The organism is Halomonas sp. AOP12-B1-6 (assembly GCF_052379225.1).
GTDB lineage: Bacteria > Pseudomonadota > Gammaproteobacteria > Pseudomonadales > Halomonadaceae > Vreelandella > Vreelandella casei.
In genome coordinates this window covers 403,113-632,194 of sequence record NZ_JBQSYK010000001.1, presented here as the reverse complement: position 1 = coordinate 632,194, position 229,082 = coordinate 403,113, and the positions used below count along the sequence as shown (strand labels likewise).

The 229,082-nt window shown below is 53.8% G+C and carries 211 protein-coding genes, 2 tRNA genes, 3 pseudogenes and 1 riboswitch (2 of these 217 cut by a window edge); of the genes and pseudogenes, 115 read left to right on the top strand and 101 right to left on the bottom strand.

Going from position 1 to position 229,082, the window contains the following annotated elements; all coding sequences use genetic code 11:
• On the top strand, positions 1-1,125 hold the 3' portion of the coding sequence (locus tag ACT3TR_RS02890; RefSeq protein WP_444624563.1) for an aldehyde dehydrogenase (NADP(+)). Its footprint begins 450 nt before the window's first position; only the last 1,125 of its 1,575 coding nucleotides appear in the window; its start codon lies off the left edge, out of view; it ends in the stop codon at positions 1,123-1,125.
• 100 nt (positions 1,126-1,225) lie between these two features.
• On the top strand, positions 1,226-2,239 hold the full coding sequence (locus ACT3TR_RS02885) for an Ldh family oxidoreductase (RefSeq protein WP_444624564.1): 1,014 nt from the start codon (positions 1,226-1,228) through the stop codon (positions 2,237-2,239).
• A 69-nt stretch (positions 2,240-2,308) separates the two neighbouring features.
• Here ACT3TR_RS02885 and ACT3TR_RS02880 read toward each other — a convergent pair whose 3' ends face one another.
• Positions 2,309-3,697, bottom strand: a complete 1,389-nt coding sequence (locus tag ACT3TR_RS02880; RefSeq protein ID WP_444624565.1) for an aminotransferase-like domain-containing protein — start codon at positions 3,695-3,697, stop codon at positions 2,309-2,311.
• 187 nt (positions 3,698-3,884) lie between these two features.
• Here ACT3TR_RS02880 and ACT3TR_RS02875 point away from each other — a divergent pair, with 187 nt between their 5' ends.
• The gene (locus ACT3TR_RS02875; protein WP_444624566.1) at positions 3,885-5,039 is read left to right on the top strand and encodes an MFS transporter; all 1,155 of its coding nucleotides are present in this window, start codon (positions 3,885-3,887) and stop codon (positions 5,037-5,039) included.
• An 18-nt stretch (positions 5,040-5,057) separates the two neighbouring features.
• Here ACT3TR_RS02875 and ACT3TR_RS02870 read toward each other — a convergent pair whose 3' ends face one another.
• Positions 5,058-5,990: a cation diffusion facilitator family transporter gene (locus ACT3TR_RS02870; RefSeq protein WP_096282416.1), complete on the bottom strand. Its 933-nt coding sequence runs from the start codon at positions 5,988-5,990 to the stop codon at positions 5,058-5,060.
• Positions 5,991-6,206: 216 nt separating this feature from the next.
• On the opposite strand from ACT3TR_RS02870, the gene ACT3TR_RS02865 reads away from it, so the two are divergent.
• On the top strand, positions 6,207-7,043 hold the full coding sequence (locus ACT3TR_RS02865) for an alpha/beta fold hydrolase (protein ID WP_444624567.1): 837 nt from the start codon (positions 6,207-6,209) through the stop codon (positions 7,041-7,043).
• Positions 7,044-7,123: 80 nt separating this feature from the next.
• Here the strand turns inward: ACT3TR_RS02865 and ACT3TR_RS02860 are convergent, their stop codons facing one another.
• On the bottom strand, positions 7,124-7,693 hold the full coding sequence (locus ACT3TR_RS02860) for a carboxymuconolactone decarboxylase family protein (RefSeq protein ID WP_444624568.1): 570 nt from the start codon (positions 7,691-7,693) through the stop codon (positions 7,124-7,126).
• Between the two features lie 33 nt (positions 7,694-7,726).
• Positions 7,727-9,052: an aspartate aminotransferase family protein gene (locus ACT3TR_RS02855; RefSeq protein ID WP_444624569.1), complete on the bottom strand. Its 1,326-nt coding sequence runs from the start codon at positions 9,050-9,052 to the stop codon at positions 7,727-7,729.
• A 250-nt stretch (positions 9,053-9,302) separates the two neighbouring features.
• On the opposite strand from ACT3TR_RS02855, the gene ACT3TR_RS02850 reads away from it, so the two are divergent.
• Entirely contained in the window at positions 9,303-10,202 is a 900-nt protein-coding gene (locus ACT3TR_RS02850) for a MurR/RpiR family transcriptional regulator (RefSeq protein ID WP_444624570.1), read from the top strand.
• Here the strand turns inward: ACT3TR_RS02850 and nirD are convergent.
• The 3 genes from nirD to ACT3TR_RS02835 are packed head-to-tail and all read right to left on the bottom strand — an operon-like array spanning position 10,171 to position 14,520.
• Positions 10,171-10,590 carry a nitrite reductase small subunit NirD gene (gene nirD, locus ACT3TR_RS02845; RefSeq protein WP_444624571.1) on the bottom strand — a complete coding sequence of 140 codons (420 nt, stop codon included), beginning with the start codon at positions 10,588-10,590 and terminating at the stop codon, positions 10,171-10,173. The genes ACT3TR_RS02850 and nirD overlap by 32 nt on opposite strands.
• Positions 10,591-10,636: 46 nt before the next feature.
• On the bottom strand, positions 10,637-13,150 hold the full coding sequence (gene nirB / locus ACT3TR_RS02840; protein ID WP_444624772.1) for a nitrite reductase large subunit NirB: 2,514 nt from the start codon (positions 13,148-13,150) through the stop codon (positions 10,637-10,639).
• A gap of 53 nt (positions 13,151-13,203) precedes the next feature.
• A complete protein-coding gene (locus tag ACT3TR_RS02835; RefSeq protein WP_441685251.1) occupies positions 13,204-14,520 on the bottom strand; it encodes an NAD(P)/FAD-dependent oxidoreductase in 1,317 nt (438 codons plus the stop codon).
• 683 nt (positions 14,521-15,203) lie between these two features.
• Between ACT3TR_RS02835 and ACT3TR_RS02830 the strand changes: the two genes are divergently transcribed.
• Both ACT3TR_RS02830 and cobA read left to right on the top strand, forming a co-directional pair.
• Entirely contained in the window at positions 15,204-17,921 is a 2,718-nt protein-coding gene (locus ACT3TR_RS02830) for a nitrate reductase (protein ID WP_444624572.1), read from the top strand.
• The gene (gene cobA / locus ACT3TR_RS02825) at positions 17,881-18,783 is read left to right on the top strand and encodes a uroporphyrinogen-III C-methyltransferase (protein WP_096281769.1); all 903 of its coding nucleotides are present in this window, start codon (positions 17,881-17,883) and stop codon (positions 18,781-18,783) included. The genes ACT3TR_RS02830 and cobA overlap by 41 nt, the downstream gene beginning before the upstream one ends.
• A gap of 106 nt (positions 18,784-18,889) precedes the next feature.
• Here cobA and ACT3TR_RS02820 read toward each other — a convergent pair whose 3' ends face one another.
• On the bottom strand, positions 18,890-20,149 hold the full coding sequence (locus ACT3TR_RS02820) for an MFS transporter (RefSeq protein WP_441685255.1): 1,260 nt from the start codon (positions 20,147-20,149) through the stop codon (positions 18,890-18,892).
• Between the two features lie 93 nt (positions 20,150-20,242).
• Here ACT3TR_RS02820 and dkgB point away from each other — a divergent pair, with 93 nt between their 5' ends.
• Positions 20,243-21,061 (top strand): 2,5-didehydrogluconate reductase DkgB, encoded by an 819-nt coding sequence (gene dkgB / locus ACT3TR_RS02815; protein ID WP_444624573.1) that lies wholly within the window; start codon positions 20,243-20,245, stop codon positions 21,059-21,061.
• Positions 21,062-21,145: 84 nt separating this feature from the next.
• The gene (gene arfA / locus ACT3TR_RS02810; protein WP_096281765.1) at positions 21,146-21,295 is read left to right on the top strand and encodes an alternative ribosome rescue factor ArfA; all 150 of its coding nucleotides are present in this window, start codon (positions 21,146-21,148) and stop codon (positions 21,293-21,295) included.
• Positions 21,296-21,436: 141 nt separating this feature from the next.
• Here arfA and ACT3TR_RS02805 read toward each other — a convergent pair whose 3' ends face one another.
• The 7 genes from ACT3TR_RS02805 to ACT3TR_RS02775 all read right to left on the bottom strand — a co-directional run bounded on the left by ACT3TR_RS02805 (position 21,437) and on the right by ACT3TR_RS02775 (position 29,289).
• Positions 21,437-23,314, bottom strand: a complete 1,878-nt coding sequence (locus ACT3TR_RS02805; protein WP_444624574.1) for an ABC transporter ATP-binding protein — start codon at positions 23,312-23,314, stop codon at positions 21,437-21,439.
• 129 nt (positions 23,315-23,443) lie between these two features.
• A complete protein-coding gene (locus ACT3TR_RS02800) occupies positions 23,444-25,051 on the bottom strand; it encodes a gamma-glutamyltransferase family protein (protein WP_441685260.1) in 1,608 nt (535 codons plus the stop codon).
• Position 25,052: 1 nt separating this feature from the next.
• Positions 25,053-26,549 (bottom strand): tripartite tricarboxylate transporter permease, encoded by a 1,497-nt coding sequence (locus tag ACT3TR_RS02795; protein ID WP_444624575.1) that lies wholly within the window; start codon positions 26,547-26,549, stop codon positions 25,053-25,055.
• Positions 26,550-26,562: 13 nt separating this feature from the next.
• A complete protein-coding gene (locus tag ACT3TR_RS02790) occupies positions 26,563-27,033 on the bottom strand; it encodes a tripartite tricarboxylate transporter TctB family protein (RefSeq protein WP_441685264.1) in 471 nt (156 codons plus the stop codon).
• A 57-nt stretch (positions 27,034-27,090) separates the two neighbouring features.
• On the bottom strand, positions 27,091-28,071 hold the full coding sequence (locus tag ACT3TR_RS02785; protein WP_444624576.1) for a Bug family tripartite tricarboxylate transporter substrate binding protein: 981 nt from the start codon (positions 28,069-28,071) through the stop codon (positions 27,091-27,093).
• 121 nt (positions 28,072-28,192) lie between these two features.
• Positions 28,193-28,723, bottom strand: a complete 531-nt coding sequence (locus ACT3TR_RS02780; RefSeq protein ID WP_441685268.1) for a chromate transporter — start codon at positions 28,721-28,723, stop codon at positions 28,193-28,195.
• Complete coding sequence (locus ACT3TR_RS02775) at positions 28,720-29,289, bottom strand: chromate transporter (protein ID WP_441685269.1); 570 nt, start codon at positions 29,287-29,289, stop codon at positions 28,720-28,722. The genes ACT3TR_RS02780 and ACT3TR_RS02775 overlap by 4 nt, the downstream gene beginning before the upstream one ends.
• 191 nt (positions 29,290-29,480) lie before the next feature.
• On the opposite strand from ACT3TR_RS02775, the gene ACT3TR_RS02770 reads away from it, so the two are divergent.
• Positions 29,481-30,149: a GntR family transcriptional regulator gene (locus ACT3TR_RS02770; RefSeq protein WP_096281749.1), complete on the top strand. Its 669-nt coding sequence runs from the start codon at positions 29,481-29,483 to the stop codon at positions 30,147-30,149.
• Between the two features lie 89 nt (positions 30,150-30,238).
• Positions 30,239-30,793, top strand: coding sequence for a DUF1415 domain-containing protein (locus ACT3TR_RS02765; protein WP_096281747.1), 555 nt, complete (start codon positions 30,239-30,241; stop codon positions 30,791-30,793).
• Here the strand turns inward: ACT3TR_RS02765 and ACT3TR_RS02760 are convergent.
• From ACT3TR_RS02760 to ACT3TR_RS02725, 8 genes are all read right to left on the bottom strand, one after another.
• On the bottom strand, positions 30,790-32,442 hold the full coding sequence (locus ACT3TR_RS02760) for a diguanylate cyclase domain-containing protein (protein WP_444624577.1): 1,653 nt from the start codon (positions 32,440-32,442) through the stop codon (positions 30,790-30,792). The genes ACT3TR_RS02765 and ACT3TR_RS02760 overlap by 4 nt on opposite strands.
• Before the next feature lie 186 nt (positions 32,443-32,628).
• On the bottom strand, positions 32,629-33,132 hold the full coding sequence (locus ACT3TR_RS02755) for a GNAT family N-acetyltransferase (protein WP_096281743.1): 504 nt from the start codon (positions 33,130-33,132) through the stop codon (positions 32,629-32,631).
• A gap of 80 nt (positions 33,133-33,212) precedes the next feature.
• Complete coding sequence (locus ACT3TR_RS02750; protein ID WP_096281741.1) at positions 33,213-34,205, bottom strand: LLM class flavin-dependent oxidoreductase; 993 nt, start codon at positions 34,203-34,205, stop codon at positions 33,213-33,215.
• Between the two features lie 160 nt (positions 34,206-34,365).
• The gene (locus tag ACT3TR_RS02745) at positions 34,366-35,052 is read right to left on the bottom strand and encodes an SDR family oxidoreductase (RefSeq protein WP_444624578.1); all 687 of its coding nucleotides are present in this window, start codon (positions 35,050-35,052) and stop codon (positions 34,366-34,368) included.
• Positions 35,053-35,162: 110 nt separating this feature from the next.
• Complete coding sequence (locus tag ACT3TR_RS02740; RefSeq protein WP_444624579.1) at positions 35,163-36,446, bottom strand: nitrate- and nitrite sensing domain-containing protein; 1,284 nt, start codon at positions 36,444-36,446, stop codon at positions 35,163-35,165.
• A gap of 79 nt (positions 36,447-36,525) precedes the next feature.
• Complete coding sequence (locus ACT3TR_RS02735) at positions 36,526-37,878, bottom strand: MFS transporter (protein WP_096281735.1); 1,353 nt, start codon at positions 37,876-37,878, stop codon at positions 36,526-36,528.
• Between the two features lie 355 nt (positions 37,879-38,233).
• Positions 38,234-39,253, bottom strand: a complete 1,020-nt coding sequence (locus ACT3TR_RS02730) for a patatin-like phospholipase family protein (RefSeq protein WP_444624580.1) — start codon at positions 39,251-39,253, stop codon at positions 38,234-38,236.
• 123 nt (positions 39,254-39,376) lie between these two features.
• Complete coding sequence (locus tag ACT3TR_RS02725) at positions 39,377-40,099, bottom strand: murein L,D-transpeptidase catalytic domain family protein (protein WP_096281733.1); 723 nt, start codon at positions 40,097-40,099, stop codon at positions 39,377-39,379.
• A gap of 105 nt (positions 40,100-40,204) precedes the next feature.
• Here ACT3TR_RS02725 and ACT3TR_RS02720 point away from each other — a divergent pair, with 105 nt between their 5' ends.
• A complete protein-coding gene (locus ACT3TR_RS02720) occupies positions 40,205-41,851 on the top strand; it encodes a L,D-transpeptidase family protein (RefSeq protein ID WP_444624581.1) in 1,647 nt (548 codons plus the stop codon).
• 143 nt (positions 41,852-41,994) lie between these two features.
• Here ACT3TR_RS02720 and ACT3TR_RS02715 read toward each other — a convergent pair whose 3' ends face one another.
• The gene (locus ACT3TR_RS02715) at positions 41,995-43,698 is read right to left on the bottom strand and encodes a peptidoglycan DD-metalloendopeptidase family protein (protein WP_441685285.1); all 1,704 of its coding nucleotides are present in this window, start codon (positions 43,696-43,698) and stop codon (positions 41,995-41,997) included.
• Positions 43,699-44,211: 513 nt separating this feature from the next.
• Between ACT3TR_RS02715 and ACT3TR_RS02710 the strand changes: the two genes are divergently transcribed.
• Both ACT3TR_RS02710 and ACT3TR_RS02705 read left to right on the top strand, forming a co-directional pair.
• Positions 44,212-45,135 (top strand): LysR family transcriptional regulator, encoded by a 924-nt coding sequence (locus ACT3TR_RS02710; protein ID WP_096281727.1) that lies wholly within the window; start codon positions 44,212-44,214, stop codon positions 45,133-45,135.
• Positions 45,136-45,227: 92 nt separating this feature from the next.
• On the top strand, positions 45,228-46,220 hold the full coding sequence (locus ACT3TR_RS02705; protein WP_444624582.1) for a glutathione S-transferase family protein: 993 nt from the start codon (positions 45,228-45,230) through the stop codon (positions 46,218-46,220).
• A 167-nt stretch (positions 46,221-46,387) separates the two neighbouring features.
• On the opposite strand, the gene ACT3TR_RS02700 is transcribed toward ACT3TR_RS02705, so the two are convergent.
• Both ACT3TR_RS02700 and ACT3TR_RS02695 read right to left on the bottom strand, forming a co-directional pair.
• Positions 46,388-46,870 carry a PRC-barrel domain-containing protein gene (locus ACT3TR_RS02700; RefSeq protein WP_096281723.1) on the bottom strand — a complete coding sequence of 161 codons (483 nt, stop codon included), beginning with the start codon at positions 46,868-46,870 and terminating at the stop codon, positions 46,388-46,390.
• A gap of 168 nt (positions 46,871-47,038) precedes the next feature.
• Entirely contained in the window at positions 47,039-47,236 is a 198-nt protein-coding gene (locus tag ACT3TR_RS02695) for a CsbD family protein (RefSeq protein ID WP_096281721.1), read from the bottom strand.
• Between the two features lie 124 nt (positions 47,237-47,360).
• Between ACT3TR_RS02695 and ACT3TR_RS02690 the strand changes: the two genes are divergently transcribed.
• The 3 genes from ACT3TR_RS02690 (at position 47,361) to nfi (ending at position 50,386) form a co-directional block, all read left to right on the top strand.
• Positions 47,361-47,669, top strand: coding sequence for a hypothetical protein (locus ACT3TR_RS02690; protein ID WP_444624583.1), 309 nt, complete (start codon positions 47,361-47,363; stop codon positions 47,667-47,669).
• Positions 47,670-47,747: 78 nt separating this feature from the next.
• Positions 47,748-49,469, top strand: coding sequence for a DEAD/DEAH box helicase (locus tag ACT3TR_RS02685; protein WP_096281719.1), 1,722 nt, complete (start codon positions 47,748-47,750; stop codon positions 49,467-49,469).
• A gap of 227 nt (positions 49,470-49,696) precedes the next feature.
• Positions 49,697-50,386, top strand: coding sequence for a deoxyribonuclease V (nfi, locus tag ACT3TR_RS02680; protein ID WP_444624584.1), 690 nt, complete (start codon positions 49,697-49,699; stop codon positions 50,384-50,386).
• Between the two features lie 14 nt (positions 50,387-50,400).
• Here the strand turns inward: nfi and ACT3TR_RS02675 are convergent, their stop codons facing one another.
• A complete protein-coding gene (locus tag ACT3TR_RS02675) occupies positions 50,401-51,117 on the bottom strand; it encodes a glutamine amidotransferase (protein ID WP_444624585.1) in 717 nt (238 codons plus the stop codon).
• Positions 51,118-51,281: 164 nt separating this feature from the next.
• Here ACT3TR_RS02675 and tpx point away from each other — a divergent pair, with 164 nt between their 5' ends.
• The gene (gene tpx, locus ACT3TR_RS02670) at positions 51,282-51,782 is read left to right on the top strand and encodes a thiol peroxidase (protein WP_096281713.1); all 501 of its coding nucleotides are present in this window, start codon (positions 51,282-51,284) and stop codon (positions 51,780-51,782) included.
• A gap of 5 nt (positions 51,783-51,787) precedes the next feature.
• Here tpx and ACT3TR_RS02665 read toward each other — a convergent pair whose 3' ends face one another.
• A complete protein-coding gene (locus ACT3TR_RS02665; RefSeq protein WP_096281710.1) occupies positions 51,788-52,480 on the bottom strand; it encodes a gamma-glutamyl-gamma-aminobutyrate hydrolase family protein in 693 nt (230 codons plus the stop codon).
• A gap of 44 nt (positions 52,481-52,524) precedes the next feature.
• A complete protein-coding gene (locus ACT3TR_RS02660) occupies positions 52,525-53,556 on the bottom strand; it encodes an amidoligase family protein (RefSeq protein WP_444624586.1) in 1,032 nt (343 codons plus the stop codon).
• A 196-nt stretch (positions 53,557-53,752) separates the two neighbouring features.
• Here ACT3TR_RS02660 and ACT3TR_RS02655 point away from each other — a divergent pair, with 196 nt between their 5' ends.
• The 3 genes from ACT3TR_RS02655 (at position 53,753) to ACT3TR_RS02645 (ending at position 58,547) form a co-directional block, all read left to right on the top strand.
• Complete coding sequence (locus ACT3TR_RS02655; RefSeq protein ID WP_444624773.1) at positions 53,753-56,134, top strand: mechanosensitive ion channel domain-containing protein; 2,382 nt, start codon at positions 53,753-53,755, stop codon at positions 56,132-56,134.
• Positions 56,135-56,266: 132 nt separating this feature from the next.
• Positions 56,267-57,727: a hypothetical protein gene (locus ACT3TR_RS02650; protein WP_442352079.1), complete on the top strand. Its 1,461-nt coding sequence runs from the start codon at positions 56,267-56,269 to the stop codon at positions 57,725-57,727.
• Between the two features lie 130 nt (positions 57,728-57,857).
• Positions 57,858-58,547: a CBS domain-containing protein gene (locus ACT3TR_RS02645; protein WP_444624587.1), complete on the top strand. Its 690-nt coding sequence runs from the start codon at positions 57,858-57,860 to the stop codon at positions 58,545-58,547.
• Between the two features lie 67 nt (positions 58,548-58,614).
• Here the strand turns inward: ACT3TR_RS02645 and ACT3TR_RS02640 are convergent, their stop codons facing one another.
• The 8 genes from ACT3TR_RS02640 to ACT3TR_RS02605 form a co-directional block, all read right to left on the bottom strand.
• Positions 58,615-59,739, bottom strand: coding sequence for an aminotransferase class V-fold PLP-dependent enzyme (locus ACT3TR_RS02640; protein ID WP_444624588.1), 1,125 nt, complete (start codon positions 59,737-59,739; stop codon positions 58,615-58,617).
• Positions 59,740-59,886: 147 nt separating this feature from the next.
• The gene (gene cdd / locus ACT3TR_RS02635; protein WP_444624589.1) at positions 59,887-60,324 is read right to left on the bottom strand and encodes a cytidine deaminase; all 438 of its coding nucleotides are present in this window, start codon (positions 60,322-60,324) and stop codon (positions 59,887-59,889) included.
• A 12-nt stretch (positions 60,325-60,336) separates the two neighbouring features.
• On the bottom strand, positions 60,337-61,062 hold the full coding sequence (gene deoD, locus ACT3TR_RS02630) for a purine-nucleoside phosphorylase (protein ID WP_444624590.1): 726 nt from the start codon (positions 61,060-61,062) through the stop codon (positions 60,337-60,339).
• 28 nt (positions 61,063-61,090) lie between these two features.
• Positions 61,091-62,335, bottom strand: a complete 1,245-nt coding sequence (locus tag ACT3TR_RS02625; protein WP_444624591.1) for a phosphopentomutase — start codon at positions 62,333-62,335, stop codon at positions 61,091-61,093.
• On the bottom strand, positions 62,332-63,687 hold the full coding sequence (deoA, locus tag ACT3TR_RS02620) for a thymidine phosphorylase (RefSeq protein WP_444624592.1): 1,356 nt from the start codon (positions 63,685-63,687) through the stop codon (positions 62,332-62,334). The genes ACT3TR_RS02625 and deoA overlap by 4 nt, the downstream gene beginning before the upstream one ends.
• The gene (deoC, locus tag ACT3TR_RS02615; protein WP_444624593.1) at positions 63,687-64,481 is read right to left on the bottom strand and encodes a deoxyribose-phosphate aldolase; all 795 of its coding nucleotides are present in this window, start codon (positions 64,479-64,481) and stop codon (positions 63,687-63,689) included. Before deoC ends, deoA begins: the two co-directional genes overlap by 1 nt.
• 86 nt (positions 64,482-64,567) lie before the next feature.
• The gene (locus ACT3TR_RS02610; RefSeq protein WP_444624594.1) at positions 64,568-65,851 is read right to left on the bottom strand and encodes a NupC/NupG family nucleoside CNT transporter; all 1,284 of its coding nucleotides are present in this window, start codon (positions 65,849-65,851) and stop codon (positions 64,568-64,570) included.
• Between the two features lie 66 nt (positions 65,852-65,917).
• The gene (locus tag ACT3TR_RS02605; RefSeq protein ID WP_096281685.1) at positions 65,918-66,778 is read right to left on the bottom strand and encodes an outer membrane protein OmpK; all 861 of its coding nucleotides are present in this window, start codon (positions 66,776-66,778) and stop codon (positions 65,918-65,920) included.
• 321 nt (positions 66,779-67,099) lie between these two features.
• On the opposite strand from ACT3TR_RS02605, the gene ACT3TR_RS02600 reads away from it, so the two are divergent.
• The 11 genes from ACT3TR_RS02600 (at position 67,100) to ACT3TR_RS02550 (ending at position 77,466) form a co-directional block, all read left to right on the top strand.
• The gene (locus tag ACT3TR_RS02600; RefSeq protein WP_096282412.1) at positions 67,100-67,867 is read left to right on the top strand and encodes a DeoR/GlpR family DNA-binding transcription regulator; all 768 of its coding nucleotides are present in this window, start codon (positions 67,100-67,102) and stop codon (positions 67,865-67,867) included.
• Positions 67,868-68,255: 388 nt separating this feature from the next.
• Entirely contained in the window at positions 68,256-69,197 is a 942-nt protein-coding gene (gene cyoA, locus ACT3TR_RS02595) for a ubiquinol oxidase subunit II (protein WP_444624595.1), read from the top strand.
• Positions 69,198-69,200: 3 nt separating this feature from the next.
• On the top strand, positions 69,201-71,177 hold the full coding sequence (gene cyoB / locus ACT3TR_RS02590) for a cytochrome o ubiquinol oxidase subunit I (RefSeq protein ID WP_444624596.1): 1,977 nt from the start codon (positions 69,201-69,203) through the stop codon (positions 71,175-71,177).
• Positions 71,177-71,788: a cytochrome o ubiquinol oxidase subunit III gene (cyoC, locus tag ACT3TR_RS02585; RefSeq protein ID WP_444624597.1), complete on the top strand. Its 612-nt coding sequence runs from the start codon at positions 71,177-71,179 to the stop codon at positions 71,786-71,788. Before cyoB ends, cyoC begins: the two co-directional genes overlap by 1 nt.
• A gap of 1 nt (position 71,789) precedes the next feature.
• Positions 71,790-72,113: a cytochrome o ubiquinol oxidase subunit IV gene (cyoD, locus tag ACT3TR_RS02580; RefSeq protein ID WP_444624598.1), complete on the top strand. Its 324-nt coding sequence runs from the start codon at positions 71,790-71,792 to the stop codon at positions 72,111-72,113.
• Positions 72,071-72,994, top strand: a complete 924-nt coding sequence (gene cyoE / locus ACT3TR_RS02575) for a heme o synthase (RefSeq protein ID WP_441686729.1) — start codon at positions 72,071-72,073, stop codon at positions 72,992-72,994. The genes cyoD and cyoE overlap by 43 nt, the downstream gene beginning before the upstream one ends.
• A gap of 298 nt (positions 72,995-73,292) precedes the next feature.
• Complete coding sequence (locus ACT3TR_RS02570; protein WP_096282411.1) at positions 73,293-74,213, top strand: EamA family transporter; 921 nt, start codon at positions 73,293-73,295, stop codon at positions 74,211-74,213.
• Positions 74,214-74,290: 77 nt separating this feature from the next.
• Positions 74,291-74,800 carry a porin family protein gene (locus tag ACT3TR_RS02565; RefSeq protein WP_096281673.1) on the top strand — a complete coding sequence of 170 codons (510 nt, stop codon included), beginning with the start codon at positions 74,291-74,293 and terminating at the stop codon, positions 74,798-74,800.
• Between the two features lie 213 nt (positions 74,801-75,013).
• On the top strand, positions 75,014-76,075 hold the full coding sequence (locus ACT3TR_RS02560) for an HlyD family secretion protein (protein WP_096281671.1): 1,062 nt from the start codon (positions 75,014-75,016) through the stop codon (positions 76,073-76,075).
• 40 nt (positions 76,076-76,115) lie between these two features.
• Entirely contained in the window at positions 76,116-77,153 is a 1,038-nt protein-coding gene (locus ACT3TR_RS02555; RefSeq protein ID WP_444624599.1) for a DUF2955 domain-containing protein, read from the top strand.
• Positions 77,154-77,280: 127 nt separating this feature from the next.
• Complete coding sequence (locus tag ACT3TR_RS02550; protein ID WP_096281669.1) at positions 77,281-77,466, top strand: CsbD family protein; 186 nt, start codon at positions 77,281-77,283, stop codon at positions 77,464-77,466.
• Positions 77,467-77,558: 92 nt separating this feature from the next.
• Here the strand turns inward: ACT3TR_RS02550 and aztD are convergent, their stop codons facing one another.
• The 5 genes from aztD to ACT3TR_RS02525 form a co-directional block, all read right to left on the bottom strand.
• Positions 77,559-78,773: a zinc metallochaperone AztD gene (gene aztD, locus ACT3TR_RS02545; RefSeq protein ID WP_444624600.1), complete on the bottom strand. Its 1,215-nt coding sequence runs from the start codon at positions 78,771-78,773 to the stop codon at positions 77,559-77,561.
• 64 nt (positions 78,774-78,837) lie between these two features.
• On the bottom strand, positions 78,838-79,776 hold the full coding sequence (locus ACT3TR_RS02540; protein ID WP_444624601.1) for a metal ABC transporter solute-binding protein, Zn/Mn family: 939 nt from the start codon (positions 79,774-79,776) through the stop codon (positions 78,838-78,840).
• A 170-nt stretch (positions 79,777-79,946) separates the two neighbouring features.
• Complete coding sequence (gene thiC / locus ACT3TR_RS02535; RefSeq protein ID WP_444624602.1) at positions 79,947-81,866, bottom strand: phosphomethylpyrimidine synthase ThiC; 1,920 nt, start codon at positions 81,864-81,866, stop codon at positions 79,947-79,949.
• 30 nt (positions 81,867-81,896) lie between these two features.
• Positions 81,897-82,580, bottom strand: coding sequence for a thiaminase II (tenA, locus tag ACT3TR_RS02530; protein WP_444624774.1), 684 nt, complete (start codon positions 82,578-82,580; stop codon positions 81,897-81,899).
• Positions 82,581-82,669: 89 nt separating this feature from the next.
• Positions 82,670-82,825: riboswitch (TPP riboswitch) on the bottom strand.
• 70 nt (positions 82,826-82,895) lie between these two features.
• Positions 82,896-83,057, bottom strand: a complete 162-nt coding sequence (locus tag ACT3TR_RS02525; RefSeq protein WP_444647226.1) for a phage integrase N-terminal SAM-like domain-containing protein — start codon at positions 83,055-83,057, stop codon at positions 82,896-82,898.
• 261 nt (positions 83,058-83,318) lie between these two features.
• Here ACT3TR_RS02525 and ACT3TR_RS02520 point away from each other — a divergent pair, with 261 nt between their 5' ends.
• The 11 genes from ACT3TR_RS02520 (at position 83,319) to ACT3TR_RS02470 (ending at position 89,799) form a co-directional block, all read left to right on the top strand.
• The gene (locus ACT3TR_RS02520) at positions 83,319-84,434 is read left to right on the top strand and encodes a hypothetical protein (RefSeq protein ID WP_444624604.1); all 1,116 of its coding nucleotides are present in this window, start codon (positions 83,319-83,321) and stop codon (positions 84,432-84,434) included.
• Positions 84,435-84,498: 64 nt separating this feature from the next.
• Positions 84,499-85,077 (top strand): hypothetical protein, encoded by a 579-nt coding sequence (locus tag ACT3TR_RS02515; RefSeq protein ID WP_444624605.1) that lies wholly within the window; start codon positions 84,499-84,501, stop codon positions 85,075-85,077.
• 103 nt (positions 85,078-85,180) lie between these two features.
• Positions 85,181-85,636 (top strand): GNAT family N-acetyltransferase, encoded by a 456-nt coding sequence (locus ACT3TR_RS02510; RefSeq protein ID WP_444624606.1) that lies wholly within the window; start codon positions 85,181-85,183, stop codon positions 85,634-85,636.
• Between the two features lie 114 nt (positions 85,637-85,750).
• Positions 85,751-86,089: a DUF7716 domain-containing protein gene (locus ACT3TR_RS02505; protein WP_444624607.1), complete on the top strand. Its 339-nt coding sequence runs from the start codon at positions 85,751-85,753 to the stop codon at positions 86,087-86,089.
• Positions 86,090-86,206: 117 nt separating this feature from the next.
• Positions 86,207-86,689, top strand: coding sequence for a shikimate kinase (locus tag ACT3TR_RS02500; protein WP_444624608.1), 483 nt, complete (start codon positions 86,207-86,209; stop codon positions 86,687-86,689).
• 73 nt (positions 86,690-86,762) lie between these two features.
• Positions 86,763-87,164: a GFA family protein gene (locus ACT3TR_RS02495; RefSeq protein WP_444624609.1), complete on the top strand. Its 402-nt coding sequence runs from the start codon at positions 86,763-86,765 to the stop codon at positions 87,162-87,164.
• A 156-nt stretch (positions 87,165-87,320) separates the two neighbouring features.
• A complete protein-coding gene (locus ACT3TR_RS02490; RefSeq protein WP_444624610.1) occupies positions 87,321-87,920 on the top strand; it encodes a pentapeptide repeat-containing protein in 600 nt (199 codons plus the stop codon).
• Between the two features lie 206 nt (positions 87,921-88,126).
• Positions 88,127-88,579: a GNAT family N-acetyltransferase gene (locus ACT3TR_RS02485; RefSeq protein WP_444624611.1), complete on the top strand. Its 453-nt coding sequence runs from the start codon at positions 88,127-88,129 to the stop codon at positions 88,577-88,579.
• A 55-nt stretch (positions 88,580-88,634) separates the two neighbouring features.
• Positions 88,635-89,150 (top strand): hypothetical protein, encoded by a 516-nt coding sequence (locus ACT3TR_RS02480; RefSeq protein ID WP_444624612.1) that lies wholly within the window; start codon positions 88,635-88,637, stop codon positions 89,148-89,150.
• Positions 89,151-89,242: 92 nt separating this feature from the next.
• Positions 89,243-89,413, top strand: coding sequence for a hypothetical protein (locus ACT3TR_RS02475; RefSeq protein WP_192536229.1), 171 nt, complete (start codon positions 89,243-89,245; stop codon positions 89,411-89,413).
• Positions 89,414-89,484: 71 nt separating this feature from the next.
• Positions 89,485-89,799, top strand: a complete 315-nt coding sequence (locus ACT3TR_RS02470; RefSeq protein ID WP_301734114.1) for an antibiotic biosynthesis monooxygenase family protein — start codon at positions 89,485-89,487, stop codon at positions 89,797-89,799.
• Positions 89,800-89,847: 48 nt separating this feature from the next.
• Here the strand turns inward: ACT3TR_RS02470 and modF are convergent, their stop codons facing one another.
• Positions 89,848-91,332 carry a molybdate ABC transporter ATP-binding protein ModF gene (gene modF, locus ACT3TR_RS02465; protein WP_444624613.1) on the bottom strand — a complete coding sequence of 495 codons (1,485 nt, stop codon included), beginning with the start codon at positions 91,330-91,332 and terminating at the stop codon, positions 89,848-89,850.
• Between the two features lie 141 nt (positions 91,333-91,473).
• Positions 91,474-92,946 carry a ketol-acid reductoisomerase gene (ilvC, locus tag ACT3TR_RS02460; RefSeq protein ID WP_444624614.1) on the bottom strand — a complete coding sequence of 491 codons (1,473 nt, stop codon included), beginning with the start codon at positions 92,944-92,946 and terminating at the stop codon, positions 91,474-91,476.
• Between the two features lie 224 nt (positions 92,947-93,170).
• Between ilvC and ilvY the strand changes: the two genes are divergently transcribed.
• A complete protein-coding gene (gene ilvY, locus ACT3TR_RS02455; protein ID WP_096281641.1) occupies positions 93,171-94,049 on the top strand; it encodes an HTH-type transcriptional activator IlvY in 879 nt (292 codons plus the stop codon).
• 110 nt (positions 94,050-94,159) lie between these two features.
• Here the strand turns inward: ilvY and ACT3TR_RS02450 are convergent, their stop codons facing one another.
• From ACT3TR_RS02450 to ACT3TR_RS02440, 3 genes are all read right to left on the bottom strand, one after another.
• Positions 94,160-94,291 (bottom strand): putative transporter small subunit, encoded by a 132-nt coding sequence (locus ACT3TR_RS02450; RefSeq protein ID WP_217990293.1) that lies wholly within the window; start codon positions 94,289-94,291, stop codon positions 94,160-94,162.
• A 73-nt stretch (positions 94,292-94,364) separates the two neighbouring features.
• Positions 94,365-96,017 (bottom strand): sodium:solute symporter family protein, encoded by a 1,653-nt coding sequence (locus ACT3TR_RS02445; RefSeq protein WP_096281639.1) that lies wholly within the window; start codon positions 96,015-96,017, stop codon positions 94,365-94,367.
• A gap of 429 nt (positions 96,018-96,446) precedes the next feature.
• On the bottom strand, positions 96,447-97,007 hold the full coding sequence (locus ACT3TR_RS02440) for a manganese efflux pump MntP (protein ID WP_096281637.1): 561 nt from the start codon (positions 97,005-97,007) through the stop codon (positions 96,447-96,449).
• Positions 97,008-97,596: 589 nt separating this feature from the next.
• Here ACT3TR_RS02440 and ACT3TR_RS02435 point away from each other — a divergent pair.
• From ACT3TR_RS02435 to ACT3TR_RS02395, 9 genes and pseudogenes are all read left to right on the top strand, one after another.
• Positions 97,597-98,061 (top strand): Lrp/AsnC family transcriptional regulator, encoded by a 465-nt coding sequence (locus ACT3TR_RS02435; protein WP_217990292.1) that lies wholly within the window; start codon positions 97,597-97,599, stop codon positions 98,059-98,061.
• Positions 98,062-98,104: 43 nt separating this feature from the next.
• Positions 98,105-99,712 (top strand): aminotransferase class V-fold PLP-dependent enzyme, encoded by a 1,608-nt coding sequence (locus ACT3TR_RS02430; protein WP_444624615.1) that lies wholly within the window; start codon positions 98,105-98,107, stop codon positions 99,710-99,712.
• Positions 99,709-101,175: an NAD(P)-binding domain-containing protein gene (locus tag ACT3TR_RS02425; RefSeq protein WP_444624616.1), complete on the top strand. Its 1,467-nt coding sequence runs from the start codon at positions 99,709-99,711 to the stop codon at positions 101,173-101,175. Before ACT3TR_RS02430 ends, ACT3TR_RS02425 begins: the two co-directional genes overlap by 4 nt.
• 52 nt (positions 101,176-101,227) lie before the next feature.
• Positions 101,228-101,722: a CMD domain-containing protein gene (locus ACT3TR_RS02420; RefSeq protein WP_444624617.1), complete on the top strand. Its 495-nt coding sequence runs from the start codon at positions 101,228-101,230 to the stop codon at positions 101,720-101,722.
• Positions 101,719-102,297 (top strand): peroxidase-related enzyme, encoded by a 579-nt coding sequence (locus ACT3TR_RS02415; protein WP_096281630.1) that lies wholly within the window; start codon positions 101,719-101,721, stop codon positions 102,295-102,297. The genes ACT3TR_RS02420 and ACT3TR_RS02415 overlap by 4 nt, the downstream gene beginning before the upstream one ends.
• A gap of 47 nt (positions 102,298-102,344) precedes the next feature.
• On the top strand, positions 102,345-103,328 hold the full coding sequence (locus tag ACT3TR_RS02410; protein WP_096281628.1) for a TRAP transporter substrate-binding protein: 984 nt from the start codon (positions 102,345-102,347) through the stop codon (positions 103,326-103,328).
• Between the two features lie 79 nt (positions 103,329-103,407).
• A complete protein-coding gene (locus ACT3TR_RS02405; RefSeq protein ID WP_096281626.1) occupies positions 103,408-103,914 on the top strand; it encodes a TRAP transporter small permease in 507 nt (168 codons plus the stop codon).
• Positions 103,911-105,200 (top strand): TRAP transporter large permease, encoded by a 1,290-nt coding sequence (locus ACT3TR_RS02400; RefSeq protein WP_444624618.1) that lies wholly within the window; start codon positions 103,911-103,913, stop codon positions 105,198-105,200. Before ACT3TR_RS02405 ends, ACT3TR_RS02400 begins: the two co-directional genes overlap by 4 nt.
• Positions 105,201-105,446: 246 nt before the next feature.
• Positions 105,447-106,131, top strand: a pseudogene (locus ACT3TR_RS02395) (IS5 family transposase).
• 14 nt (positions 106,132-106,145) lie between these two features.
• On the opposite strand, the gene ACT3TR_RS02390 reads toward ACT3TR_RS02395, so the two are convergent.
• From ACT3TR_RS02390 to ACT3TR_RS02375, 4 genes are all read right to left on the bottom strand, one after another.
• A complete protein-coding gene (locus ACT3TR_RS02390) occupies positions 106,146-107,198 on the bottom strand; it encodes an AbrB family transcriptional regulator (RefSeq protein WP_444647229.1) in 1,053 nt (350 codons plus the stop codon).
• A 4-nt stretch (positions 107,199-107,202) separates the two neighbouring features.
• A complete protein-coding gene (locus tag ACT3TR_RS02385; protein ID WP_096281622.1) occupies positions 107,203-108,717 on the bottom strand; it encodes a tripartite tricarboxylate transporter permease in 1,515 nt (504 codons plus the stop codon).
• Between the two features lies 1 nt (position 108,718).
• Positions 108,719-109,171: a hypothetical protein gene (locus tag ACT3TR_RS02380; protein WP_096281619.1), complete on the bottom strand. Its 453-nt coding sequence runs from the start codon at positions 109,169-109,171 to the stop codon at positions 108,719-108,721.
• Positions 109,172-109,275: 104 nt separating this feature from the next.
• Positions 109,276-110,274, bottom strand: a complete 999-nt coding sequence (locus tag ACT3TR_RS02375) for a Bug family tripartite tricarboxylate transporter substrate binding protein (RefSeq protein ID WP_096282403.1) — start codon at positions 110,272-110,274, stop codon at positions 109,276-109,278.
• Positions 110,275-110,453: 179 nt separating this feature from the next.
• Between ACT3TR_RS02375 and ACT3TR_RS02370 the strand changes: the two genes are divergently transcribed.
• On the top strand, positions 110,454-111,137 hold the full coding sequence (locus ACT3TR_RS02370; protein ID WP_444624619.1) for a GntR family transcriptional regulator: 684 nt from the start codon (positions 110,454-110,456) through the stop codon (positions 111,135-111,137).
• Positions 111,138-111,213: 76 nt separating this feature from the next.
• A complete protein-coding gene (locus ACT3TR_RS02365; protein WP_096281615.1) occupies positions 111,214-112,182 on the top strand; it encodes a D-2-hydroxyacid dehydrogenase family protein in 969 nt (322 codons plus the stop codon).
• A gap of 31 nt (positions 112,183-112,213) precedes the next feature.
• Here ACT3TR_RS02365 and ACT3TR_RS02360 read toward each other — a convergent pair.
• The 11 genes and pseudogenes from ACT3TR_RS02360 to ACT3TR_RS02310 all read right to left on the bottom strand — a co-directional run.
• A pseudogene (locus tag ACT3TR_RS02360) lies at positions 112,214-112,501 on the bottom strand (IS3 family transposase); the annotation flags it as partial.
• Positions 112,502-112,687: 186 nt separating this feature from the next.
• Complete coding sequence (modC, locus tag ACT3TR_RS02355; RefSeq protein WP_444624620.1) at positions 112,688-113,824, bottom strand: molybdenum ABC transporter ATP-binding protein; 1,137 nt, start codon at positions 113,822-113,824, stop codon at positions 112,688-112,690.
• Positions 113,814-114,512 (bottom strand): molybdate ABC transporter permease subunit, encoded by a 699-nt coding sequence (gene modB, locus ACT3TR_RS02350; protein ID WP_176483442.1) that lies wholly within the window; start codon positions 114,510-114,512, stop codon positions 113,814-113,816. The genes modC and modB overlap by 11 nt, the downstream gene beginning before the upstream one ends.
• On the bottom strand, positions 114,512-115,297 hold the full coding sequence (gene modA, locus ACT3TR_RS02345; protein ID WP_444624621.1) for a molybdate ABC transporter substrate-binding protein: 786 nt from the start codon (positions 115,295-115,297) through the stop codon (positions 114,512-114,514). Before modA ends, modB begins: the two co-directional genes overlap by 1 nt.
• An 82-nt stretch (positions 115,298-115,379) precedes the next feature.
• The gene (locus ACT3TR_RS02340) at positions 115,380-115,757 is read right to left on the bottom strand and encodes a winged helix-turn-helix domain-containing protein (protein ID WP_444624622.1); all 378 of its coding nucleotides are present in this window, start codon (positions 115,755-115,757) and stop codon (positions 115,380-115,382) included.
• A 266-nt stretch (positions 115,758-116,023) separates the two neighbouring features.
• Positions 116,024-117,943 carry a TonB-dependent siderophore receptor gene (locus ACT3TR_RS02335; protein ID WP_444647225.1) on the bottom strand — a complete coding sequence of 640 codons (1,920 nt, stop codon included), beginning with the start codon at positions 117,941-117,943 and terminating at the stop codon, positions 116,024-116,026.
• A gap of 595 nt (positions 117,944-118,538) precedes the next feature.
• Complete coding sequence (locus tag ACT3TR_RS02330; RefSeq protein ID WP_444624624.1) at positions 118,539-119,618, bottom strand: sulfate/molybdate ABC transporter ATP-binding protein; 1,080 nt, start codon at positions 119,616-119,618, stop codon at positions 118,539-118,541.
• Between the two features lie 38 nt (positions 119,619-119,656).
• Positions 119,657-120,544, bottom strand: a complete 888-nt coding sequence (cysW, locus tag ACT3TR_RS02325) for a sulfate ABC transporter permease subunit CysW (protein WP_441686884.1) — start codon at positions 120,542-120,544, stop codon at positions 119,657-119,659.
• A 12-nt stretch (positions 120,545-120,556) separates the two neighbouring features.
• A complete protein-coding gene (gene cysT, locus ACT3TR_RS02320) occupies positions 120,557-121,387 on the bottom strand; it encodes a sulfate ABC transporter permease subunit CysT (RefSeq protein ID WP_096281592.1) in 831 nt (276 codons plus the stop codon).
• 61 nt (positions 121,388-121,448) lie between these two features.
• Positions 121,449-122,525, bottom strand: a complete 1,077-nt coding sequence (locus ACT3TR_RS02315) for a sulfate ABC transporter substrate-binding protein (protein ID WP_444624625.1) — start codon at positions 122,523-122,525, stop codon at positions 121,449-121,451.
• A gap of 132 nt (positions 122,526-122,657) precedes the next feature.
• Complete coding sequence (locus tag ACT3TR_RS02310; protein WP_441686889.1) at positions 122,658-123,590, bottom strand: CysB family HTH-type transcriptional regulator; 933 nt, start codon at positions 123,588-123,590, stop codon at positions 122,658-122,660.
• Positions 123,591-123,776: 186 nt separating this feature from the next.
• Here ACT3TR_RS02310 and ACT3TR_RS02305 point away from each other — a divergent pair, with 186 nt between their 5' ends.
• A complete protein-coding gene (locus ACT3TR_RS02305) occupies positions 123,777-124,187 on the top strand; it encodes a DUF1090 domain-containing protein (protein WP_444624626.1) in 411 nt (136 codons plus the stop codon).
• A 6-nt stretch (positions 124,188-124,193) separates the two neighbouring features.
• On the opposite strand, the gene ACT3TR_RS02300 is transcribed toward ACT3TR_RS02305, so the two are convergent.
• On the bottom strand, positions 124,194-124,919 hold the full coding sequence (locus tag ACT3TR_RS02300) for a CDP-alcohol phosphatidyltransferase family protein (protein WP_444624627.1): 726 nt from the start codon (positions 124,917-124,919) through the stop codon (positions 124,194-124,196).
• A gap of 368 nt (positions 124,920-125,287) precedes the next feature.
• Here ACT3TR_RS02300 and ACT3TR_RS02295 point away from each other — a divergent pair, with 368 nt between their 5' ends.
• From ACT3TR_RS02295 to ACT3TR_RS02280, 4 genes and pseudogenes are all read left to right on the top strand, one after another.
• Positions 125,288-126,268 (top strand): zinc-dependent alcohol dehydrogenase, encoded by a 981-nt coding sequence (locus ACT3TR_RS02295; protein WP_444624628.1) that lies wholly within the window; start codon positions 125,288-125,290, stop codon positions 126,266-126,268.
• 78 nt (positions 126,269-126,346) lie between these two features.
• Positions 126,347-126,745 carry a 6-pyruvoyl trahydropterin synthase family protein gene (locus tag ACT3TR_RS02290; protein WP_096281580.1) on the top strand — a complete coding sequence of 133 codons (399 nt, stop codon included), beginning with the start codon at positions 126,347-126,349 and terminating at the stop codon, positions 126,743-126,745.
• Positions 126,742-128,679 (top strand): glycosyltransferase, encoded by a 1,938-nt coding sequence (locus tag ACT3TR_RS02285; RefSeq protein ID WP_444624629.1) that lies wholly within the window; start codon positions 126,742-126,744, stop codon positions 128,677-128,679. Before ACT3TR_RS02290 ends, ACT3TR_RS02285 begins: the two co-directional genes overlap by 4 nt.
• Positions 128,680-128,683: 4 nt before the next feature.
• Positions 128,684-129,547, top strand: a pseudogene (locus ACT3TR_RS02280) (lysylphosphatidylglycerol synthase transmembrane domain-containing protein); the annotation flags it as partial.
• 105 nt (positions 129,548-129,652) lie between these two features.
• On the opposite strand, the gene ACT3TR_RS02275 reads toward ACT3TR_RS02280, so the two are convergent.
• The gene (locus ACT3TR_RS02275; protein WP_444647228.1) at positions 129,653-130,396 is read right to left on the bottom strand and encodes a RibD family protein; all 744 of its coding nucleotides are present in this window, start codon (positions 130,394-130,396) and stop codon (positions 129,653-129,655) included.
• A gap of 263 nt (positions 130,397-130,659) precedes the next feature.
• On the opposite strand from ACT3TR_RS02275, the gene ACT3TR_RS02270 reads away from it, so the two are divergent.
• A complete protein-coding gene (locus ACT3TR_RS02270; protein ID WP_096281575.1) occupies positions 130,660-131,763 on the top strand; it encodes a GTP cyclohydrolase II in 1,104 nt (367 codons plus the stop codon).
• A 12-nt stretch (positions 131,764-131,775) separates the two neighbouring features.
• Here ACT3TR_RS02270 and ACT3TR_RS02265 read toward each other — a convergent pair whose 3' ends face one another.
• Both ACT3TR_RS02265 and ACT3TR_RS02260 read right to left on the bottom strand, forming a co-directional pair.
• A complete protein-coding gene (locus tag ACT3TR_RS02265; protein ID WP_444624630.1) occupies positions 131,776-132,567 on the bottom strand; it encodes a creatininase family protein in 792 nt (263 codons plus the stop codon).
• Positions 132,568-132,627: 60 nt separating this feature from the next.
• Positions 132,628-134,148, bottom strand: coding sequence for a glucan biosynthesis protein (locus ACT3TR_RS02260; protein ID WP_444624631.1), 1,521 nt, complete (start codon positions 134,146-134,148; stop codon positions 132,628-132,630).
• A gap of 259 nt (positions 134,149-134,407) precedes the next feature.
• On the opposite strand from ACT3TR_RS02260, the gene ACT3TR_RS02255 reads away from it, so the two are divergent.
• Together ACT3TR_RS02255 and ACT3TR_RS02250 are read left to right on the top strand one after the other, a co-directional pair.
• Entirely contained in the window at positions 134,408-135,988 is a 1,581-nt protein-coding gene (locus ACT3TR_RS02255) for an alkaline phosphatase (RefSeq protein ID WP_444624632.1), read from the top strand.
• 41 nt (positions 135,989-136,029) lie between these two features.
• Positions 136,030-137,439: a mannose-1-phosphate guanylyltransferase/mannose-6-phosphate isomerase gene (locus ACT3TR_RS02250; protein WP_444624633.1), complete on the top strand. Its 1,410-nt coding sequence runs from the start codon at positions 136,030-136,032 to the stop codon at positions 137,437-137,439.
• A gap of 23 nt (positions 137,440-137,462) precedes the next feature.
• Here ACT3TR_RS02250 and ACT3TR_RS02245 read toward each other — a convergent pair whose 3' ends face one another.
• The 3 genes from ACT3TR_RS02245 to ACT3TR_RS02235 form a co-directional block, all read right to left on the bottom strand.
• Positions 137,463-138,398 (bottom strand): lysophospholipid acyltransferase family protein, encoded by a 936-nt coding sequence (locus ACT3TR_RS02245; protein WP_096281564.1) that lies wholly within the window; start codon positions 138,396-138,398, stop codon positions 137,463-137,465.
• Positions 138,399-138,400: 2 nt separating this feature from the next.
• Complete coding sequence (locus ACT3TR_RS02240; RefSeq protein WP_444624634.1) at positions 138,401-138,787, bottom strand: DUF4870 family protein; 387 nt, start codon at positions 138,785-138,787, stop codon at positions 138,401-138,403.
• Between the two features lie 139 nt (positions 138,788-138,926).
• Positions 138,927-139,310 carry a VOC family protein gene (locus tag ACT3TR_RS02235; protein WP_096281560.1) on the bottom strand — a complete coding sequence of 128 codons (384 nt, stop codon included), beginning with the start codon at positions 139,308-139,310 and terminating at the stop codon, positions 138,927-138,929.
• 562 nt (positions 139,311-139,872) lie between these two features.
• On the opposite strand from ACT3TR_RS02235, the gene ACT3TR_RS02230 reads away from it, so the two are divergent.
• The 5 genes from ACT3TR_RS02230 to ACT3TR_RS02210 all read left to right on the top strand — a co-directional run bounded on the left by ACT3TR_RS02230 (position 139,873) and on the right by ACT3TR_RS02210 (position 146,702).
• Entirely contained in the window at positions 139,873-141,246 is a 1,374-nt protein-coding gene (locus tag ACT3TR_RS02230; RefSeq protein WP_096281558.1) for an MFS transporter, read from the top strand.
• Positions 141,247-141,383: 137 nt separating this feature from the next.
• On the top strand, positions 141,384-143,171 hold the full coding sequence (locus tag ACT3TR_RS02225) for an acyl-CoA dehydrogenase (protein ID WP_444624635.1): 1,788 nt from the start codon (positions 141,384-141,386) through the stop codon (positions 143,169-143,171).
• 112 nt (positions 143,172-143,283) lie between these two features.
• A complete protein-coding gene (locus ACT3TR_RS02220) occupies positions 143,284-144,912 on the top strand; it encodes an acyl-CoA synthetase (protein ID WP_444624636.1) in 1,629 nt (542 codons plus the stop codon).
• Between the two features lie 22 nt (positions 144,913-144,934).
• Positions 144,935-145,783: a 3-hydroxybutyryl-CoA dehydrogenase gene (locus ACT3TR_RS02215; protein ID WP_444624637.1), complete on the top strand. Its 849-nt coding sequence runs from the start codon at positions 144,935-144,937 to the stop codon at positions 145,781-145,783.
• 145 nt (positions 145,784-145,928) lie between these two features.
• Positions 145,929-146,702 (top strand): enoyl-CoA hydratase/isomerase family protein, encoded by a 774-nt coding sequence (locus ACT3TR_RS02210; RefSeq protein WP_096281550.1) that lies wholly within the window; start codon positions 145,929-145,931, stop codon positions 146,700-146,702.
• Positions 146,703-146,813: 111 nt separating this feature from the next.
• Here ACT3TR_RS02210 and ACT3TR_RS02205 read toward each other — a convergent pair whose 3' ends face one another.
• From ACT3TR_RS02205 to ACT3TR_RS02195, 3 genes are read right to left on the bottom strand one after another with little or no spacing between them, the layout of a single operon-like run.
• Complete coding sequence (locus tag ACT3TR_RS02205; RefSeq protein ID WP_444624638.1) at positions 146,814-147,821, bottom strand: L-idonate 5-dehydrogenase; 1,008 nt, start codon at positions 147,819-147,821, stop codon at positions 146,814-146,816.
• A 32-nt stretch (positions 147,822-147,853) separates the two neighbouring features.
• Complete coding sequence (locus ACT3TR_RS02200) at positions 147,854-148,624, bottom strand: SDR family oxidoreductase (RefSeq protein WP_444624639.1); 771 nt, start codon at positions 148,622-148,624, stop codon at positions 147,854-147,856.
• Positions 148,625-148,633: 9 nt separating this feature from the next.
• Complete coding sequence (locus ACT3TR_RS02195; RefSeq protein ID WP_096281541.1) at positions 148,634-150,013, bottom strand: GntP family permease; 1,380 nt, start codon at positions 150,011-150,013, stop codon at positions 148,634-148,636.
• Between the two features lie 282 nt (positions 150,014-150,295).
• On the opposite strand from ACT3TR_RS02195, the gene ACT3TR_RS02190 reads away from it, so the two are divergent.
• The 5 genes from ACT3TR_RS02190 (at position 150,296) to ACT3TR_RS02170 (ending at position 153,608) form a co-directional block, all read left to right on the top strand.
• Positions 150,296-150,997, top strand: a complete 702-nt coding sequence (locus ACT3TR_RS02190; RefSeq protein ID WP_096281539.1) for a glutathione S-transferase family protein — start codon at positions 150,296-150,298, stop codon at positions 150,995-150,997.
• Between the two features lie 67 nt (positions 150,998-151,064).
• Positions 151,065-151,604: a YaeQ family protein gene (locus ACT3TR_RS02185; RefSeq protein WP_096281537.1), complete on the top strand. Its 540-nt coding sequence runs from the start codon at positions 151,065-151,067 to the stop codon at positions 151,602-151,604.
• A 242-nt stretch (positions 151,605-151,846) separates the two neighbouring features.
• Positions 151,847-152,836 (top strand): lipid A deacylase LpxR family protein, encoded by a 990-nt coding sequence (locus tag ACT3TR_RS02180; protein WP_444624640.1) that lies wholly within the window; start codon positions 151,847-151,849, stop codon positions 152,834-152,836.
• Positions 152,837-152,889: 53 nt separating this feature from the next.
• Complete coding sequence (locus tag ACT3TR_RS02175; RefSeq protein WP_096281533.1) at positions 152,890-153,210, top strand: hypothetical protein; 321 nt, start codon at positions 152,890-152,892, stop codon at positions 153,208-153,210.
• 80 nt (positions 153,211-153,290) lie between these two features.
• Positions 153,291-153,608 (top strand): DUF6693 family protein, encoded by a 318-nt coding sequence (locus tag ACT3TR_RS02170; protein WP_441684592.1) that lies wholly within the window; start codon positions 153,291-153,293, stop codon positions 153,606-153,608.
• Between the two features lie 102 nt (positions 153,609-153,710).
• On the opposite strand, the gene yghU is transcribed toward ACT3TR_RS02170, so the two are convergent.
• The 3 genes from yghU to ACT3TR_RS02155 form a co-directional block, all read right to left on the bottom strand.
• Positions 153,711-154,583, bottom strand: coding sequence for a glutathione-dependent disulfide-bond oxidoreductase (yghU, locus tag ACT3TR_RS02165; RefSeq protein ID WP_444624641.1), 873 nt, complete (start codon positions 154,581-154,583; stop codon positions 153,711-153,713).
• 165 nt (positions 154,584-154,748) lie between these two features.
• Positions 154,749-155,183 (bottom strand): organic hydroperoxide resistance protein, encoded by a 435-nt coding sequence (locus ACT3TR_RS02160; protein ID WP_096281527.1) that lies wholly within the window; start codon positions 155,181-155,183, stop codon positions 154,749-154,751.
• Positions 155,184-155,298: 115 nt separating this feature from the next.
• The gene (locus ACT3TR_RS02155; protein ID WP_444624642.1) at positions 155,299-155,748 is read right to left on the bottom strand and encodes a MarR family winged helix-turn-helix transcriptional regulator; all 450 of its coding nucleotides are present in this window, start codon (positions 155,746-155,748) and stop codon (positions 155,299-155,301) included.
• 258 nt (positions 155,749-156,006) lie between these two features.
• On the opposite strand from ACT3TR_RS02155, the gene ACT3TR_RS02150 reads away from it, so the two are divergent.
• From ACT3TR_RS02150 to ACT3TR_RS02140, 3 genes are all read left to right on the top strand, one after another.
• The gene (locus ACT3TR_RS02150; protein WP_096281523.1) at positions 156,007-156,537 is read left to right on the top strand and encodes a gluconokinase; all 531 of its coding nucleotides are present in this window, start codon (positions 156,007-156,009) and stop codon (positions 156,535-156,537) included.
• A 77-nt stretch (positions 156,538-156,614) separates the two neighbouring features.
• Complete coding sequence (gntR, locus tag ACT3TR_RS02145; RefSeq protein ID WP_096281521.1) at positions 156,615-157,610, top strand: gluconate operon transcriptional repressor GntR; 996 nt, start codon at positions 156,615-156,617, stop codon at positions 157,608-157,610.
• A gap of 59 nt (positions 157,611-157,669) precedes the next feature.
• Positions 157,670-158,518, top strand: a complete 849-nt coding sequence (locus tag ACT3TR_RS02140) for an MOSC domain-containing protein (RefSeq protein WP_444624643.1) — start codon at positions 157,670-157,672, stop codon at positions 158,516-158,518.
• On the opposite strand, the gene ACT3TR_RS02135 is transcribed toward ACT3TR_RS02140, so the two are convergent.
• A complete protein-coding gene (locus ACT3TR_RS02135; RefSeq protein ID WP_096281517.1) occupies positions 158,472-159,377 on the bottom strand; it encodes a DMT family transporter in 906 nt (301 codons plus the stop codon). The two genes, ACT3TR_RS02140 and ACT3TR_RS02135, sit on opposite strands and share 47 nt — an antisense overlap.
• A 204-nt stretch (positions 159,378-159,581) precedes the next feature.
• Here ACT3TR_RS02135 and ACT3TR_RS02130 point away from each other — a divergent pair, with 204 nt between their 5' ends.
• Entirely contained in the window at positions 159,582-160,004 is a 423-nt protein-coding gene (locus tag ACT3TR_RS02130) for an OsmC family protein (protein ID WP_096281515.1), read from the top strand.
• A 213-nt stretch (positions 160,005-160,217) separates the two neighbouring features.
• Here ACT3TR_RS02130 and ACT3TR_RS02125 read toward each other — a convergent pair whose 3' ends face one another.
• Complete coding sequence (locus ACT3TR_RS02125) at positions 160,218-160,628, bottom strand: PRC-barrel domain-containing protein (protein WP_441684585.1); 411 nt, start codon at positions 160,626-160,628, stop codon at positions 160,218-160,220.
• A gap of 430 nt (positions 160,629-161,058) precedes the next feature.
• Between ACT3TR_RS02125 and ACT3TR_RS02120 the strand changes: the two genes are divergently transcribed.
• Entirely contained in the window at positions 161,059-162,027 is a 969-nt protein-coding gene (locus ACT3TR_RS02120) for a L,D-transpeptidase family protein (protein ID WP_096281510.1), read from the top strand.
• Positions 162,028-162,043: 16 nt separating this feature from the next.
• On the opposite strand, the gene ACT3TR_RS02115 is transcribed toward ACT3TR_RS02120, so the two are convergent.
• The gene (locus ACT3TR_RS02115; protein ID WP_441684583.1) at positions 162,044-162,712 is read right to left on the bottom strand and encodes a 2OG-Fe(II) oxygenase; all 669 of its coding nucleotides are present in this window, start codon (positions 162,710-162,712) and stop codon (positions 162,044-162,046) included.
• On the bottom strand, positions 162,709-163,380 hold the full coding sequence (locus ACT3TR_RS02110) for a CoA pyrophosphatase (RefSeq protein ID WP_176483408.1): 672 nt from the start codon (positions 163,378-163,380) through the stop codon (positions 162,709-162,711). Before ACT3TR_RS02110 ends, ACT3TR_RS02115 begins: the two co-directional genes overlap by 4 nt.
• 94 nt (positions 163,381-163,474) lie before the next feature.
• On the opposite strand from ACT3TR_RS02110, the gene ACT3TR_RS02105 reads away from it, so the two are divergent.
• Positions 163,475-164,032, top strand: a complete 558-nt coding sequence (locus tag ACT3TR_RS02105) for an NUDIX hydrolase (RefSeq protein WP_096281504.1) — start codon at positions 163,475-163,477, stop codon at positions 164,030-164,032.
• Positions 164,033-164,059: 27 nt separating this feature from the next.
• On the opposite strand, the gene ACT3TR_RS02100 is transcribed toward ACT3TR_RS02105, so the two are convergent.
• Positions 164,060-164,371 (bottom strand): NGG1p interacting factor NIF3, encoded by a 312-nt coding sequence (locus ACT3TR_RS02100; RefSeq protein ID WP_096281502.1) that lies wholly within the window; start codon positions 164,369-164,371, stop codon positions 164,060-164,062.
• Positions 164,372-164,515: 144 nt separating this feature from the next.
• Here ACT3TR_RS02100 and ACT3TR_RS02095 point away from each other — a divergent pair, with 144 nt between their 5' ends.
• The 13 genes from ACT3TR_RS02095 (at position 164,516) to ACT3TR_RS02035 (ending at position 181,839) form a co-directional block, all read left to right on the top strand.
• Positions 164,516-165,466 carry a sugar-binding transcriptional regulator gene (locus ACT3TR_RS02095; RefSeq protein WP_096281499.1) on the top strand — a complete coding sequence of 317 codons (951 nt, stop codon included), beginning with the start codon at positions 164,516-164,518 and terminating at the stop codon, positions 165,464-165,466.
• A 151-nt stretch (positions 165,467-165,617) separates the two neighbouring features.
• The gene (locus ACT3TR_RS02090; protein WP_096281497.1) at positions 165,618-166,940 is read left to right on the top strand and encodes an ABC transporter substrate-binding protein; all 1,323 of its coding nucleotides are present in this window, start codon (positions 165,618-165,620) and stop codon (positions 166,938-166,940) included.
• Between the two features lie 92 nt (positions 166,941-167,032).
• Positions 167,033-167,923, top strand: coding sequence for a carbohydrate ABC transporter permease (locus tag ACT3TR_RS02085; protein WP_096281494.1), 891 nt, complete (start codon positions 167,033-167,035; stop codon positions 167,921-167,923).
• 29 nt (positions 167,924-167,952) lie between these two features.
• Positions 167,953-168,819, top strand: a complete 867-nt coding sequence (locus tag ACT3TR_RS02080; RefSeq protein ID WP_444624644.1) for a carbohydrate ABC transporter permease — start codon at positions 167,953-167,955, stop codon at positions 168,817-168,819.
• A 12-nt stretch (positions 168,820-168,831) separates the two neighbouring features.
• Positions 168,832-169,980 (top strand): ABC transporter ATP-binding protein, encoded by a 1,149-nt coding sequence (locus tag ACT3TR_RS02075; RefSeq protein WP_444624645.1) that lies wholly within the window; start codon positions 168,832-168,834, stop codon positions 169,978-169,980.
• Entirely contained in the window at positions 169,977-170,648 is a 672-nt protein-coding gene (locus tag ACT3TR_RS02070) for an HAD family hydrolase (RefSeq protein ID WP_444624646.1), read from the top strand. The genes ACT3TR_RS02075 and ACT3TR_RS02070 overlap by 4 nt, the downstream gene beginning before the upstream one ends.
• Positions 170,649-170,669: 21 nt before the next feature.
• Positions 170,670-172,157, top strand: coding sequence for a mannitol dehydrogenase family protein (locus tag ACT3TR_RS02065; protein ID WP_441684575.1), 1,488 nt, complete (start codon positions 170,670-170,672; stop codon positions 172,155-172,157).
• Positions 172,157-173,644, top strand: a complete 1,488-nt coding sequence (gene xylB, locus ACT3TR_RS02060; protein ID WP_441684573.1) for a xylulokinase — start codon at positions 172,157-172,159, stop codon at positions 173,642-173,644. Before ACT3TR_RS02065 ends, xylB begins: the two co-directional genes overlap by 1 nt.
• 20 nt (positions 173,645-173,664) lie before the next feature.
• On the top strand, positions 173,665-174,618 hold the full coding sequence (tal, locus tag ACT3TR_RS02055) for a transaldolase (protein ID WP_444624647.1): 954 nt from the start codon (positions 173,665-173,667) through the stop codon (positions 174,616-174,618).
• 349 nt (positions 174,619-174,967) lie between these two features.
• Complete coding sequence (locus ACT3TR_RS02050; protein ID WP_444624648.1) at positions 174,968-176,455, top strand: TolC family outer membrane protein; 1,488 nt, start codon at positions 174,968-174,970, stop codon at positions 176,453-176,455.
• Positions 176,456-176,532: 77 nt separating this feature from the next.
• On the top strand, positions 176,533-177,801 hold the full coding sequence (locus ACT3TR_RS02045) for an efflux RND transporter periplasmic adaptor subunit (RefSeq protein WP_444624649.1): 1,269 nt from the start codon (positions 176,533-176,535) through the stop codon (positions 177,799-177,801).
• Complete coding sequence (locus ACT3TR_RS02040) at positions 177,801-180,989, top strand: efflux RND transporter permease subunit (RefSeq protein WP_096281477.1); 3,189 nt, start codon at positions 177,801-177,803, stop codon at positions 180,987-180,989. Before ACT3TR_RS02045 ends, ACT3TR_RS02040 begins: the two co-directional genes overlap by 1 nt.
• 163 nt (positions 180,990-181,152) lie before the next feature.
• On the top strand, positions 181,153-181,839 hold the full coding sequence (locus ACT3TR_RS02035) for a hypothetical protein (RefSeq protein ID WP_444624650.1): 687 nt from the start codon (positions 181,153-181,155) through the stop codon (positions 181,837-181,839).
• 46 nt (positions 181,840-181,885) lie between these two features.
• Here ACT3TR_RS02035 and ACT3TR_RS02030 read toward each other — a convergent pair whose 3' ends face one another.
• Both ACT3TR_RS02030 and ACT3TR_RS02025 read right to left on the bottom strand, forming a co-directional pair.
• Positions 181,886-182,035, bottom strand: coding sequence for a hypothetical protein (locus ACT3TR_RS02030; RefSeq protein ID WP_444624651.1), 150 nt, complete (start codon positions 182,033-182,035; stop codon positions 181,886-181,888).
• A 65-nt stretch (positions 182,036-182,100) separates the two neighbouring features.
• Positions 182,101-182,712, bottom strand: coding sequence for a TetR family transcriptional regulator (locus ACT3TR_RS02025; protein WP_441684565.1), 612 nt, complete (start codon positions 182,710-182,712; stop codon positions 182,101-182,103).
• 212 nt (positions 182,713-182,924) lie between these two features.
• Between ACT3TR_RS02025 and ACT3TR_RS02020 the strand changes: the two genes are divergently transcribed.
• Together ACT3TR_RS02020 and ACT3TR_RS02015 are read left to right on the top strand one after the other, a co-directional pair.
• Complete coding sequence (locus ACT3TR_RS02020) at positions 182,925-183,959, top strand: succinylglutamate desuccinylase/aspartoacylase family protein (RefSeq protein ID WP_444624652.1); 1,035 nt, start codon at positions 182,925-182,927, stop codon at positions 183,957-183,959.
• A 201-nt stretch (positions 183,960-184,160) separates the two neighbouring features.
• A complete protein-coding gene (locus tag ACT3TR_RS02015) occupies positions 184,161-185,621 on the top strand; it encodes a catalase (protein WP_096281469.1) in 1,461 nt (486 codons plus the stop codon).
• Positions 185,622-185,659: 38 nt separating this feature from the next.
• Here the strand turns inward: ACT3TR_RS02015 and dusA are convergent, their stop codons facing one another.
• Complete coding sequence (dusA, locus tag ACT3TR_RS02010) at positions 185,660-186,697, bottom strand: tRNA dihydrouridine(20/20a) synthase DusA (protein ID WP_441684562.1); 1,038 nt, start codon at positions 186,695-186,697, stop codon at positions 185,660-185,662.
• 327 nt (positions 186,698-187,024) lie between these two features.
• Positions 187,025-187,462 (bottom strand): DUF2501 domain-containing protein, encoded by a 438-nt coding sequence (locus ACT3TR_RS02005; RefSeq protein ID WP_096281465.1) that lies wholly within the window; start codon positions 187,460-187,462, stop codon positions 187,025-187,027.
• 106 nt (positions 187,463-187,568) lie between these two features.
• Between ACT3TR_RS02005 and ACT3TR_RS02000 the strand changes: the two genes are divergently transcribed.
• Positions 187,569-187,697 carry a hypothetical protein gene (locus tag ACT3TR_RS02000; protein WP_255249108.1) on the top strand — a complete coding sequence of 43 codons (129 nt, stop codon included), beginning with the start codon at positions 187,569-187,571 and terminating at the stop codon, positions 187,695-187,697.
• Between the two features lie 107 nt (positions 187,698-187,804).
• On the opposite strand, the gene ACT3TR_RS01995 is transcribed toward ACT3TR_RS02000, so the two are convergent.
• Complete coding sequence (locus ACT3TR_RS01995) at positions 187,805-188,611, bottom strand: sulfite exporter TauE/SafE family protein (protein WP_096281463.1); 807 nt, start codon at positions 188,609-188,611, stop codon at positions 187,805-187,807.
• Between the two features lie 147 nt (positions 188,612-188,758).
• Here ACT3TR_RS01995 and ACT3TR_RS01990 point away from each other — a divergent pair, with 147 nt between their 5' ends.
• Positions 188,759-189,343, top strand: coding sequence for a hypothetical protein (locus ACT3TR_RS01990; RefSeq protein WP_096281460.1), 585 nt, complete (start codon positions 188,759-188,761; stop codon positions 189,341-189,343).
• A gap of 5 nt (positions 189,344-189,348) precedes the next feature.
• On the opposite strand, the gene ACT3TR_RS01985 is transcribed toward ACT3TR_RS01990, so the two are convergent.
• Positions 189,349-189,873, bottom strand: coding sequence for a helix-turn-helix domain-containing protein (locus ACT3TR_RS01985; RefSeq protein WP_444624653.1), 525 nt, complete (start codon positions 189,871-189,873; stop codon positions 189,349-189,351).
• Between the two features lie 283 nt (positions 189,874-190,156).
• On the opposite strand from ACT3TR_RS01985, the gene gltX reads away from it, so the two are divergent.
• From gltX to ACT3TR_RS01970, 3 genes are all read left to right on the top strand, one after another.
• Positions 190,157-191,638, top strand: a complete 1,482-nt coding sequence (gene gltX, locus ACT3TR_RS01980; RefSeq protein WP_444624654.1) for a glutamate--tRNA ligase — start codon at positions 190,157-190,159, stop codon at positions 191,636-191,638.
• Between the two features lie 129 nt (positions 191,639-191,767).
• A tRNA-Ala gene (locus tag ACT3TR_RS01975) sits at positions 191,768-191,843 on the top strand.
• A gap of 27 nt (positions 191,844-191,870) precedes the next feature.
• A tRNA-Glu gene (locus tag ACT3TR_RS01970) sits at positions 191,871-191,946 on the top strand.
• Between the two features lie 677 nt (positions 191,947-192,623).
• Here the strand turns inward: ACT3TR_RS01970 and gltA are convergent.
• Positions 192,624-193,910, bottom strand: a complete 1,287-nt coding sequence (gltA, locus tag ACT3TR_RS01965; protein ID WP_096281452.1) for a citrate synthase — start codon at positions 193,908-193,910, stop codon at positions 192,624-192,626.
• A 501-nt stretch (positions 193,911-194,411) separates the two neighbouring features.
• Here gltA and sdhC point away from each other — a divergent pair.
• From sdhC to sucD, 9 genes are all read left to right on the top strand, one after another.
• Positions 194,412-194,789 carry a succinate dehydrogenase, cytochrome b556 subunit gene (gene sdhC, locus ACT3TR_RS01960; protein ID WP_217990287.1) on the top strand — a complete coding sequence of 126 codons (378 nt, stop codon included), beginning with the start codon at positions 194,412-194,414 and terminating at the stop codon, positions 194,787-194,789.
• On the top strand, positions 194,783-195,130 hold the full coding sequence (gene sdhD, locus ACT3TR_RS01955) for a succinate dehydrogenase, hydrophobic membrane anchor protein (protein WP_096281448.1): 348 nt from the start codon (positions 194,783-194,785) through the stop codon (positions 195,128-195,130). The genes sdhC and sdhD overlap by 7 nt, the downstream gene beginning before the upstream one ends.
• Before the next feature lie 3 nt (positions 195,131-195,133).
• The gene (sdhA, locus tag ACT3TR_RS01950) at positions 195,134-196,906 is read left to right on the top strand and encodes a succinate dehydrogenase flavoprotein subunit (protein ID WP_444624655.1); all 1,773 of its coding nucleotides are present in this window, start codon (positions 195,134-195,136) and stop codon (positions 196,904-196,906) included.
• Between the two features lie 27 nt (positions 196,907-196,933).
• A complete protein-coding gene (locus ACT3TR_RS01945) occupies positions 196,934-197,644 on the top strand; it encodes a succinate dehydrogenase iron-sulfur subunit (RefSeq protein ID WP_096281444.1) in 711 nt (236 codons plus the stop codon).
• Between the two features lie 395 nt (positions 197,645-198,039).
• Positions 198,040-200,874, top strand: coding sequence for a 2-oxoglutarate dehydrogenase E1 component (locus tag ACT3TR_RS01940; protein WP_444624776.1), 2,835 nt, complete (start codon positions 198,040-198,042; stop codon positions 200,872-200,874).
• A 38-nt stretch (positions 200,875-200,912) separates the two neighbouring features.
• Positions 200,913-202,508 carry a 2-oxoglutarate dehydrogenase complex dihydrolipoyllysine-residue succinyltransferase gene (gene odhB / locus ACT3TR_RS01935; protein WP_444624656.1) on the top strand — a complete coding sequence of 532 codons (1,596 nt, stop codon included), beginning with the start codon at positions 200,913-200,915 and terminating at the stop codon, positions 202,506-202,508.
• A gap of 126 nt (positions 202,509-202,634) precedes the next feature.
• On the top strand, positions 202,635-204,074 hold the full coding sequence (gene lpdA / locus ACT3TR_RS01930) for a dihydrolipoyl dehydrogenase (protein WP_096281440.1): 1,440 nt from the start codon (positions 202,635-202,637) through the stop codon (positions 204,072-204,074).
• 177 nt (positions 204,075-204,251) lie between these two features.
• A complete protein-coding gene (sucC, locus tag ACT3TR_RS01925) occupies positions 204,252-205,418 on the top strand; it encodes an ADP-forming succinate--CoA ligase subunit beta (RefSeq protein WP_008958560.1) in 1,167 nt (388 codons plus the stop codon).
• Positions 205,418-206,290: a succinate--CoA ligase subunit alpha gene (gene sucD, locus ACT3TR_RS01920; protein WP_193063408.1), complete on the top strand. Its 873-nt coding sequence runs from the start codon at positions 205,418-205,420 to the stop codon at positions 206,288-206,290. The genes sucC and sucD overlap by 1 nt, the downstream gene beginning before the upstream one ends.
• A 115-nt stretch (positions 206,291-206,405) precedes the next feature.
• Here sucD and ACT3TR_RS01915 read toward each other — a convergent pair whose 3' ends face one another.
• The gene (locus tag ACT3TR_RS01915; protein WP_096281435.1) at positions 206,406-208,346 is read right to left on the bottom strand and encodes an exoribonuclease II; all 1,941 of its coding nucleotides are present in this window, start codon (positions 208,344-208,346) and stop codon (positions 206,406-206,408) included.
• A gap of 161 nt (positions 208,347-208,507) precedes the next feature.
• Between ACT3TR_RS01915 and ACT3TR_RS01910 the strand changes: the two genes are divergently transcribed.
• Entirely contained in the window at positions 208,508-209,305 is a 798-nt protein-coding gene (locus ACT3TR_RS01910) for an HAD family hydrolase (RefSeq protein ID WP_441685581.1), read from the top strand.
• A 54-nt stretch (positions 209,306-209,359) separates the two neighbouring features.
• On the opposite strand, the gene ACT3TR_RS01905 is transcribed toward ACT3TR_RS01910, so the two are convergent.
• The 4 genes from ACT3TR_RS01905 to ACT3TR_RS01890 all read right to left on the bottom strand — a co-directional run bounded on the left by ACT3TR_RS01905 (position 209,360) and on the right by ACT3TR_RS01890 (position 214,640).
• Positions 209,360-211,000: a BCCT family transporter gene (locus ACT3TR_RS01905; RefSeq protein ID WP_444624657.1), complete on the bottom strand. Its 1,641-nt coding sequence runs from the start codon at positions 210,998-211,000 to the stop codon at positions 209,360-209,362.
• 106 nt (positions 211,001-211,106) lie between these two features.
• Positions 211,107-212,144 (bottom strand): YcjF family protein, encoded by a 1,038-nt coding sequence (locus tag ACT3TR_RS01900; RefSeq protein ID WP_444624658.1) that lies wholly within the window; start codon positions 212,142-212,144, stop codon positions 211,107-211,109.
• A complete protein-coding gene (locus ACT3TR_RS01895; protein WP_444624659.1) occupies positions 212,141-213,529 on the bottom strand; it encodes a YcjX family protein in 1,389 nt (462 codons plus the stop codon). The genes ACT3TR_RS01900 and ACT3TR_RS01895 overlap by 4 nt, the downstream gene beginning before the upstream one ends.
• Before the next feature lie 241 nt (positions 213,530-213,770).
• Complete coding sequence (locus tag ACT3TR_RS01890) at positions 213,771-214,640, bottom strand: D-hexose-6-phosphate mutarotase (RefSeq protein WP_444624660.1); 870 nt, start codon at positions 214,638-214,640, stop codon at positions 213,771-213,773.
• Positions 214,641-214,778: 138 nt separating this feature from the next.
• On the opposite strand from ACT3TR_RS01890, the gene ACT3TR_RS01885 reads away from it, so the two are divergent.
• The 4 genes from ACT3TR_RS01885 to ACT3TR_RS01870 all read left to right on the top strand — a co-directional run bounded on the left by ACT3TR_RS01885 (position 214,779) and on the right by ACT3TR_RS01870 (position 219,605).
• Positions 214,779-215,021: a GlsB/YeaQ/YmgE family stress response membrane protein gene (locus tag ACT3TR_RS01885; protein WP_096281423.1), complete on the top strand. Its 243-nt coding sequence runs from the start codon at positions 214,779-214,781 to the stop codon at positions 215,019-215,021.
• Between the two features lie 175 nt (positions 215,022-215,196).
• A complete protein-coding gene (locus ACT3TR_RS01880; RefSeq protein WP_441685591.1) occupies positions 215,197-217,662 on the top strand; it encodes a DUF1266 domain-containing protein in 2,466 nt (821 codons plus the stop codon).
• A 200-nt stretch (positions 217,663-217,862) separates the two neighbouring features.
• Positions 217,863-218,384 (top strand): C40 family peptidase, encoded by a 522-nt coding sequence (locus tag ACT3TR_RS01875; protein ID WP_096281419.1) that lies wholly within the window; start codon positions 217,863-217,865, stop codon positions 218,382-218,384.
• Positions 218,385-218,414: 30 nt separating this feature from the next.
• Positions 218,415-219,605 carry an MFS transporter gene (locus ACT3TR_RS01870; RefSeq protein WP_427046957.1) on the top strand — a complete coding sequence of 397 codons (1,191 nt, stop codon included), beginning with the start codon at positions 218,415-218,417 and terminating at the stop codon, positions 219,603-219,605.
• Here the strand turns inward: ACT3TR_RS01870 and ACT3TR_RS01865 are convergent.
• The 5 genes from ACT3TR_RS01865 to ACT3TR_RS01845 are packed head-to-tail and all read right to left on the bottom strand — an operon-like array spanning position 219,598 to position 224,493.
• Positions 219,598-220,215, bottom strand: a complete 618-nt coding sequence (locus ACT3TR_RS01865; RefSeq protein WP_096281414.1) for an ABC transporter ATP-binding protein — start codon at positions 220,213-220,215, stop codon at positions 219,598-219,600. The two genes, ACT3TR_RS01870 and ACT3TR_RS01865, sit on opposite strands and share 8 nt — an antisense overlap.
• Entirely contained in the window at positions 220,208-221,077 is an 870-nt protein-coding gene (locus ACT3TR_RS01860) for an ATP-binding cassette domain-containing protein (protein WP_096281412.1), read from the bottom strand. Before ACT3TR_RS01860 ends, ACT3TR_RS01865 begins: the two co-directional genes overlap by 8 nt.
• A 34-nt stretch (positions 221,078-221,111) precedes the next feature.
• Positions 221,112-221,912 carry an ABC transporter permease gene (locus tag ACT3TR_RS01855; protein WP_096281410.1) on the bottom strand — a complete coding sequence of 267 codons (801 nt, stop codon included), beginning with the start codon at positions 221,910-221,912 and terminating at the stop codon, positions 221,112-221,114.
• The gene (locus ACT3TR_RS01850; protein WP_096281408.1) at positions 221,909-222,925 is read right to left on the bottom strand and encodes an ABC transporter permease; all 1,017 of its coding nucleotides are present in this window, start codon (positions 222,923-222,925) and stop codon (positions 221,909-221,911) included. The genes ACT3TR_RS01855 and ACT3TR_RS01850 overlap by 4 nt, the downstream gene beginning before the upstream one ends.
• Positions 222,904-224,493, bottom strand: a complete 1,590-nt coding sequence (locus tag ACT3TR_RS01845; protein ID WP_444624661.1) for an ABC transporter substrate-binding protein — start codon at positions 224,491-224,493, stop codon at positions 222,904-222,906. Before ACT3TR_RS01845 ends, ACT3TR_RS01850 begins: the two co-directional genes overlap by 22 nt.
• Positions 224,494-224,591: 98 nt before the next feature.
• Here ACT3TR_RS01845 and nikR point away from each other — a divergent pair, with 98 nt between their 5' ends.
• Positions 224,592-225,002, top strand: coding sequence for a nickel-responsive transcriptional regulator NikR (nikR, locus tag ACT3TR_RS01840; RefSeq protein ID WP_096281404.1), 411 nt, complete (start codon positions 224,592-224,594; stop codon positions 225,000-225,002).
• A 77-nt stretch (positions 225,003-225,079) separates the two neighbouring features.
• Here the strand turns inward: nikR and ACT3TR_RS01835 are convergent, their stop codons facing one another.
• Positions 225,080-225,562, bottom strand: coding sequence for an FKBP-type peptidyl-prolyl cis-trans isomerase (locus tag ACT3TR_RS01835; RefSeq protein WP_096281402.1), 483 nt, complete (start codon positions 225,560-225,562; stop codon positions 225,080-225,082).
• A 175-nt stretch (positions 225,563-225,737) separates the two neighbouring features.
• Here ACT3TR_RS01835 and ACT3TR_RS01830 point away from each other — a divergent pair, with 175 nt between their 5' ends.
• On the top strand, positions 225,738-226,019 hold the full coding sequence (locus ACT3TR_RS01830) for a hypothetical protein (RefSeq protein ID WP_096281400.1): 282 nt from the start codon (positions 225,738-225,740) through the stop codon (positions 226,017-226,019).
• A gap of 128 nt (positions 226,020-226,147) precedes the next feature.
• Here the strand turns inward: ACT3TR_RS01830 and ACT3TR_RS01825 are convergent, their stop codons facing one another.
• The 3 genes from ACT3TR_RS01825 to ACT3TR_RS01815 form a co-directional block, all read right to left on the bottom strand.
• Positions 226,148-226,618: an outer membrane lipoprotein gene (locus tag ACT3TR_RS01825; protein ID WP_096281398.1), complete on the bottom strand. Its 471-nt coding sequence runs from the start codon at positions 226,616-226,618 to the stop codon at positions 226,148-226,150.
• Between the two features lie 344 nt (positions 226,619-226,962).
• The gene (locus tag ACT3TR_RS01820; protein ID WP_096281396.1) at positions 226,963-228,561 is read right to left on the bottom strand and encodes an isocitrate lyase; all 1,599 of its coding nucleotides are present in this window, start codon (positions 228,559-228,561) and stop codon (positions 226,963-226,965) included.
• A gap of 262 nt (positions 228,562-228,823) precedes the next feature.
• On the bottom strand, positions 228,824-229,082 hold the 3' portion of the coding sequence (locus tag ACT3TR_RS01815; protein ID WP_096281394.1) for a GNAT family N-acetyltransferase. 167 nt of this gene lie beyond the right edge of the window; the window shows 259 of its 426 coding nt (coding positions 168-426); the start codon falls outside the window, past its right edge; it ends in the stop codon at positions 228,824-228,826.

Below are 229,082 nucleotides of genomic sequence, written 5' to 3'. Positions count from 1 at the left end.
CCAGTGGCTGTGTTTGGGGCCAGCAACTTCCCGCTTGCATTTTCGGTTGCCGGTGGCGACACGGCATCTGCACTAGCGGCGGGCTGCCCAGTGGTCGTAAAAGGTCACTCTGCGCATCCAGGTACCTCTGAGCTGGTTGGGCGGGCGATTCAAAAAGCCGTAAAAACCTGTGGCTTGCCCGAAGGTGTCTTTTCACTGCTGTTCGGCTCCGGTCGAGAAATCGGTCAGGCGCTGGTCGATGATCCTCGTATTCAGGCGGTGGGTTTCACCGGTTCGCGCAGCGGCGGTACGGCGCTGATGAAAACAGCTCAGGCGCGGCCACAGCCGATTCCGGTTTATGCCGAGATGAGCAGCATTAACCCTGTGTTCTTATTGCCCGCGGCGCTGAAAGCGCGTGGCAAGGCGTTAGGTGAGGCATTTATTGGTTCGCTCAATATGGGCGCCGGCCAGTTCTGCACTAGCCCAGGCCTCGTCATCGCGGTGAAAGGCCCTGAGCTGGACACTTTCATTGAAGCTGCGAAAGGCGCCGTTGAAGTTAGCGGTGCACAGACCATGCTCACTCCAGGCATTCACAGTGCTTATCAAGAGGGTGTTGCTAGCTTGAGCAGTGCGGATAAAGTGCGTGAAGTTGCTCGCGGTAAAGCGGGTGGCGATTACCAATGCCAGACAGGCCTGTTTGCCGCTTCAGCGAGTGACTTCCTTGCTTCAGAAGCGCTACAGGCTGAAGTGTTTGGTGCCAGCTCTTTAGTGATCGAATGCGCTGATGAAGCCGAAGTTAAACGTGTGGCTGAGCAGCTTGAAGGTCAGCTAACCGTAACGCTGCATATGGATGACGCAGACCTGGATGCCGCCAAAGCGCTGCTGCCCACGCTTGAGCGCAAGGCTGGCCGTATTCTGGCCAATGGCTGGCCCACTGGCGTTGAAGTTTGCCATGCCATGGTACACGGCGGGCCGTTCCCGGCAACGTCTGATTCCCGCACGACGTCAGTAGGCACGGCGGCTATCCACCGTTTCCTACGCCCCGTTTGCTACCAGTCATTGCCAGTAGGGCTGCTACCCGAGGCGCTGAAAGATGGTAATCCTCTGAGTACTACACGCTTAGTCGACGGTAAGCGCGAGCTGTAAAAATGCTCGAACGATAGGTAAATAAAAAGCAGGTGCTCGGTACCTGCTTTTTTTAGTGCTTAATAAAAAAACCAATAAAGATAAATAGTTAGGTGATGCTATGAGTAGTGATATTACTATTTCACTAAAGGAAGCCGAAGCACTGAGTAACAAGGTGCTCACTCATAACGGTTTTAGTCAGCCCCATGCCGATGCGATTACCAAAAGCGTCTTGGCGGCACAGCGCGATGAGTGCCACTCGCATGGTTTATATCGATTGATTGGATGTGTCCAGACCGCCCTTAACGACGGTGTTGATACCAGCGCAGAGCCAAGTATTACGGATCAGGCTGCGAGTGTCGTTAAGGTCAATGCGAATAAAGGCTGCTCATTGCTATCGTTTGAGATTGGCAAGCCGATGCTGATAGAAAAAGCTAAAGCGAATGGGATTGCAGCTCTCGCGATTAACAATAGCTTTCATTTCTCAGCCCTGTGGTCTGAGGTTGAGGCACTTTCCGCAGAAGGGCTTGTGGCGTTGGCAATGACGCCGAGCCATGCCTTTGTTGCACCTGCGGGCGGTACTTTGCCTCTTTTAGGTACCAACCCCATCGCGTTTTCCTGGCCGCGCCCTGGTGGAACGCCATATACGTTTGATTTTGCCACCAGTGTGGTCGCTCGCGGCGAGATAGAGCTTCATCGGCGCGCTGGTAAGTCGATTCCCCACGGGTGGGCGATCGATGATGAAGGCAACTCCACTACCGATCCGGTGGCCGCACTAGCGGGTGCCATGCTGCCCTTTGGAAGCTATAAGGGCTCTGCACTTTCTACCATGGTGGAGCTGTTAGCCGGCCCGTTGATTGGCGATCTACTTGGCCATGAAACCCAGGCGGCGAATGCCGAGAAAACCGGTAAGCCCTTTCATGGCGAGCTGATTATTGCGATGTCGCCTGAGGCTTTTCTCGGCAGCCAGGCCGAAAGTCATCTCAAGCATGCCGAAGTTCTTTTCGACAGTATTCTTGGCCAAGGCGCACGCTTGCCTTCCCAGCGGCGCTTTGAAGCTCGGGAAAGAAGTCATGCTAATGGCGTCACGTTCCCCAAAGCGCTGTATGACGAACTCAATGCGTTAGCGAGTTAATCGCTTCGTTAGCAGGTGAGGTAATCGCGCTAATAATCTATTTTAGATGACTCGCTTAGCAGGGCGCTGTTAGCTCGCCGCTTCAATAAACGCTCTCGCTCTTGGGTCTTGCATGTAGGCAACGTTAAGTCGTAACCATGGTGTCGACTGGTGATCAGCAAAGAATAAATGCCCCGGCGATAGCGTGATTTCCCACTGATTAGCCAGTTCAATCAGCATCTCGGGCGAGGTGTCAGAGGGTGGCCTCGCCCAAATAAACATTCCTCCCGCGGGCTCGGTATAAATTTCCCAACCAGCTTTTTTAAGCATCGTGAGTGCTATCGCCATTTGATTGGATAGCTTGGTTCTTAACCGTTCGGTGAGCTTCCGGTAGCTACCGTTTTGCAGCATGGTAATGACGACCTGCTCAGCAAAGCGTGATGCGGAAATGCTGGTCAACATCTTGATATCTACTAAGCGCTGTATCAGCGTCGGCGGGGAAGCGATAAAGCCTACCCGTAACGAAGAAGAAAGACTTTTCGAAAAGCTGCCAAGGTAGAAAACCTGGTTTAAACCGTCTAACGCTGCTAAGCGCGAGGTGGGTGTATGCTGGAAATCCGCGTAGATATCGTCTTCGATAATTTGAAAATCGTGCTGTTCCGCCAACTGTAATACCCGATGCGCAATGGCGGGGGTTAGGGTGCTGCCGGTAGGGTTATGAAACACGCTGTTGATGTAGAAAAGCTTAGGGCGATGCTCGGCTAATAATTGCTCTAAACGCTCGATATCGGGCCCGTCGGCAAGGCGAGGCACACCTATGACGCGGATGCGCTGAAAGTGCAGCAGCCCGAACAGATTATAATAGCCTGGCGACTCTACAAACATCACGTCACCGGGCTCCAAAAGCATCCTTATTATCAGGTCGAGCGAGTGGCTACCTCCGCCGGTCATCACGATCTGCTGTGCGTCCACACCCACGGCCAGCACACGCAAACGCTCTTGAATCAACTCGCGCAGCGCTAGGGGCCCTTGAGGCGTACTGTATTCGAAAATTCCTGCGCGACTGTTGCGTGCTACGTGGCGAATAGCGTGGGTTAGGTCGTCTCCTTCTCGCCAATGGCTGGGCAGCCAACCACAGCCTAACTTGAGCGTGTGCTCATTGGCATTGAAAAGCCCCCACAAGCCGTTTGTGACCTCTTCCAATGCGTCATTAATGGATGGTTGTGAGACTAACGATGCAGCGCTATCCGCGACATAAAATCCTGAACCACGTCGGGAGCACACCAATCCAGCGGCAACCAAACGTTCATAGGCTTCGATTACCGCATTACGGCTAATGTCATGCGTGGCCGCTAAACGGCGAATAGAAGGTAAACGACGGCCACCTCCCGACCCCTGCGTTTCAATCCAATCTCGAATGCTCGCTTCGACCTGCTGCGCAATGGGCGTACCGCCATGCCGATTGATGGATAGTTCCATGAGTGGTCCTGTGGCTTTAAACGGTTCTTAGAAACGGTTCTTAAAAACAATTCTTAGAAACGGTTATTTAAACTGTTCTTTAAAAGAGTGGAACAGTGCTTGGATAATGGTGCTTAAGTGTACCTTACCCAGCGTTGGTGAAAATGCGAGCTTAGCGGTTCACAAAATGATCCGTTAGGAACCGCTCATGAAACGATGTAACGCCATCCGCTTGGCGTTTGCGCTGTGTATGATAACTGCCGGTGTTAATTTACAGGCTCCCCTTTATGATGCGCTAGCGGTTCGCGATGGCTTTGGCGTTGGGGCTACGACCATCGCATTTGCTTGTTACGTGGCGGGCATTGTGCCGGTATTGCTCGGTTTAAACGGTTTGGCAGGCCGAGTGGGGCGCAAGCCATTAATCGTAATTGCCTTGCTGCTAAGCCTGCTCGCAACTGCTATTACTCTGATGGCGCCTAGTTTATTAGGGTTGGGCATTGCTCGCTTTTTACTGGGTGTCGGCATGGGGCTAACGTCAGCGGTAGCGCCCGCTTACATGCAAATGCTTTTTGAAGATCAAAAGAGCGATACCACTAACAGTGCCACGAACGATGCCACGAGCTACGTAACGGCCAGTACGGCGCTTGGGTTTGGTCTAGGGGCTGCCGTTACCAGCCTGTTTATCTTCCACGCGCCCAGCGTATCGCCTCCAAGCCTATGGCTTTACCTGGCGGCGGCCTCGCTGGCGTTGCTGATGATTATCACACTCGATGATTACGCGCCAAATGCGGTTAACAACGCCATGTTGCGCCTTCCAAGCTATCCGCCGGGAACATTGGCGTATGGGCTAGCGATTTTACTAGCCTGGGCAACGGTGGGGTTGGTGATCGCGATACTGCCATCGACATTGCAGAAACACGGCTTATCGGCGTGGAGTGGGTTTGCCATCTTTGGCATTTGCAGCTGCGGCGTGCTTTTCCAACCTTGGGCGAGAAAACTGGCGCCCCGTACCGCAACCGTATTGGGCCTGGTTATTCTACCGCTGGCCTATAGCTTGATTGCTTGGGGTGCGATTCAAGGTTATCTCTTCGTAGTGCTGATCGGCACGGTTGCCGCTAGCAGCGCATGCTATGGATTTATTTATCTCGGGGGATTAAGCGGCGTATTAGAAATTGCCGGTATGTTGTCTACTCAAGCGAGCGCGGGCTATTTTCTGATGGCTTACATGGGTTTCAGTATTCCCGTGATAAGTACGGGAATACTGATTGATGCGGTGGGCCATACGCTCGCGTTAACGCTGTTTGGGCTCGCATTGGTTGGCGGAGTCGTCGTCACCATTGGTTTGTTGCGAAGGGCGCAGTAGTTAGTGCGTCATCGGTACTTAAACGTCCGTTTTGACCAATAGCCCACAAGAGGGTGCTGCCCAACGGGTATCGGCAGTAAACACGACATCGCATACCACCGGCGCGTAATAACGGCGTACTTCGTTATCAATACGGCCGCGCAGTTCGTCTTGGCTTGCGATTGAAACATCGGCTGTTTCAGGCAGCACTACGTGCACCATGACATACAGCATGCGGCCGGGGCGAACCATGCGCACGCGCACCTCTACGGTATCAATGTCAACGAGGCCACGCGCTACGGCTTGGCGTACAGGCTCTGCGATAGCTTCTTCAGGCGTTTTGTTGAGTAATTCTCTTAATGCTTGGGAAGCCATACGTACCGGCACACCTAAGCACAGAATAACGACGGCAATCACCAACACTGAATCCACATAGGGCAGCACGGTGTACCAGCCCATCTGCTCAAAAAGCACCACGAGGCAAAACGCCATCAAGATCGCGGCAGAGATTAAGCTATTCACCATCCAGTTGAGCTTATCGGCGCTAACGAGCGGGCTATTAACATGACGCTGGCTGCGATGCATCACCCAGGCGGTTAGCGAGCAGGCGGCGGTGGCAAAGAGCGCATACAGGACGGCGATTCCCGCCGATATTTCACGGCCACCGGTAAGTAGCGCAGCGACAGCATCCACCAAGGCAAAAATGGATACGCCTAAAATCAGCAGCCCTTTGCATAGATTTACCAGCGACTCAAAATAGTTATACCCGAACGGATAGGATTCACTATCGGGACGACTCGCCAGCTTGCTTACCTTAATCGTCACCAGTGCTATGCTGAAATAGATAAGGTTGAACAACCCATCCAGCAAGATCGCCTGAGAGTTAGATGCCAGCGTGGCGGTAATGCCAGCACAGCCGATCAGCAGTGCCATAAAGGCAGAGAACGCTAACGTACTTGATTCTGTCTTCACGAACTTTTTTGCTCCAATACACACAGAGATAATAGAGCCGGTAAGCATAGCAACTTTGCTAGTTACATACCGAATGCTTGTTTAGCGCAGAGGTGGCTCATGCTCAAATGCGGCCTCACATTAACGATCAAGCCGGATCGTAAGTCCTAACATAAGTTCTAACATCTGATGATGTGTTTGTTTGATTCACTTGACGCCCAATAGGAGAGTTAAACGATGCCAATGCTGAGCGTAGGAACGGAGAAAGGCACGCCGGTAGAACTGTATTACGAAGTTCGCGGAGCGGGTAAGCCCGTTGTGCTCATCCATGGATGGCCGTTAAGCGGGCGTTCCTGGGAAAAGCAGGTGCCTGCGCTGGTGGAGGCGGGCTATAAGGTGATCACCTATGATCGTCGTGGCTTCGGCAGGTCTACTCAGCCCGACGGTGGTTACGACTACAACACACTCGCGTCAGATCTAAAGAAGCTTATCGAAATCCTTGATCTGAATGATACCACCTTGGTGGGCTTTTCAATGGGCGGCGGCGAAGTGGCGCGCTATCTTTCCTGCTACGGCACAGGGCGTGTCAGTAAGGCTGTGTTTGCGTCGGCGGTGCCACCTTATTTGTATAAGTCAGACGACAACCCGGACGGTGGACTGGACGATGCCACGATCAATCAATTTTTAGACGGGGTAACCGGTGATCGTCTCGCGTTTTTAGACGGGTTTACCAAAGACTTTTTTACCGCGGGTGAGCGTAGCGATTTAGTCAGTGAGCCTAACCGCCTTTATCACCGCGATATTGCTGCCTTTGCCTCACCGCAAGCTACTTACGACTGCATCAAAGCGTTCAGCTACACCGATTTCCGCAAAGATTTGCCGAGTATTGATATCCCCACGCTAGTGCTGCACGGCGATTCAGACGGCATCGTGCCATTTGAAGTCAGCGGTAAGCGGGCGCAAGAGATGCTGCCCAATGCGACGCTAGATGTTATCAAAGGCGGGCCCCACGGCGTCAATGCTACCCATCCGGAAGAGTTTAATCAGGCGCTGATTACGTTTCTGAATAGCTAAACAAGTGCTTTATAGGCGCTTTCATCGCCACGATCGCCGCCTACTATAGGCGGCTATTCTGCCTTTATGATCTTCTCAGATTATAGAGAGGCGGCAGTTGGGTTTATCGAAAATAACGCGGGCCTATTCTCTGCTTCCTTGTGAATATTGGTATCAAGGGGCGTGTCGTAGGTCTTGAGCAGATAGCCCAGCACCGAATAGAAACCCACCATCGCAATTAGATCGATCACTGCCTTACGCCCAATGGCTGCTGCTAGTGCGGACTCCTGCTCCGGCGCTAGCATGCGTGCGTCAAATAGCGCATCCACGGCTTGGACGATAAGGCCGTCAACGCCTTCTGGAATCCCTCGAATGGCCGTGATCCGCGCCTCCGAGAAACCCAGCGCGAGCGCTCGGCTGACGTGATGCGCCCATTCATAGGCCGCCTCCATACGCAGGCCCGCGCGCAAAATCACCACTTCGGTCAGCTCGGGCCCTAGTGCATTGTCTTTCACTACATGCTGGCGCAGCGGTGCCCACGCCTTAAGCAGGGCCGGGTGGTGAGCCATGGTGCGATAAACATTCAGTGCACCGGCAAAACCTTCGCGTTGATCGGCAATGTCGCTCGGCCAGTCAGCGTCAGCAATCGGTGGGCAGGGGGATGGCGTCATGAGAGGCTCCGTTCAAGTAGTGCGTTATCGCCGCTATTCTGCGATCGCGGCGTTGATAGCATCGGCAATGCGCTCAATGATTAGATCGATATCGCTGGGCTCAATAATATAAGGCGGCGCCAGCAAAATATGGTCACCGTACGTGCCATCCAGTGTACCGCCCATCGGATAGCTGATCAGGCCCCGTGCCATGGCCTGGCGCTTGATTTTAGCGTGAATCTTTTTAGCCGGATCGAAAGGTGTTTTATGCTCTCGGTCGGCGACTATTTCGATACCGCGAAACAAGCCTCTGCCGCGTATATCGCCAACATGGGGGCAGGCCGCGAGAGCCGCTTCAAGGCCGCTCTGCAACCTCGCACCCATAGCATTAACGTTAGCAAGCGTCTCTGGCCGGGCAATGATCTCAACCACTTTATTGGCAGCGGCGGCCGCAACGGGGTGGCCAATGTACGTATGCCCATGTTGAAACTGGCCTGAACCGTTGGCAAAACTTGCGTATATTTTATCTGACAGTATTACCGCGCCGATGGGCTGATAGCCTCCACCCAGGCCTTTGGCGATGGTGACGATATCCGGTATGACGCCGTCCTGTTCGCAGGCAAACACGGTGCCGGTGCGCCCCATGCCGCACATGACTTCATCAAGAATCAGCAGGACGCCGTACTTATCGCAAATGGCGCGAACGCGCTGAAAGTAATCCGCAACCGAGCCTACCGCACCCAGCGTAGCACCCACCACGGGCTCGGCAACAAAGGCCATGACCTCCTCGGGGCCAAGCGCCAGAATCTTGGCTTCGAGCTCGTCTGCAAGCCGAGCGGCGTAAGCTTCCGGTGGCTCATCAATGCCCTTGTCGCGATAAGCATAGCAGGGCGAGACGTGATGAGTTTCTGGCAAAATGGGCTGAAACTGTTGGCGGCGCATCGCGTTGCCGCCCGTGGCTAAAGCACCAATGGTATTGCCGTGATAGCTCTGGCGTCTGGCGATGATGTGTCGCCGCTGGGGCGCGCCAATCTCCACAAAGTATTGCCGCGCCATCTTCAAAGCGGCTTCAACGGCCTCTGAACCCCCTGAGACCAGATAGACATAATTCAGCCCCTCGGGCGCTAAATCGACTAGTTTCTCCGCAAGCGCTTCAGCAGCATCCGTGGTGAAAAAGGCCGTGTGCGCATAGCAAAGATTATCAATCTGCGAGCGCATGGCGGCCAACACTTCTGGGTGAGCATGGCCGACACTGGTAACGGCAGCACCTCCCGACCCATCAAGATAGCGGCGTCCACTGGTATCAGTGATGTAGACGCCCTGCGCCGACGCAGCATGAGGCAACGTTCCGCCGATGCCGCGATGAAGAATACGTGTCATAGAGTCTGCTCCTTATTACCCTGCCCTGAGTGCTCGGCGGTGTGGGCTTTAGATGATAAGTAGATTGGCACAACTCTATATATTTTAGCAACAAATGGATCATTGTATTTATAATAAAACATTTAGATCATTGTTTTTTTAGATCAGTAGCGTTTAAATCATGGGCTGCTTAGCGGCGAGGACCCTATGTCTCAGCGGCTTGGCTACGAATGATGAATCACTGACATGAGCCGGATAAGAGGCAACACGAATGGCGCAAAGCGACCCTCTGAGAGAGCAGATTATTGCTCAGTACGATGCCATGTCAGGGCAGCTCCAGCAGGCCGCTCGCTACGTGCTTGAGTATCCGGACGAAGTGGCGCTGGTGTCCATGCGCGAGCTGGCGCGTCATGCGGCGGTGCAACCCGCGACGATGACACGGCTTGCAAAGTTCTTAGGCATGCAAGGATACGATGAACTTCGGGCACACTATGCCGCGGCGCTGCGCCGGGGGAGTGACAGCTTTGCTGCGCAGGTTCGCCTGCGCGACAGCGAAGATACCGAGCAGCCCAAAAGCGATATTGCCTCTCATATGCTGCAGGGGCTGAGCGCCCAGATTGCTAGGCTCAGCGAACCTGATTCGCTGCAGCGGCTTGCAGCCGTTGCCGAGCGGCTGGGGTCGGCGAGGAAGGTATACGTGTTAGGTTTGCGCTCGTGCCATTCCGTTGCATGGCATTTCCATTACGTTATGTCACTGTTAAGCGATCGTTCGATCCATCTGGATGGGCCTGCGGGAACCGGTGGAGACGCGCTCATCCGCGCGACGGCGGATGACGTGGTGCTCGTCGTCTCCATCAAACCCTATGCGACTGAGACGCTAGCGCTTGCGCAGCTGGCTAAAGGCAAGGGGCTGGACATTCTTTCGATCACCGACAGCGAAGTTTCACCGCTGGTTGGAATGTCCAAGCACACCATTTTTTGCGCCACGGAAAGCTACAGCTTTTTCCATACGCTCACCCCTGCCTTAGCCGTCTCCGAAGTACTGTGCACCTTATTGGCTGAGCATGATCGAGCTAAATCATTAGACGCCTTGCAGCGTGCCGATGATCATTTTGCGCACCTTAAAACGTATGCCACGGCTACCCCTCAATCCAAACCGCGCCGCCCTTAAAGGCGATTGGCCAGGTGCGTAGCGCGACGCTCTCGTCCTCCAGGCACTGGCCGTCTTCTAAGCGAAAATGCTGCTTGTAGATAGGCGAGGCGACGACGGCCGCGCCTTTTATATCGCCGACGATACCGCGGGCGATCACATTGGCCTTGGAGAACGGATCAAAGTGGTCGAGAGCGTAAAGCTCAGTGGGGCGGCCAGGTAGCGTGGCGGCGTTTGGGTCGACCGGCAAATAGAAAATGGCGACTTGGGCCGGGCCGCTTGCGGTTTCAAACCAAGCGGCAACGCCAGAGAAGGCCACTAGATCGGCCTTGGTACAGATTTTTTGCCACGTCTTTGTGTGGTTGAAGCCTGCCGTATCCATCTCGTCTTTCAATGCAGCTACGGTCATGGGGTGCCTCGTTTTATTCAGTGTCAGGGACAGTGCACAGGATCGCTTACGCCGGGCGTAGCTGGCCGCGCTCGGAGGTCATAATGATCGATGGGTCTGGGCGGTCGTCGTTGACGAAGCTGCGGAAGCGCTTGAGCTTCTCTGGGTCGCTGATGGCGTCGGCCCATTCGCACTGGTAGGTATCCACCACGCTTTGCATCTGGCGCTCCAGTTCGTCGTTGATGCCTAGGCTATCGTCCAAAATCACCTCTTTAAGATACGCCAAGCCGCCGTCTAAATTTTCGCGCCACACGGAAGTGCGCTGTAGCCGGTCGGCGGTGCGTACGTAAAACATCAAGAATCGGTCGATAGTGCGGTAGAGCTGTTCATCGTCAAGATCGGTGGCAAACAGTTCGGCATGGCGCGGGCGCATGCCGCCGTTGCCACAGACGTAGAGATTCCAGCCGTTCTCGGTGGCTATGATGCCGATATCTTTGCTCTGTGCTTCAGCGCATTCGCGGGTGCAGCCGGAAACGCCAAACTTGATCTTGTGAGGAGAGCGCAGACCTTTGTAGCGATTCTCTAACCAGATCGCCATGTCGACGCTGTCCTGCACGCCGTAGCGACACCAGGTGCTGCCCACGCAGGATTTGACCGTGCGCAGCGATTTCCCGTAGGCGTGGCCGGTCTCAAAACCTGCGGCAATCAGTTCGCTCCAGATATCCGGCAGGTCTTCCAAGCGTGCACCGAACAAATCGATTCGCTGACCGCCGGTGACTTTTGAGTAGAGGCTGTATTTTTTAGCGACCTCACCCAGGGTAATCAGTTTGTCAGGCGTGATTTCGCCGCCGGCTACGCGGGGCACGACCGAGTAGGTGCCGTTCTTTTGCATGTTGGCCATGAACGTATCATTGGTATCCTGCAAAGGAATATGCGCGGCATCCGTGATGGGCTCGTTAAAGCAGGAGGCCAGAATTGAACCCACGGCGGGTTTGCAAATATCGCAGCCTAGGCGGTGAGTATCGGGGTTGCCGTGCTTTTCAATTAAATCAGTAAAGGTTTTGATGCCTTCGACGCGGACAATATCGTAGAGCCCTTGGCGGGTATGGGCGAAGTGTTCGCAAATCGATTTGTCGACATCGACGCCGCGAGCTTCCAGCTCATAGTCGACCACGCTTTTGAGTAGCGCGGTACAGCCACCACAGCCGGTGCTGGCTTTCGTGGCGATTTTTACGCCAGCAAGGTCTTCCGCACCGCCGTCAATAGTGGCGCAAATGTCGGCTTTGCTGACGTTATGGCAGGAGCAAATCATTGCCGTTTCCGGCAGTGCGCCGGGGCCAAGGGCAGGGGCCGCACCGCTCTGGGGAAGAATCAGCGATGCGGGCTCAGCAGGCAGTTCAATGCCGTTAGCGTAATACTGCAACAGCGTGTCATACACGCCGTTGTTGCCGACCAGCATAGCGCCGAGCAGTTTTTTACCGTCGCTGGAAACGACTAGCTTGCGGTATTCCTGCTTGATCGGGTCCAAGTAGCGGAACATTCGAGCGCCGGGGTTCTGGTTGCCGTGGGCGTCCCCAATCGAACCGACATCCACGCCCAGGAGTTTGAGCTTGGTACTCATGTCGGCGCCAGCAAAGAGCGTGTCGCCGCCCATCAGTGTGGAAAATGCAGCTTTGGCCATTTGATAGCCGGGCGCAACAAGACCGAAAATACTCTGGTTCCATAGTGCCACCTCGCCAATCGCGAGAATGGCCGGGTCGCTGGTGAGGCACTGATTATCCACCACGATACCGCCACGTTCGCCAATCTCCAGGCCGCAGTCTCCCGCCAGTTGATCGCGAGGCCGAATGCCGGCTGAAAAAACAATCAGGTCGGTTTCAAGGATCTTTTCGTCCTGGAAAACCATGCGATGGCGGCTTGCTTTACCGTCTTCAATACGCTGCGTCGCGCGTTCGGTGAGCACCTGAACGCCCAGCGCTTCAATTTTTTCGCGCAGCAGCCCGCCGCCTTCGTTATCCACCTGCATCGGCATTAGGCGCGGCGCGAACTCGATAACTGCGGTGTCTAAGTTCAAACCACGCAGGGCATTGGCTGCTTCTAACCCCAGTAAACCACCCCCGACGACTACGCCGGTAGTGGCCGTTTCAGCAACTGCGCGAATGGCATCAAGATCGTCCAGCGTGCGATATACCAGGCAGCCCTCACGATGATTGCCGGGAATCGGTGGCACAAACGGATAGGAGCCGGTGGCCAGCACGAGGCGGTCGTAGGGGTAGCGGCCCTGGTCGGTAATAACTTCATTAGCCGCGCGATTAATCTCGATCACCGCTTCACCGCTGCGCAGCTCCACGTTGCTAAGGGCGTAGTAATCCGCTTCGCAAAGCGCCAGAGCATCTGCATCGCGGCCGCTAAAATACTCAGAAAGATGTACTCGGTCATAGGCCCGGTGGCGCTCTTCGCCAAACACGGTGACCTGATAGCGTTCTAGTGCACCGTTCTCGACTAACTGCTCGACCAGGTGGTGGCCGACCATGCCGTTACCAATAATAATAAGCTGCTGTTGGGTAGACGTTGTTTGCATGGATAAGTTTTTAGCAGACCCGCTTTTAGCAGACCAGTTTTTAGCAGACATGACTAAGCTGCCTCCGGCGTTGTGTGAGGTGAGTTTGCATAAGAGACAGACGAATTTTCAGCAGCCGCGCTACGCAGCACTTCAATATCCGCGGCGCCAAACAGTAGCGCCTGGCGGCAGTCATTAAGATTGCTACCTGCGAGTGCTTGCTCGAAGTACCAAGGGCCCAGCGCGGTATCGCCGTAAAGCACCGCGCCTTCAATCTTCCCGTTGCGTAGCAGCACCCGGCGATAGTCGCCGCGTTCGATGTCGCGGTAGCTCAGCACCTCGTGCTCAGCGCTGGGCTGTGTGGGGCCAAATGCATAAAGCGTAATGCCGCTGATCTTGAGTTTGGTGGCGCTGGGGGCATCCCTGTATCCAGGCGTCGCAATGCCGCATAGCGTGGCGGCGAGCACTTCTACCTGCCGCCAAATCGGCTCCACTAAGCCGTAAGTAGCACCGTTAAACTGGCAGCACTCGCCCAGCGCTGAAATGGCCGGATCACTGGTCGTGAGGTATTCATTGACTAAAACGGCATGCTCCGTCGCTAGGCCCGCGTGATGGCCAAGCGCGGCATTGGGTGTAATACCAGCGGCGATAATCACGCTGGTCGCTTCCAGCTTGCGGCCATCAGCAAGATGGACGCTGGTGACTTGGCCCTGGGCATTGCCCTCTAGCCTTACTAGCTGGGCGCCGGTAACGATATTCAAACCGCGCTGGGTCAGGGTGTTTTGCAGCAGGTGTGAGGCGGTCGTATCCAGCTGCCGGTTCATTAGCCGCTCGCTACGCTGGAGCACGCTAACGTGGATATTATTGCCGCGTTTACGTAGCCCTTCGGCGGCTTCTAATCCCAGCAGACCGCCTCCGATAACCACGCTATTGCCTCCTTGAAGGGCAATGGTCTCAAGCGCGGCGGCGTCCTGTAAGTCGCGAAAGCCATGCACGCCGCCAAGCTCAATGCCTGGAATGTCGGGCATTGCCGGGTGGGAACCGGTGGCTAATACCACGTGATCGTAAGTGAGCGTGCGGCCGCTATCGGTGGTGAGCGTTTGATGGGCGCGATCAAGCGTGTCGACTTTTTCGCCAAGTATTAGCGTGATGCCTTGATCTGCGTACCACGCAGCGTCGCGCAGCATCAGTACGTCGGGTTGCATTTCACCAGCGAGCAGCGGCGAGAGTAAAATACGGTTATACGCAGGGGTCGGCTCTGCACCGATGACCGTGATGCGCTGTGGGCGAGTAGGCTGTTTCACCAACGCCTCAATCAGACGATGACTCGCCATGCCGTTTCCGATAATCACCAGATGGCGAATGGATGAGCACTGGGGTGTGGTTTCCATGGGCGGCTCCTCTGTGTCTTTGCGGCTGCTTGAGCACCAAACAAAAAACGCCCCTGCTACACCTTCTAAGCAGAAGAGGTAGCAGGGGCGCCGTTGCCCGATAGCATTTTTAAAATCTTGATATCTAATTAAAAAGCAATTATCTAGCCAACTGTTTTTAAATTATTTTTTTTGTAATTATGTCAGTTGCTTAGAGGGATTTTTAAGGTGGCTAACTTAGCTGCTCGAATGTAAGCCTGCACGGCAATGGTGCGTTAAGTGCTTGGTATGCACTCCCAGGCATCATTTAGCGTGTACTGAGCGGATTTGAGATGCTCGGTTATGATTTTTTTAATTTATAAGCTTCTGTTTTTAAATATTTAATTTAGAAAATAGCGATGAGCGGACTGTCATTTGCAGTTGTCTAATCAATAAGCGAGATAATAAATGAGTTAATAAGCAGTAAGCGCATTGATAGGCGACGGCAGCGAATAACTCCAAAGCCGTTAGAAAAATAAGTAGCCGTTAAAAATGTGTCACTGTCAGGAAATAGGCAGGTGTTAGTGAATTAGTCTGCACCGACGAAGATACGCTGTGGCAACGACGTCCAGCCCTCTTCTCCCAATGCGTTTATATAGCGCATTAGAGAAAAGGACTGGGCGTTTTTTTATGCGTGGCGTTAATCAGCAACCCGAGGAGTAGCTATGACTCAGGTGAAAACGACATGCCCCTATTGTGGCGTCGGCTGTGGCGTAACGGCAACCGTGAAAGCGGGTACGCTGTGCGCCGTAGAGGGCGATCTTGAGCACCCAGCCAACTACGGACGGCTGTGTGTTAAAGGGTCGGCGTTGCATGAAACGCTGGGTCATCATGGGCGCCTAAACCATCCCCGAGTGGATGGTGTCAACGTTACCTGGGACGTCGCGCTGAGCACCGTCGCGCAGCGCTTAAACTCGCTGCGCTCAGCGCATGGCAATCACAGCGTGGCAGCGTACCTTTCCGGGCAGCTGTTAACCGAAGATTACTACGTGGCTAATAAGCTATTTAAAGGCTTTTTAGGCACCCCTCATTTAGATACCAACTCACGACTTTGTATGGCGTCAGCGGTGGCAGGTTACAAGCGCGCCTTCGGTGCGGATGCGGTTCCCTGTAACTACGAGGATTTGGAAGAGGCCGAGCTAGTAGTGCTGGTGGGGTCCAACCTTGCTTGGAATCACCCGGTGCTTTACCAGCGCATTAAAGTCGCTAAAGAGCGCAACCCGCTGATGCGTCTGGTGGTGATTGACCCGCGAGTGACCGACAGCTGTGAAATCGCCGACCTCTACCTAGGTATTAAACCGGGTAGCGATGCGTATTTGTTTAACGGCTTACTGGCATGGATGGCGCAGCATCGCAGGCTCGATACTGTTTATATTGAGCGCCACACCGAGGGCTTTGACGATGCTTTGGTGGCTGCCCAGCAGTCAGCAGGGCCGGTGGCTGATGTCGCGGTCGCCTGCGATGTGGATCCCGAGCGGCTAGAAACCTTCTTTTACTGGTTTGCCAGCCAGCTGCACGTGGTCACGCTTTATTCTCAAGGCGTTAATCAATCGTCCAGCGGCACCGATAAATGCAACGCGATTATTAACTGCCACCTAGCGGGCGGAAAAATTGGTTTGCCGGGAGCCGGGCCCTTTTCAATTACCGGCCAGCCAAATGCGATGGGCGGGCGCGAAGTCGGCGGGCTTGCCAATCAGCTAGCCGCCCACATGGATTATCACACGCCCGGTGGAATTGATCTGGTCAGCCGCTTTTGGGCAACCGAGAACCTTACGCCAACGTTACCCGCAAGCCCCGGCTATAAAGCCGTTGAGCTATTTGAGGCCATTGAACGCGGCGAGATTAAAGCGCTTTGGATCATGGCCACCAATCCCGTCATTAGCCTTCCCGACGCGGCGCGGGTGCGCGCCGCGCTGGAAAAATGCCCGCTGGTGATTGTATCCGAGTGCGCGGCCCACACCGACCTGCTGCCCTATGCCGATATCGTGCTACCTGCATCAGGCTGGTCGGAAAAAGATGGCACCGTGACCAACTCCGAGCGACGTATTTCACGTCAGCGGGGCATGTTGGCACCCCCGGGTGAGGCACGCCACGACTGGTGGATTATCTGTGAAGTCGCCAAACAGCTGGGGTTTGTTGAGGCGTTTAACTATGCGCATCCCTGGGAAATTTTTGATGAGCACGCAAGGCTGTCAGGGTTTGAGAACGACGCCATACACGCCACTCCTAAGCGGCTATTTGATATCTCGGGCCTGGTCGGGCTGGGTCGCGCAGGCTACGACGCCTTAGCGCCGATTCAATGGCCGGTCACCAAGGCCGCACCAAATGGCACTGCTCGGCTGTTTGAAAAGGGTGAATTTGCCACTGCGAATGGCCGCGCCAAGCTGCTGGCGATTGTTCCGCAGTGGCCCGAGCAAGCGCTTAGCGCCGCTTACCCGCTGCGTTTAAATACCGGCCGGATTCGCGACCAGTGGCACACCATGACGCGTACTGCTCGCGCGCCGCGCTTAATGAATCACCGCGCGGAGCCCTTCATCGATGTGCACCCCGATGATGCCCACGTCGCCGGTGTTACCGACCAAGGCTTGGCAGTATTAACCGCTGCGAAGGGGGAGTTTCATGCCCGTGTGCGGATTTCCAATGCCCAGCGGCGTGGCGAGGTGTTTGTGCCCATTCACTGGACCGATTGTTTCACTCAGCAGGCTAGAAGCAGTGCGCTGATCGATAGCATTACGGACCCGCTCTCCGGTCAGCCGGAGTCCAAACACGGTGCCGTAGCGCTGGCCCCGCTAAGGGTGGAGTGGCAGGCCACGCTGCTTATTGCTGATACAGCTGTTGAATCAACGCCGTGGTGCACTAGCGCCTACTGGACACGCATCCCTATGCACGGCTTACAGCGCTGGCAACTTGCCGATATCCAGCCGGTCGGCGACTGGTTAGCACAGCTTGGCGCGTGGTTGCCAGGGCCTGTGTCGGTACTCAGCCAAGATGCCGCCAGCGGGCGACTGCGGGCGGCGAGTGTTGAAAATGGCCAGCTTCGCTGGTGGCTAATGGTCGGCCTGCCCAGCGAGCTGCCGGGGCTGGCGTGGCTTGAATCCCGCTTTAACGAGACGACGCTGAGCGATACCCACCGGCGGCGCTTATTAGCGGGCTGTGACGATGGTGCCGTCGATACCGGCCCGGTGGTGTGCAGCTGTCATCAAGTAGGCCAAACCACGATTACTAACGCCATTCGCGCGGGCGATATCAGTATCGAAGCACTGGGTGCCAGGCTCGCCTGCGGCACTCAGTGCGGCAGCTGTATTCCCGAATTGAAGTCACTTATTGAAGAGGAGCGGCCCCATGCGCGCGCTAAGCAGACCCCTAATACTGAACTGGCTTAACGCCTTTATGCGCATGTTGGCCCGTGGGTGCTCGTCATCAGCTCGCCCTGCTGAGGAGTTACATGTGCCGCTGCGGGGAGGTTTGGGTCAGTGCCGTGGCGGGCAGGTTTACTTAGTCGGCGCGGGAAGCGGCGATGCGGAGCTATTAACGCTCAAGGCTGTTCGGCTGCTCATGCAGGCGGATGCCGTTGTCTATGACCGCTTGGTCGGCGATGACGTGCTGGCACTGATTCCTCACCACACCGAGCGCTACTACGTGGGCAAAGCACGTGGCCATCACAGCGTTCCTCAGGATGAAATCGGCGCGCTGATGGTCGCACTTGCTCAACAAGGAAAGTCGGTAGTGCGCCTGAAAGGCGGTGACCCAGCGGTGTTTGGGCGCATGGGTGAAGAGCTGGATGCTCTGGCAGCCGCCCAGGTGCCTGCCACTATTGTGCCGGGAATTACCGCCGCCTCAGCCGCTGCTGCCTGCATGGGTATTCCGTTGACCGATCGCGGCCACGCGCAGCAGCTGCGCTTTGTGACCGCCCAGCTATGTCGCGAAGAGGGCACGCCGGATTGGGCGTCGCTGGCACGTAAAGATGAAACCCTGGTGTTTTATATGGGCCTCTCCAAAGTAGCCGCTATTTGCCAAGGCTTACGCCAGGCAGGTCTGCCCGATGAATGGCCGATCATGCTAGTGGCCAACGCCAGCCAGCCGAGCCAGCAGTCGCTCGTGGGCAGCTTAGCCAGCATGCCAGACATGCTGGCTAAGAATCCTCTGCCGTCACCGTGCTTGATTGTGGTGGGTAGCGTGGTACAGCGGGTTGCCACCTCGCCGGCTGGCAAGTCTATCGACGTTTGTGCTGCATCACTTCTCTGACCCTTAAGACCACTCTTCCCATCATGCTCACTGTGCACAATTATCGCTTTTAGAGCGCGCCCCGCTATCGCTATCACGCTGCTGGCGCGTTAATATGTGCTTTGTATCAACGAGCGTCGTCAAAGCGGTCGACCTGGCGCAGGGTGGGGAAAATCTTCACCCATGCGCCAACGACCGCTAATGTGCCTACGCTGCCAATGATGGCTGCCGGTACGGCGCCAAACCATGCCGCCATACTGCCTGCGCGAAACTCACCTAGCTCATTACTGGAGCCAATAAACAGCATATTAACTGCGTTGACGCGCCCGCGCATTTCATCGGGAGTCGCGAGCTGAATCAGGGTGGTACGTACATAAACGCTAATCATATCGGCAGCGCCAGCCACTAACATGGCCGCCATCGAAAGCCAAAAAAACGTCGAGAAAGCGAACACCAGATTGGCAATGCCGAAAACAGTGACCGCCACAAACATAACCAGCCCTGCGCGACGCTTGATGCCGCGTATGCCTAAGTACAGCCCCATAAGCAGTGCGCCGACAGCAATCGCGCTTCGCAGTGCGCCTAATCCTTCGGGCCCCACGTGCAGCACCTCTTGTGCATAGATAGGCAGCAGTGCCACCACTCCGCCTAGTAGCACGGCAAACAGATCCAGCGAAATCGCTCCTAAAATAATCGGCTGATAGCGTATGTAGCGAATGCCTGCGGTAAAACGCTTGATGGCGGTACTCTCCAGCGTTTTAGCCGCTTCAACATAGCGAATGGGCACCGGCAGCAGTAGAAATAATGCGGCTATAAAGCATCCTAAGCAGACGCTATACGCCAGGCTGCCACCCCCTAGCCCGTACAGAATGCCGCCTAATAGCGGGCCAAGAATTACCGCCACTTTCATGATAGAGCTGTTTAACGCGATCGCAGAGGCAAGCTGCGCGCGGGGAACGATATTGGGCAGCAGGCTTTGTAAGGCCGGGCCGGTAAAAGCCCGCGCGGCACCGAACAATGCTAATACCGCGTAAAAGCCGCTAACGCTTTGACTTCCATTTAGCGAAAGCGTCAGCAGCAGCGCGCTACACAGGCCCTGAACGACCCAGCTAAGTTGCAAGATACGTTTGCGCGAAAAGCGGTCGACAAAATCGCCGGCAGGCAGTAGCAATAGCACCATGGGTAGAAACTGAGCCAGGCCCACATAGGCCAGGGCCATCGGGTCTCGGGTTATGTCATACACCTGCCAGGCCACCACAATGGCCTGAATCTGCATGGCAAATACCGCTGCTAATCGCGATAGCAAAAAGCTTAAAAAGCCGGGCTGGCGATGCAGCGGTACTAATGGTTCCGAAGAGCTGGGCAGTGAATGGGTAGCAGAGGTCATAGCATCATCATGGTAGGCGAAGATTTGGGTGCATGGGTTGAAGTGCGCGGGTGACTGCCCCCATGTTAGTTAACACGCTATCAATAGAAAAGGATGTTAATGATGCAAAATGTAATTCCTAATCCCGGATTCGGTACTTTTCGCCTGGAGGGCGAAACGCTCAAGCAGAGCATTCATGCAGCGCTTGAGGCCGGGTATCGGCACATCGACACGGCGCAGTTTTATGGCAATGAAGCGGAAGTTGGCGAGGCTATTCATGACAGTGACGTGCATCGCAGCGATATTTTCCTCACCACCAAGGTGTGGTTTGACAATTTGGAGCCCTCAAGGCTGAAGGGCAGCGTAGACGAAAGTCTCCAGAAACTGGGCACAGGGTACGTTGACCTGCTGTTGATCCACTGGCCATCACCAGAGGGTGACGTGCCTATGGCCGATTATTTGACGGCTCTGAAGGAAGTCAAAGCGGAGGGTAAAGCCCGCCATATTGGTATTTCTAACTTTACCTGCAATCAGGTGGACGAGGCGGTTAGCATCCTGGGTAAAGATGAAATTCTGACCAATCAGATCGAGGTTCACCCCTTCCTGCAGAACCGTAAGCTAGCAGAGCACTGCGAGCACCTGGGCATTCAGGTGACTGCATTTATGCCGCTGGCGGTAGGTAAGGTGATGGACGATCCGATCCTCAAGCAAATTGCCGACGCGCATAAAGTAACTCCTGCGCAAGTTGCCCTGGCCTGGGTCAATCAGCGTAAGATGATTACAATTCCTTCTTCCACTAAGGCGCGTAATATTCAAAGCAATATTGCTGCTTTTGATTTAGTGTTAAGCGACAGTGAGATGGACGATATTGCTATGTTGGATCGCCAAGAGCGTATTGCTAATCCCGGCTTTGCACCGGCATGGGATGAGTAAGCGGGTGCTTGAACACTAAAAGATAGCCGATGTCTGATGGGATGCCTGTTTTGAGCAGGCATCTTTTAACGTAAGGATAAAACGATGAAACAGCGCAAGGTCCAAGACAACGCATTAAAAGCGCAGCTGCGAACGCCCATGTTTAAAATGCAGCAGCAGGCACCGAAAAAAGGCAAAGGAAGCTACTCGCGTAAAGATCAAAAGGGTCTGAGGGGATATCGCCAAGCCGCTTAAGCGAAGTGTTTAAGCTCAGCGTTTTGGCAATATCTCCTCTGGCATCTCCAAAAGCTCTTCTGGCACCTCCAAACCTTACCTCATCGCCAGTCTGGCGCATTGTATTAAGCAGCGGTTTGATGTGTTGTTACCGTGATCTATCTAGCGATAGCCTTCTGCCTGTAGTTGAAACAGCATTGCATAGCGACCCTGTGCTTTTAATAACTCTTCATGTGTGCCGCGCTCAATAATATGGCCTTGATCGATGACTAAAATGAGATCAGCGCTGCGAACGGTTGAGAAGCGGTGTGAGATCAGAATCGTCATTTTCTGCTGACTATGCTCGCGAAAGCGGGCGAATATGTCGGCCTCTGCGGCGGCGTCCATGGCCGCCGTGGGCTCATCTAGCACTAAAATATCGGCGTTTTTGCGCATGTAAGCACGCGATAACGCAATTTTTTGCCACTGCCCGCCAGAGAGCTCCCGCCCATTCTTAAACCAACGACCAAGCTGAGTGTGGTAGCCGCTGGCCATGCGGCCAATAAAGTCATCGGCCATGCCATGGCGCGCGGCCTGCTGCCAGCGCTGTTCGTCGTCAAACGCGCGAGTATCGCCGACGCCAAGATTTTCACCCACCCTGAGCTGATAGCGTACGAAGTCCTGAAAAATGACGCCGGTACGTTCACGTAGCGCCTGGGTACTCCACTCCTGCAGGTCGCTACCATCGAGCAGAATACGCCCTTGCGTGGGGCGATAAAGCCGCGTTAGCAGTTTGATAAGCGTGGTTTTCCCCGACCCGTTTTCACCTACTAAGGCTAGGCTTTGGCCAGGGGCAAGATGCAATGAAATATCGTGTAAAACATCGGCGCCGCCAGGATAAGAGAAACTGACTTGTTCAAAGCGCAGGCCATCTCCGGGGGCAACACCCTGGGTTAGCGTGCCGTTTTCGGGCTCAACCGGCTGCTCCAAATATTCATAAAGATTGGAGAGGTAGAGGTTGTCTTCGTACATGCCGCTGATGGCGGTGAGGCTCGCCGAGAGGGCTGTTTGCCCCTGTTTGAAGACCATTAAATACATGGTCATTTGGCCCAGCGTCAGCGCGCCGATAATTGTTTCAACCACGACCCAGCCGTAGGCAAGGTAAAACGTCAGAGTGCCCAGCAAACCTAACAAAAATCCCCAGCTTTCCCGGCGTAGCGTTAAGCGGCGATCTTCGGCGAATAGCTGGGTGAAAATAGCGCGGTAGCGTTTAAGAAATAATCCTTCAAGGCCAAACAATTTGACCTCTTTAATGCTGTCTTCCCGGGTAAGCAGCGTCTCTAAATAGATCTGCATACGGTTTTGCGGCGAACGCCAGCGAAACAGCCGGAAAGCATCGCCCGAAAACTTAGCTTCCGAGATAAACACCGGCAGTGCGCCCACCACTAAAATCAGTAGCGCCCAGGGGGAAAAATGCACTAACAGGACACTGAAGCTACCAAGCGAGATTGCATTTTGCAGCAGTCCAAAGGTTTTGTTGACCAGCGCCAAGGGGCGCGTAGACGCCTCACGCCGCGCACGCGTCAGCTGGTCGTATAGCTCGGAGTCTTCAAACTGGCTGAGTGACAGCGTACTCGCTTTCGCCAGAATCATGACGTTCACTTTTTGCCCCAGCATGGCACGCAAAAGTGACTGCTGAGCCGAAAGGCCGCGCTGGGCCAGCGCGATTAAACCAATAATGAGCGCCTCTATCCCCACTAGCTTGAGTACCGGCGCAATGGATGCCAGCAGGTTGGGATTTGACGCTGCCTGATGGGCGTCCATAGCACTAACGACGCCATCCACGATCAATTGGCCAATCCATGCCGCTACCGCTGGCAAGATGCCCGCGACCAGCGTGCATAGCGCTAATCCCAACATCATCCAGCGCGAGGTTTGCCACACCAAGCCAAGCGCGCGACGGCTATAGCGAAAGACGCCCAAAAAGCCGCTTAGCGGTGAAGTGGCCGCTGAAGAAGAGGGCACAGATGAAGAAGATGAAGGCTGACGTGATGACGGCATAGCTGAAGAGGCAAAACACTGAGTAAAAAAAGTAGTGCCATGATGCGGGGGTTAAGCGTGGATAGCTAGTTCAACCGCCGGTTGCCTGAAACGGCAACGCGACGGAGAGCATGTGAGCAGGAAAGCGATCTACCAGGGTAATACGGCCCCATCGGTGCGCGGCTCGGTGCCACCTTGCAGTACACCGGTTTCAGGATCGCGCAGGATAATTTGACCACGGCCAAAGCTGATTGAATCGGCCACCTTAACGATGTCGTGCCCACGGCGGGCCAGCGCTAAGGCTAAATGGTTGGGGAAATCAGCCTCGACTTCGATGGTTTTGCCTTTGGTCCATTTCCAGCGCGGCATATCGAGCGCTGCCTGAGGATTGAGTTGATCTTCAAGCATGGCCGTCACCACCTGTACATGACCCTGCGGCTGCATATAGCCGCCCATAACGCCAAATGGTCCAACGGCTTGATTATCTTTGGTGATAAAGCCCGGAATGATGGTGTGATAGGTGCGTTTGCCAGGCGCTAAGGCATTAGGGTGCGTAGGATCGAGTGAGAACGACCAGCCGCGGTTCTGCAGGCTAATGCCGGTGCCCGGTACCACCATGCCCGAACCAAAGCCTTTGAAGTTGCTTTGAATCAGCGACACCATATTGCCATCGCTGTCCGCTGTTGCCAGATAGACTGTGCCGCCCTTAATTGGGTTACCGTGTACAGGGTCAACGGCTTGCTCGCCAATTAGCGCTGCCCGCGCTTTCAAATAGTCATCGTTCAACATCTGGTCGATGGTGGGGCGCATGGCATCCAGATCAGTAACATGCGCGAAGCCATCGACGTAGGCTAGTTTGGTAGCCTCAATACGGCGGTGCAGCGTTTCAATCTGATCACAGCCCTCTTCACCCAGCTGTTCAAGCATGCCCAGCGCTTGCAGCACCACTATGCCGCTGCCGTTGGGGGGGATTTCCCAAATATCATGGCCTTTGTAGCGCACACTGATGGGGTCGACCCATTCTGGCTGGTAAGCCGCTAGATCTTCTTTACGCAAGAGCCCACCGTGTTGGCGCGAAAATGCGTCGATGGCCTCCGCTAGTTCACCCTCATAAAACGCTTTGGCATGAGTGTCAGCAATTGCCTTTAGACTTTTTGCATGGCCTTCAGAGCGCCACAGTTCACCGGCGTTTGGTGCTCGTCCTTCGGGCGCAAAAGTATCCAACCAGGGTTTGAAAGAAGCCTCGCTGTATGCCGAATAATTGGTAAAGGCAGCCTTCCACATTTGATGAATGACGGGTGATACAGGGAAGCCTTCATCGGCGAGTGCAATGGCTGGCGCTAACAGCTCGGCAAAAGGTAGTTTACCGAAGCGCTCGGAAAGCGCTGCCCAGGCAGCGGGAGCACCCGGTACCGTTACCGGCAGCATGCCGTGGGTGGGAACTGTATCGTGACCGAGTGCTTTCAATGCTTCAATGGTCGCCGCTTGTGGCGCCGGGCCGCTGGCATTTAGGCCATGTAGCTTGCCGTCGACCCACACAATGGCAAAGGCATCGCTGCCGATACCGTTGGAGGTGGGTTCGACGACGGTCAACGCCGCCGCTGCTGCAATAGCGGCATCAATAGCATTGCCGCCTTGCTGTAAAATACTGATGCCCACCTGAGCGGCTAATGGCTGAGAAGTGGCAACCATGCCACGTTTTCCGAACGTAGACATACGACGTGAAGCGCTGGGATAGTAGAGTGCATCTTGTTGCATATTAGAGTCCTTTTAAGCGGCGAATCTTACGCTCTTGATAAAGCGAAAATAGAATAGAAGCGACGGCTAATGCTAAGAAAAACGCAGAGAGAGGCCGAGTTAAAAAAGTTAACCAACTTTCATTAAGTTCAAGGGCACGGAATAGCTGGCGCTCAAGGTTGTCACCAAGCACTACGCCCAGTATCAGCGGGGTGAGCGGTACTTCAGCTTTCCAAAGTAGGTAGCCAATGATGCCAAAGATAAATAACACCCAAATATCGAACAGGTTGTTATTGAGTGCGTAGGCGCCAATCGCACACAGCATTAGTACTACAGGAACGAGGATTTGCTGAGGAATCAACGATATTTTGGCGAACCAACGCACTAGCAGCAGGTTGCAAAGCACCATCACCACCGCACCGATCAGCAGGCTGGCGTAAATGGCTCCCACGAGTACCGGGTTCTGCTCAAACATCATCGGCCCCGGCGTAATACCATGCAGAATGAGTACCCCCATCATGATGGCCATAGGCAAATCGCCAGGTATGCCTAGTGCAAGCGTGGGCACAAAGGCGCCGCCCGCTACTGCACTATTAGAAGCTTCTGAGGCGACGATGCCGCTAGGGGTCCCCGTGCCAAACTCTTCCGGATGTCGGGAGAATTTTTTAGCCTGATCGTAACTTAGAAAGTTAGCAACGGTGCCGCCAGTGCCTGGCAGTGCACCGACTAAGCTGCCAATTAAAGACGAGCGCATGATATTGAGCTTTTGCCCCGCCATATCTTTAATAATTTGGCCGTAAGGGATCGTGACATTGGTATCGATTTTTTTGCTACCGCTGCCATCGTCTTTAAGTTTTTCGATATTGCCAAGAAGCTGCGAGAACGCAAAAATACCAATCATTACCGGTAAAATCTCAAACCCTGAGCTCAAAGCAGGTAGCCCGAAATCAAAGCGTAGGTTGCTATTTCGGTCATAACCAACGGTGGTAATTAACAGCCCCAGCGCAGCGGCCATTAAACCTTTAAGCAGCGCGCCACTTGAAAGTCCTGCCACCAGCGTTAGTGCGAAAACAATCAGCGCAGTGATCTCCCAAGGGCGAAAATTCATGCTGAAGCTAGCAATTAATGGCCCGAAAAAGACCAGTACCGCTACGCTGATAATGGTGCCTAGAAACGATGAGGCAACGCCAATGCCCAGTGCACGACCAGGCTCGCCTCGCTGGGCCATCGGGTAGCCATCGTAGACAGTGGTAATGGAGGAGGGCGTGCCGGGGATGCCGAGCATAACGCCCGACACTATCCCGCCTGAATAGCCCCCCACAAAGACACCGACCATGAGTGAGATGCCGCTTACCGGGTCCATGGCAAAAGTGAAAGGGAAGACCACTAGGATGGCCATAGTGACGGTGAATCCAGGGATACTGCCGCCTACAATTCCGAACAAGACGCCGATGGTGATCAAGCCTAAAACCGATGGCGTACCCACTTCAGCAAGCGCTTGGAGAAAAAAGTTAGTCATTATTCACTCCAGGTTAAGGTAGCCAGACATTCAGGCCATAGCGGAATATCACAAATATCACGATGGCTAGGGAGCAGCTAAGGGTGAGATTAATAAGCCACTTACGACGTGTATTAATACCCATCAGGAGTGCGAGAGAGGTGATTAAGAAGCCAATGGTGGCTGCGATATACCCCACTAGTGGAAGTAGTGCTGCATAAAGCCCAAACAGTAGAAATAGAGCGACGATAGTACGCCGGCTCTGAAACCACTCTTTGATGAGCTGTTTTGCACTCGCGCGTTCAGGCACTTTTATCAATAGCGAACGTACCAAGATCATGAGTGATAACAGTCCAATCACTACCAACAAGATGCGTGGGAAAAGCGCTGATCCATAAGGTTGCCAGCTGGTAGGGGGGCGAATATCACCCGATTCTATCCACATGACAGCCACAATTAGCAGCAGTGCCAGCGCCAAGGCGCGGTCTTTAGTTAGCGTCAGCATTAGCGATGCCTCAGGCAGCCCTGGCCCGTGCAACTACGTGGGCCAGAGGGTGCGTTATCAGTTCTGGAAATCGATGTTTTCTGCAGCAGCACTTAATGTAGCTTCATTTTCATCCAGGAACGTTTGATAATCATCGCCCGCAAGGAACCTCACTACAGAGCCGAACTCATTTTCGATACGGCTACGTACTTCTTCATTTTCAAGAGCATTGCCGTAAGCATCAGAGAGGGTGTCGATAATTTCTTGCGGTGTGCCTTTAGGCGCGAAAATGCCACGGCTTGTAGAGTGATCCATGTTGATGCCCTGCTCACGCAGCGTCGGCACATCGGGCATGCTATCAAGGCGCTCGGAATGGGCGATGCCTAATGCGCGAAAGGTGCCATCTTCAAAGAATGCTCCGCCTGAGGGTAGGTTAAACATCGCGAAATCAATTTCTTCGGCTAACAGAGCCGATACCTGCTGGCCTGTGTCTGGATAGCCCACTAAGCGCACGTCCGCCATATCGATGCCGGCTTCCTGAAAAAACTGTGACCAGAAGAAGTGGTCGGTTGAGCTAGGGATCATGCTAAAGCGTACTTGGCCAGGGTGCTCACTGACGTAGTCAGCGATTTCATCGGCACTTTGTACCGGATGATTGGAATAGGTGGTGGGAATGTTGATGGTTTGAGTGAGTAATGCGATGGGCTCAAAGGCATCAAACGAGTAGTCGACAGTTCCTGCTAGCTTTGAAAGTGCAATGGTGTCGTGGCTACCAAGCAGGGTGTAGCCATCGGGATTGGCATCTTTAACATTGCGTGATCCCAAGGTTGCACCCGCGCCGGCCATATTGACAGGAACAATGGATTCACCCAGCGTCTTTTCGGCTTCCTGGGAAATTAAGCGAAACAGAATGTCGGTTGCTCCGCCAGGGCCGTAAGGAATGATTAAGCGTACATCCTGTTCAGGATAGTCAGCTTGTGCGGTGGTAGCGATTGCCAAGCTCGATGCAAGCCCTATGGCCGCAAGGGTCGTACTTAGAGTCAATTTTGAACGCGTCATTCTTGTCACCTTTATAGATTGAGTTTGGTGTTCTGGGAAGTCGCCCTAACTGCAGCGACGTGGTGAGCGCGTGGTTCCGTTATCGGGTTCTTGTTATAAAAATGCGGTGTTTTAGGCAGTGTTAGCCCAGCAGGAGTGCCCCATAAATCAAGGCGCCAATGACGACAAAGGCTGGGTGCGTTTTAAAGCGAATCAGGGCAATGGCAGCAACGATTCCGATAATCAGTGTGTGAATGACGCCGCTGGTGTTAATACCTTCAAGCAGAAAACCCAAGGTCAACCATGCCATCATCATAGCGATGACTGGGCGAACCCATTGGCTCATACGCTTCACGCGTGGCGATTCGCGGTGCCGATACAGCAACCCCAATGCGCCAAGCATTAACAGTAAGGAAGGAATGACGGTGGCCGCGATCGAAACGAAAGCGCCTCCAACGCCAGCGACTTCATAACCAACGTAGCCCGCCATTTTGGTCGCGATAGGGCTGGGTAAAGCGTTGCCTAAGGCAAGCGTTTCAGCAAAGGCTTGAGACGTCATCCAGCCGTAGCGGCCGACGACCTCGGCTTCAATTAAAGGAATAATCGCCGGGCCGCCGCCGTAGCCGATAATATTGGGAATAAAAAAAGCTAAGAAGAGATCCCAGTAAATCACGCGGTCTCCTCCGTTTTTTTCTTGCTGGAGGGTCGAAGCAGGGCAGCCAGTAAGATGGCACCAATGACCCAGCCAGGATGAATGCCGAGCCAATAGATGAGTCCAGCAGAAATAATCACCATGGCTATGCTGACTAGCCAGCCAAGCGACGCCTTGGATTTATCAAAAAAGTCCCAGGTTAGCTGCGCCATCATTACCATCACCACTGGAACCACTGCTTGGCCCATGCCTCGAATCCAAGCAACATCGCGATATCGGCTAAAAATGCCTAACATGACTATCATTGCCACTATCATGGGAAAAATGACGGCAATAACTGAGGCAATACAGCCCATTGTGCCGCCTACTCGGTAGCCAATGTAGCCGGGCATTTTGGTGGCGATGGGGCCTGGCAAGGTATTGCCGATCGCTAATACGTCGGCGAATTCTTCATCGGTGAGCCATTGGTAACGGGTGACAACCTCGGCACGTACAAGCGGTATCATGGAAGGGCCACCGCCAAAGCCGAAGATGCCTACGCGGAAAAATGCCCAAAACAATTGCCAGGAGACGGATTGCACTTTCATGCCCCGTATTTTCATAGACAGTGGCCCTGCAGGGCTGACAATGAGATAGCAAGCATATCCGGCCTTATTTATCGTTCGTAGGTTAAAAAATCGATTATTTTATATAAAATAGACTATAGGTAGTGCTCGGTGTGGCGTCAATACTGAAGCGAAGAATGATCACGAGCGCGAAATAATAAAGGGACGGCATTATGAGTGATTCTTTACCTAAATTAGCTGCAACAGCATCAAGCCGCGTATTTGATCACTTGCGTAAAGACTTAGTGGGGGGGCGTTTTATTGCGGGCGAAAAGCTTGCCATTAATGCGCTCAAAGAGCGCTATGACGTAGGCTTGAGCCCGTTACGAGAAGCACTCAATAAGTTGGCGGCCTATGGTCTGTTGATACAGGAAAATCAGCGTGGTTTTCGGGTTCCAAAGCTGTCGCGTGAGGAATTGGAAGATATTGTCCAGATGCGTCTGGAAATGGAGGGCATGGCGTTGGAGCGGGCAATCAGCCATGGCGATTCGCTGTGGGAGGCCGATTTGCTGGCCGCCGCGCACCGCCTGAAACGCGCGGATATCAGTTTGGATAAAGGCGAGCCGTGGGAGCACTTGCATACGCAATTTCATCGTACGCTGGTGGCGCCCTGTGGTTCCGTTTGGCTATTGCGCTTTATTGAGCAGTTGCACGACCAGTTTGATCGCTATCGTCGCTTGGGTCCGAAAATGCCAACGATTCGTCAAGAGCTTGACGAGCAGCATCACCAGCTCGTTGAGCTAGCGTTACAGCGCGATGTCAGGGCGGCGCGAGAACTAATGAACGACCATATTCATAAATCCTATGAAGTCGCTTTAAAGCGCTACCAAGAGCACGCCTGATAGGGCCACGTAGTGGCAACTGACGGCAACTGATAAACTGCCGCGATCTGTCCATCGGCCATTGTCGGGCTAATGCTAAAGAGGGTGCTATGCACGCGGATAATCAAATAGTGGCGCAAACGCTAAGCTGGGTGCGCACCTTCATTGTGGCGCAGGATATTTGCCCATTTGCGCAGCGGGAGTTAGAGCGTGAATCCATTCGCGTCGAGGTCGTACGTTCCAAGAAAATGGAAGTGGCGCTTGAAGAGCTGATGGTTGAAGTGCAGTGGTTAGACGAGCACCCGGAGACGGAAACAACCTTGCTGGTATTTCCAACGTTGTTTAAAAGCTTTGACCATTATCTCGACTTTGTTGAGCTGGCTGAGCATATTTTGGTCGATCAGGGCTATGAAGGCATCTATCAACTCGCAACCTTTCATCCTGATTACTGCTTTGATGGCGCTGAGCCTGAGGATGCTTCTAATTATACCAACCGCTCCCCCTACGCGATGGTCCACTTGTTGCGTGAAGAGAGCGTCGAGAAGGCGATTGAGTTTTACGGCGATACCGATGCTATCCCCGAGCGCAATATTGCCAAATTGACGGCTATGGGCAGCGATGCCGCTGAGCAGCAGCTGCAGCGCTGCTTTGGAGTGGATGTTTAAGGGGTGTGAATTACCAACTGATGTTTGCCTTGGCTTTTGGCTGTGTAAAGCGCGACATCGGCAAGTTTCATAACCGTGTTTATATGGTGACCGTGCTGAGGCCACCAAGCCGCGCCTAAACTGCAGCCGACGGTGGCCTGCTCGTTTTCAGGTAATAAGATGGGGTCGGCAATGGCGTTTAGTAAACGCTTACTTACCTCATGGGTGAGTATTTCAAGATTCTCAGGTTTCGTTTTAAGCACCATGACAAACTCATCGCCACCCAAGCGGGCCACGACATCACCACTGCGCAGTGCGTTCTTCAGCCGCTGTGTGATCTCAATCAGCAGTAAATCGCCGGCATGATGGCCCAGCTCGTCATTAACCTGCTTGAAGCCATCTAGATCGATGAAAATAACCGCCATACTTTGCAGATTTCTTTCTGCTTCGGGAATCGCTAGCTGCAGATACTGATTGAGGAACGCGCGGTTAGGCAGGCCGGTGAGCGGGTCAGTATTCGCTAAATCTTCCAGACGGTTGATGGTGTAGTTCTGGACCAATAGACGATCGACCATATTACGCATTGAAGTAGATAGGCGTTTAAGCTCTGGAGAGCCGCTTTCAAGCGGGATAGTGTCGCCATTCTCGCCCTCTTTTATACGATCAGCAGCCCTTGCTAAGCGGGTGAGGGGAGCAACCATGCGTGATGCAATGATCCAACCAATCAACGCGAACACCAAGGCTAGCAATACCCCTGTGCCCATAATGGCCGCTTGAAGCTGCTTTACGGGAGCAAAGGCAGTAGCAATGGGTTGGCGGCTAACCGCTACCCAGCCTAGACCTGGGAAGTCTTCAAAGCCGCTGCTGCGTGTATAGCCTGTCACAAACCGCTCACCGCTAGGCCATGTTTCGATTGCCCACTGAGGCGTTGGGTTGTCGCGACTGGGTAAATGTTTCAGCGTATTGAGTGGCTGGCCAATCATCTCTGCAGGCCCTAGTAGCACTGTGTTATCAGCCGACAGCAGCAGCATTTCAGTGTCTTGCTGGTGTACCGACGGTGATAGCATGGAGTTTTCAACGTACCGCGCCCACTCCCAGCTTAAATGCACGGCAAGCACACCGCGTAGCTCGCCGTTTTGGTCGGTCACCGGTGTGGCGATGTCAACAAACTTAAGGGCTTCGCCACTCGGGTTAGGCAGTAACTTGGCAAGCAGCAATGCTTCATGAACATCCCCCACCCAAAGTGCTTGCCGACCCTCGATAAATACCGGGCGCGCCGCGATAGATTCTCCTTCTAGAGTGCCATCCGTTGCAACCTGGATGATGCCTTCTGGATTGGTAAAACCAATCCAGGAAACGACATTATGATTGCTCTGCAATAGCTCTAACTGCTCGCGCAGTACGCTCAAATCATTGTCATTAGTGAGCGCCTGAATCCCTAGTAGTAGCTTGACCTCTTTAACACGCGCATCCATGCTGCGGTCAAGCTTGTCTACCATTTGGTAGGCGGATTCTGACGCCGCGTAGCCAATGTTTGATTCCAACTGGTGGGCTGTTTCCCGAGCGGCCACCCACCCAAGCAGCAGCGTGGTCGCGAAGATTAAGGTAGCAATCAGGGCAATAAAACGTGAGCGCAGAGAGAGGCGTGAAATAAAAGCCGGTTTAAACATTCTGAAATGCTTTCCCGTGAAAAGTGTAAGGTTCAGGTGGTCGGTGCAATCAATCGTTGATTGACGGCTAGGCCGACTTAACTTATGCACTGAACCTTACCGGAAAACCGCTTAATGTGCGCGGCCTTTGCTTAGATCTCATCATTACTTTTGACTGGGTAAAGAATCGCCAAGAAGCGGCAGACCTTAGTGGCCTGGCAGCACTTTATACATCACGTGGGTATCGACAAAACCAAGCTGCGCATGGCGAAAGGCATTGGGAACCGTGCCGACAATGCTAAATCCGAGTTTTTGCCATAACGCGACGGCAACCTCATTAGTCGCCACCACCGCGTTGTATTGCATCGCTAGAAAACCTAGCTGATGTGCCTGCTGCTGGGAATGCTCGCACATGGCCCGTGCAACGCCTTTGCCCCGCGCGGCGGGGGCCACCATGTAACCACAGTTACATACGTGATCACCGGGGCCTGCAGCATTGGCTTTTAGGTAGTACGCGCCTAATAGTTGGCCGCTGGCATCCTTGGCGACCACGCTGGCTTTAGGTGCTTTAAGCCATAGCTGGCGCGCCGCCTCGATACTGATGCTGGGCTCAATCGCGTAAGTTTCTTGTGCCGCGACAATCGCTTGAAACGTTGGCCAAAAGACGGCGAAATCATCTTCTGTCATCGGCGTGAAGGTGAGTGTTGTCATAAGCTTTCTAGCGGTGCCCTCTGGTTTAAAGCCTATTGGTTATCGAATGTCTAGCGAATACCTAAGCAACGGCTAAGCGATCAGCGAGCGACCTCGGCGACAATTTCATAGCTGCGCAAGCGATCTGAATGATTAAAAAAGTCACTATTAATCATTAACTCATCAGCGCCGGTGCGTGCTTGAAACTCTTCCAGCTCGGCTTTCACTGTCTCAGGCCCACCAATAATCGCCGCGCCTAAAAACTGGCTAACTTGAGCCTGCTCAGCCGGTGACCAATCTAGTTGTTCAACCGGTGGCAGCGACTGAGTAGGCTTGCCTCGAATTAGATTAAGAAACTTCTGCTGTGCGGTGGTGGCTAGGTAGTGGGCCATCGCATCACTTTCAGCCGCCATCACGGGTAAGCCAACCATCGCATGGGGCTTGGCAAGATGTTCGGAAGGGCGGAAGTTGTCGCGATATAGCCGCAAAGCCTCAAATAAATAGCCCGGTGCAAACTGGGCGGCAAACGCAAAAGGTAAGCCAAGCTTGGCTGCCAGCTGCGCACTGTAACCGCTAGATCCTAGCAGCCATATCGGCACATGTGTTCCCTGGCCGGGAACGGCTTTAACGCGCTGATGAGGTTCGGCGTCAGCTAAGTAGCTACTTAACTCATTGAGTAACTGAGGAAAGTCATCGACGCCGGCATGGGCATTGCGGCGCATGGCCTGCATGGTGGCGCCATCAGAGCCAGGGGCACGCCCTAAACCTAGGTCAATACGGCCAGGATACAGCGTTTCCAGCGTGCCAAACTGCTCGGCAATCACCAGCGGTGGATGATTCGGCAGCATGATGCCGCCGCTGCCTACGCGGATCGTCGAGGTTTGCCCGGCGACGTGGCCGATTAACACAGCGGTGGCGGCACTGGCGATGCCAGCAATGTTGTGATGCTCGGCTAGCCAGTAACGGGTATAGCCCAGCCGCTCGGCTAATTGTGCTAGCGCCGCGCTGTCGCGAAAAGTCTCAGCGGCGCTACCGCCTTGGCGTATCGGGGCTAAGTCCAGCACGGAGAGGGCGGTATTGGCGAGTTGGCTCATGGTTCACCTGCATATGACGTCGTGGGCGCGTGGAGTGCAAAATTACTTAGCGCGCTTGGTAATATCACGTTATGCGGTCAGTGCCGACCAATTACAAGGCATGATCCATTGCTGAGCCCCGATAAGCATCCTATTTGCAACGTTGCTGCATGAATAGCGCTTACTCGACGGGTGGCGTCGGCCGAATGAGTATTTCATTAACGTCCACATGAGCAGGCTGTGACAGCGCATAGATGACGGCGTTGGCGACATCGCGATCTTCAAGGGCATGCTCCGGCGGCTCGTCAAAAAACGGCGTGTCGACCATCCCTGGCTCAATCAGCGTGACGCGCATGCCGGTGCCACGAAGTTCTTCGCGCAGATTATAGCCAATGCCTGTTATAGCCCATTTAGTCGCACTGTACATCGAACCGGGAATGGTGGTGCGACCGGCTGAGGAGCCTGTTAAAACTACCTGTCCTTTACTACGTTTTAGGGCCGGTAAGCAGGCCTGAATGGTGAGGCCTGCGCCATAGACATTGGTCAGGATCATCTCTCGCCAAGCGGTATGGTCAGCGCCACTAAAGCCACCAGGCGAGCCGCCGCGGCCAGCGTTGACAAAAACGGCATCTAACCGACCGAAGGTTTCGATAGCCTGCTCGACCATCGCCTGCTGTTGCTCCATGTTGGTGACATCAAGTGAATAGGGCAGCACATTTTCTGGCCCTAGCTCTTGGGCGAGTGCGCTGAGCTTGTCACTAGAGCGAGCCGCTAATACCAGTTTGTAACCTTCCCTGGCGGCGGCACGAGCAGTCGCTGCTCCGATGCCGCTTGATGCGCCGGTAATCAATAGCACGCCGTGATGCATAGGATTGCACTCCTTGCTGGATTAAACAGGTGGCCTTTAGCATGGCCAAGGAGAGGTCATCCTGCAAACATAAGCTTATTCCACGTGATGCGATGCCAGCTTATGTCGGCCTAACGGGAGCGGTGCTCTTCTTTGCGTTTGAGCATGGCCGAGAGATCCAAAATGGCTTGGGCCATGTCCGCCATACTTTTGCTTTGATCCATCGAGGTTTTACGTAAAAACCGATAGGCCTCCTCTTCGCTCATGTCTTGATGTGCCATGATCAGGCCTTTAGCGCGTTCAATCAGTTTACGCTCACGCAGGGCTTTACGGGTATTTTCCAACTCGTCGCTAAGCCCTTGCAGGCGGCTCGCCTGGGCTTGGGTCAGTTCAATCAGCGAGCGTCCTAGCGGTGACGTTAGCGCGTCGGCCGTCAAATTGCCGAGTGGCTGGGCGTCATTTAGCGCTAGTAGTTGTTCGCAGGGGGCGGGCGTGTAGCGAAAGGGCATGATGTTAGCCTTCGCTAACGCAGCGTTGGCTTGAGCGATTTTGCGATGACAAAGGGTGCTTAGCTGAGCGATAAGCGCTTCTTCGACCGTTTTCATTGAATCAATACGCAGCGTCGTGAGCTCGTACCAGGTTTCGCTCAGCGTATTGGCGTTGTCGCTAGGTGGGTGCTGCGCGCTGGGTGAGGGGCGGCAGGCGATGTCGCGTAGATGGCAGATGCCCGATAGCGTACGTGGCGAGCATTCGGTATGCCAAGCCTGCTGAGCTTCGGGCGTGGCAAATTCCAAAAAGGTATCAAAACAACGCGTTTGATCAGCCACTAGCTGATTTAATAAGGCGCGGTGTGCTTCATCAAAGTGGCCATGGGTAAAACCAAACGCACCGCAGGCGCGCTCTTGGCCAGCCAGCTCTTTGCCTTGCATTAAGTGGAAAATAGCCACCAGGCTGCGGGTAATGTCGGGATCAATGGAGGTGTCCGCGCCTTCAAAGACAATCGCTAGCAGCCCACTGGTCAACTGATTAAACGCTTGGGTCGCGGCATCGGGAGAGATCAAAAACGTATCAATGGCTTGGCGCAGCGTGCCAAGTTCATCAAGGGCATGCCAAACGGCGGCGATACGGCGCAATAGGCGAGCAGCAGCCTGTGGACGAGCCTCTTGACTAAGCGCTTCCAACCGCTGACGCATTAGCGTTTCAGCCTGCTCGCTGTGCTGGCGGTAGCTATCGCGACGTGCTTTGAAGCGCTGTCCTTGAGAGGCAAGATAGACCGTGGAGGCGCCACGCTCACGCTGTAGCATATGAATAAAGCGGCTAATGTCACCGACAATATCAGCGGTAGTGGCAAGGTGGGAGAGGCTATCGATATCGCAACGGATGGCGGTTAGTAGCAGCTGCTGCGCTGAAGACATAGAGTTTTCCCTGGTAGCGTACCGCTTAAAGTCATGACTCCCTCATCGCTGTGAAGCGCAGGGGTGTATTTAAAAGCGCTTAACGCAATGATAGCGCGCCTGCGCCTACTTCATCGCCCACCGCATCGCGGTAGGCTTTAGCCTCTTCGGCTTCGGTGGCGTCGCTAAAGCGTACCAGCAATACACAGGATGCCAGCGCCAACACCGTAAGCCCTAAATAGAACAGGCCCTGCTGATAGCTCAAGCTCTCGCTTCGAAACAGGAACGCTGCACCCACTGCGCCTACGTTACCGCCCGCGCCGACAATGCCCGCTACCGCACCCAGCGCTTTTTTATTGATAAAGGGCACCACGCCGTAGGTGGCACCTTCGGCCATTTGTACAAACAGGCTAAACACCAACATGATGCCAATGGCGAGGCTCAATACATGCATTTGTGAGAACGCCACCAGCGCAATGCCTTCGAAAATGAGGGCGATAAACAGCCAGCGTACGCGTCCTTTTAAACCGTTTTGCTTGGCGAAAAGATCCGAGAAGACGCCGCCTAGCGTGCGGGCAAAAATATTCATCAGCCCGAATAAGCCAGCGATCAGGCCCGCAGTGGCTAAAGTGAGATCAAATTTATCAAAGAAGTAGATCGCCGCAATATTGTTAATCGTCAGTTCGACGCCGAAGCAGAGACCATAGACAACGAATAGCGCCCATACACGTATATCCTTAGCCGCGGCTAGAAAGCTTTGCTTGGCGCCGTTTTCACCGGTGGCTTCCGGTAGCTCGCCTCGTGCGCGCAGCTCACTGAAGTTGCCGTTGGGAGCATCCTGGGTGAACAGCCAGTAACCGATGCCGGTAAACAGCATGACCACGCCGGGCACCATCATCGCCAATCGCCAGCCGAAGGCTTCGTTAGCACCTAGCATCAGCAGGCCTGAGAAGATGAGAGGCATCAAAATCTGTGTGGTGCCACCTCCCAAGTTGCCCCAGCCCGCGCTGGTGGCATTAGCGGTTCCCACTACGTTAGGCGCGAACATCATCGTGGTGTGGTATTGCGTGATCACAAACGAAGCGCCGATGGCACCAATGGCTAAGCGTGCCAGCAGAAATGTCTCAAAACTATTGGCGAAGCCAATGCCCATCACGGGGATGGCGCCTAACAGCAGCAGGCCGGTATAGGTTTTACGTGGACCGATTCGATCACAAAGGATGCCAATTGCTAGCCGAACAATCACCGTAATGGCGACCGAGGCAATAATCGTATTACCAATTTGTGTTTGGGTGAGTGACAGATCTTCACGCACAATCGCCATTAGGGGGGCGATGCCGAACCAGCCGAAAAAGCAGATATGGAACGCGAACCATGAGAAGTGAAAAGCGCGCATTTGCGGTGTGGAAAAATTAAACAGTCGAATGCGGTTGGCTTTATTGCGAATGTCCATGATGGCCTCACAGGGCATAAAACGAGTTTTTTGTTACACAACGCTGATCAAAACCGCGCCGCGCAAACAATTGACGAGAACATGCCTTCATCATTGAAGGTCAGTTTCGACGCACTCGTACCCTGTTGGGCCTGGTCCACGCCTACCACCACTGGTAGGAGTTATGCAGGTAGTTTGCCAGTTGCCTATTTATTTTTAAAAATCATAATCTTATTTTTTTAGAAAGGTGTTTGAAGCGGATCAATCCCATCACTATGCTGCATGATTGGGCACGCGATATCAGCTCTGCGGCATCTTGGTGCTTAGCAGTAGGGGCAAGTTGAAAATATATGAGCGAGCCTATTCGTGGCGTTGCTTATTCATTCAGATAAACCGTATCTATATCCAGCGTGGAGTGGTCGCCAATAGCGTCGAAATTCTCGCTCAACCAGCGTTCGGCGGCGGCCTGGCCGTGTTCAAAGAGGTGGCATAAAAAAGCCCACTCAGAATTGGATTTACTGGAAACGGAGAGCTCTTCAAGCGCTTGTTCACCGCTGATGCGATGAAACAGTGCCTGCTGATAGCAGTTTGTAATACCTTGCTCTTCAAGGGCATGCTTAAGCAGCGCGATCATTCGGATCTCTTTTATCAGCGCTGAGTTAAACGTGATTTCGTTAAGGCGATTCATAATCGCCGAGGCGGAGGTGGGTATCTCATCGCGGCTAATGGGATTAATTTGTATGAGAAGGATATCCCGCGCACCGCACTCTTCCATTAACGGAAACAGGGCGGGATTGCCCATATAGCCGCCGTCCCAGTAGGCCTCACCATCGATTTCTACGGCTTGGAACATAAAGGGCAGGCAGGCCGAGGCCATTACCGCATCAACGCTCATTTCTTCGCGGCGAAACACGCGCTGTTTTCCCGTGCGCACGTTGGTCGCCGTGATAAATAGCTTGAGCTGCTGGCATTGTCGAACCCGCTCAAAATCAATATGGCTGGCCACTATGTCGCGCAGCGGATTAACGTTCAGCGGATTAAGCTGGTAGGGCGACAATACGCGACTTAATAAGTCCATGGCGACAAAGCCGGGCGATTGGTCAAGGCTCCAGTTGCCGGTCAGCATATCCATGGGGGAGCGGCGAATGGGGCTGGCCATACCTGCGCGGCTGACCGCTTGCCAGAAGTCGTGCAGCGCTTGTCGGGCGGTTTGTTTATCGCCTCGGGTCAGCGCATCGGCCATGACTACGCCGTTCATTGCCCCGGCGCTGGTGCCGCTGATGCCCTCTATTTCAATGCGATCATCCGCCAGCAGGCGATCAATCACTCCCCAGGTATAAGCGCCGTGGGCGCCACCACCTTGTAAGGCGAGGTCTAGCTTTTTGACGTTGGTCATATGCTGTTTCCCATTGCGACGGATGAAGAAATAGAACTGATAAAAAATAGAGTTGCTGTGGGGGCAGCATGGCATAGGCCGTGCGTGAAAACGAAATGCTATTGGTGCGCACATGCCGCGAGCTTAGCGGCGAGCAATCTGATCGTTGGCCGCTGTGCAGCCTAGAAAGGCAGAGGTGGCCAGCCACTCGGCATCGGGATAATAGGCGAAAACATACTGATCCTCTTTAAGGCTGTCGATGAGCGGATACGTCACATCTTCACGAACGGCCGGGCAGCCATGACTGCGTCCTAACCGGCCCGTTTGAGTGATAAAGGCATCGCTCACGTAGTCCGCGCCGTGAATGACAATGGCGCGTTCATACGCTAGATCATTGACGTTGGGCTCAAGGCCTTCTAAACGCAGTGAATAGCCGTTGCTGCCGTAGTAACTGTTCATCGTACGAAATAGCCCCAGGCTCGACTGGTGGCTGTCAGGCGTATTGGAGAAAGTTTCCGCCTGCATGTCGCCGGAGCCCTGACCATGTGAAACCAGCTCTTCAAAGAGCAGTTGATGCTGGCGCAAATCAAATACCCACAGACGTGGCTCGGTAGACGGCAGCGAGTAGTCGATCACCGCCAGACGCTCGGCATTCGGTGCCGCGCAGTTAAGTGCTTGGGCAGCCAAGCGCAGCGCCTGATGCGTTGCCTGAGGAGCCAGCTGCAGCAACTGATGCTGTAACGGTGGCACGCCGGGAGGCGGCGTTGAGGCAACCTGAGCAAAGAAGCCGGCGGCGTATAGCGGTAATGTAAATAATGCTAAAAAAGGAAAACATAGCAGCATGATAAGTTTTAAACGAAGCGCCATATAAATCGATCCTGCAAACAATATCAGTCATGATGACCACAGCCGACTAAGATAAAAAGACGGGGCGGCTAGTGTGGAACGCGATAGTAACGCAAGGAGAGAGCGATGAACGAGATGCAGCCACTAAAACGATGGGCGCTGGGAACCGCCCTGTGCCTAACGCTTACCCACAATGCTTTAGGTATTAACAGTGCATATGCAGACTCAGCGCCATTGCAGCAAGCGTTAGCGCAGCAACTAATCACTGCCGAAGAGCAGCATCTACCCATTGCCGAGTTTTATCAACTGCGTGACGGTCAGCCGGTTTGGCAGGCTGTCTTAACGGTTGAGTCGTTGGTGGCTGCGTTGAATGGCTTGGAAAGTGACGGCTTGGCGCCAATGGATTATCACGCCGACACGTTGCTCAATGAATTTCATCGTAGCCAGACCTTAGGAGTGTCGGCGCAGGCGGCATTTGATATCAAGGCAACCCAGTCGCTGCTGCTGGCGCTGGATCATGTAGAGCGTGGCAAGGTCGACCCGCGGGATGTTGAGCCCCATTGGGACGCGCCGCGCGCCGCGCGCGGATACTCACTGCTGCGCGTTGTGCATGCCATTGAGGATAATAAGCTGGAAGACGCTATCGCGCTGGCCCGTCCCTCATCGGCTGAATATCAGCAGTTGCGCGATGCCTTAAAGCAACATTACCAGTTGGCTGATCTGAGCAGCACGCCTTACTTGGCCGCGCGGGAGGAGTCACTCCGCCCAGGCGACGAAACAGATGATGTCGTTGTACTTCGCCAGCGCTTAGCTCTCTGGGGCGATACCGATTTATTGGCAGCCGACAGCGGTGCTTATCCACTGATTGGAGTGCAGGGCACGGCAACCAATCGGCGCCTTTTTGATGCGTCACTGGAAACGGCCGTGAGACGCTTTCAGCGGCGTCACTTATTGCAAGCTGATGGGGTGGTCGGTGAGCAAACGCGCTTGGCGTTAAATACATCGGTTGCCACGCGTATTGATCAGCTGCGTGTCAACTTAGAGCGCGCGCGCTGGATACGTCCAATGCAGTTTGCCGAGCCGCGTGTGTGGGTCGATATTGCGGGCTACCGAATGCACTACGTGCGTCCTAATGGTCAGCAGTGGGATGCGCGCGTGGTGGTAGGGTCGCCACGCCGTGAAACGCCCATTATCCACTCGGCGATCAGTCATCTAACCATTAATCCTTCTTGGACAATACCGCCCACTATTATGCGTGAGGACGTATTGCCTCGCGTGCGGGCGGATATCGGTTATTTGGCGCGTCAAAATATTCAGGTGATTAGCCCAGCGGGCGTGCCGCTGATTGCTGAGGAGATTGACTGGCAGCGCCCAGGCGGCGTTATGTTGCGCCAGGTGGCCGGTGTGGGTAACCCGCTAGGGCGCGTGGTCGTGCGCTTTCCTAATAACGACATGATCTATTTACACGACACGCCTGCCCGCGGCCTGTTTCGGCGCGACCAGCGTGCGTTAAGCTCCGGCTGCATTCGCGTCGAGGGGGTGGCCGAGCTTGCGCAGATGTTGCTGCAAGATACCGGCAGCCGTTATCAAATGAGCAGCCTGCTAAGTGGGGGCAGTGATCGCAATGTGAGCCTGGCTCAGCGGATACCCGTGGCGCTGCATTATTTAACCGCCTGGCCGAATGAGCAGGGAGAGGTAGAGTTTAGGCCTGATATCTATCGACGCGATGCGACACTGCTGACGGCGTTACAGCGTGCGCTACCCTCAAGCTAACTATGGCCTCAGCAATATCTGGGTATCCAGTACAATACAAAACACCGCCTCAATTGGGCGGTGTTTTGTATTATCAGCGTTAGTAAGTTAGTGGCTAGCAAGGCCCTTGCTGTTCATCTAGGCCTTGTTAGTCAATATAAACATTAATCATCGTTTTGCTGGTAGTTCGCAACGCTAACCGGGCCGGTTTCGCCGCTTTCCAACGTGGCCAGCATTGGCTCTGCCTGGCTCTGGAAGGCGACCAGTGTATCGCCGCTTAAGCTGCTGTTCTCGGGAAGACTAACGGTCAGGGCGTCTACCGGTGCATTATTAACGATGACTTCATAATGCAGGTGCGGGCCGGTGCTGCGGCCTGTATTGCCGGAAAGCGCGATACGCTCACCCATGGTCACGCGGTCGCCCTGGTTAACCAGCTGGCTAGAAAGGTGTAGGTAGCGCGTGCGGTATCCGTTGTCGTGTCGAACTACAATATATCGCCCGGCAGCAGGGTGGTTGCTAACGCGCTCAACGCGACCGTTCGCGGGGGCGAGAACCGCCGTGCCAATGGGCATAGCAAAATCGGTGCCGTTATGTGGGCTGACTCGCCCCGTGATGGGATGCTTTCTGTTGGGGTTGAAGTTAGAGCTTAAGCGGTAGCTGCCATCAAAGGGATGGCGCGCGAACGCAGGATCCAGACTTCCACCTTCGGGCGTATAGAAGTTGTTGTCGTTCAGATTGCGTACCACGGTCAAATCCATGCGTTCGCCGTCATACTTAACGGCTAATACGCGAGATTCAAGGGTTTCGCCATCAATCATGTCTGACTCAACCAGTACTTGGAAACGGTCACCACGACGGCTGTCACGTCGGAAATCGAGTTTTTTCTCAAGTATCTTGGTTAATTCAGTCACTGAGCCGCTATTTAAGCCGGTGGCCTGGGCCGAACGTGCAAAACTGCCGCTGACGCTACCCGCATAAAGGCGTTGAACAGGTTCACCCTGACGCTCAATAGCGGTAATCGCGTACTGGTCGGCATCACGCTCTAACATGACACCTTCGCGGGTGTTTTTCATCATGCGTAGCGACAGTAAACGGCCGTCTTCATCCAACTGGTAATCAAAGCTATGCCCGGCGCGCCAGTTGGTTAACAAGCGCTGATCGGGTAAGTCTTCAAGCAGGGTGAGCACTTCACTATAGCCAAGGCCTAGCTGATCTTGCGCCAGCACGGCGAATGTTTCGCCGGATTCAACAATATGCGTTTTCCATACGGGCACAAACGGCTCTTCTGCCGCTAGTTCTAAATTCAGAAACGAAACGTCATCGAATAGCTCAATGCCATAGTCTTCATACGAGGTGGCATCGGCAATTTCCATTGAAGATGCGCTATCTACGTCCAACATGCCGCTCGTTAACGTGCCAACGACCACTGCCATGTGCAGGGCACCGCTATCAAGCGAAGATACACCCAGCGCTACTGTGTTGGGTGTAATGGTGCTAACGGCGGCTAGATTACTGACCAGCGTCGGCTGACTAGCTATATCAGCTTCGGCCTTGGAAATGACGTCAAGATCAACGACCTCAGTAACCGCTAGATCGCTGAGAGGGATGTTTCCGCGGGTGGCGTCGAGGGCGCGTGAGGCACGATCGATCGCTTCAGCCACCGGGGTGCGTTCTTGGCTTAATGAAGGAACGCCCGGTGCCGAATCGCTAGGCAGCGGCACTAGCACGCTTTCTAACGGTGTATATGACTGGTTTAGATCATGATAAGTAGTGACTAACTTCTGTGTGCCTAGCACTGTGACCATAGTAGCCACGGGTAACAGTAATAATTTGTGCGTGCGAGGCAGCGAATGGAGGATTCGCAACATGGGTAAATGGACCGCCGAGTTCGTGATTAAAAGATGACAAAAAAATATATATACCCGGAACCATACCCCATGCAGAGGGGGGTGCATAGACTGTATGCCTATACATAAAACGTACTTAAATATAAAAATGCAAACAATGTGCACGAAAAGTCTATTAGTGAACGCTGTTTGCAAATAAATGTAACTGAGAAAAGCTAATTAAATAGCGTCATTCGATCATATACGAAAACATTTTTTTTAAAAGTATTAATACAACAAATGTATAGCATTCATCCTTTAGTCTAGTGCCGATAGGTCAGTAAAAGGATGACAGCGTTAGCGCCAGCCAGCACTACAAGTCGGGTTTATGCGGGCAAGCATGAGTGTTTAAAAGATGGCCGGGTGCCAAACGTTGGCCATGATTAGCCAGCCTTTCATATAGGTTGCAGAACTGCGGAGCGTTTCCTGGCATTCTAGTCATATTTTTCGAATATTAAACGCAGTGTTTCGCTATTTTGCGTCGAGGAAATCGAAATGTCCCGGGTAACGCTTTCACAATGGCAAATGTTGGCTGCCGTGGTTGATCATGGTGGGTTCGCGCGTGCGGCAGAAGCCGTGCACAAGAGCCCTTCCACGTTGAATCATGCCGTCCATAAGTTAGAAGAGCAGTTAGGGGTTCAAGTGTTAGAGCCCATTGGTCGCCAAGTGCGCTTAACCGAAGCCGGTGAGCTGCTTCTTCGGCGCGCACGTCAATTGATTGAAAGCGCGGCCTCGCTTGAGGATGTTGCCATTCGCCTCGCTGCTGGTTTAGAGGCGGAGATCGTCGTCGCTATCGACCAGGTGTTTCCCGCCGATGCCCAAGCCAAAGCGCTAGAGCGCTTTTCTGAAACCTACCCTCAAGTGCGTGTTCAGTTGCACGAAAGCGTGCTCAATGGTGGCGTAGAAATGCTCTACGATGGCCGGGCTGATCTTGTGGTCTCGGGCATTGATGCCCAGGGTTTTTTGGGTGAACCACTGGTAACCGTGCGCTTTATCGCAGTGGCACATCCCCAGCATGCGCTTCATCAGCTAGGCCGTTTGCTTGACTTGCGCGATCTAGCTCAGTATCGCCAACTTGTAGTGCGCGACTCAGCGCTGCGCCAATCGACGAACGCTGGCTGGTTGAAAGCCGAGCAGCGCTGGACGGTCACCCACCTAAATACGTCGCTGGATATGCTCCGGCGTGGTTTGGGTTTTGCGTGGATGCCTGAAACGCGTATCGCTGACGAGTTGCGAAGCGGTCAGTTGAAGCCGCTGCCGCTGCCCGCAGGTGGAGTGCGCGAGGTGCCGGTTCAGCTCATTTTCCGTGACCGAGATCGTGCCGGGCCTGCTGCCCATGCGATGGCCACTGCGTTAAAGCAAGCGGTGATCAGTGAGTGCGCCGTGCAGGATTCGACTCAGTCGAATGAAAAGCCCTAAAACATCCGCTTGAGCATCCCTGATGCGGGCGTATGCTGAATAGATGCAAGGTAATGTGTCCATTACCTGAAGACACTTTCAGGAGGCGCCCCATGGGACTATTAGTCAATGGCGAGTGGCACGATCAGTGGTACGACACCAAAAAGAATAACGGGGAATTCGTGCGCGAATCAGCCCAGCTGCGCGACTGGGTGGGCGACCAGCCGGAAACGGATGGTAGCTGCTATCCAGCAGCTAAAGATCGCTATCATTTATATGTGTCCCTGGCGTGTCCCTGGGCGCACCGCGCTTTAATTATGCGTACGCTAAAAGGGTTGAAGCCACTTATTGGCACGTCGCATGTTAGCCCGCTGATGCTTAAGGATGGCTGGACTTATCGTCAGGATGAGGGGGCCAGCGGCGACCCAATCAATGGCGTCGACTTTCACCGCCAGCTCTATACGATGACCGACCCGCACTACACTGGCCGAGTCACCGTTCCTGTGCTGTGGGATAAGCAGCGCAGCGCTATCATCAATAATGAGTCTGCGGATTTGCTGCGCATGTTTAATCATGCCTTTGATGAGCTAACGGGCAACGATTTAGATTTTTATCCACTGGACCTGCGTAGCGTTATAGATGAAGTTAACGCCGATGTGTACGACCACATCAATAATGGGGTTTATAAATCAGGCTTTGCCACCGAGCAGAACGTTTATGAAAAGCACGTGAAAGCGTTATTTGAAGCGCTGGAACGGATGGAGGCACGCTTAAGCACGCAGCGTTATTTGGCGGGGGAGTGGTTAACAGAGGCTGACATTCGCCTTTTTACCACCCTGGTGCGTTTTGATGCAGTCTATTACGGCCACTTCAAGTGCAATGTTAAGCGCATCGCAGATTATCCCAACCTTGCCAACTATGTGCGGGAAATCTATCAATGGCCGGGCGTGGCCGAGACGGTCAATATGGATCATATCAAGCGCCACTACTATTACAGCCACGATACGATTAATCCAACCCGTATTGTCCCCGCTGGCCCGCTGCTCGATTTTCAGCAGCCCCATGATCGAGAGCGTTTGCCAGGGCAGGGCGTCAGGCACAAATAGCTTGGTAATGTGACGACGGGCGCAGTAATAGAAAAGGGCCGCCCCAATGAAATGGGGCGGCCCTTTTAACGAGCTAGTGTTAACGAGCTGCTATCACTACGGTTTTTACTGGAGGCTCAAGGCGTATTTTGCTTGCTCAAATCCAATGAAAAACCGTGCTGGTGTGATTACTCGTCAGGATTGACTGCTTCACGAGTGCTTTGCCAAGCGCTTTGTGCACCTTCCTGGGTAGTTTCCCAAGCATCGCGGGCGCTAGCTTTGGTCTGCTCCCACCAGTCATGGTTGTAGGCAGGAAATGCTTCTACTTCTTCCTGGCTGGCGCTGATCATGACGCGGTGTTCCGTATCACCATCGTTTTCCATATCGGTTTCAAGAGTGAAGTAGTCGGTATCGACGACGATTTCACGACCACCTAGCCCGAGTACGGAACCGCTTTCAATGACCAGTGCGGTGATGCGCATTTCCTCGTCAAACAGAATGTCTTCAACGTCGCCGATTTCTTCACCGGAACCGCCGGCAAAATAAACCTCTGCATCAAGAATATTATCGGCAGAATACATGCCCTGCGGCTCACTTGAAGCGTGGGCGCTCATAGCAACGCTTCCCAGTAGGGCTGTACCGATAACGGTTGTCAGAATAGTTTTACGCATAGCATCTCTCCATGTGGCTACGATAAGTAATAAGCTGCTGTGCTTATTAGTGCTCTATAATGGTGTGACAAAAATTTGACTGTCTTAACGCACTGCTCTTAAAGCATCATTTTTAAAACCACGTTCTTAAAACACAGTTCTTAAGTGCTGGCAGGTTTGTTCAGGTGACTATTGCTTCTCAGCCCACTCATCGGCTCTACGTTCTGCGTCTTCTCTCGCTAGGCCATATTTTTGCTGAAGCTTGCCGACCAGCTGATCTTTCTTGCCACCAATCTGATCAAGCTCATCGTCGGTAAGGTCGCCCCAGCTTGAACGAGCCTTGCCCTTCATTTCTGTCCATTTGCCTTCAATCTGATCCCAGTTCATCGCCTCACTCCTTGATAGTCTTGAACTTGACTGAACACTTAATATGTTAGACGAAATGTACACAAGTGCAAGTGGTTGATTCAATGTGGTGCAAGTTAAAAGTGCTGGTCAGGAGCAAAATGCGGTGTTAGGATGCGCGCTCCTCGCATGTGTTGACCCCTCCATCACGACGATAAGCGTTTACCTGCTTAGCTACTTAGCAGTATCGCTTGCGGGAACATTTAGCCAATTGCTTGATGTTCATTGCTGTGTAGATGGCGCGCCTCCAGTATTTCACCACACGGGTGAAATCGGCGCAGAAGGTCGCCACAACGGTTGGCCCGCAAACGCGGTGTTTGCTAACCGGATGCTAGGTGCGACCGGCGTCTCCGACTCCATTGATGGCTACGACCGCTACGGCGGTGCCTGTTTTCGACAACGACCATTTTGTTAAGGTCGTTGCGCGATGACAGAGTCAGAGACGCTTATGATGTTTTTTGCCGGTACTTACCGGCCTACCAAGGTGTGATTAATGACCTCGACTTCTGTCGCCTCGCCGAGCTTCGGTGATCTGGCTCTATTGCCTGCCGTTCTGTCTGCTGTTGAATCACAGGGCTATTTAGTACCCTCACCGATTCAGGCACAAACCATTCCTGCGCTGCTTGAAGGCCGCGACATGCTGGGCCAAGCTCAGACAGGTACGGGTAAAACGGCTGCGTTTGCTTTACCCCTATTATCGCGCCTGGAACTCCAGCGTCGCGAGCCACAGGTGCTGGTCATGGCACCGACCCGCGAGTTGGCTCAGCAAGTAGCTGCCTCGTTTAGTAAGTACGGCCAAAACCTGAAAGGCCTCGAAGTGGCTACCCTGTGTGGCGGCCAAGAGTATCGTGAGCAGCTAGGCGCTCTTAAGCGTGGCGCACAAGTCGTTGTGGGTACACCGGGTCGTATTATCGATCACCTGGATCGCGGCAGCCTGAAACTGGATGGCCTATCCGCGCTAGTGCTGGACGAAGCCGACGAAATGCTGCGCATGGGCTTTATCGACGACGTAAAACGCGTGGTTGCCGATACCCCTAAAGATGCACAGCGCGTGTTCTTCTCGGCTACGCTGCCGGCAGAAATAGAGCGCATCGTTAACCGCTACCTGGTTAACCCCGTGAAAGTGGCGATTGAATCTGGCACCACGACTGGCGAAAACATCGAGCAGCGCATTGTGCGCGTTGATGGCGGCGCCAAGCTAGAAGCCCTGTCACGTATTCTTGAAGTCGAGCCGGTCGATGGGGCCATCGTCTTTGTTCGTACTCGTGCAGCCTGTACTACCCTGGTTGAGCAACTGACTGCACGCGGTGTTAACGCTGCTGGGCTTTCGGGCGACCTTGATCAAAGCCTGCGTGAGCGTACTATTACTCGCTTGAAGCGTGGCAAAGTTGATGTGTTGATTGCTACCGACGTTGCGGCTCGTGGCCTAGACGTATCGCGTATCACTCACGTCATCAACTACGACCTGCCCCAAGATGCGGAAGCCTATACGCACCGTATCGGCCGTACCGGTCGCGCTGGTCGTAGCGGTATCGCGATTACCTTTGCTGGCTTCCGTGAAGGCCGCAAAGTCGGTTGGATGGAGCAGGCAACCGGTCAGAAAATGGCTGAAATGCCGCTGCCTGATGAGTCGGCTATCCGCGCTCATCGTGATGACGTCTTCCATCATCGCGTTATCGCCTCTTTAACCAAAGGCGCCGCAGAACAGCGTGCTTTGATTGAGCGTCTTATTGAAGAAGGCCATGATCCGATCGAGCTGACCTGTGCGTTTGCCGCTATGGCGCGTGCTGATGAAGCGCCAATTGGTCGTCTTCAGGCGCCGCGCAAAGAGCGTCCGACGCGTGACGGCGCACCTGCCGGTAAGCCGGGTGCTCGCCGTGAGCGTACTAGCAACAGCGCCCCGACCGAAGGCATGACGCGCTACCGCGTCTCCGTTGGTCATAAAGATGGCGTTAAGCCGGGCCAGCTAGTTGGCGCTTTGGCTAACGAAGGTGGCATTGAAGGCGCGCGTATCGGCCGTATCGATATTCGCAACGCGTTCTCTGTGGTTGAGCTGCCAAGCGGCCTGCCTGCAACGATTCTTACTAAGATGGCACGTGCTCGTGTAGCCGGTCGTCCGCTAGAAATCAGCGAAGACAGCGCACCGGCTGAGCGCGCACCGCGCCGCCGTCGTGATGAAGGCGATGCGCCGGTTCGTCGTCGCGAACGCGCCTAAGTCTTTATTAGCGTGAGTCTTTATTAGCGTGAGTCTTAATTAACGTAAGGCTTAATCAACGGCTGCTAAGCGGCAATTGAGACGCTCATAACGCCCCCGCACCTTTCCTGGTGCGGGGGCGTTTTTTTTGCTGCTTTAGCTATTTCTCACTACGATATCTCACACCACGATCTCTCTCACTACGCTGTCCTGCATCACGCTATTCTTTACCACGTTAGGAGGACGCCATGCTGGCACCGCTTCATGATTGGAACCTTATGCCAAGGGAGGCGAGGGCGCTGCAGTCACAGCTGGCTGAGCGGCTAGAAACGTCAGATCGGCTAGCGCCGGTTTCGCACATTGCCGGAGTTGACATCGGTTTTGAAGACGGCGGCGAAACGACGCGCGCGGCGGTGGTCGTGCTGAAATGGGACCCGGCCACTGCGCCAGATTTAAGCGTGGTTGAGCAAGTGGTTTATCGCGAGCCCACGCGCATGCCGTATATTCCTGGCTTGCTGTCGTTTCGTGAGGTTCCAGCGGCGCTAGGGGCCTTTGCAATGCTCAGCGTGCAGCCTGAGTTAGTGATGGTGGATGGCCAGGGAATTGCTCATCCCCGCCGCTTAGGCGTGGCGGCGCATTTAGGGCTGTGGCTTGATTTGCCCACGATTGGTATTGCCAAGTCACGCCTGTGTGGAAAGCATGCGGAGGTGGGCGAGCAGCGCGGCGACTGGGTGCCGCTTTACGCGGGAGCCGAGACGATCGGTGCCGTCGTGCGCTCCCGCGCCAAGGTCAAGCCCGTCTATGTGTCGCCAGGGCACCGGGTGACGCTGGAAACCTCGCTTGCCTGGGTAATGCGCTGCTTAGGCCGCACTAAGCTACCGGAGCCAACGCGCCTGGCGGATCGTTTAGCTTCCCGGCGCGATGAGCGTCAGTCGTGAGTCGTGCTGCGGAGTTATACGAAGGTTAAAAACCGCTGGAGAAGGCTTGAAGATGCCTGGCAGTCAACCACGTTCGCTAGTAGTACTTCGGGTTCTTCGCCCTGGTCGCGCAGCGCCTCGCGCTGGCGTTCAAGATAGGCGCGCATCACGGGGGCGGTGAATTCAGGGTGAAACTGCACGCTCCACTGGCGCGGCCCGTAGCGCAGCGCCTGGTGAGCATCGTGGTGGTTATGGGCTAGCACGGTAGATCCAGGTGGCGCCTGTATAACCGACTGCGCGTGAGTAAGGTGCGCCGCAAAGCGTTCCGGAAGGTGGCGAAACAAGGGGTCGATTTGACCTGCCTGGGTGAGCCGCACGGTGCGCGTGCCGGACTCTCGGCCAGCCGGATGATAGTCACTCACGCCACCAAACGCGGCAGCCATCAGCTGATGGCCATAGCAAACGCCGAGCATGGGCGTATCGTTGGCGAGCGCTTCTTCAAGCCATGGCTTGAGTGCTTCACTCCAGGGCTCGGCGTCACTCACCATGCTGTGCGAGCCGGTAATAACGATGGCGGCCAGCGTACCCACCGAGGGCGCGGGTGTGTTGGTCCGTGCGTCCCAAACCCGCAGCGTCAAATGCTCTGGCAGGGCGGTGCTGAGCTGTTTTTCAAACAGCGTTTCAAAGTCACCGTGTTGGTCGATCACTTCTGGAAAAGCGTCGCCAGTTTTAACAATTAGTACACAGGCCATGCCAAAACCTCAGTAAGATAAACCGGCAGCGTTGAACAAATACGCTAACGGCAAGTCTGCAAAGGCGTGACGATAGCGCTTATCATCAATGCTTTCTAGTGGGTTTGTCAGTGAGGCCCGAGACATTCTCACCCTATTTAGCTGAATAACCCAAGGAGTAAGCAATGCAACAGATTACCCGCGCAGGCGAACCTATGGATGTCGCTGGCACGCTGCCCGCTGAAGGCCAAGTGGCACCTGTGATGACGCTTACCAATACTGACATGCAGGATGTCACGCTCGAGACTTACGCCGGCAAGCGTAAAGTGCTCAACATTATTCCCAGCGTAGACACCCCCACCTGCGCAATGTCCACACGCCGCTTTAATGAGCTGGCCTCTAATCTTGCTGACACCGTGGTGTTGGTTGTGTCTGCCGACTTACCTTTTGCGGCGAAGCGCTTTTGCGGTGCTGAAGGATTAGATAACGTCGAAACACTGTCTACTTTCCGCCACGGCGAATTTCTTGAGGCCTGGGGCGTTGCACTGCGCAATAGTCCGATGGAAGGGCTGTGCGCCCGAGCGGTAGTTGTGCTGGATGCCGATAACCGGGTGCTACACAGCGAGCTGGTGAGTGAGTTGAAAAACGAGCCTGACTACAGCGCTGCGCTAGCGGTTCTCAAGTAGTAACGCTACTCGCACTGTTTTCCGCACCGGCTAGAATGGCGCTTTGATGCCGCCACCAGTGCGCGAATTAAGCGCTGCTGGGGGCGGTTGAAAATCAGCCATTCGGGGTGCCATTGCACGCCAATCAAAAAGTCATGCTCACGAGACTCGATGCCTTGCACTAGGCCATCGCGGTCGCGAGCGACGATATCAATGCCCCGTCCAGCTTGGTAAACGGCTTGATGATGCAGGCTATTGACGCGGCACCACGTTACTCCCAGCAAGCGGTGTAGCTTGCTTGCGCCGACAATGTCGACGGTTTTGCGGGGTAGCACGGTACGGCGCCGCTTTAAGCCTTCATGGGTGGTGTAGATGTCAGGATCAAGCGTGCCGCCAAGATGCACGTTGATTAATTGCGCCCCCCTGCAGATGCCTAGTACCGGCGTTTGTAACGGAATAAAACGTTCCAGTAGCATAAGCTCTAGCTCATCGCGCGCGGGGTCAAGGCGCACATCCAGCTGTACCTCTGCGCCGTAGAGGTAGGCCTGTATGTCGTCGCCGCCGCCAATGATCAAGCCATCCAGGCTCTTCGGTAAAGCGCGCGCGGGCGATAGGCGCAGCGGCTTACCGCCATGGCGCCAGACGGCAAACCAATCAAACCACCAGGCTAGCTGGCTTTTTTGATCAGACGTTGTGATTCCGATAAGCGGTCGAGACATGCCGATAGTTACTCGCTATTTTTTAAATTAAAGAAGGTAGCGCTCTAACGCTTACGGTGAAGCCAGTGGCCCAGTTTTTTTGATCCTCGGGCCAGCTTTGCTTTTACACGCGTTAGCAGCGGCCGGTTTTGATCGGCGATATATTCGGCGCACCGTGCCAGCAGTACCTCGGCATTGGCGGCGAGTTTTTCTACCTCGACCCAGCGGTTCCATTCAACGACCGAGCCCCAGCCGGGCTGTGAAAGCTGTGCATTAGGCAGCCGGTAATGAAAGGTAGGGCGCGATTTAGTGAGCTTGGCATGCAGCAATGCATGCGGATGCGCTGGGCGTAAATAGGCGAATAGTGGCAGCATATCCAATTCGCGATTACGCGTAGGGTTGTAGTGCAGATAGTCATTGATCAGCGTGTCAAGATCGGGTGAATAGTGGCTATCGAGCACTTTCAGCACGTATTCTTTAGGGAAAGGGTTGGCGTGAGGCAGTATTTCCCGGGTAATGTCGATTTTGATGTCGTCGCGCAACCAGCTGGCAAGTAGCATATAGGCCCGCAGCATGGCGAGCAGGTAGCCGACGTCAAAATGCGCCACTTCCGGATTAAGATGCAGCCCGAACCCATACATTAGGCTTGCATCGGTGCCTTTCGCACCGTGCTTGCGCAGAGTTTCAAATAGCGTGTCTAGCGCTTCGAGTTCATTCCAGGGCACGGGTGGCACAACGATCTCTGTCGGTACTAGGCCCGTGACCATGTCGCCAATCAGCTCACGGGTTTTCTGGTGAAACTCAATGCGGCGTTGCTGCCGGTGGCGCGTCCACTCGTTGTCGAGAGCGCTAGGGTCTTCAAACAAGGATTGGTCAGGGTGAGCGTACTGAGTGTCTAGCTCGATACCAAATTGGCCCCAGCGAGTAGCCTCTACTAGTAGCCGGTGAGGGCTTACCACGTTAAGCTCCCCGCCAAATAGATCGCGTACGATCAGCGCTGTGTCGCTGGGCGGTAGGCCAGCAAATTCAATTTCGACGCCAACATGCCGGTTTTTTCCATGGCTGTTTAAGCGGTTGGGCGGAGCTTGTAGCGTCATCTCAGCATCCTTGAGGTGAACGTTTAGGTGCTCAGCCTATCATAGACACGCGTCGAGGCTGCGCGTACTCAATGCGGATGAAGAAGGTCAGCAGGACGCTATTCAGACTAATTTTCAGGAGTAAAGCGTGCGACAGCACCGGTTAACCCACACGATAATAAGCATCGTCTTCTTTGTGCTGATCAGCGTGACTGCCATGCAGGCTCAGGCGCAGATGGTGTCCCTGCCAAGTTTGGGCGGCGGCGCTGATGAGGAAAAAGCCGACGTTAGCGGGAGCGAGTTTCAGAGCTCGTTAAACGATGTTATCGGCATGCTCGAAAACGAGGAGCAGCGGACCCAACTGTTGGCGTCGCTGCGCGAGCTGCAGATCACCACGGATGCTGCCAATGAGGAAGACAGTATTTTGCGCCAAGGCCTGCTTGGCGCGCTTGCAGATACGCTAAGCGATCTTGGTGATCAAGCTCAAGCCGGCAATTCTCCCCTTGATGAGTGGTCGCGCCAACTGTCGCGGGGCGCTGACGATTTACGCGCGCTTAACGATGATGCTGATCAGGGTGAGATCATTCGAGCCGTGGCTGAGGGCGCGGTGCTGGCGCTTATCTGGACAGGGCTTCTGGTGGTGATGATAGCTTTTGGGCGGATGCTGGCAACCCGCCGCCATTGGCCGTTGGATCTACCTCGTGACCCGAAAGGCAGGCTACTGGCGATACATTTTTTCCGGCGCATGCTGCCCTGGGCGCTAGCCTTTGCCATCACGCTAGGGATTGGCCAGGTGCTGCCTGATAGTCCAGGGCGAACGATGGTATTAGTCGTGGCGTATATTTGCCTGTGCGGTCGAGCGCTGTCGGTGGTGTTTGAAACGGTGGTGGCATTTTTCAGCCGCGGTCATCGTTTTACCGCTGTTCAGCTGCTCCAGCAGCAGGCCCTGCGTGGCCTGTTTGTGATTGGGGCATTGATTGCGCTCGGTGACGCGGTTAACTCTACACGCTTGGTAGAGCTGCTTGGCAGTGAGCTGTCGAGTCTGGTATCGGTGCTTGCCAATATGCTGGCGGCGCTACTATCCGTGCGGTTTATTGTTAAATTTAAACGTCCCGTGCGCCATCTGATTTGCAATCGCCCGTTTAAACAGCGCCGCGATGCCAGTACGGCCGTTGAAATGATTCGCTCGCTGGGCGGCCTATGGCATATTCCCGCGCTGCTGCTGGTGAGCGGTTCCCTGTTGGCTATTTTTATTACCGTTGGCGATGTGGGTACCGCGCTAGCACGTTCGATTATTTCAGCCAGCCTGCTGGTGCTCACATTAGTCATTACGGGGCTACTGCGACGCCAGTCGGAACGGATGGGGAAACGCCGTCATCGCCATCGCTACAGCCAGTACCGTAAGCGCCTAGAGCGGTTTGGTTTTGTGTTGGCGCATATCTGTTCGTGGATGGTGTTTGCCGAACTTTCCATGCAGGTGTGGGGTGGGTCATTGTTTGGTCTTGGCCAGCAAGCCGTTGCCAGCGCCCGAATTGGTCAAGCGCTGGTCAGCCTGGGTGCCACCGTACTGCTTGCGTGGCTGGTATGGATTCTGGCTGACACGGCAATTCAGCGCGCGCTTACCTCCTCTGCGCGTTCGCGCGGGCGGCGCGTTAATCAGGCGCGGGCGCAAACCATCACACCGATGATTCGCAACGTCATTTTTGTCATCATTTTAATTATTGCGGTAATTTCTGGATTGGCCAACTTAGGCGTCAATGTGACGCCGCTACTGGCCGGTGCGGGTGTGATCGGTTTGGCCATTGGTTTTGGTGCCCAAACCCTCGTTCAGGATTTGATTACCGGTATTTTTATCTTGATCGAAGATTCGCTAGCGGTAGATGACTTCGTTAAGATCAATAATCATATGGGAACGGTCGAAGGGCTAACGCTGCGCACCGTGCGTTTACGCGATCTAGACGGTGTCGTGCATATCATCACCTTTAGCCGTATCGAATCGATTCACAATATGTCGCGCCAGTTCGGTATCGCATTAATGCGTATCCGAATTCCCTACGATATGAAGATCGACGATGCGATTACGCTGATGCAGGAGACCGCCCAAGAGCTGCGTAAAGATCCGATGATGCGCCATTACATCTGGTCGCCGCTTGAGATGCAGGGGGTGCAGGGCTTCGAAGATGGCTGTCCTATTCTGCGTATGCGTTTTCGTACGGCGCCAGAAATGCAGTGGGATGTTTCCCGGGCATTTAACCTGCTGCTAAAACAGCGCATGGAATCTCAGGCGATTGACCTGGGCATCCCGCGTCTTAGCGTCAGTATGGAAGCGCGCTCTGAAGACCGTCGTCAGGATGAAACCGGTACTGACTTTGCCATCGAAGCTAGCGGCGAAGAGGACACAGATAGCTCGCGTAAAAAGCCCGCGCCGCCCCAGCCCGCACCGCTGCCTACCACGGCAGAAACGCAAAAAGATGAACGGGAGCGGGCAAACGATAAGACGTCTGAGCGAGCGGCGTCACATCGTCACAAACCCCAGGCTCAAGGCGAGCCCCATAGCAATACCTATACCAGCGCCAGTGGCGAACACGGCGATGAGTAACCACGGCGATAGCGGGTATCTGTTATGCAAAGGTGCAGTGGCGCCCGTTCGCCAAATGCAGAGGATCCTGGAGATGTGGCTTTAGCTTCTCAATATTATCGTAGTGAGCATTGACGTCGGGGGGGAGCGCAAGTGATCAACGTTGAGCGTAAAAATAGCTTTCAGCTGCGCCTTACTCGGCGGCTTAAGGAAGAGACATCGCATAACCTCGATGTTTATCTTTTCATACCTGGCGAGCTGGGATTAAGTACCCAGCTCATCTCCGAGGAAGCGTTTTACCACTCGGCAATTAATGTGTCGCGCACCTACTATAGTGACGAATATCTGCTGCCGCTGGTGCATAGCCGTCTCGCCAGCCGAAACCGTTTGGGCAGTGACTCTTACCGGCTGAGTTTGAGTTTATATGCTTATCAGTACGTGGTGGCGATGGAGCGCACCACTCAGATGATGTTGGTCAGTGCCAATAAGCTGCGCCATGCCCGCCAAGAGGAGCGAGAAGAGAACAGTGAGGTGCACGAAAGCGCCAACGCTTTACGCGACCAGCTGAATGAAATGATCGATTTAAGCGATGGCATACTTAAGCGGCTGCGGCGCAATCAGCCCAGCGATGAAAGCTTATATAAGTACTTTGCTAATATTGATAATTATCTCTCTTGGTTTACTGAGCAGCAGCTGTTGGCGTTGGTAGCGCACATGCCTCGTGGCGGTGAGTTTACCGAAAGCCGTCGGCGCTTTATTAGCGTATGCCATCGTGAGGATGAGTATCGTCGCGAGCAGGAGTATAACGCTGAGCGAGTGATGGCTGATCCCACTCGAATGTCGAATAAAATGCGCCTGCTGCGCCGCCTAATCGAGCACCCCATCACGCTTAAACAGCAGGCGTTAGAGCTGGGTGGCGGTGAGCAAAAAGCGGTTAAGGCGCTGGCGACGGCCGTGGTGATGGCATGCGTAACGTTGGGTGTATTACGCGTGCGTGAGGTGGTAGGCGATATTACGGCGCTGTTTGTGCTGGCCATGGCGCTTCTTTACGCCATGCGGGAAGTGTTCAAAGACGATTTGCGCAACACCCTCTGGCGGCTGCTGCGCAAAGGACGGCCTAAGTGGCGCCGTCAGTATCTCGATCCTACTCGTAATGCCTTGGTAGGCCGCCAGTTAGAGTGGTTTGATTACAAACGCTTCGCCTCGTTAAGCGACGACATTCAGCAGATGCGCCGCCGCACGGTCGCCCAGCGTGAAGAAATGGTGCTGCACTATCGTTCAAGTTCGCGTATGTCGCCCACTCGTTTTTTAAGCGGCTACGAACATACCCGTGAAACGCTGAATCTCGATATATCAATGCTTACTCGATTAATGAATAAAGGAAAGCACCACATATACCGCCTGAAAGATGGCCAAGCGGTTCGTGAAAGCGTTGAGCGTCGCCATTTATTTAACCTCGTCGTTCGAGAAACCGGCAGCGAAGACTCGCCCTACCTTGCCCGCTGGAAGGTTGTGGTCAGTCGCTCAGGGATTGTTGATGTTGAAAAAGTCGAAGAGAATACTGTCATTAAGAACGAGGTCATCAAGAACGAGGTCATGAAGGGCAGCAACTAACAGCGTTAACCACAGCGAATGCATGGCTAAATCGCGAGGAGCGAACTAGGCTCAAATAATGGGTAGGTTAACCTGCGTTTGCGGCGCAGCCTTTAAGGTTCATCTTAGAGCTGTCGCAAGGAGAAAAGCCATGCAAGCTATTGATATTATGACGCCAAAAGTCATCAGTGTGAGCCCCGATGCCGAGGTGCGCGAAATTGCCCAGCTATTGATCAATCACCGTATTAGTGCCGTTCCAGTTGTTGATAGTGAGCAACGGGTGATCGGGATTGTCAGCGAAGGCGATTTAATGCGCCAATTGAAAAATGATGATGACGGCAATCAGTCCTGGTGGTTATCACTGGTTAGCGGGGGCAAAGATCCCGGCGACTACGTTAAGCAGCACGGCCGTAAAGCGCATGAAGTGATGACTCCGAATCCGATCATGGTGGAAGAGAACACACCCCTTCACGATATTGCTCGATTGCTAGAAAAAAATCACATTAAACGCGTGCCCGTCGTGCGCGACGATAAGCTGATAGGCATTGTCAGTCGTGCCAACTTGCTACAAGGGGTTGCTAATGCGGCAGTGGCACCGACCCAGTCACCGACCGATGATCGACACATTCGAGACGCTATTTTAAAAGAAGTTGAGCATAACGCTGGTGTGCAGACGGGAAACATTAGCGTGATTGTCAACGGCGGTGCGGTAGAGCTTTGGGGGCTAGTTGAGTCGCTAGAGCAGAAGCAAGCAGCAGCTGTTGCAGCAGAAAACATTGCAGGGGTTACTCGGGTCGATAATCACCTGGGCATGATGCCGCGCGGCTTTGGCTATTCGTAGCACATTTCGCCAAGATATCACTGGCCGTAGAACATGCCCGCCGTCTTTAATGGCGGGCATTGTCGTATTAGGCCACTGATTTAATTGCTTGCTCTAAGCTATCGACGCTACGCTGGGTGTGATGGAGTTTATCAAGCCCAAACAGGCCAATGCGGAAGGTCTGAAAATTGTCGCCTTCATCACACATCAGCGGCACGCCGCCGGCTACTTGAATGCCCGCCTGGGCCAGTTTGCCCACTAAGCCGCTATCGTTGTTATAGCAGACCACGACGCCCGGTGCCTCAAAGCCTTCAGCGGCAACGCTAACAAAGCCGTGGCGTTTCAGCATGGCGCGGACGTCATGCCCAATGGCTTGCTGCTCCTCTTTTACCTTGGCAAAGCCATAATCGCGGGTCTCCTGCATGATGTCACGCAGCTGTCGCAGGGCATCGGTCGGCATGGTGGCGTGATAAGCGTGGCCGCCGTTTTCATAGGCCTGCATGATGCTGTGCCACTTCGCTAAATCGCACGCAAAACTGTTGCTCTGCGTCTCACTTAATCGCTGCGTGGCGCGCTCTGAGAGCATCACCATCGCGCAGCAGGGTGAGCCGCTCCAGCCTTTCTGAGGAGCACTCACCACCACGTCAATGCCGAGCGTCTGCATATCTACCCACAGCGTGCCAGCGGCGATGGCGTCTAACACAAACAAGCCGCCCACTTCGTGAGTGGCCTCAGCCAGTGCTTGGATATAGTCGTCCGGCAGCAGCAAGCCAGCCGAGGTTTCCACCTGCGGGGCGAATACGACAGCAGGTTTTTCGCTAAGAATCTGCGCTACGGCTTCATCAATGGGCACCGGCTGAAAAGGTGCAGTCGCGTCATCGGCATTGAGGCGCCGCGCTTTAAGCGCCGTGTGTAGATCGGTTAAGCGACCCATCTCAATAATTTGCGTCCAGCGATAGCTAAACCAGCCGTTGCGGATGACCAGGGTTTTCTGATCGAGCGCAAACTGACGCGCTACCGCTTCCATGCCAAAGGTCCCGCTACCGGGCACAATGGCCACTGAGTGAGCGCTGTAGACTTCTTTCAGCGTGGCAGAAATGTCGCGCATCACGCCTTGAAACTGCTGCGACATATGATTTAGCGAGCGGTCTGTGTAGACCACTGAGTACTCAAGCAAGCCGTCGGGATCGACGTTGGGCAGTAAACCAGCCATGGCGTTCTCCAAGGGGAATGTGCTCTAAGCGGCACACTTCATCATTGATAAGTCATCATCGATAAGTCGTCATCACTAAGAGTACGAGCAATAAACGCACAAAACCAGCCCGCGAAGGAGCTGGTCTTTAATGCCGTGCAGGTGGGATTAACGCGGTGGTAACTGCTCGGGGCCGAAGGCGTCGGGCAGCAGGGTTTCCATGGTGTAGGTTTTCATCAGCTCGCCGCGAGCGGAAAGTACCTTGATTTGCGTTGCTGGCGTTGCGAACTCGCGAATACGCTGGCGGCAATCGCCGCAAGGCGTGCAAAGATGATCCCCTGGCCCCATCACGTACACGGTCGCGAGCTGGCGCTGCCCTGCGGTGACCATCGCTGAAATAGCCGATGCTTCTGCACACAGGCCTTTGTAGTGCGCTACTTCCACGTTGGCACCCGCAAACTGCTGGCCATCCGGCGTCACCATCACTGAAGCTACCGGGTGGTTCGAGTAGGGTGCATAGGCATTGGTTTGCGCACTTAGCAGCTGTTGAACGATTTCTTCTGAAACGATCTCTGCTGTAATTAACTCATCAGAACGTTGACTCATGAGCACTTTCTCCTAAGCGCGCGCTGCGTCGTCGCGCAGCACTGTGTCTAGCGCAATCAGCATCATATCGTCGAAGGTCGATTGGCGGTCGGCGCTGGAGAGCGATTCACCCTTCAAAATATGATCCGATACGGTGCAGATTGTCATGGCACGGGCACCGAACTCGGCGGCGACGCCGTAGAGGCCAGCGGCTTCCATCTCAACGCCGACAATGCCGTAACGCTTCAGCATTTCGGCCATCTCGGTCTGAGGATTGTAGAACAGGTCAGCTGAGAACATATTGCCGACTTTTACCGGAACGTTCTGAGCCTTTGCTGCGGCCACCGCGTGCAGCGTCAGATCAAAGTCCGCAATCGCTGCAAAATCGTGGTCGTTAAAGCGCATGCGATTGACCTTGGAGTCGGTGCTGGCGCCCATGCCAATGACCACATCACGCACGTTGACATCGTCGCGAACCGCGCCGCAGGAACCCACGCGAATCAGCGATTTCACGCCGTAGTCGGTGATCAGCTCTTTGGCATAGATGGAGACCGACGGAATGCCCATGCCGTGGCCCATCACAGAAATTTTGCGGCCTTTATAGGTGCCGGTGTAGCCGAACATGTTGCGAACATCGTTAACTTGCCGAACGTCTTCTAGATAGGTGTCGGCGATGTATTTGGCGCGCAGCGGGTCGCCGGGCATTAATACAGTATCAGCGAAGTCACCGGGGGCGGCGTTAATGTGCGGGGTTGCCATAAAAGTCTCCTTTAAGCGGCGCTAGGCGTTAGCTAGCGTTAGGAAGAAAGCTTTCGCCATCGGCCATGGCCGGTAGCAGGAAAAAGTCGGCCAGGGTTTGGCCAATGTCTGCAAAGGTGTCGCGCGCACCTAGCGGGCCGGGCGTGAAGCCTGGGCCATACACTAGAACCGGAATGTATTCGCGAGTGTGCTCGGTGCCGTGCCAGCTTGGGTCGCAGCCGTGATCGGCAGTTAGAATCAGCAGGTCATCGTCACTCAGTGCCGCCAGCAGTGTGGGCAGCTTGGCATCAAAGTCTTCAAGCGCCGCGGCGTAGCCGGGCACGTCGCGGCGATGGCCGTAAACCGAGTCAAAATCGACAAAGTTGGCCATGATCATGGCGCGCTCACCGACGTCACGCTGACTCGTGCGCTTGATCTCGCTGAGCGTGGCATCCATCAGCGCATCGTGGCCGCTGGCTTTTACCTTGTGGGTAATGCCGCAATGAGCGTAAATGTCGGCGATTTTACCAATAGACACCACTTCGCCGCCGGCATCGGCGAGTTTTTGCAGCACCGTGGGGGCCGGCGGCTGAACGCTGTAGTCGCGGCGATTGCCGGTGCGGGCAAAGGTCTTGCTGTCCTCACCCACAAACGGTCGGGCGATGACGCGGCCGATGTTGTAGGGCTCAAGCAGTTCGCGCACGGTCTCGCTCAGCGTATACAGCCGTTCCAGGCCAAAATACTCTTCGTGAGCAGCAATCTGGAACACCGAATCTGCCGAGGTGTAAACGATCGGCTTGTCCGTGGCGATGTGCTCTTCACCCAGGCGGGCGATGATCTCGGTGCCCGACGCATGGCAGTTGCCAATCACGCCAGTGAGATTCGCTTCTTGGACGATGGCATCGAGCAGTTCCAGTGGGAAGCTGTCGGTTTTATCGAGGAAGTAACCCCAGTCAAAGCGCACCGGCACGCCAGCAATTTCCCAGTGCCCGGAGGGCGTGTCTTTACCGCTGGAAATTTCTTTAGCGTGGGCGTAAGCACCTTCCAGGCTTTCCGGTAGCATCACGCCTTCGGCCACGCTGCCGGTGGCATCGCGGTGGGCATGAAATAAGCCAAGCTTGGCCATGTTGGGTAGCTTGAGTGGCCCTGAACGATGGGCGTTATCGGCCTCATTACGGGCGCAGGCGGCGGCTATGTGGCCGAGAGTGTCAGCCCCTACATCGCCAAAGGTGGCGGCATCCGGGGCGGCGCCAATTCCAAAAGAATCAAGGACGATTACAATCGCGCGGCTCATGAGGCTTCTCCACGAAACGTGTCTTGCAGCAGGGTATCGGCGCTGGCCGTACTCTCGCCAATCGTAAACGCTGCACGCAGTTGCTCTGCGGCACGCTCTGCGGCGGCGTTATCGCGGGCGTGAACCATGGCGATGGGGCGCTGACTATCCACGCTATCGCCAGTTTCTACGATCTCTGTGAAGCCTACGCTGTGGTCAACGCTTGCGTCGTTACGCAGGCGACCACCACCCAGTTCCACCACGCTCATGCCAACGGCGCGGGTATCAATACGCTGTACGATGCCTGCTTGCTCGGCGTATACCGGTTTAATCACCTCGGCCTTGGCCAGGTAGTGATCAGAGCGTTCCATAAAGTCGCTGGGGCCGCCAAGCTCACGCACCATGCGGGCAAATACTTCGGCGGCAGCGCCGGAGGTTAGCGCTTTTTCAAGCTGTTTAAGCGCATCTTCACGGGAACCTGCGAGTTTGCCAGCAATCAGCATTTCCACCGCCAACTCACGTGTTACCTGCATCACGCGGCTATCCGCGCGGTCGCCGCGCAGCAGCGCCAGTGTTTCAACAATCTCGACAGCGTTACCGGCACAGGGCGCCAGCGGCTGGCTCATGTCGGTAAGCAGGGCCGTGGTGGGGGTGCCCGCCTGCGTTGCTACGTTCGCGATACTTTTGGCAAGCTCGCGGGATTTTTCCGGCGTGGGCATAAAAGCGCCACTGCCGACTTTGACATCCATGACCAGCGCATCCAGCCCTGACGCCAGCTTTTTGCCGAGAATAGAGGCGGTAATCAGCGGAATAGATTCCACGGTAGCGGTCACATCACGCACGCCGTAAATACGTTTGTCCGCGGGGGCCAAGTCGCCCGTTTGGCCGATAATAGCCACGCCGGTGGATTTCACTACCTCGCGAAAGCGTTCTGGCGCAGGGTAAGGGTCGTAGCCGGGGATTGATTCAAGCTTATCCAGCGTGCCGCCGGTATGACCCAGGCCACGCCCAGAAATCATCGGCACAAAGGCACCGCAAGCAGCGACCCACGGGCCGAGTACTAGCGAGACTAAATCGCCTACGCCGCCGGTGGAGTGCTTATCAACAATCGGGCCGGGCAGGTTTAGGTCGCTCCACTGCATCACATGGCCGGAGTCGCGGGTGGCGGTAGTCAGTGCGACCACTTCTTCACGGCTCATACCGTTGAGAAACACGGCCATGGTGAAGGCGCCAATTTGGGCATCGCTAATGCGGTCATCGGCAATGCCCTGCACGAAACCTTTAATCTCTTCAGCAGGCAGCGGCTGGCCGTCACGCTTAAGGCGAATCAGCTCTTGAGGAAGTAGGGCATGTTTGGTTGCGTTGGCTGACATTAATAACCTCCGTCAATGGGGGCGGCGTTGGTGTTGCCGGTCAATGTGTCTAATAAGTTGCCTAACAGGCTAGAGGCGCCGAAGCGAAAGTGCGCAGGCGTCACCCAGGTGGCCCCCATGATATCGCTGGCGAGAGCCAAATATTCGGCCGCATCTTCAGCGGTTTTAACGCCACCCGCCGCTTTGAATCCAACGTCTTTACCGCTGGCTTTAATCGCGTTGAGCATAATTTCAGCGGCTTCTAACGTGGCGTTGACGGCCACTTTGCCGGTCGACGTTTTAATAAAGTCGGCGCCACCTTCAATGGCGATTTCACTGGCGCGTTTGATCAACGCAGGCTCTTTGAGTTCGCCAGACTCAATAATCACTTTGAGTAGCGCCTGGCCAGCACAGGCGGCTTTGCACATCTCAACCAGTTCAAGTCCTGTTTCTTCGTCGCCTGCCATTAGCGCGCGGTAGGGAAATACTACATCCACTTCATGCGCACCTGAGGCAACGGCATCGCGGGTTTCACGGGCAGCACCCATGATGTCGTCACCGCCATGGGGAAAGTTGGTAACAGTGGCAATCTTGACCTGATCATTGAGCGTGTGGGCAGTGAGCGCGCGCTGCGCAGTGACAATAAACTGCGGATAAACGCATACCGCGGCCGGGTGTCCGAAAGGCGTTTTCACCTGCTGGCACAGCGATTCGATCGTGCTGTCGGTGTCATTGTCATTCAGGCTTGTCAAATCCATCATCGTCAGCGCTTGGCGGGCGGCTTGAGCGATTTGTGGGGAGGCAGTCGCGGTCATAGAATTCTCGCAAATTGGTAAAAGAAAAAACGGACACTGCGATCTAAAACAACAGCGTCCGTTACAGGGTGTCGTGCTTGCTGCTGTTAGCTTGCGGCACTACTCAGCGCAATAAAGAAGCCGGCAATAGTGGCCGACATTAAGTTGGAAAGCGTACCGGCCAAAACGGCTTTGACACCAAAGCGAGCAATTTCTTTGCGACGGGTGGGTGCAATGCTGCCCAGGCCGCCAAGCAGAATCGCAATGGAGGATAGGTTGGCAAAGCCACATAGCGCAAAGGAGAGAATCGCCATGGTGTGCGGCGTCATTAGTTGGCCCGTGGCAGCAACGACCTGTTCCCCATCAATGTACGGCGCTAAGTTGATGTAGGCGACAAACTCATTGACCACCAGCTTTTGACCGATGAACGAACCTGCCAGCGTCGCTTCTTCCCAAGGGACACCGAGCAAAAAAGCCAGCGGGGCGAACAGCCAGCCTAAGATCATTTCTAGGCTAAGTGATTCAAAGCCAACCCAGCCGCCAATGCCACCAAGGATGCCGTTAATTAAGGCAATTAGCGCGATAAAGGCTAACAGCATAGCACCCACGTTAGCGGCCAGCATAAGGCCAGAGGTGGCGCCGGAGGCGGCGGCGTCTAACACGTTGGCAGGCTTGTCTTCCTGAGCCTCAATTTCTTCTTCCACTTTGGAGACGCTGTCGCTATCCGTTACGTCTTGCGTTTCCGGCATGATCAGCTTGGCAAACAGCAGCCCGCCCGGGGCGGCCATGAACGATGCTGCTACCAAGTACTCCATAGGAATGCCCAGCGCGGCGTAACCCGCTAGTACTGAGCCAGCAACCGAGGCTAGGCCGCCACACATCACTGCAAACAGCTGTGAAGGCGTCATGCGGGCGATAAACGGGCGTACCACAAGCGGCGCTTCCGTTTGGCCAACAAAAATATTCGCGGTGGCGGAAAGGGATTCGGTGCGTGAGGTGCCAAGCGCTTTTTGTAGCGCGCCACCCAAGATGCGGATGACCCACTGCATAATGCCGATGTAGTACAGCACGGCAATCAGTGACGAGAAGAAGATAATCACCGGCAGCACTTTAATGGCAAACACAAAGCCGACGTTATCAACGTCGGCTAAGCCACCAAACAGAAAGCCAATACCGTCGTTGGCATAGACCAATATTTGGCTAACGCCGCTCGATATAGCTTGTAGCACCGCCTGGCCGAAGGGCACATACAGTACAAAGGCACCAATGCTGGCTTGAATAGCGAACGCGCCCAACACGGTGCGCAGGCGGATAGATTTACGGTCGTAAGAAAAGATCAGAGCAATGGCCACCAGAGTGACCATGCCTACCAAGCTCATAAGGAGTGTCATAGGGGGATCCTTCGAGTACGCGAGGGTTAGACGCGCGGGTTACAAAAGCTTACTGGTTGTAAATGCTTATAGTAAGTTGAGCTTGACGGAGTAAATCATCGCATTTTGATAATCGTTGGGAGTGCCCAACTTATTCTCTGAGTAGCGATACTGAATGCCGGTGGTGATCAAATCACTCGGGTGCCACCACAGGCTTAAGGCGCCGTTGGTGCCTACGCTGCCTGCGGAAGCGCCCACATAGTTCTGCTCCAGATACTCGTCATCACGGCCAAACGTTTGCTCGTGCCAGTTGGTCACGCTGAAGTTCTGATTGAGTGCAGTGAAATCATAACCCGCCACCCAGCCTGCCATGTAGCCGTTCATGCCGGTGTAACCATCGCTTTGCACGCGAGCAGCGCCAATAAACGGTTTAAACCATAGGCCGTTATCAAACGTAGTGAGGTAGCCTAAGCCCAGCACCTGGTCCTGCTCACGGCTTTCAAAACCATAGTCGCGAAAGTCGTAAAGGTGGGCGTAAATTGACAGCGGGCTGTCGCCTAAATAAATGTGCGACGTGAGCTTGCCCGCAGTGCGAAAGTTGTCTTTACCACCGCTGGACTCATCAAACTGGTCGTTGGTAGGGTTCTCGAAATCAAAAAAACCGTAAAATTCGCCCCAGCTAAAGCCAGCGCCGCCTTCGATTTCGAGAAACATAAAGTCGCTTTTTGCCGCGTTAGAGGCCGTGCGGGCTTCGGTGCCGTTCGACCAGTCCAAGTAGTTAACGGAGACGTTAGCAAAGGACCAGAGCGGATTAAGAGAGTTAGGCTGAGCGGGGGCTGCCAGTAGCGGCGTGGCAAAGGTGGCTCCTAATATTCCAGCTACGCCAGCGCCCAGCGGAATCAGAGGCAAGGTGCGAGAGGGTGTACAAGAGCGTGTACGAGTAGTCATGAAAGCCTCAACAAAAGTTAGTGCGGAGCCATAGAGGGTGGCTATCCGAGGTTAGAATCGTGCGGGCTGGCGTTAATGTTAAAATTATAACATTTAGTGTTATTTTTATAACGCGGATTTGCAAGCGTTCTACTACCTGCTTTTGGTATTTCTTTTGCTTAGGGCGTCGGAGCATAAAAAGTCGTCGTGTCCGTGAAAATAAGTCAGTGGCAATGACGCCGACGTTCGCTCAACATAGAATCAAAAGCCGTCAGTGAAGAATGAGTGCGATAAGGATGTCGCAGTCATCATAAGAAGAGGGGTCGTAAGAGGATGCCCACTATTAATGGCCGTAGCGCGTTGCGCATTAGCAGGCTTCAGGAAGCGCTTGCCTGTGGCGGCACCCTGCATTTGCGCGATGCCGCAGAGCTGTGCAGTGTCTCGGAAATGACTATTCGCCGCGATCTCACTACCCAGCCCTCTGCTATTAGTTTGCTGGGTGGGCGCCTCTTTATGGCGAACTACGCTAGCGCAATCCCTAAATATGATTTAACCGAGCAGCAGGATAGCCATTACCAAGCCAAATATCGGCTTTGCCAGCACGCGCTTACGTTTATCGAGGAGGGCGACACGCTGTTCATTGACTGCGGCTCGACGCTTATCCCGCTATTAAGTCAGTTAAGCCATTTTCAAGAACTGACGGTGGTGACCTATGCGCTCAATGTGGCCAATGCGGTCGCTGCATTACCCAACGTGCGCTTAGTGCTATTGGGTGGGCTATTCTATGCAGTTTCCCAGTCGTTTGGCAGCGATACGATGGCCGCGGCTATTGAGCGTTTGGGTATTAACAAAGCGCTCATTTCGGCAGCGGGAGTGGACCTTGCGCGCGGAGTGAGCTGCTTCCACTTTCATGAGGTGGCGCCCAAACAGGCGGCCATTTCGACGGCGATGCAGCGCTTATTAGTGGTGGATGCCAGCAAGTTTGGCGTGATTCGGCCGGCCTACTTCGCCTCGCTGGAAGATTTTGATGTAATCGTTACCGATGAGAAGGGCGCGCCGCAGTTACTAACCAATCCCGGCGGTGATGTGCCCACTGTTAGCATCGCATAAGCGCTTTGGCAATAGCATCAAACAGCAACTACTTGGGGTGCGTCAAAGCGCCACTTCTTGCATGACCCAGACCAGTAGAGAATGCTACAATCTTGATCGTTTGACGAAAGAGACCCGCCGCCATTCCCATTCGACGGCGCATATTTTTCCCGGAGCAATGCTACCGATGCCGCCTGCTACGCGCCTTAGTTGCAAACGTAGCGGTTAAAGCAGCAGTTAACGTACTAATTAGCGCTGATTGACATAGCGCTGATTGACATCGTACGGCCTTTTTAAATCGCAGCGGTAGGGCGTTTTTTGAGGATAATGCTTTGGGAAAAGTATGGGGTGATAGTTAGCCTACTTTGTAGTTGGCTAGTGTTTATTGAACCTCTGATGAGATCACACCATGCAACGACACTCACTGTGGCGTAGGCGAGGCACTTTGGTGCTACTTGCGCTGTGCCTTTTTCTAGCAGGCTGCAGCTCGGCGCTGTTAGACTCAAAAGGCCAAGTTGGCGCTGAGCAGCGTACGCTGATCCTCACATCGTTTGGTCTGATGTTGATTGTGGTCATTCCAGTTATTGCAATGACGATGCTGTTTGGTTGGCGTTACCGGCGCAGTAATAGCGTCGCGAAATATACGCCTGACTGGGCGCACTCCAATTTGATTGAGGCGGTGATTTGGATCGTGCCCTGCGCGATTATCGTTGTGCTTGCCCTATTAACCTGGAAAACGTCCCACAGTCTTGATCCTCATAAGCCGCTGGAAAGCGACGTTGAGCCGATGGAGATTCAGGCCATAGCGCTGGATTGGAAATGGCTATTCGTCTATCCAGAACAAGGCATCGCCAGCGTTAATGAATTGGCTTTCCCGGTCGATACGCCCGTGCGTTTTCGGGTGAGCTCTGGGACAGTGATGAACGCGTTTTTCATTCCCCGCCTAGGCAGCCAGATCTACGCCATGGCCGGTATGGATAACGATGTTCACTTGATCGCCAATGAAGTCGGTGTTTATCCAGGTCGTTCGACTAACTACAGCGGTGCTGGATTTTCGGGCATGACGTTTGACGCACACGTGACGTCTAACGAAGATTTCGATGCCTGGGTTGCTGAAGTCGCGCAATCACCCAATACGCTGAGTTATCCAGAAGGCTACGAAGCGTTAGCGGAGCAGTCTGAGTTTAATCCCGTCGAGTACTTCTCAAGCGTTACCCCAGAGTTTTACGAGCGTCTGGTGTCGAGCTTTCATTCAGGTACCGACCCAAACCCATCACATGATGAAAATCGTGCGCCAGCCATCGATAGCCACGAAGCTCGTCAATCTTTGAGCAACGAGGCGGGAGAGTAAACCGTGTTCGGTAAACTAACCTTAGAAGCAATTCCGTATCACGAACCCATTTTGTTGATATCGGGAATTATCGCTATTTTAGGTGGGGCGGCCCTGTTGGGCGCGTTAACCTATTTCCGTAAGTGGGGCTGGCTATGGAACGAATGGTTCACCTCCATCGACCATAAAAAACTCGGCATCATGTACTTTATTGTGGCATTGATCATGCTGCTGCGTGGCTTTGCCGACGCGATCATGATGCGTACACAGCTAGCCATCGCGGCGGGTGGCTCTGAGGGCATTCTGCCGCCTCACCACTACGACCAGATCTTTACCGCGCATGGCGTCATCATGATCTTCTTCGTCGCAATGCCGATGGTGATTGGTCTGATGAACCTGGTGGTGCCACTGCAAATTGGTGCGCGCGACGTAGCGTTCCCATTCCTGAATAACCTGAGTTTCTGGCTGTTTGCTGTGTCGGCACTGCTGGTTAATATCTCGCTGTTCGTGGGGGAATTTGCCACGACGGGCTGGCTCGCTTACGCGCCGTTATCGGGGATAGAGTTTAGCCCCGGGGTCGGGGTGGATTATTGGATATGGGCGTTGCAGATATCCGGGGTGGGTACGACGCTCACCGGTATCAACTTCTTCGTCACTATTATTAAAATGCGCACTAAAGGCATGACCATGTTCCGCCTACCGATCTTTACGTGGACGTCGCTGTGCGCCAACGTATTGATCATTGCTTCTTTCCCGATCCTGACGGCTACCGTTGCGATGCTGACACTGGATCGCTACCTGGGCATGCACTTCTTTACCAATGATTTTGGCGGCAACATGATGATGTACGTCAACCTCATTTGGGCATGGGGCCACCCAGAAGTTTACATCTTGATTCTGCCAGCCTTCGGTGTGTTCTCTGAAGTTATCGCCACATTCGCCCGTAAACGGCTGTTTGGCTACATGACGATGGTGTGGGCGACAATCGCCATTACCTTGCTGTCCTTTATTGTGTGGCTGCACCACTTCTTCACCATGGGGGCGGGTGCGAACGTCAATGCCTTCTTCGGCATAATGACGATGATTATTGCCATCCCCACCGGTGTGAAAGTGTTCAACTGGCTGTTCACTATGTTCCGTGGAAGCCTGGAGCTGACGTCGCCAGTACTTTGGACGCTGGGCTTTATCATCACCTTCACTATCGGCGGTATGACAGGCGTTATGCTGTCAGTACCTGCGGCCAACTTCGTGCTGCATAACAGCCTGTTCGTTATTGCCCACTTCCACAACGTTATCGTCGGTGGTGTGGTGTTCGGTATGATGGCGGGTCTGACCTACTGGTTCCCGAAAGCGTACGGCTTCATGCTGGACGAGAAGTGGGGCAAACGTGCGTTCTGGTGCTGGTTTGTCGGCTTCTATGTTGCCTTTATGCCGCTTTACGTACTGAGCTTCTTCGGTGCTGTACGCCGCATGAACTCCTACCCGAATGCCGAATGGCAGCCGTGGATGATTCTTGCATGGGTAGGTGCGGTTATCATTGCACTAGGCATTCTATGCACCATTATCCAGTTCGTTGTCAGTATTCGTGACCGCAAGAAGAATGCGGATGTTACTGGTGACCCGTGGCATGGTCGTACGCTTGAGTGGTCTACTTCCTCACCTGCGCCGTTCTATAACTTTGCACGCTTACCGGTTGTGGGCGATATCGATAGCTTCTGGTCGCAAAAGCAGCGTAGCAACGAGCAGCTAGAAGAAGCGCCTTATACCGATATCCATATGCCCAAAAATACCGGAGCAGGTGTGATCATCAGTTTATTTGCGATGATCTTCGGTTTCGCGATGATATGGCATATCTGGTGGCTGGCAGGGTTTGGCGTCATTGGTATGCTGATCAGCTTCTTGGTACGGGTATTTAACGACGATATCGATTACTACGTGCCAGCAGCTGAGGTCGAGCGTATCGAGCGTGCCCATCAACAACGTGTGGAGGCCCAGGCGTAATGGCTACTGAAACACAACATCTCGATGCCCATGCTGAAGAGCATGAGCACCACGATGCCGCTGGTACCAAAGTGTTTGGTTTCTGGGTCTACCTAATGAGCGATCTAGTGATCTTTGGGTCACTGTTCGCAGCCTACGCCGTGCTCATGAGGGGCACGGCGGGTGGACCGACCGGCGCAGACATTTTTGAACTGCCGCTTATTTTGGTCAGCACCTTCGCGCTACTGATCAGTAGTTTTACCTTCGGCATGGGCGTGTTGGCGATGAATGCCAACCGCATTGGCCAGGTGAAAATATGGTTGGGTATCACGTTCTTGTTGGGCCTTAGCTTTATCTGCATGGAGCTCTATGAGTTCAATCATTTGATCCATGAAGGCTATGGGCCGGATCGTAGTGCCTTTCTATCGTCCTTCTTCACGTTGGTAGGCACGCACGGTCTGCACGTAACATTTGGTTTGATCTGGATTGCAGTGATGTTGGTACAGCTGTCGACCAAAGGACTGACTGATAAAACGCGCCCGCGTATCCTATGCTTGAGCTTGTTCTGGCACTTCCTGGATATCGTTTGGATCTGTGTATTCTCCTTCGTCTACTTGATGGGAGTGCTGTGATATGAGCTCTTCTAGCCAACCGTCTGATCACGGCTCCGTAAAGTCCTATGTTACGGGCCTCGTGCTGTCGTTAGTGCTGACTATTATCCCTTTTGGCGCCATTATGCTGGGCTCTTTCAGCATGCCAATCAACGTCGGTATTATCGTTGTAACGGCCATTCTGCAAGTATTGGTACAGCTTGTTATGTTCATGCACTTGAACTTCAAGTCTGAGGATGGCTGGAACATGCTTTCCTTCGTTTTCACAATATCGATACTTGTCCTAGTGATAGGAGGCTCGTTGTGGATCATGCAGCATCTGCATCTCAACATGATGATCGGCTGATCACAACGCCTAGCCGTTGTAGCGATCTGCTTGAGCTGACTAAGCCGGGCATTATTGGCGGCAACTTGATTGCTACCCTGGGCGGCTACTTTCTTGCCGTGCAGGGGCAGTTTGAGTGGCTTAGCCTTATCTCGGTCATGGTGGGGATTGCATTAATTATCGCTTCAGGCTGTGCGTGTAATAACGTTATTGACCGCGATATTGATGCATTGATGGCGCGCACGCGCCATCGCCCGCTGGTGAGAGGAAGCATTTCAATTACCCAGGCATTGGGCGTTTCGGCGCTGCTAGGCGTGTTGGGTGTGGTATGTCTGGCGCTGGGTACCAACGGATTAACCGTTGCCTTAGCGGTGATTGGCTGGGGTGTGTATGTAGGGCTTTATAGTCTCTATATGAAGCGTCGCTCAGAGTACGGCACCTTAGTCGGTAGCCTTTCCGGGGCCATGCCACCGGTCGTGGGTTACTGTGCGGTGACGGGGCAGTTCGACAGCGGTGCAATGATGCTGCTGGTGATCTTCTGCCTTTGGCAGATGCCGCACTCCTATGCGATTGCGATTTTTCGCTACGCTGATTACCGTCGTGCGTCTATTCCGGTATTGCCGGTAGTGCGCGGTATCAAAATGGCGAAACACCATATCCTCGGCTACATCGTGGCCTTTATTCCTGCTTCGCTGGCATTAGGTTTAGCCAGCCAGGCAGGCGCTGGATATTTGTGTGTGGCACTCACCATGGGCGGGTACTGGCTTTACTTGGCGTTGCGTGGCTATCGTTTAGACGACGACGTGCGTTGGGCCAAACGTGTCTTTGGTGTTTCTATTCTGACCATTACGGCAATGAGCATTGTAATGGTACTAGAAGCGATGGTGCCCATGCTGGTGTAGCTAAGTTCAGCGCTAAGCCACTTGCCGTCAACTAGCGCCCCGAGTAGATATCTGCTCGGGGCGTTTTATTGATATCTGCTGCTCAATCTCGCTTCTGTGCCCTCCAAATGGTTAATTTGGGGATTAAGTCGCGCACTAATATAGACTTTAGTTTAATATGCTGCGGTGCGGAAAATAGCCGCTAGATTTCGTTAGCCTTGGCTATAAAAGCTAGGCATGCTGAACCTAGATGCTCGTTTCTCGCTATTTTTCTTCTTACATCGCCACTATCATTGCCACTATGAGCCGTTTTGTTCTTATGCCTGCGTCCCCTTTACCCAATCTGTTGCCGCGTCGTTTAGCCATTCTGCTGATGGTGACAGTGGCGACAATGTTTGCCGCTAATCATGTCTCTGCACGGCTGGCATTTGATAATGGTGCTGGGCTATTGCTCGCGGTATTAACGCGTTCGGGTGTGGCGTGCCTCATCCTGCTGGCGCTGGTGATTGTGCAGAAAAAGCGCCTGTGGCTGCCCGCGGGTAGTTGGCCGTGGCAGTTAACCGTAGGGCTGCTAATTGCGATTCAGAGCGTTAGCCTATACTCAGCGGTAGCAAGGCTGCCCGTGGTAATTGCACTGTTGCTGGTCAATACATTTCCCATTCAACTGGCGCTGCTGAGCTGGGCATTTGGCGGCCCGCGACCAACGCTGCGTAGCTGCCTCATTATGGGCACTATCTTAATTGGGCTGCTGGTGGTGCTGGATATTCCTGCTTGGTTAGCTAATACCGATGACATGGGGCCAGGCTGGGTCGCAGGGATTTGTTTTGGCCTCGTGGCCGCATTTGTGTTTGCCTGTGCGCTGTGGGTTACCGAGCACCGTTTAGCCGGCGTAGGTAGTACGCTGCGCAGCCTGCTGACCATGCAGACGGTTTTTACCGCGATGGTCATTGGCGGTATCGCGGGTGTCGTTCCGGGAGGCATGAGCCTGCCTGAAAATAGCGCGGGTTGGTTAGGGCTTGCGCTACTTGCTCTGCTGTACGGGTCGGCATTTTCAGTTCTATTTATTTTTGTACCTCGGCTTGATATGGCGCGTAATGCGCCGGTAATGAACATCGAACCAGTAGCGTCGCTGGTGCTCGGTTATTTTGTTTTAGATCAAATGCTTAGCCCTGGGCAGCTAGTCGGTGGTGCGGTCGTTGTCGGGGGGATTGTGGTGCTTAGCTTATCCAAGGGACGGTAAATATTTGCGTTATTGATAGGAATGGACCACAATGCAGTGGAGTAAGGAAACACTGTTTTTTAACTGAGGTACAACCTATGAAGATGTCCGTATTATCACTAGCATCCGCGGCACTCCTGGTTGGCGCAGGTACGTTCGCAGCATCTGCTCAAGCACAGCAATCCTTCAACTATCCACAAGGATACGTAGGCGGTGATGCGATGTTCTGGAGTCTTGATCCAGACAATGGCTCTTCGCGTGATTCCGTGGGCCTACGCCTTCGCGGCGGCGCGCAGTTTAACGATTACTTCGCACTAGAAGGGCACTTAGGTACGGGCGGCTCCGACGGTGGCGCTGAGCTGGATTATTTAGCGGGTGCCTATGCCAAAGGTATTTTCCCCGTCTCCCCTGACGTTCGCATTTACGGCTTAGCGGGCGTGACAGACGTAGACTTTAACAGTGATCGTGAAAGTGGCTTCTCGTATGGCGGCGGCGCAGAATTTGACGTCGCACCGAATTTAGCCGTCGGCGCTGACTATATGCGCTACCTCGATAAGTCTGCCTACACGTTCGATGCAGCCAGCGTAGGTCTGCGCTATCGTTTTTAATCGTTAGTGATCTGCGTTAATCGTCAAGCCCATGGCCTTTATGCCATGGGTTTTTTGGTTTTTACAGCCCACCATTATCAAAGCATATGTGCTCACTGGGTTAGTTATATTGTTAGCTAGCTAATTAGTTGTTAGACTAAAGTATCTTATACAATGCGCGCCCCTCGGCGGCGCTGGCCAGGGCTACCCTGGCGGCTAACAAGTGAGCCCTGCATGACCCCCGATCAAACGTTTGCCCGCTGGGTGAAGGTCGCTATTGTCGCCTTCATAGTGTTATTTATTTATTTTTTAGTGGCCGACAGCTTTATGCCAATGACGCCGGAAGCGCGGGTAATGCGGCCGGTTACTCGCATTGCGCCTGAGCTTAGTGGCCCGGTAGACGCACTCTTGGTGCGCGATCATCAGCGTGTTGCAAAGGGCGATGTGCTGTTTCAGATAGAGGCAGCGCCCTTTGCGTTAGCGGTCGATCAGGCGCGTCTTAATCGTGAGCAGGCCGAGCGGGAGAATGCCCGCTTAGAGGCAGACTTAGCCTCCGCACAGGCAGATTTGGCCTCGGCAGAAGCAACGGCCAGTGAAAGCCAGAGTGAGCGTCGGCGTGCTGAAACGCTGCTGTCTCGCCAAAGCGTATCGCGTCAGCAGTACGATCAGCAGGTGGCCGCTGAACGAACGGCGCAAGCTAGCGTCGCCGCCGCCAGGGCGAAAATCGTCAGTCTTGAAGTGCAGCTAGGCGATTCAGGTAATGCGAATCTGCGCGTTCGTCAGGCAGAAAACGCGCTATCACAGGCTCAGCTGGACCTTGCTCATACGCAGGTGCGCGCCGCCCAGTCAGGCAATGTGACTAACCTGCAGCTAGGCGTTGGTGACTATGTTCAAGCCGGCCAGCCGGCCGTCGCAGTGGTGGCTGAAGAAGTAGATATCATTGCCGATTTTCGTGAAAAAAGTTTGCGTCATGTTGTGCTGGGCGACCCGGCGAAAGTCATTTTCGATGCATGGCCGGGCCAAGTATTTGACGCGAGGGTCATTGCCGTGGATGCCGGTGTACGTGAAGGGCAGCTAGCGGCCGATGGTCAGTTAGCCGATATTCCCACATCCGACCGCTGGATTCGCGATGCCCAGCGTATGCGTGTGCACATTGCTCTCCAGCAGCCGGTTATAAACGCGCTACCGAGCGGCGCGCGCGCTACCGTGCAGCTCCAGCCGAGCGACTTTGTACTGGCAAAACCCTTTGGCTGGCTGCAGGCGCACCTGATTAGTTTGCTGCACTATGTATATTAAGCCGCTTAGCCGGTGGTGGGCTAAGCGCGATGGTTCTAATGTGCAGCGTGCCTCTCGCCCTGGGCTAACCCAAAATGGTCTGCGCCAGTGCTTGCGGGTGGCGGGCGGCGGTACGCTGGGGTTTGTGGTCAGTCAGCTAATGGGCTGGAACTACGGGGTATTTTTTACCGTTTTCCCGATGTTCTTGCTGGGCATGGTGCCTATTCTCAATGGCAGTATTATTCGCCAGTTTTTAACCAATGTTTCCCTCAACGTGCTGGAAGTTAGCCTAGTGGTTGGGCTGCTCAAACATATGCCGGTGGTAATGACGCTGGTGGTGCTGGGCATATTTTTATTTAGATTTAACTTGATGGCGAAGGGGCCGCTGTTTTTATTCGGCGCCAATGGTGTGCTCACACTCAGTATCCTGCTCCATTTTGCCAGCTACCCCGGCACCGACTTAAGCGATTTATTGGCCTGTAATTTAGCCGCGAGCGGCCTAGCGGTATTTATTGCCATGCTGATGCATACTCTGTTTCCTGACGTCGAGGCTCGCAAACCTCCGCCGAAAGGCGTTAAGTCACCGGCGCAAATTCGCCATGAAACGTTGATTGGGGGAATAACCGCGACGCTTTCTTTTGTTGTGTTTCAAGCCTTTGACTTAAAAGACTCGCTTTCGGCGCAGATGGCGACCATTTTGATTTTGTTTGCCTTGGGATACTCTGGCGCACGCCTTTCTGCCGCGAAGCGGGCGGTAGGCACGTTGCTGGGGTGCAATTTAGCGCTTCTAATGCAGCTGCTGCTGTATACCCAAAGCCATCATTTCCTGCTGGTGGTGATTATTTATTGGCTGGGATTAATGCTTTTTGGGCGTGAACATATTCACGAAGGGGGTGGCTCAGGGATTGGTTTTGGTGGGCTAACGACCTTGGGCATCCTCTTTGGGCAGTCACTTGGGCCTAATCAAGACCTTGTTTATAGTGCACTTTATCGGTTTTCTTCCATGAGCGTGGCGCTGGTGTCAACGCTGCTTGTGATGTCATGTTTGCACTATTTATTGAATTACTGGGAGCCCACGCGCTTGCCCGAAGTAAAATGATCATAAATAAATTAGCGCAACTTTTTTAATAAAGACTACTCTGATGATATGTCGATGTGTGATTCGCAGTGCAATTCACACTTTCACATACGGCGTTTTCCCTACTAACGGATTAGAGGTGCTCGTCATGTCAACAGGTAAAGAAGATAAAGCGAAAGGTACTGCCAACAAGGCTGCTGGTAAAGTGAAAGAAGCAGCGGGTAAAGTAACCGGCAGCGAAAAAACTGAAGCCAAAGGCAAAGTTCAGCAAGCGAAGGGTGAGCTGCAAAAAGGCAAAGGTGAAGCCAAGGAAGCGCTGAAGAAAAAGCACTAATTCTTATGCTGATAGTCATTATTGTCTAATAGTAATGACTGATGATAACAGGGGGCCTTCGGCCCCCTGTTTGCGTTCACGGGAGCATCACATCAATCGTGATGTGAAACACCGCTTCCGCCTACCGCCACAATATTGAACGGTTTCCCTTCTAGCGGCATCTCATCCACTTGTTCAAAGCTATTAGCATCGACGAAATGCAGTGTTTCCGCTGCAGGGTCGGTCACCACAATGTTGTCTCCAGCGACGGCAATGCGTGGCCGCGGGTCGTTCCAATGGCCGTCCATGGAGTAGGGGTCTGTTAAGCGCAGCGATTGCGTCAGCTCTCCACTGAGCACATCTACCTTATGCAGCTGGCCATCTTCGGTAAATACATAGGCGAACCGCGGACGAATAGGGTCAGTGGCAAAGTGGACGCGGCGAGTAGGCAGCTGCACTAGCTGAAAGCCTTCTTCCCCTTGAGAGGGGTCGATAATCACAAGACGGTCAGCGCCAAAGTTGCCAATAAAGTATTGCAGCCCTTTACCGCCGAGTAGTGTTGAAGCACTGCCTTCTGGCAGCGAAGCAGGGTAGGCCAGGTGCTCAATCTCAGGCGTGCCGTCTTGAGTTGAAATAATCAGCAGGCCGGTTTGGCACGCCAAGGCATAAAGGCTGCCCGAGCCCGCCGAACCATGCAGCCCTGGGCAAGCGACGTCTTCTCCAACATGGTTACCTTCAAAGTCTACTACCCGGGCACCAATGGGGCGTTGGGAGGCATCGTCAGGGTTAGCAATCGATACCACGGCGTGATGTTGATAGGGCACTGCAACGCCGTGATGGGCTGCCTCAATGTTAGCTGTACGAATCTCTGGCTGACCCTCAAGCACGCCGTTTTCGGTAAAGAAGCGCGCCTCATCTTCGCCGTCAAACCACTGGGCGATATAGCCCTGCTGTTCAACAAAATGGGCCGGACGCTCACCCGTAAGCTCCATATTCAGGCGCTCAGGCGCATCGACATCAATATCGGCATGGTCGCCGTGGTCATGAAACGCGATCCCGGTATTGATCGCCGAGACGCGGCCTTCCGAGCCCTGAACGGCAAATACCGTTTGGCCGCTGCTGGTACGATGCAGCGCCGCCGGCCCGCTGAGCTCATAAGTGTCGATTAGCGCTTTGTCAGTGGCATCAATAACACTAACCGTTGGGGACGCTTGGTCAGCGACGAAAAGCCGCCACTCGGTGACACCCTCATCGTGGGCATAAGCGCTGGTGCTGCCAATAGCGACCGCTAACGCCGCGATTGAGCGGGCCAAAATACGTTTCTTCATAAACATCTCCTGAAAACAGAACGTTCGTAGTGCCTTGCTGGGTATAAGTCACAGTAAGAAAGAATTAAGGCGGCGTAAGCGCCGACATTAGCGTGGCAACGTTGTAGCGCATCATGGCTTCATACGTTGACGCGGGCCCCGCTGCGTTGGAAAGCGCATCCGAGTAAAGGGTGCCGCCCATGGGTAGGCCCGCTTCAGTGGCAATCTGCTCGACCAAGCGTGGGTTGGAAATGTTCTCGGCAAACACCGCCGAGACCTGCTGTGATTGAAGTTCATCGATTAGGCCCGCAACATTCGCAGCGCTGGCTTCAGATTCCGTTGACATGCCTTGAGGGGCGAAAAAGGTGAGGCCGTAGGCGTTTTCGAAGTAGCGAAAGGCATGATGAGCGACTACCGCTGTACGGCGCGACTCGGGAAGGGTGCTTAGCTGCTCGCGGATATCGTCATCGAGTGCTGTTAGTGTGGCCGAGTATCGCTGTTGATTGGCTTCATACGCACGGCAGCCAGCCGGATCTGCCGTGCAGAATGCCTGAGCGATATTGCTGACATACACCTGCGCGTTGCTAACCGATTGCCAGGCGTGAGGGTCTTCCGGTGCCGCGTGGAACACAGCCTTATCGCCAATAAAATGGTAGTGGCCACCCTGGGGGTCTTGAAGAATCTCAGCGTTATCCGTCAGCGTGACTATCTCGGCATCGCTGCCGCTGGCCTCAATTAGGCGTGCCAAGAACCCCTCGAACATCAGGCCATTGATCAGCACGATATCTGCCTGTGCCACGGCCTTTACGTCGGCCGGCGTTGGCTCGTACATATGCGCATCAGAATCTGGCCCGACAATACTCGTAAGGGCGATCCGGTCACCGCCTATTTGGTGAGCAAAATCGTTAATAATGGAAAACGAAGCCACCACCTTTAGTGCGGGCTCGCTGGCCCCAGCAGTGCCTGCGCTGAATGCAACCATGCTTACCAGCAGTGGTGTAACTACGGCTCTTAACAATCCCATGACGCTTATCTCGTAAAACGGCTTTATTTAGCATATGTTATATCATAACATTAAAGCGGTTGGGAAGATTGATGTGTTTATAACGTCAGTTTGTATTTCAGCAGTGAGTGGGCAATAAAAAGCCCTCGCTTGCATCGCGAGGGCTAACAAACACTCAGCGCAGGGTGTGCTTACACCTCTTGATACAGCGCGCTGCCTTTCTGTCGAAACTTCTCCGCCTGCTCTTCCATGCCTTTCATGATGGCTTCCTGGTCGCCGTTAAGGCCATGCTCTTCAGCATACTCACGCACTTCATGGCTGATTTTCATAGAGCAAAACTTCGGCCCGCACATAGAACAGAAGTGCGCCACCTTAGCGGAATCTTTGGGCAGGGTTTCGTCGTGGTATTCGCGGGCGGTGTCCGGGTCGAGCCCCAGGTTGAACTGGTCTTCCCAGCGGAACTCGAAGCGCGCCTTGGAAAGCGCGTTATCACGCCGCTGCGCCGCCGGGTGACCCTTGGCTAAATCCGCTGCGTGGGCGGCAATTTTGTAGGTAATGATGCCCGTTTTTACATCGTCTTTATTAGGCAGGCCCAGGTGCTCCTTGGGCGTGACGTAGCAAAGCATCGCGCAGCCAAACCAGCCAATCATCGCCGCCCCAATGCCCGAGGTAATATGATCGTAGCCAGGGGCGATGTCCGTCACTAGCGGGCCAAGCGTATAGAAGGGCGCTTCGTCGCAGTACTCTAGCTGTTTATCCATATTCTCTTTCACAAGATGCATGGGCACGTGGCCGGGACCTTCAATCATTACCTGCACATCATGCTTCCAAGCGATATGGGTCAGCTCGCCTAGGGTTTTAAGCTCCGCCATTTGCGCTTCGTCGTTGGCATCGGCGATTGAGCCGGGGCGCAGGCCGTCACCGAGCGAGAACGCCACATCGTACTGCTTGCAAATCTCGCAGATTTCTTCGAAGTGGGTGTACAAAAAGCTTTCCTGGTGATGGAACAGGCACCACTTGGCCATAATAGAGCCACCGCGGCTGACAATGCCGGTGACTCTTTTGGCGGTCAGCGGCACATAGCGCAGCAGCACGCCCGCGTGAATGGTGAAGTAGTCCACACCCTGTTCAGCCTGCTCAATCAGCGTATCGCGGAAGACTTCCCAGGTAAGGTCTTCGGCCACGCCTTTAACCTTTTCCAGCGCCTGATAGATCGGCACCGTGCCAATCGGCACCGGTGAGTTGCGGATAATCCACTCGCGGGTTTCGTGGATGTTCTGACCGGTAGAAAGATCCATAATGGTGTCCGCGCCCCAGCGGATGCCCCAGGTCATCTTATCCACCTCTTCTTCGATAGAAGACGTCACCGCGGAGTTGCCCAGGTTGCCGTTAATCTTGACCAGAAAGTTACGGCCAATAATCATCGGTTCAGATTCTGGGTGGTTGATATTATTAGGAATAATAGCCCGCCCACGGGCGACCTCATCGCGTACAAACTCAGGCGTAATCTGATCCGGCAGGCTGGCGCCAAAGCTCTGACCTCGGTGCTGGTGGCCCAGAATACGCTCCACTTCTGTGGTTCCCAGCGCTTGGCGTCGCTGATTTTCTCGCAGGGCAATGAACTCCATTTCCGGGGTGACAATGCCCTGGCGCGCATAGTAAAGCTGGGTAACGTTCTTACCCGCTTTCGCCCGGCGCGGCGTGCGGGTTAAATCAAAGCGCAGCTGTGCAAGCGTAGGGTCGTTAGCGCGGCGCTTACCGTAATCAGAGGTATGGCCTGACAGGAACTCGGTGTCGTTACGCTCTTCAATCCAGGCGCGGCGAAGGGCAGGCAAGCCTTTGCGCAAATCGTTACTGGCGGTAGGGTCGGTGTAAGGGCCGGAGGTGTCGTACACCAGCAGCGGCGGGTTCTCTTCATCAATGCCGCTGGTTTTAGTCGGCGAGAGAGAAATTTCCCGAAACGGCACGCGGATATCCACACGCGAGCCTTCAATGTACACCTTGCGCGAGCCGGGCAGCGGCGCAATGGCGGCGGCATCGACCTGGGCGGTTTCGGCTAAAAAGTGGCTGGTTTTACTGGTGACGGTCTTAGCCGTTAAGGTATTAGTCATTGCGGTCTCTTCGATTGTTGTTGGGAAGGATTAGTGAGGCAGCTCTTCGTCTATTAGCGACAGGCCCATCTGCCAGAAGTCGATTTCCAGTCGAGTAGCATCGCGGAAGATTTTGCTCAGCTCTTTAAAGCGGGCGGGCGACACATCGGCAAGGCGGGCGTTGAGCCATTCAAGCTCCGACTGCATAGCTGCCTGGAACTCCTCGCCTTCGTACATGGCAATCCACGCATCAAACGGGTTTTGCAAGCCGCGCAGGGTGGAAGGCTGGGCTTTCAGCCAGTTGGCGATTTCGCCATAGCCCACTAAGCAGGGGGCCAGCGCTACGTGCAGATCAAGCAGGTCGCCGCGATTGCCGGTATCCAATACATAGCGAGTGTAGGCCAGCGTCGCCCTGGCTTCGGGAAGCTCCGCCAGTTCTTGCTCAGAAATGCCCCACTCCTGACAAAAGCCCACGTGCAGGCCCAGCTCAACATCCACAATGGCTTTTAAGCCCTCGTGGGCTTGGCGAAGGTCGGCAAGGGTGGGGCTTTTATAAGCGGCCAGCGCATAGGCGCGGGCGAAGTGAATCAGAAACAGGTAATCCTGCTTTAAGTAGTGGCGAAACGACGCCTCAGGCAGCGTGGCATTACCCAGCTGGCGCACAAAATCGTGCTCAATATAGGCGCGCCAGTCTTGCTGGCAGGCGGTGGTAAGATCAGTAAAGCGGTAGCCCATGATGCCTCCGGTAATGGTGATCCGGAGGGTAGGCGAAAAAGATCGAGGAAATGGCGCGGAAAGGTGGCGTGCGATCGTAAGAGAGCTAGCCATGGCCATCGCTTGATCCCTACGCCGGTACCCGCGCGCCCCTATATGAGCAACGCATTAGCCGGATCAGGTTCAGCGGGACCAGCGCTCGGCAGCAAAAACATGCTCACCCTGCGCCATCTCAGCCGGATTCACCGGCACCCCGTCAAGCTGTTTGTTAGCGGAGTGTATGAGGTAGGTGGGAGTGATGCAAGAGTGAATCTGAAACAGTGGCAACGCGTCTTTCTATCGCGAGATATTCCAAAATTGCCGAACTTCACTACCCGCCATCGTGGCAGGGTGGCGTATTCCATGAAAACGAATGAAGAAGCGAATCCAATAGCAATACGTCTTCTCAGTACGAAGGCTATAGCGTTTTACCCGCAAGGTAGCCCGGACCCTATCCATTAGCTTCATGGGGTATCCCTTTTTATTAATTTTAACGTGTATTTGTATACAGTATTATTGAGAATGGCAAATCGTGCCAGCACGCGAATTTTGGATAGGTAGCCAAAATTTTCTTTGCTCGCAATAGAATCAATGAGGTAGATTTGATCAGAGCGGCTAGATAACCTCAATGAACGCGCCAGCGCGTTCATTGAGGTTATGCAGCCGGGTATATAATCACTGTTATGCATCCAAAGAAACTTTAAACTCAGGAGTCTGGTAATGACTGATGATTCAAATACAGAAACGGCAGGGAAGGCAGAAGAAGTGGATTCTTCTGAAAAACCGGCAGCCAAAGCGAAAGCTAAGCCAAAAGCAAAACCGAAAAGAGATTTTCCACAACACAGTATTGAAGAGACTAAAGGCGTCGTTGACGTAATCAAGGAACTTAACGCCGGGAATCCTTGGGCTCCTGGAGAAATAGCAAAAGCTCTTGGGATGGGTAAGGGCAATAATTTCTTTTATCTTACGGCGTCATCAAGAGACTACGGGCTAACAGTCGGAACTAGGGATACTGCGAAAATTGAGATTGGTGAGATTGGCCAACGCTTTGCTTACCCAAAATCACCAGAAGAAGAATTAGAAGCTGTAAAAGATGCATTTTTCAACGTGCCACTGTTTAAAAAAGTTTTCGACTATTATCAGGGGCAAAATCTACCGGAGATTCAATATTTAAAGAACACTTTAAAGACTGAGTTTGGTGTAGATGAATCGTTGCAAAATGAATTTTATGAACTCTACCAAAAAAACCTGAAATACCTTAATGCTGTTCAAGCAAAAACTGGTGTGGTTGAAGAAAGTAATGGCTCTATAAATTCATTAAAAAATAACGATAACTCGATAATTTTAGGCGAATCAAAAAACTCTGGCGATCTCGTTGTATTTGTTGCAATGCCTTTTTCTGAGAAAACATCACAATTTCCAAAGGGCTATTTTGATGAGGTGTTAAAGCACTTAATTACACCCGCAGCAGTGCAGGCTAACTTTAATGCAAAAACTGCAAAAAAAGCTGGTAGCGAAGTAATACAGTCAACCATAGTCAATGATTTAGATTCTGCAGACTTAGTGATTGTGGATTTGACGGAGCATAATCCGAACGTGTTATTTGAACTTGGTATGCGTATAGCCTTTAATAAGCCAGTTTGCCTTATAAGAGCCAAAGGCACTGCCCCTATCTTTGATATAGACCACATGCTGCGAGTGTATGATTATAACCCTTGTTTATGGCCTTCAAGTCTTGAACAGGATATTCCATCTCTAACTGAACATATATCCGAAACATGGAAAAATAAGAACAAAGAGCGTTCTTACCTTAGCTTGTTGCGAGAGAACAAATAATGCATAACAAAGCATTGCAGCGGACAAGCCGCTGAATGCGGCGTTAGAGAGCTTAGAGACTATTATGGAGTACGCTAAAGACTACTCAGGTTGGGGAAATGAAGTTCTCTATCGGATGTGCTCCGAAAGACCATTCCATGATAGTGTCGATACAGTTGTCGGCAAGCTTTGGATAATTGGCCGCTCTTACTCGGCTAGTATTGAACGAAAGGCAGGGGAAGATTTTAATATTGTAGATGCAGCGCAAATATTAATTGACTCAGATATCGATGCCGCAATTGATGACCTTAGAAAAATCAATCGACCAACAATTGATAATATATCCATTGTCTTGAATGCACACAAAATACTTACTGATCTTTTTGCCAGCGCTACAGGTATTGAAAAGCGTTCCCTCGCATCAAAATACCTTCATTTTCACGCGCCTAGATCAGTTTTTATTTACGACTCCATAGCAAACAAGCAGCTCAGGAGCCGGCTGCCAAGGAAGCGATTTGAAGTCCCTGGTGAGTATGACCGAGCATATTCGGCATTTTGTTATCGCTGCTTGCATTATCGTGACTTTGAATTTGAGCCAAAGTTAGGTGCACTATCGACCCCAAGGAAATTGGATATGGAGCTTCTAGGTTATGAATCTCTCTAACAAGCGGCAGCACCGTGACCGCTTCTCCGCCGCTTCGCGGCTACAAATCGGCACGTGTGCCGGGCGTTAGATCTACAACCAAGAAATAAACATGGAGACCCTAATGAAAGTTTCATACAGGATAGCAACGCCTGACGATACGGCCGAATGCATCGCCTTGAGAGGAAAGACGAGAGAAAATGCTTTCTCTATCGAACAATTGGAAGAACTCGGTATTACTTTAGATAGCTGGAAAGCAGGAATTAGCGATGGCTCCTTACCTGGTTACGTTGGTGTTAGTGAAGGGAAGATTATTGGCTATTGCTTCGGTGATAGCGAAGCTGGAGAAATTGTTGTCTTGGCACTATTACCAGAGTATGAAAGCAAAGGTGTTGGCAAAGTACTATTAGATAAAATGATTGAGTCTTTCCGCTCTTTAGGATTTGAAAGACTTTTCCTCGGATGCTCATCCGACACGAAAGCTCGTTCATATGGCTTTTATCGACACCTAGGCTGGCGTTCCACTGGTCTATTTGATGATGCGGGCGATGAGATACTTGAATACTTCCCTAATAAATAGTGAGGGTTATAATTGGCACCGTCTAACAAGTGGTTCAAGCCGTTCGCTTCGCTCACTGGGATGGGCTAAAGCCCGCCCCTTAACCAAACGTTTTATACGTAATTGAGGGAGAATATGGAGCTAAAGTCGAAGCCGTTGGATTTGTGGGCCAATAACCTGAAAACTATGCCCCGCGACATTTGGCTCTGGATATCGCAGGAGACCAACAATCTTCGGCCCGATACACGCTGTTTTGCTGTAGATGACGGGATCGATCTCAGTCCAGACGAGCAAGCCCAGCGGGAAGTCGATCTCGAGAAAAGTGGTCTTGTGTGCTTTTTCCATAAAGATCAACTCGAGGATATCGAGCAAAACCTAATGGCTCAGAAGAAGGAATATGACCAGCGCGACCTTTATGCGGCCATAAATTACTACTGGAAGCACGATGCATTCATCAACCTGGGCAACGTATAACAAGGGGCATCAATTCGCGGCCTGCGGCCGCCGGACGCCCTTTACATTGCGGCTGCGCCTCCATTAAAAGGGCGCCGTTGTGCGCTGGCGTTATGCCTAAATCAAGAACGGAGGCCCATGAGAAAAATAATCATTTTTGGAAACTCTGGTTCCGGGAAATCTACGTTAGCCCGAAAATTTAAAAACCAAGGACTAACCCATCTCGATTTAGATGCTTTAGCGTGGCTGCCTTCGAACCCGCCAGAACGACGACCGATAGGTCAGGTGTATGAGCAGATTCAGTCTTTCATTGGTGACAATAGAGAGTGGGTCGTAGAAGGCTGTTACGCTGACTTGCTTGAGCTGGCAAAGCCGTTTGCAAGCGAAGCAATATTTATGAATTTGCCCGTTCATCTTTGCCAGGAAAATGCGAGAAATAGACCGTGGGAGCCTCATAAATACGCATCAAAAAAAGCACAAGATGACAATCTTCCCATGCTCCTTGATTGGATTGCGGGATATAGGGAAAGAGATGACTCTCTTTCATACAATGCGCATAACGCTCTTTTCCAAGGCTTTCAAGGCAGTAAAATAGAGCTAACCTACAATGAAAAGACATAGCGAGGGGCTCAAAAAAGACGTTGAAAAGTGCACGTTTTAAAGCGGCGTTAAATATAAAAAGGGAGATCATCCAGTGGGGTTGAAAGGAAGCTGTTTGTGCAGCGAGATTAGTTACGAAATAGATTCCTTGGATATGCCGATCGTGCATTGTCATTGTCAGACGTGTCGCAAGGCACACGCGGCACCATTTGCCTCAACGGCGGGTGTAAAACGTGAACATTTCCGCTGGCTCAAAGGTCTTGAATCTCTTTCAACCTATGAATCATCACCTGGGAAGCTCCGTCACTTCTGCAGGCACTGTGGCTCTCACTTAGTGGCGGAAAGGGGCGCGCAGCCACATGTTATTGTTCGAGTGGCCACGTTGGATGATGACCCTGAATTGAAGCCTGAAGCGCATATTTGGGTTTCACACGATGTGCCATGGCTTGAATACGACAATGTATGTAAGTACTTAGAATGGCAGAACAATGTGTAACAAGTTGAGGTCTATGGCCGCCGGACGCAGCTGACGTGTCGCCACTATGCTCAGCGTCATGGTTCATGAAATAGCCAGGAGCGGCAACCGGCCGATTTCTCGCTGCCGCCCCAAACCGGTGACTAAGCCCAAGTATTAAGCTATTCAGAGGATACGATGACAGCATTAAAAAATAGCGAGCATTATTTCGACGTTTCTTTTGAGAAGCTTTCGTTACCTGATAAACACTATATCGGCATCGAATTCGAAGGTTGCCGGTTCTCCGATTGTGATTTCTCAGCATCTAAATTTCAGAACTGTAAGTTCACTAGCTGTACATTTGATCGTTGTAATCTCAGCTTGGTTGATTTTTCAAATACAAAGCTATTTGAGCTTGATTTTCAAGATAGCAAGCTGGTTGGAGTTGATTGGACAAAAGCCACGTGGTCAGCTTTCCACTTAGATTTTGAGCTGAGTTTTAAGCGCTGTATTTTAAATGACTCGTCTTTCTTTGGTCTTACCTTAAGTGAGTTGGTTTTTGATGATTGTAAGTTACATGATGTCGACTTTCGTGAAGGTAGTTTTGTTAGTTCGAAAATGACAGATAGTGATTTCAGTCGTAGTGTGTTTATGAGAACAAACTTGCAAGAAGTCGATTTTAGCGAGTCAACGACGTATGCCATTAATATACTAGAAAATAATGTCAAAAAGGCTAAGTTTTCACGATATGAAGCGTTAATCTTGTTAGAAGCCTTAGGTGTTGAGTTGGTTGATTAATAGCCTAAAGCTGCTTCAGTAGGAGCAGTAGGAGCAGTAGGAGCAGTAGGAGCAGTAGGAGCAGTAGGAGCAGTAGGAGCAGTAGGAGCAGTCTGAATTGCCCCAGCTTTCTTAAACTTGGCGTTATGCCCTAAGGCCATACTATGGATGAATTCAAGATCAGTGTATTAACGCCAGAAAATTGGGTTTTATACAAAACAGTCAGGTTGAAGTCTTTAAGGGATTCGCCGGGCTCGTTTGGGTCCACTTATGAGCAGGAGGCCGTATTATCAGATGCGCAGTGGCAGTTACGCCTAGACCTTCAATCACGAGCCCTAAATGCGCTTCCACTCATCGTACAGATTGGCGGCCTGCCCGTCGGTCTTGCTTGGGGCGTGATACATAAGCCTGATGTGGCAACGGCGCATATCTATCAAATGTGGGTTTCGCCAGCGCTAAGAGGAAAGGGCATCGCAACATCTCTTCTGCGGGCAATTAAAGCGTGGGCAATTGACCAAGGGTGTCATCTATTAGCGCTTGCCGTGACGATAGGCAACGAAGACGCCGTTAACTTATATAAATCGTCTGGTTTTATCGCAACAGGGCAGCTTGAAGCGCTGAGAGTCGGTTCGGCGCTTTGCGTACAGCCAATGGTGATGAAGCTGGGTAGCGCGGTATAGCCTAACGCTGGGGACTATAAACAACATGATGAGAGCGCTGCTATCGATATGCCTAATGCTGGCCACTCCCGCCGTTTTAGCGCAGGAAACTGACCTTTCCCCCAAAACAAAGCCAGTGCCGGCCATTGCGCAGGCTGATTGGGAAGCGTATCGGGATGACTATCAGCAAAGCCCTTTGTGCGATCAGGAAGAGGCCACGCTGTGGAGCTGTGAAGCGGATAAGCGTATATTTTCGCTCTGCTCGTCGCCTGTGGTAAACCGGACGTCTGGCTATATGCAGTACCGCGCGTCACGCAACGGCCAAGTTGAGTTTGTTTATCCATCTGAAAAAAGGCCGCCGCTGGGATTTTTCAGCTACTACGCCGCGAGTAACGGTGACGCCTCCATCGAGTTTTCAAATGACGGCTACGAGTACAGGCTGCTTGACCCGCTCAGAAAATATTCTTCCATATCGGTAACGGGGCCTCCTCCAGTGGGGCGAAGCAGCGAGATTGAATGCGACGGTAACCAAACGCTTCAGCTCAACTACACTATGCGCCTCATGTATGATTCAGGCCTTTGGGAACGCTAAATGTTTAGTGTTTAATAGCGCGAATCACGCCACACACCAGCTGAGCGACGTTAGTCGCCCAGGTTTCAATCGTTATATATCGGGTACATGTCATGTCGAAGAAAGTAGTGATGTTTGAATACGAAAAAGAAACCAAAAATAGCGTGCGCTACAAGGAAGTGCCTGATGAAGGAACGGCGCCTATCGTGGGTACGCTGTACGTTCAGAAATGGTTTGCTGGCGACAGTAAAACTATTGAGATAACGATAGATAAAAAAGACTAATAGAGCATCCAACGATGGCTGTGGAGCAGGTTAAGAAAGCGGTGGACGTCACAACATTTCCAGAGGACGCAATGTCAATTGCCAACACCCCCAGCCCACCTTATTACGCGGTCATTTTCAGCTCTGTGCGCACCGAGCAAGATAATGGCTACGGGGCAATGGCTGACAGAATGCTCGCGCTTGCCTCCCAGCAGGAGGGGTTTCTGGGCATTGAGTCTGCGCGTGAGGCGGTGGGTATCACCGTCTCGTACTGGGCAAGCGAGGAAGCCATCAAGCGCTGGAAGCAGAACGCTGAGCATCTTGAAGCCCAGCGCTTGGGCCACAAAGCGTGGTACTCAGCGTTTAAAGTTCGGGTGGCTAAAGTGGAGCGGGATTATGGCATTTAAGCGCTCAATCATGAGCGCTGTTGCTGGTGCGCACCGCTTACTTCTGCTCTAGTGATTCTTTTCCAAGCCTAAGTAATGCTCTATGCCTGTTATCTGGTCTTCCGCGTGGTGGTTGACGTAAAGCACCGTGGTTTCGAAGCCTTGGCAGATTTTTTCGATCAGAGCCAGAACGAGTTGGCGGTTCATTTCGTCCAGGCCAAGGCAGGGTTCGTCTAGAATCAGCAGGGGCGGATGTTTGACCATCGCGCGGGCGATGAGCAGCAGGCGCTGGTCGCCGTAAGAAAGCTTGTTAAACGGCTGGTCGGCGCGCTCTGTCATGCCCAGCAGCTCCAGCCACTGGTCGGCAATTTTTTTCTGGCTGTCGGTGGGCTTGGTGTACATGCCAATGCTGTCGTAGAAGCCAGAAATAATCACGTTTTTGCAGCTGGTGCTAACGCGGTATTCCCATTGCAGGTTAGTGGATACATAGCCGATAAATTGTTTAATCTGCCAGATGCTTTCGCCGTTACCGCGCTGGAATCCAAACACAAAAATATCGTTGGTATAGCACTGCGGATGATCGCCGGTGATCAACGACAGCACGCAGGTTTTGCCGCTACCGTTAGGCCCACTCAGCTGCCAATGCTGGCCCCGTTCTATGGTCCAGTCGAGCTTATCAACAATCACGGTGTCGCCGTATTGAATCGTTGCCTGCGTTAGTTTTACCAATGGCTGGCTTGGATCGAGAGCGGGTAGCTTATGGGTAGGGTCGGCCTCTGGCACGCTTAGGTCGGTGGTTTTTAAATGCAGCAACTGATAAAGCTCATTAAAGGCGGCCTCGTCCTGACGGTCTACCGTGAGCGCTAGGCGCCCCTGGTCACCAGTCTTTTTACCTTTTCTATTGTCCGCGTTTTTTTTGTCTAGATAGGCCACGTGCGTGATGAAATCCGGCATTTCATCAAAACGATTCAGCACCATGACCATAGGAACGGTGTCGATAATAGAGGTGAGATGTGCTTGCAGCATGGCCAGCGTGGCCACATCTAGGCCATCGAACGGCTCGTCTAAAATAAGTAAATCAGGCTTGTTGGCCAGTGCGCGAATCAGCATGACTTTACGCGTTTCGCCGGTGGAAAGTTTGCGAAACGCGCGATCGAGTAGCGTTGTCAGCCCGAACTTTTCTACCAGTTCGCTGGCGATTTGATGATCTTGGCAATGGTCGAAAATCATTTCACTGACGGGCGTGCCGAGTGAAATGACGTCCATAATATCGGCGTCGTCTTTTTTGAGCTCTTGAGCGATAAGTTCCGCCTGGGCTTCAAAAGAGACGATGCCCACGTTGCTGGGAAGCCCTTGAATACTTCCTCCCGTAATGTCGCCAATGCCCGCTAGCGCAGCCGCCAGGGCAGACTTTCCCGCGCCATTGGTGCCCGTAATCACCCAGTGTTGATCTGGCGTAATGGTCCAATCAATCTCGCTTAGCGTGAAGCGATCATCAAAGCTAACCGTCGCTTTTGTTAAGCGGATAGTGCCTGGGCGGATTAATGGAGCCATTACTGTCTTCCTTACACTGTTCGATAGAGGTTGTTTAAGCACAGAAGAGTCAAAAAAGCCGAGCATATCGTGATGATAGCTCGGCTTTTTTTGGTGGCGCTCGATTTTGAAAACCTAGACGCCTATCGGTTCATTAGCCGATTAAACGATTTTTTTCATGTCAGCCATGTAGCCACGCAGAACCGAGCCAACGGCTTCGACGGGATGTGAACGAAGGGCAGCGTTAACTTCGATCAAGCGAGCGTTATCCACACCGTTGTCGTCTAAAGAAAGTCCTTTACCGATCACGTCGGATTTAATGCCTTTCATAAAGTCTGCCAACAGCGGTACGCAGGCGTGGTTGTAGAGGTAGCAGCCGTATTCTGCGGTATCAGAGATCGTCGCGTTCATTTCGTAGAGTTTCTTACGCGCGATGGTGTTGGCGATGAGCGGCGTTTCGTGCAGCGACTCGTAGTAAGCCGATTCAGCAACGATGCCTGCCGCTGTCATGGTTTCGAACGCAAGCTCAACGCCAGCTTTAACCATGGCGACCATCAAAATGCCGTTGTCGAAGAACTCTTGTTCAGAGATTTCTACCTCGCCAGCAGGGGTTTTCTCGAAGTTCGTTTCAGCGGTATCGGCACGCCACTGCAGTAGATTTTTGTCATCATTGCCCCAGTCTTCCATCATTGTATGAGAGAAGTGGCCACTGATGATGTCGTCTTGATGCTTGTTATACAGCGGGCGCATGATGTCTTTTAACTCTTCAGAAAGATCAAACGCTTTGATCTTCGCTGGGTTAGAAAGACGGTCTAGCATGTTCGTCACGCCGCCGTACTTCAGCGCTTCGGTGACGGTTTCCCAGCCGAATTGGATCAAGCGAGACGCATAGCCTGCATCGATACCTTCTTCGATCATTTTGTCGAAGCACAGCAGGGAGCCCGTTTGCAGCATGCCGCAAAGGATCGTTTGCTCACCCATCAGGTCGGATTTAACTTCCGCGATGAAGGACGACATCAACACGCCCGCCTTGTGGCCGCCAGTACCTACCGCGTAGGCTTTTGCCAGCGCCAGGCCTTCACCTTTAGGGTCGTTGGCTTCGTGAACAGCGATCAGGGTAGGAACACCGAAACCACGCACGTATTCAGCGCGAACTTCGGAGCCTGGGCACTTCGGTGCCACCATGATGACGGTTAAGTCTTCGCGCACTTTCATGCCTTCTTCTACGATGTTGAAACCGTGGGAGTAAGACAAGCAGGCGTCTTTCTTCATCAGTGGCATCACTGCTGTCACAACCGATGTGTGCTGCTTATCGGGTGTCAGGTTCAAAACAACGTCTGCGGTGGGGATTAACTCTTCATAAGTGCCCACCACAAAACCGTTTTCAGAGGCGTTTTTCCAAGACTGACGCTTTTGCTCAATGGCTTCAGGGCGCAGTGCGTAAGAAACGTCTAGGCCGCTGTCGCGCAGGTTCAAACCTTGGTTAAGGCCCTGTGCACCACAGCCGATCACTACCATTTTTTTGCCTTTTAGTGCTTCGACGCCATCAGCAAACTCAGCGCTGTGCATGAAGCGGCATTGCGCTAGCTGAGCCAATTGCTCGCGTAGCGGTAAGGTATTGAAATAGTTAGCCATCGTTAACATCCTAATGTTTGGTGAGCATAATATTGATATAAAAAATCGCTGTAAGACACGCCGATACTTTGAATTCGGTATTAAAAATGCATGACATGGCCGCTCAAGATGGAGCTCAGCGCCATGTGAATAAGGCTAATCTATACAAAAGTGACTATTTCTTAAATTGATATATTTGCAATAACACGTCCCGTTTTATGCAATGACGAGATAGAATGACACCTATGAATTTTAAAACCTTAAAACAATTCCTCGCCTTGGCAGAAACACTGCATTTCGGGCGCGCCAGCGATGAGTGCCATATCAGCATTTCTGCGCTGTCGCGTAACATTCGTCATTTAGAAGACGAGCTGGGGGTGTCGCTGTTTAATCGCGACAATCGAACCGTGGCGTTGACCCAGGAAGGCCAAAAATTTCTTAAATACGCGCGCGATACCAGCAGCCAGTGGAACTTGATCCGCCATGAGTTAACCGATAATTCTGATCAGTTAAGCGGTGAAATCAGCTTGTATGGTTCCGTCACCGCTAGCTACAGCTTTCTTTATGAGCTGCTGCGCCGCTTTCGTATTGCCTATCCTGCGATTGAAATAAAGCTGCGTACGGGGGATCCAGAGCACGCGATTGCGCATGTTTTAGATGGTAAAGAGGATCTCAGTATTGCGGCTCAGCCTGCAAACTTAGCGCGAGGCCTGGCATTTAAACCTATTGCGACGTCGCCATTGCTGTTTATTGCGCCGCTTGAGCAGCAGGTGCCAAATGTGCCCATGAATTCGCCAACGGCAACGGAGGAGTGGGCAAGCATCCCGATGATTTTATCTGAAAGCGGTGTCTCACGAGCGCGTGTGGACGAATGGTTTCGCCAACGAGATATCGCCCCGCGCATTTATGCACAGGTCACCGGTAATGAGGCGATTGTGAGTATGGTGAGCTTGGGCTTCGGGATTGGCGTGGTGCCAAAGATTGTGCTTGATAACAGCCCATTGATGGACCGTATCCGGGTGCTCGACGTGACGCCTGAGCTGGAACCCTACGATATTGGCTTGTTTACGTTAAAGAAAAACTTAAAGAACCCGCTGGTTGATGCATTTTGGAGCTTGATGTAGACCTAGTCATGGACCTGAAATAGAGACAGACCTATAAGACGCGGCAGTCCCTTGCCGTGCCTTGTCCCCTTACTGCTTAAAACGGTGCTAACCGTTTTTTAATCGTTATTTCACACCAGTTCGCGTTTATCGCGTCGCGCTACGCGAATGTCGTTAACGGTGGCAATGCCGATGATCGCGAAAATGGCGAGGGAGATTAACGGCCAGATGAGTACATATAGCGCCAATACTAAGGTTTGCATATTCACTCCTATTGTCTAGCGGGTGCGCTATTGCACACCCGTTAATGAAAGTGGTTCTTGCGATGCGAAGGCCTTAAGCCTGAACAGCAGGCTTGACCGGATCGTAGTTAATGACGTCCTGGTTAATCTGCGCGAAGTCGAACTTGCTGGAGCTCAGCAGGCTGACGCCGATACACACAAGGGTGCTGACGCCATAAGCCATTAACGAGGCTAGTAATACCGTGTAGTCGCGCAGGAAGCCGAAACAGAAGTAGGCGAGCACGATGGTGCAGAGGGCACCGAAGACCACACCGACCCGACGACCGCAGAAGCCAAAGGCCATCAGACCCAGCACCACACCACCGCCCACGGCGGCCAGTAACTCAAACAGCCCAGCGGTGACGCCGACCATTGGCACTAGTTCAAAGCGGGCGACGCAGAACATCACCAGGCCCGCGATGACCGCGGAGGTGAAGGCCTTATTAGTCACTCGGTCCCAGAAACAGCTGGCGATAACGGGAAATACAATGGCACCCCAGAGCGCGCCGACAAACACCAGCATGATCAGAATGTCCATCGAGAAGCTGGCCAGAATCACGCCGATCAACGTGGCAATGATCATCGTCAGCCTGCCAATAAACAGCATCTTGGTGGGATCAGGTTTGTTTTTGGCGATATTCTTGCCGTACACATCGGCCATCACAATGGCGGACATGGCGGAAAGGTCAGAGTCGGCGGTGGAAGAGAGCGAACCGATAACGAGAATAAAGAACAGCCCAATAAATACCGGTGACAGATACATCGACACCATTTGCGGTATCAGGTTGTTCATATCGCCATCGATGGGCTCCATGCCGGTCATCAGTGCCATCAAACCAATCATGCCCAGGCCGATAACGATCGCGCCGTAGCCAATCGTCGCGGTGATAAAGGTCGGTTTGATATGGTCTTCACGCACCGCGAATAGCCGCTGGGAAATAGTCTGGTTGCCAATAGCGTAGGCCAACACGGCGACGAAGAAGGGCGCACCCTGATTGAGAATCGCGTCCATCGAGAACAGATTTGCCTGCTCTGGCGTCAGTAGGCTCATTCCATCGGATAGCGTTTGCGGGCCACCGAGTGCGAACATGACTGCTGGAATGATCAGGATGGCGACGGCCATCATCGCCATTAGCTGGGCAAAGTCGGTGAGCACCGATGCGCGAAACCCGGACCATAGCGTGTAAGAAAGTACGCCGACACCGGCAATCACAACGCCTGCTTGGAACGACAGCGGCGAGAGTACTGAGACCAGCGCACCCGACGCCGTGAAATTGACCATCAGACTAATGATACTGCCCAGAATATTAGAAGAGGCGAGGATTAGCTGGCTGGAAGAACCATGCCGTGCATGAATCAGCTCGCCTAAGGTGTGCGCATTGGGAGCCAGCTTGCGAAAGCGACGCCCAAACGGGTAGATGAACAGAATCATCAGCGCACCCCATAGCCCGTAATGCAAGGGGCCTGAAATGCCGTAGGTATAGCCCGAGGTAGCGGCACCATAGAAGGATGCTGCCCATATCCAAGTGGCGGTCATACTGGCGGCGCCTAGGCCAAAACCGATTTGATGGTTGGACACCATGAAGGCGTCGGTATTTTCCTTTTTCTTTTTGATTAGCAAGGTCAGCAGATAAGTGCCGCCATAAAAGGCCGCCAATAAGGCGAGCACGGTCAGTGTAGAGAACTGATAGAAACTTTCTTCGTTCATTGAATACCCATAGGCTTTGCAGCCTTAGCATCCTTTATAGCAACCCACACTCCATTCACGGAGCGGTCGCCACAGGAAGTAAGCAAAAAACAGAACATCTTTCTAGTTATGTCTGTAGCGAGATGAGACTGCGGTTAGCCGTCTGGTAAAGCAATATCCGACGTTGGAGACGCCGTCGTAAGGGGGCCAGATCAATACCATCATTAAGCCGCCATAAGGCGCAGGAGGTATCGAACAGGTGGCATACCCTACTCCTTAAAGCCTGAACAGTACAGGTTGGCGCCCTGGTGGGGCCGGTGTTTAAGGGGCGGGAGTGATGGGGGAGTGGTCGCGCAGATGCCTATCTAAAGGCTGGTTAGGTCGGCTATCGTTGGCGATAGCTGACCTTTATGTGGCGTGCAATGCAGGGTCTAGGCGTGCTGAAAAAATCTAAAAAATAGCGGTGTGCTGTGCCAGTACCGCCAGCCCAATCCCAATCAATACAATACCGCCGATTAACTCTGCCCAATGGCCAACAAACTTACCAAGCCGGTGGCCCAGCAGCGTGCCCATTGACGCCATGATTGTTGTGGCCAGACCAATGGCAAAGCTAGTAGCGATAATGTTGGCATCGATAAAGGCAAGGCTTGCGCCGACCGCCATCGCATCAATGCTGGTCGCGGTGGCGGTGATGACTAATAGCCAGAGTGTTTGCTTGCGATGCTCTACTTTGCCGTCCTTTTTGAGCCCGGCGTAAATCATATGCAGGCCAATCACCGAAAGCAGGGTGAATGCCACCCAGTGATCCCAGGCTTGCACATACTGCTGCGATGCCTTTCCCGCCGCCCAGCCGAGCACCGGCGTGATGGCTTCAATGATGCCAAAGACTAAGCCAATACCGATCGCATGGCGAAAAGTGGGCTTCTTAAGTTCTGTGCCTTTGCTGATGGAGGCAGCGAAAGCATCCGCTGACATTGATACGGCCAGGAACAGCAGGGTGATCGGTGTCATAACTTAAAAACTCTTTCTGAGTAGGCGCTTTAGCAATAGAAACTCAAGCAATAGAAACGCTAGCTGAAACAAATGACTGCGTATATCTACTGACGAGTATGGCGATAGAGCCATACCTGAGTGCAAAAGTCGGGTATTCAATAGCGATGAATCCTAGCATGCTTTAATGATTAAAAAAGTGTAATGATTAAAAATAAAGTTTGTAATGGCGAACTAACATAGCCTTTGCTAACAATGTATGTGGTAGCTGATTATGTTGTATTTTTAAAGCTAAAGGGCGGGGTTGCCTATTCAATAGATTTTTTTGGTTAGCTTATAATATTTTATGATTTTTAGTTTGGCTGATTTTTAGTGTTTTATTAACGCTGGTTTTTAACGCTTATATTCAATTGGTGAGAAGCATTGATAATATGCTGTCTACAAAGTTTTCCTGATTTTATAAAGAGTGTGATTGCCCCACCAGACTTTATATAATTCCATTATTTGCTTTTTTATCGACGGGATCGCAGAGGAATTTATTTTCCTTGACGGAGCAATATTTTGAATATATAAAAAATTATTCTAATAATTTTATCTGAAGGGAAATAAATTGCTTATTGATCGCTTTGATTTAAAAATTCTTGAACAGCTTCAGCATGATGATAGTCTTTCTATTGCCCAGCTAGCAGAAGGGATTGGGTTGTCGGTAACCCCGTGCTGGCGAAGAATACAGCGGTTAGAGAAAGACGGGTTTATAGAAAAAAGAATTGCCGTTCTCAATCCTGAGAAGCTAAATCTTCGCCTTGTTGTGTTTGTCATGATTAAAACAGACAAACATAACCAAGCCTGGCTAGATACATTTCAGGAAGCTGTTCAGTCTTTTCCTGAAATTATGGAAGTTAATCGTTTGGCCGGTGAGTATGATTATTTGCTTAAGGTCATTACACGCGATAATCAGTCTTTCGACGCCTTTTATAAAAGGCTAATTTCGACAGTAGAGTTAAGCAATGTCACATCATGTTTTTCAATGGAACAAGTCAAAAAAACCACCGAGCTGCCTCTCGGGCAATTCTAGTGAGTGGGTAGCGTTTCTTCGCGATGACGTGATAGGCGAAGGCATGTCTATTCCTACCGCGTTTGGCATGCGCCCGCTGCTTTATGCTGATTACACGGCTTCAGGGCGTGCGTTAGGCTTTGTTGAAAACGCCGTTTACCAGCAACTGCTGCCGTTTTATGCCAATACGCACACCGAGACTTCTTTTACCGGCAAAGTCACCACCCGCTATCGCGAGTCAGCGCGCCAAGCGGTGGCCCAGGCTGTTGGGGCTAATGACGACTATGCGGTGTTGTTTGCTGGTGCTGGGGCAACGGCAGCGATTGATCGCTGTTGTAAGATTTTAGAGCTAAAGCAGGGGGGCGATACGTTGGATGACGTTAGGCCGGTAATTTTTATCGGGCCTTACGAGCATCATTCCAACGATCTTATCTGGCGAGAATGCGATGCCGACTTGGTACGTATTTCGCTAGGCCAAGATGGCCTTATCCGCCTGGACGAACTAGAAGCGCAGCTAAAGCGCTACGTTGACCGGCCGCTAAAAATTGCCGCGTTTTCGGCAGCCTCTAACGTAACCGGCATCAAAACGGACGTTTCGGCTATCGCCACGCTGGTGCATCGTTACGATGGGCTGGCGCTTTTTGACTATGCCGCCAGCGGCCCTTACGTCGATATTAATGTGGCGGGCACCGGCAAAAATGATCACTTAGACGCGGTTTTTGTCTCGCCGCATAAGTTCGTAGGTGGGCCGGGTAGTTCCGGCGTCTTGGTGATTAGAAAGGCGCTGTGCCGTAATGCCATTCCCTCGGTTGCAGGCGGCGGCACGGTGTCTTATGTCACCGCGACGGAACACCGCTATGTGAGCGATATTCAACGCCGGGAGGAGGGCGGCACCCCGGATATATTAGGCAACATCCGAGCGGGCCTTGCCTTTCGCGTTAAATCGCTGGTTGGTGTGGATTACATTGAAGCGCAGGAAAAAGCCATGATAGCGATGGCCATGGCGCGCTGGTCAACGCTTGATAACTTAACGCTTTTGGGGCCGGTGGATGCGCCGCGGCTGTCTATTTTCTCTTTTAACGTTCGCGCCGGGCAGCGTGACATTCACCACAATCTCATTGTTGCCATGCTCAATGACCTGTTTGGCATTCAGGCAAGAGGCGGCTGTTCGTGTGCAGGCCCTTATGGTCATGAGCTGCTTTCAATTGATGCGGACACGGCGTTAGAGCACGAACGCTTAGTCCAAAAAGGTCGAAGCTTATATCGTCCAGGCTGGGTAAGACTCGGATTTCATTTCTTTTTTAGCAATGAGTCGGCTAACTATGTAATATCTGCCGTCGAGTTTATTACACGTTACGCGGCGGTATTAATGAAGCTCTACACCGTCGATGAAAAATCCGGTGTTTGGAGCGTTCGCCAACACTTGGTGGAAAATCAGCCCAGCATGCCAGCGATATGTCTGGACGCGCTTTTCACCCAGGCGAGCCCTGCATCAGACGCCACGTTCGAAGAAGGCGAGGATTACTTCGCTAAGGCACGGGATATTGTTGCGTTGGCAGAACAGGCCGACCTGCCCGCAAGCACTGCTAGCTCAGATGTACCTATCCGTTGGTTTTGGTGGCCTCATGAAGCAGACAAGGCTAGGCAGTCCCAGATTGAGATGACGCAATGACAGTAACTTCTTCCCCCTCACAGGTTGGCGCTGGTCTTGAAGCGCTTAATGAACGCGTCCGCTATGACTTGGCGTGTTTAAACCTGCCCCGTGAAAACTGGGTGCCTAGCCGAGCCGCTCACGATGGCCGACATATTTATGATGTCGTCATCATAGGCGGCGGGCAGTGCGGTATGGTCGCAGCATTTGCACTGTTAGCTGCGGGTATTCGCAATATTCGTGTCTTCGATCGAAATGCCGCGGGTCTTGAAGGGCCATGGATGAACTATGCGCGGATGGAAACGCTACGTTCGCCTAAAACGCTACCTGGCCCTAGCTATGGATTCGCGTCGCTGACATTTCGCGCCTGGCATGAAGCTCAGTTCGGTAACGAGGCATGGGAAGCACTGGATAAAATCCCCCGCCCCATGTGGATGGACTATTTATGCTGGTATCGTCAGGTGCTGGCACTGCCGATCGATAATAACGTTAACGTTGAGCATGTTAAGCCAGAAGGCGATTTATTAAGCCTTGAACTTTCGGGTGCCGGTGCCCGCAGCGGGTCGGTGCTGACCCGTAAACTCATCATGGCGACCGGGCGTGAAGGCACCGGCGCACCCAAAATTCCGGGTTTTGTGGCCACCTTGCCTGAGCGGGTGTGGGCGCATACCGCAGATGATATCGACTTTACTGCGTTAAAAGGCAAGCGGGTTATTGTCGTAGGCGTGGGCGCGTCGGCCATTGATAATGCCGCCGAAGCGCTGGAGAACGGCGCGCAATCGGTGCGCTTTCTGATTCGCCGTCCGCAAATGCCCACCGTCAATAAAATGATGGGTATCGGTTCGTTTGGCTTCACTCAAGGCTATGCCGGCTTGAGCGACGACTGGCGCTGGCGCTTTATGCACTACTCCTTTATTACCCAGACCCCGCCACCGCGTGGCTCTACCTTGCGCGTTAGCCGCCATGACAACGCCTATTTTCATTTTGACTGCGGTGTCCGCTCAACGCGAATAGACGGCGATGACGTTGTGCTCGAAACACAGCAGGGCGAGGTTCGCGGCGACTTTCTGATTATGGGAACCGGGTTTGAAGTCGACCCTTTGGCACGCACTGAATTAGCGGGTTACGCCGACCGTATTCTGCTATGGCGCGACTGCTATCAGCCACCGCGTGAGCTGGAGGATGACGAGCTGGGTAAATTCCCGTATGTCGGGTGCGACTTCGCTTTTCAAGAACGTGAGCCTGGTTCAGCGCCATGGTTACGCCACATACACTGCTTCAACTACGGTGCGTCCGTCAGTCTTGGCAAAGTAAGTGGCGATATCCCGGGCATTAGCGAGGGAGCCAGCTGGCTGGTTAACGCCATCGCTGCGTGTTTTTACCAGCAAGACGTTGAGCGCCACTGGCAGCAGTTTCAGGACTATGACACCCCGGAACTCCTGGGCGACGAGTGGCAGGCATCGCCGCTGCCGTCACCGTTATAAAGCGGTTCCCTTTGATAAGAAGCGCTTGGCTGATCCGTTTAAGGACATAAAAATGACAAATGTAATAGAAGCAGCGGCCAATGTGCCGAGTACCGGCCCCCTCGCTGACGCGTTAGCGATGCGTAGCAAGCTGATGGACTTGACGCAGGCCTCTTATAAAGCCGCCCTGTTGCCCAGCGACCCAGGTGGGCTGGCGCTTGAAACCAGGGCAGTGTTTGCCTGCCGGATGGCGAAAATGTGCCAGCAAGAGGGGCTAACGCGCCACTATGTCGAGCTGCTGTCCAGCTACGGCAGCGAAGCCGACCCGCTGAGCTTGGCAACGACGGACAGCCACCCACCGGCAAGTGAGCCGCGTCTAGCTGCCATGGTGAGCTATGTAGATTTAGTCACTCGCTCACCCAAAGATGCCAGCGAAAGCGATATTGAACGGCTGCGTAAAGCGGATATCAATGAATCGGACATTGTGCGCTTAGCCGGGCTGGTCGCCTTTGTTAATTATCAGCTGCGAGTTGCCGCTGTGTTAAGTGTCATGGGAGAAGCGCAATGAGCCGCGTTATTCATAAGTTTACGACGCGTGTCCCTACGTGGCGCCCCCATGTCACGCCGATTGATTATGAGCAGGCGACGCCCGCCCAGCGCGAAGCGCTGAAGGAAACGCCCTCTAATACCAAGATATCCGATTACGTGCTGGTGTTGGCACACGACCCGGAGTCGCTGCGCATTCGCACCTCGCTGTTCAACGGCATTATGTACGACAAGGGTGGCCTTGCCCGCGAAGAGCGTGAACTGGGCGCGGTGGCTGCGTCTGTGGTCAATCGCTGCATATATTGTGCTGCTGTTCATGCCCAGCGTTACAATAATATTGTCGGCGATGATCGGGTCATGGGGGATATCTTCCTGCGTGGCAAAGAGGCCGATCTTGACCCGCGCACGCGCGCTATTTTGAAATTCGGTATGCGTCTTTCCGAATGTCCTCCCAACGTCACCCAAGAAGATATTGGAAGTCTGAAAGAGGTGGGTTTAAACGATCAAGAAATCTTGGATTTAACGCTTTCAACGACGCTGTTTGGATGGGCCAACCGCCTAATGCACACGCTCGGCGAGCCGGTATCGGGCAAGTAGCCATACGGCCTTTTTGCTAACCATATATCGACAAAGGAATCTCCACGATGACCCGCACTCTCTCAAGCATTGCCCTATTAAGCGCGGCGGCCCTGTTGACCGCAACGCCAGCATTGGCAGAAACGCTGCGCCTTGGTACCGTCGTCACCGCGCCCCATCCCTGGGTTGATGCGGCGGAAGCCTTTAAAACAGAAGTCGAAGAAGCTACCGATGGCCGTGTGAAAGTACAAATTTTTCAAGGTGGGCAGCTGGGCAACGACCAAACCATGGTCGACGAAATACGCATTGGCACGACCGACATGATTATTGGCGGGGTCATGAATGTTTCGCCCTATATTCCTGATTTCGAGATCTTCAGCCTCAACTATTTGTTTGATGATATGGACGACTTTCGCGCAGCCACATCGTCTGATTCTCCTGTCTATGCGTATTTCGACAATGCCATGAGCGAGTCTGGCGTTGGTTTGAAACTGCTTAGCTTAACCGGCGGCGGTACGCGCAACTTAAGCAGCAATGTGGGGCCGATTGTTGAGCCTTCCGACCTTGAAGGCGTCAAAATGCGCGTTACCGGCTCACGCCTTGACGCAGAAATGTGGCAAGCGGCGGGGGCGTTGACTACCTCGCTCCCCTGGACAGAAATCTACACGGGTATGCAAACCGGCGTCGTCGGTGCCTTTGAAAGCACTATCAGCGGCTACTTCTCAAGCCGACTCTACGAAGTCGCCCCGTATCATGCCAAAACCGAGCATCAGATCATGATGAGCCACATCTCTATCAGCGAGAACCGCTTTAATCGTTTCTCAGAAGAAGATCAGGCCATTATTCTCGACGCGGCGCAGCACGCGGGTGAGTACGGAACGGAAAAAGGCGTTGAGTATGATGCCGAAGTCATTCAGCAGTTTGCAGACCTGGGTGTAACGGTAACGGAGGTCGACAAGCAGGCCTTTATTGATCAAATCGTTCCTCTTCATGACCAGTTTGCTCAAGAGCGCGATTTGACCGAACTGCTTGAAACGATTCGTAATCTTTAAGCCGTCACCGATAAGTCACTTGGTTAGCTGACCGCTCCCCGTTAACGGGGAGCGTTACCGCGAAGGAAAGGGCGCACGCATGCGACGAATAAACAATGTAATAGAGAAGGCGCTGACGTTTGTGGCGAGCAGTTTGTTTGCGGGCTTTATTCTTACGGTTCTCTATCAGGTTGTGGCGCGCAACTACTTGAAAATTTCGGTTTCCTGGACCGATGAAGTAGCCATGGCGTTTTTCGTATGGTCAGTGTTTCTGGGTGCCGCTATTGCGGTGCGCAGGCGCAGTCACTATGTGGTTGATGTCTTTCCATCGCGTTTTGTGATCACCCAGCGGGCGCTGCGTCTGTTTGGCAACGTCGCCTGCTTGCCGGTGATCTATGTGTTAATTGTCCACGGCAATGTGCTGGTTGATATGGGCTGGAGCCGGCGTTCGGTCGCGCTAGGAACGCCCATGGCCTATATGTTTGCCGCGATTCCAGTAGCGGGATTAGCGATGTTGCTATTTTCCTTTGAAATCATAATGGATGATATTGCGATGCTCAAAAAAGCTAACAGCGTGGATAGCGCGCGTGAGGCAACCAAAATATGAACCCTTTGTTGGTCTTGATTGGCAGCTTCTTGCTTCTTATTGCGCTTAGCGTACCCATTGCGTTTGCCATTGGCTTAGCATCTATTATTACGATCACCCAGCTAGGGCTACCGTTGACCTCGGTCGTCAACCAGATGTTTGCCAGCATCAATTCATTTCCGCTGCTGGCCGTGCCGTTCTTTCTATTGTTAGGCCGGCTGATGAACGACGGCGGCATTACCGATCGCCTGTTGAACTTTGCTGACAGTACGGTCGGGCACGTTCGCGGGGGGCTTGGGCACATCAACGTCATGGTGTCGATGATGTTTGCCAGCCTGTCGGGCTCCGCCGCTGCTGATACGGCCAGCGTCGGCGCCGTACTTATTCCCGCGATGAAGAAGTCCGGATACCCCGCGCCTTTTGCTGTTGCCTTAACGGCGGCGTCTTCAGTACTGGGCGGTATTATTCCACCCTCGATCTTGATGGTGATTTACGGTGCTTTCGGCAATGTGTCTGTCGGGGCGTTGTTCATGGGCGGCGTATTGCCTGGTGTGCTGGTAGGTTTGATGCAGATGGGCTACGTCTATTACGTTGCCAAGCGTCACGGTATCAAGGCAACGGGCAAGTTTTCGTTCTCAAAAGTGGGCCGCACCGCCCTGACGGCGGCACCTCCCATGATGTTACCGCTGGTCGTGCTAGGCGGTATTACCGCCGGTGTGTTTACCGCGACCGAAGCGGCCTCGGTAGCCGTTCTGGTCGGTGGGCTTCTAGCCTTTGTGTTTTATCGTGCGATTCATATTAAGCAATTGCCGGGTATTTTAGCCGATTCCGTGGTGAGCTTTTCGCTGCCGATGTTCGCCGTTGCGTCAGCGGGGATCATGGGGTGGCTGATCTCGTACCTGGGGATTGCTCAGGAGGTTGCCGACTTTATCCTGTCTGTTACCCAGGCCCGAGTCGGTATCATGCTGCTGGTGATGTTTTTCATGCTCGTCATCGGCACAGTGCTTAGCCCGGTGACGGCGGTGATCATCTTCCTGCCTATCATTCAAGGGCTTTGCGTGTCGGCAGATATCAACCAGATCCATATGGGCCTGGTGGTGATTTTGTCGCTGACGCTGGGACTGATCACGCCGCCATATGGTATTTGTCTGCTGATAGCCACACAGATAGGCGAGGTGTCGATGGGGCGCGCTTTCGTGGCTGTCATGCCGCTCATCATGCTTATTATGCTAGTGATTATTGCCATGATAATGCTGCCGAGCGTGTTTCTATACCTGCCGCAAATGATGTTCCCCAAAACGTTCTAACGATGCCTTTCTATCGCTCACGCAGCACTTAACGTTGGCCCGACAATAGGATTGTCGGGCCAACTTTTTTAGGGAGCTTTTTGTACTGAACTGGTTTTTATTGTTAGGGCCTGTTGACGTTTGGACGAAAAGGATTTGGCAGGATAAGAGCAAGCTCGCAGAATAGAGGTTCTCACACCCAAAAACTGCGAGCCTGCGATGCCTCGATGAATGCTCACGGATGAAAACTGACCGAAGCTAAAACCTATCCTGCTTCAACAAGGTATCTATGACAAGGCCAACCTACTACTTACTGTGGAAGGTATTCTGCACCGGATGCGCACGGGGTGCCAGTGGCGGGACTTACCCGAAGCATTTGGGCCTTGGAGTACTCCCTACAAGCGCTTCAACGCCTGGTCAGCAGCTGAAAAACTGATGATGCTTTCCGGCACTCTGGTGAATGATCCTGATATCGAGTGGCTACCCTTGTGTCAAAGCACACCAGGACATTACCGGGCCGCCACAGAGGAGACAGAAACCATTGGTAAAAACCGTTCAGGCAACGCCAGCAACATTCATTTGGCCTTCGACGCTTACGGACTTCCCGATACATTCAGGATAATGAGCGGTGAGGTGCATAACAGAAGTCCAGGAATTAATTAACGACTTGCCGTCAGATGATGCACTGGCCGCTGACAAAGGCTAAGACAATGAGTGTACCCGTGAGCAGACTGAAGCAAAGACTATGAAGGCCGTAATTCTACACAAGCGTAATTCGAAATAGAGAAATGCTAGTTTGGGCCGAGGGTTATATCGCTATCGGCATATCGTGGAGAATGCCTTTGCGCGATTGAAGCCGTATCGCGCCATAGCGATGCGTTACGATAAGCTCAAGCGAAACTATGAAAGCAGGGTAGTCTTGGTCTGCGGATTTTTGTGGCTACCCATGTGAAAGGTCAACAGGCCCTAGCCTTGCTGAATTTGTTTTCCTAGCCAACTGGCGATCAGAGGAAGCATCGCTAGGATCAAGAAAACACGAAGTACATGATGGGCTGCCACCATGGCAGGATCTATGGATAACGCAAGCGCTACGACGCCAAGTTCCGGTGCCCCTCCAGGCAAATAGGATAAGAATAAAGGTGTGTCGTTTAAGCCTATAATGGGTGCAAGCAACAGGGCTGCAACGAAGGAGCCGAGGGTGAGGAGTACGCCAATCATTGCGGCTAGCCAGCCATCTTTTAAAATTTGTGGAAGGGAGTAATGCGTGAATCGCGCTCCTACTCCTGCGCCAATAATAATCTGTGCTGCGCTGGAAAGTATGGGGGGAACATGGACCGTCAAAATATCAGTAGCGTGCAGTAATCCTGAGCTGAGCAATGGAATCAATAGCATCGCTGAGGGGAAGTTCAATCGCCAGGCTAGCCAGCCGCTGGCTATCGCCACCAGTGCCAGGATTCCATGTTTAAAAGGATCTATTGCTTCCGCGTGAGTAAAGCTTGCAAGGCTGGCGTCAGCGAGGTTAATGCCGGAAATAGCCTGGATGATAATGGGCGCAGCAATTAGCAATACCACTAATCGCGCGGTATGACAGAGGGCAACGCGGCTGACTTCGGCTCGATAATTTTCTGCCAAAACAGACACGATTGAGAGCCCGCCTGGTATGGCGGCGAATAAGGCAGTAACTCGATCCATTCTCCCTAAGCGATAAAATATTTGATAAGCGATAAAACAAAATGCCAGCGATAAAAAACTCATGACAATCAGGCTTATGGTCCAGTCTCCGGCCTGGCGTACGACTTCTGGCGTAAAACTGGTGCCTAGCATGGTGCCGATAGCAACCATGGCGTAACTGCGCCATGGGCCAGGAAAACGAGGCTGAAAAGATGTCGTCTGAGTACATAGAAGTGAGGCCGTTAGACTGCCAAGTACCCATGGTAACGGTAGGGAGAGTGCAAAAAAAGCGAATCCGCCTAAGGCGCCGATGCAAAAAGTAATGCCTCCTCGAAGTTGAGGAGGCATTTGTTTAATTAGATTCATGGCTAGCACGGCGAGAACGAAGTGCTTTCAATGCTGGGGCACCCATCAAAACAAGCAGCATTATGATGAAAAGAGCAAGAGCAATGGGTCGCTCCAGCATGTATTCAAAAGGTCGGCCACCGGACACCTGTAAGGTGCGCACAACTTCTCCTTCCATCATGCGGCCAAGCAGTAAACCGATGACCGCGGCTGCGACGGGATAGTTGTTTTGTCGCATGAGCCAGCCGAGCCCTGCAAAGGCGGCAACCGTTAGCGGTCCAGCGATAGTGCCGGTTATGCCATAGCCACCCCAGGCACACATTGCTAATACGCTTGGCACTAGATAAGCCAGTGGAACGCGCACCACCATGCCCAGTAAGCGAAGGCTAAGTAATCCCATAAACGCTAGAAGTACTACTTGACCCAAATTGCCGAGAATAATCGAATACACGATATCGGTCTGGTCTCTTATAAACGATGGCCCACCAATAATATTGTGGAAAGAGAACGCGGCCAGAAGTACAGCAGTCGCAGCCCCACCAGGAATGCCAAGAGCTAGTAGTGCTGTCATTGAGCCGCCCTCCGAGCTGGAGTTTGCTGATTCGGCCGCCACAACACCCTCAGGTGCTCCCTTGCCGAATACTTCAGGTGTCTTCGACGTTCGCTTGGCCTCGCCATAAGAGACAAGGTTGGCTACCGACGAGCCCACGCCCGGAATGGCGCCGATCAGTGCGCCAATGAGGCTGCCGCGTAGTAAGATGCCGGGATGGCGAAACGTCTGCTTGACGCCTTTGAGAATAAGAGAAAACGAAATATTACGCTGGGCCTCATTTTGTACTAGAAATGAGCCTCCTCTCAGGCGTAATAACTCAGAAGCGGCGAATATGCCGATCATGGCGGGCACAACCGGGATGCCATCAAGAAGATAGGGGTTGCCTATTGTAGTGCGCATAATGCCCGTCGTGGACATGCCAATTTGGCTGAGCATGAGACCCAGAAAGCCGGCCAGCAGACCCTTGGCCATACTGCTGTCATTGAGTGTCGCGATAAGGGTTAGTCCCCACAGTACCACCACGACCATTTCCAGCGGACCTACTTTAAGTACAAAAGCAGCCAATGGGTTGATTAATAACATCAGAAGGCTGTAACCCACGAAAGCGCCCACCACGGAAGCACAAAGGCCAAGGCCGAGTGCTTCATTGTGTTGACCCTTTCGCGCCATCGGGTATCCGTCAAATGCCGTTGCAATTGATGAAGATGACCCGGGGATATTCATAAGAATAGCGGTTACCCCGCCACCGTAGGCACCGCCAGTAAATATGGCGGTTAAAAACAGCATGGCTTGAAGAAAATCCATGCCAAAGGTCACTGGCAGGAAAACGGCCATGGCCATTGAAATTTGTAGCCCGGGAATCGCACCGAAAACTAGGCCGATAAATAAGCCAGGGATAACCCAAAGCCAAGGGCTTAGATCAGTAAAAAGAAGAGTAAACGCCTGAGATAATGCGAGTTGATCAATCATGTTAAAGCACTAGTGTGGTCATTGGATAAGGGAATAGAGAGCCAAAACCCTTGACAAGAAAAACAGTAAACACGAGTGCATATAGAGGCGGTTGCCATTTGCCTTTGCTCCCACACATAAGAACGCCGACCCAGACAAAAACGAAAGTAGCAACGTCAAAGCCGACGTTGGTTAACGCAAAGCAAAAGGCGGCAAATCCTGTAAGAAGCAGTATGTCGCTCCATATAGATGATTTATCAATACTGCTGGGCGAAGGCTCTGACACTGGCTTCAATAAGGCTTTAGTGGCAATCCCAATGGACAAAAGCCCAATGATTATTGCGCTGGGAGCCACTATCACTAGATTGTTCAGCGTTGTGGAAGCCTGAGTGGCGCTCCAGGTAATAAAGCCCGCTATAGCCAGTATGAGGCCTAACAAAAAGGCATGCGTTGCAGAAATCTTTCCTGTTACCATTTTATAGTGTCTCCACATTGAAATAATAATGGGACCAAACGTAAGTTGATCCCGTGATGATTATGTGCAAAGCACCAGTGCTTATGCGCCAGCAGTGACGTTATTCATTCTGCTTCTGGTGAGTATTGCTTCAAAATTTCAAAGTTGGATTCGATGATCTCTGTCGTGCGCTCAGGCCCCAGCCACTCTGCACCAATATCTTGGGCTTCTAGCCGACTAACGAATGTCTCATCTTGCAGCGCATTGTGATAGGCATCGACCATTTGTTGAAATGCTTCTGGGTTACTCTCTTTAAAGGCAGCATGCGCGGCGAGGCCTCGCATTGATCCTGCCAGTACCGGGACTGGCTCGTATCCGCTCTCTTCAAGCGCTGCATTCAGCGTTGGAGCATCCCAGTCTTCTGATGCGGTATCAGCCGCTAAGGCAAGAGGGCGTATGTACTCCTGGATTGATAGCGTGCCGTCTGCAGCCAATACGGTCATGTCTACCTGCCCACCGGCGACCGCCGTACGCGCAGCACCGCCAGACTGGTAGGTGACAATATTGACGGCTGTTTTATCGAGTCCAAAGGCTTCAAGAGCCAGTTCAAGGTTGATAGCGCCGGTCGAGCCAGGTACGACAGAAACGCTTAGCCTTCCTGGATTGTCCTTGGCTGCCGCCATGAAGTCCGCCAGCGTTTCATAAGGCGTGTCCGCATTGACGGCGAAAAGATCGTAATCATTCCACTGTCCGTTGATAAATGCGAAGTCTGACAAATCATAAGTGGCATCAAAGCCAAGAATCGCATTCGAGATGTAGGGATGTATTGAGGACGCAAGGAAATAGCTCCCATCAGCAGGCATATTGTGGAAGTAGGTATGGCCGACATGCCCCCCCCCTCCATTTTGATTTACGACTGAAATTGGCGTGCCTAGATCTTCCTGAAGCCGCTGAGCCAACGCGCGAGCGGTGCGGTCAGCGGATCCGCCAGGGCCAAGCGCAACAACGAAAGTGATTTTTTGTGTTGGCCAGCTTTCCTGGGCTGTGGCGGTGAGGGGGGTAATCGCAGCCGTCAGGGAGAAACCCAGCATAGCTGTAGCAATGACTTTTTTCTTATTAATCATGGTGGCCACTCCGCTTTTCTTTAGATAATTGTATGACAATCATTTGTGAGTAAATATAGAAGTACATATAGTAGTTTCTGTAGATCCTCGGATATGTAGGCAAAAGGTCTAATTTTTAAGATATTTTTTGAAAATTATTGAAAGTTATATAAAGCTGTATGCATTCGAGGAGAATTGCTTTGTCTACAATAAAAGAAGAAGCGAATGGTTTGGCTGCTGAACGAGTAGCTAGTGGTTTATACGGTGAAATACTTAAAGGTCTGTTGCAGGCTGGTGCTCGTCTTGGCGAGGTTGCGTTGGCTGAGCGCTTTTCTGTCAGCCGAGGGCCTGTGCGTATGGCGCTCAAAAGCCTTAGCGAGTGTGGGCTTGTAACCATCGTGCCGAACAGTGGAGCGCATGTGCGTGAAATGCGGTACGAAGACGCTCGGGCGATCTACCAGGTTAGAACTGCTCTTGAAACTGAGGCCGCTATGTTAGCAGCCGGTCGTGCCAATGCATCCACTGGCGATGAGTACCTGGCGTTACTGCAGTTACATGCCAGCCAAGTGACATCTCATCCTGAGGGGGCCTATCTCCAGGAGTCCGAGGAGTATGACTTTCATTTAGTTACCGCACGCATGTCCGGTAACCTACTCATTGAGCGTTATTTAACACACGAGCTTCGTCCGCAGCTAACCCTGCTAAGGAACAAGCATCGGTATGTTACGGGGCGCGGAAAAATCGCACTTTATGAACATGAGCGCATAGCCTCAGCTATCTCGGAAGGTGATGTAGAGGTGGCGGGCTTATTGATGCGGCGGCATATACAGAGCAGTTGGGAAACACTTGAAGAACAGCTACTCAAGAGAGACGCCCTTAATTAAACAGTAATTGAGTGATAATCGCGGAGTCCAGACAAGGTTTTGTTTGGCTTTAGCCTGCACTAGGGAGTGAGTGTGTATGAAAACTGTAATTCTTGATGATTGGGAAGGCTGTATGAAGGAGCATTCTGCCGTATCTCGCCTGCGTGAATTCTCTGAGGTGGAGATCTATGGTGACATGCCTACCTTTGATGCCCTGGTGAGTCGACTTCAAGGAGCCGATGCGATCATCCCGCTGAGAGAGCGCACCTTGATTGGCCGGGACCTTATCGCGGCTTTGCCCGACCTAAAGTTAATCGCTCAAACCGGTACGGGCCTTGCGCATATGGATAAAGACGCAGTGGCACAGGCGGGGATTTCGGTTGCAACGACGCCGGGTGGGTCTACGGCGGCGGTAACCGAAATGACTTTTGCCTTTTTGCTTAACCTCACCAAGCGAGTTGTTGAGGTGGATCGTCGGATGTCCGCTGGGGAGTGGCCAACGATCGTGACCAGCAATTTGAGCGGTAAAACCATTGGTCTGATTGGTCTGGGCAAGATTGGATGTTCCGTGGCGAAAATGGCACAGGCCTTTGGCATGCGGGTAGTTGCATGGGGCCCCAGGTTGACTCAGGAGCGAGCAGCCCAAATGGGAGTAGAGTACGTTTCATTGGAAGGCCTACTCACCCAAGCGGACGCCGTTAGTATCCATGTAAGGCTGATACCTGAAACGGAGGGGTTATTGACGACGGAGCATTTTAAACTAATGAAGCCAGGTGCGATTCTGATCAATACCTCACGCGGAGCCATCATTGACGAAGCGGCGCTCATTGATGCTTTGCAGAGTAAGAAGATTGGTGGGGCGGGGCTAGATGTTTTCTGCGAAGAGCCGCTACCGCAGTATAATGCTTTTTCGGCACTGGATAATGTCATAACAACGCCACATATGGCATGGAAAACTGAAGAAACCTTTTCGCGTTTTCTCAATGGATCGGTTGATAATATCCAGGCATTTTTTGTAAAAAAAGAGCCCCGAAATATCATTAACATTTCCGATGGAAAAACATGAGGCGATCCTGCCCAGTAATAGTGGACACGGGTTAAGCGATCATTCGGGCTTCAGAAATCTCGGGACTGATTATTCCAATAGCACTGTGCCGCCGTTGCTTGTTGTAGTCCAGTTCAATGTACTCAAATACCTGCCTTCGCATCGCATGGCGTGTATCAAACCGTTCACCATGAATCGCTTCTACTTTAAGACTATGAAAAAGGCTCTCGGCGCAAGCATTGTCGTAGTAGTTGCCTTTAGCACTCAAGCTGCATGTCGGCTCGTACTTGATCAGCAGCGACTGATAAAGGGTTGAACAGTACTGACTTGCTCGATACGTGACCAGTCAATGAGATTATTGATGCTATCCAGCTCTTTCAAAGCATCATGATCAATCTGCGTTGTTTGATATCCTCCTAAGCCATCCTGAGATCCCGTTGTGATAGCGCTGGTTCGCTATTATCTGATTTATTACAGGGAGAGGTGACTCGTGCAAAGGTCTCGTAGACTATTAATATAAGAAATATCAATAGTGAGCAACCGATACGCTGCGAATGAGTGCCGTGATCTGTTTGCCGATATGTAGCCCCATTTCATCCCAGGACTTTCGCGTTAGCCTTGCCCTTAGGCGGATATCGCCAACGTTCAAAAGTAGCTCTACGGAGTGCGGGCTTGTCGATAGTGAGGTCATGTCTTCAATAGTGGCGCTGAGCTGGTTGCGGTAGCTGGTTGACTGTAATGGCTTCAGCGCTAAGGCAATATCGCGTGCGAGAATACGCACCCGTAATGGGCTGCCGATAGGAGCCGACGTGCCCGGTATGACTAATCGATGGGTGTCATTAAGGGCGAGGTGAGTCAGATTGTACGTCGCGTCGTGCTCATCTACGCAGCCTTCAAGAATCGATGCAGCGTCAAACCCACCGAGTTCGTGAGTCAAATCAAAGCGCTGTAGCAAGTGATTCAATCGGTCGCTGGCCACGACACGGCCCGCCTTCATCAGCACCAGATGATCGGCGATAGCTGAAATCTCCTCCGCATCATGGCTGACGTAAATTACCGGAATGTCTACCTGCTTGGTCAGTTGAGCAATAAAGCGTAGTAGCTCGTCTTTGCGTGCGCCATCTAGCCCTGTCAGTGGCTCATCCATCAGCAGCAGTTGAGGGTCGCTGAGCAGTGCGCGGCCAATGGCAACCCGCCTGGCTTCCCCGCCCGATAGCGTGCCGGGCATACGTTCGAGCAACGCTTTAATACCCAGGAGCTCGACGATTTCATCAAAGCGGGCTGATGCATGCGCTGGCATGCCATAGGTGAGATTGCCGCGTACTCGGTAGTGAGGAAACAGCCGGGCTTCCTGAAACACGACACCGATTCTACGTTTATGGGCGGCAACGCTAATGCGGCGCCGGGTATCCAGCAGCACTTGGTCACCCAGCTGAATAACCCCGCTATCGGGATATTCAAGACCTGCAATAAGGCGCAGCAAGCTGGTTTTGCCGCTTCCTGACGTGCCAAAAATGCCGGTCACGCCGTGGGCGGGGAGTACCAGCTCGGTTTGAAGATGAAAACTACCGAGCCGTTGGTCGATAGACAATGACAGCGAAGAGGAGTCCACAGGCAATGCGGGATGACGAAGGTTACTAGGATTACTAGGATTAGTAGGCATCGCGTTCCTGCAGTCGTTGTTTAGTACGTCGAGCTAGCCACTCAGAGGCGATCAATGAGAACAGGGCGATGATGATAGCGATAACACAGAGCCGCGCTGCCGCTGATTCCTGGCCGGGCGTCTGAATTAGCGTATACAGCGCCAGCGGCAAGGTACGTGTTTCGCTTGGGATATTAGAGGCAAACGTGATGGTGGCACCAAACTCGGAAAGCGCGCGGGCAAAGGCCAAGACGGTGCCCGTCAGCAGGCCTGGAATGGCCAATGGTAGCGTAATGGTGGTAAACACTCGCCAGCGATTGGCGCCTAGCGTTCGCGCTGCGGCTTCAAGCTTGGGGTCCACCGCTTCCAATGATAGGCGTAGTGCTCGTACCAATAATGGAAATGCCATCACGCCGCTGGCAACGGCGGCGCCTTGCCATGTGAAGGGTAGTGATACGCCGAGAGTGGCATATAACCACTGGCCGACCACCCCTTGTCGACCGAGCGATACTAAGAGTAAATAGCCCACTACCACGGGTGGCAGCACCAGCGGTAGATGAATAAAACCATCGACGATGGATTTGCCTCTGAAGTCGTGTCGGGCTAACCACCAGGCAACCGCAATGCCCGGTGGTAAAATCCAGGCCACTGCCGCTAAGCCAATGAGGAGACTAAGGCGGATAGCCTCCCATTCGGCTGGCGACAGTATCACGGGCTGCTAATGTCGGTGTCGAAGCCATAGTCAGCAAAAATAGTCAGCGCTTCTTCGCTCGCTAACCACTCGCGCAGCGCCACGGCCGCGTCGTTTTGCTCTGCCCCTATTAGTGCAATGGGGTAGGTGATGGGTTCATGGCTGGAGGTGGGAAATAGCCCGAGTACCCGCACGCGGTCACTGGCAAAGGCATCAGTTTGATACACAACGCCAAGCGGCGTTTCCTGTCGTTCTACCAGTGTTAACGCCGCGCGGACGTCGTTGCCACGTGCAAGCTTTGGCTCCAGCTCTTCCCACTCACCGAGAAATTCCAGCGCTTGCTGGGTGTAGATACCGGCCGGCACGTGATCCGGGTCGCCGACGGAAAGACGATCACGCTCTTCTAGCAGCGTTGCAATGCGTGCCTCGTCGCCTGGGACGAACTGTTCTGGCAGGTCAGGGCTCGCTGATACCAGCGCCAAACGGTTCTGGAGTAAGTCGCTGCGCTGTTGGATGTTGACGCCTTGCTCTTCGAGCCAGTCCATCCACTGTACGTTGGCGGACAGGAAGAGATCCGTGGGGCTGCCATTGGCGATTTGCCGAGCAAGCGTCGAGGACGATGCATAAATGGGCGTCACGTTAACATCATGCTGAGCTTCATAGACGGCAATGGCGTCATTGAGCGCATCGGTAAGCGAGGCGGCGGCGGCGACTTGAATATTGTCAGTGGCAAAGGCTGAGGTTGGAAGTGCTAGTGTCAGCGCAGTGGCTAATAAACGGCGATTCATTGCATGTGTAAGCATTGTATTAATTCCGTTATTTCCATATGGATATAGCGGAGATTACACAAAACGGCTCACTAGCTCAATACGATAATAAGCACGTTCAGGGATTGGGATGGCTGGCCGGGGCCAATAGCGAAAGCAGCGCCTGAGCGTCAGTCGAGTCCTCCAGCGAGAGCTGGCGTTCCAACGCGCGGTAGTGAGTCAGCACCTGCTTGCCAAGCTCCGTGAGATGAGCACCGCCGCGCTCGTTACCGCCAGAGCTGGTCGATACAAGAGGGGATGGAAAGTGGTTGTTCATAGTATCGATGAGCTGCCAGGCTTTTTTGTAGCTCATCTTGAGTGCGCGGCCAGCGGCTGAAATTGATCCCGTTTGTTCTATCATCTCAAGCACATCGGCTTTTCCTGGGCCAATGATCACATCATGCTGTAGGGCTAAACGTAATTGAAAGGTGGGTTTAGGATGGTGGGTTCGAGTCATTTAGCGCCCCTGCACGAGATATTTAGCCACCAGTTTAGCAGTGACTGACGGCTTAATGCCTATTCTCCAGCCTTATGTAGGTGTACTGGCATTTATGTTTTGTGCCGTTGGTTGGTAAGCGGCAAGTTAGGCGTACGGTGAACTCTATTCTGGGGATGTGAGACTCTGTCTTTGATAGCTGTGCTTGATAAGGTCTTGCACAGCTTTCGGCTGCAGGAGTATTTGTAATGATACGTTTGCAGCCGAGTTTTAACAGGGTGAGTGTGCTAGAAGCTGGTTCTTAAATTGACGGCTACATTCAGAGGATCACCATAAGTGTTGTAGCTGTTTAAGCCACCGATACGTGCGTAGTAACGACGGTCTGTCAGGTTGTTAATCGCCAACGTCAAACTGGTATCCGAGGTAACGTCGTACCCCAGCTGTGCATTTAAAATCGCGTAACCGCTGCCTTCTCGGATACCTTCCTCGCCGGTACCATCAATGGCCGAGTTAGCGACCATGCCCGTGCTTATGCGCCAGGGCGAGCCACCCGGTCGGTAAGTGCCGTATAGCTTTAACGAATGTTTTGGCTCGAATAAGGAGAACTGTTCCCCGCTTCTGTTCTGATCGACTTCATATTGACTGGTTAGGTACGTGTAGCCAGCTGTTAGATTGACGTTAGCCATTGGGCTACCGCTGATTTCAACCTCAGCTCCTTCCACAACGACTTCACCTGCAGCCAGAAATGAGCCCGGGTTATCGAGATCCCGGTAAGCGCGATTCACGTCCTGAGTGCGAAAAATAGCAGCGCTATATTGCAGTTGGGTTTCGTTGAACTGGCCTTTAATGCCCAGTTCAATCTGCTTGCCTACTCGTGGCTCTAACGCCTCTCCATTAGCGTTGGCTTGAGACTGGGGCATGAAAATATCGGCGTAACTGGTGTAGGCGACAAGCTGCGGATTGATTTGATAAATCAATCCGCCTGAGGGGGTGAAGGTGTTCCGTTCGCGACCGCTTGTTGCCCATTCTGTGGGTGTTGACGGCAGAACGTATCTGCCAGCGTCGGTAAAATTACTAAGTCGTCCACCCATCACGACAGTGAAACGCTCTATGGGTGAAAGCCGTAACTGAGAGTAAATGCCCTGTTGCTCGGTTTCATACTCCCAGCCCATATTGTAGGGTTGGACACTGTTTTCGGGCACTAGGTCTGGCTGCCCAAGCGGAATATCCTCAACGGTTGAGTTGGCTCCATAAAGTGTTTCGCCACTATAGCGTTCGTAGTTGAAACCGAGCGTTGCTTCGTGGTCTCTACCGAGTAGCGTGAAGGGCCCAGTGGCGAAGATATCCAGTGATTCTCGTCGTGATTCGTCATCCCAACCACGACGAGTATAACGGCCGATGTTGCCCGTATCGGGATCAACACCGGTGCTTGGGTAGGCATCATTTAGATACCAGTCACTTCTGGAATGGCCCACTAGTGCCTTAAGTGTCCAGCCGTTGCTTAGGTCGTGTGCGCCCTCAAGCCCAAAGGTGGTCAAACGAGTATCGAAGCTTGTCCAAGACGGGGTAGGGTTAGTGGATCTGGAAACGTCGAGAAGTCGACCATCGGTATAAGCGGGCAGCCCAGAGAACGGATTCGTTTTACTATCTTGGGTGGCCGCATACAACGAGACGGTCGTCGAGGGGGCCAAGTCATAATCCAGCGTGCCATAGAAAAAATACGTTTGAGCATCGGCATTGTCGTAGAAAAACTCACGGTCTTGAGCTGAAACCACGATCCTTCCACGTAGATCACCCGCCGCATCAAGTGGTGCTCCAATGTCTAATTCGGTTCGTTTATTATCCCAAGAGCCATACATTAGAGCCGCGTTACCCTGTGGTTCAAAGGGGGCGCGTTTTCGAACGAAATTAACGGTGCCTCCGGGCTGGCCCGAGCCTTGAAATAAGCCCGCCGGCCCACGTAGAACCTCCACGCGATCAAACATCGCCAGGTCGTATTGTTGTGTCGCGTTCAATCCGCCAAAAGCAGGCACTCCGTCGTAGCTTGATTCAAGAAAGTAGCCCCGTGACCTGATCTGAGACGTCGCTCCGTCCCAAGGGGTCACCGTTACGCCAGTGACCTGTTCAAGGGCCTCCTCAACGGTATTCAAATTTTGATCTTCGATCCTTTGCCGTGTGATGACGCTGACTGAGTTGGGTATTTGCATCACTGGGACGGCACTCTTGTCGCCGATTGTTAATGCTGGTGCTATATAGCTGCCGCTTCCTTCTGTCGTGGCTTCTCTGTACGCATTTACCGTGATGGGAGACAACGGGTGGGCAACATGACTGGCGTCATGCGGTTCGGCTTTGGCTGTTCCCGCCCAGCAAACAATGCTAAGCGCGGTGCCTATGAATGACATCATGGGCAGGCTTAACGGTTGTGCTTGAGTTCGCAAAAACTTATTTGGCGACTCGATAAGCACGAAGGCTATTTTTTTCATTACGTTGTGGCCTTTTAGGTTCAGTTACTAGGCAGGTATTTGCAGGTAGCTTGATTCTTCAATTTATTATTATGATATAACATATCTATTAAGGCGGGTTAGAATTTTATAAAAATGGGCTACGAATAAATGAATGCCTGTGCGTATCTGCGTCGATCCGCGGCAGGTGATTGTGCAGTGAATTTCTACTCAAGGCCCATCGATCCAATCCCTAATGTCACGAGGCCCAAGCCAAGGGGATAGTTTGGATTTATTTGGTGTTATGAGGGCTGGTCGCTGGTGGTGCTCGCACCAGCGACGGAATCTACCCTCTAAGCGCTTAACCGTTTGCAATGCGTTCATCTGGTAAAAATATGCGGCTATAAATCGGGCGAATCCAAGCATCTCCATTTTGGGCTAGTCCTAACGCGCGAAAGCGGTGCTTGGTGAGCTCAGCGTGGATCAGCGCTTCGCTGTTATTGGTACGCAGTTCAAGCCGAACGGTGGGACCGACAACCGAGACCAGCTCGATTTTGGCATGCAAAGCATCAGCATGCTCACGCCCAGCAAACACTTCGATTTCATGGGGTCGCACGTAGGCCTGGCCTAGCTCATTCTTATAGCCTGCAAATTCCGGTGCCGGCAGCTGCACATCGCCAATGCGTGCAACGCCGTCATGAACCCGTGCGTGAAACAGGTTCACGTTACCTAAAAACTGGTAAACGAAAGGATTGGCAGGATGGTCATAGACCTCCTCTGGCGAGCCATCTTGCTCTACGCGGCCTTTATTCATGACGACGACGCGATCAGAGACTTCCAACGCCTCTTCCTGGTCGTGAGTGACGAAAACGCTGGTAACGTGGATATCGTCGTGGAGCCTGCGTAGCCAGCGGCGAAGCTCTGCGCGTACCTTGGCATCCAGCGCGCCGAAAGGCTCATCCAGCAGCAGCACTTTAGGTTCGACCGCCAGCGCGCGAGCCAACGCTATGCGCTGGCGCTGGCCACCAGAAAGCTGGTGCGGATAACGATGTGCGGTCCAGTCCAGCTGCACTAGCTCTAGTAGCCGCATGACCTTTTGCTTAATCTCGGTTTTACTGGGGCGGGTTTTGCGTGGCCGAACGGTGAGTCCGTAAGCCACGTTTTGAAACACGGTCATATGTTTGAACAGCGCATAGTGCTGAAATACAAAGCCAACGCCGCGTTCACTGACGTGCAGGTCAGTGGTATCTTCGCCGTGAAAGCGGATGCGTCCGGTATCGGGTTGCTCAAGGCCGGCAATGATCCGCAGCAGAGTGGTTTTGCCCGAACCAGAAGGGCCGAGTAGGGCAGTCAGTTCGCCATTACGGAAAGTGAGGCTGACATTATCTACCGCCACAAAGTCGCGAAAGTGTTTGTTAACGTGATCAATTTCGATGCTCATGAAGGCTCTCTCTTATCTCTGTGAAGAGCTAAAGGGGGTCATGCGGCGGCAATGCGCTGACGGCGCTCTTCGTTCCACTCAACGGCGCTTTTAATCGCGATGGTGACCAGCGCTAGGCCTGTCAATAGCGAAGAGACGGCAAAGGCGGCGGTGAACATGTATTCGTTGTAAAGCACTTCGATATGCAGCGGCATGGTGTTGGTTTCACCACGAATGCGGCCAGACACAACGGCCACCGCGCCAAACTCGCCCATTGCGCGGGCATTACACAGAATGACGCCGTAAATCAGCCCCCATTTGATATTGGGCAGCGTGACGTACCAGAACGTTTTCCAGCCGTTGGCGCCCAGCGTTAAAGAAGCCTCTTCTTCCTCTTTACCCTGCTGCTGCATAAGCGGGATAAGCTCGCGTGCAACAAACGGCAGAGTGCCAAAAGCGATCACGATGACGATGCCAGGAATGGCGAAAATAATCCGCATATCGTGAGCCGAGAGCCAAGGCCCAAGCCAACCCTGTGAGCCGAACAAAATGACGAAGATTAGGCCCACCACCACGGGAGATATCGCAAAGGGCATGTCGATGAGCGAAATTAAAATCGACTTGCCGCGAAACTCAAACTTGGCGATAGACCAAGCGGCCGCCACGCCGAACAGCGTATTGAGCGGTACAACAATGGCCACGATGAGAAACGTTAAGCGAATCGCTGATAGCGCATCAGGGTCGCTTACCGCGTCGTACCAGACGCCAATACCTTGTTCAAAGGCACCGTAAAGCACGACCGTTAACGGCAGCACTAAAAAAAGACCCAGGAAGATTAAGGCGATGGTGATGAGGATGATTCGCAGCCAAGCGGGCTCTTCGGTCGCGCGTCGCCAGCGTTTAGCGATAGTGTCATGGGTCTCAATGACCGTTGATGACGTTGTCACGGCGTACTCCTGTTATCCATGGCGCCGACTGGCCCACCACTGCAGGCCGTTAATGACCAGCAGCATTAAAAATGCAGCGACAAGCATGACTGTGCCGATAGCGGCTGCGCCGTGGTAGTCGTATTGTTCAGCCTTGGCGACGATCAATAGCGGGGTAATTTCGGTACGAAATGGCAGATTGCCAGAGATAAAGACCACCGAGCCGTACTCGCCCAACGCCCGTGCGAAGGCCAGTGCGTAGCCGGTGAGCAGGGCGGGGAATAGCGCGGGGAAAATAACCCGACGTATGGTGGTGAGGCGGTCAGCACCCAGGCTTGCGGAGGCTTCTTCCAGCTCGGCTTCTAAGTCTTCCAACACCGGTTGTACGGTACGCACCACAAACGGTAAACCGATATAAGTAAGGGCAATCACCACGCCCAGCTGTGTGTAGGCGATGCGAATGCCAAACACATCCAAGTATTGCCCCACCCAGCCGGTGCTCGCGTAGAGCGTTACTAGGGCGATACCGGCTACCGCCGTTGGCAGGGCAAACGGTAGATCAACCAGCGCATCGACCAAACGCTTACCAGGAAACCGGTAACGCACCAATACCCAGGCAACCAATGCCCCAAACACCAAGTTGATTGTTGCGGCAATTAAGGAACCGCCAAAAGACAGTTTGTAGGAAGCGACGACCTGACGCTGAGTGACCGCACTCCAAAATGTGTCCCAGCTCATGGTGGTGGTATAGAGCAAAAAGGCGCCCACCGGGATCAGAAACACCAACCCCATATACAGCAGGGTGAACCCCATGGTGAGACCAAACCCTGGGATGACGCGACGCTTGGCAGGGGTGATCGACATAGTGGCTTCTCGTTAAAATACCGGGAGGCGATAGCCCCCTGGCAGGTTGGTTACACGCGATTTACTGGGTGTTGATCGCTTCGAGAATGTCGTCAAATACACCGCCATCATTGAAGAAGCGCTGCTGGGCTTCTTGCCAGCCGCCGAAGACCTCATCGATGGTAAAAAGATCGAGTGCTGGAAACTCATCACTATACTCAGCCAAGATTTCCTGATTGCTTGGCCGGTAGTAGTGTTTAGCTGCTAAGTGCTGGGCTTCATCGGTATAGAGATGTTCTAAATAAGCTTCTGCTACTTCGCGGGTGCCCTTACGATCAACGTTGGCATCCAGCACGGTCACGGGTGGCTCAGCAAGAATGCTCTGAGACGGCACAATGATTTCGTACTCACCCTGTCCTAGCTGCTCCACTGACAAGAACGCTTCGTTTTCCCAAGCGATAAACACATCGCCAATGCGGCGCTGGACAAAGGTGTTGGTCGCGCCGCGGGCACCTGAGTCGAGCACCGGCACGTTTTCATATACCTGGCGCACGAAATCATAGGTCTGCTGTTCATCACCATCGAACTGCTCTAAGCCGTAGCCCCACAGCGCCAGGAAGTTCCAGCGTGCTCCGCCTGATGTTTTCGGGTTGGGCGTAATGACGTCAATGCCTTCTTGGGCTAAGTCATCCCAATCCTGAATGTTTTTAGGGTTACCTTCTCTCACCAGTAGAACGATGGTGGACGTGTAAGGAGAGCTGTTATTAGGAAGGCGCGACTGCCAGTCTTGCGGAATTAAGTCAGCACGTTCATGAATTGCGTCAATATCGTAAGCGAGTGCCAGTGTCGCCACATCTGCATCAATACCGTCGATGATGGCGCGGCCTTGCGAGCCTGAGCCACCATGAGACTGGCGAACGGTCACAGATTGGCCGTGCTCAGCTTGCCAAAATTCGTCAAACAGTTCGTTGTATTCGCGATAGAACTCACGGGTGGGGTCGTAAGAGACGTTGAGAAGCTCAACGCTTTCACTTTGAGCCTGGGCGGTGGTGCTAAAGGTAACCGCCAGCACGGCGCCGGCCAGCAGAACGGCGCCTGTGAGTTTGGAGAGTTGCCAAATACTGGAAGAAGAGCTAGTTGATGAAGAGATAGTTCGCATAGTTAGGCTGCTCCAGAGTCGGATCTTGAACGATCGTTTATTGATGTGATGGGAGCAGCCTAACGGGGTTCTATATGCTAATTAACGAATAAAAAATGGATTGCTTATGTTTTTTTGTGATTAAGAGAAGGATTAATCCTGACGGCCCGCTAGCACCTTCTGGACGGTCTCTTCGTCTAAGTTTTCACGGCAAAGCTTCAAAAACTGATAGGCATAGCCGCGTAAAAAGTGGCCGCGCCTCAGCGCAAGATAGGTGGTGTTGCGTGGAAATAAGCTGCTGGCATCCAGCAGTTTTAAGCCCTGGTCGCGCTGCTCGTGATAAGCCATCGATGCGATCAAACCAACGCCCATGCCTAGCTCAACGTAAGTTTTGATGACATCCGCATCAAGCGCGGTTAGCACAATGTCAGGGTAGACATCGGCTGTCGAAAACGCGGTATCGATTCGCTTTCGACCCGTATACCCTTCGTGGTACGTCACAATAGGATGCTCGGTAATGCGTTCAAGCGTCAGTGGTAATCCATCATTAAGCGGGTGTTCTTGAGGCACTACTACGCCGTGATACCAATGGTAGAAGGGGAAGCAGGCAAATAGCTGCCCTTCCTCGTTAAGCGCTTCCGTGGCAATGCCGATATCGACCTTGCCCGCTTTTAATAACGAGACAATTTCCTCCGGGCTGCACTGATGCAGCTCCAAGTGCACGTTGGGAAAGATTTTTTTAAAACGGGCGATAATCGGTGGCAGGGCGTAGCGGGCCTGGGTATGCGTCGTCGCAATGGCCAGGCTGCCTTGATCCTCATGGGTAAGCTGATGCGCCGAGCGTTTGAGGTTTTCGACATCCAACAAAATACGCTCAATACAATCAATTAGCGTACTGCCCGCCACGGTCAGCCCTAGAATACGCTTGCCGCGCCGTTCGAATAGCTCAACGCCCAGCTCTTGTTCTAAATCACGGATATGCTTGCTGGCCCCAGACTGTGACGTGAACAGCGCGTTGGAGGCTTCTGTTAGATTAAAGTGTTGACGCACGGTCTCGCGTACGATGCGTAACTGCTGAATGTTCATAGCGAGCGGTGTCCAATGCTTTGAAGAGATTTTGCTTTGAAGAGATTCTATATTCTTATAAAGAATATAGAATATTTCTTTTATGCAATAAATTGTATTTTGTGATAACTATATCGCATTTGCGCGGTAAGGCAGTGCTGTAAAATGACTAGCCAGGAAAATTCGTAAAACAGGCAGGAGAGAGCTATGCAAAAGCAATCATTAACCATGCTCGGGTTCATCATGATGGCAGGCGTTGTCACCATGCCGTTGGCACATGCCACGGACATGTTGTGTGAGGACAAGGCAGCTGACGTTCAAGAACAGCTCGAATACGCCCGTGAGCATGGTAATCAACATCGTATTGACGGTTTGCAGCGTGCGTTAGACGCTATAGAAGCCCAATGCACCAACGAAGGCGTGCTAGACGATGCTGCAAAGGACGTGCGGGAAAGCCAGGAGGAGGTTCAAGAGCGTCAGGCTGATCTTGAAGAGGCTCTCAGTGAAGGCGATGCCGGCGATATTGAAACAAGACGTGCCAAGCTAGAAGACGCAACCCGCGAGCTAGAGGCCGATACTAACGCGTTAAATGCGCTTCAGAATCGGCTGGCCGATTAGCTCTGCTTAGGGTTTAGATCTTGCGTAGAGCCAACGTACATCGACCCCGAATGAATAAGCTAACGAAACTAACGCGCTGAGCGTTAGTAAATTAGCCATTAGCGGCGAGTTGAGCGGCGTCAGTGCTAGGAGTAGCGCCGCCACTTGCCATACGCATACTGCTTTGCGGCGAAAGCTGGCAAACAGAGGGGCGGTTAGCCACTTGAATCGCCAGCCCGCCATCACAAACAGATAGCGCATGCCGCCAATGAGCAATACCCAGGCGCCCAGCGATTCAAACTCCCACAGCCCGACGCATAGCAGCATAATCAGCAGGGCGTCTAGCTCCATGTCAAAGCGCGCGCCAAAGGTTGAGTGGCTGTACGTGTATCGCGCGATCCAACCGTCCACGCCGTCAAGCAGCAACGCTATTACCGCAATCAACAGCCACTGCCAAATAGCGTTTTTAAAAGCGCCTGCGAGCAAGCCAGCAGCCACTATGGCCACCAGCACCGCGCGTATCAGCGTGACGCGATTTGCCCATCCGAGCGCCCCGTGGGGCCAGAAAATTAGAATCAGTATAGAAATAAACGCGTAGAAACCACCGGCCACCCACCAGTTGCTGGAGCCCAGCATAAGTAACGGCAAAGCATTGCCAAGGATGATTAATGTCAGACTGCCTAAAAGCAGCTCAAAAGCGGTATAAAGCGACTTGTGCGGAGTGCAGGAAGACGCGTTTGAGAAAAGCGGCATGTTGGCTCACGAAGCGGCGTCGCTGTCCGCAGTTAAAGTAAGTGATGCAACTATTTTTATATGTACCATTCTTGTAGAAGAAGGTAGGGTTGTACATAGAGCAACTTAACGTTGAAGGCAGTGATAGTATCAAGTGTTTAAAAATTGTTAATCGAATATTTTCTTTCCAAGCGCTACGCTGAATTAGGTGAGCCATTGAACACTATTCTGAAGGTGGCCACTGGCTATGCGACAACGCTAACGGGCTTATGGTGCAAGACGTTGTTAGTTCGCAGACTAGCTAGTTCGCAGCCTAGCGATAAAACGTAGCATTCAATGGAATGAGCATGGGCTCGGGTTGGTTGAGCTCGCAACGAAAAGGAATGGCTATGCTGGCGCCTGACTACGCCACTGCCTTTTGGGTGACCAACCCCCAGCAAGGCGAGATGCGGCGTGAAATACTCAAGCCCCCTGGGCAAGATGAAGTGCTTGTACGCACCTTGTACAGTGGGATTAGCCGGGGTACCGAATCGTTGGTATTCAATGGCCGTGTACCGGCGAGCGAGTTTGCGCGCATGCAGGCTCCTTTTCAAAAAGGGACGTTTCCTGGCCCGGTAAAATACGGCTACTGCAGCGTTGGGCGTGTCGAGCATGGCCCCGATGAACTGCTGAATAAATCCGTTTTTTGTCTGTTTCCCCATCAAGATCACTATGTGGTGCCCGCCTCGGCGGTCGTTGCCATTCCTGCAAATGTGCCTGCTCAACGCGCGGTGCTGACTGCCAATATGGAAACGGCGATTAACGGCGTGTGGGACGCAGAGCCCATGCTGGGCGAGCAGGTGTGCGTCATCGGCGCGGGCGTAGTAGGCGCTTTAGTGGCGTATTTGTGCATCCAAATTCCCGGGGTGAATGTACACCTAATCGATATTAACCCTGAGCGCGAGACCGTTGCCGCCCACCTAGGGGTGGCGTTTAGTACTCCCGACCAGGCCCCTCACAATCAAGACTGCGTTATTCACGCCAGCGGGCACCCTGACGGGCTGCGTCAGGGGCTTGACCTACTGGGTAACGCGGGCCGACTCATTGAGATGAGCTGGTTCGGCGAAGATGACGTGACATTGCCTTTGGGCGGCGCCTTTCATTCCCAGCGCTTGACGCTTCGCGCTAGCCAAGTCGGCCAACTGCCTACGAAACTGCTTTCCCGCTGGGACTATCGCCGCCGCTTAGCGTTAGCGCTAAATTTGCTGGACGACGATCGGCTGGACATTTTAGTGAGTGGTGAAAGCGACTTTCACGATTTCCCCGCGCTTGCACCGCATCTATTGGGGTCAGGAAGCACCGCGCTGTGCCACCGATTACGCTATTCGTAACTTTTTTTATAGCTGTTTTTTATAACTATTTTTTCATAGCTACATTTCAGAACTAATTATTGATGACAAGGAGTCTCTATGTACCGTTTATGCGTCCGTGACCATTTTATGATTGCGCATAGCTTTAAAGGCGAGATTTTTGGCCCTGCCCAGCGTACGCATGGGGCGACCTATGTCGTGGATGTGGTTTTTCAACGCCCTGAGCTAGATGAAGATGGCCTCGTGATCGATATTGGCCTGGCGAGTGAAACGGTAAAAGAGGTGCTTGCGGGCTACAACTTTCGCAATTTGGACGAAGAAACCGAGTTCTCAGGCAAAAACACCACCACTGAATTTATGGCCAAGGCGATTTTTGACAAGCTCGCCGGCGCGATTGGCGAGGGGGAAATGGGCCAGACGGCCCGTGGTATTACGCATATGGAAATCAAACTCCACGAGTCTCATGTGGCCTGGGCAAGTTTCGAAGGCGCGCTATGAATCGACATTTCACGTTAATCGTTGCTGGCGACCCTGCTCAACGCACCGGTGGCTATCTTTACGATGCGCACATCGTCGCAGCGTTGCGTGAACAGGGTTGGGAAATCGACGTGCTCGGTCTTTCTGGTGCGTTTCCTGATCCCGATAGCGAAGCAACACAGCAGCTCACCCAAGCGCTTGAGTCGTTGCCACAAGGGGCGTCGGTGGTGATTGATGGGCTGGCCATGGGGGCATTGCCAGAGGTGATCGCTCTACACGGGCAGCGCTTGGATATTACCTCTCTGCTGCATCATCCGTTAGGTGATGAGCTGGGTCTGAGCGAAGCGGATCAGCAGCGCTTTCATCGCAGTGAACTTGCGGCCCTTGCAGGCGTGGCACGCATTATCGTCACTAGTCATTTTACCGCTCGGCGTGTGCTGGAACTGGCAACGAACTACGCCATGCCGCTCAATGCCGATGTTTCGGTCGTTGAGCCGGGAGTCGCTCAAGCGCCGGTAAGTCGCGCCGACGAGCCAGGCGAGCCGCTGAGGCTGCTGTGTGTGGCGACGGTAACGCCCCGCAAAGGGCAGGACATTTTAGTTCAGGCGTTGGCAGACGTAGCGGGGGATAACTGGCAGTGCGACTGCTATGGCGGTGCGCGTGACGCAGGGTTTGCCCAGCGCGTTCAGCAGCTTATCGAGCAACATCAGCTTACCGGTCGAGTAATCTTGCACGGTGAGTGCGATGATGAAACGCTTGAAGCAGCATACCAGCGTGCCCACGCCCTCGTGTTGCCGTCTTGGTATGAAGGGTACGGCATGGTGATTACTGAGGCGCTGGCCCACGGCCTGCCGGTGATTACCACTACCGGTGGTGCGCTGCGCGATACGCTGCCGCCGGGGGCGGGTTTGAGCGTTCCGCCGGGTGATAGCGAGGCGCTGCAAGATGCCCTTAATCGATTTTGCGGTGACCCCGATTTACGTCATCAGCTTCGTCAAGGCGCTGCGCAAGCACGCCATAGCCTTAATGACTGGCAGGCGGCAGGCGCTGACTTTGCTGCTGCGTTAACCACGCCGAGGGCTCCGCTTGGCTTTAGTGCCGGCAGCCAGTTTGCAGCAGACTGGTTGACGCTGCGCGAAGAGGCTGACATTGCCTCGCGCAGCCAACCGCTGGCCATGCAGGCGTCTGAGTGGCTCAGTGCGCGTGCAGCATCACCCCGCATAGCGGATCTTGGCTGCGGCCGAGGCAGCAATATGCGCTTTCTTGCCCCGCATCTGGGCAGCTACCAGCGCTGGAAATTAATCGATCATGACGCTGGGCTGTTAGAGCAGGCCCAGCAGCGAGTGGTGGAGTTTAGCGATTGTCAGGGGTTGCCCGTAACGGTTGAAACACACTGCGTATCGCTTGAGCCGCTGAGCGATGTGCCGATCAACGACTCACACCTAGTGACCGCGTCAGCGCTGCTTGATTTGGTTTCACAGCAGTGGATTGATGAACTGGTCACTCGCTGTGCTCATCAGCATCAGGCCCTATTGATTGCCTTAAGCGTGACCGGCGAGTGGTACTTTACGGATGTCCTCGACGCCCCGGTAGTAGACGATGAAGATCACTGGATGCTGGCGATGTTTATGGCTCACCAGCAGCGCGATAAAGGACTAGGTGCCGCGCTGGGTGGCCAGGCCCATGACGCGTTAGTCGCCGCCTTAGAAAAGGCGCAGTACCGCATTGAGCAAGCTGAAACGCCTTGGCATCTAAGCGCTGGCAATCGCGAGCAGCTGCCGTTGATGTCGGCGCTGTTGGAAGGCTGGGCGCTGGCCGTAACAGAACAAGTGCCTGAATCATCGGCACGTATTGCCGCCTGGTTGCAGCATCGTCAGCAGGCGGTTGCTGGCGGTGAATTAGGTATCTGGGTGGGGCATCGTGATCTGTTCGCCATGCCCCAGGAAGAGGCGTAAGCCAATGGCCCAGTCGCCGAGAGTCCGCACGCAGCTGCACGCGATGTTAGGCAGCCCATGGCTTCACCGTGGCGTTGTCAGCGTCGCCCTGCTGGGAGCAGTCGCACTGTGGGTTGACCCTAGGGCGATCGTTGATGAGGTGCAGCGTTTCTCTGTCGGCTGGGTAGTCCTGGCGTTTGTTATCAGTACGCTACAGATCATGCTCAGCGCTTGGCGTTGGCAGTTCACCGCGGGGCTAATTAACGTGCCGCTGAGATTCGGCTATGCGCTGCGCGAGTATTATCTCGCACTGTTAGTCAATCAGCTGTTGCCAGGAGGAGTGCTAGGCGATGCAGGCCGCGCTCATCGTCATGCCCGCCAAGCACAGTCCCGGGGCAAGGCCTGGCGGGCGGTGATTATTGAACGTGCGTCGGGCCAGCTAGCGTTAGTGCTATTAACGCTAACGGCGCTGCTGTTTTCGCCGCTTTGGCATGCCGCCTTGGGTATGCCCGTGATCACGGTGGTTGGCCTCAGCATAGTGATAGGGCCAGCCTTAGCGATCGTCGGCGGGCTGTTGCTGCGCCATCGCTTTAGCGCCTGGTCTGGGCGGCTGCCAGACTGGAGCCAAGCCTTAGCACGCGATATTAAGCGTGGCTTATTGCAACGCGGCGTGTGGCCTCGGCAACTGCTCTCGTCACTGATGATTGTCTTGAGCTATGGCTTAGTGATGGTCTGCGCAGCCTGGGCGATTGGCGTTGAGCTACCCGTGTTGCAGCTGCTCGCGCTCACGCCGGTATTACTCTTAGCGATGGTGATCCCTTTCTCGGTCGCGGGCTGGGGGCTACGTGAAGGTGCCGCGGCCGGTGTTTGGGCGCTGGTGGGCTTGCCAGCAGCCCAGGGCGTGGCGGTATCGCTGGCTTACGGTGTGTTAGTGCTGCTGGCCAGTTTGCCGGGTATCTGGGTTGCGCTGAGCCGTCGTGAAAAGGCGTCGCCCTCAGGGGGCAGCCTTCCGAAGCAGCATATCGAACAAGGTGTCCTCACCGCAGCGGAAGGTTCGCGTGGGCGGACGCAGCGCTTTATCAAGCGTGTCGATGGGTGTCATTTTCAGCCCCGGCCTGCCGGAGCCAATCAGCAGCGGGGCGATGAGCAGATGCAAACGGTCAACGGCGTGCGCTTCGATGAACTGAGAAACGGTAATGCCGCCACCTTCCACCAGCACGCGATGCAAGCCTCTCTCGGCCAGCAGTGCAATGACATCTTGAGGGTTGAACTGGCTGCTAGCGTTCAGCGGCAGCACGCAGCGCTCAACGTGGGAATGAGACGTCGTCGCCGATACCTCCGGCCCCACAATATGCAGCGTCGGTGCGGTATCTGTTTGCATCAGGGCCAGGCTGCTGGGTACCCGCCCGCGAGGGTCCAGCACGACGCGGGCCGGGTGCTCGCCGCTAACGTGGCGCACGGTCAACTGCGGGTTGTCGGCACAGGCAGTGCCCGCACCGATCACCACGGCGTCGACCATGGCGCGCAGCCGATGCAGATGCACCAAGCTTTCGTGGCCGTTGATATAGTGCGAATGACCGCTTTCCGTTGCGATGCGGCCATCAAGGCTTTGGCCCAACTGAGCGACAACCCATTGAGATTGGCTGGCCAGCGGCGCCAGGCAGTCCAGCAGCTCGCGGGCGTCAGCGCTAACGGCCAGAGACGTTGCCCATTCGCCGCTAGGCGTGAGCTTAATCATCACCGAGCAGGCGCGACAGTAGCGCAGCGCCAGCAGCCACTCCCAGGCATCAGCCGCCTCAATACGGCTATCTTGATGGATGGTTGGCGAGGTAGCGTCCGTGTTGACGTTGGGGTCGGGCATGACGTCTCCGTAATGAAAAGTCCGCTTAATCATGCGGGCGCTGCTTGGTTAAGAGCAAGCACTTCGAGTCAGCACTTCGCAGCAAGCAGCGCCCAGCGCAAGCTATAACAACTCCCACGCCAGGAAGCCAGGAGGCCAACATGTATCAGATTGAACGCGCTATTTTCGATATTCGTCGTGGTTTTCCCGTGGTGATTAATGCCGGCAAACAGCGTTTATTAGTGCAGGCGCTGGAAGGCAGCGAGTCGATAGATGCCCTTGCGCAGCTGGCCGGTAGCCCCCCTTCACTAGTGCTTACCCGCCACCGCTTAGCGGCTATCGGTGTGGCGGTCACCGCTGAGGCGGCAAGCTTACCGCTAGCAGCGAACATTGGCGCTGGTGAACTGCATCGTTTAGCCACCTCAGAAGATCAGCCGTCAGCGGGCAGCGAGCGATTAAAGGGCTTAAAGCCAGCGGCGCTAGCGGAAGTAGGTGCGGTGACGCTCATGCGTCGCGCCCTGCTCATACCCGCAGCACTCTGCGCGTTTGTGAGTGAAAAAGCCGCCGCGGATATTGAGCAGCAGCTTGCCGAAGGGCGGCTGTTAGCCGTTAATGCCAAGGATGCTCAGCAGTGCTTGTCCGGTGTGCCGGGCATGCTTAAGCGGGTGAGCGAAGCGCATATTCCGTTGGAAGAAGCGGCCGACAGCCGCTTCGTGCTCTTTCGTGAGCCCGACGGCCTACGCGAGCATGTGGCCGTGGTCATTGGCAAGCCGGAAGAGTGGGAAGCAGCGGTGCCGCTGCGTATGCATTCGGCCTGCTTAACGGGAGATCTCTTCGCTAGCCTGCGCTGTGACTGCGGTGAACAGCTGCGCAATGCCGTAAAGGATATTCAGGCCATGGGGGGCGGTGTGCTGCTCTATTTGGCTCAAGAAGGGCGTGGCATTGGTTTAGCTAACAAGCTGCGTGCCTATACGTTGCAAGACGGTGGGCTGGATACGGTCGATGCTGATCAAGTGCTGGGTTTCGGCGATGATGAGCGCCAGTATAGCGTCGCGGTGGACATGCTCAGCGCCCTTAAAATCGACCAGGTGCAACTGCTGACCAATAATCCGCTGAAAATGGACGCCCTGCGCCAAGGCGGCATCGAAGTGGTATCGCGCCAAGCGCTCTACGGCAGCGTTACCGATCACAATCAGCGCTACCTAAACGCTAAGGCAACCCGTGGCGGGCATCTCTTGGACGATGTGTTAAGCAGCCAGCGCTAATCGCAACCGCCGCTAGTCAGAGCGTTCGTTTTGCTCTGCTAGCGGCGGCAATTGGGCGGTTTCTGTTACTACCATGGCAAGTTGGCTTGCGTAGTGGCTTACTAACCGCTCGCCTAATTCAGCGCTAGCGTGAGTGGCATCACCTGCTACGCCTTGAGCGCTTAAATCTTCTGCTAGCCATGCAAACGCCGCGGCGCCCTCTGCACTGACTAATGCGTTGCCCTGTGGTGCCGCGGTGGGGGCGGCTTGGTAGTCATCAAGCTGCACAAGCGATGGTGCTAAGTGCCGCATCATCGCGGTCTCCAGCAGTCCGCCGTGTAATCCATAGCGTAGTTCTTCAGCATCCATGCCGTCTTCAAGAGGAGGTAGCCGCGTATAGGTCGCTTTTACCACACGCATGGCATATCGCCGCCGCAGCGTTAGCCCGGCGATGTCCATCACCGCTTTGTTACCGCCATGGCTGTTTAGCAGTACCAGGCGGCGAATGCCCGTCTGGGCTAGGCTATCGCCATAGGCTTCCAGAGTGGCAATAGCAAGCGGCGCGGGCAAGCTCAGCGTGCCGGGAAAGTTTGCATGCTCATCGCTGGCGCCCACGGAAATTGGCGGTAGGCAAATGACATTAAGCGATTCATCCAACTGCTCCAGCATGGCCGCCTGAAGGCCTAGGCCAATAGTGAGATCAGTGGCTAAAGGCAGGTGAGTGCCATGCTGCTCTATGGCACCGAGCACCAGTACCGCCACCGGGTCGCGCTGGGCGATATCGGCGAGTTGTGAAGAGGTAAGCGCTTGCCAGTGGTAAATCATAGCGTGAACGACCTATAGCGGATGATGAGCCAGATAAGGGATAGCGTTGTGTTGCTTGGGTCAGACATCCGGATACCACACGTAATTCCAGGTTTCGCTAACCGGTTCGCCATTTAAGGTCAGTCTGAGGCTAACATCGCTAGGCTGATCGCTGGCGGGGAGTCTGAAGCTAGCGCGCCAGCCCTTATTAGGTAGGGCGGTGACTTGAGGCAACAGCACCTCACCGTCTTGGATACTGATATCTAGCTCAACCGGTTGGTCGGCCGTTAGCTCATCTAGCGCGCCCCCCTGAAAGTCGATAATAAACTGGCGCTGCCCTGACGAGGCTGAATCTTCCTGCTCGATAATGCCGACACGGCCATGACGGGTGCGAATGACTTGCCCAAGCATTGCGTCTTCTGGCTGAGCATTGAGGGTGTAGGTGCGGTAGTGCAGGCGGCGAGACTCACCGGCCTTCAGCGCGTCATCGGCGACCCAGAAGGCAACAATGTTGTCGTGAGTTTCATCGGCAGTGGGGATCTCAATCAGCTCAACGTGACCAGGGCCCCAGTCGTCTAAAGGCTCCACCCACTGGCTGGGACGGCGATGATACTGGGCCTCCGTATCTAAGTAGCGGTTAAAGTCGCGCTCGCGCTGCATGAGGCCAAACCCCTGTGGCGATGCGTCAATAAACACCGAGGTGTGAAGATCATCAGGGTTATTCAGCGGGCGCCAAATCCACTCATCGCTACCGGTATGCATCAGTAGCCCATCCGAGTCGTGTACCTGCGGGCGAAAATCGTCCGGGCGCTCGCGGCTCGCTTCGCCATAAGTAAACATGCTGGTGAGTGGGGCAACGCCTAGCTTGGCAATATCGTCTCGCGCAAATAGCTCGGCTTCTACTTCCACCTGCGTATCGTCACCGGGCCGGATAATAAAGCGATAGGCGCCGCTGACAGAAGGGCTATCCAACAGTGCCAATAGCTCAAGGTGATCGGCATCAGCGGCGGGCTTATAAAACCAAAATTCGCGGAATGCTGGAAACTCTTCGCCGTCGGGGGACGCCGTATCGATTGCCAGCCCCCGCGTCGAAAGCCCATACACTTGGTCGCGTCCTACGATGCGAAAATAGCTCGCGCCAAGGAAAACCGCTACTTCGTCTGCGTATTCTTCGTTATTGAGTGGATAATGCAGGCGGAACCCCGCATGGCCGCTACCCGATAAATCCTGTTCCTTCAGCGCTTCAGCATTTCCTTCGTAGTTGTAATCCTCGGGCGCAAACGGCAGAGAGGTTACGCTGTCGTTTTCAATGCCCTCGTTCTCAATAACATTGAGCACAATGGGGGTTTGGAAAAGGAAGCCGCTGTGAAATAGCTGTAAGTTAAACGGGCTTTCTTCTTTCCAGTAAGCATGCTCTGGATCAAAGCGAATTTGCCGATAGGTATCGTAACTAATATCACGCAGCGCATCAGGCAGCGTTTCTTCAGGGGCTTGATACGTATTCTCAGCAAGCTGTTGCGCACGTTCAATCACCGCGTTGAAGTGCTGGTCATCGTCGGCAAACGCAGTCGATGCGATCGTGCAGCCGAGTAACACTGTCAATTTGCCAGCCCGCACCCTCCTAGCTCTGTCTTTGCGAGCCCTGTCTTTGCCAACCCGGTCTTTACCAACTTTGTTTTTATCAACCTTGCCTCTATTAACGCTGCTAACACACATGGGCGAAATCCTTTCGACATACATTATTATGGTGTTTTTCAGCAGCCCTATGCCTTGCGCCTGTCTATTGCCTTTCAATAAGGTAGGACACTGATAGCTCTTATCTTAGGTATCTTAAGCTAAAGCAGACACACACGAGAATGCGATGACTCGATTATTATCAACGGTACTGCTGCTCAATCTACTGCTCATCGCGCCGCTGTGGTGGCGTTTTAGTGATATCAGCTCACATCTGATTGCCTGGGAAGCGTTGGTCATCGCGCCCTTAATGCTGCTGCTTCCTCGTGGCAGGGCTCGCCTCATCGTGGCAGTGGGGCTGTTGAGCTGGGTGGTATTGGCAACCGCTACTAACCTGGGAACTGCCGCGACGCATATGGCCTTTGCCCGGCCACTCAACCTCTACCTCGATTTGCCTTTAATGAGTGCGGTTTATAACTTGCTGGAAGGAAATCTCGGGCAATTTTTGGCCGTGTGCGCAATGCTGGCCGGCGCCGCCTTGTTGCTTGCTATTACCGCGGGCTTGGCATGGCTGCTACTGCCACCAGCGTCTTACGTTACTAAGCGCATGCCCCGAGCGGTTGCATTAGCGCTGCTGGTGATGGCGACCAGCGGTGCCGCGCTTGAGCTTAACGGTATGCGATTAGTGGATAGCGCCCGCCTGCCGTTGGTCAACATCACGCGTTTTCAATGGCAGCAAGTAACCGCTACCCATGCTGCTCGCCGTGAATTTATCGCTCAGTTGGAAGATGCGCCTATGCAGGCCCACGCCTTGCCTGGGCTTGAGGGACATAATGTACTGCTGACTTTCATTGAGTCTTACGGCATCTCGGCGCTGAATGACCCGCGCTATGCTGACGTGCTGCTGCCCACCCTTGCCGAGATGCAGCAGCGCTTAGAAAAGCGAGATATTCACGTCGTGTCGGGTATGTTAGAAGCCCCGATTCGCGGAGGGCAGTCGTGGCTGGCGCACGCGACCACGCTCAGCGGCCGGTGGATCGACAACCAGTTGTGGTATCGGCTGATGTTAGACAGCGGCCATTCCACGTTGATTGATGATTTTCGTGCCACCGGGCAGCGCACGCTAGCCGTCATGCCCGCTATTACCATGGCGTGGCCGGAAGGCGAGATTTACGGTTTCGATGAAATAGCCGCCGCCAACGACATCGACTACGCCGGCCCTGCCCTTAACTGGGTGACTATGCCCGACCAGTTCACTCTCGATTACACTCAAAAATACCTGCTAGGCGACTCGCCGGTGTTTGCCCAGCAGGCGTTGATTTCTAGCCATGCGCCCTGGACACCGATACTGCCGGTCATTGAAGACTGGTCGTTAATCGAGGATGGCCGCATTTTTGCACCGTGGGAAAACGCCGGCGCCCCGCCAGAAGTGCTGTGGCAAGACATCGAACGTATTCGCGATCACTATGCTTGGTCGGTGGACTACGCTGTAAAAGTCACCGGGCGCTGGGCGGAGCGGGTGGTGGACGACAAAACGCTGATGATCGTTCTTGGTGATCATCAGGCTGCGCCGTTAATTACCGGTGATAATGCTAGCGCGGCGGTGCCGGTGCATATCATCAGTGCAGACCCCGCGCTTCTGGCGCCGTTTATCGCTCGCGGATTTGTACCCGGCACGCTGCCTGCGCTCGAACAGGCTGAAAATGCGCCTAGAATGAGCGAGCTGCGTCACTGGTTACAGGCCGATTTCGGTGAGCCTATTCGCTAAAACGCGTGCTCTGATGCAAGGATGACCACAAGGATGGAACCATGATTCAGCCGGTAATTTTAAGCGGTGGTAGCGGCACTCGGCTTTGGCCGCTATCAAGAGAGCAAATGCCTAAACAATTTTTGCGCTTAACGTCGCCGCAGAGTTTGTTGCAGCAAACGCTGAGGCGCTTAGTCGGGCTGACCGATAAAGCCCCGATGCTGATGGGGCATCAGAGCCACCGGTTCTTAATGGCCGAACAGCTGCGCGAAATGAGTCAAGCGGCCACGCTGGTGCTTGAGCCCGAAGGGCGTAATACCGCACCCGCGATTGCCTGTGCGGCATTGCTGGCGCGGCAAGCCGGCGATGATCCGCTACTCCTGGTGCTGCCGGCGGATCATGAGATAGGCGATGTTGGCGCATTTCAGCACAGCGTTGCGCTTGCCACGCCGCTCGCCGAAGCAGGCTACCTGGTGACGTTTGGCGTCGTGCCGACCCAGCCTGAAACTGGCTATGGCTACATTGCCTGCGGTGCGCCTTTAGACGGGGGGCATCATCTTGCCGCATTTATCGAAAAGCCTGACGCCGAGCGCGCCGCTAAGCTGGTAGCAAGCGGCGACTACCTGTGGAACAGCGGCATGTTTTTGCTGCGTGCTTCAAGCTATTTAGAGCAGTTAGAGCGCCTGCAGCCGACGATGCTTGCGGCCTGCGTGGAGGCGGTTAGCTCGGCCCATTGCGACTTAGATTTTCTGCGCCTGGGCGAAGAGGCATTTTGCCGCTGCCCGGCGGACTCTATCGACTATGCGGTCATGGAACACTGCGAGCGCGCCGCGGTGGTGCCGCTGAGGGCGCAGTGGAGCGACATCGGTAGTTTTGATGCGCTGTGGGCAACGGTAGTGCCCGATGAAGCTGGTAACGCTGCCAAAGGCGATACCTGGCTAACCGATACCCAGGACTCGCTGGTAATTGCCGAACATCGCTTGGTGGCAACGCTGGGTGTGCAAAATCTGATTGTCGTGGAAACATCTGACAGCGTATTAATCGCTCACCGTGAGCAGGCACAGCAGGTCAAACAGCTGGTGGCGGCACTCTCTCTGGCGGGGCGTCGCGAGCCTGAATGCGCGCCTCAGGTTCAGCGTCCTTGGGGAAGCTTTCAAGCGATGGATAGCGGCGAGCGTTATCAGGTGAAGCACATTACCGTGAAACCCGGTGGGCGGCTGTCGTTGCAGCGCCACCATCACCGCGCTGAACACTGGGTAGTGGTGAGCGGCACGGCACGGGTGACGATTGAAGAGCGGAGTTTCTTAGTCTGTGAAAATCAGTCGACCTATATTCCCATCGGGGCGCTTCACCGGCTGGAAAACACTGGCAAGATTCCTCTTGAATTGATCGAAGTGCAGTCGGGAAGCTACCTGGGCGAGGACGATATAGAGCGCTTAGACGATGTGTATGCCCGTGACAATAACGAGTAATCTGCCGTAAGAATGAGGCGTTATCAATACGGTCGGAAGTCGCGAAAGTTGGGCAATTGCTGCTGTTCTTGCACCACTTTACGGTAGCGTTTGTACTCCCACTGATACTGCGCGGGGTCCAGGGCAATGGCGCTTTCTACGCAAGCGTTGACCCCCGTGGCAGACTCCACGTCATCGGCGCTATAAACGCGCTCGTCGGCATCTAGAAAGTGGATCTCAAAGCCCTTGCCAGGAACGCGCAGCGCCACGCCGGTGACGACTCTTGCTTGGGTACGCGCCACTAGTTTCGGCAGCAGCGTGGCGGTGTAGGCATCGCGACCAAAAAAAGGCGCGAACACACCGCTGCCCCAGTCGGGTTCTTGGTCGGGCAATATGCCAATAGCTTCGCTACGTTTAAGCGCTTTGAGCAGTGCCGCGACGCCGCGAGGATTCGTCGGCACCAGGCTTGCTCCCATACGCTCTCGGCCATGGCGAATGATGGGATCTAAGGCGGTGATTTTGGGTGGTTCGTACATGGCGGTAAAGGGGAAGTGGCCCGACAGCCAGAAGTTGAGCACTTCCCAGTTGCCAAAGTGCGGGGCTAGCACGATCACTCCACGGCCTTGCGCCCGGGCACTATCGAGCTTGTCGCGCCCATAGACCGCCAAAATCCCCGCTTCTACGTTATCCGGCTCCGCCATCCAGGCATGCCCAAGCTCTAACATGGTCGCCGTTGAGTGGCGCAGGCTATGCCGGGCAAGCGTCTTGCGTTCGGCAGCTGAAAAATGGGGGTAAACAACGCCCAAGTTGCGCTCTGTGATAAAGCGTTCACGCTTGCTAAAGCGGTAAACCTGAGGCCCTAGCGCTGAGGAAACCCGCCACAGGCGCGAGAGCGACCAGCCTGACAAATGACGCCAAAGCCCGCTAATCGCACTGGCTTTTGAGAAACGCCCATCGGATTCAGACCTGTGCTGAGTCATTATTAGAGCAGCCAAGTATCTACGTTGGTGGGTGCACGCTTCTCTTGCAGCCCTTTAAAGCCCTTAACGCAGCGGATGATCAGCCATACGCCGAGCGCCAACAGTAATGGAAAGCCGATCAGTATGAAGGTCAAGAGCGAAAACACGATGCCGTACACCAGCCCTATCCAGAAGGTGCGAATCTGGTAGCGATAGTGCTCTTCTAGCCAGGCAGGGCCTTTGCCTTTATACACATAGGCGATGACCACCCCGATAACTGACGTAAAACCGAGAAAAAAACTGGCCAGATAAAGCGCATAAATAACCATCGCCAGCGTGGTGTCGGGCTGATGGCGCTGTTCTTCGCTGATTATTTCGCCTTCAAGCGGCACATTGGCGTTATCACGCATAGCGTTTCCTTTCGATCAATCTGTATAAGGGCATAGAGCTTGCTGCTCATTAGCTGCGAATTATCCAGCTCAGCGGGTGCTGTTCAAGGGCCGTATGATACCTTGCGATCCCCGGTTTAGCATTAACGCGGGCCAAAGCTTAGCGCGAAGAAGCTCGGCAAATCTCCAGCAGGTTGCCGTCCGGGTCGCGCAGATAAATTGACTCAATCGGCCCGTTGGCGCCCTGGCGAGCCACAGGCCCAAGCTCCACGTCAATCGCCAAGGCATCCAGGTGCTGCTTAAATTCGTCCAGCGGCAGCTGGCAGCGCAGGCATAAATCCAGGCTGCCGGGAGTAGGCGTTGCGGAGACGGGGGCGATATCGGTGTCTGTTTGATGCAGACGTAGCGCGGTATCCCCAAGCATTAGATCGACCCGCTGGGCATCGCGATAGCGTACGTCTAAGCCTAGCACGCGGGAGTAAAAATCCACCGCGCGCCCCATGTCCGTGACGGTAACAACAAGATGATCCAGACCTGTTAGCATGCCTCTTTCCTTAAACCATAGCGATAAGCCAGAGAATACGATGATGCGCCGCTGCCCGCTATGCGCGGAAACTTACACTGCGCTTTACCACAGGGACCGGCGCCGTGACTATTACCAGTGTGCCACGTGCGCGCTGGTATGTGTTCCCCCCGGAGCAGCATTTGAGCGCCGCCGCTGCCAAAGCCGAATACGATAAACATCAAAACTCGCCGCATGATACGGGATGCCGGCGCTTTTTAGGGCGTTTATTTACCCCACTGGCACTATATTAGCGCCCCCCACGCACGTTAGCTTTTTTAGTGAAGCGACCTTTCGCTGGTGGGCACAAGAGAATAATTTGGTAGTGGAATTTCCTGGCCCCGACACGGTTATTGTTTAGAAACCGCCAGCGCGAGTGAGCGAAGCATTCGAAAAGCATTGACTTTGCACCATTGAGGGCAATAATTGCGCGCCGATATCCCAGCCTGACTAGGTGTGCCAGGTGAGATGACGGTGGTTTTGAGCACATTTGGCAACATGTTTCATGCGTGTTTTTCACTCCTGTAGGCAAGGTGAGGTTTTCATGTCGCGGCAACTATTAGCCATGGCGCTGGCGCCCCTGTTAGGGCTATTCATTCTCGGGATTGGCAACGGTTTTCTTGCCACCTTAATTACCGTGCGTCTGGACGCCGCCGGTGAGTCGGCCACGGTGATCGGTATTGTGTCGTCGGCTTACTTTATCGGCTTAGCGCTGGGTGCGCTGGTGAATGATCGGCTGTTGCTGCGCATTGGCCACATTCGTGCCTACGGTAGTTTCGCCTCACTCGTCGCAGTTACGGTGCTGCTGCAGGGCTTGTTTTTCGACCCATGGGCCTGGTTTGGCCTACGCCTGATTGGCGGCTGGGCGACGGTGGGCGTTTATCTGGTCATTGAAAGCTGGCTGCTGACCGCCGGGGATCAAAAGGTCCGCGGCCGCCTGCTGGCGCTGTATATGATTTCGCTATATGGTGCCGGGGTCTTGGGCCAGCTACTGCTAGGCGTGACTAACGCCATGGGCGTCACCGCGCCCTTTATGGTGATTGGTTTGCTGGCCTCGCTATCCGTCCTGCCAATGGCAATGATTCCCCGTGTCTCGCCGATCATGGAACATGCCGAACCGCTGCCTCCCCATCGTTTGATTATGCTGACACCCACCGGGGTGATGGGTAGTTTGGGCTCGGGCATGGTAGTGGCGGCGGCCTATACGCTGCTACCGCTCTATTTGCAGCGTAACGGTATGAGCGTTAGCCAGGTAGGGCAGATGATGGCCGTGGTGATTATGGGCGCCATGCTGCTGCAGTATCCGATTGGCCGCTGGTCGGACCGCCACGACCGTCAGATGGTGTTGATTGGGATTAGCGGTTTCTGTGTATTGATCTCGGCGGCGATCCTCTGGCTGCCGCTCTCAACACCGCTGTTAGCAGGGCTGCTGTTCTTGCTCGGCGGCGGGGTGTTTGCCCTTTACCCTGTCGCCGTTAGCCATGCCGCTGACCGTGCACCCGCGGGCGCCTTAGTGCGTATGAGCCAGGGGTTGCTGTTGATCAATTCGATTGGCGCCACGCTAAGCCCGCTAATGATTTCACCGGTCATGACGGCGATAGGCGACGCAGGTCTATTCTGGGCTTTTGGTTCGCTCAGCCTGTTCCTCGTCATGTTCTTTTCCTGGCGTCGCCATGTTCGCCCAGCGCCGGTGCCCGTGGCTCCATTTACGCCAACAACGCCAATGACCGCAGCGGGTGCCGAGCTAGTGGTGACCGAAGAATTAATGCAGGGCGCGCTAGAGCACGAGCACCTGGAAGATTTGTCCGACGCGGTATGGGATGTTGACGCCGTTGAGCCCGTGGTAGGGCCGCCTGCCGAAGATGAAAGTCATATCACCTATTATGATGACGTGGAGCAGATGGGCGTGCGCAAGTAGCGCAATATAGAGGCATTATTGGCGGCGGCTGATACCTTGGGCTAATGGTGTCTGGGCGAGAGTATTACTACTATCGTAGCGCTACTTTCAAACAATTGTTTAAGAACGCCCAGATTCACTCTCCGCCGAGGTTCGCCATGAATGTTTACGCCGCGCCCGTACGCGACTTGCGCTTTGTGCTCGAAGAGCTGCTCGCGCATCGCTCGCTAAGCCTGCCAGGCTTTGAAGAGGCCACGCCCGATTTAGTCGAGGCAGTGCTCGAAGAGGCGGCAAAGCTTGCGGGTGATGTCTGGGGGCCGCTAAATGCTAGCGGTGATCGACAGGGCGCCAAGCGTCATGTCGATGGCAGCGTGACGTCACCGGATGGCTTTGCAGCGGCTTATCAGGCGTATGTAGAGGGTGGCTGGAACGGTATTGGCGTGTCCGAAGCGCTAGGTGGGCAGAACTTGCCTGAAGTGGTGGCTAGCGCGGTGCAGGAAATGCTCCACGGTGCCAATATGGCGCTAGGTCTTTGCCCCATGCTAACCGCTGGCGCTATCGAGGCGCTCGCGCACCATGGCAGCGATGCCCTCAAATCCACTTACTTGCCCAAATTAGTGGAAGGTAGTTGGACGGGCACGATGAACCTTACCGAATCCCAAGCGGGGTCAGACCTTTCCCAAGTGCGCACTCGCGCCGTGCCCGAAAACGATCACTACCGCATTAGCGGCCAGAAAATCTATATCACCTGGGGCGAGCACGACGCCGCTGACAATATCATTCATCTAGTCCTGGCCCGAAAGCCCGATGCGCCGCAAGGCAATAAAGGCATTTCACTGTTTTTAGTGCCCAAGTTTTTGGTCAATGACGACGGCTCGCTTGGAGAGCGCAACGACGTCACCTGTGCATCCATTGAGCATAAGCTGGGCATTCACGGTTCCCCCACCTGCACGCTAAGCTTTGGTGAAAATGGCGGTGCGATTGGCTACTTGGTCGGCCAGGAAGGGCGTGGTCTGAATCATATGTTTACCATGATGAACGAGGCTCGCCACAAAGTAGGTGTCCAGGGCATTGGCGTGGCTGAGCGTGCCTGCCAGCATGCCTTCGCCTACGCGCTTGAGCGTCGTCAGGGGCGAGCGCCGGCATCGCGTGGCGGTGCTGAATGCAGTATTAGCGATCATTTCGACGTGCGCCGTATGCTGCTTTCAATGCGCTCGCGTACCGATGCATTGCGGGCACTGGCGCTGTATTGCGCCGCCGAGCTGGATACAGCCCGTCATGCAGACAGCCGCGATACGCGCAGCGCTGCACAGGCCCGCGCCGATATTCTTATTCCGGTGATTAAAAGTTTTTCCACTGACCAGGCGGTCGATATCGCGTCCATGGGCATTCAGGTGCACGGAGGGATGGGCTACGTGGAAGAGACCGGCGCAGCTCAGCTGCTGCGCGATGCGCGGATTGCTCCGATTTACGAAGGTACTAATGGCATTCAGGCGCTTGATTTGGCAGGGCGTAAGCTTCAACGCGATGGTGGCGAGGCGCTAACTGCGCTGCTAGATGACGTTGCCACTACCGTCGAACAGCTCAACGCGAACCCTGCGCTTGCTGCGTTAGGCAGTGGCTTAGCCGCCGGCTTAGGCGATCTAAAAACCGCCCAAGCGATAGTGCTCAAGCAGGGCGCCGACCCTGAAAAAGGGGCGGACGCGGTGCAGGCCTACGCCACGCCGTTTCTCAGCTTAGCGGGGCACGTGCTGTGCGCCTGGCAAATGGGGCAAGCGGCGCTCAGTGCTCAAGTTGCGCTTGATAACGGCAGCGACGACCCTTTCTACGCTGCCAAGCTGCGCAGCGCAGAGTTTGCTATCACTCAATGGCTGCCGGTTGGCCGTGCCCAGCGCGCGGTCATTGAGGCGGGCATGCAATGCCTTAGCGACTTTGAGATTCATTGACGTGAATCACATAGCTACGCGCCGCCGCCTTAAAGGCGGCGGCGCTGTTTGTAGGCTATCAAAACATGCATTTAAAACGATCGCTTTTAATAACAATAGGTAGGAGTCGACTATGAGCGCTATCTTCGAGCAAGGCTTACCCAAAACCGTTGCCAATCACGTGCCGCTTTCGCCGCTGACCTTTATCGAGCGCTCCGCGTCGATTTACCCCGATTATCCCGCCATCGTGCATGGCAGCACTCGCCGCACCTGGGGCGAAACCTGGACGCGCTGCCGCCAGCTTGCCTCTGCGCTCAAACAGCGTGGTATTCAGCCGGGTCAAACGGTGGCGGCCATGCTGCCTAATATTCCGGCTATGTTTGAAGCGCATTTTGGCGTGCCACTAGCGGGCTGTGTGCTCAATACCTTAAATATCCGCCTGGATGCTGAGGCGATCAGCTACATGCTTGCGCATGGCGAAGCCAAGGCGATTCTGGTGGACCCCGAGTTTGCTGACGTTATCCAGCAGGCCGTTGCCAAGCTCGAACATAAGCCGCTGATCATCGATGTGGCCGACGTGGCGTTTCTGGGTGAAATAGACGGTATTGGGGAGATTGAGTACGAAGCGCTACTCAATGAAGGTGACGCCGATTTCGCTTATCAGCTACCTGACGATGAATGGAATGCGATCTCACTCAACTACACCTCTGGCACAACGGGAAAACCCAAGGGCGTGGTTTATCACCACCGTGGCGCTTACCTGAACGCGGTGAGCAATATTATGGAGTGGGCGATGCCCCACCACCCGATCTATCTGTGGACGCTGCCCATGTTCCACTGCAATGGCTGGTGTTTTCCATGGACGATTGCCGCCAATGCAGGCGTCAACGTGTGCCTGCGCCGTGTCGAGCCTAAAAAGGTTATGCAACTGATTGCTGATGAAAAGGTTAGCCACTTCAGCGGCGCACCGATTATTCTCAATGGCTTAGTTAATTTGCCCGCTGAAGATAAGCGCCAGTTCGATCATTCGGTGAAAGTTACCACCGCCGGTGCTGCGCCGCCTGCCGCGGTGATTGCTGGCGTTGAAACTCTAGGCATCGAGGTTACCCACGTTTACGGCTTAACCGAGGTGTACGGGCCGGTGACCGTTTGTGCCTGGCGTGAGGCGTGGGATGAGTTGCCGCTTGAGGCGCGGGCGAAAATAAAAGCTCGCCAGGGTGTGCGCTATCACATGCTCGAAGCACTATGCGTGGCCGACCCGCTCACGATGGAACCTGTCTCCAAAGACGGTCAAACCATGGGTGAGATACTGATGCGCGGTAATAACGTGATGAAGGGCTACTTAAAAAACCCTGAGGCAACCGAGCAGGTGCTGGCGGGTGGTTGGTATCACACCGGCGATTTGGCTGTGTGGCACCCGGATGGCTATATCGAGATCAAAGACCGCTCTAAAGACATCATTATTTCCGGTGGTGAAAACATCTCGACCATCGAAGTAGAAGACGCTATTTACGGCCATCCTGCCGTTGAAGAGGCGGCGGTGGTGGCTAAGCCCGACGAGAAGTGGGGCGAAACGCCCTGTGCATTTGTGAAGCTGAAAGTCGGCTACGGGGAAGTCACTGAGGCCGATATTATCGCCCACTGTCGCGAACGTTTGGCGGGCTACAAAGTGCCTAAGACGGTGATTTTCAGCGAACTGCCGAAAACCTCAACGGGTAAGATACAAAAATTCGTATTGCGTGAAGAAGCTAAAAATCATTGATAGTGGATTAAGGAGAAAGTGAATGAGTGACCAACTAATTGGCGTCGTCGGCGCGGGTACGATGGGGCAGGGGATTGCCCAGGTAGTGGCCGCCAGCGGGTTTACGGTACGTCTTTTTGATGTGGCCGAAGAGCAGCTGGGTCGCACCGAGGCGAACGTCGACAAAGGCTTAGCCAAGCTGGTTGCTAAAGAAAAGATCACGGAGGCAGATAAAAAGGCCGCTTTGGCGCGCCTCTCGACCACGACCTCGTTACAGGCGCTTAGCGACTGTGCGGTGATTATTGAGGCAGCGCCTGAGCAGCCAGCACTCAAAGAGACGCTTTTTCGCGATCTAAGCCAATTGAACAGCACGGCTATTTTGGCCTCCAATACCTCATCGCTGTCGCTCACCCGCTTGGCGGCGGTGTGCGAACATCCCGAACGCGTGGTAGGCATGCACTTCTTTAACCCCGTGCCGGTGCTCAAATTGGTAGAAGTGATTCGCGCCGAGCAGACCTCTGACGCTACCGTTGAGCGTATCGAGCAGCTTGCCAAGGCATTAGGCAAAACCGCCGTGCCGGTGGGCGATGCGCCGGGCTTTGCAGTGAACCGCTTACTAGTGCCGATGATCAACGAGGCGGCGTTTATTGTTCAAGAGGGTACCGCCACCCCAGAAGCAGTTGATGACGCCATGAAGCTAGGTGCCGCACATCCCATGGGGCCGCTAGCGCTGGCAGACCTGATTGGCCTAGATGTCTGTTTAGCGATTATGAACGTGCTTCAAGAAGGCTTTGGCGACCCCAAATATCGCCCGTGCCCGCTGCTTAAACGCATGGTAGCCGCTGGCTATCTCGGTCGAAAAACCGGCCGCGGCTTTTACCACTACGATTAATTGAGAGCTGGATGGTCTCAATGCTAAGCCGGGAAAGGCTGCATAAATAAGTCATTGCCACTCAACCAAGCGTTCGCTAGGGTTGAGTGGTATTTTTCTGGCTACGATATAACAGCGTATGCCCATAACAATTAAGGAGCCCGCCATGAGTGAGTCAGTGATTGAGAAAGTTGATAACGATGGAATGGTGCGATTAACCATTAATCGTCCTAAGGCGCTCAATGCGCTAAACAGCGAAGTGCTCGCCGCATTAGAAGCCCATTTAGTGGCGCTGGAAGCTCACCCGGGTTTACGCGCGGTGCTGATTACGGGGGCGGGCGAGAAATCCTTCGTGGCGGGAGCCGATATTACCGAGATGCGTGAAAAAACGCCTGAAGAGGCGCGAGCATTTGCCAGCCAAGCGCTGCGCACGATTAAACGCTTAGAGACATTGCCAGTGCCGGTGGTCGCGCTGGTAAACGGGTTTTGCCTTGGCGGCGGCTGCGAATTGGCACTGGCCTGCGACTGGGCCGTAGCCAGCGATAACGCCGTGTTTGGGCAGCCAGAAGTGCTGCTGGGTGTGATCCCCGGCTTTGGTGGCACCCAGCGCTTGCCGCGTCGCGTTGGCCCCGCCATGGCGATTGACCTTGTCACCACGGGTCGTAAGATTGATGCTCAAGAAGCACTGCGTATCGGGCTCGTTAACCGAGTAATGCCGCAGGCTGAGCTGGAGAGCTACGTCGAAGAACTCACCAAGCAGCTTAAAGGCAATGGCCCGCAGTCCGTGCGCGGCGCTAAACAAGCGGTTCACGATGGATTAGACCAAGACCTTGATAGCGCGCTGGCGCTGGAAACGAGCCTGTTTGCCCTCTGTTTCGCCGGTGAAGAACAGAAAGAAGGTATGAGCGCCTTTGTAGAAAAGCGCAAAGCTAACTTTTAACATCTCGCTTTAAGGTCTGCTTATAAGCATTTGGTTAATAAATTTTGACTGGGAGTGGGGGTGACGCCGGCGTCACCCCCGTTTTATTTCTACGATTTATGCCTGCGTTTGTTACTTCCAAAGCTCGATCAACACCTTGCCGGATACTTGCGCATCTTTAGCAATTGAAAACGCGTGCTGGGCATCTTCGGCAGGCAGCACGTGAGTGATGACGCTATCGAAGCGGGCATCGGCAGCGAGCAGCCTGATGGCTTCATCAATTTCATCGTTGAAACGGAAGCAGCCTCTCAGCTGAGCCTCTTTTGAAATCAATGACGCTAGCGCAATCGGCTGTGGCGTTGCAGGCATCATGCCTATTTGAACGATAACGCCTGCACGACGTACGGCGAGAATAGCGCTGTTGATCGATGCGGGAACGCCGGTGCACTCAAGCACCACATCAAAAGCTTCTTGAGGCAGCTCATCCGTGCCTACCTGAATAGTGCTATGCACCCCCAGTTTGCGGGCGCGGGATAGCGGGCCATCCAGAACGTCGGTAATGCAAACTTCGGCCCCTTTGGCAAGCGCTGCCGCTGCGGCGAGCAAGCCAATGGGCCCCGCACCGCATACCAATACGCGCTTTTGATCGACCCCGCCGGCTACCTGGATGCCATGCAAGCCCACGGATAAGGGTTCTGCTAGGGCGGCGCGCGCCAGAGGCAAGGTACCAGGCAGTGCCCTTAGCATACTGATATCGGCATCTAAAAACTGGCTCATGCCACCCTGCGTATGCGGCCAGGTAGAGGCAGAGCCTAGATAAGCACCATTGGGCCACAGGTGCGGCTTGTCTTCGATGCCGGGCTGGCTGTTGCCAAACGTTGCAGGGTGCAGCGTGACCGGTGTTCCCTGCGGCCATTGCCCGCTAGGGTCTTCCTCGACGATTCCCGACATCTCGTGGCCGGGAATCATTGGTTCACGAATCACAAAAGCGCCATTGGCTCCCTCATGATAGTAGTGAAGATCTGAGCCGCAGATGCCGCCGAAAGACATACGCAAACGTACTTTTCCAGAGGCTAATGCGGGCAGTGTAATGCTTTCTTCCCGTAGATCTTGCTTACCGTGAATGACTAATGCTTGCATGGCGCTGCTTCCTAAAGGGAAGGTCTGGGCAGTTATACGACCGAGGTCATCCCGCCATCGACGAAAATATTTTGCCCCGAAACGAAACTTGAGGCGCCCGAGCAGAGATAGATAAGCGTGCCCACCAGCTCGTCGAAATGCCCCCAGCGCTGGGCTGGCGTACGCTTTTCGACCCATTGGTTAAAGGCTGGGTCTTGCCACAAAGCGGTATTCATTTCGGTCTTGAAATAGCCGGGAGAAATACAGTTGACCTGGATATTGAAGCGGGCCAAATCCGCGGCCATGCCCTGTGTCAGTAGCGCAACGCCGCCTTTTGTGGCGGAGTAAGGCGCGATGGTTTCTCTGGCAAGTTTAGACTGCACGGAGCCGATGTTAATGATTTTGCCGGAGCCGCGTTCGCTCATAGCAGGCGTTAAGGCGCGGGAAACATAAAATAAACTCGACAGATTGGTCGCGATAAGAGCATCCCAATCAGCAGTGTCAAACTCATTGAACGGTGCGCGGCGCTGAAGCCCGGCATTATTGATCAGAATATCCGGCGTTCCGTAGTTATCAACCAGTGTTTCAAGCGCCTGCTTGGTAGCGTTAGCATCGGTGACATCGAAGCTGATCGCTTCAACGGTGGCCCCTGTGTCTTGCGCCACTTTATCTGCTTCTGCCTTCACTTTGTCTAGATCACGCCCGTGTAGGATGACCCGCGCGCCCTGGTGTGCCAATCCTCTTGCGAGAGCATTGCCAAGCCCTCTAGAAGAGCCGGTGACCAGCGCTAAGCGGTCGCTAATATCGAAAAGTGCCTGCTTCATAGTGGTCACCTAAAACATCATGAAAATGATATACGCGAAGATAAAGCCGACCACTGACTCAAGGGCCTGCTGGACGGTCCACGTTTTCAGCGTTGTTTTGACATCCATACCGAGCAGCCGACCCACTAGCCAGAAGCCTGAATCATTCACGTGGCCTGCAAACACGGAGCCTGCGGCCGTGGCTAACGTAATCGCCACTACTTGCATTGAGGTGAAATCACCGCCAATCACGGCGGGCGCCATTAGCCCCGCCGCCGTTACCAGTGCGACCGTTGCCGACCCTTGGGCGAGACGCATAATCACTGCAATTACATAGGCCGCCAGGATGATAGGCAGGCCAATATCACTTAACGAGCTGGATAGCGCATCGCCAATGCCCGATGCGCGCAGCACGCCACCGAACATGCCGCCAGCGCCGGTAATCAGCACCACCGAGCAAATCGGCCCGAGCGAGGAATCGAGCACTTTTTCTAACGCATTGCCTTCCATTCCTTGGCGACGGCCCAGCACTAACATGGCTACTAACGTTGAAATGAGCAGTGCGATAGGCGTATTGCCGAGCGCTGAAAGCAGCTGAAACCACAGTTGGTCGCTGTCAACCGCGCCGATGGAGCGCAGCGAGTTAAGGCCGGTGTTCATAAAGATCAGTACAAGTGGCAGCATCAGCATGCTGATCACCACACCAACGGAAGGCGGATTGGTCACTTCGTCGTCGCTAATGTCGCCAAACAGTCCCTTACTCAGCGGGAACGGATGGCGTTTCGCGACAACTTTTCCCCACATGTAGCCTGAGATCCACCAGAGTGGGAAGGCAATTATCACGCCGGTTAGCAGAAGGAGACCTAGGTTGGCATTGTACAGTTCCGACGCGCTCACCGGGCCTGGATGAGGGGGCAAGAAAACATGCATAACCGAGAATGCCGCGGCCGCAGGCATGGCGTAGAGCAGTATCGGGCCGCCTAAACGGCGCGATACTGCAAAGATAATCGGCAGCATGACGATTAAGCCAGCGTCAAAGAAAATGGGAAAACCCATTAGCAGCGAGGCGATACCCAGTGCAAACGGCGCGCGCTTTTCGCCAAAGACCTCAATCATTTTGTCAGAAAGCGCCTTCGCGCCCCCCGAATGCTCGACAAGCTTGCCAAGCATCGCACCCAGGCCGACAAGCAGCGCAACGGCCCCTAGCGTGCCACCGAAACTATTCACCAGCGTGGGCACAATGGCGTCAATAGGTATTTGGGTAGCTAGTGCGGTGAGCAGGCTCACCAGCATCAACGCCAAGAAGGCGTGCATTTTAAACCTGATGATTAACACCAAAAGGGATAAGACAGCCACTGCGGCAATGCTTAGCAGTGGTCCTGCGGACATCGTCTGAGTCCATCCATTCATGCGAGCGCTCCGAAAAAGTAAGGCTAATGACTGTCGATGTTATCGGTAACATTTTACAGCTTGAATGCTGGCTGGATACACGACCTTGGTTTAAATGGACGGGCAACGGCGTTGAGATAATCACTAGTCCGGCGACAGCAATTCTGCTAAACAGATAGACATAGGATGTGCGCCGATACGGCTGTTTTTACTAGATTTGTGTTTGCTAGGTTTATTTTTACTAGGTTTGTGCGTGTTTATGGCATCAATTGTCGTTCGGTCTCTATATAAGCTGAGGTGTGCATGTTTGATCTTTATATCGCCAATAAGAATTACTCGTCCTGGTCGCTGCGCCCATGGGTATTGATGAAGGTTCTAGACATTCCGTTTAATGAACATCTCATGCCGTTTGAAGGTGGCTTGGGTGAAAGTCGTGACACCTTCCTGCGTTTTTCACCCTCAGGCTTAGTGCCTTGCTTAGTCGATATGACGGCCAGTGGCGAGCTGGCGATATGGGATTCGCTCGCTATTATTGAGTACTTAGCCGAGCACCATAAAGCGGTGTGGCCATCGGATAAGCTCGCACGTGCCTGGGCGCGCTCTGCTGCCGCTGAAATGCACAGCGGTTTTGGTGCCCTGCGTGACGATTGTTCAATGAATTGCGGCGTGCGCGTTGAGCTAAAGGGATTGTCGGACAACCTTAAAGCCGATGTTGCTCGCTTGGATACGCTTTGGCAGCAGGGGCTTGAGCGCTTTGGCGGGCCTTATTTGGCGGGCGCAAACTTCACCGCGGTGGATGCTTTTTATGCCCCGGTGGCGTTTCGCGTTCAGACGTTTAATCTGCCGGTTAGTGAAGACGCTAAGGCTTATGTCGAGCATTTACTTGCGCTGCCTGCCATGCGGGCGTGGTATCAGTCTGCGCTTGAAGAGCAGTGGCGTGAGCCTATGCACGAGACTGAAACGCTGAAGAATGGCGCGCTAATAGCGGATTACCGACAGCCTTAACTCGCCCAGTTCACTCGATGCGTCATGCATCAGGTACACTGGCGCAAATTTTCGTTTGGAAACATCCATGGCCCTTAGTGCAACGCCCTATAAAGTTGATATTAATCTGACCGATCTGGATCGCAGCGTGTACGAGACGCTGCGCTTTACCGTGGCGCGTCACCCCTCGGAAACTGAAGAGCGCATGACCGCGCGCCTGCTTGCCTATGTCCTGTGGTACAGCGAGACGCTAGCTTTTGGCCGCGGGCTTTCCGATGTGGACGAACCCGCGCTATGGGAGAAAAGCCTGGATGGTCGTTTGCTGCACTGGATTGAAGTCGGGCTGCCCGATGCCGAGCGTCTTACCTGGTGCTCGCGCCGGGCAGAGCGGGTTTCGCTGCTTGCATACGGCCGGGTCGACTTATGGGAAAGCAAAGTACTGCCTAGCGTATCCTCGTTGAAAAATGTGCATGTGGCGAGGCTTCCGCAAGAGGCGCTAGCGGTGATTGCTAAAGACCTGCCAAGGGCTATCAACTGGGCCATTATGATCAGCGAAGAATCGCTGTTTATTACCGATGAGAACGGCCAGCATGAAATTACCCCTCAATGGCTGCTGCGCGAGCGTTAATCTTTATCGTTGGGTTTATTCGACTAAGCTATAAATATGAGAAGGGGTAGCCATTGCTCATCCCTGCTGTTTCAGCTGTTTAGGCTTTTCCACGCGAGGAAAAGAAAACTATAGCTTGCTATCTTTTTGCACAATTACATACAATCAACAATGTTTGTTGGCGATCTCAAAAAAACTGCCTCAAAAGCTGTTTTAAAAACTGTCTTAAAAACTGTCTCAAGGCCTCTCTCAAGGAACGAGCAATGCGCGGATACCCCTCTTTACGATGGCAGCTGCTCCCGCTAGTAGCAGCCATTAGCCTGCTGCCAACACTGGCACACGCAGACAACAGTGTGTTCACGATTAAGCACGAAAATGACGGTATCGCCAGCGGTGACGATGGCCACTTCACGAGTGGCTTTGAGCTTAATTGGATGTTTGAGCCTGAGGCACAAAGCTGGACCCAGCGTCTAGCCACCGCGTTACCCGATAGCATTATCGGTAGTGCAGACATGGCTGCTTATCGTTTGGTGCATCAGATTTATACGCCCAACGATATTATGCAGTCGGGACTGATCGAAGATGATCGGCCGTATGCTGGGCTTGTTTATGGTGGCGTATCGCTTTACGAAGATGTGCCCATGGGTAGCTGGGTTCAGTCGACTGACCTGCATCTAGATATTGGGTTGGCAGGGCCGTCGTCACTTGCCGATAGTATTCAGCGTGAAGTACACCGTATCACCGGCAGCGACCGTCCTAACGGCTGGGATAATCAAATTGGCGATGAGCCAATCGTCAATGCTGCTGTGCGTCGCCAGTGGTGGAACAGCACGCCGTTTATCGGTAAAGAGTTTGCCCATGGGCCGAGTGTCAGTGCCGCACTAGGTAACCTGTATACCTACGCTGGCGCGGGCTACAGCGTGCGTTGGGGCGATGAGGCTGCTGGCATTCCTACACTGACGCCTAGCCCCGGTAGCCGCTACTATATGACGGGAAGGCAAGGCTTGCAGTGGTATCTGTTTGCGAGCGTAGACGGCTACTACATGGCGCAAAACCTAACGCTTGATGGCAATACTTTCAAAGACAGCCACTCGGTTGATCGTAAAGAGTGGGTGGGCGATGTCTCGGCAGGGCTGGCGCTTGCCTGGGAAGATTGGCAGGTCACCTACGCGGTTGTGCAGCGCTCGCGTGAATTCGACGGCCAGGAAGAGCAGGATAAGTTTGGTTCTATTGCGCTATCGAAGCGTTTCTAAGCGGCTTAACGCGTGAAATATTGTTAAGCGTCTTTCAATAGGGGAGGATATGCATGGCCAATAAATATCCTCACACGCCTGATGGGCGCTACTTTATCGCTAAGAATCGACTATGGCGCTGTACGGATCCACGTTTAAGTGAAGACGAAAAGCGCGAACACATTAAAGCCTTGATGAAAGCTCGACGTGCGGTGAGAACCACCCAGCAACAGGACGATGAAGCGGGATTAGGCCGTGCCCGCGAGGCGGTGCAAGCCGCTAAAGAAGCATTGGGTGAGCGGGGCTCAGTATGGTGGGAGGATGATGCGCCCGATGAAACGGGATTCGCCCCGCATAATAGTTCTTATGCCAAGTGGTGGGAGAATCTGGCGTAGGCTGCAGCTTTGCTGATTTAACTGCATGTTTGCATTTTGTGATGATATTCTGCGCCGCTCTTATTCTTTAAGGATGCAGCGTGAACATTAAAGCGGATCTCTCCATTATCGACATCATTGGCCATCTGGTTCTTTGGCTAATACTGAGTGTGATTACCTTCGGTATAGCGTTATTTTTCTTTCCATACTCGTTTGCAAGATTTGTTATTAACCGCACTTCCGTTATCGACACAGCGACAGGCGTGGAGCGGAAAATGGTGTGTAATATCAGCCTCTTCAGCAATATTGGCCACATTATCCTGTGGGTGATCATTTCACTATTAACGTTTGGGCTTGGGTATATTTTTTACTTTTATCGAGTATGGAACTATGCACTTAATAATTCGCGCACTCAATAACTCACGCATTCAAGAGCGCTTAGCGTAAAACAGCCAAGCGATATGTGTCAGGCACGGGCACCTTTAGTGATGTTAAAGGCGCCCGTGCTGTATGCCGTCAGCTTACTTATCGCCAGTCAACTTGTCTTGCGTTTTAAGCGTGAAATCGCTGGCGTCATGGCGCTCATGCAGCTGCTCGCTAGGCTCACCCCAGGTGCGGTTCACCATGCGCCCACGCTTGACGGCGGGGCGTTCATCAATTTCCTCGGTCCAGCGCAATAGATTCTTGTAAGTGTGTGCTTCCAAGAACTCAGCCGCTTCGTAAACACGGTTTTTGACCAGTGCGCCGTACCAAGGGTGAATCGCCATATCGGCAATGGTGTACTCATCCCTGGCCATAAAGCGGTTTTCTGCTAAATGGCGATCAAGTACATCAAGCTGGCGCTTCACTTCCATCGTGTAGCGATCAATCGGGTACTGATATTTTTCTGGCGCGTAGGCGTAAAAATGCCCGAAGCCGCCGCCTAACATTGGTGCACTGCCCATTTGCCAGAACAGCCAAGAGAGGCATTCTGTGCGCTTCATTGGGTTAGTCGGCAAGAAGGCATTAAATTTCTCTGCCAGATAGAGCAGGATGGCGCCGGATTCAAACACCCGCTGTGGCGGCTGCGTGCTGTGATCCATCAGTGCCGGGATTTTGGAGTTGGGGTTTACCTCAACAAAACCGCTGCTAAACTGATCGCCTTCGCCAATTTGAATCAGATGGGCGTCGTACTCTGCGTCTTTAATTCCCTGCTCCAGCAGCTCTTCGAGCATCACGGTAACTTTTACACCGTTAGGTGTAGCTAGGGAGTAGAGCTGAAGGGAATGCTTGCCCACGGGCAGCGCTTTATCGTGGGTAGGGCCTGCTATGGGGCGGTTGATATTGGCAAATTTACCGCCGTTGCCAGGTTCCCATTTCCAAACGTTGGGAGGCGTATAGGTGTTATCGCTCATCGTTTCCTCGCTATTAACCGATATCGGTAACTGCTGGGCACAGAGGTAAACCTATCCTTTGCGCGGCGATGCTAACGCTTTTAGGGGGTGGCTCTTACGACACCACCGCTTTGCATGCGCAGAAAGCGGTGGTGTGGGCGCTAGCAGATTAAGCTAATAGCTCGGTTATACCAGCGTCAAGGTGACGTTAATATTGCCACGGGTGGCATTGGAGTAGGGGCACACGATATGGGCTTTATCAACTAGCTGCTGCGCGACGTCTTGCTCAAGGCCGGGCAGGCTGATTTTTAGCTCAACTTCGATGCCAAAACCGGTAGGAATTGCGCCGATGCCTACGTTGCCTTCAATTTGAGTGTCTTCGGGAAGCGTTACTTTTTCTTGACTCGCTACATGCTTAAGCGCACCTAGAAAACAGGCTGAGTAGCCAGCCGCGAACAGCTGCTCGGGATTGGTGCCTTCACCGCCAGCGCCGCCCAGCTCTTTAGGCGTACTGAGTTTAACCTCTAGCGCGCCATCCGATGATTTAGCTTGGCCTTCACGGCCACCAGTAGCGGTAGCCTGGGCGCGGTAAGCAACTTTTTCGATAGTAGTGGTCGTCATATTGAATCTCCTGTCAGCGTTATTAGTTATGTTAACCGCCTTAATCTAGCGCAGCTTTATTTTGCGCACAAGATAAATGATAAATAAAAACTACCCTTTTGCCGTGGCCATCGGGTCACTGGTTTTTTTGCAGGCTGTTGCGTAGCCGCACCAGGTCCTCTTTCAGCTCAGTCAGCGTTTCTATTGACTGCTCGCTCGCGTGCACGACGCAGCTAGGAATGTGGCAGGCCTGCTCACGCAGCGCTTTGCCTTTTTCGGTAAGGTATAGCTCTACCACGCGCTCGTCTTGATGGCTGCGCTTACGATTAAGCAGTTGATCGGCTTCAAGTCGCTTAAGTAACGGCGTCAACGAACCGGGGTCGGTTAGTAGGCGCTTACTCATGGTGCCAACGGTCATGCCATCGTTTTGCCACAGTACCAGCATGGCAAGGTATTGCGGGTAGGTAAGCCCCAGCTCTTTAAGCAGCGGTTTATAAACCTTCGTCATCATCAACGAGGTTGAGTAGAGCGCAAAGCAAAGCTGGTGATCCAGTTCTAACGCGCTGCAAGATGGTTGCACAGACATGGGTGCTCCGAAACGAAAGACGTAGGCTAATGTAGCTTGATGGAGCGCCAGTGGCTAGATCTAGACGTTGGTCGCAGGTTAACAGTTTTGTTTTGACAAGCAATGAGCGCACCGTTAGCCTTTTCTTTTGATTGTTACCGGTAACAATTGCAAAGCCCTTGTTTATATCGATTTCTTACCCCACTGCATTTTGAGCGTCATGTACACTGTCGTTTCAACCTTTTGCACCGTAGGCTTCACATTTGGAGAGCTAGCCCAATGATTCCCTCGTCTTATCGTATCTTAGTTATGGGCGCATCCGGGTGTGGAAAATCGTTGATTGGCGAAAATCTGGCACAGGCGCTAGGCGCCACCTTTATTGATGGTGATGATTACCACTCGCCAGAGAACGTGGCCAAAATGGCGAGCGGAACGCCGCTTAATGATAATGATCGCCATGGCTGGTTGGACACGCTGGCAGCGCTATTTGCCAATTATAAAGCGCAAAACGAGACAGTAGTGATTGCTTGTTCGGGGCTTAAACGCCGCTACAGAGATCGCTTAAGAAACGGCGATTCTGAACTGCGCATTTTATACCTGGAAGGCACGCGCGAGCTGCTGCGAGAGCGGTTGGAAACCCGGGCGGGGCATTTCTTTAAGGGCGATAGCATGCTGGCAAGCCAGCTAGCGGACCTAGAGCCACCGGGCAGCGATGAGGCAAGGACGGCCTCCATAGCGCTTCCTCCCTCAACGATTGTTGGCCAATTTACCGCAACGCTAGCGCCGCCGCTTAGCCAAACCTTCGGCTAAAGAGGGGATAGGCATGGGGGCTCATTGTTGGTTAGGGTAGACCCCAACGCTCCCTCGCTTCATAAGGCCGCAACACTTTGAAGAAAAAACGCCCCACTCTGCAGGATATTGCCAACCATGTAGGGGCTACCAAAATGACGGTAAGCCGCTGCCTGCGCGATCCTGAAACGGTTTCTGAAGCACTACGCGCGCGCATCTTCTCAGTGGCTGAACAGGTCGGCTACATACCTAATCGAGCCCCGGATTTACTCTCCCGAGCGACCAGCCACTCTATCGGTGTGCTGGTGCCGTCATTGACCAACCAGGTCTTCGCCGATGTGATTGTCGGCATCGAATCGCTGACGGAACCCGCGGGCTATCATCTGATGCTTGCTCATTATGGCTATAGCCCTGAGCTTGAAGAACGTAGCTTGGCCTCGCTGCTCTCTTATAACGTCGACGGGGTGATTCTTTCTGACCGCGATCACACCCCGCGCAGCCTGCGTATGCTGGAAACCGCCGGTATACCGGTAGTTGAAATTATGGATACTTACCGGCCCGCGCTGCAGCAGGCGGTGGGCTATAACAACGTTCAAGCCGCTTATGACATGGTCAGTGCCATGATTCAGCGGGGTCGACGTCAGGTGATTTACCTGGGCGTACGGCTAGATGAGCGTACTCGACAGCGCGAGCAGGGCTATCGCCTTGCTATGGAAGAGCACGAGCTAACGCCGATTGCGCTGAAAAGCACACAGCGTTCCTCTTATAGCGTGGGGGCGGCACTGCTAAAGCAGGTGCTAGCTGACTATCCAGACGCCGATGGCGTGTTCTGCACCAATGATGACGTTGCTGTGGGCGCTTATTTTGAGTGCCAGCGATGTGAGATTGACGTGCCTGGGCGCATGGCCTTGGCGGGGTTTCACGGCCATGACGTAGGGCAAGTGATGGCACCTAGGCTTGCTAGCGTGGTTACGCCGCGTCAGGCCATCGGCGAAGCAGCGGCGCGCGAGCTTTTAGCCCGTATACGGGGTGAGCCGTTAACGCAGAGCGTGATCGACTTAGGTTATCGAATCGAAGCAGGCATGACGCTATAGCGTGACGGCGGCTGTGGGACTGGCTAAAGTAGCATTTTTCCCTTGCTATGAGGCCACCCGTGGAAATTGCTCAGCTCAATATCTACCCCGTTAAGTCATTACAAGGCATCAGCTTGAGCCAAAGTGTGTTGCAGGAGCACGGGCTAGCCTGGGACCGCCGCTGGATGCTGGTTGATGCCCAGCAACGTTTTGTGACGCAGCGTCAGTTGCCTGCGCTGGCCACAATCGGCGTTGAATTGACCGACGAGCACCTTGTGCTTTCACACCCCGCCGTTGACCCGCTGCGCCTGCCATTAGCTGAGCCGGAGGGAAACCTGCGCCTTGTTAATGTGTGGAATGATCACTGCAAAGCGCGGCCTGAAAGCGAGGAAGTAACGCGATGGTTAGAAGCTGCCCTGGGCGAACAGGCTCAAGGGCTGAGCTTGGTACGCTTTGCCACGGAGTTTAGCCGTGCGGTTGAAGAAGATTTTCTCGACGGCGGGTCGGCCCATACTTATTTCGCCGATGGCTATCCCTTTTTGATTACCACTACCGGCTCCTTAAATGCCCTGAATCAAGCCCTGGTCGATGGCGGGCAATCGCCGGTGCCGATGAATCGTTTTCGACCTAATATCGTTATTAAGTGCGACCAGGCATGGGCTGAAGATCACTGGGTGACGCTTTCAGCGCAGAGCGGTAACTTTCAACTAACGCTGCGTAAGGCCTGCAAACGGTGCAAAATTATCACGATTGATCAGCAGTCGGCGGCGGTGCCTGCGCCTGCAGAACCGCTGAAAACGCTGGTTGTGCTTAATACTCAGCCTACCTTGAAAGGCGCGCACTTCGGCCAAAATACCACCCTGCTTGTCGGTGCGGGCAGCGTTATTCGCGTGGGGGATGCGTTGGCGGCAGTGGTCCGCGAGATTTAAGGCGCAGCAGGTTGGTAGCAATGGCCGTACCTATCAGCGTAATTACCATACCGGCGATAATCTGAAGGCTTAGTGTTTCGTCCAGCAATAGATAGCCCCATACCAGTGCGCTCACCGGCACTAAGAAAGTGACCGTCGAGGTTGCTGTAGCCCCGGCATTGGCGAGTAAGCCAAAATACAGCAGGAATGCCAGCGTGGTGCTAAGTGTGGCGAGCGAAATAGCGTTGCCCCAAGCCAGAAGGCTGATGGGGGAGCTTGGCCATAACCAAATGCCGGGGATCAATAGCACCAGCGCCGACATCGCGCAGCTGCCCGCGGCCAGAACGCGGGTAGGAAGGTGGCCTAGGCGCGTTTTAGAGTAGTTGCTCGCAATGCCATAGCAAAACGTAGCCCCGAGTGCCGCCACAATAAACCAGCCGTCGCCACCTAGCGCAAAGTCGAGTCGATTTGCTGAGAGCACATAAACCCCCAGCAGCGCCAGGGCGAGGCCCCAGTACTGTTGGCGCTGTATAGCGGTGGCGAAGAAGCACACGCCTATCAATGCAGTGAAAATAGGCGTAGTAGCGTTAATCAGTGACGTGAAACCTGCTTCAAGGCGAGTGGTAGCGAGTGCCAGCAGTGAAAAAGGCAGTACGTGATTGACGATTCCCAGCAGTAATAGCGGGCCTTTATGCTGCCAAATTAGGCGTAGATAGTGCAGGCTGATAAGCAGCGGCATTAATAGCAGCGCGCCTATTCCCATACGTATCAGCACCAGTGGGACCGGCCCGAACTCGGGGGCGGCTACGCGCATGAAGATGAAGGACAGACCCCAGAGCGAGGAAAGCAGTAGCAGACGCAGCGCATCAGCGGATGACATGGGATGCCCTTAGTATTCAAAATGATGTAGTTAGATGGCTAGCTAGCTTACGACTGAACAGAGGCTGATGGAAGTTATTGGCGGCGCTTGCTGGGCAGAGCATGTAAAAATCAGCTACGCTGTTTAGGTAGTCTAGGTGGCATCTGCCGCTTGGGCTCAGAGCGACATATTTTTCTGCCTATTAGCACGTACAAGGAGTTGTTCATGGATCGCAAAGCTAGCGCACGTTGGGAAGGTGGATTGAAAGATGGTAAAGGCACCGTTTCAACCGAAAGTGGCGTATTAGATGCCAAGTACTCCTTTAAGCAGCGCTTTGAAGATGAAAAAGGCACGAATCCTGAAGAGCTGATCGGCGCAGCGCATGCCAGCTGCTTTTCGATGGCGCTTTCAATGATTCTGGGTGAGAAGGGCTATACCGCCGATTCTATCGAAACCAGTGCGAAAGTGACTCTTTCCCAAAGCGATGCCGGATTCGATATTTCTAAGATTCACTTAGACGTTGTCGCCGCCATCAGTGGCGCAGACGATGCAGCTTTCCAGGAAGCAGCGGAAACCGCTAAAGCCAATTGCCCGGTTTCTAAAGTCCTTAATGCCGACATTAGCATGACTGCTAAATTAAAAGGCTAATGTTAATCTATGTTATGGCGTCTTTTTTTTCTATGGGCTTTTAAGTGTTAGGCCCATTTCTTAATCAAGACGTCATGCCGCTTAAGTCTCTAATAAAAGGTATATGAGTTGAGTCTTTTTTAAATAGCACTAATGCCTTTTAAGTAAAGCGCGGTAAAACAAAAAGCCTTGGCGGTTGCCAAGGCTTTTATATTGGCTATTAGCGCCAATTCATTAGTCACGCGTATACTCTTCAGCGTCTTTGAGAGCATCTTCAGATGCATTAACGCTAATGACGTAGCCTTCGCCATCTTCTTCTTTGGTGAGTTCAAGCGAATCCCACTCGATAGCAACGCTTTTTTCACCCATACCTAGAAAGCCACCGACACCGACAACCACCGCGGTGACTTGGCCATCTTCATTGATCACGAGATCGGTAATGGTACCAATATCTTGATCATCCTCTACCGTGCTTTGAACCTGATTGCCGGTCAAAGCATCCGCATGGAAGGTGTTTTCTGGCGTAGTAGTGAGGTAGGTCGCTTCCATTGTTTCGGTCGTTTCTTCAGCGCTTGCCATACCTGCGGCAAGAATGAAGGCCGGAACGACGAGAGTACCTAGAATAGCGGGTTTAATCATTTTCATGTTTGCTTGCTCCTTGCATTATTATCGGGACTGAACGGCTCCGCGTTGCAGTCCTAGCGAACTAATAACGGCTGATAAGCTTCCGAGTTGCCTTACGCTGGAAATCTTCTCGCCGCTACTATTTCTAGTTTTATTAATCATCAAATCAAGCTAGATATTAAGCTGTGCTAACTGCGTAAGATGATTAACGCCGCCTTGTGCTTAGTTGCACTAAGGCAATTAGCAGTTTAGTCGCTGTGTTCAGAAATACAATCGTTTCATTAAAACTTTTAGCAGGCTATGTGAGTGTTTAGGGCCGCCGTGCCGCTGCCATGCGACAATCTACCGAGTTGACCTACTCTTTGACAATGCTCATATTGCCGGGTCAAATGACCGCTTTCAGCCTACCTGCCGTGAATGTCAGGCCAAGGCCGCATAAAAAGGAAAACCCATGATATCGACTGCTAGGCGCTACCCCTTAACGCGTGTTAAGCAACTGTGGCTCGGCAGTATAACGCTGGGTGCATGGCTGTTGGCATCGTCTGCTGCTGCCAGCGGCAGTGACTCTCCTCGAGGGCATTATCCGCTGCCTGAAAACGGCAATATGGTCGGCGAGGTCTCCACCGTCGCAGCCACAGAAGAAGATACGCTGATGGATATTGCCCGTGCTCACAACGTGGGCTACGAAGAAATTCGTATGGCTAACCCTGATGTCAGCCTTTGGGTGCCGGGGGAGGGAACCGAGGTGACGATCCCCGGTCAGTTCATTCTTCCCGATGAGGAGCGTACGGGCATTGTGATTAACGTGGCCGAGCTGCGCCTTTATTACTATCCCGATGTTAAGGCTGGCGAAACGCCGCGTGTCGAAACGTATCCGATCGGCATCGGGCGTGACGCCTTTAATACGCCGCTGGGAATTACGAAAACGACCATGCGCCTTGAGAATCCGGCCTGGTATCCGCCTGAATCAATTCGTCGTGAGGCGACCGAACGTGGCGACCCAGCACCCGCCGTGGTGCCTCCTGGTGCTGAGAATCCTTTAGGCCGCTTCACCATGCTGCTGGATATCCCAGGCTATATGATCCACAGCACTAACCAGCCAGATGGTGTTGGTATGCGCGCCAGCAGAGGCTGCATCCGCATGTATCCTGAAGATATTGAATCTGTGTTCTGGCGCGTGCCGGTGGGTACCCAGGTCAATATTATCGATGCACCAATCAAGCTAGGCTGGGGCGCCAACGATGAAAGCTTTGTGCAGGCCTTTACCTCGACAGACGAAAAGGCCTATGGCATGGAAACGCTGTTAAATGTCGTTGGTTTAATTGAGCAATACGAAGGCGGCAATCCGCGTAGCGTCGACTATGAGCAGGTGCGGGAGGTGCTAGATCAATCCAACGGCCAGATCGTTCCTCTCAGCTAGTTCAGCGTTTTCCCCGCTAGCGTGCGGGGTCAAGTACGCCGCCTAGCGAGGCATTGCGTCGAAACCAGCCTGCAATGCTGGTGCGCGACTGGCGGGTGGGAAGCACTTCGTGGGCGATAGTTTCAGACAAGAAGCAGGCGAAGGTGCCTGCTTCGGGCACTACCCGGGCGATCTCAAGACTGGAGTCGTCCGGGTGGTAGATCACCATTTCACCACCGGCATCGCTTGGCCAGTCGGGCGTTAAGTAACTGACAGTGGAAATCACGCGATTGGCGCGGCCACGAAAACTATCTACGTGGCGTTGATAAAAAGCGCCGGGGGGGTAGTGGGAAAAATGCGCTTCGTACTCGAACAGACCTAAAAACAGTGCATGATTAAGCGCCTGCTGTAGCTCGCTCATGGCATCTAAGTAACGCCGCTGAGCGGCGCTTTCACGATCCAGCCAGTGAATAGCGTCCCCGCGAATATCTTTACGCAGCAGATGCTGCTTGCCTCGGCCAATCCCCGCTTCATCTAATTTATTATAGGCCGCGCGGTGCAAAAGCTCGTGATTCAGCGCATCACATAGCTCAAGGTCAATAACCTCGCGGCCCACATACCAGCCCTGCTCGACCAGTGCATCCACCAGGGCATTTTGCGTTGCTGTTTGCAGCACGGGTGACGACGTTGTGGCGATCGGGGTCATTTGTTGGGTCTCGGTGGCGCCGGGCGAGAAGGCGTGGCAGATGACTTAGGAAGCCGGCTTTTGCGTTCAGGATAATGCTGTAGCGGGCCCTGCGGGCGTTGATATAAATCAATGGGCATGCCAAAGCCCTCTGCCAGTAATTCCACCAGCATCATTGCCGACAGCCCCCAGATGACATGGCCATCGACGTGATAGCTGGGTACATAGTGAGCAACGCCATCGACGGTAATGACATCGGTATGGGTGCGGTAGTCATCCAAAAAGTGGCTAAGTGGAACCTCAAAAATAGCGTCAAGCTCACCTGGGTCAGCAACCAGCGGTAAATCAGGCGGAATAATGCCAACCCAAGGGGTAACGCGAATCCCATGTAGTGAAATGACATCCGACAGCCTTCCCAGCGGCTCGACTAGGCTAGGGTCAAGGGCAATTTCCTCTTCAGCTTCGCGCAGGGCCGTTGCGTAGAGGTCGCTGTCAAAAGGTTCACGCTTACCCCCTGGAAAGGCCACCTGGCCGCTGTGAGTGCTTAAGTGGCTTGCGCGGCGGGTAAATAGTAAGGTTGGCTCTGGACGTTCGACAATGGGTAAAAGCACGGCGGCTTCGGGCATCACGATGTGATCCAAACGCCGAGGAGTCAGTTGTTGCAGCTGTTGACGCAGTTTCTCTAACATAGGGTATCCAGTGACTTTGTTCTCTTTTACCCAGCAGCGGCCATTGACGTCAAGCGCGTCGAGGCTTCTATTCACTAGCCGTTGAGAATACGCGATGAATTTTTGTAGCCAGTGTGGTGATAAAGTACGTTTTGCCGTCCCTGAAGGCGATGATCGCCCACGCTACCTGTGTGATGCCTGCGGTACGATCCATTATCAAAACCCACGCATCGTGGCCGGCACGCTGCCGGTCAGCGGTAGCAAAGTATTGCTCTGTAAACGCGCGATTGCCCCGCGCAAGGGCTATTGGACATTGCCTGCTGGCTTTATGGAAAATGCTGAATCTACCCCGCAGGCGGCTACCAGGGAAACGCGGGAAGAGGCCTGTGCCGAGGTCGATCTGGCTAATCTGTATACGCTCATTGATCTGCCCCATATCAATCAGGTATTTATGATTTTTCGTGCCGAATTAGTCGGCGGCTTTAGTGCCGGGCCAGAAAGCCTCGACGTTGCCTTGTTTGAAGAGCATGAAATCCCTTGGGATGAGCTTGCTTTCATTACGATTGAACGTACGTTACGTCACTTTTACGCGGATCGCCCACATGATGAATTCCCGCTGCACATCAGCATGGTGACACCGGAAGACCGCGAGCGTTATTTAGGCAGCGCCTAGACGGCTAAAAATAAGCGGGCGCACGTGTTACAAATCGGCGAGTAGCCACACATCATAAGCGACTTCTTCATAGGGGTGGGCAAGTTTCAAGGCCGCAATAGCGCCGTGAATATGGGCCTCGTCGCATATCATCTCGATTTTGAACTCTTCAACGCTTGCCAAACTGCCGACCGTGCCGATATGCGGATTGGTGCCTTTCGTTGGCCGAAACTGGCCCGTGCCGCGGGTTTGAAAGCAGACATTCTCATACAAGCCAATATGCCCAGCGCCGGACTCAAATACGGCCTGTTTAACGCTTTCGGCATCGTCGATGGGTACGTAAAAAGCCAGTTTATACATGCATGGTCTCCAAGTAGTGTGAGCGTGGTGAAGCGATATACCATTTGCCCATTAGCGCCGCTTTTCTATTAACGAATAGGTGACTTCTGATCTCGGCATTACCTTTGTATGATGACACGTAAATTAACATTGAGAGAGCAGCGTATGGATAAATTCGAGGTTAAGCTGGATCAGGCCGCCAGGGCCGCCTGGATGTCCTTCGTGGGTGGAATGACGCAGGATGAAATTGCCTACCAGCTAGGCGTCTCCAGGCCGGGAGTACAGCGGTTATTGGCCCTGGCGCGACAGGAAGGATTGGTCAAAGTCCATATTGATCATCCTATTTCCACCTGTATGGCGCTAGGCCGCACGCTGCGTGATCGTTTTAGCTTAGACTACTGCGAAGTGGTACCTGCTGATAATCACGCACCTGACAGCGCACTTTCCTATCTAGCGGTAGCCGCCGCAGAACGTATTGCCAAACTCGTTGAACGCAGTGAGCCGTTAACGCTTTCGTTAGGCTCTGGGCGTTCGGTGCGCGCCGCAGTGGAGTCGCTCAGGCGCGTTGAACGTCCACAGCATCGCTTTGTGTCGCTGGTGGGTAATGTCGCTAGGGACGGCTCGACGAACCGTTACGACGCCGTCATGTTGATGGCTGATAAAACCGGCGGAGAACGCTTTTTGCTGCCCACGCCGATAGTGGCTGGGTCGCTGGGCGAGAAAGAGGCGATGCTCACGCAGCGACTGTTCAAGGCGATTGCTGACGTGGCTACAGAATCAGAAGCCGCCTTCATTGGCATAGGGCGTATCGACCGGCAGGCCACGCTGTTTCGAGACCACTTCATTAGCGAAAGCGAGCTGGATGAGCTGTTGGGCTTAAAAGCGGTGGGCGAGCTATTAGGGTGGCCGCTTAACAGTGATGGCGACGTCATTGATTGTTCGATTACACGCCGCGTTACTAGCCTTCCCTTAGAGCGCTTTGGTAAACATCTCATGGTCGCCATTGCAGGTGGGCGTGAAAAAGCGCCGGCCATTCGCGCAGCGCTGCGCGGTGGTTGGCTCAAAGGATTGGTGACCGATGAGGTCGCCGCAAGGCAGATTGTAGAAGCGTTATAACGCGTCAGTGCGCGTAGCAGACACTAGGTTAGCGTAAAGTCTAAGCCCATGGGCTTTGCTTTTTTTCGGCTTACGTACGATCATTTGTTTGGTTGATGATCAATAAGATCAAGGCGACAACAATGCCAATACATGCCCATAGGAGTGCTTTATGCGACTCGCACGTCACTTGCCCGTCACCACGCTAGCCGCCGCCATTGCTATCGCGGGAAACGCCCAGGCGCAAACAGAACTTACCGTGGCGACGGTAAACAACAACGATATGGTGATCATGCAAAGCCTCACGGAGGCTTTCGAGGAAGCGCATCCCGACATTACCCTAGACTGGGTAGTGCTTGAGGAAAACGTGTTGCGCCAGCGTATGACCACCGATATTGCCACCGGTGGCGGTCAGTTTGACGTGATGACGATCGGTACTTACGAAGTGCCGATCTGGGCTGAGCGAGAATGGCTGGAGCCGCTGAATAACTTGCCAGACGAGTACGCTGAGGACGACTTGCTAGCCTCGGTGCGCGATGGCTTGAGCTTGGATGGCACGCTTCACGCGCTGCCTTTCTACGCTGAAAGCTCGATGATGTATTACCGCAAAGACCTGTTTGAGCAAGCCGGTATAGAAATGCCGGAGCAGCCGACGTGGGCGCAGGTGCGTGACTGGGCCGAAGAGCTTCACGGCAGCGAAGAGGGTTTGGCTGGGATCTGCCTGCGCGGCAAGCCAGGCTGGGGTGAGAACATGGCGCTCATCACAACGCTGGTGAACACCTATGGCGGGCGCTGGTTTGATGAGCAGTGGAACCCAGAACTCAACTCCGAGGCGTGGGTCAATGCCATTCAGTTCTATGTTGACCTACTGGGTAACTACGGCCCGCCAGGCGCTAGCTCTAACGGCTTCAATGAAAACCTAGCGCTGTTCTCACGAGGCAATTGCGCCATGTGGGTGGATGCCACGTCAGCGGCAGGCAAGCTTTACGATGCTAACGAGTCTGACGTCGCGGATAGTCTTGGCTTTGCGCCAGCCCCCATCGCTGAAACGCCTAAGGGCTCGCACTGGTTGTGGTCTTGGGCGCTGGCTATCCCTGCCTCCTCTGAGCATAAAGAGGCTGCGCTTGAGTTTATTACCTGGGCAACGTCGCAGGAATACATTGAGCTAGTCGGCGAAACCAATGGCTGGACCAGCGTACCGCCGGGAACCCGAGAGTCTACCTATGCCAATGAGCAGTACACCGACGCGGCTCCGTTTGCTGATTTCGTACTTAACGCTATCAAAGAAACGAACCCTAACGACTCAACCCTTGAGCCAAACCCTTATGTCGGCGTACAGACCGTCAATATTCCTGAATTTCAGTCGATTGGCACTCAGGTTGGGCAAAGCATTGCAGCGGCTTTAATCGGTGATACCACGGTTGAGCAGGCATTAGACGGTGCCCAGCGCGCTACCGAGCGCACCATGCAGCGAGCTGGCTACATCGAACGATAAATAGCCAACGCCTGCCCTTACTTGGCCGTTAGCATATAAGGGCAGACGTTTTGTCGGTGTTTTCGCAAGTCTGTTGTCTCGCAGGTATTTCCATGAATAAAAAACGTGCTTCTGGCCGTACGGTCGGCGGGTTAAGAACGCTTTCCCTTCAGGCGCCCGCTGTAACGCTGCTGCTGCTGTGGATGATTGTGCCATTAGGCATGACGCTCTGGTTCTCCTTTCAGCATTACAACCTGCTAATGCCCAGCATGACGGGCTTTGCCGGGGTAGAAAACTATGAGTATTTGTTAACTGACCCTGCGCTGTGGCGCTCGATGATCAATACCCTACTGCTAGTGGGGTGGGTGCTGACGATTACCGTAGTGGGCGGCACGCTTCTGGCTGTGCTGTTTCAGCAGGAGTTCGCGGGTCGTGGTATTGCTCGCGTATTGGCTATTTCACCTTTCTTCATCATGCCCACTGTCAGTGCGCTGGTGTGGAAAAACATGATGATGCACCCGTCTAACGGGGTGCTGGCATGGCTCTTTGAATCCGTTGGACTGCCGGCGGTCGACTGGTTTTCGGCATTACCGCTAACGTCCATCGTGATTATTGTCGCGTGGCAGTGGCTGCCCTTTGCGCTGTTGATTTTGCTCACCGCCATGCAGTCACTGGATGAGGATCAAGTGGAAGCTGCGCGCATGGATGGCGCGGGGCCGCTGGCTATTTTCTTCTTTATTACGCTACCGCACTTAAGGCGCGCGATCAGCGTGGTGATCATGATTGAAATGATCTTCCTGCTGACTATTTTTGCGGAAATTTTTGTGACGACCTCGGGCGGGCCTGGTTTAGCGACCACCAACTTGGCCTACCTGATTTATATCCGTGCGCTACTGGATTTTGACGTGGGCACTGCGTCCGCCGGTGGGGTGATTGCCATCATCCTTGCCAATATCGTGGCGATCTTCCTGGTCCGTATGGTGGCCAAAAACTTGGAAGACTAGACCGGCACTTGTGTCTTGGGAGCATTGCAATGACAACATTACGTTCCAAAACGGCTGCGCCACACTCGATGACGGGGTGGCGGTCAGCACAGGCAAAGCGGGCTTTTATAACCGTGCTGGGCTGGTCAATTGCCCTGGTGATCTTTTTTCCGATCTTCTGGATGATACTGACCGGATTCAAAACAGAAGCAGCGGCGATTGCCGACCCGACGCTGATTTTTTCCCCGACGCTTGAAAGCTATCAGGCCGTACACGAGCGCTCTGGGTATGCACGCTTTGCGCTTAACAGCGTAGCGGTAGCCTTTGGCTCTACCTTCTTGGCACTGCTGATTGCGATACCGTGTGCCTACGCCATGGCTTTTTTGCCGACGAAGCGCACCAAAGGCACCTTGCTGTGGATGCTCTCCACTAAAATGCTGCCATCAGTGGGCGTGCTAGTGCCCATTTATCTGATCTTTCGCGATGTCGGCCTGCTCGATACGCGCACTGGGCTGATTATCATTTATACGCTGATGAACCTACCGATTGTGGTGTGGATGCTCTACACCTTCTTTAAAGATATGCCCAAAGACATTCTAGAAGCAGGGCGGATGGACGGCGCTTCTACGCTGCAGGAAGTGTTCTTTTTGCTATTGCCGCTGACCCTTCCAGGCATTGCCTCAACGGGGCTGCTATCGGTGATTTTAAGCTGGAATGAGGCATTTTGGAGCCTCAATCTTACCACTTCAAAAGCGGCCCCCTTAACGGCGTATATTGCCTCGTTCTCAAGTCCTGAGGGTCTGTTCTGGGCCAAGCTGTCAGCGGCATCCACTATGGCGATTGCTCCCATTTTAATACTGGGCTGGATGACTCAAAAACAAATGGTACGTGGCCTGACCTTTGGTGCCGTCAAGTAAAGGAGCTTCCTCATGGCAACACTACAACTGCGCAATATTACCAAGCACTTCGGCGACACCCAGGTAATCAAAGGTATCGACCTTGAGGTGAATGATCGCGAATTCGTGGTCTTCGTGGGCCCCTCCGGCTGCGGTAAGTCGACCCTGATGCGCATGATCGCCGGGCTGGAAAGTGCCAGCGATGGCGATATTTTAATCGATGGCCAGCGTATCAATGACGTTGGGCCAGCGGATCGCGGCCTTGCGATGGTTTTCCAAAGCTATGCGCTTTATCCGCATATGACGGTGGAAGGCAATATGGGCTTCAGCATGAAGCTTGCGGGCGTGTCTAAAGAGGAGCGGCGTGCCAAGGTGCTGGAAGCGGCCAAAATCCTGCAGCTCGAACCACTGTTGGATCGCAAGCCGAAGGCACTTTCGGGCGGTCAGCGCCAGCGGGTGGCGATTGGCCGCGCCATTGTGCGCAACCCCAGTATCTTCCTGTTCGATGAGCCGCTTTCTAACTTAGACGCCGCGCTGCGTGTGCAGATGCGAATTGAGCTAGCACGGCTGCACGATGAGCTAGATGCGACCATGATCTACGTCACCCATGACCAGATCGAAGCCATGACCATGGCAGATAAAATCGTTGTACTTCACGACGGCGTGGTGGAGCAGGTGGGTTCGCCTATGGCGCTCTATCACCATCCACGCAACCGCTTTGTGGCGGGGTTTATCGGCTCCCCCAAAATGAATTTTTTACCGGTAACGCTGACCGGCGTAACGCCTGAAGGAGTGGGTATTCGATTACCCGGTGGCGGTGAGCGCAGCGTACCGGCTGACGGCCAGCACTTGGTCGCCAACGCTACGCTTGAGCTAGGCGTTCGCCCGGAACATCTGGTACTTGATGAGCAAGGGCCGCTGAGTGGCGAGATTAAAGTGCTGGAGCGCCTGGGCGGCCAAACCTCGCTCTACGTTCAAATGGATGATGAGCTGGTCACGATTATGGCCGATGGTGACGTCGCCTATAGAGTGCACGACACGGTGCATTTTGGTTTTGCCCCTGAGCGTGCTCACTTGTTCGATGCGGATGGTCTAGCGTTATCCAGCTTGCAGCAGCACCCTCTGGCCGCGCTGACCCGCCATGATAACCGCGCCCCATCGCCTGCAGAGGACCCTGCATGAAGACGCTCATCTTTGACTGCGACGGAGTGCTGGTCGACAGTGAGGCGCTTGCTGAAGATACCCTCGTTGAGTACCTGTCGCGCTGGTTGCCTGATCTTAACGTCACCCAGGTGCTCAGTCAGGCACTCGGCATGACCACCGCCAATATTTTACGTCACCTTGAACAGCTAAGTACCCATACCTTGCCGCTCGATGCCACCGAACAAATGGATACGGCCATTGAGGCGCGTTTGGCAAGCGAGCTTCGAGCGATTGAGGGTGTAGATGAAGCCGTCCGGCGTATACCGCTTGCCAAGGCCATTGTCTCCAACAGCCGTCGTAGCCGCGTGCTGGCCTCGCTTGCCGGCACGCAGTTGGCGGATGCCTTTGGCGCAGTACCGATTTTTACCGCTGAACAGGTCGCTAAACCCAAGCCTGACCCAGCGCTTTATCGGTTCGCAGCGCATCAGCTGGGTCAATTGCCTAAAGACTGTTTAGTGGTAGAAGACAGCGTTTCCGGCGTGACCGCTGCCCACGCTGCCGGCATGTGTGTGATTGGCTTCGTTGGCGCCAGCCATGTGGATGCTGAACAGTCAGCACGACTGACTAACGCCGGTGCGTGGCGCATTTTAGACCATATGCGTGGCTTGGAAGCCTTGGTTAACGAGTGGCAGACCAACGCCAAGTGAGCCTTGACTGGAGAAATACCGATGACCCAACTTAACAACCTCAATCTAGCCAAGCTCAGTGCCGATGTTGCCACACCTGGCTATGACCGCCGTTCACTGACGCCCGGTATTGTGCATATTGGGGTAGGTGGCTTTCATCGCGCTCATCAGGCGATGTACCTAGATGCACTGATGAACCAGGGAGAGGCGCTGGACTGGGGGATTGTTGGCGTTGGCGTGATGGCTGGCGACAAACGCATGCAGCAGGCGCTGGCGGCGCAGGATTATCTGTATACGCTGGTGATCAAGCATCCTGATGGCCAATATGAGCCGCGTGTGATCGGCAGCATGGTGAATTACCTGTTTGCATTGGAAGACGGTGACGCAGTGGTTGAGCAGATGGCGGACCCGGCTATTCGTATCGTGTCGCTAACGGTTACCGAAGGGGGCTATAACTTTCATCCGGTGAGCGGCGAATTCGATGTTGAGAATCCGCAAATACGCGCTGATCTTGCCAATCCTACTCAGCCGTCCAGCAGCTTTGGCCTGGTCGTCGAGGCGCTTGCTCGCCGGCGTGCGCGGGGTGTGGCTCCCTTTACCGTGATGTCCTGCGATAATATTCAGGGCAATGGTGATGTGGCCAAACGCATGTTTGCTGCCTATGCTCAGGCGCGTGATCCTGAATTAGGCGCTTGGCTAACGACTGAGGTGGCGTTTCCCAATGCCATGGTAGATCGCATCACTCCGGTCACGTCGCCTGTCGATATTGACGAGCTGGCTCAACGCTTCGCGGTTGAGGATGCTTGGCCGGTGGTTTGCGAACCCTTTACCCAGTGGGTATTGGAGGACGATTTCCCCCTGGGGCGCCCCGCATTTGAGAAGGTGGGTGTTCAGCTAGTGGACGATGTTGAACCCTATGAGCTGATGAAGCTGCGCTTGCTTAACGCAAGCCATCAGGCACTGACCTACTTTGGCTATTTGGCGGGCTATCGCTATGCCCATGAAGTGTGTCAGGACCCGCTGTTCGTCAATTTTTTAATGGGTTATATGTGCGAAGAAGGCACCCCGACGTTATCGCCAGTGCCGGGCGTTGACCTTGAAGCCTATCGATTAACGCTGATTGAGCGTTTCGCCAACCCGCAAATTAAAGATACGCTGGCAAGGCTGTGCGCCGAAAGCTCTGATCGTATTCCCAAATGGCTCGTGCCGGTAATTCGCCAACAGTTGGCTCAGGGCGGTGATATAGCACGCAGTGCCGCTGTTGTTGCCAGCTGGGCGCGCTATGCTGAGGGTGTGGATGAGCAGGGCCAAGCTATTGAAATTGTTGATCGCTTAAAGGCGCCCTTGATGGCCATTGCCGCGCAGAACCGCACGCGACCCACGGCCTTTATTGAGAACCGTGAGCTGTTTGGCGATCTAAGCGACAGCCCTCGATTTGTTGACGCTTATCTAGCGGCGCTAACAGCGCTGCACGAACGCGGCGCACGCGCTACTCTAGAGGGGCTGGCCGTGTCCAAAGGAACGTTGTGATGTATATCGGGGTAGATTGCGGTACCCAAAGCACCAAGGTGGTCGTGGTAGACGTTGAGCGGGGAGGGATTCTGGCTGAGGCGAGCTGCCCCCATCGCCTTGATGAAGGCGAAAATGGCCGACGCGAGCAGGCACCCGCTGAGTGGTTAGCAGCCCTTAAAGGCGCTTTCTTTGCCGCGCTGGAGCGTGCAGGAGTTCCAGCGAGTGACGTGCGGGGGATTGGTGTATCCGGCCAGCAGCATGGGATGGTGGCACTGGATGCCGACGGTGCGCCGGTTTACCCGGCCAAGCTGTGGTGCGATACCGAAACCAATGCGCAGAACATTGACCTAGTGGCGCGCTTGGGGGGCGAAGTAGGCTGTTTGGATAAGCTGGGACTGGTGCTGCAAACTGGCTACACAGCGTCTAAACTCGCTTGGCTGCGTGAGCAGCACCCCAATGCCTATCGGCGAATTGACAGCCTGCTACTGCCTCACGATTACCTGAATTACTGGTTAACCGGTGAGCGCGTTACGGAGGCAGGCGATGCGTCAGGCACTGGCTATTTCGATACTCGCAACCGTTGCTGGCAGTTGGATGTGTTTGCTGAAATCGCCCCCGAACTCGACCCGGCGAAGGTATTGCCCCGCGTGCTAGAAGCCCATGAGCCAGCCGGGTTTGTGCGCCCAGCGGTTGCCCGAGAGCTTGGGCTGAGCGATCAGGTCGTCGTCTCTTCTGGCGGTGGCGACAACATGCTGGGCGCCATTGGTACCGGCAATATCACCCCAGGGCTGATTACGCTCAGCCTAGGTACGTCCGGCACCGTCTGCGCCTATTCGGCGACGCCTGTCGAATGTGACAGCGCCATGGTTGCTAACTTCTGTTCGAGTACCGGCGGCTGGCTGCCGCTTATTTGCACCATGAACGTTACTTCAGCCACCACGCGAGTGCGCGAACTGTTCGGTTTAGATCTGGCGGCATTTAGTGAGAAAGTAACCAGCGCGCCAATGGGCGCTGAAGGCGTTACCGTATTGCCGTTTTTTAATGGCGAGCGGGTGCCGATGCTGCCTGATGCGTCGGCGGACTTTCTCGGTCTAACTAGTTTAAATACCACCCAGGCTAATTTATGCCGGGGCGTGGTAGAAGGGGCCACGTTCGGGCTACGCTATGGGCTAGAGTTACTGGGTGATATCACCGCTGGCGCGAGCCAGATCAGGCTAATCGGTGGCGGTGCCAATAGTCCTGTATGGCGGCAGATGGTGGCCGATATCACCGGGACCCAGGTGATTTGCCCCGAGATAACCGATGCGGCAGCGCTAGGCGCTGCGCTCCAGGTGGCTTGGTGCGATCAGCGTGCAAACGGCGTAACGCTAGAGACGCTGTGTGAACGCTTAGTGCATTTGGATGCGCAGTCGCTGGCTGACCCACATCCAGAGAGGGTGGCCGCTTACCAACCCATTTATGCCCGCTATTGCGCGGCACTTGAACAACGCCATGGCGGCGCCTAACAGCCTATTAAGGAGATTGTATGACGAGTCAGTTGCAACAGTTGAAGCAACATTCGCTGGTAGTCGCCGATACCGGTGATCTTGACGCTATCCGCCGCTATCAGCCCCAGGATGCCACCACCAACCCGTCATTACTGCTTAAAGCCTTTAGCCTGGCAGGTTATCAAGGATTGATTGATGAAGAGCTGGGCAGCGTAAAAGCCTCAGGTAGCAGTCGTGAAGAGCAGGTTAGCCATGCCGTTGATCGGCTTGCAGTCGCCATGGGCAGTGAAATTTCAGCCGTGGTGCCGGGGCGTGTTTCTACCGAAGTTGCCGCGCGTCTTTCTTTCGATACCCAGGCCAGCATTGCCAAAGCCCATGAGTTGATCGAGCTTTATAGCGCCCGCGGTGTCGCCCGCGATCGTGTGCTGATTAAACTGGCATCTACCTGGGAAGGCATTCGTGCCGCCGAGGCGCTTGAGCGCGAAGGTATCCAGTGCAACCTAACGCTACTGTTTAGCGATGCTCAGGCCCAGGCGTGCTTCGATGCGGGCGTATTCCTGATCTCTCCTTTTGTGGGCCGTGTCACCGACTGGTACAAAAAAGAGACGGGCAATGATTACGCCCCTGCAAACGACCCAGGCGTTCAGTTTGTGCAGGGCGTGTGTGAGCGAGCCAATCAGGGTGGCTACGACACCGTGGTAATGGGCGCGAGCTTTCGTACTACGGGCCAGGTGTTAGCGCTGGCAGGCTGTCCGCGGTTAACCATTTCGCCCGCCTTGCTTGAAGAGCTGGAAGCCGCTGAGGGCAGCATCAGTGCGCAGATCAATGCTAGCGAAAGCAGTGGCAAGTCCGCGACAGCGTTAAGCGAATCAGCTTTCCGCTGGGGGCATAATCAGGATGCCATGGCGAACGACAAGCTGGCTGAGGGGATTCGTCGCTTCCACGAAGATCAGCTTGAGTTAGAAGCGTTAATCGATAAACGGCTTGGTTAACCGGATAGCTTAGTCGCGTTTAGGAAAGCAGTATTAGCACAACGCCGCCCCAGCCAATTGGCTGGGGCGGCGTTGTTTTGTAAGTGGGGTATCGATTCGCGTGAGTTTCGCCAGCAAAAAAAAACCTATTTATCGTTAACCTATAATGCTTTGGACTAAGGTAAGCTTGACAATAGTGTGTACACACAAATTTCGATAGTTCAAGGCTAGCATACATACATGAATGTAACTATAATGCTCATCTTTCTGAATGGCCCAGTACGTTGAGTGACTTAGTTTGTTGATGACTTAGTACGTTGATGACTTAGTACGCTCGCCATCCCGACGCTAATACTTAGAGGCAATACCCATGCGACTGGCACACTGGGCAGTCAATGCCCCTTTACGACCCTTGCTGTTAGCGGTATTCACCGCTTCTTTTGTGCTGCCTGTCCAGGCGGCTGATCTCATCACGATTACCCGTGATGCGTTAGATAATAACGCAGCACTTTCCTCTGCGCGCTCTGAGTATCTGGGCGTTGAAGCAGGCCGAGACGTTGCACGGGGTGCACTGTTACCTCAAGTTAATGCGACGGGTAATGTGGCGCATAACCAACAGTACGAAAGTCACGGAAGGTCTGGAATAGGTTCGGGCGCTGGTGATGTTGGATCGGGGGGGGCACAGCTTGGTAACGTCGGTGCGAGTGATGACCGTTACAACACGGTGTCGCTTCAGCTTGAAGCCACTCAGGCGCTATTTGATGAAGTGACTCGCCAACAGTTTACTCAGGCCGAACGACAAATTGATCAGCAGGTTTATCTGCTGGCAGCCACTGAACAACAGCTGTTGATTGATGTGGCTAGTGCCTATTTCGAAATTCTGCGCGCTTACGAAGTATTAGAGGCGCGTTTTGCTCAAGAGCGGGCGATTGGGCGTCAGTTGGAGCAAGCCGGTGAGCAGTTCGAAGTGGGCTTGATTGCGATGACCGAAGTAGAAGAGGCGCGCGCTACATTCGATCAGTCACGTGCGGATCGCATTGCCGCAGAAAGCAGTCTGCAGGTGGCTTTTGAAGCGTTAGAGCAGCTTACCGGCCAGCGCTATGCCAGTATCGACGCGCTGGGAGACAGTATGCCGATTGCGCTTCCTGAGCCCAGCAGTCGCGACTATTGGGTAGAGCAAGCCATTGAGCGCAACCCGCAAGTATTAGCGCAGCAGGCAGGCATTGAAATTTCGCGCAGTGGTGTGGACATTGCCCGGGCTGGACGTTTGCCAACTGTTCAGGCGTTTGGTAACTATCAATTCGCTGATAACGATATTGACGGCACTACCGGCTATGATTCGTCTAGCCAGGTGGGAGTGAGTGCCAACCTACCTCTTTATACCGGCGGCAGCACGAGCGCCAGGATTCGCCAAGGGACCTACCAACTGGAGAGCAGCCAGTATGATTTCGAGTCCCAGCGTCGGATGTCTATCCAGCAAGTGCGCTCGCTCTATACCCAAGTCAGTAATGATGTAGAAACGGTTGAAGCGCGTCAGCAGGCCATTGTGTCGAACCAAAGCGCGCTAGAAGCAACCCGCGCGGGCTATGAGGTGGGCACTCGTAATATTGTGGATGTGCTGAATGCTGAGCAGAACTTGTACAACGCTATCGCTAATTATGCTGAATCTCGCTACAGCTATGTGGTGAATTTGCTCTCGCTGCGTCAGCAGTCGGGGCTATTGGATGTGGATGCCATTGAAGACCTCAATAATTGGCTAACGGGCGATGAAGTGAACTTTACCTTGCCCGAAAGCGGCGGTGATGACCGCTACCAGCGCGCACTCGACATTGGTGCACCGCCCCAGCCTGGCCGGTAATAACGCCAGGTCGAACGTGAATTAGGCGCGAACCTGCTATCAGTCGATCTTAAAAAGATACATGGGAATTGAAACGTATGAAGAAAATGATTCACTCAAACAGAGCGAGTCTGGTGACGCTGGTAGCCGCGCTGGCACTTGCTGCCTGTGGTCAAGAACAGGCTGAGGCCCCGGAGCAGGGTCAGCAAGAGGCGCCTGCGCATAAAGTGGCAGTGGCAGAGATGGCTCGTCAAGATATAGCGCTGAATAAATCGTATCCTTCGCTGTTACGCAGCGATAACGAAGTCACTCTCGTCGCGCGAGTGAATGGTTCTCTGGAAGAGCGTCATTTCGAACCCGGGCAAATGGTAGAAAAAGGCGACCGTCTTTATACCATTGAACCGGATCTTTATCAGGCCACCGTCAATCAGCGCGAAGCCGATTTACAAAGTGCGCAGGCTCAACTGTCTCGCGCTCAGCGTGATGCCCAGCGTTTTGAGCAACTGCTGAGCCAAAACTCGGTGAGTCGTCAGCAGTATGACCAAGCGTTAGCCGACCAGCGCGTTGCCCAGGCAAGCGTGGCACAAGCAGAAGCGGTATTGACCAGCGCCAATCTAGACCTAGGCTATTCCCAGGTGACCGCGCCCGTCTCGGGCATGATCGGCTTGAGTCAGATCAACGTGGGCAATGTGGTGACGTCTGGCACGGAGCTTGCCACCATCACACCCCTGGACCCGCTAGAGGTGCGCTTTCAACTGCCCCAGCGCGATGCTTTTGAGCTGCGTCGGCAGTTGAGCCAGGGCGGTGATCCTTCTGATATCCGCGCCCGGTTAAGCATTCCCGGTGTGAGCGGTGGCACTGACTCTGAGCTTGAAGGGCACTTAGACTTTCTTGGTTCGCGAGTGGATAGCGGTACGAGCACGGTACAAGCATCCGCCACGTTCGAGAATCCTGAGGCTACCGTACTACCAGGTCAGTTTGTACGCGTTAGCATTGAGGGCTTAAAGCGCTTTGATGTTATGGCCGTGCCTGAAATTGCCGTTACTCAGGGCTTAATGGGCCCGCAGGTACTGGTGTTGGATGACGAGAACAAGGCTCGCGCACAAACGATCTCCTTAGGTGAAGTGGCAGGTCCGTGGCAGCTGATTCGCGAAGGGGTTGAGCCAGGTGATCGAGTGATTGTCGGTGATCCTGCCGGTTTATCACCGGGTATGGCGATTGACCCGCAGCCGTTCGATGGTGATGCGGCAGCCGTTGTTGAAGATGTTGAGCAGCAAGAAGCACAAGAGCAGGCTGAAGCAGCACAAGCAATGGAAGCGGGTGCTGCCGATGGACAGCCCGCTGAAGGAGAAGAGGGTGCGCAATAATGAACTTCTCTAACTTCTTCATCAGCCGCCCGATATTTGCCACGGTACTGGCAATTATCGTGACGCTGGTAGGCGTTATGTCCATGCGAGTGCTGCCTATTGAGCAGTACCCTAGCGTGGTGCCGCCTACCGTGTCGGTGCAGGCGCAGTTTCCTGGTGCCGACGCAGAAACCGTTGCCCAAACGGTCGCGGCACCGCTAGCAGAGGCTATAAACGGCGTTGAGGACATGCTGTACATGACCTCAAACAGCGCTGATAACGGCATTATGAGCCTGAGTATTGCGTTCAATATCGGCACCGATGGCGACATTAATACCATTAACGTCAATAACCGTGTGCAGGGTGCGCTGTCGCAATTACCCGAGGCCGTGCAGCAGCAAGGCGTTACCGTCGAGCTGCGTTCAGACTCTATTTTGATGTTTATTGCGTTGACCTCACCCAATGGGGACTATAACAACGTCTATATGCAGAACTACGCCACGCTCAATATTCTGGATGAACTGCGCCAAGTGCCGGGTGTGGGTAATGCGGAAGTGCTGGGTGGCGGTGAGTTTGCCATGCGTATTTGGATGGACCCAGACAAGCTGGCTCAGTACGACATGACGCCTAGTGAAGTGGCCAGCGCTATTAGGTCGCAAAATACAGAAATCCCAGCGGGTAGCTTGGCATCCACGCCCCAAGGCGAGCCGCGTGCTTATACGTATACGATTACCGCAGGCGGCCGACTGAATAATGTGGACGACTTCCGCAATATTTACTTGCGCACCAATAGCGATGGTTCGTCACTGCGCTTGGAAGACGTGGCACGTATCGAGCTCGGGGCGTCTTTCTACGGTATTGACGCGCGCCTGAACGGCTCTACGATGACGCCGATTATCATCAACCAGCAGCCTGGAGCCAATGCATTAGCGACAGCTAATGGTGTGCGCACCACTATGGATGAGCTCGAGAGCCGTTTCCCACCAGGGCTTGAGTATGTCGCGCCTTATGACACTACGCTGTTTATTGATGCCTCGGTCGAGACGGTTCTACACACGTTTATTGAAGCCTTTCTGATCGTTATCGTCATTCTGTTTATATTCTTACAGAACTGGCGCTTTACCGTGATTGCGATGTCGGTGGTGCCGGTCGCCGTGGTAGGTACTTTTGCCGGTTTCTATCTACTTGGTTTCTCAATCAATCTACTGACGCTGTTCGCGCTGGTGCTATCGATAGGTATCGTGGTTGATGACGCCATCTTGGTGGTTGAAAACGTCGAACGTGTACTCAGTGAAGAAGAAGATATAAGCGTTCGCGATGCTACCATCCGAGCAATGAGAGAGGTCGGAGGGCCGGTCATTGCGACATCGCTGATTATGGCTGCCGTGTTTATCCCCGTTGCTTTCCTGGGCGGATTTACCGGACAGATTTATCAGCAGTTTGCGATTACCGTGGCCATTTCCGTCGCGCTATCGGCAGTCATGGCGCTGACCTTTACGCCGGCGCTCTCCGCGATCTTTATCAAGCACAAAATCGCAGGGGCGGGTGAGTCTAAATTTAAACGTGCCTTGAATACGCCTTTGCGCCTGTTTGATCGCATGTTCGCCGGTATCACTGCCGCCTACATGTGGGTGGTGAAAGGTTTGGTGCGTCTATGGGTGTTGGCATTAGCGCTTACGGTGCTGGTCGGCGTTGGCTCTTACTGGCTTTACGCCAATACGCCTTCAACGCTGGTGCCAGAAACCGATCAGGGTATCGTGTTGGTGAGCGTGTCGCTGCCGGATGCCGCTTCGCTTGATCGTACCCAGCGTTACATGGAAAAGCTCAGTGCTGAAATTGAAGCGATTCCGGGCGTTGAGTATTCCTCAGCTATTGCGGGTTACGACATTCTGTCGAGCGCAGTGAATACGGCTCGAGGGATCATTTTCGTCAACATGAGCACTTGGTCTGAGCGTGATCTGACGGCCAGTGGCCTTGTCGGGCAAATCATGCAGCTGGGGGCGAGTATTGACGGTGGCTCTGCCATGGCGTTTAACGTGCCGCCGATTATGGGTCTCTCGACGACCGGCGGTTTTACCGGTTACCTGCAGTCGTTTGATGGTGCATCAACGCGGGAGTTGTATGATGCATCGCTGCAAATTATGCAGAAGGCCAATGAACATCCTGCTTTAAACCAAGTGTTTTCAACGTTCAACGTTAACGTGCCTTCGTACCGCGCGAATATTGATCAGCAGAAGGCCTTGAGTTACGGCGTGTCACTGGGGGATATTAACTCAGCACTAGGCAATACGTTTGGTAACGGTTTTGTGAACTACTTTAGCTATCAAAACCGTAATTTCCAGGTGTACCTGCAAAACGAAGATGACTTCCGTAAGACGCCAGATGACGTTAGCAGCGTGTATGTGCGCGGCGGTAACGGCGAGCGTATACCGCTTTCCGAATTCGTCGAACTTGAGCGCCAAACGGGGGCTGCCGTGGTATCTCGCTTCGGTGTTTATGCAGGCGCCCAGTTCCAGGGTAATCCTGCGCCCGGCTACAGTTCTGCTCAAGCGATTGAAGCGATGGATTCAATCGTACAAGAGACGCTAGGCACTAACTGGGGGATGGGCTGGACCGGTACTGCTTATCAGGAGGCCAATCTAGGTAATGCGGCTACTATGGCGATCGTGTTTGGTATGCTGATGGTGTTCTTGATACTCGCGGCCCAGTATGAAAGCTGGTCACTGCCGCTGGCGGTACTAACGGCGACGCCTTTTGCTTTCCTTGGCAGTATCGGGGGCATTGTACTGCGTGGCCTAGACACCAGCGTGTATGTGCAAATAGGTATGCTGGTGGTCATAGGGCTGGCGGCGAAGAACGCTATCTTGATCGTCGAGTTCGCTGAACTTCAGCGTAAAGAGCATGGTAAATCAATCCGTGAAGCGGCGATTATTGCGGCAGAACTGCGTTTCCGCCCGATCGTTATGACCTCGCTAGCGTTCATCTTTGGTACTCTGCCGCTGGCGCTAGCCACCGGCGCCAGCGATGTGAGCAGTCATCACATTGGTACCACAGTTGCGATGGGTATGCTTTCTGTCGCTACGCTGGGCAGCCTGTTTATTCCGAGCTTTTACGCCATGATTGCGACAGCGTCGGATTGGCTAGGCCGTAAGACGCGAGGGCATAAGCACGAACCCTCCAAGCCAGCGCTTGAGCACAATCAAGACTAATTAGCCCCCTGAACGATGGGTAAGCAATAAACGGGCGTCACTTTCGGGTGATGCCCGTTTTTTTATCTGACGAAAATAGCCTGAAAAGTGGTACTAAAAAGCTAATGTAGACTAAGCTTTAAATAATAATACATCGCCGGCTAAGTATCGGAGGAGCGCCACTATGGAACATGTACTGCACGCTGCCATGCAATTTCCGAGCATTGTGCTCGTTGTCTTACTCGGGTTACTGGCGTTCTACTGGCTATTAGTGCTGATTCGAGTAGCCCCGCTAGATTTATTTGAACGTGATAGCTTAAAAGAAGACCACCTCGCCAGCACGCTGGTCTCGCTAGGCTTTGCCGGTGTGCCTGCCATACTGGCATTGAGCGTTATTTTGGCTATTTCAGCGGCGCTCACGTTGACGATAGAGCTATTGGTGTTGCGCTGGCTGCCACTTGGCTTAATACGTATTCCGGTGGGCGTACTGGTGTTGTGGTTGTCAATGGTCGCTGCTTCCCCTATCGCCGCATCGATTTGCCACGCGCTACACCGTGGGTTGCACCGCTATCGTCCGTTTACTCGCCGGTGCTTGTTGGGAGAAACCGTGGTGGTGACTGAGCGCCAAGGCCGCGGTGAGTTGGCATTTGCAGTGATTGATAATGAGCCGAACAGCGCAGTAACGCTGCATAGCAAAGAGGGGACGTTGCCACTTCAAGGCGAGCGTCGTGTGCTGGTGAAGTACCTGCCCTCAGAGGGCGCTTATCGGAGCGTGTCAGAGCAAGACTACCTAGAAACACGCGTTCATTTGAACAAGCTGCGGCTCAACCGAAAAAAACGCCACTCGGTGCCGTACTCTACTTCGCATTGATAGCAAACAGCTGGGCGCATTGCCTACAAGCGTCGCTCAGCTATTGTCACCACTTCCGCCACTGCTGGGTTAGCCACTGAGTGATAGTAGGGCTGACCTTGGTCGCTTGAGTTTGCTCGTTGGGTACTACATCAGCCTTTGCAGTCCGTATTAAAAAGCGCTCAATGGGCATGACCTGTTCAGGTCGGTCTAGCATGGGGGGCGTGCCCGCAGTTAGGTACGCTGAGTGTCACCAGCTGCATTAAGAGTGGCGTTAAATAATTAGCGCTGCATCATGCGGATGGAAGTGTCGATCATTTCTCCACCGCGTTCCCGAATCGAATAAGCACCGGGGTTGCGTAGCCAGTCGTGGAAGAGACCACCTAGCATTGATTGCATCAGCCGCGTGGCAACGGCCGGCGAGAGGTCTTCACGCAACAGCTGCTGCTGTTGCGCGATTTCAAACACTGACAGCATTTCATCGAAACACTCGTTACCAATTTTATCCTGCATTTCGAGCGGGTTGATATCACTGAAGAACTCGCAGCGATGCAGCAAGATGGACAGTATGCGTTGATATGAGGGCTGTTCAATACGAGCCAAGCCGGCATGGCAGGCTAAGCGGATGGACTCAAGGGGCGATTTTCCCGCCTCGGTTTTCTCCACTTCTTCCATGAGCGATTGAAAGGGCATGCGGACTTGTTCGACAAGCGCCATGAACAAATCGCCCTTATTTTTAAAATGCCAATAAACAGCGCCTCGAGTAAGGCCTGCATGGCGAGCAATTTGTTCTAGTGATGTGCGTGCCACGCCTTTGGCAAAAAACACCTCTTCGGCAGCCTCTAACAGTGCTTCCCGAGTGGCAGCAGCTTCAGCTTTAGTTTTTCTTGCCATGGCGCGCAACCTTATGATCGAAACGTAATGGTCACATTTTAACCTAAGCTGGCTGATATTTACATTCAAAACTGTATGGATAATTCAGCTATCGCATAGAGAGAAGGGTTAGGCTCGTTATTTTGCAGCGTCAGGCGTATAAAAAGGCAATGGAGTGGATCCGTATTCACTGAGACAGCGTGAAGCATCATCGTTAAAACAGGACTTTAAGCATGCCGCGAGCACCTTTTCAACTGGGCGAGCACACCATTATGCCCGGCCAGCGTTTACAAATAGATGTGCCAGTCGCGCGTTTATATACCCATACGCCGCTTCATATCCCTGTGGAGGTCGTGCACGGGCGCAAGGATGGCCCTGTTTTGCTGGTTTGCGGTGGTATTCATGGCGACGAAATCAACGGCGTGGAAATTGTTCGCCGGGTACTGCGCGCCAAAGCGATTAAGGGCATTCGTGGCACACTGATCGCAGTGCCGGTGGTCAATGTATTTGGTTTCTTACAGCAAACGCGCTATTTGCCTGATCGGCGTGATCTTAACCGCTGCTTTCCGGGCAGTGAGTCAGGCTCGTTAGGTGGTCGGATTGCCGCTTTATTTCGCGAACAAATTGTTGATCACGCCACGCATATTATTGATCTGCATACCGGGGCGATTCACCGCACGAACCTGCCGCAAATTCGTGCACAGCTGCGCCCAGGCAGTGAAACCGAGCGCATGGCAGATGCTTTTGGCGCGCCCGTGGTGCTTAACGCTGAGCTGCGCGAAGGTAGCCTACGCCACTACGCGCAGAGCCGTGGTATTCCAGTATTAACCTATGAAGCCGGTGAAGCGCTGCGCTTTGATGAGTGGGCGATTGCACCCGGTGCCCGCGGTGTACTGCGCGTTATGCGGCGTTTAGGCATGTTGGCCGGTGAGCAGCGCCGCCGCACGCCAGCGCCTGCTGAACTGGCCAACGGCTCAAGCTGGGCAAGGGCGCCTATCGACGGTATTTTGCGCCCCAAGGTGCGCCTAGGCGCGCGCGTTGCCAAAGGTGAGGTGCTGGGCAAAGTGGCCGACCCTTTTGGCAATGAAGAGGGCGAAGTACGCGCGGTGGCAGATGGAATTGTGATTGGGATGAGCCGCTTGCCGCTGGCTAACGAAGGTGAAGCGCTATTTCATATTGCCCGTTTCGATGAAATTGAGGAGGCTGAAACGGCCATCGAAAGCTTTAACTCAAGCTTGGTGCCGCCCACGGATTCTTTTTCTTTTTAGCTGCCTATACATAAAAGCTATTGGTTTGATAGAGAAGTGATAGCCGCCATACATGGAAAGTTGGCGGCTGATTGGCTATACCTAAGGGTGGGCTTTGTTAGCGGCTACATTGATAACAATGAAAATTAATAGCCAAGCTTTCATCGTACTCGAACGAGTGGCGGTCAAACGCCACGTCTACCGTGACATGGAGGAAAAGCGATGACGAGCGATAAACCTAAGCACACCACAACGGATGCGGGCATACCGGTTAGCAGTGACGAACATTCGCTCTCAGTCGGGCAAGATGGCCCTATTGTGATGCACGACCACGCCCTGATGGAGCAAATGGCGGCGTTTAACCGTGAAATGATCCCTGACCGTCAGCCGCATGCCAAGGGCAGTGGTGCTTTTGGGCATTTTGAAGTCACCCACGATGTTAGCAAATACACCAAAGCCAAGTTTCTGCAGAAAGGCACTAAAACCGATGTGCTGATCCGCTTTTCGACGGTAGCAGGTGAAAGCGGTAGCCCTGATACATGGCGTGATCCACGCGGTTTTTCGGTGAAGTTTTATACCGAGGAAGGCAATTTCGACATGGTGGGTAATAACACCCCAGTGTTTTTTGTGCGTGATCCCATGAAGTTTCAGCACTTCATTCACTCACAAAAACGTCGCGCCGATAACGGCCTGCGTGACCATGATATGCAGTGGGATTTTTGGACGTTGTCACCTGAATCGGCTCACCAGGTAGCTTGGTTAATGGGAGACCGTGGCGTGCCGGCGACATGGCGGCATATGAATGGCTACTCTAGCCATACCTATATGTGGGTTAATAATGAAAGTGAGCGGTTCTGGGTGAAGTATCACTTCAAAACCGACCAGGGCATCAAGTGCATGACTCAGGAACAAGCGGATAAAATGGCCGGCACCGACGCCGACTATCATCGCCGTGATCTATTTGAAGCCATTCAGCGTGGCGAGCACCCCACCTGGACACTGCAAATGCAGATCATGCCCTTTGAGGATGCCAAAACCTATCGCTATAACCCCTTTGATCTCACCAAGGTGTGGCCCCACGACGACTATCCATTGATGGAAGTGGGTAAGTTAACCCTTAACCAAAACCCCACCGACTTCCATACCCAAATCAATCAGGCCGCGTTCGAGCCTAACAACATGGTGCCGGGCACCGGCCTTTCACCCGACAAGATGTTGCTGGCGCGTTCTATCTCGTATGCCGATGCACATCGGGCGCGTTTGGGCGTTAACTACAAGCATATCCCCGTCAATATGCCCATAAGCCCAGTCAATAGCTATACCCAGGGTGGTGCCATGCGTATGCATCACGCGACAGACCCTGTCTATGCGCCGAACAGCAAAGGTGGCCCTAAAGCCGATGTTGAGCGTTTTCCAGAAGATGCCGTATGGGCCACCAGCGGTGAGTTGGTACGTGCAGCTTATACGCTGCGCAAAGACGATGATGACTGGGGTCAGCCCGGTACGTTAGTTCGCGATGTAATGGATGATGCCGCGCGTGATCGTTTAGTGTCCAACGTCGTTGGGCATCTTTCAGGCGGCGTCAGCGAGCCAGTGCTTGAGCGTGCGTTTGAGTATTGGCGCAATATCGACCAAGACGTAGGTGATCGCATCGCTAAAGGCGTGAAAGGCGGCCAGCCGTAATGCTGTAAATACTCGGCCCGCCGCCTGAACGTTGGTCGCTAAACAGGCATGGGGGCGGGCTGGGTGTCTTCGGTCTCTGGCTCACGCACTAAGCTTAATGCTTCATCAAATAGGCGCAATCCTGCGCCTTCTTTATGCGCGTGTTCTGACAAATGACGCCGAAACCGCCTTCCGCCTGGGCAACCTTGAAACAGGCCCAGCAGGTGGCGGGTAATATGATTCAGCTTGGCGCCTTCGTCTAAGCGCTGCTGAATATAAGGCCGGAAAGCGTTCGCGGCATCCAAGCGGCTCTCCGCCGGGCCTTTCTCACCAAACAGCTGCTCATCAACACCGGCCAGTAGCCACGGGTTTTGATACGCCTCGCGGCCCACCATAACGCTGTCCACAAGGGTGAGCTGCTCTTGGCATTCGGCGAGTGTTTTAATCCCGCCGTTAATACCGATATGCAGTTCAGGGCGGCTCTGCTTTAAACGATGAACTCGGGGGTAGTTAAGCGGCGGTACATCACGGTTCTGCTTAGGTGATAAACCTTGTAGCCACGCCTTACGGGCGTGAACGGTAAATACCTCGCAGCCAGCGTCAGCGACAATCGCAATAAACCGCTCAAGATCTGCGTCTTCATCCTGATCATCAATGCCAATACGGCACTTCACCGTGACAGGAATAGACACCGCCGCCTGCATTGCCCGCACGGCGTCCGCTACCTTTTCGGGGTAGCCCATCAAGCACGCGCCAATCATGTTGTTCTGCACGCGATCGCTTGGGCAACCCACGTTCAGGTTCACCTCATCATAACCCCATGCCTCAGCAATCGCCGTGCACTCCGCCAGCTCACCGGCATCGCTGCCGCCTAGCTGCAGCGCAAGCGGGTGCTCCACCTCGTTATAGCCTAAGAAGCGCTCACGGGGCGTCCCGTGCAAAATCGCACCAGTCGTGACCATCTCGGTATACAGCAGCGCACGCTTGGTTAGTGTGCGGGCAAATGCTCTGTAGTCGCGGGTCGTCCAATCCATCATGGGGGCCACAGAAAAAAGCCGGCCCCGATCTGCACTGTTTTCTTTAATTAAATTAGTCATTTAGTAATGCTTTGGCCGCACGGAATGCAGCATTATTGCCTCTTTAAGCCGTAATTAACGCATTGGGTGTGTCTACAGTGTACCAAGTAAGGATACTGGGCGAGGTCCCAAAAAAACTGGGTACATTTTGAGATCTTTTCAGCAATGGCGCTTTGTATACGCGCCATTGTACGTAAGAAAGGGTGCCCAGCACAGAGCAAGGGATACCGTTAATCTAGGGCGTTGAGGAGGGCTAATTGATCTTCAAAGGGTATTGGGCTTGCTGTTTTGCGGCAAGCCCGCTTTACGCATTATCTTGTAGAACAAAGTATTTGTCGTTGAGGTGGGTTATCCACCAGCAAACGACATTGCTTGGTCTGCTGCCATGCCGCAGGCGCGTTCGCCGACTTGGTCGCCTAAGGCGCTTAAGTTGAAGGATTCACCGTCGCCTTGAAGCATACCAGACAGGCCCTCTTGGTAGCTTTGGTTTTCTTCCGGCTCAGATTCAAGACCTAGACGTGACATAACCTGACTTTTGGCGATATCTGCATTACTACCTAAATACCCGTTTTCCTGACAATAGCTTAAAACGCCGGTGAGGTTCTCAAGATTAGCGAAATTGAACGAGCCACTTGAAAGTGAACTTAATAGGTTGCTGCTGCCTCCGCTGGAAGCCATATTGCTTGCGCGATCAGTTACGCTATTGATATCGAAAGCGTATGCTTGGCCCGCTAGAAGTATGCTTACTAATCCTGTGGTTGCGATAGATTTAATGCGCATAGCCATATAGTTCTCCGATCATATTGAAAATTCTAAGGTTGGTTATGTTTGATGGACATTTCGAACCGAGGAACAGTTCCATCATGCTAACCTACTGGTGACCCATGATGGTGTGATTCGACTGCTTTGTCGTGAAGTGCTGACCATGGAGAATGTTGATGTGGGCGGCTATGGTTATCTGGTACTGCGAATTGAGGCGGGCCAATATCAAACCCTGGAGAAGCATGACATCGCTTTTTAGACACGCTAATAACAAAAAAACGATGCCGGTAAGTTCTTCCTCTGCTTGGGTGAGCTAGTGGTTAGTGGTTAGTGTAGGCATCTGTACTAAACGTCGCATTATGTGCATTAAGCCGTAAACACCGCATATACCATCTGCAGGGCCAGCCCCATCAGCAGGAAGGCGAATACTCGTTTGAGTAGCGCCACGGGCAGCTTGTGGGCGAGCTTTGCGCCGATAGGTGCCATGAGGATGCTGAAGGGCGCCATTAATAGAAAGGCGGGCAGATAAACAAAGCCTAGCGTTGCGTCGGGTAGGCCCGAAACGCCCCAGCCATTGATGATGTAGCCAAGAGCACCCGCCAGCGCGATGGGTAAGCCTACGGCTGCCGAGGTACCTATGGCGCGGGGAAGCGTGACGTTGCACCAGGTGAGGAAGGGGACCGTCAGCGAGCCGCCGCCGATGGCGACCAGCGCCGAAATGCCGCCGATACCTAACCCCACTCCGCTTACGCCAACGGGGCTAGGCAGGCTGCGGCTGGGTTTAGGCTTAACGTTTATCAGCATTTGAATCGACATCAATACCATAAAGCAGGCGAAAAAAATCGCCAGGCTGCGAGTAGGAATAAGTGCGGCAACAAAGGTTGCAAAAAAAGTACCCGCTAATATGCCTGGGGTAATAAAACGCACGATATCCCAGCGAACCGCCCCGTGCCGATGGTGGGAAAGTAAGCTTGCGGTGGAGGCTGGGATAATAGCCGCCATAGCGGTGCCTAGGGCTAAGTGGGCAAGGTGCTCATGAGGCACGCCTTGAAGCACGAATAACGAGGTGAGAATCGGCACCATAATGCCGCCGCCACCGATGCCTAATAAGCCAGCCATGAGGCCAACAAAACCGCCCAAAGCCACATATGCCACCCACCAAATGATATCCAAAGCTGCTGCTCCTGAAAGTGTCTTGTTAGCACGATAAGCACATTGTACCGGAAGTAGAGCGTGCCGCGGATTCAAAAAGGCGTATTCCGCTGTGGCGGCCGCTATGCAGTGGTAAGCTGCAGGCTAGGTAACGTTTTGGGAGTTCGTATGGGCAATATAATAAATCGCGCTGGCGTATTGATCGTGTCTGCTGCGCTACTGGCTGGCTGTGGAGAAACTGAGCCGCCGGCCAGTGACACGGTAGCGACTGCGCAGCCTGAGCAAGCACCCCCTGAGTCATCCGCGGTAGAAGAAGACGTTGCGCCGCTTATTGTCGAGCTATCTACACATGTATCGCTGCGCACCGATCGGCGCTTAATGGTCGAGGGTGAAAGCAATTTGCCTGACGGTACTCAGGTACGAATTATTGTCGAACGTGAGATCAGCCGAGTGCGCTGGCAAGCACGCACCCAGGTAGAAGGCGGGCTATTTTCAGCGGGGCCATTTGGTTCAGGTAGCGGATTACCCGATGGTGGTTACGACGTGCGTGTTGATGTTTCAGAGGGCAGTGTTCAACCCGTCGCGGTACAAGCAATCATTGGTCACAATGGCCAGCACCTGGCGGGAGAGCTTGTCAGTCAATCCCGCCATGGGCTGGGCCAAGTGGCCACCTACTCACGGCGCTTTTTGGTAGGGAGTGAACCAAGACGCACGCGTGACCAGGTGGAGGTGCTAGAGAGTCCGGGGAGGTAGACGCTTTAGGCAGGATGCCAGTGGGCTAACAGTACTGCGTGGATGGCAGTATCGCTTGGAGCCTTGGCGAAGTGCTCGATCACGAAACGATCGTCGCGCTGTACAACGTAATGACCCGCTTTGTGGAATACATGCGTTGGGCCAAGCAACAGTAAATCACCCGGGGTGGCCGGTGAAAAATCTGTATCAGGACCCGGCGTGGTCATAACGCACGGTGCTTTCCAATCAATCGTCATGGGCAGGTGATTGGGGATTCTTATTTTCGTTGCTTGTACCTGTTCCCAGGGGAGTGGGCCGGTATGCGTCAACGTTAAAAGCTCAGGAGCACTATCACCTTCTAAGAGCGTTGCCAGGGAACAGTCAAGGGCATCAGCAAGCGCAACTAAGCGTTCGTGACCGATCTGTTTGATCGCCCCGGATTCCCAATAAGAAATGGTGACATCTGACACGCCAACTTTGCGTGCCAGCGCTGCTTTGTTGAGCTTGGCTCGAAGCCGCAATTGCTTTATTCGTGAGCCTAGCGATTCCATTTCATCTTCCTGTTGAATGAGCTAACAAGCTCGTTGAGTTCCATCCACTAAGAATAGTGGCACTATAACCAAGCGTTATATCTTAACTCACTCTTGAGATGCTCACTCAAGATGTTGCTGCAGTGCCGTATTAATCGATCTTTACTTAGCACGTATTAAGGGACATGCAACATTGAGCCCACCTTATGACGCTTTTGGACGCCAATTGTTCCCTGCGCGACGCTGTAGGTTGTGGCTAAGGTGGGTATAATATGGCCATGCATATTTGCCATAGGACGTTTTCATGACCGTACGTACTCGTATCGCACCTTCTCCCACCGGGGATCCACACGTTGGTACGGCATACATAGCGCTTTTTAATCTATGTTTTGCGCGTCAGCATGGCGGCCAATTTATTTTACGTATTGAAGACACGGATCAAGTGCGCTCCACGCCTGAGTCGGAGCAGATGATTCTCGACTCCTTGCACTGGCTGGGCCTTGAATGGGACGAAGGCCCTGATGTCGGTGGCCCTCATGGCCCGTATCGGCAGAGCGAGCGTGGCGAAATTTACGCGCAGCATATTCAGCAGCTCTTAGACGCGGGGCATGCGTTTAAGTGCTACCGCACCAGTGAAGAGTTAGATGACCTGCGTGAGGCACGCAAAGCGGCGGGTATGCACTTGGCATTGAAATCCGCTGACTTAGCGCTCGATGAGAGTGAGCTAGCGCGCCGCCGGCAAGAGAACTGGCCTTTTGTGGTGCGTATGAACGTGCCTGCTGAAGGTGTTTGCGTCGTCAATGACATGCTGCGTGGCACTATTGAAGTGGATTGGGCCCAGGTCGATGCACAGATACTGCTTAAGTCAGATGGCATGCCGACCTATCATTTGGCTAACGTTGTCGACGACCATTTGATGGGCATTACTCACGTACTGCGCGGTGAGGAGTGGATTAATTCCGCACCTAAGCATCAGTTGCTGTATGAGTATTTTGATTGGGAAATGCCGGTGCTGTGTCATATGCCGCTGCTACGCAACCCTGACAAATCTAAGCTTTCTAAACGTAAAAATCCGACGTCGATTAATTATTATCGCCGTATGGGCTTTTTGCCCCAGGCCGTTACCAATTATTTAGGTCGTATGGGATGGTCAATGCCTGACGAGCGTGAAAAATTCAGCTTGTCAGAAATGATCGCTGATTTCGATGTGACGCGTGTGTCGCTGGGTGGTCCGGTCTTTGATTTAGAAAAATTGACGTGGCTGAACGGTGTTTATATCCGTGAAGACTTGGATGACGATGCATTGTTGAAAGCGCTGCGCGAATGGGCCTTCAACGAAGCGTACGTGAAGCAAATCCTGCCTCAGTTGCGGCCCCGGGTCGAAACGCTTTCCGAAGTAATGCCGCTCGCCGGTCATTTCTTTGCAGGCCAGCCAGCGTTAACAAAGCATTCATTTGATAGCGTGAAGCTTGATGAAGAAGAGCTGGTTAAGCTGCTTCAGTTCCTTGTTTGGCGCTTTGAGGGCGTTTCAGCATGGGATAAAGAGGCGTTGCTTGACGAGGTAAAAACGCTGGCCGAGCATTTTGAGTTGAAAATGAAGGTGTTCCTCGCGCCGGTATTTATTGCTATCACTGGCAGTACTTCCAGTACCTCGGTGATGGATGCGATGGCGATTCTCGGCTCTGACATTACTCGAGCCCGCTTGCGTGGTGCCATTGACGTGCTAGGCGGCGTTTCGAAAAAGCAGGCCAAGCGTTTTGAAAAAGAGTTTCGTGATATTGCGTAACAACTCATTAAGATAGCCATGGCGAAAGCGCCTGTTTTTGTCACTGATCTTGTCAGAACTAAATAGACGTTTTCGCTGTTGACCAAGATGATCATAATCAGTATTATACGCTCCGTCTTCGCGACATGTGGGGCCTTAGCTCAGCTGGGAGAGCGCAACACTGGCAGTGTTGAGGTCAGCGGTTCGATCCCGCTAGGCTCCACCATCTTGATTCGTGAATTCACGTAGTAATGTCCCATTCGTCTAGTGGTCTAGGACACCGCCCTTTCACGGCGGTAACAGGGGTTCGAACCCCCTATGGGACGCCATCAAATCGATATCCCCTGATTCCTGTTTGTTTTTTCTAGCAATGAGTCTCCTCATTTGCTGGTTTTTGGCATCTCTGTCGTTCACAAAAAAGCTACAAATCGATCTTTTTTAGACGATTTTATGCTTGACTTGTCCACTTTTTCTGATCCCTTCTAAAAGTTGTGCACAACTCGTTGTTGTTGACGCAAAAAACTTGAACATAACTTTAAAATGTTAAAAAACAACAACTTACCATAGGTCAAAAAATGACCAATTTAAGGTTGGCCCACTGTTCATGGCGATTTCGGGACGTTTTGTAGTGGTTGTGAACAGGGTTATCCACAGATAGTGTGGAAAACATTTTTCTGGATGCTAGCCCTCAAAAGTCAAGCGCTATTGATGCTTAAAAGTGCCTTAATTGCGTGGCCCAATAGTCTAATGCCGCTGGCTGAAAAAGATGATGGACTATGCTGCTTAGGAGTCGCAATGGCTGTTGCGTTAACGGGCGAAAGGCGGGCTCTAAGAGGCGATCGTGTTAAAGGCGTTCAGCCGGTAGCGATTCATCCTGCATAGCCTCTGGTGAAAAGAAGGGCTTGAATGTCGGGTGGTGGGATCAGCTCATGCGAAAAAGGCCACCCGTAGGTGGCCTTTTTCGCATTGCTATCAATCTAGCAGAGGTCGATTTATTTTTGCTGGCTTATTTCGTTGGGTAGTCACGCTTATCGTGGCCGATATACAGCTGGCGCGGACGACCGATTTTGTAGCTTTCACTGAGCATCTCGTGCCAGTGTGAGATCCAGCCAACGGTGCGGGATACCGCAAAAATCACGGTAAACATATTGGTTGGAATGCCCATCGCTTTCAAAATGATGCCAGAATAGAAATCAACGTTCGGATACAGCTTTCGCTCAATGAAGTATTCATCTTCCAGGGCGATCTGTTCCAGGCGCTTGGCGATTTTGAGCTGTGGGTCGTCAGCCATGCCTAGCTCGGCGAGTACCTCGTCACAGGTTTCTTTCATCACCTTGGCGCGCGGATCGAAGTTGCGATAAACGCGGTGACCGAAGCCCATTAGCTTGAAGGGGTCTTCTTTATCCTTGGCCTTATCAACAAAGCGCTGGATATTCTCTTCGGAATCGTCACCAATTTCGTCAAGCATTGCTAGTACGGCTTCGTTGGCACCGCCGTGAGCAGGGCCCCACAGTGCAGCGATGCCGGCGCTAATGCAGGCGAACGGGTTGGCGCCTGTGGAGCCTGCAAGGCGTACTGTCGAGGTAGAGGCATTTTGCTCGTGGTCCGCATGCAGCATGAAGATGCGGTCCATGGCTTTCGCGTATACCGGATTGATCTTGTACTCTTCGCACGGGTTGCTGAACATCATGTAGAGGAAGTTCTCTGCATAGCTCAGGTCATTGCGCGGATAGTTGAACGGTTGGCCAACGTTATACTTGTGTGACATGGCCGCCAGCGTCGGCATTTTCGCAATGAGACGGATGGCACTAATCTCGCGGTCTTCTTGCTGAGTGATGTCCATATGGTCATGGTAGAAGGCCGCTAAGCCGCCTACAACGCCGCACATAATAGACATCGGGTGCGCGTCACGGCGAAACCCTTTGAAGAAGTTATTAATCTGGTCATGAACCATGGTGTGATTGCGAATACGTGATTCAAAATCTGCGTACTGCTCTTCACTGGGCAGCTCGCCAAATAGCAGGGTGTAGCTAAGCTCAACAAAATTGGATTCTTTGGCCAGTTGATCAATGGGGTAGCCGCGATGCAGCAGTACGCCCTGACCACCATCAATATAGGTAATGGCAGACTGGCAGGAAGAGGTGGCCATAAAGCCGGGGTCGTAGGTGAACAGGCCTTCAGCACCGAGCTCACGTACGTCGATGACGTCGGGGCCAAGTGTGCCGGAGTACATAGGTAGCTCGATCGGTTTGTCGATGCCGTCTACCGTCAGTGTCGCTTTCCTGTCAGCCATGCAGGCCTCCTTTCGAATTCGGGTTGGGACGTAAAGTCATTGCTGCGCATGCCGCGCCGGCGAAAAGGCCTGCCCACTATAGAAGTGTGCGACATTTTGTCAATTATCCGATGCGCTAGGCGTAAGCTGTGCAGATATAATTGTTGTGAATGGTTTTTGTATAAGATTGAAAAAAGCCTACAATATGTGAAGGCGTCAAAAATCACGAATAGATTATCATAGTACGTTAACAAGCTTATCAATCTGCTAATCTATGGACACTATAACCATGCTGCAGCGCAAAATCGACTCGGTCTAAACGGATTTTTTTCCTACAGAGTCGACTTATGCCTGAGTTCGGTTTGTAAGCGAGGGCGAAGGTTCTTATAATCCACGGCGCGCGACCGGCAGGTAGGTGGTCGTGCCCGACTTGGCAACGGCCGAGCCCCTTCCAGCAACCACTGCCCGCTCGGGCCATGCCCGACCTGTCGCAGAGCGGGCCAAGAGAGTGTGTATAAAGCCGTGAATAGCAAACGACCCGTAAACCTAGATCTATCTACAATACATTTCCCACTACCGGCATTGACGTCGATCACACACCGCATCACGGGTGTCATCCTGTTCGTTGGCCTGATTTTCGCTTTTTGGGCGCTAGGTAAGTCATTGTCATCTCCGGCGGGTTTTGACGCCGTTAGCAATGCGTTAGCCAATAATTTCTTGGCTAAGTTCATTGCTTGGGGGCTGTTGTCCGCCTTGGCATTCCATTTTGTCGCCGGTATTAAACACCTGCTGATGGATGCCGACATTGGTGTGACCCTTGAGGGTGGCGTGAAAAAGGCCCAGATCACCGTCGTGGTCAGTGCCGTTCTGATTATTTTGGCAGGAGTTTGGGTATGGTAACTAACATCACTAGCTTTGGCCGTAGTGGGCTTTCTGACTGGCTGATGCAGCGCGTATCCGCGGTGATTCTGGCTCTTTATACGGTCTTTATCGTCGGCTTCTTGCTGTTTAATCCGAACCTTGATTATTACGCATGGAGCGGCCTGTTCAACCAAACGTGGATGCGAATTTTCTCGCTATTGGCCTTTATCGCCATCGCGGCACACGCCTGGATCGGCCTGTGGACCGTAACCACTGACTATCTTAAGTCTACTTGCCTGCGCATGGGTGCCCAAGCTGTCATTATTTTGGGTATTTTCGTGTATTTGGTGTGGGGCATTCAAATTCTGTGGGGAGCTTGATACATGTCTAATCTGCGTAGCCTGACGTTTGACGCCATTATTATTGGTGGCGGTGGCGCTGGCCTGCGAGCCGCTCTAGAGCTTGCGAAGTCCGGCAAAAAGACGGCCGTGTTATCAAAAGTTTTCCCGACGCGCTCTCACACCGTTTCTGCCCAGGGCGGCATTACTTGCGCGATTGCATCTGATGATCCGAACGATGATTGGCGCTGGCACATGTACGATACCGTTAAAGGCGGCGACTATATTGCTGACCAAGACGCGGCTGAATATATGTGTTCCGAAGGCCCGAAGGCGGTGTTTGAGCTTGAGCACATGGGGCTGCCGTTCTCGCGCTTAGATAACGGCCGCATTTATCAGCGTCCGTTTGGCGGCCAGTCTAAAAACTTTGGTGAAGGTGGCCAGGCTGCACGCACCTGTGCCGCGGCTGACCGTACCGGCCACGCGTTGTTGCACACCCTGTATCAGAACAACTTGAAGAACAACACAGTGTTCCTCAATGAGTGGTACGCGGTAGATTTGGTTAAAAATGCTGACGGTGATGTGGTTGGCTGCATCGCTATGTGCATCGAAACCGGTGAAGTGGTTCACGTTAAATCGAAAGCCACCGTACTGGCGACCGGTGGTGCGGGCCGTATTTACGCCTCCACGACCAATGCCTTGATCAATACAGGTGATGGCATTGGCATGGCAATGCGCGCCGGTTTTCCGATGCAAGACATGGAAATGTGGCAGTTCCACCCGACCGGTATTTACGGCGCGGGTACGCTGGTCACAGAAGGTTGTCGTGGTGAAGGTGGCTACCTGATCAATAAAGACGGCGAGCGCTTTATGGAGCGTTATGCACCGAACGCCAAAGATTTGGCCGGCCGTGACGTGGTTGCTCGTTCGATGGTCATGGAAATTTTGGAAGGTCGTGGCTGTGGTGAGAAGGGCGATCACGTCTTCTTGAAGCTTGACCACTTGGGCGAAGACGTTCTTGGTAAGCGCTTGCCGGGTATCGTTGAACTTTCTAAGACCTTTGCTCATGTCGATCCTGCTACCGACCCGATTCCGGTCGTACCGACCTGCCACTATATGATGGGCGGTATTCCCACCAACATTCATGGCCAGGCGATTACACAAGACGAAGGCGGTAACGATCATATCGTTAACGGCCTATTCGCTTGTGGTGAGGCAGCGTGTGTATCTGTTCACGGTGCTAACCGTCTGGGCGGCAACTCACTGCTTGATTTGGTGGTCTTTGGCCGTGCCGCGGGCATGTTCATCGAAGGTGCACTGAACGAAGGGATCGACTACCTGGATGCCTCTGAGTCTGACGTTGAGTTGGCAATGAAGCGCATCAATCGCTGGAATGAGTCGGAAGGCGGCGAAAGCATTCCTGAGCTAAAAGCTGAGCTTCAGGAAATCATGCAGACCTCCTTCGGCGTATTCCGCGAAGAGAAAAACATGCTGGAAGGCGTCGAGAAGCTAGCGCAGCTGCGTGGACGGATCGGTAATGCCTACCTGCCGGATAAGTCCAATGCCTTCAACACTGCACGTGTGGAAGCGCTGGAGCTTGATAACTTAATGGAAGTGGCAGAAGCGACGGCGATCGCTGCCCTTGAGCGTAAAGAAAGCCGTGGCGCCCACTCGCGCTATGACTATCCAGACCGTGATGATGTCAACTGGCTGAAGCACTCGCTTTACTTCCCGCTGACTAAGCAGATGAAGCAGCGCGACGTTAACTTCAAGCCGAAAACTGTTGATACGTTCGAACCGAAGGTTCGTACCTACTAAACTCCGCATTGACGAGAGGGAGTCACTATGTCCAATCTTCAGGTATCCGTATACCGCTATAATCCGGAAACCGACTCCGCACCTTATATGCAGGAGTTTCAGGTCGATACCAAAGGCCGCGATGTAATGGTGCTGGATGTTCTTCATCTAATGAAGGAGCAAGACAGCGGTCTGGCGTTTCGTCGCAGCTGCCGTGAAGGCGTTTGTGGTTCAGACGGCATGAACATGAACGGCAAAAACGGCTTGGCTTGTATCACGCCGCTGTCAGACGTTGTGAAAAACAACAAGCTGACCCTGCGCCCACTGCCTGGCTTGCCAGTTATCCGCGACATGGTCGTTGATATGGGCTTGTTCTATAAGCAGTACGAGCGTATTCAGCCTTACCTGCAAAATGATACGCCGGCGCCGGCTATTGAACGTCTACAGTCTCCGGAAGAGCGCGACAAGCTAGATGGCCTGTATGAGTGTATTCTGTGTGCATGCTGTTCTACGTCGTGCCCGTCATTTTGGTGGAATCCTGAGAAGTTTGTGGGTCCTGCTGGTCTGCTGCAGTCATATCGCTTCCTGGCCGATTCTCGTGATACGGCCACCAGTGAGCGCCTGAGCAACCTGGAAGATCCGTTCTCGGTTTTTCGGTGCCGTGGCATCATGAACTGTGTGGCGGTATGTCCAAAAGGCCTGAATCCTACTCGTGCGATTGGTAAAATCCGCGAAATGCTACTCGCCGATGCTACCTAAACGTATGACATTTGAGTAAAAAAGCGGGCGGCGCTTAAGTTGAGCAACAATGCCACTTAAATCATCGCGCTTCGCTTGTTATCATAGGGTTCGTCACGTGGTGCGGCGTCGCGTCGCACTACTGACCAGGCAAGTTTGAAAGCCGGTGCCTTGGGTACCGGCTTTCGAGCATGAACTGAAGATTAAAAGCCTTATGAACCGTTAGGTGATGAATTGCTAGACGACGAATTGCTTGATGAAGAATTGCTTGATGAGAAATCGTTAGATGAATAGGGTTTCCGGCCGCTGGCCGGCGCCGCCGGTAAATGTATCGCCCCGCCGGCAGGGCAACAGCGATGTCGCCGCACGCTTGCGACGATACCGATACCACCCCATCAGTGCAGGGTGACCGAGAGATGCAACAAGGCATAATGGAGTTGATGTGGCGTTCCTCTCACGTTAGTGGCGGCAATGTTCACTACGTGGAAGCGCTTTACGAGCAGTACCTCGCAGATCCTGAGTCTGTCCTTGACGAATGGCGCAGCTATTTTGATCAGCTGCCTCGTCCCGAGGGCGGCGCCTCCCACGATGTCCCACTAAGCCCAGTACGTGATCAGTTCTACCAGCTGGGGCGTGAAAATCGCCCGGGCCGCGTAGTTGCCGCTGCCGATAGCGGAGAGAACAAAAAGCAGGTGAAAGTCCTGCAGCTGATTAACGCCTATCGCTTCCGTGGTCATCAAAAGGCCAATATTGACCCGCTAGGGCTGCGTAATCCCACCCCCGTACCGGACCTCGATCTGTCGTTTCATCAGCTTTCAAAAGCTGATTTGGATACCGAGTTCCAAACCGGTTCTTTCTTTCTGGGCATCGACAAAGCACCGCTGCGCGATATCGTGGATGCGCTGGAGCGCACGTATTGCCGCTCCATCGGCTGCGAAATCATGCACATTGTCGATACAGAAGAAAAACGCTGGTTACAGCGGCGTTTTGAGTCGGTTCGCAGTGCGCCCGAATTCAGTGCTGACGTGCGCAAGCACGTTTTAGAGCGCTTGACGGCGGCTGAAGGTTTGGAGAATTACCTAGCATCCAAATATCCAGGTACCAAGCGTTTTGGCCTTGAAGGCGGTGAAGCGTTTGTGCCAATGATGGATGAGCTCATCCAGCGTGCCGGGGGTTATGGCACCAAGGAAGTGGTCATCGGTATGGCACACCGCGGGCGACTCAACCTGTTGGTCAATATTTTGGGTAAAAACCCAACTGATTTGATCGATGAGTTTGATGGTAAAAAAGTCATCGAGCGTGGTTCAGGCGACGTTAAGTACCATCAGGGCTTTAGTTCTAACGTCATGTCTCCGGGTGGCGAAGTTCACTTGGCCATGTCGTTTAACCCATCGCACCTAGAAATCGTGGCGCCGGTGGTAGAAGGCTCGGTTCGCGCTCGTCAAGATCGCCGCAAGGATGAAGATGGTAGTAAAGTGCTGCCTATCAACGTCCACGGTGACGCTTCCTTTGCTGGTCAGGGCGTAGTGATGGAGACATTCCAGATGTCCCAGACCCGTGCTTATAAGACCGGCGGTACCGTCCACGTTGTGATTAATAACCAAGTGGGCTTTACCACGTCACATCCGCTGGATGCACGTTCTACCGAATACTGCACTGATATTGCAAAGATGGTTCAAGCGCCTATTTTTCATGTTAATGGCGATGATCCGGATGCAGTACTGCATGCTACACAGGTCGCTCTCGACTATCGCCAGCAGTTCAAAAAGGACGTGGTGATCGATCTGGTTTGTTACCGCCGTCGCGGTCACAACGAAGCTGACGAGCCGTCCGGCACGCAGCCAATGATGTATGCAAAAATCAAAGGCCATCCCTCTGCACGCACGCTGTATGCCCAGCGCTTAGTTGATCAGGGCGTGCTGTCAGAAGAATCCGCCAAAGAAATGGTGGAAACGTATCGCAACGATTTGGTTGCCGGTAACCATGTTGCCAATGCGTTAGTGCAAGAGCCCAATGAGTCTCTGTTTGTTGACTGGGCACCCTACCTGGGTCATGAGTGGTCGGGCGATGCAGACACTACCTTCGAGATGAAGCGTCTGCAGCAGCTAGCCGCACGCATGTGTGAGGTTCCAGACGGTGTCGAAGTCCAGCGCCAGGTTGCTAAGATTTATGAAGATCGGCGCAAGATGCAGGCCGGTGGGCTGGCACTTAACTGGGGGTTTGCAGAAACTCTCGCTTACGCCACGTTGCTAGAACAAGGTCACCCGATTCGTATTACCGGGCAGGACGTAGGACGCGGTACTTTCTCTCATCGCCATGCGGTGGTGCACAACCAGAAAGACGGCTCGACCTATGTTCCGCTGCAGAATATGACCGATGGGCAGCCGTGTTTCACCATTCACGACTCCTTCCTGTCGGAAGAAGCGGTGCTGGCATTTGAGTATGGCTACTCAACGACCGCGCCGAATGACTTGGTGATCTGGGAAGCTCAGTTTGGTGACTTCTTTAACGGTGCCCAGGTGGTAGTGGATCAGTTCATCTCCTCAGGTGAGACGAAGTGGGGCCGTGTGTGTGGTTTAACCATGCTGCTACCCCATGGCTATGAAGGCCAGGGCCCGGAGCACTCCTCAGCACGCTTAGAGCGTTTCTTGCAGATGTGTGCCGAGCACAATATGCAAGTATGTGTGCCGACGACGCCTGCGCAGATTTATCATTTGCTGCGTCGTCAGGTGATCCGTCCGCTGCGTAAGCCTCTTGTGGTGATGACACCTAAATCGCTGCTGCGTCATAAAGAAGCGATTTCGAGCCTTGAAGATCTTGCCCACGGCAAGTTCCACATGGTGCTTGCTGATCAAGCGGACCTGGCACCGGAAAAGGTCACACGTGTTGTACTGTGCGCTGGCAAGGTTTATTACGACTTGGCAGCTTCGCGCGCGGAGAGTGAGCGTGAGGACACGGCGATTCTACGCCTTGAGCAGCTTTATCCCTTCCCGAAAGAAGAGCTTCTGGAAGCGCTTAAGGACTATACCAACGTAGAACACATTGTGTGGTGTCAGGAAGAGCCGCTGAACCAAGGCGCCTGGTACTCTAGTCAGCACAATATACGTGCGGTGGCCGATATGTTGAAAGATGGCTTCGGGCGCGATTTGAAATTCGCAGGACGTCCTGCCTCTGCTGCTCCGGCAGCCGGCTATATGTCCGTCCATACTGAGCAGCAGCGCCAGCTGGTGGAAGACGCTTTTAATCTATAAGCGGCCACTGGATTTAGAGAACACATAAGGGAAACGACATGGCTACTGAGATCAAAGCGCCAACCTTTCCGGAATCCGTTGCCGAAGGCAGTGTGGCGGCGTGGCATAAAAAGCCGGGTGATCGCGTTGAGCGTGACGAACTGATTGTTGAAATTGAAACTGACAAAGTGGTGTTGGAAGTCGTCGCCCCAGAAGCTGGTGTTCTGACTGACGTAATGGCCGAAGAGGGCGATACCGTTCAGTCAGAGCAGGTGCTTGGCAAAATTGGCGAAGGCAGTGCGTCTGGTGACAGCGATAAAAAAGAAGAGAAATCTTCTGACGATGACAGTGCTGAAAAGCCCGCCGAGAAATCTGACGACAAGTCGTCTGAAGAGAAGCAAGAAAAGCCTGCCAGTAGCGGTAACGGTGGTGGCAAAAAGCACGATGTAAAAGCTCCCAGCTTTCCTGAGTCGATTCAGGAAGGCACCGTGGCGACGTGGCACAAAAAAGTAGGCGAAGCGGTTAAGCGCGATGAAGTGCTGGCCGACATCGAAACCGACAAGGTCGTGCTGGAAGTCGTTGCACCGGCAGACGGCGCCCTGGCTGAAATTAAAGCCGAAGAGGGTAGCCAGGTAGAGTCCGAAGCGATTCTGGCCGTGTTTACTGAAGGTGCTGGTGGCGATAGCAGTGGTGCTGATGCAGCGCCTGCTAAAGCAGACAGTGGCAGCGATGATGATGGTGCCGATGAGAAAGTGGGCGACAAAATCCTCGCGCCGTCTGCGCGCAAGATGGTCGCTGAGCACGACCTGGATGTCGCCAAGATTGAGGGCACCGGTAAAGGTGGTCGTATCTTGAAAGAAGACGTTCAGAAAGCAGTGAAAGACGGCTCCGCTAAGAAGGCTGCTAAGGCTGCTGCACCGGCGAAAGCGGCCGCTGCACCGGTGGCTGAAGGCGAGCGCGTTGAGAAGCGCGTCCCCATGACCCGCCTACGCAAGACGATTGCTAAGCGTTTGGTTGAGGCGCAGCAAACCGCGGCCATGCTGACTACTTATAACGAAGTGGACATGACCGCAATCATGGCCCTGCGTGCGCAGTACAAAGATACCTTCTTAAAAGCCCACGATATCAAGCTGGGTTTTATGGGCTTCTTTGTAAAAGCCGCTTCAGAAGGGCTTAAGCGTTTCCCTGACGTGAACGCGTCTATCGACGGCACCGATATCGTTTATCACGGCTACCAAGATATCGGCGTTGCGGTATCCACTGACCGTGGCTTGGTTGTGCCGGTACTGCGTGATACCGACAGCATGAAAATTGCTGACGTCGAGCGCTCGATTGTCGACTTCGGTAAGCGTGGTCGTGATGGCAAGCTGGGCATGGACGACATGATCGGCGGCACCTTTACCATCACCAATGGCGGCACCTTTGGCTCTTTGATGTCGACACCGATTATCAATCCGCCACAAACGGCCATTCTGGGTATGCACAAAATCCAGGATCGCCCAATGGCCATCAACGGTAAGGTTGAAATTCGTCCGATGATGTATCTGGCGCTTTCCTACGACCACCGTATGATCGACGGCAAAGACGCCGTTCGCTTCTTGGTTACGTTGAAAGAATTGCTGGAAGATCCCGCACGTCTGCTGCTGGATGTCTAATAAGTCTTTGCGCCGTTGTTAACGCCGGCGCTTAAGCTTAATCAGGATGTATTTGCAATCGCACACTGCCTCTCGCCCGATTTAAGTCAATAGCTGGTGAGAGGCTAGCAAGCTAAAGGAGCCAACATGGCTGATAAGTTTGATGTGATCGTCATCGGTGCCGGCCCTGGTGGTTATGTTGCCGCTATCCGCGCAGCCCAGATGGGCTTGAAAGCGGCTTGTGTCGAAAAATGGATCGGCAAAGAAGGCAATGTCGTTCACGGCGGCACGTGCTTGAACGTAGGCTGTATTCCGTCTAAAGCGTTGCTTGAAGCCTCGCACAAGTTTGCCGAAGCCAAGCACGATTTTGATGATATGGGTATTCAGGCAGGTGACGTCACGATGGACGTTGCCAAGATGGTTGCGCGCAAGGACAAGATCGTTAAGAACTTGACCAGCGGCATCTCTGGCCTCTTCAAAGCCAACGGTGTAACGGCTCTCGAAGGCACCGCTAAAGTGATTTCTGGCAAGCAGGTTGAAGTCACCGATGCTGAGGGCAACACCTCTACTTACGACGCCGATAACATCGTTATTGCCGCAGGCTCTGTGCCGGTTGAAATTCCGCCGACGCCGTTGACTGAAGGCCTGATTGTTGATTCTACCGGCGCGTTGGAATTCACCGAAACACCTAAGCGTTTAGGCGTTATTGGTGCAGGCATTATCGGCCTTGAGCTGGGCAGCGTATGGAACCGTTTAGGTTCTGAAGTGACCGTGCTTGAAGCGATGGACTCCTTCTTGCCAATGGTGGATGCCACCGTTGCCAAAGAAACTCAGAAACTGCTCAAGAAGCAGGGCCTGGATATTAAGCTTGGCGCGCGCGTGACCGGCTCTGAAGTCAAAGGCGAAGAAGTCGTTGTGACATATAGCGATGCCAACGGCGAGCAGGAAATGACGTTTGATAAGCTCATCGTTTGCGTGGGTCGTCGTCCGTACACCAAAGGCGTGATTGCCGATGGCGTTAGCATTGAGCTTGACGAGCGTGGCTTCATTTTTGTCGATGACCAGTGCCGTACTAATGTGCCGGGCGTTTACGCTATCGGTGACTGCGTACGTGGCCCGATGTTGGCACACAAAGCGTCTGAAGAAGGCATTATGGTCGCCGATATTATCGCGGGCCATAAAGCCGAGATGAACTACGACACTATTCCTAGCGTCATCTATACCTACCCGGAAGTGGCGTGGGTCGGCATCACTGAGCAAGATGCCAAAGCTAAGGGTATCGAAGTCAAAACCGGTACCTTCCCCTTCGCGGCCAGCGGCCGTGCGATGGCTAATAACGCCACCGAAGGTAGCGCCAAGATCATCGCTGATGCAGAAACCGACCGTATTCTCGGTATGCACATCGTGGGTCAGCACGCCGGTGAAATGATAGCCCAGGGCGTGATTGCAATGGAATTCGGCTCTAGCGCTGAAGACCTGGCCCTAACCTGCTATGCACACCCGACTATGTCGGAAGCTGTGCACGAAGCAGCGCTTGCAGTAGACGGCCATGCGATCCATATGGCCAATCGCAAGAAGCGTAAATAATTCAGTAAGCAACAACGAAGCGCCACCTATGGGTGGCGCAACACTTTCGGCTTTGTCGTCATACGCAAAGATCGAAAGAACGGGGATGACCAGTTCTTTTAAGACCGTTCTTGTAAGACTGCTCTTAAAAGAAAACTGATCATCGTTCGAGTCACATGCAACCAATGGCATGAATCGATGAATCTTCACGAGTATCAAGGTAAACAGCTGTTTGCCGACTATGGTCTACCAGTGTCTAAAGGCTTTGCTGTCGACACCCCCGAAGAAGCGGAAGAAGCTTGCAAAAAAATCGGCGGAGACATGTGGGTTGTTAAAGCCCAGGTTCACGCTGGTGGCCGCGGTAAAGCGGGTGGCGTTAAGCTGATCAAAGATCCGGCTGAAGCCAAAGCATTCGCAGAAAAATGGTTAGGCAAGAACTTAGTAACCTTCCAAACTGACGAAAAAGGTCAGCCGGTTGCCAAGATTCTGGTTGAAACCTGCACTGACATTGCTGATGAGCTGTACCTCGGCGCTGTTGTTGATCGTACTACCCGTCGCGTTGTCTTCATGGCTTCTACCGAAGGTGGTGTAGAGATCGAGACAGTTGCCGAAGAAACGCCGGAAAAAATTCTTAAAGCAGAAATCGATCCGCTGGTCGGCGCACAGCCGTACCAAGCGCGTGAACTAGCGTTTGCACTGGGCCTGAAAGGCGACCAGATCAAACAGTTCACCAAGATTTTCCTGGGTCTGTCGCAGTTGTTCCACGACAAAGACTTGGCGCTGTTGGAAATTAACCCGCTGGTTGTCACCGAAGAAGGCAATCTGCACTGCCTCGACGCCAAACTGGGCCTCGACAGCAATGCGCTGTACCGCCACCCAGACCTGCAAGCTATGCGCGACCCGTCTCAAGAAGACCAGCGCGAAGCCGATGCGGCGAAGTGGGAGCTTAACTATGTGGCGCTTGATGGCAACATCGGCTGCATGGTAAATGGCGCAGGCTTGGCCATGGGTACGATGGATATCGTTAACCTGAGCGGCGGCAAGCCAGCAAACTTCTTGGACGTCGGCGGCGGCGCAACCAAGGAACGCGTAGCTGAAGCGTTCAAAATCATCCTGTCTGACGACAATGTTAAAGCCGTACTGGTTAACATCTTCGGCGGTATCGTACGTTGCGACATGATTGCTGAAGGCATTATCGGTGCCGTTGAGCAAGTCGGTGTCAATGTGCCGGTTGTCGTACGTCTAGAAGGTAACAACGCCGAGCTGGGTGCTGAAAAATTAGCGTCTAGCGGTCTGAATATCATCGCGGCTACCAGTCTGACCGACGCGGCTCAGCAGGTCGTTAAAGCGGCGGAGGGCAAGTAATGAGCATCCTGATCGATAAGAACACCAAGGTCATCTGCCAGGGCTTTACCGGTGGCCAGGGCACGTTCCACTCCGAGCAGGCGATTGCCTACGGTACGCAAATGGTCGGTGGTGTTACGCCGGGCAAAGGCGGCCAAACGCACCTCGGTCTGCCCGTGTTTAACACCGTTAAAGAAGCGGTAGAAAAAACCGGCGCGGAAGCTAGCGTTATTTACGTACCGGCGCCATTCTGTAAAGACTCAATCCTTGAAGCGGCGAATGCCGGTATCAAGCTGATTGTGTGCATCACGGAAGGCATTGCTACGCTAGATATGCTCGAAGCAAAAGTTAAATGCGACGAGCTGGGCGTACGTCTGATCGGCCCTAACTGCCCAGGTGTTATTACACCGGGTGAATGCAAAATCGGCATTATGCCGGGCCACATTCACCAGCCGGGCCGCGTCGGCATCGTATCGCGTTCAGGTACTTTGACCTATGAAGCCGTTAAGCAGACAACTGATCACGGTTTTGGTCAGTCTACCTGCGTTGGTATCGGTGGCGACCCGATTCCTGGTTCTAACTTCATCGACATCCTTGAGATGTTCGAGAAAGACCCGAAAACCGAAGCCATCGTTATGATCGGTGAAATCGGCGGTACGGCTGAAGAAGAAGCGGCGGCTTACATTAAAGACCACGTTTCTAAGCCAGTGGTTTCTTACATTGCCGGTGTTACTGCACCTCCTGGCAAGCGTATGGGCCATGCGGGCGCGATCATCTCTGGCGGTAAAGGCACCGCTGACGAGAAGTTTGCGGCCCTTGAAGACGCCGGTGTTAAAACCGTGCGCTCTTTGGCTGAAATTGGCGATGCGCTAAAAGAAGTCACTGGCTGGTAAGTGCCGGTCGGTTAGCGTTGACGCTTCAAAAGAGCACCTTCGGGTGCTCTTTTTTTTGCCTATAAAAAAACGACGCTTAAATAAGCGCCGTTTTGACTAACGTCGTGTTTTGTCGTTAAACAGCAGGCTTAGCGACCAGTGAGCGAGTCTCTTCGCGGGCTTCGGTCAGCACGACGCGAAGCGGATCGCCCAGCTTATAGCGTTCTTCTCCTTCGATCTGAATACGGCCCTCTTTATCATCAATCACCACTTTGCTGCGATCACTGTGCATTAAGGGGGCGGGCACAAACGCCGTTGCGCCATTTTCAAGCAGACGAACGCGCATGCCGCCACGATTGATGGCCATAACTTCGGCTTCAAACGTGTCTTGATTCTGCGCGGCAGGCGTTAGATAGCGGACGTAAAGCCAGTCTTTAACATCGCGCTCGGCCATACGATTCAAGCGACGGCGCTCCGTCAACTGCTCGGTGAGCTGCTGAGTAGCTTCGGCGGGGGCCTGTTCGCCTTTAAGCACAAGTTTGATGAGGCGGTGGTTGACCATGTCGCCGTACTTACGGATTGGCGAGGTCCAGGTGGCGTAGGCCGCAAGACCCAGGCCAAAGTGCGGGCCAGGCTGTGCCGACATCATCGTGAAGCCTTGAAAGCGGCGCAGGCGAGCGTCTAGCCAAGCGTCATCGCGGCTTTCCAGTGCGCGCTTAAGCTCGGTGTAGCGGGCAAGCTCGGTTAACGCTTCGCGATCTACCACGATCTCCTGGCCTGCCAGGAATTCCTGGGCGGCTTCGGCTTTTTCCGGTTCAAACGCGCGGTGCACGTTAAAGATCCCGTGGCCGATGTTGTTTGCCAAGAAGTCGGCGCAGCAGGCATTGGCCACAATCATCGATTCTTCGATCATGCGGTTGGCAATGCGGCGCTCTTCGGTGCGCACTGCCAATACGTTACCGGCCGCATCCAAATCAAAGACGTAGTCCGGGCGGTCTTTAAACACCAGTGCGTGTTCGTTGCGCCAAGCGGTACGCGCTTCGGTTAAGTCGCGCAGCGCTGAGAGCTGCTCGGCGATATCGTCCGCCGGTGCCCAGTCGCCTTGGCCTTCAATCCAGTCAGAAACGTTGTCATAAACAAGCTTGGCGTGGGACTTAACATTGGCTGCAAAGAAGCGATACTCGCCCAGGCTGCCGTCGGCATTGATGTCCAGCGTGCAGGCTAGCGCGGGGCGATCTTGGTTTTCCCACAGCGAGCAGAGGTCGTCGGCCAGCTGTTCAGGCAGCATGGTGACATTCTGGCCAGGCAGGTAAACGGTAAAGGCGCGAACGCGGGCTTCTAAATCAGCGGCATGGCCTTCTTCCACGTAGGCGGTGGGGTCGGCAATGGCCACGCTTAAACGCCAGCCGCCTTCGGCACGGATGGCGACGTGCAAAGCATCATCCATATCGCGGGTTTTCTCACCATCAATGGTGAAGAAGGGCGTGGACGTTAAATCTTCGCGGGTAAGGCCTTCATCATGCAAAGGCCATTCGCTGCCTGCATCGGGGCATTCTTGCTCCAGCGCGTGGCGGGCCAGGGTAACGCGCCACGGCACGGCCGGGTTATCACTTTTAGCAACCAGCTCATCAATCTGGGCAAAGAAGGCGCGGTCATCGGCTTTGAGTGGATGACGCACCAGACGAGCAACGACCCAGTCACCGTCGGCAATGCTGTTTTCATCAAGGCTGTTTTTAATCCGCGCCTTGATCACATTTTTAATCGACGGATGATCGGGTACCACGGCAAGCCGACCTTCACGCTTTTGCACGCGGGCCACAAATCGATCCAGCCCAGCCTCAATCAGCTTTTCGGGCTCAACGGATTTTTTGTCACCGTTCTCGTGGATAACCGCTTCCACGCGATCACCGTGAAGCACTTGCTTCATGGCCGGCGGCGGCACGAAATAAGATTCACCGTCGTCGGTTTCGAGAAAACCGAAACCTTTGTCGGTGGCTTTGATCACCCCTTCAGCGCGGGGGGTGGTTTGACGAATCTGTTGCTTGAGCTGGGCAAGCATGGAGTTATTCTGAAGCATGAGCTCAATCAGTTGGCGAGAGTTAGGGTGCCACTATACGGATTCCCGCAGGCCGCGCCAATTGTCGCCATGCGAAGTTGGCGCTGATGACGGCGAGTCAAAGGCTTACAAGCGCTCAGCCGAATCGGTTAAGCTAAACAGCCACGCCCATGGAGCGCGCTATGACACCTCGCCTGATTGTTTCTGACCTGGATGGAACCCTGTTAGGGGGCGACCACACGCTACACCCCAGCACGGTTGAGGTACTGCGATCGCTGGTCAAGCAAGGCCATCATGTGGCGCTTGCCTCGGGCCGTCACTATGATGATATGAAGGTGTTTCGCGATCAGCTAGCGATCCCTGCGCATCTGATCAGTACCAACGGTGCCTATGTTCACGATCCGGCAGGCAGGCTGCTGGCGTCATCTCACTTGGCGGCTGAGCACGCGCAGGCGCTGATCAATCTGTCGCGTCCGCCGGAAGTGCGGCTTAATCTGTACCGCGAAAGCGGCTGGCATATTGACCAGGATGCTCCGCAGTTGCTCACCCTGCACGCGTCCACCGGTTTTCGCTATCAGGTAGTTCCCCCCGCACAGATGGATAGCAGTGGCGTCGGCAAAGTGCTCTATTTAGGTGATCCTGATGCGCTAAAACGCCTTGAAGCCCAGGTTCAAGAGGCCTATGGCGACGCGCTGCACATTACCTATTCAACAGATTATTCGCTGGAAATTATGGCGGGTGGGGTCAACAAAGGCGTAGCGTTAGCAGCGCTGCTTGAACGATTAGATTTAACCCCGGCGGCGTGCCTAGCCTTTGGAGATAATCTCAACGATACCGAAATGCTCAACTTGGCAGGGGAGGCACAGGTAATGGCTAATGCCCACCCGGCACTATTTGATCGCGTAAAGGGTGCCGAGCGTATCGGCCATCATGGGGAAGCCGCTGTTGCCAAGTGGCTGCAACAGCGGTTTAAGCTTTAAGCGTTGAGGAACACATTAAACATCCCTGCTGATCTCTCCGCAGGGATGTTCTTTTCAGGAGCGTATCAGACGCAGTTCGCTATTAAGCGCTTTGATGATTGAATAACACATCAGCAGCATCACGATCGAGAACGGAATGGCCGTCGCGGTGACGCCTGCCTGAAGTGCGGTCAGGCCACCGCCGATAAGCAGCACAATCGCTATCAGACCTTCAATGATCGCCCAGAACATCCGCTGTGGGCGGGGGGCATCAATTTTCCCACCGGCAGTGATGGTATCAATTACCAGAGAGCCTGAATCTGACGACGTGATAAAGAAAATCAGCGCCAGAATAATGCCAAGCGTCGACATCAGGCCTGTCAGTGGTAACTCATTCAGCATGCCGAACAGCGAAAGCTCGGGTCTGTAATTGTCGATCACGTACTCTTTGACCAGGCTGGTTGTCGGGTCAGCATAGAGCTGTTCAAGCGCCGTTGAGCCAAATACGCCCATCCAGATAAAGATAAACAGGCTGGGAACCAGCAATACACAAAGTATGAATTCACGCACCGTACGGCCCTTTGATACACGGGCGATAAACATACCGACGAAAGGTGCCCAACTGATCCACCAAGCCCAGTAGAAAATTGTCCAGGCCTGGCGATAGGCATCGTCGTCACGACCAAAGGGCGCTGATAACGGCAGAAACTCAGTGACATAGGTGGTGAGTCCCGACCAGAATCCGGTTAAGGCTAGCAAGGTCGGACCCGCAAGCAGTACGAAGAAGAAGAACAGGACCGCCAGCACCATATTAATTTCGGAGAGCTTTTTAACGCCCCCCTCTAGTCCACGCCAGACCGAGACCAGAGCCGCCGCCGTGACCAGTACGATCATGATGACCTGGGTCGTGGTGTTTACTTCCATACCGAAGACGAAGTTCATCCCCGCATTGGCCTGCTGTGCCCCTAACCCAAGCGATGTAGCCAACCCAAATAAGGTGGAAAATACCGCCAGGATATCGATCACATGGCCCCACCAGCCCCAGACACGATCACCCAGTATCGGAAAAAATACCGAGCGAATCGAGAAGGGTAGACCCTTATTATAGGTAAACAGACCTAGCCCTAATGCCATGACTACATAAACTGCCCAGCCATGTATACCCCAGTGAAGATAGGTGCCTGCAAGGCCCATCGCACTGGCGTTAGCAACAGCTTCAGGGTTCAGCTCGCCATTGGCGCCGAACGGTGGCTCAATGCCCAGTGGCAGCGAAACGTTGGCATGATAAACCGGCTCCAGTACGCCAAAGAACAGTAGGCCAATGCCAATGCCTGCGGTAAATAGCAGCGCGAACCAGGAGAGGTAGCTATAGTCGGGTCGTGCATCGGCACCGCCCAGCCTGACTGATCCATAAGGCAGAACAACCAGCGCTAAGCAAAACAGAATAAAGAAATCGACCAAAATCATGAAATACCAGTCCAGCGTGCCCGTTGAGAAAGCGACAATGGACTGGAAAATACTTTCCGCTCGTTCGGGAAACAGCAGTGTGAGTATGATGAATGTGGCCGAGGCCAGTGCCGATACCATAAAGACGCGGTTGTGGATATCGAAGCCGATGGGGCCAAACTGCCCCTTAATATTGTCCTGGCCGACGACGTAGTCGGTTTGCATGTCATCTGCAACCGAGTGCGGCTCCGACTCATTGGGAGTGCTCATAACCAATTATTCCTCATTGGAGCATGCTAACTAAAACCCCATCATGAGGTTACGCAGCGTTGAATCCCAGCCTGTTGGCGAAAAAAGTTGGCTGCTGTTTACCTTCTCAGCGGCTCTGCGCAACGGTTTCTTTATCTAAGCGCTTGATCTGACGCCACAGGTCTTGGCGTAGATCAGCCAGCCTGGGTTGCTCCTCGGCCGTGAAAGGTATCGGGCGGCAAAGGCGCTGGGCACGTAGTCCTAAGCGAGCACTCAGCAGCCCGGTGGCGAGCCCTTGCCCTGCACGGGCAGAAAGGCGGCCGGCTAAATCGAGCGAAAGCATATCCATGCTGGCCTCGGTGGCCAATTCACTAGCACCGGCGAAGGCCATATTGTGTAGTACGTTGCGAAACAGCCGCAGGCGGCTGGCATAGCCTAGTTCAAGCCCGTAAAGACGGCATAATCGATCGACCATCGCTAAGCTGCGCCAGGCCACTAGCGCCATATCAACAAGTGTTAGCGGGCTGATCGCCACCATAATCGCGGTTTCACCCGACATGCGGGTAATCAGTCGCTGGGCCTCACGATCACGCGGTGCCAGAAGGTGATAGCGCAGCAGTGTTTGAATTTCTTCCCCACTATGATGAGGCTGGCTGGCGCGTTGAAAAGCCAGCCAGTGGGGATCATCATCGGCGAGCTTGAGCTGGCGTTTAAGCTGCTCAGCCATGGCGAGCGCTTGGCGGGGGGAGCGTAAGGGCAGCTCAGTAAGATCACCGCGCAGTTTGTCGTGGCGTTTTAAGCGACGCAAACGGCCCAGTTCTTTGAGCAGTGAAAGGCTGCCTAAACCAATCAGGCTAATGCCAAATAGCTGCCACGCAATGGCGAGCCACTGAGACTGGGCCAGCGCGTCTGGAATGCCGGTGACCAGCTCTGCCGTACCCAGTCCAGCACTGCCTACTAAGGCAAAGAGCATCCCCCAGCGGCGCTTGCGCGGAGCGCCTAGGCTGGCGGCAGGCAGTGCTTTCTCTTCCGCAACCGGTGCCAGCGGATGATGCTCACTGGTGCCCGCAAAGGCTTCGCGCTGACGCAGAGCGGGGTCTACTTCCGGGGTGTTATCTGGCCTGTCATCCAGCGTGAAGTGACGGCGTGGCTGAGGGGTGGTCATGTCAATTTGTCTCCAATCAGCCAGTCGATGGCGGCGTCCATGCGAATATGATCTAGCGCTTCTGAGTGGCTCTGCATTGGGCGAAAACCTGGAAAATCAAAGCCCTGCTGTTGCCAGAAATCAGCGGTGGGTAGTCTAGCGGGCACATCGCCGGGATAAACCAGCACGTCTTCGCCTTCAAGCGTCGTGCCGCGAAGTGCAGGCGATCGCTTACCTTCGTGAGTCACTTCACGTGCTTCTGTGGCGCGTATCGACGCTAGCGAAAGTGCTTTGACAGGCACGTTGGCGAAGCGCAGATCTTTCAGCGGCTCTGCCAAAAGGGCTTCAAGCAGCTGTATCACGTGACCATGTTGGTCGGGTGTGACGTGATCGGACTTGGTCGCCGCAATCGCTAGGCGATCAATTCTTGGTGCGAATAGGCGCGTGAGCAGGCTACGCTTGCCGTAATCAAAACTGTGCATTAGTTGGCGCAGCGCGCGGGAAAGGTCTTCAAACCGTTCAGGCCCCGCGTTGAGCGCACCGAGCACATCCACCAGTACAATTTGACGATCAAAGCGGCGAAAGTGATCGCGGTAAAAGGGCTTTACTACCTGCTGTTGATAGTAGCGAAAACGCGCGGCCAGCGTGGCGTAGAGGCTGTTAGCCGGCAATGCTTCTAGCGCCTCTTTGGAAGCGCTTAGCTGCGGCAGAGGGAAAAATTGCAGCACCGGGGCGCCTTCTAGCTCACCCGGCAGCAAAAAGCGGCCTGGCTGAAGATCAGAAAAGCCGGCCTGCTTGGCACGGCGTAATCCTTGCGCGTATTCCTCGGCTAGCGCGGCGAGCTGGGCTTCATCGGCTTCGCTGGCCGGGTCGAGCGATGCCACGGCTGTCAGCCACTCGCTAAATAGGCCGCGGCGTTGTTCGCCCTCATGCATTGCCTGCGCTTGGCTCCAGCTGTAAAAGTCGTGCTGTAATAACGGTAGGTCGAGCAGCCATTCGCCGGGGTAGTCAAAAAGATCCAGGGTAAGGTGAGCAATCTCAGGCGTAAGCCAGCCGCTGCGGGCAGGGCGGTAGCGCAGCTGTAAGCGTAATTCACTGATGCCACGGGTGGGTTCTGGCCAGCGTGGTGGCGTATCGCGCAGTGCGGCCATGCCCGGGTCATAGGGAAAGCGGGGCACGCCCAAATCGGGCTGATTAAGCCGCTGTGCGCCGAGTAGACGGCCTTCGCGGGCGGCAGGTAGCAAGTCAAGCCGTGCTTCGATGCCGGCATGGCGTAGCTGATTGACCAGCGAGGTCAAAAAAGCAGTTTTGCCCGCTTGAGAGAGGCCCGTGACCGCTAAGCGCAGCTGGCGATCGCGCCCTCGCTCTAGCAAATTGCTTAGTTCGCGACTTAACGGTTGGCGCATCCTATCGATCCCTTTTATGTTGCTTTCCTACGTTGGCTCTGCCACTCATCGTCAAAGCCGCTATCTATTGTGGCATTCACTAGTCGCAGTATGCGCTATGTGGTCAATCATAGCGCTGGCACAGATTAGCCATGTGTAGAGTAGCCCTGTCTAGATTGACGATGTCTAGATTAACGGTGTCTAGGTTAATAGCGTCGAGATTAACAGCGTATAGCGTAGCAACACATTGATGAACGGACGATTAACCGCGGCTCAAGGTGGTGCCTAGCAGGTGCTGGGCAGCGGGCACGAGCCAAACAGGGTCCAGGCGCGTATTGGCGGCTTCGACACAGATAAAATGACGTGCTGCCTCGGCGGGGGTATCGCTAGGGAGGTCGTTGTTGGGATGCCATACTACGGTTGAGTCGCTCGACTGCTTGCTGATGCGCAGGCTGCGCTCGCCGTCGCTTAGCAGCACTGCTGCGTTGGTATGATAGATGCGGTCTACCGCCCCCTGAACCGCCAGCGTGCCTTGCTGTTCGCTTTCGGCAAAGTCGCGCAGCTTGTCGAGATAGCGCGCTCCGGAAAGGCCTTCCAGACGGCACTGATGGACATCGGCAACGGCTAGGTAAGTGTGCAGTGCGGCGCTCGTTTTGACCGGCGTTTCGCCAATATTCTCACTAATGAGCTCAACGTTGAGCCGCTGAGCATTCGCTTGAACGACCAGCCGCGCAGTCAACTGAGTATGCAGGCGCTGCTCTGGAGAAAGATGCACTTCAATGCCTTCGGCATGTTCGTCAACGGCGTCTAAGCGCCAGCCGGCGTGGCGTGCGAGGCCATGAAAAGGGCCATCATGATTAGGGCTTTCATCGGCATAGCGTTCGTCGGCAAACCACGGCCAGCAGACCGGAATGCCGCCCCGTATAGCGCCTGGTAACGCCTGCGGCGTGGGCGTCAACCATAGCCAATCAGTGTCTCCCATGGGGCGAAAATGCAGTACATGAGCCCCCTGTAGGCTGATCACCAATTCGCCCCAAGGCATATTGAAAAGTACCACGTCGCGGCCTTCCCACTGGGCCGTTTGTTGGCCCTGTGTGCTGTTAAGCAGCTGTTTGAGCGAGTCGGGGATCATGAATTTTCCTTTAAAAGTTGCCAAGCATCTATACTGACTAGGCGCAGAACAGTAGCGCTGTGTGCTATGGTAGAACAAGCGCGACGGCTAGGTAAAACGCGTAACTAAAACCTGTAATTGAAATAGTAAGGAGACTATATGGGCTTTATTGCATGGTTAATCATTGGTGGTTTAGCTGGTTGGATTGCTGGCAACATCATGCGTGGTGGCGGCTTTGGCATCCTCGGTAACATTGGTGTGGGTATTGTTGGCGCGGTCATTGGCGGTTTTCTGTTTAGCCTGATAGGCCTTTCCTCAGGTGGCTTCATCGGTTCACTGGTTACCGCAATAGTTGGTGCCGTGGTGCTACTGTGGGTCATTAGTAAGGTCAGAAAAGCGTAGCCATTTAACGGCTCGCTGCATGACAACCGCCTGGCCCTGTGCCGGGCGGTGTTGTTTTACGCCTACCTCTACCCGCGGGCGCCTCTGACTCTCGGTGTTTGCGCCACTTTCCGTTACACTAAGCGGCTTTATTCCAGCTCCTTGCTGGCGACATTGTGTTTTCTCGAGGTGCCTCTTGACCGACGCGTTAAATGCCTGGTGGGCCCAGCAGCTTTTGCTGTGCGATTGGGCGGTTACTTCTCATCCGCTGGCGGTCGACGCAGGAGCGGCGGAGCAGCGCCTGCTGCAATTAGGGATTACCGGGCGTGGAGAGCTGGCTGAACAGCTGTTTCACGGCCTGGGTGCCCCTGCAGGTCGCGCTGACCGTTTACTTGGCGGCCTGGAGTGGGCAGCCCTAGCAGGCGCCGCAGGCTGGCTTGAACCCAGCCAAGCGCAAGCCTGGGCGCACCATTTAACGCGTCGCATCACCAGTGACTACAACGATTTGCGTGCTTGGCTGGCCGACCTGCGTCGCTCGCTAGGTGCACGAGGCTGGGAATTTGGCGCCGACGATCGCTTTATGGATGCCTGCCAGACATTGGCGAACCTTGAAACTAATGGCGAAGGCATTACGTGGGGCTCGCTTGAGCGTGCTTTAAGCCAATGCTCGGCTCCGTCGCCGCTATGGCCCCAGCAGCCTCAGGCGCAAAGCTGGCGGCTATGCGCGCTATTTCGGCCGATCATTGCCTATCCTGCTAGTCAAACGGACTGGCCTGATGCCACCGAGTGGCTGGCCCACGTGTGGGATGTGCGTGATCGTGACGCACTGCTCGGTGCGATGCTTTGGCTCGGCGCGCAGGGCGAGCGTCAGCGCTGGGATATCGAAGCGCGTGAGCTATTGGGTATGGATAATGCGCAGCGCATGGAATGGCAGCGTAGCGTGGTAGAAGAGTCACCCTATGCGCCGGTGTTGAATCAGTTTGTTACCCAAGCCGAGCCATTAGAGTGGGCGGCCTGGGACTGGATGCGTTTGGTGGAACTCGCTTGGGCGGGCGCCTGCTGTGGCTGGCTTAGTCAGGAGGAAGCCGATGACCTGGCGGGCCACGCCGCCGATTTAATTAGTGTCCGCTACCCTGACTGGCAGGCGCTTGTTGATGCCTACGGGCGAGGGCAGAGCCTGTTTGATGGTATTGATCGGCGTGATAAAACGCCCAGCGAACGGCATCAGCTGCTGCTTCATAGCGACCATAGTCCGTGGCAGACTGCACCCAACAAATTGTTAGATGAGACGACGCGCAAGGCCTCGCAAGCTCGTATTCGTCAGTGGCGTAATACCTCTCATCACTGGCTTTTAGCGCTGGCAGGCGTTCGCGAACCCGATGTCATGCTGCGTCAGATAGATCCTTCCGCCGCGCTTGCCGAAGAGCAGCGCGCCGATGCGGCGCTGTATCTGCAGGAGTCTTTAGATCTTTATGCCGATGAGGGGGCCGGTGCGTTAGCGCGCTACTGGCTACCGGCGCAGGCGCATCACCTCAATCAGCTAGCCGCCGATGCCGTCCACGGCGTGCTGCCACCGTCGCAAAGCTGGTTTGGGCAGCCGACCCCTGAAGAGCTTAAACAGCGCAATGCGGTTAAGGGTGTCAGCCGCCATGCGGCGACTATTCACATGGCCGAGAAATTCGCTTTCTACCTGCACATGTCGCTGGATAGCGGGCTGTTAGAGCGTGACCCATTAATGGCGTACGCCAGCGAATTGCGCAGCTGCCTGTGTCGTTTTTATCCCAATGCAAAGCGTCTGCTAGAGGCATGGTTTGCCTGGGAAAGCTGCCTGCCAGAGCCTGAGCACGCCTCGCTAATCAATGAAATTATTTGGCACATTGAAGACCCCGGCAGCCTGTTTCACTGGCTGGACTGGCGCCATGATGCATGGTGCGAGCCGGGCAGTCGGCCCACCTTAAGTCACTTCACTGCCATGTCGTTGGTAGGGCCGTTGAATAGCGCCGTATGGAGCGAGCCTCAGCCTGAAAGCGTGCGCGAGTGCGCTGAAATCCGCGAGTGGGTGGACAGCCATTACCATTTGAACAGCGCTGACGATATGCAAGAGTTCCTGGCCTATATGCTGGAGTCTGGCGATCGTCAGGAATATCAGATTAACTACGCGCCCTACACGCTGAACCCCGAGCGGTTGGATGCCGAAATCGCCATTTTGGAGTCCGGCGACTGCGCTGAAGATGAGCGCCATCATTTGCTGCGCTTACGCCGCGTTCGCGACAATGAAGATAGCTGTAATGATGTCGATATGGCGGCGTGGGATATTGCTCAGCTGGTTGACTTGGCGATTGCCGCCCGACAGCTTGGTTGGCTAGACGGTCAAGCCTTTGCGACGGTGCTGGACAGCGCCTACCAGCTGGCCGCGAACCATTACGCGGGCTGGCAGGAATATGCGAAGGGTATGTACGCAGGCTTCTCGTTTTTTATGGGCGAAACCCCTGAACGCGAAAGCTTTTTAGCCGGTTTTCGTCAGGCGTTAGTGGCCTGGGTCTGCGGTGCGCCCGTTTTGGCAGGGCCGTGGGTGAGCCTGGATTTTCCAGGTAATAAACCGCGCCATTTTGCACCCTTACATATCGATACGTTGCCGGGCGATCAACGTACCTTACATTGATGCTCGCCAAACACATGATAACTAGCTTATAGTCGTGCGTTGAAAAAATTAGTTTTGTCATATCATACTCCTATACATGTCTTGAGGTTAATCGCATGGTTGCGTTGCCACGCCCCGCTGTGACCGCTGTCCGTGTTGCAAGTGTCTGTTTTTTAGTTACATTGGTGGCTGGCTGTGCGGGATCTTCTCGACAGAGCAACATGCAAGCCCCTGAGAACTACTTCTCTATGTCGTTGCCGGGAATAGGGGCCAATCCGCAAATGTCGCCGATTGATCCCATCAATGCTCAACTGCTTAGTCAGCAAGTTCCGCCACCAACGGTTGTTCGCGAGGCACTTCTGGCACAGCACCAGCGATGGGCAGGAACGCCCTACCGAATTGGCGGCACGTCAGAAAGAGGCATTGACTGCTCGGCCCTGGTTCGCAATGTTTACCGAGACACTTTCAATTTAGAGTTGCCGCGCTCCACCCGTGGTCAAGTACACGAGGGACGCTCGATCGACCGCCAAGAGTTACAGGCGGGCGATCTGGTGTTCTTCAGTCCCCCGGGCCGCTATAACCACGTGGGCATTTACGTAGGCGATGGCTATTTTCTCCATGCCTCAACGTCAAAAGGGGTAATTATTTCCAGCTTGGATAATAGTTACTGGCAGCGCTACTACTGGCAGGCACGCCGGGCGCTGGAGCCAACCCATTTGGCTCAGTTAGGCAGTAATTTCTAGTAGCCAAACGCCGCTTACTTTAGGAATGGCATGATTGAAGCCAAAACGCGCGCCTGGTGGCGCGCTACCTTGGCGCTTTGCCTGGGTTCATTTCTCGTTTTTATCAATTTATACGCGCCCCAACCGCTGTTGCCAGGGCTAAAAGAGACCTACGATGTCTCTACCCTCGGCGTTAGTCTACTCATGTCGGTCTCGACGCTTTCTCTTGCCTTGGCACTGCTGGTCTTCGGGCCGCTTTCAGATGCTATTGGCCGCGAAAGCATTATGCGTATTACCCTGCTGCTGGCAGGCGGCTGCTCTCTTGCTTTGGCCTTCGCGCCTACTTTTGAAAGCTTGTTACTGCTGCGCTTAGTGCAGGGATTTGTGCTGGGCGGGCTACCGGCCGTCGCGATTGCCTGGATGGGTGATGAGTTTGAAAAGCCCGCACTGCTAAGTGCCGTGGGGCTTTATATCGGCGCTAATTCGCTCGGCGGTATTAGCGGGCGAATTGTGGGCGGTGCCGCTGCCGAGATAGGCGGCCCTACCGCTGCTTTTTTAGCCGTAGGCATCATTACCCTGATTGGCTGCATGGTGTTTTGGCGCCTGCTGCCTAACAGCCGCGCGTTTGTACCCCAGCGTTTTGAGCTGCGTAAAGCGGCCAGTGACCTACTGGGGCATTTGCGTAGCCCGATACTGCTCGCCGCCTATTGCTTGGGTGGCATCAACTTTTTAATCTTTATTAATCAATACAGCTATATCACCTTCCGGCTGGCCGATGAGCCCTACACGCTGGCGGCCAGCGGCCTGGGGCTGATTTTCTTGACCTATCTGGGAGGCACCTTTGGTTCCATGATGTCAGGACGTTTAGCCGGACGTTTTTCACCCGCGACGTGCATGATGGTAGGGGTGATGATCTTGATGCTGGGTACTGCCATCACGTTGTCGGAATCGCTGGTGCTGATTATCGTTGGACTAAGCGTTAACGCCTTTGGCTTTTTCTTAACCCACTCACTGGCCTCTAGCTGGGTGGGACGCTACGCCCAGGGAGCCCGCGGCAGTGCTTCAGCGCTGTATCTGGTGTTCTATTATACGGGGGCAAGCCTTGGGGGTTTCTGGCTAGAGCCATTCTGGCGCTGGGCCGGTTGGTCAGGCGTTGCCGTAGGGTCATGGCTATTGCTGAGCATTACGCTAACGATTGCTTTTGGACTATGGCGTTTCGAACGCCGTCAGGCCGCTAGCTGATAGGCGTAAGCTGAGCATTGCTTAAGTGATAGCGCTGTGTGCATAGCCGTTTCAGTAGCGCGGTATCGTGGCTAATCACCAGCACACCCAGGCGGCGTTGTTCCGCCTTCTGCTTTAAAGCCTGCCAAAGCTCAACCTGAGTGATGGGGTCGAGCATGGTCGAGATTTCATCGGCAACCAAAAAACGCACCCCTGGTGCCAGGGCGCGTAGCACGCAAACCCGCTGTAACTCGCCTCCCGAAAGCGCGTGGGGAAAGCGCGATAGCCAGTGGGGCTGCACGCCAAACGCTTGGCACTGCGCCTCAGAGGGCGTCCAGGCTTCACGTAATATTTTAGCCACCCGCCAGCGCGGATTAACCGCAAGCTCCGGCGACTGCGGTAGCCACTGTACGGGCTGCACGCCGCTTGTGGGAAGTGTCGCATTGTCCAGGATGACATTGCCCTTGTGCGGGGTTAAATAGCCTGCCAGCAGTTTTCCTAGCGTTGATTTTCCCGCCCCAGAATCGCCGCTTAGTCCTACCCACTGCCCAGCCTCTATCGCTAGGGAAACGTTCTGCAGCAGCGGCACCCCGGCTGTAAATTGAAAACTAAGCTGATGCGCATTAAGCAACGCTGATCTCCTGCTGTGCCTTGATGCCGGCGGCTTTATCGGCGATAGATGCTGCGCAAGGTTTGGGGAGCGTAAACGCATTGTCGGGTAGCGCTAGCCACAGCGCCTGGGAATAGGCGTTGGTGAGCGAGCGGCCGGTGCCCTGAAAGGCGTGAGCCGGAGCGGTTTCAATCAGCTTGCCGCTGCGCATAATAGTGACGCGGTCGGCAATCGGTAGAGCGTGGCGAAGATCATGCGTGATTAAAATGACGGTTTTGCCTTGGTCTGCCAAGTCTCTTAGCGCTGCCAGCACGCGCTGGCGCTGATGTGGATCAAGGCCCACGGTAGGCTCATCGGCAATCACTAGCTGCGCCTGGCTAACGTGCGCCATGGCTGTTAGAACGCGGCGTGCCATGCCACCTGAAAGCTCATGAGCGTAGGCCTGCTGGGCGCGAGTATCTAGCCGGTAGTGGTCCAACGCTTGCCGAGCGGATTGCCGGGCGCTTCCCGAAGACTGGCCTGCGCGCTCGGCTGCCCAGGCCACTTGACGCTGGGTGCGTACCAGCGGGTCCAGAGCGTTCAACGATTGCGGGATAAGCGCTAGTTCACGGCCACGCAGCGTTTTCTGGCTTCGTTTGTCGAGAAGTTGCCCTTGATAGCACAGCTGGCCGTTGAGCCGTGCCGATGCTGGCAGCAGCCCCATGATGGCATATGCCAGTAGGCTCTTTCCGGCGCCCGAAGCGCCTACCAATGCATGTACCTCGCCTGTCAAAAAGTGCAGCGATAAGTTATCTAAGCAGGTCGCCCAGCTACGCTTCCACCAGGCGGCATACCCCGTTCCGTAGTGGGGCAGGCGTAGCGATAGCTGTTCAATGGTTAACATGGCAAGCCTCTTATCAGCCGTTGCTTAAAAAGCGCTATAGCGCTCGCCTTAGATTGCTGCCCAGGCGCGCAAAACACAGCACCATGATGAGTAGACCTAACCCAGGAAATACCCCGAGCCACCAATAGCCGCCCGTTAGGTAACGCATGGCTTCAGCCAGCAGTACGCCAACAGCGGGTTGGCTAGGGCTTAGGCCAAAGCCTAAAAACGTTAACGCCGCTTCGTGCAAGATTGCGTGAGGAAATAGCAGTAAAGCGCCGATCAGACAGTGGGGAAGCAGGTGAGGTAGTAAATGGCTATGCAGCACAAACCAGCGTGACTTGCCTAGCGCACGGGAAATGCGTACGTAGGGAGCCTGGCGTAAGTGCAGTAGCTCAGCGCGCAGCACGCGGGCTAAGCTAGGCCAGTGGGTGGCGGCAACTGCGATAATCACTGCCTGAGTGCCTCCGCCAAGGGCAAAGGCGATGAGCATTAATAGAATAAGATGCGGCACGCTAAGCAGCGTATCTATCAGCAGGCTAACCAGGGCATCCAGCCGCCTAGACAGCGCGGCCAATGCCGCCAGGCTTAATGCAATCAGCGTGCTCAGCAGAGCGGCCAGGCAGCCTACCCAAAAGCTAATGGAAAGCCCCGCCAAAGTGCGCGCCCACAGCTCTCGCCCTAGCGCATCGGTACCAAACCAATGAGCAAGGCTCGGCGGTGCTAGCCGTGCATCAAACTGCATCTGCTGCGGAGTGTCTCCCAGCAGCCACTGGCTGGCGATGAGCCCCATAATGAGCAGTAGGGTGATGCCAGCGCTGAGCAGGGCGCGCAGGCGCGGCTGATGGCGGATCATAGGTCACCCAGCTTGATTCGCGGATCGATAACGCCGTAAAGGCTATCGGCCATTAGATTGCCAATGCTGACAAATAGGGCGGTAAAAAGCGCAATGCCTAGTAGGAGCGGAATATCGCTGCGCAGGCCAGCGGCCACCGTGGCCTGACCCAGGCCAGGATAGGCGAATACTTGCTCAATTAAGATAGAGCCGCCAAACAGCTCGCCCAGGGATGCAAACGCTAGCGTCATTGCCGGTAAGCATGCATGGCGTATGCCGTGTCGCCACGCCACATCAAGTCGGCTAGCGCCTTGGGCGAAGGCGTGGGTGGCCACCTCTGAGCGCATAAATTCAAGCATGCGGTGGCGCGTGTGCAGCGTTATATTGGCGATGCCCAGCAGTGCCAGCGTGGCAATTGGCAGCACGAGATGATGCAAGCGCTGAGCGAGCGACACCTGCTGACTCAAGATCCCGGTCGGGCCTGCGCAACAAGTGGGCGTCCAGCCCAAAAATACCGAAAACAACAGTACTGCGAGTATCGCCAGCCAAAAAGCGGGGGTAGAGGCGGTGATATAGGCGTATGTGCTGATGATCTTATCCAGCGTTGAGCCCTCCTTGGCGCCTGCCACAACGCCCAGGCTAAAGCCTAGCAGTGCTGACAATAGCCAGGCGCCGCCGAGTAGGGCAATGGAGCGCTGAAAGCGCTGGCCGATGACTTCGCTGACCGGCTGGTTATACACATGGCTCCAGCCTAGGTCGCCGCTCAATAGTTGGCGCAGCCAGTGGCTAAACTGTACGACAGGCGGCGCGTCAAACCCCCAGCGCTGGGCAATTAGCTCGCGCTGTTCAGGGCTAACCTGAGCCATTTGGGGGCCTAAGTAGGCATCAATGGGATCAATTGGCGAAGCCATCATCAGTCCAAATGACACCAATGCCACGCAGAGTAATACCAGTGTTAGGCGCGCTAAACGCTTGGCTATTCCCTGCGCTAATTCCTGCGTTATGAAATTAATCAGTCGCACGTCCAGCGCCATTCAAGCAGATTGCTAGTGATCGGCCAGCCGTGCCCATGCGGGGCGATGCCCAGCTCACCCACATCCAAGCAGCTGTTGGTAAAGTAGACATGCTCAAGATTGACTAGCCAAGCCCAGCTAGCATCACCGCGAACGCCGTAGCCTGTTGTGCCGCCCCACTGGGCTGCGCGCCAGTAGTCGTTGGCTTGTGCAACGCTTTCTGCCGCTTGGGCGGCGTCAAGGTTCGCATCAACCTCAGCATTGGCGTAGAAACCGCTGTTATAGAAACCGTTGCCCGCGTGCTGGCTGTGGAAAAGGTAGTAAATCTCTTGAGGGCTGTGGCTGCCAAAGCCAAGCATGATGGCATCCTGGTGCAGCGCCTCACGCTTAATTTCATCCCAATGACGGCCGGTGGGCTGCATGTCTATGCCCAAAGGGCGAACCATCTCGGCACTGACTTCCGAGAGTAGCTGCCGGGTGGTGTCACTTGACGGATAGGTGAGGCGAAAACGTGCAGGCAGGCCATCTTTATAGCGCACGCCGTCATCACGCAGCTTCCAGCCTGCGCCGTCAAGAATCTCGGCGGCGAGGCCAAGGTTTGGTGCTGCTATTTGCTCTTCTTCCGCGCTCCAAGGCAGGCCGTCGGCTGGGCCAAATGCCGGCCGACCAAACCCATGAAGCGCCACGTCGACCAATGTGTCGCGGTCAACGGCTAAATTGATCGCCTGGCGAATGGCAATGTCAGCGGTTACGTCATTGCCAATGGGCGCCCCAGAGGCCGCTTGCTCGCCACTCGCTGGCTGCATGGGAAACAGAATGCCGCGGTTATCGACGCTTTGCATGATGGTTCGATTCATATGCGCCGGCAGGTTGGAGGCCAGTGCGGCAGGGGCGGAGGCGATATCTACCTGGCCCGCATGGGCGGTGCTTAGAGTGGTGTCCTCACCGGTAAATAGAAATACCAGTCGTTCAAAGGTGGGTTCGGGGCCGTAGAAATAAGGATTGCGTTCAACAATCAGCTGCTCGCCTTCCTGCCATTCAATCAGTTGATAAGGTCCAGAGCCGATAGGATGCCGACCATAGCGCTCGCTGTATCCGTTGTCGCGCTCGGCACTGGGCACAATGCCGAGTGTCAGCAGCTGGTCGATAAACGTTATACGCGGAGCCTGCAGGCGTAGCGTCACGGTATGGTCGTCAAGCGCCGTGGCTACTTCAAGGGCGCTGAGGTCAGCCCGGCCACCTGCGCGTGCCGCTGTGTTGAAGGTATAGGCAACGTCTTCAGCGGTGAGCGGCGTGCCGTCAGAAAAGCGGGCATCGTCGCGCAGTATGAGTGTCCAGGTCAGTCGATCGTCTGAAAGCGACCACTCGGTGGCAAGCTCCGCCTGTGGCGATAGATCCTTGCCGCGCGAGAGTAGCGTTGACTGAAACAGTGGATTGCCGTACTGGCCCCAACCCAGCAGCGGGTCGAAGCCTTGCTCGGGCTCTCCACCAATCGCCAGGATTAACTGCTCTTTTGCCTGTACGCCACTGGCGACAGCTAAACAACTTAGCGTAATGCCCAGTAAGATAGGCCTAAATGGTTTAGCCATCGCTTGATCCTTTATGTCGTCAGTATGATGTTTTTACAATAACATCATACTGACGACACCGTCAGGATGTGAACAGCCAATCAGCAAAGGGGGCGTGAATGCAGCGTGTAACGGTAACGCTTGACCAGGAGCTTCTCGCAGAAGTGGATACGCTAATGCATGAGCGTGGTTACCAGAACCGCTCTGAAGCGATTCGCGACTTAACGCGCAGCGGTTTAAAGCAGGTGAGGGAAGAGGCTGCGCCCGACGCGCCTTGTATGGGTGCGCTGGTGTATGTTTATGACCATGCAGCCCGGGAGCTGTCTAAGCGTTTAACGCGTCATTCTCACGACCATCATCACCTGATGCTTTCAACGTTGCATGTGCATATTAACCATGACAGCTGCCTCGAAGTTGCTCTGCTCAAGGGCCAGGGGAGCGCGTTAAAACAGTTTGCGGCCGAAGTGATTTCATCAAGAAGCGTTCGTCACGGGCAGCTAATGCTGATCCCCAGTGATGAAGACGCTTAATCGGGGGTTCCTTAATCATAGGCATAAAAAAAGGTGACCCGAGGGTCACCTTTTTTCTGATCGGTATCGCGAGGCACTTAGTGCTCAACGCCACCTTCACCGTGCACGTGGCCGTGCTCAACTTCATCAGCGCTTGCATCGCGGACTTCAGCGATTTCAACGTCAAAGTTGAGATTCTGCCCAGCCAGTGGGTGATTGCCATCAACAACCACCGTATCGCCTTCAATTTTCTTGACGGTAACCATTAGTGGTCCGCCTTGAGTCTGGGCTTGGAACTGCATGCCCGGCTCAATGCTCTCAACGCCTTGGAAGGCATCGCGAGGTACTTCTTGCATCAGCTCTTCTTGCAGCTCGCCGTAGCCTTCGGCTGGAGATACTGCAACATTAAGTTTCTCGCCCGCTGCACGACCTTCCAGCTCCTTCTCAAGGCCCGGAATGATGTTGCCAGCGCCATGGAGGTAGGTTAGCGGCTCACGGCCTTCGGAACTGTCAAGCACTTCACCTGCATCGTTGGTCAGTGTGTAGTGGAACGCGACAACCGAGTTTTGTGCAATTTGCATGGAATAACCTTTAGCTGAGTGCATGTCCCAATATGGTAACGCGTGTGTGCTGGCTTGTCAGGGGGTAAGGGTGCTTTTTCCTATCCAAGCCTTTAGGCGGTGTTGCGCGTTAGGGTGACCAGGGATACCCTACGACCATCACTTTTTCCTTTGCCCTATTATTTTGGAGCACTCAATGACGATTTTTTTTATTTGGCTTATCGCGTTTTGCCTGATTGCATATTTTGTCAATCAGCGCTGGAGCAACGGCGTTAGCCAGGGGCTAGATAAGGTACTGCCCGGCTTTTTGAAAAGTGACGGTGATAACCGTTACCTGTGGGTAATCACGCTAGCGGTGCTGGGCGCAACGACCCTGGTGCAGCCAGTTGAAATGCTGCTGGTGGCGATACTGCTATGTCTTATCGGCTGGGGCGTCTCGGCGCTAGTAAGCTGGGCCGGCAACAAGGCTAACTTTTAAGCATCGCTTGGTAGCACTCGATAAAAAAGCCCGGCCATCATTGATGGCCGGGCTTTTTGCTAACGTTTAACTGCTAGTGAAAAATCGCCTTCAATAGCCGTCACTATTCGTTAGTAGGGCGCAACTAGTTAGTAGGGCGCAACGCTCATGCTGCCGCCATTACCAATCAAACGTACACGCTGCCCCGCTTGGAAAGGATGATCCGCGCGCTGTACAACGACAACGTCAGTGCCATCGTCGCGGCGAATTTCCATTTCTAACGCGGCTACGCGGTTAGCACCGCCTTCCGCTGCAGTACCTGCTACTGAGCCACCCAGTGCGCCGGCAACGGTGGCTAGCTGGCGTCCTGAACCGCCACCAATTTGGCTGCCCAGAAGGCCACCGATGATAGCGCCACCACCTGTGCCCAGCAGCCCGCCCGCACGGCTTTCAGCCTGAATCTGTACCTGACGAACCGCCGAGATCGTGCCGTAAGTCACGTTTTGGCCCGTTTGCGCTTGGCTTCCGCGATAGACATCGCCAGAATAACCAGACGTATTGGCACAGCCCGCTAGCGTAAGAATGCTCATTGCGGCAACAGGAAGAAGAAGACGTTTCATTAAAACCTCCAAGGTATATCTATTTGAATAACTATTTTGAATGACTATCTTGAATAGCTGTCTTGAGTAACTGTCGCCCGTATAGCTGCTACCAACAGGTAGGCAAAAGGTGGATTGCAGTTATAGAACAGTGTTCGTTAAAGATAGCCGATACTACCACCTTTGACCAGCTATCATCTAAAAAGATCAATGCGTAAAAATAATAGCCCCTAAATAGCTTAGTCAAGAGTGTAACAGCGTATTAAGAAAGCAGTGTGCAAATACTACACGATAACTATAACAGGAGACCACAAGGCCTCCTGTTATAAGCTCCGATAAGCGTATGAATGCATCAAACGTCTATATTAGCCAAACTGATTCATGGTGTTGTCTTTGCCACCGGCTTTGAGCGCGGCATCGCCGTGGAAAAACTCTTTGTGATCATCGCCAATGTTGGAGCCGGCCATATCCTGATGGCGAACCGTGGCAATGCCTTGGCGGATTTCTTGACGCTGCACGCCCTTTACGTATGCCAGCATGCCTTCATCACCGAAGTAACCTTTTGCCAGATTGTCAGTCGACAGGGCGGCGGTGTGGTAGGTGGGCAGCGTGATTAAGTGGTGGAAAATACCCGCATCGCGAGAAGAATCACGCTGGAAATTGCGGGTCCATTCATCGGCCAGTTGGCCAAGCTCGGTGTCGTCGTATTCGGCGCTCATCAGTTTTTCACGCTGATACGCCGCTACGTTTTTACCTTCTTCTTGCCAAGCATCAAACACCTGCTGGCGGAAGTTGAGCGTCCAATTAAACGAAGGTGAGTTGTTGTAAACCAACTTGGCATCCGGCACGACATCACGGATACGATTCACCATGCTAGCAATTTGCCCAACGTGGGGCTTTTCGGTTTCGATCCACAGCAGGTCCGCACCATTTTGCAGGCTGGTGATGCAGTCCAGAATAACGCGATCCTCGCCAGAGCCTGGCTTGAACTGATAGAGGCCTGAGGCGAGCCGCTTAGGTTTAACCAGCTTGCCGTTCTGTTTGATGACGACATCGCCGTTGTTGATGTCGGCAGCGTTTTCAATCACATCACCGTCGATGAAGCAGTTGTACTGGTCGCCGAGATCACCGGGTTCACGCGTAACGGCAATTTTTTGTGTCAAACCGGCGCCCAGTGAGTCGGTGCGTGCCACGATCACGCCGTCGTCGATACCCAGCTCTAAAAAGGCGTAACGCACGGCGTTTATTTTGGCTAGGAAGTCTTCATGGGGGACGGTGACTTTGCCGTCCTGATGACCACACTGCTTCTCATCAGAGACCTGGTTTTCTAGCTGGATACAGCAGGCGCCCGCTTGGATGAATTTTTTGGCCAGCAGATAGGTGGCTTCCGCATTGCCAAAGCCTGCATCGATATCGGCAATGATCGGCACGATATGCGTTTCATAATTGTCGATTTTGCTGATCAGGCGCTGTTCTTCCTCACGACTGCCCGCGTCTTTAGCATCGCCCAAGGCGCGAAAAAGATGGTTCAGTTCCCAGGCATCGGCTTGTTTCAAGAACGTATAAAGTTCTGCAATGAGATCTGCGACCGAGGTCTTTTCGTGCATCGACTGATCAGGCAGTGGGCCGAACTCGGAGCGCAGTGCGGCGACCATCCAACCAGAAAGGTAGAGGTAGCTACGTTTAGTGGTACCAAAGTGTTTTTTGATCGAAATAAGCTTCTGCTGGCCAATAAAGCCGTGCCAGCAGCCAAGCGATTGAGTGTACTGCGCAGTGTCCGCGTCATAGGCGGCCATATCCTCACGCATGATTTTAGCGGTGTAGCGAGCAATGTCGATGCCGGTATGAAAGCGGTTTTGAGCCCGCATTCGGGCGGCGTACTCAGGTTTAATGGCTTCCCATTTGCCGCCCTGTGCTTCGCGTAGTTGGGCCATGGCTTTGATATCGTCGAGTAGTCCTGACATGAGCATACCCTCTTTAATGATGGCTTGAGTCGTAATGGTCTTGCGCAAATTAGCAACGCATTGCCTTAACGCTGCAGTGCAACAACTATCGGTGAGTATGCTCAATTCAACAATTGACACTTGGGTGCACAGGGCGTTGTAACCCGACAACAGGGGGGTAGCGGAAGGGAGGGTTTGTGGCGGGTTTAGGTAGTTGTTTTTCGCCAAACAGGCATAAAAAAGCACTGCCGAGGCAGTGCTAAAGATTGATTACGGCGGCTTGTTACGTCAGTGAGAGCGTCATATCGAGATGTGGGATGCCCGCATCCATATACTCATCACCGTGAGCGACGAAACCTAGCCGCTCATAAAACGCCAGCGCATGAACCTGGGCACTAAGCGCTACCTGAGAGTGGCCCGCATGGCGTGCCGCCTCAATCGCCGCCTTCATCAGCAGTACGCCAATGCCGGTGCCTCGGGCGTTAGCGAGCACGGCAACGCGACCAATATGCGCATCTGGCAGCAGCCGGGCAGTGCCTGCT

Excerpts from the sequence above, each read along its gene's own strand:
- ACT3TR_RS02885 (WP_444624564.1), top strand. The coding sequence starts at position 1,226 with ATGAGTAGTGATATTACTATTTCACTAAAGGAAGCCGAAGCACTGAGT.
- ACT3TR_RS02880 (WP_444624565.1), bottom strand. The coding sequence starts at position 3,697 with ATGGAACTATCCATCAATCGGCATGGCGGTACGCCCATTGCGCAGCAG.
- ACT3TR_RS02875 (WP_444624566.1), top strand. The coding sequence starts at position 3,885 with ATGAAACGATGTAACGCCATCCGCTTGGCGTTTGCGCTGTGTATGATA.
- ACT3TR_RS02865 (WP_444624567.1), top strand. The coding sequence starts at position 6,207 with ATGCCAATGCTGAGCGTAGGAACGGAGAAAGGCACGCCGGTAGAACTG.
- ACT3TR_RS02860 (WP_444624568.1), bottom strand. The coding sequence starts at position 7,693 with ATGACGCCATCCCCCTGCCCACCGATTGCTGACGCTGACTGGCCGAGC.
- ACT3TR_RS02855 (WP_444624569.1), bottom strand. The coding sequence starts at position 9,052 with ATGACACGTATTCTTCATCGCGGCATCGGCGGAACGTTGCCTCATGCT.
- ACT3TR_RS02850 (WP_444624570.1), top strand. The coding sequence starts at position 9,303 with ATGGCGCAAAGCGACCCTCTGAGAGAGCAGATTATTGCTCAGTACGAT.
- nirD (WP_444624571.1), bottom strand. The coding sequence starts at position 10,590 with ATGACCGTAGCTGCATTGAAAGACGAGATGGATACGGCAGGCTTCAAC.
- nirB (WP_444624772.1), bottom strand. The coding sequence starts at position 13,150 with ATGCAAACAACGTCTACCCAACAGCAGCTTATTATTATTGGTAACGGC.
- ACT3TR_RS02835 (WP_441685251.1), bottom strand. The coding sequence starts at position 14,520 with ATGGAAACCACACCCCAGTGCTCATCCATTCGCCATCTGGTGATTATC.
- ACT3TR_RS02830 (WP_444624572.1), top strand. The coding sequence starts at position 15,204 with ATGACTCAGGTGAAAACGACATGCCCCTATTGTGGCGTCGGCTGTGGC.
- cobA (WP_096281769.1), top strand. The coding sequence starts at position 17,881 with ATGCGCGCGCTAAGCAGACCCCTAATACTGAACTGGCTTAACGCCTTT.
- ACT3TR_RS02820 (WP_441685255.1), bottom strand. The coding sequence starts at position 20,149 with ATGACCTCTGCTACCCATTCACTGCCCAGCTCTTCGGAACCATTAGTA.
- dkgB (WP_444624573.1), top strand. The coding sequence starts at position 20,243 with ATGTTAATGATGCAAAATGTAATTCCTAATCCCGGATTCGGTACTTTT.
- arfA (WP_096281765.1), top strand. The coding sequence starts at position 21,146 with ATGAAACAGCGCAAGGTCCAAGACAACGCATTAAAAGCGCAGCTGCGA.
- ACT3TR_RS02805 (WP_444624574.1), bottom strand. The coding sequence starts at position 23,314 with ATGCCGTCATCACGTCAGCCTTCATCTTCTTCATCTGTGCCCTCTTCT.
- ACT3TR_RS02800 (WP_441685260.1), bottom strand. The coding sequence starts at position 25,051 with ATGCAACAAGATGCACTCTACTATCCCAGCGCTTCACGTCGTATGTCT.
- ACT3TR_RS02795 (WP_444624575.1), bottom strand. The coding sequence starts at position 26,549 with ATGACTAACTTTTTTCTCCAAGCGCTTGCTGAAGTGGGTACGCCATCG.
- ACT3TR_RS02790 (WP_441685264.1), bottom strand. The coding sequence starts at position 27,033 with ATGCTGACGCTAACTAAAGACCGCGCCTTGGCGCTGGCACTGCTGCTA.
- ACT3TR_RS02785 (WP_444624576.1), bottom strand. The coding sequence starts at position 28,071 with ATGACGCGTTCAAAATTGACTCTAAGTACGACCCTTGCGGCCATAGGG.
- ACT3TR_RS02775 (WP_441685269.1), bottom strand. The coding sequence starts at position 29,289 with ATGAAAGTGCAATCCGTCTCCTGGCAATTGTTTTGGGCATTTTTCCGC.
- ACT3TR_RS02770 (WP_096281749.1), top strand. The coding sequence starts at position 29,481 with ATGAGTGATTCTTTACCTAAATTAGCTGCAACAGCATCAAGCCGCGTA.
- ACT3TR_RS02765 (WP_096281747.1), top strand. The coding sequence starts at position 30,239 with ATGCACGCGGATAATCAAATAGTGGCGCAAACGCTAAGCTGGGTGCGC.
- ACT3TR_RS02760 (WP_444624577.1), bottom strand. The coding sequence starts at position 32,442 with ATGTTTAAACCGGCTTTTATTTCACGCCTCTCTCTGCGCTCACGTTTT.
- ACT3TR_RS02755 (WP_096281743.1), bottom strand. The coding sequence starts at position 33,132 with ATGACAACACTCACCTTCACGCCGATGACAGAAGATGATTTCGCCGTC.
- ACT3TR_RS02750 (WP_096281741.1), bottom strand. The coding sequence starts at position 34,205 with ATGAGCCAACTCGCCAATACCGCCCTCTCCGTGCTGGACTTAGCCCCG.
- ACT3TR_RS02745 (WP_444624578.1), bottom strand. The coding sequence starts at position 35,052 with ATGCATCACGGCGTGCTATTGATTACCGGCGCATCAAGCGGCATCGGA.
- ACT3TR_RS02740 (WP_444624579.1), bottom strand. The coding sequence starts at position 36,446 with ATGTCTTCAGCGCAGCAGCTGCTACTAACCGCCATCCGTTGCGATATC.
- ACT3TR_RS02735 (WP_096281735.1), bottom strand. The coding sequence starts at position 37,878 with ATGGACATTCGCAATAAAGCCAACCGCATTCGACTGTTTAATTTTTCC.
- ACT3TR_RS02730 (WP_444624580.1), bottom strand. The coding sequence starts at position 39,253 with ATGACCAACGTCAAAAAGCTAGACCTCGCCTTACAAGGTGGTGGCGCC.
- ACT3TR_RS02725 (WP_096281733.1), bottom strand. The coding sequence starts at position 40,099 with ATGGCGCTTCGTTTAAAACTTATCATGCTGCTATGTTTTCCTTTTTTA.
- ACT3TR_RS02720 (WP_444624581.1), top strand. The coding sequence starts at position 40,205 with ATGAACGAGATGCAGCCACTAAAACGATGGGCGCTGGGAACCGCCCTG.
- ACT3TR_RS02715 (WP_441685285.1), bottom strand. The coding sequence starts at position 43,698 with ATGTTGCGAATCCTCCATTCGCTGCCTCGCACGCACAAATTATTACTG.
- ACT3TR_RS02710 (WP_096281727.1), top strand. The coding sequence starts at position 44,212 with ATGTCCCGGGTAACGCTTTCACAATGGCAAATGTTGGCTGCCGTGGTT.
- ACT3TR_RS02705 (WP_444624582.1), top strand. The coding sequence starts at position 45,228 with ATGGGACTATTAGTCAATGGCGAGTGGCACGATCAGTGGTACGACACC.
- ACT3TR_RS02700 (WP_096281723.1), bottom strand. The coding sequence starts at position 46,870 with ATGCGTAAAACTATTCTGACAACCGTTATCGGTACAGCCCTACTGGGA.
- ACT3TR_RS02695 (WP_096281721.1), bottom strand. The coding sequence starts at position 47,236 with ATGAACTGGGATCAGATTGAAGGCAAATGGACAGAAATGAAGGGCAAG.
- ACT3TR_RS02685 (WP_096281719.1), top strand. The coding sequence starts at position 47,748 with ATGACCTCGACTTCTGTCGCCTCGCCGAGCTTCGGTGATCTGGCTCTA.
- nfi (WP_444624584.1), top strand. The coding sequence starts at position 49,697 with ATGCTGGCACCGCTTCATGATTGGAACCTTATGCCAAGGGAGGCGAGG.
- ACT3TR_RS02675 (WP_444624585.1), bottom strand. The coding sequence starts at position 51,117 with ATGGCCTGTGTACTAATTGTTAAAACTGGCGACGCTTTTCCAGAAGTG.
- tpx (WP_096281713.1), top strand. The coding sequence starts at position 51,282 with ATGCAACAGATTACCCGCGCAGGCGAACCTATGGATGTCGCTGGCACG.
- ACT3TR_RS02665 (WP_096281710.1), bottom strand. The coding sequence starts at position 52,480 with ATGTCTCGACCGCTTATCGGAATCACAACGTCTGATCAAAAAAGCCAG.
- ACT3TR_RS02660 (WP_444624586.1), bottom strand. The coding sequence starts at position 53,556 with ATGACGCTACAAGCTCCGCCCAACCGCTTAAACAGCCATGGAAAAAAC.
- ACT3TR_RS02655 (WP_444624773.1), top strand. The coding sequence starts at position 53,753 with ATGCAGGCTCAGGCGCAGATGGTGTCCCTGCCAAGTTTGGGCGGCGGC.
- ACT3TR_RS02645 (WP_444624587.1), top strand. The coding sequence starts at position 57,858 with ATGCAAGCTATTGATATTATGACGCCAAAAGTCATCAGTGTGAGCCCC.
- ACT3TR_RS02640 (WP_444624588.1), bottom strand. The coding sequence starts at position 59,739 with ATGGCTGGTTTACTGCCCAACGTCGATCCCGACGGCTTGCTTGAGTAC.
- cdd (WP_444624589.1), bottom strand. The coding sequence starts at position 60,324 with ATGAGTCAACGTTCTGATGAGTTAATTACAGCAGAGATCGTTTCAGAA.
- deoD (WP_444624590.1), bottom strand. The coding sequence starts at position 61,062 with ATGGCAACCCCGCACATTAACGCCGCCCCCGGTGACTTCGCTGATACT.
- ACT3TR_RS02625 (WP_444624591.1), bottom strand. The coding sequence starts at position 62,335 with ATGAGCCGCGCGATTGTAATCGTCCTTGATTCTTTTGGAATTGGCGCC.
- deoA (WP_444624592.1), bottom strand. The coding sequence starts at position 63,687 with ATGTCAGCCAACGCAACCAAACATGCCCTACTTCCTCAAGAGCTGATT.
- deoC (WP_444624593.1), bottom strand. The coding sequence starts at position 64,481 with ATGACCGCGACTGCCTCCCCACAAATCGCTCAAGCCGCCCGCCAAGCG.
- ACT3TR_RS02610 (WP_444624594.1), bottom strand. The coding sequence starts at position 65,851 with ATGACACTCCTTATGAGCTTGGTAGGCATGGTCACTCTGGTGGCCATT.
- ACT3TR_RS02605 (WP_096281685.1), bottom strand. The coding sequence starts at position 66,778 with ATGACTACTCGTACACGCTCTTGTACACCCTCTCGCACCTTGCCTCTG.
- cyoA (WP_444624595.1), top strand. The coding sequence starts at position 68,256 with ATGCAACGACACTCACTGTGGCGTAGGCGAGGCACTTTGGTGCTACTT.
- cyoC (WP_444624597.1), top strand. The coding sequence starts at position 71,177 with ATGGCTACTGAAACACAACATCTCGATGCCCATGCTGAAGAGCATGAG.
- cyoD (WP_444624598.1), top strand. The coding sequence starts at position 71,790 with ATGAGCTCTTCTAGCCAACCGTCTGATCACGGCTCCGTAAAGTCCTAT.
- ACT3TR_RS02570 (WP_096282411.1), top strand. The coding sequence starts at position 73,293 with ATGCCTGCGTCCCCTTTACCCAATCTGTTGCCGCGTCGTTTAGCCATT.
- ACT3TR_RS02565 (WP_096281673.1), top strand. The coding sequence starts at position 74,291 with ATGAAGATGTCCGTATTATCACTAGCATCCGCGGCACTCCTGGTTGGC.
- ACT3TR_RS02560 (WP_096281671.1), top strand. The coding sequence starts at position 75,014 with ATGACCCCCGATCAAACGTTTGCCCGCTGGGTGAAGGTCGCTATTGTC.
- ACT3TR_RS02550 (WP_096281669.1), top strand. The coding sequence starts at position 77,281 with ATGTCAACAGGTAAAGAAGATAAAGCGAAAGGTACTGCCAACAAGGCT.
- aztD (WP_444624600.1), bottom strand. The coding sequence starts at position 78,773 with ATGAAGAAACGTATTTTGGCCCGCTCAATCGCGGCGTTAGCGGTCGCT.
- ACT3TR_RS02540 (WP_444624601.1), bottom strand. The coding sequence starts at position 79,776 with ATGGGATTGTTAAGAGCCGTAGTTACACCACTGCTGGTAAGCATGGTT.
- thiC (WP_444624602.1), bottom strand. The coding sequence starts at position 81,866 with ATGACTAATACCTTAACGGCTAAGACCGTCACCAGTAAAACCAGCCAC.
- tenA (WP_444624774.1), bottom strand. The coding sequence starts at position 82,580 with ATGGGCTACCGCTTTACTGATCTTACCACCGCCTGCCAGCAAGACTGG.
- ACT3TR_RS02525 (WP_444647226.1), bottom strand. The coding sequence starts at position 83,057 with ATGGATAGGGTCCGGGCTACCTTGCGGGTAAAACGCTATAGCCTTCGT.
- ACT3TR_RS02520 (WP_444624604.1), top strand. The coding sequence starts at position 83,319 with ATGACTGATGATTCAAATACAGAAACGGCAGGGAAGGCAGAAGAAGTG.
- ACT3TR_RS02515 (WP_444624605.1), top strand. The coding sequence starts at position 84,499 with ATGGAGTACGCTAAAGACTACTCAGGTTGGGGAAATGAAGTTCTCTAT.
- ACT3TR_RS02510 (WP_444624606.1), top strand. The coding sequence starts at position 85,181 with ATGAAAGTTTCATACAGGATAGCAACGCCTGACGATACGGCCGAATGC.
- ACT3TR_RS02505 (WP_444624607.1), top strand. The coding sequence starts at position 85,751 with ATGGAGCTAAAGTCGAAGCCGTTGGATTTGTGGGCCAATAACCTGAAA.
- ACT3TR_RS02500 (WP_444624608.1), top strand. The coding sequence starts at position 86,207 with ATGAGAAAAATAATCATTTTTGGAAACTCTGGTTCCGGGAAATCTACG.
- ACT3TR_RS02490 (WP_444624610.1), top strand. The coding sequence starts at position 87,321 with ATGACAGCATTAAAAAATAGCGAGCATTATTTCGACGTTTCTTTTGAG.
- ACT3TR_RS02480 (WP_444624612.1), top strand. The coding sequence starts at position 88,635 with ATGCTGGCCACTCCCGCCGTTTTAGCGCAGGAAACTGACCTTTCCCCC.
- ACT3TR_RS02475 (WP_192536229.1), top strand. The coding sequence starts at position 89,243 with ATGTCGAAGAAAGTAGTGATGTTTGAATACGAAAAAGAAACCAAAAAT.
- ACT3TR_RS02470 (WP_301734114.1), top strand. The coding sequence starts at position 89,485 with ATGTCAATTGCCAACACCCCCAGCCCACCTTATTACGCGGTCATTTTC.
- modF (WP_444624613.1), bottom strand. The coding sequence starts at position 91,332 with ATGGCTCCATTAATCCGCCCAGGCACTATCCGCTTAACAAAAGCGACG.
- ilvC (WP_444624614.1), bottom strand. The coding sequence starts at position 92,946 with ATGGCTAACTATTTCAATACCTTACCGCTACGCGAGCAATTGGCTCAG.
- ilvY (WP_096281641.1), top strand. The coding sequence starts at position 93,171 with ATGAATTTTAAAACCTTAAAACAATTCCTCGCCTTGGCAGAAACACTG.
- ACT3TR_RS02450 (WP_217990293.1), bottom strand. The coding sequence starts at position 94,291 with ATGCAAACCTTAGTATTGGCGCTATATGTACTCATCTGGCCGTTAATC.
- ACT3TR_RS02445 (WP_096281639.1), bottom strand. The coding sequence starts at position 96,017 with ATGAACGAAGAAAGTTTCTATCAGTTCTCTACACTGACCGTGCTCGCC.
- ACT3TR_RS02440 (WP_096281637.1), bottom strand. The coding sequence starts at position 97,007 with ATGACACCGATCACCCTGCTGTTCCTGGCCGTATCAATGTCAGCGGAT.
- ACT3TR_RS02430 (WP_444624615.1), top strand. The coding sequence starts at position 98,105 with ATGTCTATTCCTACCGCGTTTGGCATGCGCCCGCTGCTTTATGCTGAT.
- ACT3TR_RS02425 (WP_444624616.1), top strand. The coding sequence starts at position 99,709 with ATGACAGTAACTTCTTCCCCCTCACAGGTTGGCGCTGGTCTTGAAGCG.
- ACT3TR_RS02420 (WP_444624617.1), top strand. The coding sequence starts at position 101,228 with ATGACAAATGTAATAGAAGCAGCGGCCAATGTGCCGAGTACCGGCCCC.
- ACT3TR_RS02415 (WP_096281630.1), top strand. The coding sequence starts at position 101,719 with ATGAGCCGCGTTATTCATAAGTTTACGACGCGTGTCCCTACGTGGCGC.
- ACT3TR_RS02410 (WP_096281628.1), top strand. The coding sequence starts at position 102,345 with ATGACCCGCACTCTCTCAAGCATTGCCCTATTAAGCGCGGCGGCCCTG.
- ACT3TR_RS02405 (WP_096281626.1), top strand. The coding sequence starts at position 103,408 with ATGCGACGAATAAACAATGTAATAGAGAAGGCGCTGACGTTTGTGGCG.
- ACT3TR_RS02400 (WP_444624618.1), top strand. The coding sequence starts at position 103,911 with ATGAACCCTTTGTTGGTCTTGATTGGCAGCTTCTTGCTTCTTATTGCG.
- ACT3TR_RS02390 (WP_444647229.1), bottom strand. The coding sequence starts at position 107,198 with ATGCCTCCTCAACTTCGAGGAGGCATTACTTTTTGCATCGGCGCCTTA.
- ACT3TR_RS02385 (WP_096281622.1), bottom strand. The coding sequence starts at position 108,717 with ATGATTGATCAACTCGCATTATCTCAGGCGTTTACTCTTCTTTTTACT.
- ACT3TR_RS02380 (WP_096281619.1), bottom strand. The coding sequence starts at position 109,171 with ATGGTAACAGGAAAGATTTCTGCAACGCATGCCTTTTTGTTAGGCCTC.
- ACT3TR_RS02375 (WP_096282403.1), bottom strand. The coding sequence starts at position 110,274 with ATGATTAATAAGAAAAAAGTCATTGCTACAGCTATGCTGGGTTTCTCC.
- ACT3TR_RS02365 (WP_096281615.1), top strand. The coding sequence starts at position 111,214 with ATGAAAACTGTAATTCTTGATGATTGGGAAGGCTGTATGAAGGAGCAT.
- modC (WP_444624620.1), bottom strand. The coding sequence starts at position 113,824 with ATGCCTACTAATCCTAGTAATCCTAGTAACCTTCGTCATCCCGCATTG.
- modA (WP_444624621.1), bottom strand. The coding sequence starts at position 115,297 with ATGCTTACACATGCAATGAATCGCCGTTTATTAGCCACTGCGCTGACA.
- ACT3TR_RS02340 (WP_444624622.1), bottom strand. The coding sequence starts at position 115,757 with ATGACTCGAACCCACCATCCTAAACCCACCTTTCAATTACGTTTAGCC.
- ACT3TR_RS02335 (WP_444647225.1), bottom strand. The coding sequence starts at position 117,943 with ATGCAAATACCCAACTCAGTCAGCGTCATCACACGGCAAAGGATCGAA.
- ACT3TR_RS02330 (WP_444624624.1), bottom strand. The coding sequence starts at position 119,618 with ATGAGCATCGAAATTGATCACGTTAACAAACACTTTCGCGACTTTGTG.
- cysT (WP_096281592.1), bottom strand. The coding sequence starts at position 121,387 with ATGTCGATCACCCCTGCCAAGCGTCGCGTCATCCCAGGGTTTGGTCTC.
- ACT3TR_RS02315 (WP_444624625.1), bottom strand. The coding sequence starts at position 122,525 with ATGCGAACTATCTCTTCATCAACTAGCTCTTCTTCCAGTATTTGGCAA.
- ACT3TR_RS02310 (WP_441686889.1), bottom strand. The coding sequence starts at position 123,590 with ATGAACATTCAGCAGTTACGCATCGTACGCGAGACCGTGCGTCAACAC.
- ACT3TR_RS02305 (WP_444624626.1), top strand. The coding sequence starts at position 123,777 with ATGCAAAAGCAATCATTAACCATGCTCGGGTTCATCATGATGGCAGGC.
- ACT3TR_RS02300 (WP_444624627.1), bottom strand. The coding sequence starts at position 124,919 with ATGCCGCTTTTCTCAAACGCGTCTTCCTGCACTCCGCACAAGTCGCTT.
- ACT3TR_RS02295 (WP_444624628.1), top strand. The coding sequence starts at position 125,288 with ATGCTGGCGCCTGACTACGCCACTGCCTTTTGGGTGACCAACCCCCAG.
- ACT3TR_RS02290 (WP_096281580.1), top strand. The coding sequence starts at position 126,347 with ATGTACCGTTTATGCGTCCGTGACCATTTTATGATTGCGCATAGCTTT.
- ACT3TR_RS02285 (WP_444624629.1), top strand. The coding sequence starts at position 126,742 with ATGAATCGACATTTCACGTTAATCGTTGCTGGCGACCCTGCTCAACGC.
- ACT3TR_RS02275 (WP_444647228.1), bottom strand. The coding sequence starts at position 130,396 with ATGATTAAGCTCACGCCTAGCGGCGAATGGGCAACGTCTCTGGCCGTT.
- ACT3TR_RS02270 (WP_096281575.1), top strand. The coding sequence starts at position 130,660 with ATGTATCAGATTGAACGCGCTATTTTCGATATTCGTCGTGGTTTTCCC.
- ACT3TR_RS02265 (WP_444624630.1), bottom strand. The coding sequence starts at position 132,567 with ATGATTTACCACTGGCAAGCGCTTACCTCTTCACAACTCGCCGATATC.
- ACT3TR_RS02255 (WP_444624632.1), top strand. The coding sequence starts at position 134,408 with ATGACTCGATTATTATCAACGGTACTGCTGCTCAATCTACTGCTCATC.
- ACT3TR_RS02250 (WP_444624633.1), top strand. The coding sequence starts at position 136,030 with ATGATTCAGCCGGTAATTTTAAGCGGTGGTAGCGGCACTCGGCTTTGG.
- ACT3TR_RS02245 (WP_096281564.1), bottom strand. The coding sequence starts at position 138,398 with ATGACTCAGCACAGGTCTGAATCCGATGGGCGTTTCTCAAAAGCCAGT.
- ACT3TR_RS02240 (WP_444624634.1), bottom strand. The coding sequence starts at position 138,787 with ATGCGTGATAACGCCAATGTGCCGCTTGAAGGCGAAATAATCAGCGAA.
- ACT3TR_RS02235 (WP_096281560.1), bottom strand. The coding sequence starts at position 139,310 with ATGCTAACAGGTCTGGATCATCTTGTTGTTACCGTCACGGACATGGGG.
- ACT3TR_RS02230 (WP_096281558.1), top strand. The coding sequence starts at position 139,873 with ATGTCGCGGCAACTATTAGCCATGGCGCTGGCGCCCCTGTTAGGGCTA.
- ACT3TR_RS02225 (WP_444624635.1), top strand. The coding sequence starts at position 141,384 with ATGAATGTTTACGCCGCGCCCGTACGCGACTTGCGCTTTGTGCTCGAA.
- ACT3TR_RS02220 (WP_444624636.1), top strand. The coding sequence starts at position 143,284 with ATGAGCGCTATCTTCGAGCAAGGCTTACCCAAAACCGTTGCCAATCAC.
- ACT3TR_RS02215 (WP_444624637.1), top strand. The coding sequence starts at position 144,935 with ATGAGTGACCAACTAATTGGCGTCGTCGGCGCGGGTACGATGGGGCAG.
- ACT3TR_RS02210 (WP_096281550.1), top strand. The coding sequence starts at position 145,929 with ATGAGTGAGTCAGTGATTGAGAAAGTTGATAACGATGGAATGGTGCGA.
- ACT3TR_RS02205 (WP_444624638.1), bottom strand. The coding sequence starts at position 147,821 with ATGCAAGCATTAGTCATTCACGGTAAGCAAGATCTACGGGAAGAAAGC.
- ACT3TR_RS02200 (WP_444624639.1), bottom strand. The coding sequence starts at position 148,624 with ATGAAGCAGGCACTTTTCGATATTAGCGACCGCTTAGCGCTGGTCACC.
- ACT3TR_RS02195 (WP_096281541.1), bottom strand. The coding sequence starts at position 150,013 with ATGAATGGATGGACTCAGACGATGTCCGCAGGACCACTGCTAAGCATT.
- ACT3TR_RS02190 (WP_096281539.1), top strand. The coding sequence starts at position 150,296 with ATGTTTGATCTTTATATCGCCAATAAGAATTACTCGTCCTGGTCGCTG.
- ACT3TR_RS02185 (WP_096281537.1), top strand. The coding sequence starts at position 151,065 with ATGGCCCTTAGTGCAACGCCCTATAAAGTTGATATTAATCTGACCGAT.
- ACT3TR_RS02180 (WP_444624640.1), top strand. The coding sequence starts at position 151,847 with ATGCGCGGATACCCCTCTTTACGATGGCAGCTGCTCCCGCTAGTAGCA.
- ACT3TR_RS02175 (WP_096281533.1), top strand. The coding sequence starts at position 152,890 with ATGGCCAATAAATATCCTCACACGCCTGATGGGCGCTACTTTATCGCT.
- yghU (WP_444624641.1), bottom strand. The coding sequence starts at position 154,583 with ATGAGCGATAACACCTATACGCCTCCCAACGTTTGGAAATGGGAACCT.
- ACT3TR_RS02160 (WP_096281527.1), bottom strand. The coding sequence starts at position 155,183 with ATGACGACCACTACTATCGAAAAAGTTGCTTACCGCGCCCAGGCTACC.
- ACT3TR_RS02155 (WP_444624642.1), bottom strand. The coding sequence starts at position 155,748 with ATGTCTGTGCAACCATCTTGCAGCGCGTTAGAACTGGATCACCAGCTT.
- ACT3TR_RS02150 (WP_096281523.1), top strand. The coding sequence starts at position 156,007 with ATGATTCCCTCGTCTTATCGTATCTTAGTTATGGGCGCATCCGGGTGT.
- ACT3TR_RS02135 (WP_096281517.1), bottom strand. The coding sequence starts at position 159,377 with ATGTCATCCGCTGATGCGCTGCGTCTGCTACTGCTTTCCTCGCTCTGG.
- ACT3TR_RS02130 (WP_096281515.1), top strand. The coding sequence starts at position 159,582 with ATGGATCGCAAAGCTAGCGCACGTTGGGAAGGTGGATTGAAAGATGGT.
- ACT3TR_RS02125 (WP_441684585.1), bottom strand. The coding sequence starts at position 160,628 with ATGAAAATGATTAAACCCGCTATTCTAGGTACTCTCGTCGTTCCGGCC.
- ACT3TR_RS02120 (WP_096281510.1), top strand. The coding sequence starts at position 161,059 with ATGATATCGACTGCTAGGCGCTACCCCTTAACGCGTGTTAAGCAACTG.
- ACT3TR_RS02115 (WP_441684583.1), bottom strand. The coding sequence starts at position 162,712 with ATGACCCCGATCGCCACAACGTCGTCACCCGTGCTGCAAACAGCAACG.
- ACT3TR_RS02110 (WP_176483408.1), bottom strand. The coding sequence starts at position 163,380 with ATGTTAGAGAAACTGCGTCAACAGCTGCAACAACTGACTCCTCGGCGT.
- ACT3TR_RS02105 (WP_096281504.1), top strand. The coding sequence starts at position 163,475 with ATGAATTTTTGTAGCCAGTGTGGTGATAAAGTACGTTTTGCCGTCCCT.
- ACT3TR_RS02100 (WP_096281502.1), bottom strand. The coding sequence starts at position 164,371 with ATGTATAAACTGGCTTTTTACGTACCCATCGACGATGCCGAAAGCGTT.
- ACT3TR_RS02095 (WP_096281499.1), top strand. The coding sequence starts at position 164,516 with ATGGATAAATTCGAGGTTAAGCTGGATCAGGCCGCCAGGGCCGCCTGG.
- ACT3TR_RS02090 (WP_096281497.1), top strand. The coding sequence starts at position 165,618 with ATGCGACTCGCACGTCACTTGCCCGTCACCACGCTAGCCGCCGCCATT.
- ACT3TR_RS02085 (WP_096281494.1), top strand. The coding sequence starts at position 167,033 with ATGAATAAAAAACGTGCTTCTGGCCGTACGGTCGGCGGGTTAAGAACG.
- ACT3TR_RS02080 (WP_444624644.1), top strand. The coding sequence starts at position 167,953 with ATGACAACATTACGTTCCAAAACGGCTGCGCCACACTCGATGACGGGG.
- ACT3TR_RS02075 (WP_444624645.1), top strand. The coding sequence starts at position 168,832 with ATGGCAACACTACAACTGCGCAATATTACCAAGCACTTCGGCGACACC.
- ACT3TR_RS02070 (WP_444624646.1), top strand. The coding sequence starts at position 169,977 with ATGAAGACGCTCATCTTTGACTGCGACGGAGTGCTGGTCGACAGTGAG.
- ACT3TR_RS02065 (WP_441684575.1), top strand. The coding sequence starts at position 170,670 with ATGACCCAACTTAACAACCTCAATCTAGCCAAGCTCAGTGCCGATGTT.
- xylB (WP_441684573.1), top strand. The coding sequence starts at position 172,157 with ATGTATATCGGGGTAGATTGCGGTACCCAAAGCACCAAGGTGGTCGTG.
- tal (WP_444624647.1), top strand. The coding sequence starts at position 173,665 with ATGACGAGTCAGTTGCAACAGTTGAAGCAACATTCGCTGGTAGTCGCC.
- ACT3TR_RS02050 (WP_444624648.1), top strand. The coding sequence starts at position 174,968 with ATGCGACTGGCACACTGGGCAGTCAATGCCCCTTTACGACCCTTGCTG.
- ACT3TR_RS02045 (WP_444624649.1), top strand. The coding sequence starts at position 176,533 with ATGAAGAAAATGATTCACTCAAACAGAGCGAGTCTGGTGACGCTGGTA.
- ACT3TR_RS02040 (WP_096281477.1), top strand. The coding sequence starts at position 177,801 with ATGAACTTCTCTAACTTCTTCATCAGCCGCCCGATATTTGCCACGGTA.
- ACT3TR_RS02035 (WP_444624650.1), top strand. The coding sequence starts at position 181,153 with ATGGAACATGTACTGCACGCTGCCATGCAATTTCCGAGCATTGTGCTC.
- ACT3TR_RS02030 (WP_444624651.1), bottom strand. The coding sequence starts at position 182,035 with ATGCTAGACCGACCTGAACAGGTCATGCCCATTGAGCGCTTTTTAATA.
- ACT3TR_RS02025 (WP_441684565.1), bottom strand. The coding sequence starts at position 182,712 with ATGGCAAGAAAAACTAAAGCTGAAGCTGCTGCCACTCGGGAAGCACTG.
- ACT3TR_RS02020 (WP_444624652.1), top strand. The coding sequence starts at position 182,925 with ATGCCGCGAGCACCTTTTCAACTGGGCGAGCACACCATTATGCCCGGC.
- ACT3TR_RS02015 (WP_096281469.1), top strand. The coding sequence starts at position 184,161 with ATGACGAGCGATAAACCTAAGCACACCACAACGGATGCGGGCATACCG.
- dusA (WP_441684562.1), bottom strand. The coding sequence starts at position 186,697 with ATGACTAATTTAATTAAAGAAAACAGTGCAGATCGGGGCCGGCTTTTT.
- ACT3TR_RS02005 (WP_096281465.1), bottom strand. The coding sequence starts at position 187,462 with ATGGCTATGCGCATTAAATCTATCGCAACCACAGGATTAGTAAGCATA.
- ACT3TR_RS01990 (WP_096281460.1), top strand. The coding sequence starts at position 188,759 with ATGGGCAATATAATAAATCGCGCTGGCGTATTGATCGTGTCTGCTGCG.
- ACT3TR_RS01985 (WP_444624653.1), bottom strand. The coding sequence starts at position 189,873 with ATGGAATCGCTAGGCTCACGAATAAAGCAATTGCGGCTTCGAGCCAAG.
- gltX (WP_444624654.1), top strand. The coding sequence starts at position 190,157 with ATGACCGTACGTACTCGTATCGCACCTTCTCCCACCGGGGATCCACAC.
- gltA (WP_096281452.1), bottom strand. The coding sequence starts at position 193,910 with ATGGCTGACAGGAAAGCGACACTGACGGTAGACGGCATCGACAAACCG.
- sdhD (WP_096281448.1), top strand. The coding sequence starts at position 194,783 with ATGGTAACTAACATCACTAGCTTTGGCCGTAGTGGGCTTTCTGACTGG.
- sdhA (WP_444624655.1), top strand. The coding sequence starts at position 195,134 with ATGTCTAATCTGCGTAGCCTGACGTTTGACGCCATTATTATTGGTGGC.
- ACT3TR_RS01945 (WP_096281444.1), top strand. The coding sequence starts at position 196,934 with ATGTCCAATCTTCAGGTATCCGTATACCGCTATAATCCGGAAACCGAC.
- ACT3TR_RS01940 (WP_444624776.1), top strand. The coding sequence starts at position 198,040 with ATGCAACAAGGCATAATGGAGTTGATGTGGCGTTCCTCTCACGTTAGT.
- odhB (WP_444624656.1), top strand. The coding sequence starts at position 200,913 with ATGGCTACTGAGATCAAAGCGCCAACCTTTCCGGAATCCGTTGCCGAA.
- lpdA (WP_096281440.1), top strand. The coding sequence starts at position 202,635 with ATGGCTGATAAGTTTGATGTGATCGTCATCGGTGCCGGCCCTGGTGGT.
- sucC (WP_008958560.1), top strand. The coding sequence starts at position 204,252 with ATGAATCTTCACGAGTATCAAGGTAAACAGCTGTTTGCCGACTATGGT.
- sucD (WP_193063408.1), top strand. The coding sequence starts at position 205,418 with ATGAGCATCCTGATCGATAAGAACACCAAGGTCATCTGCCAGGGCTTT.
- ACT3TR_RS01915 (WP_096281435.1), bottom strand. The coding sequence starts at position 208,346 with ATGCTTCAGAATAACTCCATGCTTGCCCAGCTCAAGCAACAGATTCGT.
- ACT3TR_RS01910 (WP_441685581.1), top strand. The coding sequence starts at position 208,508 with ATGACACCTCGCCTGATTGTTTCTGACCTGGATGGAACCCTGTTAGGG.
- ACT3TR_RS01905 (WP_444624657.1), bottom strand. The coding sequence starts at position 211,000 with ATGAGCACTCCCAATGAGTCGGAGCCGCACTCGGTTGCAGATGACATG.
- ACT3TR_RS01900 (WP_444624658.1), bottom strand. The coding sequence starts at position 212,144 with ATGACCACCCCTCAGCCACGCCGTCACTTCACGCTGGATGACAGGCCA.
- ACT3TR_RS01895 (WP_444624659.1), bottom strand. The coding sequence starts at position 213,529 with ATGCGCCAACCGTTAAGTCGCGAACTAAGCAATTTGCTAGAGCGAGGG.
- ACT3TR_RS01890 (WP_444624660.1), bottom strand. The coding sequence starts at position 214,640 with ATGATCCCCGACTCGCTCAAACAGCTGCTTAACAGCACACAGGGCCAA.
- ACT3TR_RS01885 (WP_096281423.1), top strand. The coding sequence starts at position 214,779 with ATGGGCTTTATTGCATGGTTAATCATTGGTGGTTTAGCTGGTTGGATT.
- ACT3TR_RS01875 (WP_096281419.1), top strand. The coding sequence starts at position 217,863 with ATGCAAGCCCCTGAGAACTACTTCTCTATGTCGTTGCCGGGAATAGGG.
- ACT3TR_RS01870 (WP_427046957.1), top strand. The coding sequence starts at position 218,415 with ATGATTGAAGCCAAAACGCGCGCCTGGTGGCGCGCTACCTTGGCGCTT.
- ACT3TR_RS01860 (WP_096281412.1), bottom strand. The coding sequence starts at position 221,077 with ATGTTAACCATTGAACAGCTATCGCTACGCCTGCCCCACTACGGAACG.
- ACT3TR_RS01855 (WP_096281410.1), bottom strand. The coding sequence starts at position 221,912 with ATGATCCGCCATCAGCCGCGCCTGCGCGCCCTGCTCAGCGCTGGCATC.
- ACT3TR_RS01850 (WP_096281408.1), bottom strand. The coding sequence starts at position 222,925 with ATGGCGCTGGACGTGCGACTGATTAATTTCATAACGCAGGAATTAGCG.
- ACT3TR_RS01845 (WP_444624661.1), bottom strand. The coding sequence starts at position 224,493 with ATGGCTAAACCATTTAGGCCTATCTTACTGGGCATTACGCTAAGTTGT.
- nikR (WP_096281404.1), top strand. The coding sequence starts at position 224,592 with ATGCAGCGTGTAACGGTAACGCTTGACCAGGAGCTTCTCGCAGAAGTG.
- ACT3TR_RS01835 (WP_096281402.1), bottom strand. The coding sequence starts at position 225,562 with ATGCAAATTGCACAAAACTCGGTTGTCGCGTTCCACTACACACTGACC.
- ACT3TR_RS01830 (WP_096281400.1), top strand. The coding sequence starts at position 225,738 with ATGACGATTTTTTTTATTTGGCTTATCGCGTTTTGCCTGATTGCATAT.
- ACT3TR_RS01825 (WP_096281398.1), bottom strand. The coding sequence starts at position 226,618 with ATGAAACGTCTTCTTCTTCCTGTTGCCGCAATGAGCATTCTTACGCTA.
- ACT3TR_RS01820 (WP_096281396.1), bottom strand. The coding sequence starts at position 228,561 with ATGTCAGGACTACTCGACGATATCAAAGCCATGGCCCAACTACGCGAA.